The sequence below is a fragment of the Streptomyces sp. NPDC088252 genome (genome assembly GCF_044740965.1).
Classification (GTDB): Bacteria; Actinomycetota; Actinomycetes; order Streptomycetales; family Streptomycetaceae; genus Streptomyces.
On the sequence record NZ_JBIURS010000003.1, the window covers coordinates 103688 to 318911 of the forward strand.

Genomic DNA, 215224 nt, shown 5'->3' on the forward strand with positions numbered 1-215224 from the left:
CCAGCCATATGACATTCAGGATTGTCTTCACGGGCGATGACCTGCCATCTGCTCGAGTCGGGCGATGCGCTCCGCCATCGGCGGGTGTGTCGAGAACATCTTGGACATGCCCTGGCCCGGACGGAAGGGGTTCGCGATCATCATGTGGCTCGCGGTCTCGATCCTCGGCTCCGGGGGCAGCGGGAGCTGTTTCGTGCCGGCGTCGAGTTTCCGCAGGGCGCTGGCGAGGGCCAGTGGGTCGCCGGTCAGCTGGGCTCCCGAGGCGTCCGCCTCGTATTCGCGGGAACGGCTCACGGCCAGCTGGATGACGGACGCGGCCAGTGGTCCGAGGATCATGATCAGCAGCATGCCCAGGATGCCGGGACCCTCGTCGTCGTTGGACCGGCCCACCGGGATCAGCCAGGCGAAGTTGACCAGGAACATGACGACGGAGGCGAGTGCTCCGGCGACGGACGAGATCAGGATGTCGCGGTTGTAGACATGACTCAGCTCATGCCCGATGACTCCGCGCAGCTCCCGCTCGTCCAGGATCTGCAGGATGCCCTCGGTGCAGCAGACCGCCGCGTTGCGCGGGTTGCGGCCGGTGGCGAAGGCGTTGGGGGCCTGCGTCGGGGAGATGTAGAGCCGGGGCATGGGCTGGCGGGCCGCTGTCGAGAGCTCGCGGACCATGCGGTAGAGCTGTGGCGCCTCGAACTCGCTGACGGGGCGGGCCCGCATGGCCCTGAGCGCCAGCTTGTCGCTGTTCCAGTACGCGTAGGCGTTGGTGCCGACGGCTACGAGGAGCGCGACGATCAGGCCCGTACGTCCGAAGAAGCTTCCGATGACGATGATGAGTGCGGACAGTCCCCCGAGGAGTACGGCGGTTTTCAGCCCGTTGTGCCGGCGGTGCACGGTACGCCCTCCAAGTGGTGCGGCAGGGGAACCCTTTGCTTGGTGGTCTCCACTCCCCCAGTGGAGCCTCCCGTACAGGTCAACGCCAGGCGAGGAGAGCTAGTTCCCTTGTGCGTGCGACCGTGGGACCGGGCCTGCCCGGCGCATGTGGCCGGATCAGGCTCTGGGCCGTACGAGTGGAGGGGTCTCGTGCGACGGTCCGTGCCCGGTGGCTCAGCGCTGGGCGGGGAGGCCGGCGAGTTCGAGGGCCTCGGGGTCCGGCTTGATCTCACTGGTGCAGTGGGCGCAGCGCGAGGCGATGGCCGGGATCTCGGTGTAGCAGCGGGGGCAGTCGCGCAGGGCGGCCTTGATGTCGACCTGCTCGTCGGCCTTGGAGAAGCGGTTCTGGACCTTCGTCATGGGAACGACGACGCCGAAGTAGAGCACCGCTGCCGTGATCAGGAAGGCGATGGCGGCGGCCAGGAACTTCCCGTACGGGAAGATGGCGCCCTCGATCGAGAACTCCGCCGAGCTGAAGTCGCCGACGGAGCCGGTGGCGAGCCCGATCAGCGGCGTGATGAAGGCGGTGCTGAATCCGGTGACGACTGCGGTGAACGCGGCTCCCACGGCCAGCCCGATGGCCATGGAGATGACGTTTCCGCGCAGGATGAAGTCCTTGAACCCGTTCAGCACTGCTCTTGCTCCTCTGGAAATGGGTGCGTGTGGGGATGTGCGGGCATGACCTTGCCCTGTGCGGACGGTGCCGGGCAAACCGATCTTGAGAACGTCGGAGGAGTCAGAAGAGATTGACGGCGGCGAACCTGAGGACCGTCTGCGGGGCGCCGGAGAGCAGCACGCCGCCGACGGCGGTGAGGGCGATCGCGAGGGTGAGGTGGGCCGGGGCGCGGTGCCCGGCGGGAACGGCGGCGCCTGCGGGTCCGCCTTCCGCCACGGGTACGGCTTTGCCCTCCGGGACCTCCTCCGGGGAATGGAAGAGCGCGGCGGTCCACTGCAGATAGTAGTAGAGCGCGATCACGACGTTGACGGCCATGACGACGGCGAGCCAGCCGAGTCCCGCGTCGACGGCCGCGGAGAAGACCGTGACCTTGGCGAAGAGGCCGACGATGCCGGGCGGCAGGCCGGCCAGGCAGAGCAGGAAGAAGGCCATCGCGAGGGCGGCGAGGAGGCGGGTGGCGTACAGGCCCCGGTAGTCGGAGAGCCGGTTCCCCGCGCTCGTGCGGGCGACGAGGGCGGCGACCGCGAAGGCACCGAGGTTCACGACGGCGTACATGAGGGCGTACGCGACGGTGGAGCCGATGTGTTCATCGCTGGAGTACGCGGCGGCGGCGATCGGCACCAGGAGGTAGCCGGCCTGGGCGACGGACGACCAGGCGAGCAGGCGTACGGCGCTGCGGACGCGGGTGGCGTTCTGGCGCAGGGCGGCCACGTTGCCGATCGTCATGGTGAGCGCGGCGAGGACGGCGAGGGCCGGTCCCCAGACGTCGGCGTACGCCGGGAACGCGATCACGGTGACGAGGATGAGGCCGGAGAAGCCGACCGCCTTCCCGACGACCGAGAGGTAGGCGGCGACCGGCAGGGGGGCTCCGACATAGGTGTCGGGCACCCAGAAGTGGAAGGGCGCGGCGGCCGTCTTGAAGGCGAAGCCGACCAGGGTGAGGACGACACCCGCCTTGGCGAGCGTGTCGAGCTGCCCCGGCACGTCGTCGAGCCGGGTGGCGATCTCCGTGAGGTGCAGGGTGCCGGTGGTCGCGTACACGAAGCTGACGCCGAGCAGCATGACTGCGGTCGCGACGACGGAGGAGAGGAAGAACTTCAGCGCGGCTTCGGAGGACCGCCGGTCGCCGCGCTTCATGCCGACCAGGGCGAAGGCGGGCAGCGAGGCGACTTCGAGGGCGACCACGAGGGTGGCGAGGTCACGGGCGGCGGGCAGGAGTGCCGCGCCCGACGCCGAGGACAGCAGGAGGAACCAGAACTCGCCCGCGGGGAGCCGACGTGTGTCGCCGAGGGAGAGCAGGGCGGTCAGCAGGGCGCCGCCGAGCACCAGGGCCTGGATGACGACGGCGAAGTGGTCGGCGGTGTAGCTGCAGGCCCCGGTGCCGGTGGTCGCGGCGGTCAGGCAGAAGGTGGAGCGGTCCCCGTCGCGCAGCGGGACGAGGAAGGCGAGTGCGGCGACGAGTCCGGCCATGGTGACCCACCCGAGGAGCGGCTTGCGCTCCTCGGGGAGGAAGAGGTCGGCGACCAGGACGATCAGGGCGACGGCCGCGACGACGACCGGGGGCGCGATGGCGAGCCAGTCGACGGACTGGACGAGGCTGGTGGTGTTCTCGGCCGCTGTGGTGACGACGCCCGGGGGGACGACGGCTGTGGTCACGACTTGCCTCCTGCGAGGAGCTTCTGCACGGCGGGGTCGGTGAGGCCGAGGAGGACGGCGGGCCACAGGCCGGCGAGGACGGTGAGGGCGACGAGCGGGGTCCAGGCGGCGAATTCGTAGCTCTGGATGTCGGCGATCCGCTGCGCTTCCTCGCGCTTCTCGCCCATGCAGACCCGGCGCACGACCAGGAGCATGTACGCGGCGGTGAGCAGGGTGCCGAACGCGGCGATCGACATGAAGGTGAGGAAGGCGGGGCGGCTGAGCCCCTCGGCCGGGTCGAACGAGCCGAACAGGGCGAGCATCTCGCCCCAGAAACCGGCCAGTCCGGGCAGGCCCAGGGAGGCGACGGCGGCGAAGGCGAGGAGTCCGCCGAGGCGGGGCGCGCGGCCGTAGAGCGCGGCCCCGGTGGCGCCGGAGAGGGTGTCGAGGTCTGCGGTGCCGTACCGGTCCTTGACCGCACCCACCAGGAAGAACAGCAGGCCGGTGATGAGGCCGTGGGCGATGTTGGCGAAGAGCGCGCCGTTGACTCCGGTGGGGGTCATGCTCGCGATGCCGAGGAGCACGAAGCCCATGTGTCCGACGGAGGAGTAGGCGATCAAGCGCTTGAGATCGCCCTTGGAGCCCGGCCGGACCAACGCGAGGCAGGCGAGCGATCCGTAGACGATGCCGACGACCGCGAAGGCGGCGAGGTAGGGCGCGAAGGTGTGCATCCCGTCCGGGGCGATGGGGAGCAGGATACGGACGAATCCGTACGTGCCCATCTTCAGCAGGACGCCCGCCAGCAGGACCGAGCCGACGGTCGGGGCGGCGGTGTGGGCGTCCGGGAGCCAGCTGTGCAGCGGCCACATCGGGGTCTTCACGGCGAGCCCGACACCGATCGCCAGAACGGCGATGACCTGCACGGACGAGGTGAGGCCCCGGCCGTTGTCAGTGGCGAGTGCCACCATGTCGAAGGTGCCGCTCTTCAGTCCGATGAGGAGCAGGCCCAGCAGCATGATCACCGAGCCGAGCAGTGTGTAGAGGATGAACTTCCAGGCGGCGGCCTGCCTCGCGGCACCGCCCCAGCGGGCGATGAGGAAGTACATCGGGATGAGCACCATCTCGAACGCCAGGAAGAACAGCAGCAGGTCGAGGACGGCGAAGGTCGCGAGGGTGCCGGACTCCAGAACGAGAACGAGTGCGACGAAGGCCTTCGGGGAGGGGCCGGCAGGCATCTTGAAGTAGCTGTGGAGCGCGCAGAGGAAGGTCAGCAGCGCGGTCAGCACGAGAAGGGGGAGCGAGATGCCGTCGATGCCGAGATGGATGCGGACGTCGAGCGCCGGGATCCAGCTGATGTCGGTGGTGGCCTGCATCTTCGACGGATGGTCGTGGTCGAAGCCGACGGCCAGCACGATCGTGGCGAGAAGGATCGCGCCGGTGACGGTCACACCGTGGCGGAGCACGGCCTGGTCGGGGCTGGATCCCTTCAGTCCGGGCGGGGCCGGCAGGAGCGCGGCCACGGCGCCGACGAGGGGGGCGACCACGATGAACGCGAGAAGGAACTGCATCACGGATGCGCTGATATCGATCACGGCTCACGACCCGGCGTTGATGGTGGCGAAGACGACGGCGGCGACCGCCAGGACCAGGGAACCGGCGAGAAGTGCGCTGAGGTAGGTCTGCACATTGCCGGTCTGGGCGCGGCGGACGGCGGTGCCGAGCCAGCGGGCGCCGGTGCCGGAGCCGCGTACGTATGTGTCGATGACCTCGCGGTCCAGGAAACCGACGAGACTCGCCGCGGCCCGTACGGGGCGGACGAACAGCATCGTGTACAGGGCGTCGAGGTGGAATCCGGCGGCGGCGTGGCGGTGCAGCGGGCCGAGCAGCAGGCGGCCCGGGTCGGCCGGGTCGGGGACTTCTCCGTCCGCGCCGTAGGCGGCTGTGTGGGCGGTCATCGCCTGGGCTTCGAGGAGGGCGGGTTCGGCGTCGGGGTGGGCGACGACCATGCCCGCCGGGGTGCGGGCGGCGAGCGCCGAGGTGTGGCGCCAGGCGCCGTACGTGACGAGGCCGCCGACGAGCCCGACGCCCGTGGAGAGGACGGCGGTGGTCAGGGTCGGGCTGAGGCTGTGCCCGTCGAACCAGTCGGTGATCGCTCCGACGGTCAGTCCGAAGGCGATGGTGGGGACGGCGAGGACCCAGAGGACGGCGGTCATCGCGACGGGCTGCCTGCCGTGATCGGGGGCTTCGGCGCCGCGGCCCCGGAAGGCGAGGAGCCAGAGGCGGGTGGCGTAGGCGGCGGTGAGGACGGCGGCGAGCAGTCCGGCGACGAGGACGGTCCAGCCGGCGGCGGCCGGGGCGACGTGCCGCTCCCCGAGTGCCGTGTGCTCCGCGGCGACGAGGACGGCTTCCTTGGAGAAGAAGCCGGCGAACGGCGGGATGGCGGCGAGCGCGAGAAGGGCGACGGTCATCGTCCAGCAGGCGTCCGGGATGCGCTTTGCCAGGCCGCCCATGCGGGACATGGCGGCCAGCGAGTTGGTCCCGGCGGCGTGGATGACGACGCCCGCCGCGAGGAAGAGGACGGCCTTGAACGCACCGTGGGACAGGAGGTGGAAGACGGCGGCGCCGCGATCGCCGACGGCGAGAGCGCCGGACATGTAGCCGAGCTGGCCGATCGTCGAGTACGCGAGGACGCGCTTGATGTCGTCCTGGGCGAGGGCGGCGAGTCCCGAGCCGATCATCGTGATCGCCGCCATCACGGCGAGGACCACGAGGGCCGCGCCGGACTGGGCGAAGACGGGCAGGAGCCGGGCCACGAAGTAGATGCCGGCGGCGACCATCGTCGCGGCGTGGATCAGCGCGGAGACGGGGGTGGGGCCGGCCATCGCGTCGGGCAGCCAGGTGTGCAGGGGGAACTGGGCGGACTTGCCGGCGACGCCCGCGAGGAGCAGCAGGGCGATGAGCGTGGGGTGGTCCAGGCCGCCGTTCGCGACGGCGCCCAGGATGCGGGTGATGCGGAACGAGCCTGTGTCGGCGGCGAGCGCGAACAGGCCGATCAGGAAGGGGACGTCGCCGAGCTTGGTGACCAGGAAGGCCTTGAGGGAGGCGGCGCGGGCTTCGGCCGTCTCCCAGTAGTGGCCGACCAGGAAGTACGAGCAGATGCCCATGATCTCCCAGCCGACCAGCAGCACCATCAGGTCGCCGGAGTAGACGACGAGCAGCATCGCGGAGGTGAAGAGGGAGACGAGGGCCGCGTACGAGGGGTAGCGGGGATCGTCGCGCAGATAGGCGGTCGAGTAGATCTGCACGCAGGTCGCGACGAGCCCCACCAGGACGGCGACGAGAACGGCGAAGCCGTCGAGGTGCAGGGCGAGGTCGATGGGGACCGAGCCGGTGGGGGTGAGCCGGGTCGCCGCGTCGATGGCCCGTCCGCCGCCCTGGCGGGAGGCGATGACGGCGGTGAGCACGAAGGCGGTGAGCGTGGGCAGTACGGCCAGGGGGCGTACGTAGCCGGGCGCGCGGCGTCCGAGAAGGAGACCGGCCGCGGCGCCCAGGAACGGAAGGAGGGGGACGAGAACGGCGAGGGTCGTGGTGGTCACGCGGTGGCCTCTGCCTTCTTTGCCTTCCCTGCCGCAGCAGTGGCCTGGTCTTCGGTGCCGATGGCCTCGTCGCCGGGGAGGGATTCGGCGGCGTCGGTCTCGGCGGTGTCTCGGAGGCGGTCGACGTCGGAGGTGCCGCGGTTGCGGTGGACGGCGAGGACGATCGACAGGCCGATGCCGATCTCCGCAGCGGCGATGGCGATCGTGAACAGCGTGAGGGCCTGGCCGGAGTGGAGGGTGTCGCGGAGCCAGACGTCGAAGGCGACCAGGTTGAGGTTGACGGCGTTGAGCATCAGCTCGACGGACATCAGGACCAGGATCGCGTTGCGGCGGGCGAGCACTCCGTACAGCCCGGTGCAGAAGAGGAGGGCGGCGAGCACGGCGGGATAGGCGAGGTGCATCAGCTCTGCTCCTTACCGCGCTTGCGGGACAGGACGATCGCGCCGACGAGGGCGGCGAGCAGCAGGACGGAGAGTGCTTCGAACGGCAGCACCCAGTGCCGGAAGAGGAAGGAACCGGTCGCCTCGGTGGAGCCCCGGGCCGGTCCGTCCAGGTCGATCCAGGTGGTGCGGAAGGCGTCGACGACGACCCAGACGAGGGTGCCGGCGGCGGCCGCCGCCACGCCGAGGGCGGCCCAGCGGTTGCCCGAGTCGGCATCCGGGGAGCGGCCGATGGGGGCCTTGGTGAGCATCAGTCCGAAGAGCAGGAGGACGACCACGGAACCGACATAGATCAGTACCTGCACCCAGGCGATGAACTCCGCGGTGAGCAGGAGGTACTCGACGGCGAGACCACCGAGCGCCACGACCAGCCAGAGGGCGGCGTGCACCAGTTGCTTGGTCGTGACGGTGACGAGGGCCGCGCCGAGGGTGGCGATGCCGACGAGGACGAAAGCGATCTCGATGCCGGTCGGTGAGAGGAAGCCGGAGTGGGCGGAGTGGGCCGTGGCGGCTGCGAGTGTCACTCCTCCCCCTCTTCTTCCGTCGGGACCTGCTGGGATTGCTGGGCTTCCTGTGCCTGCTGTGCCTGTTCGGCTTCCTTGATCCGCTGGGCTTCGAGCTTCTCCGCCGTCTTGCGGGCGGCGGCGATCTCCTTGGGTTCCTCCGCGCCCGGGTCGAGCGCGGGCGGTTCCGGCACCGTCCACATCCACTCGCGGAGCTTGTCGCGCTCATGGGTGAGTTCGAGGATGTCCGTCTCCGCGTACTCGAACTCCGGCGACCAGAACAGTGCGTCGAAGGGGCACACCTCGATACAGATACCGCAGTACATGCAGAGCGAGAAGTCGATCGCGAAACGGTCGAGGACATTGCGGCTGCGCTCGCGGCCGCCCGGCGTGGCGGCGGGCACCGTCTCCTTGTGGGAGTCGATGTAGATGCACCAGTCCGGGCATTCACGGGCGCAGAGCATGCAGACCGTGCAGTTCTCCTCGAACAGGGCGATGACACCGCGGGAGCGGGGCGGGAGCTCGGGCTGGACGTCCGGGTACTGCGCGGTGACCGTCTTCCTCGTCATCGTCCGCAGGGTGACGGCCAGGCCCTTGGCCAGGCCGGAGCCGGGGATGCGGGGCCGGGAGGTCGGGAGCGACTCGGCCATCAGTTCATCGCCACCTTCACGATGCCGGTGAGCGCGATCTGCGCGAGAGCGAGCGGAATGAGGGTGGTCCAGGCGAGCTTCTGCAGCTGGTCCTCGCGGAGCCGGGGATAGCTCACGCGCAGCCAGATGACGACGAAGGCGAGGACCGCGATCTTGAGGAGCGTCCAGACCCAGCCGAGGCCGTCGGCGCCGAACGGCCCGTGCCAGCCGCCCAGGAAGAGGACGGTGGTCAGTGCGCACAGGACGACGATGCCCGCGTACTCGGCCAGCAGGAACAGCGCGAAGCGCAGGCCGGTGTACTCGGTGTACGCGCCGAAGATGATCTCCGAGTCGGCGACCGGCATGTCGAACGGCGGGCGCTGCAGCTCGGCGAGCCCGGCCACGAAGAAGACCAGGGCGCCGACGATCTGCCAGGGCAGCCACCACCACTCGAAGGCGTCGAGGATGCCCGGGAGGGAGACGGTGCCGGCCGCCATGGCCACGGACGCGGCGGCGAGCAGCATCGGCAGTTCGTAGGCGAGCAGCTGGGCGGCGGTACGCAGGCCCCCGAGGAGGGAGAACTTGTTGGCCGAGGCCCAGCCCGCCATCAGCGAGCCCAGCACTCCGACGCCCATCACGGCGAGCACGAAGAAGATGCCCGCGTCGACGACCTGTCCGACCGCGCCCTCGCCGGGGCCGATCGGGATGGCGACGAGCACGAGGAGGTACGGAAGCAGGGCGACGGCCGGTGCGAGCTGGAAGACGCGGCGGTCGGCCTCGGCCGGGACGATGTCTTCCTTCTGCGCGAACTTCACGCCGTCCGCGACGAGCTGGGCCCAGCCGTGGAAGCCGCCCGCGTACATGGGTCCCAGGCGGCCCTGCATATGGGCCATCACCTTGTGCTCGGTCTGCCCCACGACGAGCGGGAGGACCATGAACACGGCGAAGACGATGACGAGCCGGAGGGCGACGTCGAGTACGTCGTTCACGCGCCATCGCCTCCGGAAGGACGGTCGGGATGCGGCTCGGACGTGGGGTCCGGGGCAGGGGTGGTGGGCTGGTCGGGGGCCGTCTCGTCGGGGGCCGTCTCGTCACGGGCGCCCGTGGAGGACGGCTCGGGTTCGGGGGCGTCGGTGGAGGACGGTGCGGGCTCGGACGCGCCCGCAGCGGACGGTTCGGGTTCGGGGGTGGCGTCGTAGGCCGGGCGGGCGTGGTGCCAGGGGGCGTCGCCGCTTCCCGACTTCGGCGTCGGCTTCTTCCGCGACGACTCCGGAGCCGGCCCGCTCGGACCTGCCCCGCCCGGACCTGCCTGGTTCCGGGCCGCCTGGTCCTGGGCCGCCTGGTCCTGGGCCGCCTGATCCTGGGCCGCCTGGTCCGAGGTCGATCCCATCGGTGTCGTCCCGGATGCCGCCGGTCCGGTCGTGGCCGGCCCGGTCGTGGCCGGCTTCTCCGGATCGGGCCGCTGACTCGCCGAGCCCTGCGACGCGCTCCGGGCACGGCGCGGGGCTGCGGGAGGCGTGGACCCGGCCGTCGACGCCGTCGGCTCCGGCTGCTGGCTCGCCGAGCCCTCGCTCACACTGCGGGCGCGGCGCACCGGGCGGTCACCCGCGGCGCGCGGGGTACGGGCCGGACGGGACGGGGCGGGCGGGAGCTGGCCCTTCAGGGGGCCCCATTCGTTCGGGTCGGGGACGCCGGGCGGCAGCATCGTGCGCCGCTTCGGGCCGCCGTGCTCCGACTCGCCCGGCTCCTTCGCACCCGGCCAGGCCTTCGCGACGCGTGCCGCCAGCACGAAGTCCTTGCGCAGCGGATGGCCCTCGAAGCCCTCGGGCAGCAGCAGCGGCACCAGATGCGGATGCCCCTCGAAGCCGATGCCGAACATCTCGTGCGTCTCGCGCTCGTGCCAGGCGGCGCCCGCGTAGATGTCGATGGCGGTGGGGAGGACCGCCGCGTCGTGCGCGACGGTCGTACGGATCAGGAGCCGACGGACCCTGCCCTCGGCCAGGGCGGCGACGTGGACGCAGACGCAAAAGCCCGTGCCCGGCTCGTCGACCGCGCTCAGCCAGTCGAAATAGGTGCAGCCCAGCGTGTCGCGGGCCGTTTCGAGGGCGGCGGTCCAGGAGGCGGCCGGGACGTCGACGGTCAGCAGGTCGTACGCGGACTCGGCCGTCGCTCCCTCACCGAAGAGCTCGGCCGCGGCATCCGGGAGGCGGTCGTAGGCGTCACCGGCAGAGGTGTCGGTCATGTGCGGTCCTCCCCCGGTGTCGGCGGGGCGGCCACCAGGCCGCTGCGCAGTGCGGCGGTGGAGGGACGGCCGCCGCCCGGCGCGTAGCGCTCGCCCAGCGACTCGCGGGCGATCTTCTCCTGAAGCTTGAGGATGCCCTGGAGGAGCGCCTCGGGCCGGGGCGGGCAGCCCGGTACGTAGACATCGACCGGAATGATCTGGTCGACGCCCTTCGTCACGGAGTACGAGTCCCAGTACGGACCGCCGCAGTTGGAGCAGGCGCCGAAGGAGATGACGTACTTGGGCTCGGGCATCTGCTCGTACAGCCGCTTCACGGCCGGGGCCATCTTGTCCGTCACCGTGCCGGAAACGATCATGAGGTCGGCCTGGCGCGGACCGGGCGCGAAGGGGATCACACCGAGCCGGATGAAGTCGTGCCGCGCCATGGAGGCGGCGATGAATTCGATGGCGCAGCAGGCGAGCCCGAAGTTGAAGACCCAGAGGCTGTAGCGGCGACCCCAGTTCAGGACCACCTTCATCGGCTCCGGGGCCAGGCGCGACAGGACGCCGAGCCGCTTGGGCTCCGGCAGGAACGTCGGAACGGCCTGCGGTTCGGGCCCCGCCCCGGGCACCGGCTCCGTCCCCGATCGCGCTGCGGGGCGGTGCTCGGGGGGCGGCGGGCTCGTCACGTCCATTCGAGGACGCCCTTCTTCCATGCGTAGAGCAGTCCTACGGCCAGGAAACCGAGGAAGATGAACATTTCCACCAGAGTCGTCGCCCCGTATCCGGGAGCGGCGAATACGGTCGCCCACGGAAACAGGAAGATCGAGTCGACGGCGAAGATCACGTACAGGAAGGCATAGACGTAATAACGGACCTGGGTATGTGCCCATCCTTCACCCACCGGGTCCACGCCGCACTCGTACGTCAGGAGTTTCTCCGGTGTGGGAACCACGGGGCGCAGCAGTCGGCCGGCCCCGAAGGCCACCGCGACGAACAGCACACCGATCACGGCGAGCAGTCCGACCACGGAATAGCCGTGGAAGTAGTCCGACGCGAGAACGGTCGATTCCGGCAGATCAGCCACGTCCGTCCCTCGCTCCCTCGAACCCGTTCGACGATCTGTACGCACGGGAGTCTAGGCCCTGTTAAAGGGAGGGTAAGCAGCCGCATCGGACAACGGGTGGGGTTATCCCTACTTCACGCCACCCACGAACCCCATGGCATGCGCGGGCGCCGCCCGGCAGGCTGGGGCCTATGACCATGAGCCCTCTGGTGCCCGACAACGACCGGCCACCGCCCGCCCGCTTCGCCCTCGATCGGTGGACATGGAAGGAGATCGGCCATCTCCTGGCCAACCTCCCCATGGCCCTGGCCGGGTTTGTTTACACAGTTTTCATGATCGGCGTCGGCGTGGGGCTTGCGGTCACGGTGATCGGTCTCCCTCTGCTCGCCGCCGGACTGCAGGGAGCGCGGCTGATCGGCCGGGCCGAGCGGGGCCGGGCGCGGGCGATGCTCGGGGTGTGGGTCGACGAGCCCAGCCCGACGGTCCTGTCCCGCCGCGAGCAGGGCTTCTTCCCCTGGCTGTGGTCGAGCCTGATGGACCCGGTGGGCTGGCGGGCGGTGCTGTACTCCTTCATCCGGCTGCCCTGGGGCGTACTCACGTTCGTCGTGACCCTTGTGAGTCTCTTCCTGCTGTGGCCGGTGCTCCCCTTCATCGCGAGGTTCCTCGCCAATGCCGACCGGGCGATGGCGCGCGGGCTGCTGTCGCCCTCCGACGAGCTGGAGCGCAGGATCGCCGAGCTGGAGTCGGACCGCGGGGTGGTCGTCGACACGGCCGCCGCCGACCTGCGCCGCATCGAGCGCGACCTGCACGACGGCGCACAGGCCCGCCTCGTCGCCCTCGCCATGGGCCTGGGCCTCGCGAAGGAGAAGCTGACCGACGACCCCGAGGCCGCCGCCCGCATGGTCGACGAGGCCCACGGCGAGGTCAAGGTCGCCCTCCAGGAACTCCGCGACCTCGCCCGCGGCATCCACCCCGCCGTCCTCACCGACCGCGGACTCGACGCCGCGCTCTCCGCCATCGCCTCCCGCTGCACCGTCCCCGTGACGGTGGGGGTGGATCTGGCGTCCCGGCCCGCCCAGGCCATCGAGGGCATCGCGTACTTCACGGTCTCCGAGCTGCTGCAGAACGTGAGCAAGCACAGCGCCGCCCGTTCGGCGTCCGTCGAGGTGTGGCGGGCCGGGGACCGACTGCTGGTCCAGGTCACCGACGACGGGCAGGGCGGAGCCCGGATGGACGGCGGTACGGGCATGGCCGGACTGGCCGAACGGCTGGGTGCCGTCGACGGGCTGTTCGTCCTCGACTCACCGGTCGGTGGGCCCACTACGGTCACCGCGGAGCTGCCCTGGCGGGACCGGGAGGCGGAGAAGGAGCCGAACCGCCCCCGGGCGGCCGGGCGCCCGTAGGGCCGGGTGGGTCCGGCTCGCCCCGGGCCCACCCGATCCCGTCCGGACCGGCGGGATCGTGCCTGACCGACCCGTGCCCCGGGTCGCGCCGATCCCGGTCGGCCCGGGGCCGCCCCATCCCGCCCGACCCGGCACGATCCCGCCGGATCCGGCAAGCTCTCCGGGGCGGGCACCCCCGGCCGCCCCCGCCAGGTGGGGAAAACCCCCGGTCGAAGACGGATACCGCCCTCATGGTGCGCCGGCCCGAGGCCCAGCACCCTTGTGGGAGCGACCGGAGCCCCGGAATCACGGGGGCACCGGCCACCGCCCCGGAACGCCGGATCCCAGGACCCCGGGGAACCCGGAGCACGAACCCTCGACCGCATCCCAGACCGCCGAGAAGAAACGGACAGCACCCATGGCCACGGCATATGGACCGGACACTCGGGACCACCAGCGGTCCGGAGCCGGTTTCGGGGACCGACCCCCGGTGAAGCACGTCTTCCCCGCGGCGCTGCGCGCGCCGCTGGAGGGCAGGACCTGGCGCGAGTTCGGCTATCTCCTGCTGAGCCTGCCGATCAGCACGGTGCTGTTCAGCCTCTCGATCGCCCTGACGTCCCTGAGCGCCGGCATGCTGATCACCTTTCTCGGCATCCCGATCCTGGCCGGCACGCTGGCCATGTGCCGGGGGTTCGGCGCGCTGGAGCGGGCCCGGGCGCGCGGGCTGCTCGGGCTGGACGTGGCGGACCCGGCACCGGCGCGCGGCAAGACCGGCGGCCTGATGCCCTGGGTGGGCGCGGTCCTGAAGAGCGGGGTCTCCTGGCGGCATCTGCTCTACGCGCTGCTGCACTTCCCGTGGGCGGTCTTCGCCTTCGTCGTCTCGCTGACCTTCTGGTCGTGCGGGTGGGCCACCTTCACCTACCCGCTGTGGCAATGGATCTTCCCGGCGACCATCGGGGCCGGCGGCATCCAGCTGTACGGCGACGACCACCGGCGGATCTACCTCGACGCCCCCTTCGAGCTGGCCGCGACCAGCGTGTGCGGTCTGGTGGTCGTCCTCATCACCCCGTGGATCATCCGTGGCCTGACGAGCGTGGACCGGCTGATGGTGGCCGGGCTGCTCGGGCCGTCCCGGCTGGCGACGCGCGTCTCGGAGCTGGAGTCGGACCGCGGGGTGGTCGTCGACACGGCCGCCGCCGACCTGCGCCGCATCGAGCGCGACCTGCACGACGGCGCACAGGCCCGCCTCGTCGCCCTCGCCATGGACCTGGGCCTCGCGAAGGAGAAGCTGACCGACGACCCCGAGGCCGCCGCCCGCATGGTCGACGAGGCCCACGGCGAGGTCAAGGTCGCCCTCCAGGAACTCCGCGACCTCGCCCGCGGCATCCACCCCGCCGTCCTCACCGACCGCGGACTCGACGCCGCGCTCTCCGCCATCGCCTCCCGCTGCACCGTCCCCGTGACGGTCGAGGTGGATCTGGCGTCCCGGCCCGCCCAGGCCATCGAGGGCATCGCGTACTTCACGGTCTCCGAGCTGCTGCAGAACGTGAGCAAGCACGCCCGCGCGACCCATGCGTCGGTCGATGTGTGGCGGACCGCGGACCGGCTGCTGGTCCAGGTCGTCGACAACGGGCGCGGCGGCGCCGACGTGTCGTCGGGGAGCGGGCTGGCCGGGCTGGCCGAGCGGCTGGAAGCGGTGGACGGCGTCCTCGTCGTGGATTCGCCGCAGGGCGGTCCGACGCGGATCACGGCCGAGTTGCCGTGGCGCGGCTGAGCACACCCCCATGGCGCCGTAACGGGAAAACCCCAGGTCGCAGCGGCTTTCACTGCTCCTCGTCCCCGGTCGCCGCACCGGCTCGATTCCGAGCCGGTGCGGCGGCCGGGGACACCGCGCTGTCGATACTGCGATGCTGGAAGCCGTACGGGCAGAACCAGCGAACAGTGGGGGAAACAGCGTCATGGTGGAGGACAGGGTGCGGGTAGTCATCGCCGAGGATTCGGTACTGCTCCGGGAGGGGCTCACCCGGCTGCTGACCGATCTCGGGCATGACGTCGTCGCCGGGGTGGGGGACGCCGAGGCGCTGATCAAGACGGTGCACGATCTCGCCGGGCAGGACGCGCTGCCCGATGTGGTGGTCGCCGACGTGCGGATGCCGCCGACCCACACCGACGAGGGCGTGCGGGCGGCCGTACGGCTGCGCAAGGACTATCCCGGGATCGGGGTGCTGGTCCTTTCGCAGTACGTCGAGGAGCAGTACGCGACCGAGCTGCTGGCCGGGTCCAGCCGGGGTGTGGGGTATCTGCTGAAGGACCGGGTCGCCGAGGTCCGGGAGTTCGTGGACGCCGTGGTCCGGGTGGCGCAGGGCGGCACGGCGCTGGACCCGGAGGTGGTGGCGCAGCTGCTGGGCCGGAGCCGTAAGCAGGACGTCCTGGCCGGGCTGACGCCGCGCGAGCGCGAGGTGCTCGGCCTGATGGCGGAGGGGCGGACGAACTCCGCGGTGGCCAGGCAGCTGGTGGTGAGCGACGGCGCCGTGGAGAAGCACGTCAGCAATATCTTCCTGAAGCTGGGCCTGTCGCCCAGTGACGGGGATCACCGCCGGGTGCTGGCGGTGTTGACCTACCTGAACTCCTGAGGAGCTGACACCCTGTCAGGTGTCTGATGGGGGTCGCGCGAATCACCGAGGTCACCGCGGGGACCGGCATCGGCCGCCGCGGTGACCGGGATCCCGGTCACCGGAGAACACTCCGGGGTCCTAGAACCAAAGAATGAGTGCGCAGCGTCTTCATCGAACGGCTGGGGGGCTTGCGAAACATGACAAATCGCTATGAAATCGCGTCTCAAAACAACGTCCACCATATGATCGGTCCAGGGAAGGCGACCCTTACCGACGTAGGGTGGGCCTTGGGACCGCCGGCGGGCCGGCCGGTCCCGAGCCGCCGCCCCGAGGGAGGTCCAGTTCAGTGACCAGCCAGGTCAGTAGCCCAGCCGAACAGGCCGATGAGGCCAGCGAGGCGCTCGTCGGGGGACAGCGTGCCCCCCGCCCCGGTCACGCGGGCGCCGGCGAGAAGGAGATCCGCCGTCTGGACCGGGTGATCATCCGTTTCGCGGGTGACTCCGGAGACGGTATGCAGCTCACGGGTGACCGGTTCACCTCGGAGACCGCTTCCTTCGGGAACGATCTTTCCACGCTGCCGAACTTCCCCGCCGAGATCCGCGCCCCCGCAGGCACCCTGCCGGGGGTTTCCTCGTTCCAGCTGCATTTCGCCGATCATGACATCCTGACGCCGGGCGACGCCCCGAACGTCCTGGTCGCGATGAACCCTGCCGCCCTCAGGGCGAATCTCGGCGATGTGCCGCGCGGCGCCGAAATCATCGTCAACACCGATGAATTCACCAAACGCCCGATGGCGAAGGTCGGCTATGAGACCAGTCCCCTGGAGGACGGCTCACTGGAGGCGTACAACGTCCACCCGGTGCCGCTGACCACGCTGACGATCGAGGCGCTGAAGGAGTTCGGGCTCTCCCGCAAGGAGGCCGAGCGCTCGAAGAACATGTTCGCGCTCGGGCTGCTCTCCTGGATGTACCACCGGCCGACCGAGGGAACCGAGGCGTTTCTTCGCGCCAAGTTCGCGAAGAAGCCGCAGATCGCCGAGGCGAACGTGACCGCGTTCCGCGCCGGGTGGAACTTCGGGGAGACGACGGAGGACTTCGCGGTCAGCTACGAGGTGGCGCCCGCCTCCCAGGCCTTCCCGACCGGCACGTACCGCAACATCTCCGGGAACCTGGCGCTGTCCTACGGCCTGATCGCCGCGGGCCGGCAGGCGGATCTGCCGCTCTACCTGGGCTCGTACCCGATCACCCCGGCCTCCGACATCCTGCACGAGCTCAGCAAGCACAAGAACTTCGGTGTACGCACCTTCCAGGCCGAGGACGAGATCGCCGGCATCGGTGCCGCGCTGGGCGCCGCGTTCGGCGGGTCCCTCGCGGTGACGACGACCTCCGGGCCGGGTGTGGCCCTGAAGTCGGAGACCATCGGGCTCGCCGTCTCCCTCGAACTGCCGCTGATCGTCATCGACATCCAGCGCGGCGGCCCGTCCACCGGCCTGCCCACCAAGACCGAGCAGGCCGACCTGCTCCAGGCGATGTACGGGCGCAACGGCGAGGCGCCGGTCCCGATCGTCGCCCCGAAGACCCCGGCGGACTGCTTCGACGCCGCGCTCGACGCCGCCCGGATCGCGCTGACCTACCGCACCCCGGTCTTCCTGCTCTCCGACGGCTACCTCGCCAACGGCTCCGAGCCGTGGAAGATCCCCGAGATCGACGAACTGCCCGATCTGCGCGTCCGGTTCGCCACCGGCCCCAACCACGAACTGGCCGACGGCACCGAGGTGTTCTGGCCGTACAAGCGCGACCCGCAGACCCTGGCCCGCCCGTGGGCGATCCCCGGCACCCCTGGCCTCGAACACCGCATCGGCGGCATCGAGAAGCAGGACGGCAGCGGCAACATCTCCTACGACCCCGCCAACCACGACTTCATGGTCCGCACCCGCCAGGCCAAGATCGACGGCATCGAGGTCCCCGACCTCGACGTCGACGACCCGGCCGACGCACGGACGCTCGTGCTGGGCTGGGGCTCCACCTACGGCCCCATCACCGCCGCCGTCCGCCGGCTGCGTGCCGCAGGGCACCCCATCGCCCAGGCCCATCTGCGCAACCTCAACCCCTTCCCGAGGAATCTCGGCGAGGTGCTGAAGCGCTACGACAAGGTGGTCGTGCCCGAGATGAACCTGGGCCAGCTCGCCACGCTCATCCGGGCCAAGTACCTCGTCGACGCGCACAGTTACAACCAGGTCAACGGTATGCCGTTCAAGGCCGAACAGCTCGCGACGGCTCTCAAGGAGGCCATCGATGCCTGACACCAACGAACTTCTCCAACTGGTGCCCAAGGCCGAGGCCAAACAGTCCATGAAGGACTTCAAGTCCGACCAGGAGGTGCGCTGGTGCCCCGGCTGCGGTGACTACGCGGTCCTCGCCGCCGTCCAGGGCTTCATGCCCGAACTCGGACTGGCGAAGGAGAACATCGTCTTCGTCTCCGGCATCGGCTGCAGCTCCCGCTTCCCGTACTACATGAACACCTACGGGATGCACTCGATCCACGGCCGCGCCCCGGCCATCGCCACCGGCCTCGCCTCCTCCCGCCGCGACCTGTCCGTCTGGGTCGTCACGGGCGACGGCGACGCGCTGTCCATCGGCGGCAACCACCTCATCCACGCGCTGCGCCGCAACGTGAACCTCAAGATCCTGCTCTTCAACAACCGGATCTACGGACTCACCAAGGGCCAGTACTCCCCCACCTCCGAAATCGGCAAGATCACCAAGTCGACGCCGATGGGCTCGCTCGACGCTCCCTTCAACCCGGTGTCCCTGGCCATCGGAGCGGAGGCGTCCTTCGTCGCCCGCACCATCGACTCCGACCGCAAGCACCTCACGAGCGTGCTGCGCGCGGCGGCCGACCACCCGGGCACGGCGCTGGTGGAGATCTACCAGAACTGCAACATCTTCAACGACGGCGCCTTCGAGATCCTCAAGGACAAGGACCAGGCGCAGAACGCCGTCATCCGGCTGGAGCACGGCCGGCCGATCCTCTTCGGCACGGACGACACCAAGGGTGTGGTCCGCGACCCGGCCACCGGCGACCTCAAGGTCGTCACGGTCACGGAGGAGAACCGGTCGCAGGTCCTCGTCCACGACGCCCACGCCGCCAGCCCCACCACGGCCTTCGCGCTGTCCCGGCTCGCCGATCCCGACACCCTGCACCAGACCCCCATCGGGGTACTGCGCAGCGTCGACCGGCCGGTCTACGACACACAGATGGCCGAACAGCTCGACACCGCCGTCGAGAGAGACGGCAAGGGCGACCTGGCCGCACTGCTCGCGGGCAACGACAACTGGACGGTCGTCGGCTAGGGCTGTGGCCGGAGAGGTTTGCCGGGAGGCGCGGCGTCCGGTGCGGTGCGTCGCACGGCGGAGGATCGCCCTCGTGCCGGACGCACTCGGGTGATGCGACACCGCGGCGAGGTGCCGTGCCGGGCGTCGCGAGCCGGTGAACCTTCCCGGTCACAGCACCAGGGCCGTGCGTTCGGATCCGGCCCGATCCGAACGCAAGGCCCTCGTCGACACCCGCAGGGGTGCGCCGCCTCGCCGGACGGGCTGAATTTCGGCCCGTCCGGCGTTTGCGACCAGGGGTGCGACCGGCCACCGCGCACCATGTGGCCATGGCCCTGGACCGCCCCGCGTACCGCATCAAGCGGCGTCTGCTCGGCAGAGCGCTCACCACCGAGCGCATCAGCGAGGAGAAGCTCGACAACCGGACGGCGCTCGGGGTGCTCGCCTCCGATTGCATCAGTTCGTCCGCGTACGGCTCCGAGGAGATGCTCCGGGTCCTCGTGCCCGTCGTCGGTGCCGCCGCCTTCACCCTGCTCATGCCGGTCACCGGCGCGATCCTGCTCGTCCTGCTGCTGCTGACCCTCTGCTACAGCGATGTCGTGATGATCTACACCCGGGCGGGCGGTTCGTACGTCGTCGCCCGGGAGAACTTCGGGCCCAACGTCGCGCAGATCGCCGCCGTGGCGCTGCTGGTCGACTACATCGTCACCGTCGCCGTCCAGGTCTCGGCCGGCACCAACGCCCTGATCTCGCTCGCCCATCTGATCGGCAACGGCTTCACCGGCCTGGACCATCTCCAGCTGCCGGTCTCCGTCGCCGTCATCGTGCTGCTCGCGTACGGGAATCTGCGCGGGGTCCGCGAGGCGGGCCGGGCCTTCGCGCTGCCCGCCTATCTCTTCATGACCGCCGTCGGCCTCATCCTGCTCGTCGCCGCTCTGCGCGGGCTCACCGGTGAGCTGCCGCACGCCGATCTGCACGCCGACGGGGTCGTGCCGCTCGGCACCCCGGGCAACGGCTGGCTGTACGGCGCCTCGCTCTTCATCGTGCTGCGCTCGTTCGCCAACGGCGGCTCGTCCCTCACCGGGCTCGAAGCGATCTCCAACGGCATCTCCACGTTCCGTGAACCCCAGGGCCGCAACGCCCGCCGCACCCTCATCGCCATGAGCGTGGTCCTGGGCATCCTCGTCCTCGGTGTCTCCACGCTGGCGCACTTCACCCATGCCGTCCCGTACACCGACGGCACTCCGACCGTCATCGCGCAGGAGGCCCATCTCGCGTTCGGCGGCGGCCCGCTCGGGACGGTCGGACTGGTCTTCGTACAGCTGGCGACCGCGCTGGTCCTGTACACCGGCGCCAACACCCCGTTCACCGGCTTCCCGTACCTCGCCAGCTTCGTCGCCGCGGACCGGTTCCTGCCGAGGATGCTGACCCGGCGCGGGCACCGGCTGGCGTTCTCCAACGGCATCATCGCGCTGACCGTCGTCTCGCTGGCGCTGCTGCTGGTGACCGGCGCCAGCGTGGACCGGCTGGTGGCGCTGTACGCGATCGGCGTGTTCACCGCCTTCACCATGGCCGGGGCCGGTCTCACCGCGTACCACCTGAGGCGCCGGGAGCCGTACCGCAGGCTGAAGATCGCGGTCAACGGACTCGCCGCGGCCAGCTCGGCCACCGTCGTGCTGATCTTCGCGGTCACCAAGTTCACCGAGGGCGCCTGGCTGGTCGTGGTGGTCTTCCCGCTCGGGGTCTGGGCACTGACGCGGATCAATCGCGAGTACCGGCACGAGGCCGCCGCGCTGCAGAGCATCCATGCTCCGGGCGCCGACCGCGCGCGCTACCGCCGCCATCTGGTCTTCGTCCTCGTCGAGACGCTCGACCTGGCGACGCTGAAGGCCCTGCGGTACGCCCATGAACTGCGCCCGGACGAGATCCGGGCGGTGCATTTCGCGATCGACGAGGCGTACGGCAGACGGCTGGCCGCCCGCTGGGAGGCGACGGACGCCACATCCGTCTCGCTGGAGCTGGTGCAGTGCCCGGACCGGCGGCTGCGCCACGCGATGAAGGAGCTGGCCTCCCGCACCACGGAGGACGGGAACACCTGGCTGACGGTGCTGGTGCCCCGGCGGACGTACAGCAATGTGCTCGGGAAGCTGCTGCACCGGGGCACGGGCGAGCAGATGGCGAAGACACTGGCGCAGCTGCCGCACGTGGCGGTGACGATCCTGCCGTTCGACGTCTCGCGGGCGCTGCGGGCGCTGGAGGAGGGGCGCTCGCCTCAGCTGGACTGATCCTGCAGCCCCCGGGCGTCCCGCGCCTTCTGCCGGTCATAGGTCCCGCGCGCCGCCTGCACGGCGTCCAGGCGGCGCTCCGTCCAGCGTGCCAGCGCCCACACCTGCTCGGCGGCCTCCCTGCCCAGCCCGGTGAGCGAGTAGTCCACCCGCGGCGGGATCACCGGTTTCGCGTCCCGGTGCACGAAGCCGTCGCGCTCCAGCGTCTGGAGGGTCTGGGCGAGCATCTTCTCGCTGACGCCGCCGACTTCGCGGCGCAGTTCGCTGAAGCGGTACGAGCGTTCCAGCAGGGCGGCGAGGACCAGCACGCCCCAGCGGCTGGTGACATGTTCGAGCACCAGCCGGGAGGGGCACATCTGCCGGTTCACATCGGGCTTCGGGTTCAGGTCACTCACGCTCATGCCAGTACCTTACTTCAAAGTGGGTACTTTCGATTGGTTAGTGCACTCCGTAGAGTGAGTGGCACCGGACCGAACAAGGGCCGGTGCCACCCAAGAGGAGAAACCCCCCATGAGCATCGTTGTCACCGGAGCCACCGGAGAGCTCGGCCGCCTCGTCGTCGACCAGCTGCTCACCACCGTGCCCGCGAACGAGATCGCCGCCGTCGTCCGCGACGAGGAGAAGGCCGCCCCGCTCGCCGCCCGCGGCGTCGAGCTCCGCGTCGCCGACTACGACCGTCCGGAGTCCCTCAAGGACGCCTTCCGGGCCGGTGACCGCGTCCTGCTCATCTCCGGCAGCGAGGTCGGCAGGCGTGTGCCGCAGCACACCGCCGTCATCGACGCGGCCAAGGCGGCGGGCGTCGCCCAGCTCGCGTACACCGGCGTACTGGGCGGCCCCGAGGCCGACTTCCAGCTGGCCGCCGAGCACAAGGTCACCGAGCAGCTGATCCTGGACTCCGGACTGCCGCACACCTTCCTGCGCAACGGCTGGTACACCGAGAACTACACCGCCAACCTCGCCCCCGTCCTGGCGCACGGCGCCGTCGTCGCCAACGCGGGCGACGGCCGGGTCGCCTCCGCCACCCGCGCCGACTACGCCGCCGCCGCGGCCGCCGTGCTGACCGGCGAGGGTCACCTGGGCGCGGTCTACGAACTGAGCGGCGATGTCGCCTGGTCGTTCGCGGAGTACGCCGCCGAGGTCGCGCGGGCCACCGGCAAGGAGATCGTGCACAAGAACGTGCCGGCCGCCGTGCACCAGGAGATCCTGGTCGGCGCCGGTCTGCCCGAGGGCTTCGCGGCGATCCTGGTCGACGTGGACGCGGCGATCGCGCGCGGGCTGCTCGCCGGGACGAGCGGCGACCTGGCCCGGCTGATCGGCCGCCCGACGACGCCGCTGGCCGAGACGGTGGCAGCCGCGGTGGCCCCGGCGTAACCTCGCCCGCCCCCCGCCCCCCGCCCCCCTTCCCCCACACCTCAGGGGCCCCATGTCATGACCGTATGGCGATACGGCTATGACATGGGGCCCCTTCGGCGATACCGTCGTGCAGTCGGCGGAGCAGTTGACACAGACATGCGGAGGGTCCGTGAAGGGGACAAATGAACAGCGGGCCGGACTGCTGTCCGGCATCGGCGCCTACGGCCTGTGGGGTCTCGTCCCCCTGTTCTGGCCGCTGCTGAAGCCCGCCGGCGCGATCGAGATCCTCGCCCACCGCATGGTCTGGTCCCTCGCGGTCGTGGGCATCGCGCTGCTCGTACTGCGCCGCTGGTCATGGATCGGTGAGCTGATACGTCAGCCGAGGAAGCTCGGCCTGATAGCGGTCGCCGCGGCCGTGATCACGGTCAACTGGGGCCTCTACATCTGGTCCGTGAACAACGGCCATGTCGTCGAGGCCTCGCTCGGCTACTTCATCAATCCGCTGGTCACCATCGCCATGGGCGTCCTGCTCCTCGGTGAACGGCTGCGCCCCGCGCAGTGGGTGGCGGTCGGCACCGGCGTCGCGGCGGTGCTCGTGCTGGCCATCGGTTACGGACAGCCGCCGTGGATCTCGCTGATCCTGGCGTTCTCCTTCGCGACGTACGGCCTGGTGAAGAAGAAGGTCAACATGGGCGGCCTGGAGTCGCTCACCGCCGAGACCGCCGTGCTCTTCGTGCCGGCGCTCGGCTATCTGCTGTGGCTGGGCGCCCGGGGCGACTCGACGTTCGGCTCCGAGGGCCTCGGTCACGCGTCGCTGCTGGCCGCGACGGGGGTCGTCACGGCCACGCCGCTCGTCCTGTTCGGGGCGGCGGCGATCCGTGTGCCGCTCTCCACGCTGGGCCTGCTGCAGTATCTGGCGCCCGTCTTCCAGTTCGTCCTCGGCATCCTGTACTTCCACGAGGAGATGCCGCCGGAGCGGTGGGCCGGGTTCGCCCTGGTGTGGCTGGCGCTCACCCTGCTGACCTGGGACGCGTTCCGGACGGTGCGGCGGACGAGGGCGCAGGCGCTGGCTCTGGCCGCGCAACCGGCGCCGTCGGCCGGGGACACCGCTTCGTCCTCGCCCTCCGCAACCCCAGCGCGGTGACCAGCGCCCCCACCGCCACCATCACCACCGGGACGACGAGCGCCACCCGGTAGGCCGCCAGAACGGCTCCGGGCGAGCCGTCCGTGCCCGCCGACGCGATCCCGTACACGGCCGTCACCGCCGAGATACCGACGGCCGAACCGAACTGCGTCGAGGTGTGCAGGAGTCCGCCCGCCAGGCCCTGCTCCCGGTCGGGTACGCCGTCGGTCGCCGCGATGGTCAGCGGACCGTAGGCCAGGGCGAAGGCGGCCCCGATGAGGATCAGCGTCGGGAACATCGCCGCGTACGACCAGTCCGTCCCGACCGGCAGGAACAGCGCGTACGAGACCACGGCGAGGACGAAGCCGCCGAGGGCGACCCGGGCATTGCCGAACCGGTTCACCAGGCGTGGGGTGAGGGTCGGCGCGATGACCGCGTCGGCACCCATCGCCACCAGGGCGAGTGCGGTCTGCAGCGAGGACCAGCCGCGCAGTTCCTGGAGGTAGAGCGTCACCACGAACTGGAAGCCGAAGAACGAGCCCACGAACAGCAGGGCGCCGAGGTCGGCGCGGATCATCGAGGCCCGGCGCAGCAGGGCGAGTTCGACCAGCGGCGCCGCGGAGCGCCGCTCGATCAGGACGAAGGCCGCGATCAGGAGCAGCCCCGCGGCGAACGCCCCCGCCGACCATCCCCAGCCCGCCGCCCCGTGCTCCAGGCGCACGATCCCGTACGCGAACAGCAGCATCGCCCCGGCCGCCGCGGCGGCCCCCGCCAGGTCGAAGCCGCCGGTGCGCGCCGGACGCGCCTCGGCCGGGACGATCCGGAGCGCGGCGAGCAGGATCGCGCCGGCCAGCAGCACGGGCGCGAAGAACACCCATCGCCAGCCGAGCTGGGTGAGCAGCCCGCCGATGACGAGGCCGAGCGAGAAGCCGCCGGCGGCGGTGCCGGCGAAGACCAGCAGCGCCTTGTTGCGCTGCGGCCCCTCCTCGTAGGAGGTGGTGATGAGCGACATCGCGGCCGGGGTCATGAACGCGGCGGCCACCCCGGTGACGAAGCGGGCGACGAGCAGCATCCAGCCCTGCTCCGCGAAGCCGCCGAGGCCGGAGAAGAGCAGGAAGACGGTGAGCCAGAGCAGGAACATCCGCCGCCTGCCCAGCAGGTCGGCGGCGCGCCCGCCGAGCAGGGTGAAACCGGCGTATCCGAGCACATAGGCGCTCATCACCCACGCCGCGCTGCCGGTCGACAGACCGAGATCGGCCCTGATCGAGGGCACGGCCACGGCGAGCATGGCGACGTCGATGCCCTCCAGGAAGATCGTGCCGCACAGGACGAGGAGCAGGACGCGGGCACGGGCGGTCATCACGGGCGGTCGGCTCCGGGCAGGCGATTCGGGCGCGGCAGACACAACTGTCCCCTTCGGGTACGTGAATGGATCGGTTACTCGGAAGAAGGCCGGTTCCCTCTTGTAACCAATGGCATCGTGCGCCAGCATCGGTTGCCGTGGAAGAAGGCACTTCGAAGTCACCGAGTCACCTCAAGGGCACCGGGAGCGCGGGCGAGCTGATCGGCGATCCCGATCCCTTCCAGTGGGACACCCGCGAGGGCTGCGAGGTACGGCAGATCCTCGACCGCGTCGCCGACAAGTGGTCGCTGCTCGTCATCGCCCTGCTGGACCGGCGCAGGCTCCGCTTCACCCAGCTGCGGCGCGAGATCGACGGCATCAGCCAGCGGATGCTGACGGTCACCCTGCGCCAGCTGGAACGCGACGGACTGGTCGAGCGGACGGTCCACGCGGTGGTGCCGCCGCGCGTGGAGTACGAGCTGACGCCGCTCGGCGGCACGCTGCACGCCACGATCCGCGCGCTCGTCACCTGGACCGAGGAGCACCGGAACGAGATCGCGAGGGCACGCGCCGCGTACGACGCCCGCGGGGTCACGGACACACAATCTTAGTTACCGAGTTGCTTTTATGACTCGGTTGCGTTTTCCTGGATCTCCACGCAACCACGGCCGAGGAGCCTCCATGCCCGCATCCGCCCCGGCGCCCACCACCCAGGTCCTGATCGTCGGCTCGGGCCCGACCGGCCTGACCCTGGCCTGCGAGCTGGCCCGGCGCTCGATCGACGTACGGATCATCGACAAGTCCCCGGACTTTCCGCGCAGTTCGCGGGCCAAGGGCCCCAACCCCCGCTCCCTGGAGGTCCTGGAGGACCTCGGCGTCGTGGACCGGGTGCTGGCGGCGGGCTCGAGGCCGCCGCTGATGCGCAAGTACCGCAACAGGCTGCCGATCGCCGACACCGACCCGTTCGAGGCCTCCGCCCCGACGCCCGACACCCCGTACGACCGGCCGTGGATGATCGCCCAGTGGCAGCTGGAGGAAATCCTGCGGGATCGCCTGGCGGAGTACGGCGTGCGCGTCGAACTCGGTTCCGAGGCGGGCGGGTTGACGGTCGGCCCCGAATCGGTGACGGTCGCGCTCACCGACGGCCGGAGCATCGGGGCGCGGTACGTGGTGGGCTGCGACGGCGCGCACAGCCCGGTACGCAAGCTGCTCGGCGTCGCGTTCGAGGGGACGACGGCCGAGGAACAGTCGATGGTCTGCGGGGACGTGGAGGCGGACGGCCTCGACCGCGGCTACTGGCACCAGTGGTTCGACGAGGACGGCGCCGTGCTGCTGTGCCCGATCCCGGGTACGGGTGCGGGCTGGTGGTTCCAGGCGGGTCCGGAGCGGGACGGTACGGGAGCCTGCGTGCCGCCCTCGCTGGAGAGCTTCCAGCGGCTCTTCGCCAAGCACACCGGGCTACCGGGCACCCGCTTGTCGCGGGCCGCCCTGCTGTCCACGTACCGGGTCAACGAGCGCCTGGCCGACCGCTACCGGGTGGGCCGCGTGCTGCTGGCCGGGGACGCCGCGCACGTGCACTCCGTCGCGGGCGGGCTGGGCATGAACACCGGGATCCAGGACGCGTACAACCTGGGCTGGAAGCTGGCCCGGGTCGTGACCGGCCGGGCGGATCCCGGGCTGCTGGACACGTACGAGGAGGAGCGGCTGCCCGTGGCCTCCTGGACGCTCGGCATCACCTCCGAGCGGCTGCGGGTCACGCTCGACGCGATTCTGCGGCCGGGTGGCGGCCTGGACTCGGCGGTCACCGGCGAGACCATGGGGCTGAGCCTCGGCTACCGCTGGAGCTCGCTCTCCCCCACGGGCTCCACCACCCGCCTGCGAGCGGGCGACCGCGCCCCGGACGCCCCCTGCCTCGACGCCGGAACGGGCGCACCCACCCGTCTCTTCGAGGCGTTCGCCGGCCCGCACTTCACCCTGCTGGGCTTCGGTCCGGGCACGGCGGAGGCACTACGGGCGACGGAAGCGGCGTACGGCGACGAGGTGCGGGCGTACGCAGTGGCCGGCGGCCCCGCCGGGGCGAACGGGGACGGCCCCGCCCGGCTGACCGACGAATCGGGCCACGCCCGGACGGCGTACGGCATCGAGCCCGGCGCCGACACGCTCGTCCTGGTCCGCCCGGACAATCACGTGGGCCTGATCGCGCCGGCGACGGACCACCGGGCCGTCGGGGCCTATCTGGACCATCTGGACCATCTGGACCACGTGAGCGGTACGGCATTCAGGCGGCTCTGAGCGCGTCGCGCCGGACACGCCTCGAAATCATCACACTTTTATATTTTCCTGACATCTTATGAACCGACTCATGCTGATGTCCGGGAGTTCCCGCATGCTCCTGCGCACCGCCGTCGCGGCCCTGTCCACGCTGTCGTTCCTCGTCTTCGGAACCTCGCCCACCGCCCACGGGGACACCGGCACGGACCGGACCCTCCCGTCCGGCCCCGATTCCCCGCACCGCGTCCACGCCATCGAGGCGTACGCCCGGCAGCACGCCCCCGGCCCCTGGGTCACCGCCTCGTGACCGCTCCTGTGCGGGCGGCGCGATCGCGGCCCTCAGGCGTTCGGGGCGTGCCGGGCGCGGTGGGCCCGGACCTTGTGGAGGTTTCCGCAATGCTCCATCGCGCACCAGCGCCGCCGACCCGGCCGTGAGGTGTCGACGAAGAGCAACTTGCAGTTGTCGGAGCCGCATTCGCGGAAGCGGTCGGCATAAGGGCCGGCGAACAGCTCCACCGCGTCACGGGCGACGGTCGACAGAAGGGCCGTTCCGGTGGCGGCCGGGGCCCACGCGAGGCCGCCGGAGCCGGCGTCGATGCGAGGAACGAGCGGGGGCTCGGCCGCCACGGCGTTCACCGTGGCGAGGTCGGCCGCCGGGAGCGGGCGGCGGTGCGCGCGGGCGGCGGCCAGATTCCAGAGGGCGCCGCGCAGCTCGTGCGCGCAGCGCAGCTCCGCCGCACTCACCGAGAGGGACAGGCCGTCCGGCAGCCGGCTCTCGCCCGCCCATCGCACCAGGTCGGCTGGGGTGTGCAGCACCTCGTACGCCGCGTATCGCGCATACCCGCCGGTGGGCAGCAACTCCAGGCACAGAGCGCCGGGATCGAAGCGATACGGGCGGCCTTCCCGGGTACGGAGGATCAGTCCCGGCATGCCCGTTGCCGACTCGCTCATGTAACCACTATAAACGGTTTCCATGACTCTGCACTGGAAGATCGTCATCGACGCGTCCGACCCGCACGCCCAGGCCGCCTTCTGGGCCGAGGCTCTCGGCTACCAGGTCGAGGACAACAGCGCACTGATCGAGCGAGTACTCGGCCTCGGGGCAGCGCCGGAAGAGGCAACCGTCCTGGTCGACGGCCGCCGGGCCTGGCGCGACCTCGTGGCGGTGCGGCACCCGGACGATCCGTACGAGGAGGAGAGCGGAACGGGCCTCGGGCGGCGGCTGCTGTTCCAGCGCGTACCGGAGACCAAGACCGTGAAGAACCGCCTCCACCTGGATGTGCACGCGGGCCCGGGGCGGCGCGAGGCCGAGGTGAAACGGCTGGAGGCGCTGGGCGCGACGGTGCTCCACAAGGTCGAGCAGCCCGGGGGCACATGGACGGTTCTCGCCGATCCCGAGGGCAACGAGTTCTGTGTGCAATAGCGTCGCACGACGCCGGCGCCATGGAATTCCCGTCGCCTCCGGGTGCGTCGGCCGCCGCGATGAGCCCTGGCCCATGACCGCTCGGACAGGGCCGCGCGGCAGCGCGCGTGTCCGCCGGGGCCCTGCCGCCCACCTCCGAGGTGGGCGGCAGGATCCGGCCCGGACCCGGAGCGGCCGGTTCAGCCCTCGACCACGTCCTGGGGATACCGGCGCAGCTCCACGGTGTTGCTTCGCACGGCACAACCTTTCAGCCATTCAGATTCGGGTTCAGGTTCGGTTCCGGCCCGGTTCGGTTCGGTTCGGTTCGGTTCAAGAAGCCTCAGCGGCCGTAGCCCCCGGAGGAACCGGAGGGCCCGGAGGCCATGGGACCTCCGCCAACAAGGGGAGGATCTGCTCCTCCTCGTAATCCAGATGCGCGTTCAGCTCCCCGGACATCCTGTCCAGCTCCGCATGGAAGCGCTCGGAATCCTTGATACCGATGTCCGCCAGCAGCGCCACCAACTCGCTCTGGATGCGCGCCACCGTGCGGTGTTCGTCGGTGAGCCGGGCGAAGGTGTCGGTCAGGTGCGGGTGGTGGCGGGCGATCCCGGGGAACAGGTGCGCGTCCTCGCCGGCGTGATGGAACTCCAGGGCCTGGCAGAAGGCCAGGCAGCGCTGCCGGATCTGGAGCCCCAGGCTCGGGGGCGGTGGCTCGCCGGGGCCCCGGTGGGCCGCGCGTGCACGGAAGTGCGCGTCGGCCTCCGCCTTCACCTGACGCAGCTGACCCCGCAGCCAGGTGTGGACCTCCATGACTTTGTCGGCAAGGGAGTTGACCTCGCGCGGGCCCTCCCAGCCGTCGGGCTCGGCGCGCTCCAGCACCACGACCGGCAGGAGCCGGGACGTCCGGGCCTGGTGGTCGCCGTACCCCGGCGCCGCCCTCACCACGTGCGCGAGGAGTTCGTCGCGCCGCGTTCCCTGCGCGGGGACGGCGAGGGCCTGGAAGGTACGGGTGCCGAGCTCCACCCGCACCACGGGGTGGGCGAGCAGATCGCGGTACCAAGCGGGGTGGGCCGGGGCACCGAGGTCGGAGCCGACGACCAGCAGCGAATCGCCGTGGCGGACGTGGCCGAGAGGGGTGGTGGACTCCTTCCCCGACCTCGCGCCGGTGGTCGTCAGCAGGAGCAGATCGGCACCTTCGAAGGGCCCGCCGACCTTCCCTCCCTTGGCGCGGAACTCCTCGATGACTGATGGGTCGAAAGACGTGGGCATACGGTTCTGTGTCTCCGGGACGAAGGGTGAGAGCCCGCAGTGACTGCGGGAACGGCTGACGTGCTGCGCATGGGACGCAGGCACCGCACCGGCTTCCGCCACGCGCGGGCAGCACTCGGCGCGCTACGGGGAAGCCCTCGGGGCGCGGCCTTCCGATGGCGCACAGGGCGTGCCGGGAAGCGCGAAGGCCGGGGACGGAGGTACGGCGGCTGCGCCGCGTCAGTTACAGGGTGCGGAGCAGGAACTCATTGACGGACCCCTCACGAAAGGGTGTTCGCCCGACCGCCGGCCGGCCCACTGCTCTTTGGCCGGCGTCACGCGACACCGGTTTCATTACATGCAGTCGGCCGCCGCCTGTCAACGCGGAAGCACCCGCGCGGAAGCCTCGGCAGGAGGCTGTTGCGACGTCACCCCGGGGCCGGCGGGGCATCCCTGTTCCGGCCAACTACGCTGCCCCACAGGCTCGTTGCCTACCCTCCGAGACGGCTCCGCCCGCGGCGGACGCGCCGGCCACCCCGTACGATCAAGGGGCGACGGGACGCCCCGTCCCTGCCGCGCCCGAACGCACCCCACTCCCGACCAGGGGAAAGTCAGTGATCACCGTCAGCCGGACAACGGCCTCCCGGGCCTGATCCGTGCCCATACGACCCGTGCACGCCCTCGTCGCCACCGATCTGGACGGCACCCTGCTGCGCCGCGACGACACGGTGAGCCCGCGCACCCGTGCCGCGCTCGCCCTGGCCGCCCGAGCGGGGGCGCGCCACCTCGTGGTCACCGGACGGCCCGTACCCGGCGTACGAGGACTGCTCGCCGGGCTGGGCTACCGGGGGCCCGTTGTCTGCGGGCAGGGCACCCAGCTGTACGACGCCGGGACCGGGCGCCTGGTGCACGCGATCACCCTCGACCGGGAGGCGGCGGACAGCGCGCTCGGCAAGATCGAGGCCCAGGTGGGGCCCGTCTTCGCGGCCGTGGACCAGGACGGCGTCGAGGGCCGGACGCTGATCGAGCCTGGATATCTGATGCCCCACCCCACGCTCCCCGCCCAGCGGACGCGTCATCGGCACGAGTTGTGGTCCGCCCCCGTCGTCAAGGTGCTCATCCGGCACCCCGGGCTGGGCGACGACGCGCTGGCCGAGGCTGCCCGTACGGCGGTCGGCGATCTCGCCTCCGTCACGCTCTCCGGCCCCGGCACCGTCGAACTGCAGCCGTTCGGCGTCGACAAGGGCAGCGGGCTCGCCCTGGCCGCCGACCTCCTGGGCGTGGACGCGCGCGAAGCGATCGCCTTCGGGGACATGCCCAACGATCTGCCGATGTTCCGCGCGGCCGGGTACGGCGTCGCGATGGCCGACGCCCATCCGGACCTCCGGGCCGCGGCGGACGAGGTGACGTCGTCGAACGAGGCCGACGGGGTCGCCGAGGTGCTGGAGCGGGTCTTCCGCTGAGCGGCGGGTCTCGCTCGCCGGGCAACACGACTCGCCGGACCGGAACCCGGCCGGGTCGGACCCCGTGCCCTCCGGGAGCCCCGCGCTCGGCCGGGCGTCAAAGAGACATCAGGCAGTAGAGCCGGTGCGGTTCGCGCCGGGCTCCGGCCTCCGCGGCCAGGGTCGCCAGTTCCCTGAGGAAGTCGGCCAGCGGACCCGGCTCGCAGTCGTCGCCGAACTCCTCGATGCGTGACCAGGGTTCGGCCACGGCCTCCAGCTGTCCGGGCCGCGCGGACGCGAGGGCGTCGCGCAGCTCGTCCGTGAGGGTGACCAGCCAGCTGGAGTCGTCCTCGGGAGAGCTGAGCAGCTGGTTGAAACGCGGGAGCGCGACGACATCCGTGTACGGCAGGCCGGTGAGCAGGCTCTCGGCCTGCCCCAGTTGCACATACGGGTCGATCCCCTGGACCGGGAGCAACGGCATCCCGGCCGCTTCGACACCCGGGCCGAAGACCGTCAGGGCCGTGGTGTCGTCAGGAGCGCTGAAGTAGTCGTACAGGCTTCCCATGCCCGCATGCTCGCACGCCCGTCCGACAGTGTGATGCCGTCCGGCCGGATCTCATGGCTCCGGTGACGCCCCCAGCGCCCGCAGCACGTGATCGACCAGCGCCCTGATCGTCTCCTCGTCCTGCATCGGCTTGCGCAGCACATGGCGGTAGTACACCGGGCCGTACAGCATCTCCACCGCCAGCGGGAGGTCCGCGTCCGGCGGAATCCGGCCTTGCTCCTGGGCCCGGCGCAGACGGTCGACCGCCTCCTCGAAGCGGGGATCGATCAGCTTCGTCCGAACGGTTTCCGCCAGTGCGTCGTCGTGGTGGACCTCGGAGAGGATCCCGGCGTACGCGGGGCCGTAGGGCGGCGTGGAGAGCAGCTTCACCGCACCCATCACATTGGCCCGCAGGTCGGCGGCGATGTCGCCGGTGTCGACGAACGGTGTCGTGCCGACCAACGCGTCGGTGAACGCCTCCAGCATCACCGCGCTCTTCGAAGGCCACCAGCGGTAGATCGTCTTCTTGCTGACACCCGCCCTGGCGGCGATGGCCTCGATGGTGACGCGGCCGTACCCCTTCTCCGTGCACAGTGCGAGGGCGGCCTCCAGGGTCGCCCTTCGTGATCTCTCGCTGCGGCGCAGTGAACTCGGCGATGTGATCATTCGGTGAGCATAGGCGTGTTTGAGCCAATCCTTGTTGACAGTCCGTCGCCAGAAGTCGAACAATACTGAGGCGGAAACGGAACGTGCCGTGTCGCATCGTTCCCGCTGTTCGCACCGTTCGTGCCGTTCGTGCCGCGACGAGCCGATCGGGGGACGGCTCGCCCGGCCGACGGCGCGAGGGCGATGCCGTCGGGTGTCAGGCGGTGATGTCCTTCGCCGTGAAGCGGGCCCAGGCCGCCGAGCCGAACACCACCGCGTACAAGCCCTGAAGTCCCAGGTTCTTGACCACCTCGTCCCAGTAGACGGGCTCGCGCAGCAGGTCCGCGTACGACATCCAGTAGTGCGGGAAGAGGTACGGGTGGATGCCGCTCAGCTGTGGGATCGTGTCCACGATCTGCACGGTGATCAGTATTCCGACGGTGGCGGCCATCGCCGCGATTCCGCTGCCGGTGAGGGTCGAGACGAACAGCCCGATCGCCGCGAATCCGATCAGTGACGCCGCGACCACCACCGCGATCAGGCCGGCCCGCAGCAGTCCTTCACCGAAGCCGATCCGGGTCCCGGAGATGGTGGTGACCTCGCCGACGGGGAAGAGCAGCGACCCCACGGCGAGCGCCGAGAGGGCCACGACCAGGGTCGCGACCAGGCAGAACGCGAGGACGGAGGCGTACTTCGTCAGCAGCAGCCGGGTCCGGCCGGCCGGGGCGACCAGCAGATAGCGCAGGGTTCCGGCGTTGGCCTCACCGGCGATCGAGTCGCCCGCCACGACCCCGACGGCCATCGGGAGGAAGACCGGGAGCGTCACCGCGAGGGCCGCGAAGACCAGGAAGAGGCCGTTGTTGGTGACCTGGGAGAGGAACGCGGGGCCGCCCCCGCCACCGCCCGGTCCGGGTGAGGAGCCGTGGTCGGTCTCGACCTTCACCGCGATCCCTATGAGCACGGGAACGGCGGCCAGCACCCCGAGCAGCGCGAGGGTGCGCCAGCGGCGGAATGTGGTGGTCAGTTCGGAGCGAAGGATTCCGAAGGTCCACAGCGGGTTGCGCGTCCTGTCCACCGCCGTGGGTACGACTTCAGCCTGCGACATCGAATCCCTCTCCGGTGAGTGCGACGAAGGCATCCTCCAACGAGGCCCGTTCGATGCCGAAGGACCTCAGGCGTACGTCGGCGTGCACCAGCGCCGAGCTGAGGTCCGCGAGCTCGACATCGCCCGGCGGGGCCTCGGCGCTCACCCGGTCGCCGTCGACCGTGACGCCGGTGAGGCCCCGTTCCTTGAGGACGCGGGCGGCATCGCCCGGGTCCGGGGTGGTGACGGCCAGCCGGCCCCGGGCGCCCGCCGCAAGATCCGCGACCGGCCCCTGGACGACCAGCCGGCCCCGGGCCATCACCGCGACATGGGTGCAGACCTGCTCGATCTCGTCGAGGAGGTGGGAGGAGAGGAAGACGGTGGTGCCCTCCGCCGCCAGTTCCCTCACCAGCGTGCGGATCTCGCGCATGCCCTGCGGGTCCAGGCCGTTGGTCGGCTCGTCCAGGACGAGCAGGCGGCGAGGCTGGAGCAGGGCGGCGGCGAGACCGAGGCGCTGCTTCATGCCGAGCGAGTACGCCTTGGCCTTCTTGCCGGCCGCGGCGGCCAGCCCGACCCGGTCCAGGGCCTGGGCGACCCGGACCCGGCGGGTGCGCGGATCGGCCGTCGGATCGGCAGAGTCGTAACGCAGCAGATTGTCCCGGCCGCTCAGGAAGCCGTACAGCGCGGGCCCCTCGATCAACGCCCCCACCTGCGGAAGTACGGTACGGGCCGCGTCCGGCATGGACTGACCGAGTACCTGCGCGGTGCCGGACGTGGGGTCGATCAGGCCCATCAGCATCCGGATCGTGGTGGTCTTCCCGGAGCCGTTGGGCCCGAGGAACCCGAAGACGCTGCCGCCTGGAACGTCGAGGTCGAGGCCGTCCACGGCGAGCTGGCCGCCGCGGTACCGCTTGGTCAGGCCCCGCGTCTCGACAACGGCCCCGGCGGACTCGGTCACCGCCTCCGGCCCGATCGCGGTCCCAGGCTCTGTCATGCGTACTCCCCAAGGGTCGGGTGGGGCCGGGTCCGGCGGATCGGGGCCGGACAGCACGGCTCGGCGCGGGCCGCCCCGCCGTACGGAGAGTACGGCGGGGCGGGTGAACAGCGGCGCGAAACGCGGTGCGCCCCCGTGTCAGGCGGCGTCGTTCGCCGCCTTGACCAGCGCGTCCGGCGTGACCGCGCCGACGTACACCTTGCCGTCGTCCGTCATCAGGGCGTTGACCAGGCGGGTCTTGAAGACCGTGCCGGAGCCGAACTTGCCGCTGACCTTGTCGCCCAGCGCGTCCAGGAACTGCTGCGCCTCGGCCGGTACGTCGCCCGACGCCTTCGAGGGGAGGCCGATGCCGCCCGGGGTCCTGATCTCGGCGATCGCGTTCCAGCCCTCGCCGATGACCTTCGTGTCCTTGCCGCCCTCGGCCCCGGCGCCCAGTCCGCCGGCACCCAGTCCCTCCGCGCCCGGGAACATGCCCGGACCCTTGTCCCCGTCGGTCTTCCGCTGTGCCTTCGCGTCGTCGGCCTCGGTCACCTTGGTGCCCTTGGGCGGGGTGAACGTGAACGAGGAGGCGGCAGGCTTCCCGAAGTCGACCTTGGTGAACCCGGCGTCGACGACGGCCTTGCCACCGCTGCTCGCAAGCAGTGTGAACTTCAGCGGCACGCCGTTCTTCGCGTCGACCGCGACCGTGAACGAGCCGATCGTGGAGCCGCTCTGCCGGGGCTTGACGACCAGCTTGTACGCGTCACGTCCGGCGACCCGCGCCGTGCCGTCGACCGTCACCGAGGTGGTGGGGCCCGCGGCCTTCAGGACCTGCTCGGCGAGTGCCTTCGGCGTGGTCGGCACGGACTCGGGGGCCGGGTGCCCGGCCTTCTTCCCGCTCCCGTCCTCCGTGGCGTGGTACGCCTCGTTGGAGCCGCTGTCGTACGCCCAGACCTGATCGCCGTTGCGGATCAGGCTGTACTCCGCCGCGCTGTCCAGGATCGACACCCGCTGCTTGTCGGGGCCGTCGGCGGCCACCCGCAGGGTGTGCGTGCCGGACGTCAGCTCCGTCATCTTCTTCTGCGGGTCGGCGCCGGAATCACCCTTGCCGCTGCCGCCGCCCTGGGCGAAGGATCCGGCCAGACCGCCGAGCGACGGAATGCCGAGGTCCGTGCTGATCTTCACCGTGCCGGAGAACTGCTGGGCGTCCGAAGCGGCGATCTTCTCGATGAGCTGCTGTGCGGTGATCTTCGGCAGATCGGGGTCACCGGTGCTCGCGAGCGCCGGGACGAGCCCGATCGTCGCGGCCGCCACCCCCGCCACCGCGACCGGGACGATGTAGCGCGCCGCCTTCCGGCGGCCGACGGCGGTGCCCCTGGTCCCGCCGTTCGTCTCAACGCTGTCGTTCGGTGCCATGTGTGCCCTACCTCCGTGGTCGGCGGCTTCCGTCCGGATGCACTCGTCCACTCCGCGCCGCCATTCTCACCCGATTTGCTCAGGAGTGGTTGTTCTCCATCTGACCGAACCGGCGATGCGAAAGCGTCACTCCCGGGGAGCAACTCCGCCTACCTCTTCGGTATGACACCCCCCGGGGCGGGCCCGCCCCGTCCCGTAGGGGTACCGCCCCGGGGTCTCGGCGGAGGAGGGAGTCGACGCGGAACGTCGGCGACCGACGACAACGTGGGAAGCGCGCGTGCCAGGGCGTGGCCGCCCGGTCGGAGGTCACCCGACAGGCTCTCAGCCCGCGCGGTGCACCACCGCGTCGCACAGCTCCTCCAGCGCGGCCTTCGCGTAACAGTCGGGCAGCGGGGCCAGCGTCCTGCGTGCCTCCTGCGCGTACCGGACGGCGTCCCGCCGGGCCTCCTCCAGCGCCGGGTGGGCGCGCAGCCTGCGCAGTGCCTCGGCGTGCCGCGCGTCGTCGCTCAGGTCGCCGTCGAGCAGCTCGACGAGTTCCAGGTCGTCCGGTTTCCCGTCGGCCGCGGCGCGGGCCCGCAGATGGAGCACGGGGAGTGTCGGGATGCCTTCGCGCAGGTCGGTGCCGGGGGTCTTGCCGGACTCGTGGGAGTCGGAGGTGATGTCGAGCACGTCGTCGGCGAGCTGGAAGGCGACGCCGAGCCGCTCCCCGTACTGGGTGAGGATGTCGACGACCGACTCGTCCGCACCGGCCGTCATCGCGCCGAACCGGCAGGCCACGGCGACCAGCGAGCCGGTCTTGCCGCGCATCACTTCGAGGTAGTGCTCGACCGGGTCGCGCCCGTCGCCCGGACCCGCGGTCTCCAGGATCTGACCGGTGACCAGCCGCTCGAACGCCTCCGCCTGGATGCGTACGGCCTCCGGACCGAGGTCGGCCAGTATGTGGGAGGCGCGGGCGAAGAGGAAGTCGCCGGTCAGGACGGCCACCGAGTTGCCCCAGCGGGTGTTGGCGCTGTCGACGCCACGGCGTACGTCCGCCTCGTCCATCACGTCGTCGTGGTAGAGCGTGGCGAGGTGGGTCAGTTCCACGACGACGGCCGCGGGCACGACACCCGGCGCGTCGGGGTCGCCGAACCGGGCCGCCAGCATGGCCAGCAGCGGCCGGAAACGCTTGCCCCCGGCGCGTACGAGATGCTGCGCGGCCTCCGTGATGAAGGGCACGCCGCTCTTGGTGGCCTCAAGCAGCCCCGACTCGACAGCAGCCAAACCGGCCTGGACATCGGCCTCAAGAGCGTGGTCCCGCACGCTCAGTCCGAACGGCCCGACGACGGTCACGAGGGGATCTCCTGTCTACTGACGATCACACGGAATGTCGATGTGTCGCTGTCATCACTCAAGTCAGCGTATCCGGTCCCCTTTGGATCTCCGTGGGCGCCTTCCCGCCACCGCCGGTATGTTCGGGATCAGCTCATACGATCTGGAGTTCTCCCTTTGTCCCACACGGCCACCGACACCGAACCGACTCAGCCGCCACCCGGCGACGACCATGCCTTTTTCGGCCAGCCACGGGGCCTGATGACCCTGTCCGGCCTGGAGGTCTGGGAACGGTTCTCGTTCCTCGGCATGCAGGCGATCCTGGTCCTCTACTTCGCCGACACCGTCGCCCGCGGCGGCATGGGGATGGAACCGGGCACCGCGGCCTCCGTCTCGGCCGCCTACGGCACCCTCGTCTACCTGGTCTCCGTGGCCGGCGGCTGGCTGGCCGACCGGATCCTCGGCTCGTACCGCGCCGTCCTGTACGGCGGAATTCTCATTGCCTGCGGGCATTACGCCATGGCGGTGCCCAGCGACGCCATGACATGGACCGGCCTCGGTCTGATCAGCGCCGGCACCGGTCTGCTCAAGCCCAATGTGGCGACCATGGTCGGCAAGCTCTACCGCACCGCCGACGAGCGTCGCGACGCCGGCTTCGCGCTCTATTACATGGGCATCAACATCGGCGCGTTCCTCGGCCCGCTCGTCACCGGCTGGCTCGGGGACCACGCGAGCTGGCACTGGGGCTTCTCCGCGGCCGCCGTCGGTATGACCCTCGGCCTGATCCAGTACGTACTGGGCCGGCGTCACCTGGCCGGCCGAACGCACAGCGCCGAATTCGCGCTGGAACCGGCACCGATGCGCCGTGCCGTACGGCTGATCGTGATCGGCGCCGTCGTGGTCGCCGCCGTCGCCACCGCCCTGGCCCTGGCGGGCTGGCTGACCATGGGCCGCTTCGTCGACCTGCTCACCCTGGTGTCGGTGATCGCACCGGTCGTGTACTTCGCGGTGATGTTCCGCAGTCCGCGGGTCACCGGCGAGGAACGCGGCAGGCTGCGCCCGTACGTGGTGCTGTTCCTGGCCTCCGTCGTCTTCAACTTCATCCTCTTCCAGGCGTACTCGACGATGATGCTGCTCGCGTCGACCAACGCCCGTACCGAGATCCTCGGCTTCCACTTCCCGGCGAGCTGGTACGCCTCGGCGCTCGGCGCGTTCGAGGTCGCGCTCGCCCCGGTGGTCGCCGCCGTGTGGGCCCGGATGGGCCCGCGTCAGCCGCACGCCTCCAACAAGATCGCGATCGGGGTGATCCTCGGCGGACTGTCCTTCCTGCTGATGGTGCTGCCGACCTCCGGACACACCGGCGACACCTATCGGATGGCCGCCTGGTGGATCGTCGGCTCGTACCTGCTGCTCGGACTCGGCGACATCCTGCTGGAGACCTCCGGCATGTCCGCGACCACCAAGCTCGCGCCCAAGGCGTTCGCCAGCCAGACGATGGCGCTCTGGTTCCTCTCGCTGGCCCTCGCCAACGGCATCCAGGCCCAAGTCGTGAAGCTGTACGGCGAGGTGTCCAACCCCGCCTACTTCGGTGTCAATGGCGCGATTGCGGTGGTGGCCGGTGTGGCTGTCATCGCCGCCGCCCCCTGGCTCAAACGCACCATGCACCCCGTCCACTGAGGTACCGCCATGCACATCCGCACCACGTTCCCGTATGACACCACCCATGAGGACGTCTACATTCCGCTGCCGGACGGCACCCGGCTGTACGCCCGGATCTGGCGGCCCGTCACCGACGAACCCGTCCCCGCGCTCCTCGAATACCTGCCGTACCGGCTGAGCGACTGGACGGCGCCGCGCGACTGGCAGCGCCATCCCTGGTACGCGGGCCACGGCTACGCCTCCGTCCGGGTGGACGTACGCGGACACGGCAACAGCGAGGGCCTGCCTGGCGACGAGTACGACGCGACGGAACTGGCCGACGGGGTCGCCGTCATCCACTGGCTGGCCCAGCAGGAGTGGTGCTCCGGTCGGGTCGGCATGTTCGGCATCTCCTGGGGCGGCTTCAACTCGCTGCAGATCGCGGCTCTGGCCCCCGAACCGCTGAAGGCGATCGTCACCGTCTGCTCGACCGACGACCGCTACGACAACGACGTCCACTACATGGGCGGCTCGGTCCTCGGCGTCGACATGCATGCCTGGGCGGCCACCATGCTGGCCTTCGTCTCCCGGCCGCCGGACCCGGCGCAGGCCGGCGAGAGCTGGAAGGACATGTGGCTGCAGCGGCTGGAGACGGTCGAACCGTTCATCCACACCTGGCTGGCGCACCAGACCCGCGACGACTACTGGAAGCACGGCAGTGTCTGCGAGGACTACTCCGCGATCCAGGCCCACGTCCTCGCGGTGGGCGGCTGGCACGACCCGTACCGCGACACGGTCCTGCGGCTCGTCGAGCACCTCGCCCCGGACAAGGTCCGCGGGCTGATCGGTCCCTGGTCGCACCAGTACCCCGACCGCGGTCTGCCGCCCGGTCCGGCGATCGGCTTCCTCCAGGAGACGCTGCGCTGGTGGGACCAGCACCTGAAGGACGAGGACACCGGCATCATGGCGGAGCCGCTGCTCCGGTCCTGGATCAGCGAGTCGCACCGCCCCGCCACGGTCTACGAGACACTGCCGGGACGCTGGGTCGGCGACACCGCCTGGCCGTCCCCGAACATCACGCCCGTCGTGTACGCCCTCCAGGGCGGTCCGCAGATCGTCGACTCGCCGCAGCAGACCGGTCTGGACGCCGGGCGCTTCTTCCCGTTCGGCAACGACGCCGACCTGCCGCCCGACCAGCGCGACGAGGACGCCAAGTCGGTCTCGTTCGAGTTCCCGGTCGAGCACGCCCCGATCGAGATCCTGGGCCGAGCCCGGGTGAAGCTGCGCATCCGGATGGACGTGGCGCGTGGCCAGGCCATCGCCCGGCTCTGCGACGTCGCACCGGACGGCTCCTCCACCCTGGTCACCCGCGGGGCGCTCAACCTCTGCGCACGGCACGGCCGCGACCGCGCGGACGACTGGCCGGTGGGCGCGACCGAGGACGTGACCTTCGAACTCAACGGCATCGGGCACACCTTCCCGCCCGGCCACCGGATCAGGCTCGCGATCTCGTCCTCGTACTGGCCGTGGATCTGGCCGCAGGCGGGCTCGGTCGGCTTCACCCTGGACGCCGACGGCAGCTCCCTCGAACTGCCGGTGCGCCGGCACACCGAGGACCCGGCGATCCGTTTCGAGGAACCGGAACAGTCGGAGCCGCTCGGCGTCGTCCACCCCGTGACGCTCGACGCACAGCGCCCCGAACGCCTGGTCGTCCGCGATGTCGCCAAGGGCGAATGGCGGCTGGAGGTCGACCCCCGCTACGGCGGCACCCGCGTCTATCCGGACGGCCTCGAATTCACCGAGGACGCCCTGGAGACCTACACGATCCAGGAGAACGACCCGCACTCCGCCCGTACTCGCTCCGACTGGACGATCCGGCTGCACCGGCCGGAGATGGCGTGGGACGTACGGATCGAGACCCGGTCCGAGATCAGCGCGGACGACACCGACTTCATCACGTCCGACGAGGTGGTGTGCAGGGACGGCGGCGAGGTCGTCTTCCACCGGACCTGGGAGAAGCGGATCCCGCGCACGGCCGGATGAGCCACCGCCGTGCTCCCGCACACCGGGGGCACGGCGGAACTTTCCGGGCATCAGGAGCAGTTGGGACACTCCCGCGGGGTGGCGACACCGACGTAACGTGTCCTCCAAGCGACCTGGAAAGCGAGGCAGCAACACATGCCCGAGCAGAGCAGCCCGCTCGATCTGGCCGAGGGCGACCCCTTCGGTCCGCACAACCTTCCCTACGGTGTGTTCTCCACCCCCGACCACCCCGGGGACCGCCGGGTCGGCGTCCGCATCGGCAACCACGTACTGGACGCCGGAGCCGCGGCGCACGCACTCGGCTCGCCCTACGCGCAACTCCTCGCCCAGCCGGACCTGACCGCGCTGCTGGCCGCGGGCCGCACGGCCTGGCGCGACGTCCGGCGGGCCCTGACCGCATGGGTGACGGTCCCGGCACACCGCGCGGACATCGAACCGCTGCTGCACCCGGTCGGGTCCGTGACACTCCATCTGCCGTACGAGGTCGCGGACTACGTCGACTTCTACGCGAGCGAGCACCACGCCACCAACGTCGGAAAGATCTTCCGGCCGAACGGTGACGCGCTGACGCCCAACTGGAAGCACCTCCCGATCGGCTACCACGGCAGGTCCGGCACCGTCGTCGTCTCCGGTACGGACGTGGTGCGCCCCTCCGGCCAGCGCAAGGCACCGTCCGACGCGGCCCCGGTCTTCGGCCCGTCCGTCAAGCTCGACATCGAGGCCGAGGTCGGCTTCGTCGTCGGAGTCGGCTCCGAGCAGGGCCGCCCGGTCCCGCTCGGTGACTTCCGCGAGCACGTCTTCGGGCTCTGCCTGCTCAACGACTGGTCGGCGCGGGACATCCAGGCCTGGGAGTACGTCCCGCTCGGCCCGTTCCTCGGCAAGTCCTTCGCCACGTCCGTATCGGCCTGGGTGACACCGCTCGAAGCCCTGGAGGCGGCCCGGATCGCGCCCCCGGCCCGCGACTTCCCGCTGCTCCCCTATCTGGAGGACGCGGGCGCGGAGGAGGCCGGCGGCCTCGACCTGCGGATCTCCGTCGCCATCAACGGACAGCCGGTCGCCGAGCCGCCGTTCGCCACCATGTACTGGACGGCGGCCCAGATGCTGGCCCAGATGACGGTCAACGGGGCGTCGCTGCGCACCGGTGATCTGTACGGCTCGGGCACGGTCAGCGGCGCCGAGCCCGGACAGCGCGGCTCCCTCCTGGAGCTGACCTGGAACGGTCGCGACCCGCTGGACCTCCCGGACGGCAAGCGGACGTTCCTGGAGGACGGCGACACGGTGACGATGACGGCCTGGGCACCGGGCCCGGACGGCACCCGGGTCGGCCTCGGCGAGGTCACGGGACGGATCGTGCCCGCGTCGTGAACCCCGCTCTCCCGGAGCACACGCTCCCCGAGGAACTGCTCCTGCTCGCCCTGGACCCTCGGCGCGGCAAGCCGTACTGCCGAAACCGTTTCCTGGAGTACGGGGTGGCGGGCGCGGTCCTCGCGGAGCTGGAGCTCCACGGCCGGATCGCCGAACACCTCGGCCGGATACGGGTGATCAGCCGGCAGGCTCCCCAGGACCCGCTCCTCGCGCAGGTCCTGGGGAGCCTGCCGGCCCCGGGCGGGGGCGGGCTCGCGGGCGGCGTCGGCGCGAAGGCGTGGATCCGGCGGACCGGCCGATACGTCGAGGAGCTGTGCCTGGAGCATCTGGTGGGCCGAGCGGTCCTGCGCAGGGAGACCCACCGGCTCCTCGGCCTGCTCCCCTACCACCGCCACCCGGCGGCGGACCCGGCCCTGCCGGCCGCGGTCGCGGTCCGAGAACGCTTCGCGTCCGCCGAGGCGGCCGGCTTCCCGGACCGGCGCAGCCGCACCCTGGCCGCCCTGGTCTCGGCGACCGGCCTGTCGGGCGCCGTGGCACAGGGCGGCTGGAGAAGCCGTTCGACGATGCACGACCTGGTGCGCGACGAGTGGACCGCGCACGCGGTGCGCCGGAACGTACGCCAGGACAAGGCCAACCGGAGCGGCGCAGGCGCGGCAGGCGGGGACGACTGACCGGGGCGGGGCGAGTCGGGCGGAGGCCGAGGACGTCGGCAGTGCGCAGGGCGTTCACACGTTCGGGGAAGCCATATCCCATTCCCGGCCGATACGCTGGAAAGTCCCGCCGGACTCTGCGTCATGGGAGCACTGATGAGCGTTCTGGCGGTCGAGGTCGTGTCCGACGAGTCCCTGACCCGGGACCGGGAGACCAAGCCCGTGAAGTACGCGCGGGCCAGGATCCCGCACTGCTGGCGAGTCGAGAACCGCGACGGCAGGGCGGTGGTCTGCGTCTTCGAGCTGGAGCCGTCGACCGGGGCCTACACCTCCACCGGCATCTTCCACGACCGGATGAAGGTCTCCGTCCCCTTCACGGTCGATCTCGACCTCACCGCGATCACCTCGCGCCGCCGGGCAGCGGCCCCGGAGTAGCCCCGCCGCCATCCGTCCCCCGCACTCACTCGTACTCGGGCGGTTCCTCGTCCCAGCCCCACTCCGGGTCGGCGTCGAGGGCCGCCGACGTCCCCCGGTCCGGAGCCGTCGACGCCGCCGGGGCCGGTGCGGCGGGGGCCACCGCAGGGCCGGGCTCCGGACCCGCCGCGACATCCCCGAACGACGCGAGCACCTCCAGCACCCCCTCCCCGTACGTTGCCAGCTTCTTCTCGCCCAGGCCGCTGATACCGCCCAGCGCGGACACCGAGTCCGGCCGGACCGTGGCGATCTCGCGCAGCGTCGCGTCGTGGAAGATGACGTACGCCGGGACGCCCTGCTCCTTCGCCTGCGCGCCGCGCCAGGCCCGCAGTGCTTCGAAGACCGGGACCGCCTCGGGCGCCAGCTCGGCGGCGACCGCCTGGGACTTCGCCTTGCGTTCGCCCTTCGTGGAGCGCGACGCGGGCTTCGGTGCCTCCTTGCGCAGCAGCACCTCGCGCTCCCGGCCGAGGACGGAGCCGCTCTCCTGGGTCAGCACCAGCGTGCCGTACTCGCCCTCGACCGCGATCAGCCCCTGGGCGAGCAACTGCCTTACCACTCCGCGCCATTCGGCCTCGGACAGCTCCTCGCCGATGCCGAAGACCGAGAGCTGGTCGTGGTCGAACTGGATGACCTTCGCCGTCTTGCGGCCGAGCAGGATGTCGATGACCTGGCCCGCACCGAACTTCTGCCCCCGCTCCCGCTTCAGCCGGACCACGGTCGACAGCAGCTTCTGCGCGACCACCGTGCCGTCCCAGGACTCGGGCGGGGTGAGGCAGGTGTCGCAGTTGCCGCAGGCCGCCGCGCCGGGCTCCTGGCCGAAGTACGTCAGGAGCTGGCCGCGGCGGCACCGGACCGTCTCGCACAGGGCCAGCATCGAGTCGAGGTGGGAGGCGGCTCGGCGGCGAAACGCCTCGTCGCCCTCGCCGCCCTGGATGAGCTTGCGCTGCTGGACGACGTCCTGGAGTCCGTACGCCATCCAGGCCGTGGACGGCAGCCCGTCACGCCCGGCACGGCCGGTCTCCTGGTAGTAGCCCTCGACCGACTTCGGCAGGTCCAGATGGGCGACGAAGCGTACGTCCGGCTTGTCGATGCCCATGCCGAACGCGATGGTCGCGACGACGACCAGACCCTCCTCGCGCAGGAAGCGGGACTGGTGGGCGGCGCGCGTGGCCGCGTCCAGACCGGCGTGGTACGGGACGGCGTCGATGCCGTTGCGACAGAGGTACTCGGCGGTCTTCTCCGTCGAGTTGCGCGACAGGCAGTAGACGATGCCCGCGTCCCCGGAGTGCTCCTCCTTGAGGAAGGAGAGCAGTTGCTTCTTCGGATCGGCCTTCGGCACGATCCGGTACTGGATGTTGGGCCGGTCGAAGCTGGCGACGAAGTGCTTCGCGTCCGGCATGCCCAGACGCTGGGTGATCTCCTGGTGCGTGGCGTTGGTCGCGGTGGCCGTCAGGGCGATGCGCGGCACGTCGGGCCAGCGCTCACCGAGGACCGACAGCGCCAGGTAGTCGGGCCGGAAGTCGTGGCCCCACTGGGCCACACAGTGCGCCTCGTCGATGGCGAAGACGGAGATCTCGCCGCGGGAGAGCAGGCCGAGGGTGGAGTCCAGGCGGAGCCGCTCAGGGGCCAGGTAGAGCAGGTCGAGCTCGCCGGCGACGAACTGGGCCTCCATCGAGCGGCGCTCGTCGAAGTCCTGCGTGGAGTTGATGAAGCCGGCCCGCACACCGAGCGCCCGCAACGCGTCCACCTGGTCCTGCATGAGGGCGATCAGGGGCGAGATGACAATGCCCGTACCGCCTCTGACCAGGGACGGGATCTGGTAGCAGAGGGACTTTCCGCCGCCGGTCGGCATGAGCACGACGGCGTCGCCGCCCGCGATCACATGGTCGACGATCGCTTCCTGCTCGCCGCGGAATGCCTCGTACCCGAACACCCGGTGCAGCGTCCGCCGCGCGTCGCTCTCGGTCACGTCCATGGTCCCGCCCGTCACGCTCATCGTTCTGTCCCCCGAGATCCCGGGTCCGTCCCGTTCCGTCCTGCCACCGTCCCCTGCCACGATAGGCGCCGCCTACGACAACGCCGGACGGGCTCGACTTCTCAAGCCCGTCCGGCGTTGTCATGGCGGTGCACCGGCTGTGCGCGTGTGCGCTACCTCACGAACACTCCCGCCTGGCCGGCCAGGTCCAGGAAGTACTGCGGGGCGAGGCCCAGCACCAGCGTGACCGCGACACCGACCGCGATCGTCGTCATCGTCAGCGGGGACGGGACGGCGACCGTCGGGCCGTCCGCCTTCGGCTCGCTGAAGAACATCAGCACGATGACGCGGATGTAGAAGAACGCGGCGATCGCCGAGGAGATCACACCGACCACGACCAGGCCGCCCGCGCCGCCGTCGGCCGCGGCCTTGAAGACGGCGAACTTCCCCGAGAACCCGGAGGTGAGCGGGATACCGGCGAAGGCCAGCAGGAACACCGCGAAGACCGCGGCGACCAGCGGCGAACGCCGGCCGAGCCCGGCCCACTTCGACAGGTGCGTCGCCTCACCGCCCGCGTCACGCACCAGGGTGACGACGGCGAACGCGCCGACCGTCACGAAGGAGTACGCGCCCAGGTAGAAGAGGACCGACGAGATGCCGTCCGGGGTGGTCGCGATGACACCGGCGAGGATGAAGCCGGCGTGGGCGATCGAGGAGTAGGCGAGCAGCCGCTTGATGTCGGTCTGGGTGATGGCGACGATCGCACCGCCCAGCATCGTGACGATCGCGACGGCCCACATGACCGGGCGCCAGTCCCAGGCGAGGCCCGGCAGCACCACGTACAGCAGTCGCAGCAGCGCACCGAACGCCGCGACCTTGGTGGCCGCGGCCATGAAGCCGGTCACCGGGGTCGGGGCGCCCTGGTAGACGTCCGGGGTCCACATGTGGAACGGGACGGCGCCGACCTTGAAGAGCAGACCGGTCAGGATCATCGCGCCGCCGATCAGGAGCAGCGCGTCATTGCCCATGGTGTCGGCGAGCGCCGGATCGATCCGGGTGACCGAGCCGTCGACCACGTTCGCGATGGTGGCGTACGAGACGGAGCCCGCGTAGCCGTACAGCAGGGCGATCCCGAAGAGCAGGAACGCCGACGAGAAGGCACCGAGCAGGAAGTACTTCACCGCGGCCTCCTGCGACATCAGCCGCTTGCGGCGGGCGACGGCGCACAGGAGGTAGAGCGGGAGGGAGAAGACCTCCAGGGCCACGAAGAGGGTCAGCAGGTCGTTGGCCGCCGGGAAGACCAGCATGCCGGCCACGGAGAAGAGGACCAGCGGGAAGACCTCGGTCGTGGTGAAGCCGGCCTTGACCGCGGCCTTCTCACTGTCGCTGCCGGGGACCGATGCGGCCTGTGCGGCGAAGGAGTCGACGCTTCCCCAAGCTCTCAACTTCGTTCGAGCAGGGGATGCCCCACCTCCGTGCGGGGCGGGGTCGAGCCGCCGCTCGGCGAAGGTGAAGACGGCGACCAGCGAGGTCAGCAGGATGGTGCCCTGCAGGAACAGCGTCGGGCCGTCGATCGCGAGGGCGCCCATCGCGGCGATGTGCGCCTTCGTCGTGCCGTACCCCCCGGCCGCCAGGCCGACCACCGCGGCGAACGCGGCGGCGAGGGCGACGACCGTCAGGAAGACCTGTGTGTAGTAGCGCGACCGGCGCGGCACGAAGGCCTCGACGAGCACGCCCACGACGGCGACACCGATCACGATGAGCACCGGGGTCAGCTGGGCGTACTCGATGACCGGTGCCTTGAATTTCTCGGCCGGGGCGGCCGATGTCACCCCGCCCGCCGTCGTCCACAGGCTGTGGACAGCTGTTGCGCTCACTTGGCGGCCTCCACCTCAGGCTGGGGGTCCTTCTTCTGGACGTCCGACATGGTGTGCTGCACCGCCGGATTCACGATCTCCGTCAGCGGCTTCGGATAGACACCCAGGAAGAGCAGCAGCGCGATCAGCGGGAGAACCACCGCCAGCTCTCGGACCTTGAGATCCGCCATGCCCCGGACCTCGGCCTTCACCGGGCCCGTCATCGTCCGCTGGTAGAGGACGAGGACGTACAGCGCGGCGAGCACGATGCCGGTCGTGGCGACGATGCCGGCCGCCGGGTACGCGCTGAACGTACCGACCAGGACCAGGAACTCACTGACGAACGGGGCGAGTCCGGGCAGCGAAAGGGTGGCCAGACCGCCGATCAGGAAGGTGCCGGCCAGGACGGGCGCCACCTTCTGCACCCCGCCGTAGTCGGCGATGAGCCGCGAACCGCGCCGGGTGATCAGGAAGCCCGCCACCAGCATCAGCGCGGCCGTCGAGATCCCGTGGTTGACCATGTAGAGCGTGGCGCCCGACTGGCCCTGGCTCGTCATCGCGAAGATGCCGAGGACGATGAAGCCGAAGTGCGAGATCGACGCGTAGGCGATCAGCCGCTTGATGTCGCGCTGGCCGACGGCGAGCAGCGCCCCGTACACGATGCTGATCAGCGCCAGGACGACGATCACCGGCGTCGCCCACTTGCTGGCCTCCGGGAAGAGCTGGAGGCAGAAGCGGAGCATCGCGAAGGTGCCGACCTTGTCGACGACCGCGGTGATCAGGACGGCGACCGGGGAGGTCGCCTCGCCCATGGCGTTGGGCAACCAGGTGTGCAGCGGCCACAGCGGGGCCTTCACCGCGAAGGCGAAGAAGAACCCGAGGAAGAGCCACCGCTCCGTGCTGGTCGCCATGGAGAGCGAGCCGTTGGCCCGTGCCTCGGCGATCTCGGAGAGCGAGAACGTCCCCGCGACCACGTACAGCCCGATCACGGCGGCCAGCATGATGAGCCCGCCGACCAGGTTGTAGAGCAGGAACTTGACGGCGGCGTAGGAGCGTTGCGCCGCCGCGTTCTCGTCGCTGCCGGTGTGTGCCCGGTCCCCGAAGCCGCCGATGAGGAAGTACATCGGGATGAGCATGGCTTCGAAGAGGATGTAGAAGAGGAAGACGTCGGTGGCCTCGAAGGAGAGGATCACCATCGCTTCGACCATCAGGATCAGGGCGAAGAAGCCCTGGGTCGGCCGCCAGCGCGAGGACTTCGTCTCCAGGGGATCGGCGTCGTGCCAGCCGGCCAGGATGACGAAGGGGACCAGCAGGGCGGTGAGCGCCATGAGCGCCACCCCGATGCCGTCCACGCCCAGTTCGTACCGGACGCCGAAGTCCTTGATCCAGGCATGCGATTCGGTGAGCTGGTAGCGGGCGCCGCCGGGCTCGAACCTGGCGAGCGCGATGCCCGCCAGCACGAGCGTGGCCAGCGAGAACAGCAGCGCCAGCCATTTGGCCGCGGTGCGCCGGGCGGCGGGGACGGCGGCGGTGGCGATCGCACCGATCGCCGGGAGGGCCGCCGTCGCCGTCAGGAGGGGAAAGGACATGGTGATCAGACCGCCCTCATCAGCAGGGTCGCGGCGATGAGGACCGCCGTACCGCCGAACATCGAGACCGCGTAGGAGCGGGCGTAGCCGTTCTGCAGCTTGCGCAGCCGGCCCGAGAGCCCGCCCATCGAGGCGGCCGTGCCGTTGACGACGCCGTCGACCAGGGTGTGGTCGACATACACCAGGGAGCGGGTGAGGTGCTCGCCGCCGCGGACCAGGACCACATGGTTGAAGTCGTCCTGGAGGAGATCGCGACGGGCCGCCCGGGTGAGCAGCGAGCCGCGCGGGGCGACGACCGGGACCGGCTTGCGTCCGTACATCGCCCAGGCGATGGCGACACCGACGACGAGCACCACCATCGTGGCCGCCGTGACGGTCGTGGCGCTGACCGGGGCGTGCCCGTGACTGTGCCCGGTGACCGGCTCCAGCCAGTTCAGGAAGCGGTCGCCGATGGAGAAGAGGCCTCCGGCGAAGACCGACCCGAAAGCCAGGATGATCATGGGGATGGTCATCGACTTCGGGGACTCGTGCGGATGCGGCTCGTTACCCTGCTCGTCCGGCTGCCAGCGCTTCTCTCCGAAGAACGTCAGCAGCATCACGCGTGTCATGTAGAACGCGGTGATCGCGGCGCCCAGCAGGGCGACCGAGCCGAGGATCCAGCCCTCGGTGCCGCCCTTGGCGAAGGCCGCCTCGATGATCTTGTCCTTGGAGAAGAAGCCGGACAGACCGGGGAAGCCGATGATCGCCAGATAGCCGAGGCCGAAGGTGATGAAGGTGACCGGCATGTACTTCCGCAGGCCGCCGAACTTCCGCATGTCGACCTCGTCGTTCATGCCGTGCATGACCGAACCGGCGCCGAGGAAGAGTCCCGCCTTGAAGAAGCCGTGCGTCACCAGGTGCATGATCGCGAAGACATAGCCGATCGGGCCGAGCCCGGCGGCCAGGATCATGTACCCGATCTGCGACATCGTCGACCCGGCGAGGGCCTTCTTGATGTCGTCCTTCGCGCAACCGACGATCGCACCGAAGAGCAGCGTGACCGCACCGACGACCACGACGACCAGCTGTGCGTCCGGCGCGGCGTTGAAGACCGCGCCGGAGCGGACGATGAGGTAGACGCCCGCGGTCACCATGGTCGCGGCGTGGATGAGGGCCGAGACCGGGGTCGGGCCCTCCATCGCGTCACCGAGCCAGGACTGCAGCGGCACCTGGGCCGACTTGCCGCAGGCCGCGAGCAGCAGCATCAGGCCGATCGCCGTCAGCTTGCCCTCGCTCGTCTGGCCGGTCTCCGCCAGCACGGGGCCGAAGGCGAACGTGCCGAAGGTGGTGAACATCAGCATGATCGCGATCGACAGGCCCATGTCACCGACCCGGTTGACCAGGAATGCCTTCTTGGCGGCCGTGGCCGCGCTGGGCTTGTGCTGCCAGAAGCCGATCAGCAGGTACGACGCCAGACCGACGCCCTCCCACCCGACGTACAGCAGCAGGTAGTTGTCCGCGATGACCAGGATCAGCATCGCCGCGAGGAACAGGTTCAGATAGCCGAAGAAGCGGCGCCGGCGCTCGTCGTGCGCCATGTAGCCGATCGAGTAGATGTGGATCAGGGTGCCCACACCGGTGATCAGCAGCACGAACGTCATCGACAACTGGTCGAGTTGGAAGGCCACATCGGCCCGGAAGCCCTCGACCGGGATCCAGCTGAACAGCTTCTGGTGCAGCGCCCGGTCCTCGGCGCCCTTCCCCAGCATGTCGAGGAAGAGCACGACACCGATGACGAAGGACGCGGCGGCGAGCAGGGTGCCGATCCAGTGTCCGGCGCGGTCCAGCCGTCGGCCGCCGCAGAGCAGGACCGCCGCTCCGAGCAGAGGCGCCGCGACGAGCAGCGCAATCAGGTTCTCCACGATTCAACGTCCCCTTACAGCTTCATCAGGCTGGCGTCGTCGACCGAGGCCGAGTGGCGGGAACGGAACACCGACACGATGATCGCGAGCCCGACCACGACCTCCGCGGCGGCGACGACCATCGTGAAGAAGGCGATGATCTGGCCGTCGAGATTGCCGTGCATCCGGGAGAAGGTCACGAACGCGAGGTTGCAGGCGTTGAGCATCAGCTCCACGCACATGAACACCACGATCGCGTTCCGCCGGATCAGCACCCCGGCCGCACCGATCGTGAACAACAGGGCGGCCAGATAGAGGTAGTTGACCGGATTCACTTGGCGGCCTCCTCGTCTTCGTTGTCCCGGCCGAGCCGCTCCTCGGCCCGCTGCTCCAGCGCCTTGAGCCGGTCCAGCGACTCGTTCGACACATCGCGGATCTGGCCGCGGCTGCGCAGCGTCTGCATGACGGTGAGCTCGGACGGTGTGCCGTCCGGGAGCAGACCCGGGATGTCCACGGCGTTGTGCCGGGCGTAGACGCCGGGGGCGGGCAGCGGCGGCAGCTGCTTGCCGCGTACGCGCGCCTCGGACATCTCCCGCTGGGTCTTTGCCCGTTCGGTGCGCTCCCGGTGGGTGAGCACCATCGCGCCGACCGTCGCCGTGATCAGCAGGGCGCCGGTGATCTCGAAGGCGAAGACGTACTTGGTGAAGATGAGGCTGGCCAGCCCCTCGATGTTCCCGCCGTGCTCGGTGTTGGCGGTGCCGAGACCGTTGAAGCTGTTCAGCGAGGCGTTGCCGATGCCCGCGATCAGCAGGACCCCGAAGCCGATACCGCAGCCCGCGGCGAGCCAGCGCTGGCCCTTGAGGGTCTCCTTCAGCGAGTCGGCCGCCGTGACACCGACGAGCATGACCACGAAGAGGAACAGCATCATGATCGCGCCGGTGTAGACGACGATCTGGACGACGCCCAGGAAGTAGGCGCCGTTGGCGAGGTAGAACACCGCCAGGACGATCATGGTCCCGGCGAGGCTCAGCGCGCTGTGCACGGCCTTCTTCATCAGTACGGTGGACAGCGCGCCGAGCACGGCGACGATGCCCAGCACCCAGAACTGGACGGCCTCGCCGGTCGAGGTCTGGGAGGCCGCCGCGGCCAGGCCGGTCATGCGTCCACCTCCTGCGCCGAGCCGTTGTTCTCGCGGTCGCCGTCCGACGGCTTCTCGCCCTTGGATACCGCGGTCTGACGCTCCGTGCCGGGGGCGGCCTCGGTGACCAGACCCCGGTAGTAGTCCTGCTCGTCCATCCCGGGGTGGATCGCGTGCGGGGTGTCGACCATGCCCTCCTCCAGGCCCGCGAGCAGCTCGTCCTTGGTGTAGATCAGGCTCTCGCGAGTGGTGTTGGCAAGCTCGAACTCATTGGTCATCGTCAGCGCCCGGGTCGGGCACGCCTCGATGCACAGCCCGCAGAGAATGCAGCGCGCGTAGTTGATCTGGTAGACGCGGCCGTAGCGCTCACCCGGGGAGTAGCGCTCCTCATCGGTGTTGTCCGCGCCCTCCACATAGATCGCGTCCGCCGGACAGGCCCAGGCGCACAGCTCACAGCCGACGCACTTCTCCAGACCGTCCGGGTGACGGTTGAGCTGATGCCGGCCGTGGAAGCGCGGCGCCGTCACCTTCTGCGTTTCCGGATACTGCTCGGTCAACCGCTTCTTGAACATGGCCTTGAAGGTCACGCCGAAGCCGGCGACGGGGTTCTGGAACTTCTCCTCCGAGGGTTCTGATGACTCAGACACCGTCAGCCTCCTTTCCGTCACTCGAATTTCCGTCACTCTCAGTGTCCGACCCACCACTGACAACGAGCTCCCGCTCGCCGCGCGGCCTGCGGCGCGGCACCGGCGGCAGGGTCTGTCCGGGCAGCGGCGGCACCGGGAATCCGCCCGCCATCGGGTCGAACTCCGGCTCCGGTCCGGCGTCCGCCTCCGCGGCCCGGCCCTTCTTGTCGCGGAACATGTCGGCGACGAAGGAGATCAGCAGGATCGCGATCACGGCCCCGGCCACGTACAGCACGATCTTCGAGAAGTCGTAGCCCTCGTTGCGCAGTGCCCGCACCGTCGCGACCAGCATCAGCCAGAGCAGCGAGACCGGGATCAGGACCTTCCAGCCGAGCTTCATCAGCTGGTCGTAGCGGACCCGGGGCAGCGTGCCGCGCAGCCAGATGAAGAAGAACAGCAGCAACTGGACCTTGATGACGAACCAGAGCATCGGCCACCAGCCCTGGTTCGCCCCCTCCCAGAAGGTGCTGATCGGCCACGGGGCCCGCCAGCCGCCCAGGAACAGGGTCGTGGAGACCGCCGAGACGGTGACCATGTTGACGTACTCGGCGAGCATGAACATCGCGAACTTGATCGACGAGTACTCGGTGTTGAAGCCGCCGACGAGGTCGCCCTCGGACTCCGGCATGTCGAACGGGGCCCGGTTGGTCTCACCGACCATCGTGACGATGTAGATGATGAAGGAGACCGGCAGCAGCAGGATGAACCAGCGGTCCTGCTGCGCCTCCACGATCTTCGAGGTCGACATCGACCCGGAGTAGAGGAAGACCGAGGCGAACGCGGCGCCCATCGCGATCTCGTAGCTGATCATCTGCGCGCAGGAGCGCAGGCCGCCGAGGAGCGGGTACGTCGATCCGGACGACCAGCCCGCCAGCACGATGCCGTAGATCCCGACCGAGGCGACCGCGAGGATGTAGAGCATCGCGATGGGCAGGTCGGTGAGCTGCATCGCCGTACGGTGCCCGAAGATCGAGACCTGGTTGTCGGACGGGCCGAACGGGATCACCGCGATCGCCATGAACGCCGGAATGGCGGCGACGATCGGTGCCAGCACGTACACGACCTTGTCGGCCCGTTTGACGACGACGTCTTCCTTCAGCATCAGCTTGATGCCGTCGGCGAGCGACTGGAGCATGCCCCAGGGGCCGTGCCTGTTGGGTCCGATGCGCAGCTGCATCCAGGCGACGACCTTGCGCTCCCACACGATGGAGAAGAGCACGGTCACCATCAGGAACGCGAAGCAGAACACCGCCTTGATGACGACGAGCCACCACGGGTCGGTGCCGAACATCGACAGATCCTCGGCGGCGAGTACGGCGTGGTGCGGTGCCGCGGCCAGTTGAGCGAAGGCGGTCACGCCCTCACCTCCGGTGTGACGTCGGGAGTGCCCGGTGCGGCGGGGCCGATCCGGACCAGACCGCCGGGCCGGGCACCGGTGTCGGCCGGGATGCCCCGCCCGACGGAGTTCAGCGGCACCCAGACCACGCGGTCCGGCATGTCGGTGACCTTCAACGGGAGTTCGACGCTGCCCGCCGGGCCGGTGACGGCCAGCAGATCGCCGTCCTTCACACCCGTCTCGGCCGCGGTGACGGCGGAGAGCCTGGCGACCGAGGCGTGCCGGGTGCCGGCCAGCGCTTCGTCGCCCTCCTGGAGCCGGCCCAGGTCGAGCAGCATCCGGTGGCCCGCGAGGATCGCCTCCCCGTCGCCGGGCCTGGGCAGCGGTCGTGCCGACTCGTTCGGGTCGGTGGCGTGCGCGCCGGCCCAGCCGCCGAGCCGGTCCAGCTCACGGCGTACGGACTTCAGGTCCGGCAGCGCGAAATGGGTGTCCATGGCGTCGGCCAGCATGTGCAGCACGCGGGCATCGGTCGGCGCGGGCGTCCGTGTCATCTGCTCGGGCTTCAGCGCGGCCTCGAACATCCGCGCCCTGCCCTCCCAGTTGAGGAAGGTGCCGGGCTTCTCGGCCACCGCGGCGACCGGGAGGACCACATCGGCCCGCTCGGTCACCTCGCTGGGCCGCAGCTCCAGCGAGACCAGGAATCCGACCTGGTCCAGGGCCTCCAGGGCCCGCGCCGGGTTCGGCAGGTCCACGGGCTCGACCCCGGCGACGAGCAGCGCACCGAGTTCTCCGGTGGCCGCGGCCTCCACGATCTGGCCGGTGTCGCGGCCGAAGCGGGACGGGAGTTCGGCGACGTTCCAGACGGCCGCCACCTCGCCCCTGGCCCGCGGGTCGGTCGCCGGCCGGCCGCCCGGCAGCAGCGACGGAAGCGCGCCCGCCTCCACCGCGGCGCGCTCGCCGGCCCGGCGCGGGATCCACACCAGCGCGGCCCCGGTCGCGGCGGCGGTCCGTACCGCGGCGGTCAGCCCGCCCGGCACCGTGGCCAGCCGCTCGCCGACCACGATCACCGCACCCTCGCCGCGCAGCGCCTCGGCCGCGACGGCTCCGTCGCCGTCGAGCCCGACGCCGCCCGCGATCGCGTCCAGCCACTCGGTCTCGGTACCGGGGGCGGCGGGGAGCAGCGTGCCGCCCGCCTTCTCCAGCCCTCGGGTGGCGTGCGAGGCGACGGCGAACGTGCGCTGTCCGTGCTTGCGGTTCGCCTTGCGCAGCCGCAGGAAGACGCCGGGTGCCTCCTCCTCCGACTCGAACCCGACCAGCAGCACCGTCGGGGCCTTCTCCAGCGAGGTGTACGTGACACCCGTGCCGTCCAGGTCCCGGCCCCGCCCGGCGACGCGGGCGGCCAGGAAGTCGGCCTCCTCGCTGCTGTGCGCCCGCGCCCGGAAGTCGACGTCGTTCGTGTCGAGGGCGACCCGGGCGAACTTGCTGTACGCGTACGCGTCCTCGACGGTCAGCCGGCCGCCGGTGAGGACACCCGTCCTGCCGCGTGCGGCGGTCAGCCCGGCAGCCGCGGCGGCCAGCGCCTCGGGCCAGCTCGCCGGTTCCAGGACACCGTCCGCGTTGCGTACCAGCGGGGTGGTGAGCCGGTCCCGTTGCTGCGCGTAGCGGAAACCGAAGCGGCCCTTGTCGCAGACCCACTCCTCGTTGACCTCGGGGTCGTTGGCGGCGAGCCGCCGCATGACCTTGCCGCGCCGGTGGTCGGTACGGGTGGCACAGCCGCCCGCGCAGTGCTCGCACACCGACGGCGACGACACCAGGTCGAAGGGCCGGGACCGGAACCGGTACGCCGCGGAGGTCAGCGCCCCGACGGGGCAGATCTGGATGGTGTTCCCGGAGAAGTACGACTCGAACGGGTCGCCCTCGCCCGTACCCACCTGCTGGAGGGCGCCGCGCTCGATCAGCTCGATCATCGGATCGCCCGCCACCTGGTTGGAGAAGCGGGTGCAGCGCGCGCAGAGCACGCACCGCTCGCGGTCCAGCAGCACCTGGGTGGAGATCGGGACGGGCTTCTCGTACGTCCGCTTCTTCCCGTCGAAGCGGGAGTCGGCGCCGCCGTGCGACATCGCCTGGTTCTGCAGCGGGCACTCGCCGCCCTTGTCGCAGACCGGGCAGTCCAGCGGGTGGTTGATGAGCAGCAGCTCCATCACACCCTTCTGCGCCTTCTCGGCGACCGGCGAGGTCAGCTGCGACCGCACCACCATGCCGTCGGTGCAGGTGATGGTGCAGGACGCCATCGGCTTGCGCTGGCCCTCGACCTCGACGATGCACTGGCGGCAGGCGCCGACCGGATCGAGGAGCGGGTGGTCGCAGAAGCGCGGGATCTCGATGCCGAGGAGTTCCGCGGCCCGGATGACCAGGGTGCCCTTGGGCACGCTGATCTCGATGCCGTCGATCGTCAGCGTGACGAGGTCCTCGGGCGGAACGGCCGCCTCGCCGCCCCCGGAGGGCGCACTCGTGGTGACTGTCATGCGTTCACCCCCTGGTGAGCGTTCTTGTCGTCGGCCCAGGCGGTCGACCTGGCGGGATCGAAGGGGCAGCCCCGGCCCGTGATGTGCTGCTCGTACTCCTCGCGGAAGTACTTCAGCGAGGAGAAGATCGGCGAGGCGGCGCCGTCACCGAGGGCGCAGAAGGACTTGCCGTTGATGTTGTCGGCGATGTCGTTCAGCTTGTCGAGGTCGGCCGGCTGTCCCTTGCCTGCCTCGATGTCGCGGAGCAACTGGACCAGCCAGTACGTGCCCTCGCGGCACGGCGTGCACTTGCCGCAGGACTCGTGGGCGTAGAACTCGGTCCAGCGGGTGACCGCCCGCACGACGCAGGTCGTCTCGTCGAAGCACTGGAGCGCCTTGGTGCCGAGCATGGAACCGGCGGCGCCGACGCCCTCGTAGTCGAGCGGCACGTCGAGGTGCTCGTCGGTGAACATCGGGGTCGAGGAGCCGCCCGGGGTCCAGAACTTCAGGCGGTGGCCGGGGCGCATGCCACCGCTCATGTCGAGCAGCTGGCGCAACGTGATGCCGAGCGGGGCCTCGTACTGGCCGGGGCTCGCGACATGCCCGCTGAGCGAGTACAGCGTGAAGCCCGGGGACTTCTCGCTGCCCATCGACTTGAACCACTCCTTGCCCCGGTTCAGGATCGCGGGAACCGAGGCGATGGATTCGACGTTGTTCACCACAGTGGGGCAGGCGTACAGACCGGCGACCGCGGGGAAGGGCGGCCGCAGCCGGGGCTGGCCGCGTCGCCCTTCGAGCGAGTCGAGGAGTGCGGTCTCCTCACCACAGATGTACGCGCCCGCGCCCGCGTGCACGGTGAGTTCCAGGTCGAGCCCCGAGCCCAGGATGTTCGTCCCGAGGAAGCCCGCCTCGTACGCCTCGCGCACGGCCTCGTGCAACCGCCGCAGCACGGGGACGACTTCACCGCGCAGGTAGATGAAGGCGTGCGAGGAACGGATCGCGTAGCAGGCGATCACGATGCCCTCGATGAGGGAGTGCGGGTTGGCGAAGAGGAGCGGGATGTCCTTGCAGGTCCCGGGCTCCGACTCGTCGGCGTTGACCACCAGGTAGTGCGGTTTGCCGTCGCCCTGCGGGATGAACTGCCACTTCATCCCGGTGGGGAAGCCGGCGCCTCCGCGGCCGCGCAGACCGGAGTCCTTGACGTACGCGATGAGGTCGTCCGGCGACATGGCGAGGGCCTTGCGAAGCCCCTCGTATCCCTCGTGGCGCCGGTAGGTCTCCAGGGTCCAGGATTCCGGTTCGTCCCAGAAGGCGGAGAGGACGGGGACGAGCAGCTTCTCGGGGCTGCCCCCGCTGCCGTTGTCGTTGATTTCGGTTGCCAACGTCATCACTCTCCCTCCTCGCCTGTCGGGCCGGACGGGTGCTCCGGGTCCTGCGGGGCATCGGCGTGCCCCGACTCACCCCGCGGGGCGACGACCCTCGGGTGCGTCTCCTCGCCCCTGGCGAGCCGGAGTCCGATCAGCGAGGCGGGGCCCGCACCACCGGACGCCTCGACGGCGCCGGGGCGCTCGTCGGGGAAGCCGGCCAGGATCCGGGACGTCTCCTTGTACGAGCACAGGGGCGCGCCACGGGTGGGTTCGACGGTGCGCCCGGCGATCAGGTCGTCGACCAGCCGCGTCGCGCTCTCGGGGGTCTGGTTGTCGAAGAACTCCCAGTTGACCATCACCACGGGAGCGAAATCGCAGGCCGCGTTGCACTCGATGTGTTCGAGGGTGACCTTGCCGTCCTCGGTTGTCATATCGGGCCCGTCGTCGCCGACGCCGAGGTGCTCCTTGAGCCGGTCGAAGATCGCGTCGCCGCCCATCACCGCGCACAGGGTGTTGGTGCAGACACCGACCTGGTACTCGCCGCTCGGCTTGCGCCGGTACATCGTGTAGAAGGTGGCGACCGCGGTGACCTCGGCAGTGGTGAGGCCGAGCTGCTCGGCGCAGAACGCCATGCCCGTACGGGAGACGAAGCCCTCCTCGGCCTGCACCAGGTGCAGCAGCGGCAGCAGGGCGGAGCGGCTGCCGGGGTAGCGGGCGATCACCTCCTTCGCGTCCGCTTCGAGCCTGGCGCGCACCTCGGCCGGGTAGGCGGGGGCGGGGAGCTGCGGCATCCCCAGACTGACTTCCTGACGTGCTTCGGTCACCGGTCGACGCCTCCCATCACGGGGTCGATGGACGCGACGGCGACGATGACGTCGGCGACCTGGCCGCCCTCGCACATCGCCGCCATGGCCTGCAGATTGGTGAAGGACGGGTCGCGGAAGTGGACCCGGTAGGGGCGGGTGCCGCCGTCCGAGACGACATGGACGCCCAGCTCGCCCTTGGGCGATTCGACCGCGGTGTAGACCTGTCCCGGCGGGACGCGGAATCCCTCGGTCACCAGCTTGAAGTGGTGGATCAGGGCCTCCATGGAGGTGCCCATGATCTTCTTGATGTGGTCGAGCGAGTTGCCGAGCCCGTCCGGTCCGAGCGCGAGCTGCGCCGGCCAGGCGATCTTCTTGTCGGCGACCATCACCGGTCCGGGGGCGAGCCGGTCGATGCACTGCTCGATGATCCGCAGCGACTGGCGCATCTCCTCCAGCCGGATGAGGAAGCGGCCGTAGGCGTCGCAGCTGTCGGCGGTGGGGACGTCGAACTCGTAGTTCTCGTATCCGCAGTAGGGGTCCGTCTTGCGCAGATCGTGCGGGAGCCCGGCGGAGCGCAGGATCGGACCGGTGGCGCCGAGTGCCATGCAGCCGGTCAGGTCGAGATAGCCGACGTCCTGCATACGGGCCTTGAAGATCGGATTGCCGGTGGCGAGCTTGTCGTACTCCGGCAGGTTCTTCTTCATGGTCTTCAGGAACTCGCGGAGCTGGTCGATCGCGCCGGGCGGCAGGTCCTGGGCGAGTCCGCCGGGCCGGATGAACGCGTGGTTCATCCGCAGCCCGGTGATCAGCTCGAAGAGATCGAGGACGAGTTCACGGTCACGGAAGCCGTAGATCATGATCGTGGTGGCGCCGAGCTCCATGCCGCCGGTGGCGATGCACACCAGGTGCGAGGAGATCCGGTTGAGCTCCATCAGGAGCACGCGCAGGACGGTGGCCCGGTCCGGGATCTGGTCCTCGATGCCGAGCAGCTTCTCGACGCCCAGGCAGTACGCCGCCTCGTTGAAGAACGGCGTCAGGTAGTCCATGCGCGTCACGAAGGTGGTGCCCTGGGTCCAGTTCCGGAATTCGAGGTTCTTCTCGATGCCGGTGTGGAGATAGCCGATGCCGCAGCGGGCCTCGGTGACGGTCTCGCCGTCGATCTCCAGGATCAGCCGCAGCACCCCGTGCGTGGACGGGTGCTGGGGGCCCATGTTGACGATGATGCGCTCGTCGTCGGACTTGACCGCCGACTCGACGACCTCGTCCCAGTCGCCGCCGGTGACTGTATATACAGTCCCCTCGGTCGTGGCCCTGGGCGTTGCATGGGGAGTAGTCATCAGGAGTACGACCTCCGCTGGTCCGGAGCCGGGATCTGGGCGCCCTTGTACTCGACGGCGATGCCGCCGAGCGGATAGTCCTTGCGCTGCGGGAAGCCCTGCCAGTCGTCCGGCATCATGATCCGGGTGAGGGCGGGATGCCCGTCGAAGACGAGCCCGAAGAAGTCGTAGGTCTCGCGCTCGTGCCAGTCGTTGGTCGGATAGACCTCGACGAGCGACGGGATGTGCGGATCGCTGTCCGGGGCCGACACCTCCAGGCGGATCAGCCGGCCGTGCGTGATCGAGCGCAGGTGGTAGACGGCGTGCAACTCGCGGCCCTTGTCGCCGAGGAAGTGGACGCCGCTCACCCCGGTACAGAGCTCGAAGCGCAGCGCCGGGTCGTCGCGCAGGGTGCGGGCGACCCGGACCAGGTGCTCGCGGGCGATGTGGAAGGTGAGTTCGCCGCGGTCGACGACGGTCTTCTCGATGGCGTTGGCGGGAAGCAGGTCCTGTTCCTCCAGGGCCCCTTCGAGCTCGTCCGCGACCTCGTCGAACCAGCCGCCGTACGGACGGGACGTGGCGCCCGGCAGGGTCACCGTGCGGACGAGGCCGCCGTAGCCGGAGGTGTCACCGCCGTTGTTGGCGCCGAACATGCCCTTGCGTACGCCGATGACCTCGCCGGTCTCGTCACGCGGCGCGGGCACACCGTTGTTGTTCTGCTCGTCGTGATGACGGTTCTCGCTCATCGCAGCAGCCCCTTCATCTCGATCAGGGGCAGTGCCTTGAGGGCCGCGTCCTCCGCCTCGCGGGCGGCCTCCTCCGCGTTGACCCCGAGCTTGGAGCTCTGGATCTTCTGGTGGAGCTTGAGGATCGCGTCCATCAGCATCTCGGGCCGCGGCGGGCAGCCCGGCAAATAGATGTCAACAGGGACAATATGATCAACACCTTGAACAATGGCGTAATTGTTGAACATCCCGCCCGATGATGCGCACACCCCCATGGAGATCACCCACTTGGGGTTGGGCATCTGGTCGTAGACCTGCCGCAGGACGGGCGCCATCTTCTGGCTGACCCGCCCTGCCACGATCATCAGATCCGCCTGCCGCGGCGATCCGCGGAAGACCTCCATCCCGAAACGGGCCAGGTCGTAGCGCCCGGCCCCGGTGGTCATCATCTCGATGGCGCAGCAGGCGAGGCCGAAGGTGGCGGGGAAGACGGACGACTTCCGCACCCAGCCGGCGGCCTGCTCGACAGTGGTCAGCACGAAGCCGCTGGGCAGCTTCTCTTCGAGTCCCATGGTGTGCCCCTCAGCCCCTCAGTCCCATTCCAGGCCGCCGCGACGCCACACGTACGCGTAGGCGACGAAGACGGTGAGCACGAAGAGCAGCATCTCCACGAGCCCGAAGATCCCCAGGGCGTCGAAGGTGACCGCCCAGGGATAGAGGAAGACGATCTCGATGTCGAAGACGATGAAGAGCATCGCCGTCAGGTAGTACTTGATGGGGAAGCGGCCGCCTCCGGCTGGAGTGGGGGTGGGTTCGATACCGCACTCGTACGCTTCGAGCTTTGCTCGGTTGTACCGCTTCGGGCCGATAAGCGTGGCCATGACCACGGAGAAGATCGCAAACCCTGCCCCGAGGGCGCCGAGCACGAGGATGGGCGCGTAGGCATTCACGCTCCTCGCTCCTTCCAGTCGTCCTTGACCGTTGGACCGCATCGGGCGATTCGGCTCGCCACCCCACCAAGATCGTGCACATGTGAGGCAGTTCACAAGCCCGACTGCCCCGCATCCTATGCCTGCCATCCTGTGATCTGCGACACGGGGTACGACAACGAGTTTGTGATCTCCACCACCCGGCGAAGGCTCACGAAGCCACCTGAGCGGTGATCTTCGTACGTAAAGCGGCCGAGCGGTCACGAGACGTGACATTTGATGCTGTTAGTGCTGGTCAACACGGTGTTGCATTAACAATCAGATACCCATGGAGGCAAATTGGCAATGGACGGCCTGGGAGTGATAAGGGGGTCTGCCCCACTCTGGCCTCACTCGGGCGAGGGGCCCCCAGGGAGCGAAGTGGACGTGTGCACCTATTCACGATCTTCCGGATGAATGGCCGCGGCCGAAATCCGACGACCCTTCGGGCGAGGAGCACGCGCACCCTCCTCACGTCACCGTCACCCTGTGACCTGCGTCACTCCAATCAGGTGCCGATAAAAGCGGGCTTGGCCATCGGTATGAACGGATGGTAAGTGGCGGGCAATTCGGGCGTATTACCGAAAGTCCGTGATCACAGCGCTGATCAGGCGTGCCCGGTTTGCCCGTTACGGCGTCAATAAGGGCCACCAGGAAGCGGATTCACAGATTCCGGACGTAACTGTGTCGCAACACACGTTTCTTGAAGGGAGCCCCGGGGCCCTGATAGCGCTAGTACTCATGTCCCACACCGCTCACATACCCAGCCACCGGAAGCCCCGCCGAAACGCGCCGAAGACGGCGCTGCGGGCCGGAGTTGCCGGTGGCGTCCTCAGCACCATCGCGGTGGCAGGCGCTGCCGGTCCGGCCCAGGCCGAGCCGGTGACCCAGACCATCGAGATGCCCACCATCACCGCCGGGCTCTCCACCGCCGTCGCCGCGTCCGCCCAGGCCACGCAGCAGGTCGCCCAGGACCTGCAGACGCAGGCCCAGGAGGACGCCGCCGCCACCACCGCGGCCAAGGCCGCCAAGAAGGCCAAGGCCGAGGCGGTCCGCAAGGCAGAGGCCAAGAAGAAGGCGGAGGCCGCCGCCAAGGCCAAGGCGGAGGCCGCCGCCCAGCGCGCTTCCCGCTCCGCCGTCCGTACAACGCTCAGCGCGACCTCCGGCTCCACCGCCGGCACCGCCGTGGCCTCGACCGCTTCCTCCTCCTCGTCGAGCGCCACCGGCTCCGCCGCGTCCGTCATCGCCTTCGTGAAGGCCCAGGTCGGCGACGCGTACGTGTCCGGCGGCACCGGACCCAACTCGTGGGACTGCTCCGGTCTCGTCCAGGCCGCGTTCCGTTCGGTGGGTGTCGACCTGCCGCGCGTCTCGCAGGCCCAGTCCACCGCGGGCACCCAGGTCTCCCTGAGCAACCTCCAGCCGGGCGACATCCTGTACTGGGGCGGCGCGGGCAGCGCGTACCACGTCGGGGTGTACGTCGGCGGCGGCGAGTTCGTCGGTGCGCAGAACTCCAGCACCGGTGTGGTGCAGCGTCCGCTCTCCTACGACCCGCCGTCGGGCGCGGTCCGCGTTCTCTGAGTCCGCCGGTTCCACCGAGTTCTCGGATTCACAAGCGCCGCACAGGCGCGCGGCGAAGGGCCGTCACTCCCCCGCTCGGGAGCGACGGTCCTTCGTCGTTCCGGCGGAAACACGACATCACCCCGGGCGGGCGCCATTGACGTCGCGAACCTGCCGGACACCGCCCACCGGTGCTTGTGAACTGGGGCGAACAGCCCTCGCGTCACCGAGCACAGGACGGCACCGCCATGACCACCGCGGCCACCACGCCCATCCGACCGACCGCTCCCCCTCCCCGGACACCCCTGCGCGGCCGGCTCGCCGTCCTCTCCGTGACGCTGGGCATCTTCTCGATCGTCACCACCGAGATCCTGCCCATCGGCCTGCTCACGTCCATCGGGTCCGACTTCGCCGTCTCGGACGGCACCGCGGGCCTGATGATGACCATGCCCGGACTCCTCGCGGCGGTCTCCGCCCCCTTGGTCACCGTGGCGACGGCGCGCGTCGACCGTCGGGCAATGCTCTGCGCCTTCATGCTCCTGCTGGCCCTGGCCGACTTCCTCACCGCCACCGCGAGCGACTACCGCCTCATCCTGGTCTCCCGGGTGATGGTCGGTGTCACCATCGGCGGCTTCTGGTCCATCGGGGTCGGGCTGGCCGGACGGCTGGTCCGCCCGGCGTCGATCGGCCGGGCGACCGCGGTGATCTTCTCGGCGGTCCCGCTGGGCTCCGTGCTCGGCGTCCCCGCGGGTACGTTCATCGGCGGCCTGGCCGGCTGGCGGACGGCGTTCGTGGCCATGGGGGTGCTGAGCGCGGGCGTACTGGCCCTGATGCTGCTCGTACTCCCGGCCCTGCCCCCGACCCGGGTCACCCGCGCGAGCCTGCTGCGTACCGTGCTCGGCCGGACCGGCACCCGGTTCGCGCTGCTCCTCACCTTCCTCATCGTTCTGTCGCACTTCGCCACGTACACCTATGTGACGCCCTTCCTGGAACAGGTCACCCACGCCGGTCCTGCGCTGATCACGGTGTTCCTGCTGTTCTACGGCGCCGCCGGCATCGTCGGTAATTTCATCGGCGGCGCACTCGTTTCGCGTCGGCCGCGCGCCGCGGTCTCCCTCGCCGCGGGGATGATCGCCGCCGCGACCGCGCTGCTCCCGGTCCTGGGCAGGTGGCAGGTGGGAGCCGTCGCGCTCCTGGTCCTCTGGGGTGTCGCCTACGGCGCGGTGCCGGTCTGCTCGCAGGCCTGGTTCGCGAGGTCCGCGCCCGACGCCCCCGAAGCTGCGTCCGTCCTCTTCACCGCCTCCTTCCAGGCGACCATCGCCATCGGCGCCCTGGCGGGCGGAGCCGTCCTCGACCATCTCTCCGTGTCGGCGGTCATGCTGCTCGGCGGGGCGACCGCGGCTCTCGTGGTGGTCGCGGCGGCGCTCCCGCCCGCCCCCGTCACCAGTCCTTGATCGCTTCGGAGGGAGACATCCGCGCCCACGACGGGCAGGCAGCACGACGCTCACGGCCACCACGGCGACGGTGAGGGCCAGGACCATCCACGGCGGCAGGCGGTGTCCGGCGGATCGCTCGCGCAGCCGCAGCCGGATCGGTGGCTGTCACAGCGCCCGGCGAGACAGATTGAAGGGCCCAAGCGATCCCGGGCATGAGCCCCTCGGATTTGCTGCCCTGGGTCAACTCGGTCGGTCTCCGGTGTAGCGGTAGATCGCCCCGTCTGCGTTGACGTGCCAGACGGTGCCGTCGGCGGCCACACCGATGTCCACCGCCTTGCCCGGGATACCGACCCACGGATTGGAGTCATGCCCCGTGTACCGGTACATCTGCCCCAGAGAGTTCACACCCCACACATGCGTCCTGGACCCGACCGAGATACGGGTGAGACCGCCGGAGACGGCGACCCAGTCGGTGGAGCCCTGGTCTCCGGTGTAGCGGTAGATCCCACCGCCAGAGTTGACATGCCAGACGGTGCCGTCGGCGGCCACACCGATGTCCACCGCCTTGCCCGGGATACCGACCCACGGATTGGAGTCATGCCCCGTGTACCGGTACATCTGCCCCAGAGAGTTCACACCCCACACATGCGTCCTGGACCCGACCGAGATACGGGTGAGACCGCCGGAGACGGCGACCCAGTCGGTGGAGCCCTGGTCTCCGGTGTAGCGGTAGATCCCACCGCCAGAGTTGACATGCCAGACGGTGCCGTCGGCGGCCACACCGATGTCCACCGCCTTGCCCGGGATACCGACCCACGGATTGGAGTCATGCCCCGTGTACCGATACATCTGCCCCAGAGAGTTCACACCCCACACATGCGTCCTGGACCCGACCGAGATCGTAGTGAGACCACCAGAGACTTGCTTCCAGTCAGCCATGTTCGTGTCCCTTCGCCTCGAACGTTGCGAAGGGAGCTTGCTGCTCGACAGAGCCGTCCAAACGACCAGATATATGGATTGACTGCTGAGATCATCCAAAAATCGCCGTTTGAACATTCTCACCCCTTTTGAGTGCGTGGGAGGCGGCCCGCACTCCACGCACTCAGGAGGCCGGAAACGCCGTAACCCACAAGAGGCCCGGAACGGCGCCCGGTTCACGACCCCAGGACGAATCAATGCGCTCCACGCCCGGAACCGGTTCGTAGCCCTCCGCGTCCCGCTCCGGGCGACACCACCACCCCCGCCCCGCACCCCGCGCCCCGCCACACCCTCGTCGCACAGAAATCCGCATGGGTTAGGCTCGCCGGGGCGCAGTGAGGGGCCTCGACCGGGGTCCGGGCTTCACATGTCGCCGCATCGGACTCGCCACCGGCCCCGTCCCACCCTGAGCAGCGATCCCGGAACAACCGGAAAAATCTGTTCAGGTATCGGCCTGCTGCTGGGCCGGAATGTGAGGGCCGCCGTGCGGGACTACTTGCTCATGCTGTTCATCACGGCTGCGGTGACCCATCTCCTGACCGGCCCCGTACGGAAGTTCGCCATCGCCGTCGGGGCGATGCCCGAGATCCGGGCGCGCGACGTCCACCGCGAACCCACTCCCCGCCTCGGTGGCATCGCCATGTTCGGCGGACTGCTGGCCGGATACCTGGTGGCCTCGCACCTCCCGCACCTGGAGGAGATCTTCACCCAGAGCTCGACGCCCCGGGCGCTGCTGTCCGGTGCCGCGCTGATCTGGCTGCTGGGGGTGCTCGACGACAAGTGGGAGCTCGATTCGCTGGTCAAGCTCGGCGGGCAGTTGCTGGCCGCCGGTGTGATGGCGTTCCAGGGGCTGACGATCCTCTGGCTCCCGGTGCCGGGCACCGACGGGATCTACCTCGCCGACTGGCAGGGCACCCTGCTGACCGTGGGACTGATCGTCTTCACCATCAACGCGGTCAACTTCGTCGACGGGCTCGACGGGCTGGCCGCCGGGACGGTCGGCATCGCGGCGACGGCTTTCTTCCTGTACGCCTACCGGCTCTGGTACGGCTACGGGATCGAGGCCGCGGCGGCCACCACGCTGGTCTCCGCGATCCTGGTGGGCATGTGCCTCGGCTTCCTGGTGCACAACTCGCACCCGGCCCGGATCTTCATGGGGGACTCGGGGTCCATGCTGCTCGGGCTGCTCCTCGCCGGATGCGCCGTCTCCGTCACGGGTGAGGTCGACCCGAGCCTCCTGAAGCAGACCGTCGACGGTACGTCCGGGTCGGCCGCGATGGTGCCGGTCTACATTCCGCTGCTGATGCCGCTCTCCGTCATCGCGCTGCCGGTCGCGGACCTCGTGCTCGCCGTCGGCAGGCGTACGTGGAACGGACGGTCCCCCTTCTCCGCCGACAAGGGCCACCTCCACCACCGGCTGCTCCAGCTCGGCCACTCGCACCGTCGGGCCGTGCTGCTGATGTACTTCTGGTCGGCGCTGTTCTCGTTCGGGATCGTGGCCTATTCGGCGCGGGGCGCCAAGTCCTGGATGCTCTCCGGGATCGCGTTCGTCTGCGGACTGGGCCTGCTTCTGCTGCTCCAGCCCCGCTACGACTTCGCCATCACCGACCTGCTGGCCCGGATGAGGCTGATACGGCCCCGGACCGGGGGGCGTGTGGTCGCCGCCGGCGGAAAGCGCACCGAGGCCGACGAGGAACGCCGGGTCCCGTCCAGGTGATGGCGGTGCTCTGCTCGCCGGGGCCGCGACCTGAGTAGCCGCTCCCCGCGCCCGGTTCATCCCTTGGTCGCGCACCCGCAGACTTTCGGGGGACGCCCGCCCCCGCACCCGCTCGACAGACTGGCGGCGACACGCGAACCGCCGACCGCCGGGGAGTCAGGTGCGTCGCGACGAGTGCGGTGGAGGAATCAGCCGCGCGAGGTCGACCGTCTCGACGCCACCGTGTCCGAGGCCGCCGAGCTCGGCCTGCACATCCGGCTCCAGCCGACCCTGGGCGACCGCCCCGCGTCGGAGATCCTCGACCACCTCATTGAGACCGGCCGCCACCTGGAGCGGCTGCGCCGCCGGGGCGCGCGCTATCGGTTGCGCAGCGCGTCCACGGCGATGCGGGCGGCCGTGCCGATGACGGCGTCGGCCGCGGGGAGCGTGGCCGCGGTGTGGGCGGTGCGGGTGAAGACGGCGACGGCGTAACGGCCGCCGTCGGGGTACTCGACGACGCCCACCTCGTTGCGCAGCGTCGGCAGTGATCCGGTCTTCCCCGCGACGTGCACGTCGTCGAACGGGAAACCGGAGGCCAGGCGGTGCGGCCACACCTGGAGACCCATCACCCGTCTGATGGCGGCGCCGTGTTCGGGCAGACACGCCTCGTCGCGCCAGAGGGCACGCAGCAAGCGGGTCATGTCCCGCGGGGTGCTGTGGTTGGAGCGGGCCGGGTCGAGGGCGCGCAGCCGCGCGACGACGTGCGGGTCGGCCAGCGCCTGGGCACCGGCGGGTCCCGCGTCCTCCTTGATGCCGGCGAGCATGGCGCCGAAGGTGTGCACGGCCCTCGTCGCGTCGAGACCGAGGCGGGCCGTCGCGCGATTGACCGCGTCGAGACCGACCCGGGCCAGGAGCAGATCCGCAGCGGCGTTGTCGCTGACGGCCATCATCAGGTACGCGAGGTCGCGCAGCGACAGCCTGGTGGCGTCCAGCATCGCGGCGAGCCCGGTGGGCCCCGGGGTGCGGCCGTCCGGCGTGCATTCGACCTGCTCCGTGAGGTCGAGGTCGCCGGCCGCGGCCAGGTCGTGCAGCCCGACCAGCAGGCACAGTTTGTGGACACTCGCCGTGCAGACCAGCTGGTCGGCGTCGACGCCGAGCCGGGCGCCGGAATCGATGTCGAGGGCGTGCAGCCGCCCGGTCACTCCGGCATCGGCGAAGGCCGCACGGATGCGGTCGGGGGCGTCGGGCACGTTCACGGTTCGGGTCACAGCCAGTACTCCGCTGCCGGGCGCAGATGCATCGGGCGGGTGGGGGTGTCGGGGCGGGCGTCGGCGGTGGTGCGCAGCGCGTGCGTGGCCGCGTCGGCGAAGGCTCGTACGGCGGTGTCCCCGTGCCCGCGCGGCCAGGCGACGGAGTGCCGCCAGGCCAGCGGGGCGCCCGCGAGCGGGCGCCACACCAGGTCCGTGTCGGGTTCGGCGGGCTGAGCGTCGCGCGGGCTGAAGGCGACGGCGCCCACGGAGAGCGCGAGACCGCGCACAAAACTGGCGCCCTGGCCGTGCCGGACCGCGGGCGGTGTGTAGCCGCCGCGGGCGCAGGTGGTGAGCAGGTCGTCGTAGAGCACGGGGGCGCCGGCCCGCGGGAAGAGGATCAGGTCGGATCCGGCGAGCGCGGAGAGCGGCACCTCGGCCAGTCCGGCCGCTTCGGCGTCGCGCGGCAGCAGCACGCCGAGCTCGCGCCGGAGCACCGGGCCGAGTTCGAGGCCGGTCACGTCGCAGGGGTGGTGGATGAGTCCGACGTCGAGTTCGTGTGCGGCAAAGCGGGCGAGCTGGTCCGTGGTGGACAGTTCGTGCAGCTCCAGCTCCACGCCGGAACGCCGGTCCTGGAACCCGGTGAGGAGCGCGGCGACGGTGTCACCGGCGATGTCGGGCGGCAGCCCGGCCCGCAGCAGTCCGCTCTCGCCGTCCCTGATCCGGCGCGCGGCCGCCCGCAGTGACTCGGACCGGGCGAGCAGCTCGCGCGCCTCGGGAAGCAGCAGCAGGCCCGCCTTGGTGATGGCCACCTGGCGGCTGGACCGGTCGAAGAGCCGCACCTCCAGCTCCCGCTCCAGCCGCTGGATGCGCTGCGACAGGGGCGGCTGAGCCATCCCGAGGCGGGCCGCGGCACGTCCGAAGTGTGACTCTTCTGCAACAGCCACAAAGCACTCCAGGTGCCGGATCAGGTCCACGAGCAGCAATCATATGCAATCTTGATCGCTGACCCATTGATATGCGACTTGGACAGAAACCCGGCCCGATTGCTCTCCTCACGGCATGACGCACCCTTCCTCACCTGCCGACGCGGACTTCGGGCACACCGCCCCCCACCGCCACCAAAACCGTCGCCCCGGCCTCCGGGCGGGCATCGCCGTGACCGTCGTGACGGCCGTCGTCGCAGGCGGCGCGTATGCCGCCGGACTCGGCCCCTTCGAGCCCGACGACACCCCCGACCCCGCGGCGACCGCTCAGGCCCGGGCGTTCCTCGCGGACTGGGCGGGCGGCCGGCTCGACAGTGCGGGCTCCCGCACCACGAGTCCCGCGAGGGCTGAGGAGGTGCTGCGCAACTTCACCTCGGGTCTCGACATCAGCAAGCCGGAGCTCACCCCGGCGCGGGCCACGAAGGAGGACGACGGCACGGTCCGGGTCGCCTTCACGGCGAAGATGCCCGTCACGGGACTGGGCACCTGGACCTACCGGTCCCGGCTCCCCGTCCGGGAACAGAAGAACGGGGCCTGGAAGGTCGACTGGTCCCTGTCGCTCGTCCATCCGCATCTCAGCGACACCGCCAAGTTCCGCCTGGAGCGGGAGGACACTCCTGAGCCGAAGGTCACCGACCGGAACGGGACGTCCCTGACGGGCGACGGCCATCCGTCCTTGCAGCCGGTGCTGACCCGGTTCGCCGGGGGCGGCACCGGACCGCGCGGGGCGATCCGGCTCGTCGACCGGGCCACCGGCGAGGTCGAGGGCACGGAGACCACCTTCGGGAAGAAGGACGGGCAGCCGTCCGGCAGACCCGTGACCACGACGCTCGACGCCACCTGGCAGGCAGCGGCCGACAAGGCCCTGGCCGACACGGCCGACGGCAAGAACGCCTCGCTCGTCGCCCTGAGGGTCGACAACGGCGAGATCCTCGCGCTGGCCAACTCCCCCGCCACGGGTTTCAACCGGGCGGTCTCCGGTACGTACGCGCCCGGCTCCACCTGGAAGATCGTGACGAGCAGCGCGCTGCTGCTCAAGCACGCCGTCGCGCCCGACGACGTCGTGGACTGCCCCAAGTACCTCACCGTCGGCAAGGAGTTCCACAACGTCGAGACATCCGAGTTCCCGGGCGCCACCTTCCGGCAGGACTTCACGAAGTCCTGCAACACGGCCTTCATCAACCTGCGCAACAAGCTCGGTGACACCGAACTCGGCGATGTGGCCCGGGAGTACTTCGGGGTCGGACAGGAGTGGCACGTGGGGATCCCGTCGTACGACGGCTCGGTGCCGGTGCCCAAGGACGAGACGGAGAAGGCCGCTTCGATGATCGGGCAGGGCCGCATCCAGGCGAACCCGCTGATCATGGCGTCCGTCACGGCGACCGCGGCGACCGGCCGGTTCCACCAGCCGACCATCGTCCCCGGCGCCGAGGACACCACCTCGACGAAGCCGCTCCCGTCGTCCGTGGTGACTCGACTGCGCACGATGATGCGGGCCACCGTCACCGACGGGACGGCGCATGTGCTCGCCGATCTGCCCGGTGACATCGGCGCGAAGACCGGCACCGCGGAGGTCTCCGAGAGCGAGCCCAACAACGGCTGGCTCGTCGCACGGCGCGGCAATGTGGCTGTGGCGTGCGTCGTCGAGCAGGGCGTCACGGGTGGCGGTTCAGCCGGCCCGATCCTGCACGGCCTCTTGTCCGCCGTCCCTGACGATCCGTCGTGACGCCGGGCTCCGGGACGAGACGAGACCGGCTCACGATAGGTCCCGGTCCCGCACTCCCCGGCCGGTCTCCGGCTCAGGCCTTCGGGGCCACCTTCGAGAGGCCGTTGATGATGCGGTCCATCGCGTCGCCGCCCGTGGGGTCGGTCAGGTTTGCGAGCATCTTCAGCGTGAACTTCATCAGCAGCGGGTGCGTCAGGCCGCGCTGGGTGGCGACCTTCATGACCTTCGGGTTCCCGATCAGTTTCACGAAGGCGCGGCCCATCGTGTAGTAGCCGCCGTAGGTCTCCTTGAGCACCTTCGGGTAGTTGGTGAGAGCCAGTTCGCGCTGGGCCGGGGTCGCGCGGGCGTGGGCCTGGACGATGACGTCGGCGGCGATCTGGCCCGACTCCATGGCGTACGCGATGCCTTCGCCGTTGAACGGGTTGACCATTCCGCCCGCGTCACCGACGAGCAGCAGGCCCTTGGTGTAGTGCGGCTGGCGGTTGAACGCCATCGGGAGAGCGGCGCCGCGGATCGGACCCGTCATGTTCTCCGGGGTGTAGCCCCAGTCCTCCGGCATGGACGCGCACCACGCCTTGAGGACCTCACGCCAGTCCAACTCCCTGAACGCGGAGGAGGAGTTGAGGATGCCGAGACCGACGTTGGACGTGCCGTCGCCCATGCCGAAGATCCAGCCGTAGCCGGGCAGGAGCCGGTCCTGGGGGCCGCGCCGGTCCCACAGCTCCAGCCAGGACTCCAGGTAGTCGTCGTCGTGGCGGGGCGAGGTGAAGTACGTACGCACGGCCACGCCCATCGGGCGGTCCTCGCGCCGGTGCAGGCCCATGGCGAGCGACAGCCGGGTGGAGTTGCCGTCGGCGGCGACGACGAGCGGGGCGTGGAAGGTGACCGGGGTCTTCTCCTCACCGAGCTTCGCGTGGACGCCGGTGATGCGGCCGGTGCGGTCGTCGACGATCGGGGCGCCGACGTTGCAGCGCTCGTACAGCCGCGCGCCCGCCTTCTGTGCCTGGCGGGCCAGCTGCTCGTCGAAGTCGTCGCGCTTGCGGACCAGTCCGTAGTCCGGGTACGAGGCGAGATCGGGCCAGTCCAGCTGGAGCCGGACACCGCCGCCGATGATGCGCAGACCCTTGTTGCGCAGCCAGCCGGCCTCTTCGGAGATGTCGATGCCCATGGAGACGAGCTGCTTGGTCGCACGCGGGGTGAGGCCGTCGCCGCAGACCTTCTCCCGGGGGAAGGCCGTCTTCTCCAGGAGCAGGACGTCCAGTCCGGCCTTGGCGAGGTAGTACGCGGTCGTGGAGCCGGCCGGGCCGGCCCCGACGACGATCACATCCGCGCTGTGCTCGGAGAGGGGCTGCTCGGTCACGGTCGGATCTCCCGAAGACTCGAAATCGCGTGCCGCGCGGCACCTGTCCCATGCAGTCTATGGGGGTCCGCTGATCAACTTTCCGAAGGGCTCCCCGATGTCGACCGTGCCACTCGCCGCCCCTTCCCTGCAGTTGCGTGTCCCGACCGACGAGGACGCGCTCTCCTGGCACCGCGCGTTCGACGATCCCGAGGTGATGGAGTTCTTCGGCGGTGCGTCGGAGGAACTTTCGATGTACGAGGAGTGGACCGCCCGACAGCGCAGACTCGACGCGGAGCTGGGGTACTGCCTGTGGACGGTGCTCGGCGAGGACGGCGAGGTCGCGGGCTTCACCGGCGCCCAGCCCTGGCCGCAGACCACGTACGGCCCGGTGGGCGAGACCGAGATCGACTGGCGGCTGGCCCGCTCGGCCTGGGGCCGGGGTTACGCCACCACCGCCGCGCGCCTCACGCTGGAGCGGCTGCGCGCGGCCGGGGTGGAACGGGTCGTGGCGACGATCGACTCACGCAACGAGCGGTCGGTCGCCGTGGCCCGGCGGCTGGGGATGGAACGGGCGGAGAGCTTCACGGCACCGCAGTCGGGGAATGAAGTGCGCTGCTTCCGGCTGGAACTGGCCCCGTAGCAACGGGCCGGCCGGCCCTTCGGGGCTGGGGCCCGGTCGCTCGGGCCGGTCGCTCGGGCCGCAGAGCCACCCCGCCGGGCCGCGGGCCCCGCCCGCCGGGGCAGGGGCCCGGTCCTCAGGGCCGGGACCCGGAGGCCGGCGGGCGCACGCCCCGGTGCAGTGCCACCACACCACCGGTGAGGTTGCGCCAGGCGACCTTCGACCAGCCGGCCCGCTGGAGCTTCGCCGCGAGCCCGGCCTGGTCGGGCCAGGCCCGGATGGACTCGGCGAGATAGACGTACGCGTCGGGGTTGGACGACACCGCGCGCGCGACCGGCGGCAGCGCCCGCATCAGGTACTCCGTGTACACCGTGCGGAACGGCGTCCACGTCGGCTGCGAGAACTCGCAGATCACCACCCGGCCGCCCGGCTTCGTCACCCGGTACAGCTCGCGCAGCGCCGCGTCCGTGTCCTGGACGTTGCGCAGCCCGAAGGAGATCGTCACCGCGTCGAAGGTCTCGTCGCGGAACGGCAGCCTGGTGGCGTCGCCCGCGGTGAAGGGCAGCCAGGAATTGCGCTTCTTGCCCTCCTGGAGCATGCCGAGGGAGAAGTCGCACGGCACGACGTACGCGCCCGTCGCGGCGAAGGGCAGCGAGGACGTCGCCGTGCCTGCGGCCAGGTCGAGGATCTTCTCCGCGGGCCGGGCGTGCACCGCCTTCGCGACCTCCTTGCGCCACAGCCGGGCCTGGCCGAGCGACAGCACGTCGTTGGTGAGGTCGTAGTTCGCCGCCACGTCGTCGAACATCGTGGCGACTTCGTGCGGCTGCTTGTCCAGGGAAGCTCGGGTCACCCGCCCATTCAAGCAGCCCCGGTCCGTCGTGCTTCGCGCCGGTCGCGAGTCGTGTCCGTGCAGACTGAACCGATTCCGTCCACCGGCGGTCAGTACAGGGGGGAGCACGGAATCACCGGGAGCAGGGGGAGCACAGATGTCCGCACAGGGCACGCGCCGGCGGTTCTGGCCGGAACGCGGCCGGAACCGGCTGCTCGTCGTCGTGGTCGTCCCGGCCGTACTGATCTGTGCCGCCGTGGTGGGGCCCCGGTGGAACGGTGGCGGTGACGGGAAGGCGGCCGCACCGTCCGCGTCCGGGAGCGCGTCGGAGACCGGCACGTTCACCGTCGCCCGCGCGGGCGTCGCGGACGGGGGCAGGTCCAGGGCCGGGGGCAACGCCTACCGGGTCGAGGCGGAGGACGGTTCGGGCATCGACCCGGACGAGGCCGCCGCCGAGATCGCCCGCATCCTGGCCGCGCCACGGGGCTGGTCGCACCATGGTGATCACACCTTCCGCCAGGTCGCCGACGGCCCGGCGGGACTGGTCATACGCATTGCCACCCCAGGGACCACCGACGCCATCTGCGGGCGGGGCGGCCTCAACACCCATGGCGAGGTCAACTGCCGGGTCGGCGCCGATGTCATGGTCAACCTCAAGCGCTGGCAACAGGGGTCGCCCGAGTTCCACGGTCCGCTCGCCGACTACCGGGCCCTCGTCATCAACCACGAGGTCGGGCACTGGCTGGGCCACGGCCACGAGACCTGTCCGGGCAAGGGCCGTCCCGCCCCGGCGATGATGCAGCAGATCGACGGGCTGAAGGGGTGCGTCTCCAACGCCTGGCCGTACGACGCCGAGGGCCGGTACCTGGGGGGCCCGTCGGTACCGTGACGGGCCCGCCCGCCGGACGGGCCGCGGACAGTCCGTGGGACCTGTTCCGGGGTACGGCGCCGAAGGCGCCGACGGGCGGGCGAGATGCCGTACCGGCCGCGATCGGGACAGGATCCGGTGCCGTGGCCGGAAAGGTTTGCCGGGAAGGAAGCTCGCGGCGTCCGGTGCGGTGCGTCGCACGACGGAGGATCGCCCTCGTGCCGGACGCACTCGGGTGATGCGAGAACGCGGCGAGGTGCCGTGCCGGGCGTCGCGAGCCGGTGAGCCTTCCGGTCACAGCACTGGGGCCGGCTGATCACACGGGAGTCCGCACCCGACGGTCCGGCCGGGCGCGCAGATGCGGCCGGCACTGGTTCACCGATGCCCGGGGCGCGGGCGGGTGGCGCCGGGGCCGGCGGCGAGGTTGCGGCCACATCCGGGAAACCTCACCACGGCCTGCTCTTCGGAGAGAGAGCGTGCCCGGTCCCCGCAGGCCGGCCCTGATCCGGCGCGCAGTACAGCAACCGGCGCACACGGGCCCGGCCGCGGCGGAAGACCAGCCGTCCGCCGAGCACCCTCGCCGCGCAGCTCACGGCGCCCGCGGTGCGCAGCGCCGCCAGGTCCCGTACATCGAACACCGCTGCCCGGTCGGCGCCGCCTCGCGCCGGTCGTGCACGGGCGCCGGAACGTTCCGGAACTCGACCTCAACCTTTTGGCCACGGCATCACTCAGTACAGGGGTGAGAGACCACCGAGACCCCGGAGAGGGGGACAGATGACCGCAGACGGCAGTCGGGACTCCACCGGATTCGAGGAGTTCGCCCGGGCGAACCAACGGCGTCTGTACCGGACCGCGTATCTGCTGTGCGGCGATGCGGAGAGCGCCCGCGACCTGACCCAGACGACGCTGGCCAAGCTGTTCCAGCACTGGCACCGGGCGAGCAGGGCCGACCATCCCGCAGCCTATGCGCGCACCGTCCTCACCCGGACGTATCTCGCCGAGCGCCGACGCCGGCTCCGCGACTTCCTGGCCCACAGCCATGTCGATGCCCCGAACCCCTCGGTGTGCCCCGAGCTGACGGTGACGCTGCTGACCGCGCTCGCCGAACTGCCGCCCCGCGCCCGGGCGATGGTCGTCCTGCGCTACTGGGAGGACCTGGGCGTGCGGACGGTCGCCGAGCTGCTGCGCTGCAGCGAGTCCACCGTCAAGAGCCAGTGCTCACGCTCGCTCGCCACGCTGCGTACGCGGCTGGGCGACCCGTACCTCTACACCACCCGCAGCTGAGGAGAACGTCATGGACATGTTTCCGGAAAGCGCGCCGCAGGAGACCGAGGACCGGCTGATCAGGGAGGCCATGGCGGAGGCGGCCGAGGGGGCGCCGCCGCTGCCGGACCTGGTGCCCATCGCCCTGGCCGTGGGCCGCAGGCGCCGCACCAGGGCGCGGGCGACGATCGGCGGCGCGATGGTGGGAGTGGTGGCGCTCGGGGTGTTCGGCGCGACGCTGCCGTCCTGGGGCGCGGGCGCCGGTACCGGCGATGACACCGCGCAGGTCGGGGCGCCCTCGCCCGCACCGAGCACGAGTCACGTGACTCCGTCCCCCGTACCCAGCAGGCCCACGCCCGGCTTCCCGACGCCGTTCCCCTCGTACACCGGGCCTGCACGTACGCCCGTCCACGTCGAACCCACTCCGGGCGAGTCGTCCATGGCCGACCTGTCCGTGGCCGAGCGCGGGCGGCAGGAGAAGTTCCAGCAGCAGGCGGCGGCCGTGCTGGACGAGCTGTTGCCTGCGGCGTTCGGCACGGTGCGCCCCGTCGACCTGGCCGTGAGCCGGTACCAGGGCGGGTCCAAGGGCCATGCCTTCCCCGTCGTCTTCTCCGTACGCCCCACCGGTGGCCCGTCCGGCAGCCCGCAGAAGCCTTGCCCGTACGACCCGGAGGAGAAGGAGAAGTACCAGTGCGACGAGGTGGCCCTGCTGGACGGGATCGTGGCCCGCGCCGTCACCACGACCGGGAGCTCCAAGGGCGGAAAGGACCTCGTCGGCGTCAGCGTCAGCTTCGCGTTCAAGGACAGCACCGTCGTCCTCTCGGCCGACGGCGATGACTCCGCCATGGTCTCGGCGCCGGTCACCGCCGACCAGCTGCTCCACGTCGCCCGGGACGACCGCTTCCTGCGCCTGGTGCGTTACGCCCAAGCGTTCCCGATGGAGCCGAGGCAGGAGTCCGTCCATGGTGGGTGAGGAGCGGGGCCGCCGGGCGCGTGGCCGTGGCGGCAGTCGTGGTGCGATCCGGCGGGCCCGCCGCCGGAAGACCCGGATACGGGTGACGGGCGCCGTGCTGGTGCCGTGTGCGCTGCTGGTCTGCGGGGCGTTGGTATGGGGGCCGTGGGGCGGCGGTGAAAGGGCGTCGGCACAGGCGGGGACCCCGTCGGACCGGGTGGCGGTGTCGTCGTCCCCGGGACCGGGCGTCGAGCCCGGCTCCCCTTCGACGCCCGGCAGTCCGCGCCCCTCCGCCTCGGCCGACGACGCCGACGCCGATTCCGGCGCCGGGAAGGGGCGCACGGGGGAGAAGAGGCCGGAGCCCGGAAAACGGGCGGACGAGTCCCGGAGCTCGTCCGGGTCCGTGCCCGTGCACGGCTCCGGTGAGTTCGTCACCGCTGCCCCGGCGCACACCGGCGGCCACGGCACCGGCACCGTCCACCGCTACCGCGTCGAGGTGGAGCGGGGCACCGGTCTGGCCACGCGTCCCGCCGCGGCCGCGGTCTCCGAGGTGTTCGCCGACCCCCGCGGCTGGACCCGCACGGGGCACGACGCGTTCCGGCAGGTCGGCTCGGGCCCGGCCGGTCTGGTGATCCGGATCGCGACACCGGACACCGTGGACCGGCTCTGCGGGGCGTACGGGCTGAACACACACGGCGAGGTCAACTGCCGCGTCGGCACGACGGTCGTGGTGAACCTGAAGCGGTGGATGCGGGGGTCACCACAGTTCGACGGCCCGCTGGCCGAGTACCGGGCGCTGATCATCAACCACGAGGTCGGCCACTGGCTGGGCCACGGCCATGAGACCTGCCCGGGGCCCGGACGCCGCGCGCCCGCGATGATGCAGCAGATCGACGGACTGAAGGGGTGCGTCGCCAACGCGTGGCCGTACACGTCCGCAGGCACGTACCTGCGCGGCCCGTCCGTCCCCTGACAGCGCAGCGGGCGTGCGTGCCGGACGCCCGGCCGGACGGGACCATCGAGAACGCGCCCTACCGCCGCCGGTACACCAGCCGCCCGCCCAGCACCGTGGCCACGCACCGCCCCGCCCCCACCGCGCACAGCGTCGCCTCATCGGGTACGTCGAAGACCGCGAGGTCGGCGCGGCCGCCGACGTCGAGCGGGCCGTGCACGGAACCGGGCAGGTCGTACCCCTCCACGAACGGGTCCAGGCTCGGTCCGCCGGCCAGGATGCCGGGGGCTGCGACGGCCGAGACCTCCGTCAGACCCGAGCGGGCCACGGCAATGCGGACGGCCGGGTCGTGGAAGCGGCCCGCGACGTGCGTCGTGCCGTGCCGGAGCATCTGCTGCAGCCCGCGCCGTACGCTGCCCGCCCGCCGCGTCGCGTCCATCCCGGCGGCCAGCCGCTCGAATTCCTCGCCCCACAGCGGCTGGTCGCCGAGCGCGTCCGCCTCGCGCGGGTCGGGGTGGTAGCAGCGGGTGAGCAGCCACAGCCCGTGCCACTGCCGCAGTCCCGGCGTGATGACGCCCGGCCATGCGCGGACCCGGGCCGCGGGGTGGGCGGCGACGACCTCGTCGTACGGCCCGAGGGCGACGATCCGGTCGCCCGCCACGGCCACCGCGCCCTGCGCAACGGCGGCCGCGCCGACCGGAAGAACCAGCGGCGCGGCATGAACAGTCAGCAAAACCGCCTCAGTTGGCGTTCAGGAGCTTCAGCTCCGGGTGGGCCGTGCCGCCCTCGATCGCGGTGGACGAGATGTGCGAGACCACCCGCTCGTCGACCGGGTCGTTCGCCGGGTCGTCGTGGACGACGAGGTGCTCGTACGTCGTGGCGCGCTGCGCCGGCACACGGCCCGCCTTGCGGATCAGGTCGATGATCTCCATGCGGTTGGAGCGGTGCTTGGCGCCGGCCGACGAGACGACGTTCTCCTCCAGCATGATCGAACCGAGGTCGTCGGCGCCGTAGTGCAGTGACAGCTGGCCGACCTCCTTGCCGGTGGTCAGCCAGGAACCCTGGATGTGCGCGACATTGTCGAGGAAGATCCGGGCGATGGCGATCATCCGCAGGTACTCGAAGAGCGTCGCCTGCGTCCGGCCCTTCAGGTGGTTGTTCTCCGGCTGGTACGTGTACGGGATGAACGCGCGGAAGCCACCCGTGCGGTCCTGCACGTCGCGGATCATCCGCAGGTGCTCGATGCGCTCGGCGTTGGTCTCGCCGGTGCCCATCAGCATGGTGGAGGTCGACTCGACGCCCAGGCGGTGCGCGGCCTCCATGATCTCCAGCCAGCGCTCGCCGGACTCCTTGAGCGGGGCGATCGCCTTGCGCGGCCGGGCCGGCAGCAGTTCGGCGCCCGCACCCGCGAAGGAGTCGAGACCGGCGGCGTGGATGCGCTGGATGGCCTCCTCGACGGAGACCTTGGAGATCCGGGCCATGTGCTCGATCTCGGAGGCGCCGAGCGAGTGGATGACCAGCTGCGGGAACGCCTTCTTGATGGCGGAGAAGTGCTCCTCGTAGTACTCGACGCCGTAGTCCGGGTGGTGCCCGCCTTGGAACATGATCTGCGTACCGCCGAGCTCGACGGTCTCCGCGCAGCGACGCAGGATGTCGTCGAGGTCGCGGGACCAGCCCTTGGCGGTGTCCTTGGGCGCGGCGTAGAACGCGCAGAACTTGCACGCCGTGACACACACGTTCGTGTAGTTGATGTTGCGCTCGATGATGTACGTCGCGATGTGCTCCGTACCGGCGTAGCGGCGTCGGCGTACGGCGTCGGCGGCCGCGCCCAGCGCGTGCAGCGGCGCCGACCGGTAGAGGTCGAGAGCCTCCTCCGGAGTGATCCGACCGCCCTCGGCGGCTCGGTCGAGGATGGGCTGGAGGTCGGCCTTCTCGGTCACCGGGCTGTCACCTTTCGGCGGTTTTTCAACGGATCTACGGACCGGTTCACCCTACGCCAGCCCCTGTCGGCGTCAGCTGCCGGACCGGCTGAGGGTGCCGTACGGAAATCCCGCGCCCCTCTCCTCGGAGCGGAAGCGGAGGGTGCCGTCGGCGGCACGCGTGAAGTGGATGTCGGACTCGGTGGAGGTGCACAGGGCCGGGTCGCTCGGGCGGTCGGGGTCGGCACGCTCCCTGAGTGTCAGTTCCTCGTCCGTTCCGGAGGAGAGCCGGGCGATGCTGTTGCAGCGCACGCTCAGTCCGAGGGCGGAGACCTCCGTGGTCATGCGGACCACGTCCGTGCCCTTCTTCCCCGCGGTGAAGACGGCGGTGAGCGTGCCGTGCGGCTCCCCGGTGGTCTTCTCGGTGAGCGGGCCCTTCCAGGTCCCGGTGAACGCCTTCGGGACCTCGGCGACCTGGTCCGGGTCCGCCGTGCCGCCCGGGTCCCCGGTGCCCGGTTCCGAGCCCGAGGGTTGCGAGTGCTCCGCGGACGGCGTGGCGGCCGGCGGGGTGCTGCCGGCACCACCGTGCTCGGCCGCGTCCCGTCCGCCGCCGCCCGGCATCAGATCGAACAGGTACGCACTGCCCACGGTCACGGCGGCGAGCGCACCGGCCACGGCGAGGGCGACGGTGCAGCTCAGTCTCCGGCCCCGGTTCGCGTCGGGGCGGGACGCCTCGGAGTCCGCGCCGACGGTGACGGAGAAACGGGGGTTCGCCATGCGTTGCCCCGGCAGCCCGGACGGCTGCGCCGCCCCGGCCGCGCCCGCGGCGGTCAGGGGCCACGGGGGCGGCCCGTTCGGCCGGGGCGGCCGGGTGGGTTCGTGCGAGAGGGACGGCTCGACCGGCGGGCCGAACCCACCACTCGCACCGCCGCCGTCGGGCGCACCGTTCACACCCCACGAGGCACCGCTGAACGGCACCGGCCCCGACTGCACCGGCGCGTCCTGCGGCTCCAGGTCCAGCAGCGCGACCGCCGCCCGGCTGACCTCGCGCACCAGTGGGCCGGGCAGCCACCCCGCGGCCACCAGTGCGGCGGCCCCGCCCGGCGCCAGCTGCCGGGCCAGTTCCGTGGGAGTCGGGCGGTCCTCCGGGTACTTCGCCAGGCACCCGGCGACGATGTCCCTCAGCTCCCCCTCCAGTTCTCCCAGCTCCGGCTCCTCGTGCACCACCTTGTAGAGCAGTACGGCGGAGGAGTCGCCGAGGAAGGGCGCGGTACCGGTGGCCGCGTACGCGAGCACCGCGCCGAGCGAGAAGACATCGGCAGCGCCCGAGATGTCCACGCCCCGGATCTGCTCCGGCGCCATGTAGCCGGGCGAGCCGACCGACACCCCGGTGGAGGTGAGCGAGGCGGTGGCACCGATGGCGTGGGCGATCCCGAAGTCGATCAGCCGGGGACCGTCGAGGGCGAGCAGCACGTTGGAGGGCTTCACATCGCGATGGATGAGGTCCTGGGCGTGCACCGCGGCCAGCGCCTCCCCGAGTCCGGCGCCCAGTGTCCGCACCGCGTGCTCGGGCAGGGGGCCGTGCTCGACGACCGCGACGGACAGCGGGGGCCCGGCCACATAGCCGGTGGCGACCCAGGGAATGGGGGCGTCCGGGTCGGCGTCCAGGACGGGCGCCGTCCACTGCGCACCGATCCGCCGTGCCGCGTCCACCTCCCGCCGGAACCTGGCCCGGAATTGCTCGTCGAGAGCGAAGTGGGGGTGCACGACCTTGACCGCGACGGTGCGTCCGCCCGCGCTGCGCCCCAGATAGACCCGGCCCATGCCGCCGGCACCGAGCCTGCCGAGCAGTCGGTAGGAACCGATGGTCAGCGGTTCGCCGGCTTCCAGCGGCTGCATATGGACTCCCCCTGTGGACCGGCCGGACCTCCGACCGAAGCCTAGGGTGCGAAGGTCATCGGGTCCCAGAGGAAACCATCCGCCGATTTCACCCTCAAGGGAACGAACAACGGCTTTCGACACAACAAAAGGCGTGAATACGTCGTTCACCCGAGCGATTCCGGTTCAGGACCGGGACTCTCCTCGGACGCGGTCCGGGAATCGGCTATTCGCCGCGTATTCACCCGAATCGATGACGAGCGAGGAGAAGCGGCCGGAGAAGGGCGGGAGAAGGCCGGCAAGAGATATCCGACCGAAGAGGTACAGGATTCATCCATATCCGGGCCCATTCCCGTCGACCGCCTCCGGGCGCGGCGCGCCCCGGGCACCCTCGGCGCTGCCCCGCGCCCCGCCCCGGCTTCCGCGGCGTCGGCCGCGCCCGGGATACCGCGGCGTCGGCCGCGCCCGGGATACCGCGACGTCGGCCACTTCCCGCCCTCCGGTCAGCCGCCGAGGAGTTCGACCTTCACGTCCGCCGGGAAGCCGGTCGTCGGGCCGACCCGGCGCGCGAACTCCCGCACCCCCGCCAGCTGGTCCGGGCCGAAGCGGAAGTCCAGCGTCGTGAAGTACCGCTCCAGCACCTCCGCGTCGAAGGCCTCCCAGCGTGCCGCCTGCTCCGCGACCTTGGTGACCTCCTCCAGAGAGACGTCCCGCGAGGCCAGGAAGGCCTCGTGCGCCTTGTTCACGTGGTGGGGCTCGGCCGCCAGATAGTCCTTGCGGGTCGCCCAGACCGCGAAGACGAACGGCAGCCCGGTCCAGTCCTTCCACATCTGGCCCAGGTCGTGGACCTGGAGACCGAGCCGGGGCGCGTCGTGCAGGTTGGCGCGCAGCGCGGCGTCACCGATCAGCACCGCGGCGTCCGCCTCCTGCATCATCACGCCCAGGTCCGGCGGGCAGGTGTAGTAGTCCGGGCTGACCCCGTACCGCTCGGCGAGCAGCAGCTGAGCCAGACGCACGGAGGTGCGCGAGGTCGAACCGAGTGCCACCCGGGCCCGGTCCAGCTGGTCCAGCGGCACCTGCGACACGATCACGCACGACATGACGGGCCCGTCGCATCCCACCGCGATGTCCGGGAAGGCGACCAGGTCGTCGGCGTTGCGCAGGAACTCGACCAGGGTGACGGGGCCGATGTCCAGATCACCCCTGATCAGCTGCTCGCTGAGCTTCTCCGGGGTGTCCTTCGAGAGCTCCATGTCGAGCAGGGTCCCGGTTCTCGCCAGTCCCCAGTACAGGGGAAGGCAGTTCAGGAACTGGATGTGGCCGACGCGCGGCCGGCTGCGACGGCCGTCGCCTGCGACGGTTGAGACGGTTGAATTGTCCACATCGCGAGGCTAGACCCGTGGTGCCGTCCGGACGGCACCGGGTGCGCGAGGCGTCGCCCCGCCCCTCTCGCGGGGCACCGACACCACCCCGGAGCGGTATCGGAAGTCTTCATTCCGTATCCCTTGAGGACGCCTCCCCGACACCCTCCGGGAGACCCGCTTCGTCAGCTCATCGGCACGGCAATCAAACATCCGGGTGAAGTGATCTTTCCCTCTACCCTTCCGTACACGCTGCGTGCTAGGCTCGACGCAAGTTGCAGTTTGGTTTCCCTTGCAGTACAGAGCCTGCGGAGCATGTAACCCGCAGGCTTTTGTAGTTTTCAGACTTCTTTGCAGGTTCTGGAGCAGGGCAACCCTTTGGCCCAAGGAGGGCTTATGGCTACCGGAACCGTCAAGTGGTTCAACGCTGAAAAGGGCTTCGGCTTCATCGCCCAGGACGGCGGCGGCCCGGATGTCTTCGTTCACTACTCCGCGATCAACGCGTCCGGGTTCCGCTCCCTCGAGGAGAACCAGGTCGTGAACTTCGACGTCACTCAGGGACCCAAGGGTCCGCAGGCTGAGAACGTCACCCCGGCCTAGTTGCCCGGGTCGGCCGATCGCGGCCGGTAAAGCAGTACCCAAGGAGCCCCGCTCCTCCGCCTCGGTGGAGGAGCGGGGCTCCTGCCTTTGGACGGCCGCCCGCGTGCGGGCGGCCACTCCCCTACTTCTTGGGCGTCTCGTCCCGGCTGTCCACGACGCCGCGGTCCAGCACGGCCTGCAGCTCGGTGACGGTGCCCTTCTTGCCCAGCTCGGTGTCCTGGACCAGGTAGGCGCGCAGACCCAGGTAGTCGTAGCTGTTGGCGTCGAAGACCAGTTCCATGCGCTCGTGCGTACGCTCGTCCGTACGGGCCAGCGCCACGCCGGGTCGGCCGTCGCCGTCCTCGGCCTTCTCCACCATGACGACGCCGGGGATCTTGGCCGCGGCACGGTAGATCGCGGCGCCCGTCTCGGGCGGCAGGATGTTCTCGCGGATCAGCCCGCCGACGTACTCGAAGAGCCACTGGTCGGACGAGCCGGACGACCACTCGGCATCCTCACGGAGCTTCTTCAGCAGCGCGTCGGGATCGGTGGGCAGCGCCTGGAGCGCGGCGTAGGTCTGGTTCTGCAGGTCCTCCACGTATCCCTCGTCCCCGGCGCGCGGAGCCGACCAGATGATGTCGTCGCCCGGCTGCTTGAGCCGGCTCTGCACCTTGGCGGGGTTCTGGGACGTCCACGTCTCGCGGTAGTACGTCTTCAGCTTGAGGGGGCTGCCGACCTCGGCCTGCATGTTGGAGTAGTGCGAGCGCACATAGACGAACTGGTTCTTGCCGACGCGGTTCGCGGGGCCCTCCGACGCGTGCTTGGCGACGTTCTCCATCAGCGCTCCGACGCCCTCCGCCGAGGCGACCTCGACCTTGACGACCGGGGCCGCGCTGACGTGGTAACCGGTGTCGCCGCCGCCCTGCCCCGGACCGGCCAGGAAGGTGAAGGCGAGCGCTCCGGCCGCGACCATGCCGACGGGCACGGCGTACCAGGCGCGGTTGCGGCGCGGCCGCACGGCCTTCGGCGCCTTCTCGGTCCGGACCTCGGCCTGGTGGATCTCGTTCATCAAGTGCTCCCTGAGCAGCCGTTGGCGGTCGCCCGGCAGGACCGGTCCGTGCGGCTCGGGCAGCTTCGCCCTGAGCTCCCCCACAACCTCCTTCGCGTCGGCACTCATCGGTTTCCCTCCCTTTCGTTCGACCGGACCGCAGTGGCGCGGTCACTCCGGTACTGTCCGGCTGATTCAGGTAGTTCCATGTTTCTTGCGATTTTCTTGAGTTCGTCCTCGGTGAGGTCCCGAAGTCGCTTCCGGGCCCTGGAGAGCCGCGAGCGGACCGTGCCCACCGGGACGCCGAGCGCGCGTGCCGCGTCCCGGTAGTCCAGGCCGTCCCAGACGCAGAGCAGGAACACCTCACGCTCCTTGGGTCTCAGGCGTCCCAGCGCGGTCTGTGCGGCCGCGAGCTGTTCCGCGTCATGGATGCGGCCCACCAGCTCGTCCGCGAAGTCCGGCACGACGGGCCCGGCCGGCACTCTGGCCAGGGCCGCCTCGTGCCGACGGGCGGCGCGGCGGGTGTTGCGCAGGACGTTGGTGGCGATGCCGAGCAGCCACGGCTTCAGCTCCTCGTCCGAGTCGCGCAGGGTGCCGCGCAATCGCCACGCCTCCAGGAAGGTCAGCGATACGACGTCCTCGGCGCCGGCCCAGTCGCCGGTCGAGCGGACCGCGTACCGGAACACCGTCTGGGCGCAGTCGTCGAAGAGGCCGCCGAACGCGTCCGGGTCACCTGCCCGTATCCGGGCTCTCAAGGAATGCTCCACGTCACGTCCTGTCCGCAGCGGAGAGGGGGGTTCCGATGACCTGCGTCACATCCAGCGCCGCGATGCTTGACCTTGACATCGTGTGAGGCCGTGCACTGGGAGACATCATGTTCACCATCGGAGACTTCGCCCGGTACGGACGGGTCTCGGCCCGGATGCTGCGCCACTACGACGCCATCGGACTCCTGCACCCGGACCGCACGGACCCCGCCACCGGCTACCGCTACTACGGGGCCGCCCAGCTCTCCCGCCTCAACCGCATCATCGCCCTGAAGGATCTCGGCTTCACGCTTCAGCAGGTGCAGGCCGTCCTCGACGAGCAGGTGGGGGCCGAGGAGTTGCGCGGCATGCTGCGACTGCGGCGGGCGGAGCTGGAGGAGGCCATGGCGGCAGCGGCCGCACGGCTGACACGGGTCGAGGCGAGGCTCCGGTCGATCGAGAGCGAGGGACGCATGCCCGCGGACGAGGTAGCGGTCAAGAGCATTGCCGCAGTACGGGTCGCCGAGTTGACCGGGACAGCGGCGGGCTTCGAACCGGAGCACATCACTCCGGTGATCGGCCCGCTGTACGACCGGCTCTTCCCGCTGCTGGACACGGTGGGGGTCGGCCCGAGCGGCCCCGGGATCGCCTATTACGAGAACGCCCCCGAGGGCGGCGGCGCGATCGTCGTCCACGCGGGGGTGACGGTCTCCGCCCCGGTGGGCCCGCTCGGCGACACCGGGATCACGGTGGTCGAGCTGCCCCCGTTCGAGGCGGCGTCCATCGTGCACCGGGGCTCGATGGACGGCGTACTGCCGACGGCCCAGACCCTGGCCCGTTGGATCGACGCCAACGGCTACCGGTCCACGGGATACGCCCGCGAGATCAGCCTGGAGTGCCCCGACGACCGGGACAAGTGGGTGACGGAGCTCCAGGAGCCGGTCACCAGGGCCTGACCGTTCCGGAGGCACCACGGCTCCACGCGGAACGTGACACCCGGGGTGCCGGGTGTCACGTTCCGCGCCCTCCCTACCGCCCGCCGGGCCCCGCCCACAGCCCGTCGTCCGTCAGCCCCAGCAGGTCGATCGCGTTGCCGCGGACGATCCGGTCCACGACATCGGCATCCAGATGCCCCATCTGCGCCTCGCCGACCTCGCGCGACTTGGGCCAGGTGGAGTCGGAGTGCGGATAGTCCGTCTCGTACAGGACGTTGCCGACGCCGATCGAGTCCAGGTTCCGCAGCCCGAAGGCGTCGTCGAAGAAGCAGCCGTAGACATGCTCGGCGAACAGCTCCGACGGCGGACGGTGGACCTTGTCGGCGACGCCGCCCCAGGCCCGGTTCTCCTCCCAGACCACGTCGGCGCGCTCCAGGATGTACGGAATCCAGCCGATCTGCCCCTCCGCGTACATGATCCGGAGGTTCGGGAACCGCTCGAACTTGCCGCTCATCAGCCAGTCGACCATCGAGAAGCAGCAGTTGGCGAAGGTGATGGTGGAGCCGACGGCGGGCGGGGCGTCGGCCGAGGTGGACGGCATCTTCGAGGACGAGCCGATGTGCATCGCGATCACCGTCCCCGTCTCGTCACAGGCCTGCAGGAACGGATCCCACTCGTCCGTGTGAATGGACGGCAGGCCGAGATGCGGCGGTATCTCGGAGAACGCCACCGCGCGCACACCGCGCGCCGCGTTGCGCCGGACCTCCTCCGCGGCCAGCCGCGCGTCCCAGAGCGGGATCAGGGTGAGCGGGATGAGCCGGCCTCGCGCCTCGGGCCCGCACCACTCCTCCACCATCCAGTCGTTGTACGCCCGTACTCCGAGCAGCCCGAGTTCGCGGTCCTTCGCTTCGGTGAAGGTCTGCCCGCAGAAGCGGGGAAAGGTGGGGAAGCAGAGCGCGGACTGGACATGGTTGACGTCCATGTCCGCGAGCCGGTCGGGGACCGAGAACGAACCCGGGCGCATCTGCTCGTAGGTGATGACCTCAAGCCTGATCTCGTCCCGGTCGTAGCCGACCGACGTGTCGAGCCGGGTGAGCGGGCGGTGCAGGTCCTCGTACACCCACCAGTCGCCGATCGGTCCGTCATCACCGTCCGCGCCCATCACAGGCGCGAACTTGCCGCCCATGAAGGTCATTTCCTTGAGCGGTGCGCGGACGATCCGCGGACCGCGGTCGAGGTACTTGGACGGGAGCCGGTCCCGCCAGACATGAGCGGGCTCCACCGTGTGGTCGTCCACCGAGATGATCTTCGGGAAGGTCTCCATGCTCATCACGGTAGCGCTGATCTGACGAACCGTCAGCTATCCGTACCGGCCCCCGTCCCTCAATCGTTGTCGAGGGCTTGTGCAGAGAGTCACCCACTGCTGACGTGTCCGCCCATAACAAGGCAGACTGTTGAGCGCGATACCAGCGGTACCGAACAAATCCGGATCCCCCGCCCCGGGCCGGCACACGGGCGAGGAATCCGGAACGAACAGCACCGGCACGATCGGCAGGACCGGCGGGGCGAGCAGGACAGGGGGCATCAATGGACCGTGACGACCACGGGCCACGCGTGCGTGTTCCGGGGCAGCGGGCTCCGCAGCAGCAGTCGGCCGACGGCGCCGATCTGCGCTTCTCCGTGCTCGGCCCGGTACGGGCCTGGCGGGACGGAGAAGCGCTGCCGTCCGGTTCACCTCAGCAGCGGGCTCTGTTGACCGCGCTGCTCCTGCGCGACGGCCGCACGGCCACGGCCTCCGAACTCATCGACGCCATCTGGGGTGAGGAACCGCCCTCGCAGGCGCTCGCCGCCGTACGCACGTACGCCTCTCGGCTCCGTAAGGTCCTCGACCCGCAGACGCTGGTCAGCGCCGCCGGCGGTTACGCGATCCGGACCAGGAACGACGCCCTCGACCTGACCATCGCCCAGGAGTTGGTGGCCGGGGCGGAGAAGGCCCGCGCGGGCGGCGACCGCGCCCAGGCCCGCGGTCTCTTCAGCAAGGCGCTCGGTCTGTGGGACGGCGAGACCCTGGCCTCCGTGCCCGGACCGTACGCCGAGAACCAGCGCACCCGGCTGGAGGAATGGCGGCTCCAACTCACCGAGACCCGGCTCGACCTGGACCTGGAGGTCGGCTGCCACGCGGAGGCGGTCTCCGAACTGACCGCGCTCACCGCCGCGCACCCGCTGCGCGAGCGGCTGCGCGAACTCCTCATGATCGCCCTGTACCGCAGCGGCCGGCAGGCCGAGGCGCTCGCCGTGTACGCCGACACCCGCCGGCTGCTCGCCGACGAACTGGGCGTCGACCCGCGCCCCGAACTCTCCCAGCTCCAGCAGCGCATCCTGCAGGCGGACGAGGAACTGGCCCGTCCGGCCGACGAGCCGGCACCGGCCCCGGCGCCGCTGCGCCCGGCCCAGCTCCCAGCCACCGTCCCGGACTTCACCGGCCGCGCCTCCTTCGTACGGGAACTGGGTGACCGGCTGGCGACCGCCGAGGGTTCGGTCATGGCCGTCTCGGCACTGGCCGGCATCGGCGGCGTCGGCAAGACGACCCTCGCCGTGCACGTCGCCCACCAGGCGCGCCAGCACTTCCCGGACGGTCAGCTGTACGTGGACCTCCAGGGCGCCGGCGCGCGCGCCGCCGAACCGGAGACGGTGCTCGGCGCGTTCCTGCGCGCGCTGGGCACGGCCGACTCGGCGATCCCCGACTCCCTGGACGAACGCGCCGCCCTCTACCGCTCCACGCTCGACGGCCGCCGCATCCTGGTCCTCCTCGACAACGCCCATGACGCGGCCCAGATCCGCCCCCTCCTCCCCGGCACCGCGGGCTGCGCGGCCCTGGTCACGAGCCGCGTCCGCATGGTCGACCTGGCGGGCGCACACCTGGTCGACCTGGACGTGATGTCCCCGGAGGAGGCGCTCCAGCTCTTCACCCGCATCGTGGGCGAGGAGCGCATCGACTCCGAGCGCGAGGCGGCCCTGGACGTGGTCGCCGCCTGCGGCTTCCTCCCCCTGGCCATCCGCATCGCCGCCTCCCGCCTGGCCGCACGCCGTACCTGGACGGTCTCCGTCCTGGCCGCCAAACTCGCCGACGAACGCCGCCGCCTGGACGAACTCCAGGCCGGCGACCTCGCGGTGAAGGCCACCTTCGAACTCGGCTACGGCCAGCTGGAGCCGGCCCAGGCGCGCGCGTTCCGCCTGCTGGGCCTGGCGGACGGCCCGGACATCTCCCTGACCGCGGCGGCGGCCCTGCTCAACCTCGAAGCCCACGTGGCGGAAGACCTGCTGGAGGCTTTGGTCGACACCAGCCTCCTGGAGTCGGCAGCACCGGGCAGGTACCGGTACCACGACCTGGTGCGCCTCTACGCGCGTTCCTGCGCGGAACGGGACGAGCAGGACCCGGAGGAGCGGGAGTTGGCGCTGTCGCGACTGCTGGACTTCTATCTGGCGACGGCGGCGGGGGTGTATGCGCTGGAGCGGCCGGGGGATCGCACAGTCAGTCACCTGGAGCCCACCGGATACAAGGGGCTCTCGTTCACCCAACACGACCACGCGCTCGACTGGCTCTACTCGGAGGCCAACTCACTGCTGGCGTGTGCCCAGCAGTCGGCCACCGCCAAAACCATCCGCCGCAGCGTGGATCTGCTCCTGGCATCCAAGGACCTCGCGGAATCAGGCGCCAACTCCCGCCAGTTCGAGTCCGTGGCCACCCTCGTGAGGGATGCCGCCGCGGCTGCGGGTGACCCGCGCTCCGAGGCTCGGGCACGTACGACACTCGCGCAGGTGCACAGCACTGCCGGCCGTTTCGACCAGGCTGACGACGAAGCGCGCATGGCCATGCAGCTCGCTCCGTCGACGGACGATGTGTGGACCCACTGCAACGCCCCGAATGAACTCGGAATCATCGCCGGATACCGTAACCGGCTCGATGAGGCCGAGACCCTTCTGCAGCAGACCATCGCCGCGTTCCGGGCCGATGCCAATCAGCCGGGCGAAGCCAGCGCCCTGTGCAACCTGTCCCGGGTCCATCTCGCCATAGGACACACCACGAGCGCGGTGGAACTCGCCAGCGAGGGTGTCGCTCTCTACAACCGCATGGGGCTCACACTGCGGCTGGCCAATGGACGCTACGCACTGGGACTCGCGCTGGCTCGGGCCGGTCGACAGCACGAGGCCCAGGAACGGCTGTCCGAAGCGCTCACCGTCTTCCGGGACAGCCGACAGAGGTTGTGGGAAGGCATGACCCTCTTCCGTCTGGCAGAGATCCATCTCGACGCAGGGCGGTCCGCCCAGGCCGCCGGCCTCGCCGAGCAGGCATTGACGGTGTTGCTGCATGTGGGCGGCGAGTGGCGTCGCGCCAACGTGCTGACCGTACTGGGCCAGGCCCTCCAGGGCATAGGCCAGGCGGACCGGGCGAGAGTCTGCTGGCGGGAGGCACTCTCGGTCTTCGACCAGTTGGCGGCTCCCGAGGCCGACGCGGTTCGACGACTGCTCGATCCCGCATCGGTGGGCAACGGGACCTGACGGACGTTCATCATTCGTTTATCGCGCTCAGGCACTCTCGTACCTGTCGATGCGTCGCGTCGGGGGGCAGACGAGTCGGCAGCGAGAACCGCGCACTAAGGTGAACGGCTCTGAACAGCCCGTCCGGCAGCCCACGGGGGAGCAGCCGGACGGGCTCGGCCGCCTATCCATGCAGCAAGTAATGGAGTTCACGACATGAGCGACGACAAGAAGATCCAGGTGCCGGCGCAGACGTCCGGTACAGCGGGTGACTCCAAGCCCGAGGACAGCCACATGACGGGCGAGCCCGAGATCAAGCCGCTGGACAGCCACATGACCATCGAGCCCAAGGTCAAGCCGCTGGACAGCCACATGACGGGCGAGCCCGAGATCAAGCCGCTGGACAGCCACATGACCGGGGCGGATCCCCGCTGATACTGCAATCGACGGGGTACGGGGGAGCGGCCGCGGCGGCGCGGAGGGGGAGCCGTCGCGGCCGCTGTTTTCATGTCCGGATCTCCGAGCGCCCCTCCTCGCGTATCCGATGCGGGCCTCGGGCCGTACGCCCGTGCGACACCGCGCCCGCATCCCGCTCGTCGAACCGGCCTCGCTCCTCGCACTGACGTACCTGAGGGGCTCCGTTCCCTGGATGCTCTGCATCTGGCCGCCGCACAGGGGCTGGGCAGGCACTCACCGCATTCGTGGCCTACGACAAGCGCCTCGTCGAATCCGCACACTGCCTGGGGCTTCCGGTCCGGAGCCCCGGCTCGCCGTTGAGCCGTCAGGACCCTGCCCGCCCCCGCAGCTCCCCCTTCACCACCTTGCCGCTCGCGTTGCGCGGCAGCTCGGTCACGAACTCCACCGCCCTCGGGACCTTGTAGTTCGCCATCTCGCGCCTCGACCAGGCGATCAGGTCCTCGGCCGTCACCGTCGCGCCCGGTCTGCGGACCGCGTACGCCTTGCCCACCTCACCCAATCGGGGGTCCGGGACGCCGATCACCGCCACGTCGGCCACGTCCGGGTGCAGGCCGAGGAGCTGTTCGATCTCGGCGGGGTACGCGTTGAAGCCGCCGACGATGAACATGTCCTTGATCCGGTCGGTGATCCGGAGGTTGCCGTTCTCGTCGAGGACGCCGATGTCCCCGGTGTGGAGCCAGCCGTCGGAGGTGATCGCGGCGGCCGTGGTCCCCGGGTCCTCGAAGTAGCCCCGCATCACGTTGAACCCGCGGACCAGCACCTCGCCGGGGGTGCCGGGGGCGGCCAGGACGCGGACCTCCGTACCCGGGATCGCCCGGCCCGACGTCGAGGCGATCGTCTCCAGCGGGTCGCCGCGGCGGCACATGGTGACGATGCCGCTCGCCTCGGAGAGACCGTACGCGGTGAGGACCGTCGCTATGCCGAGCTCCGTGCGCAGGCGTTCCACCAGTTGCAGGGGGACCACCGCCGCGCCCGTCACCACCAGGCGGAGGGCGGAGAGGTCGTGGGCGCGCCGGGCCGGGTGGTCCAGCAGGGACTGGTGGAGGGTGGGCGGGCCCGGCAGGACCGAGATGCGTTCGGCGGCGATGTTGGCCAGGGCGGTGTCCACGTTGAACACCGGTTGCGGGACCATCGTGGCGCCCCGCATCAGGCACGCGATGATGCCCGCCTTGTAGCCGAAGGTGTGGAAGAACGGGTTCACGATCAGATAGCGGTCGCCCTCGCGCAGGTCCGCCAGTTCGCTCCAGATCGCGTAGCAGCGCAGGGTCTGGGCGTGGGTGATGACGGCACCCTTGGGCCGGCCCGTGGTGCCCGAGGTGTAGATGATGTCGGAGGGGGCCGAGGGGGCGATCGCGTCGGCGCGGGTGCGTACCGCCGCTCCGGACACCCCCTCCCCCGCCGCGAGGAAGTCCTTCCAGGTGACGTAGTCGTCGGGGGCGCTGTCCGCCAGCACCACCACCCGTTCCAGGTGCGGGAGCGGTACGTCGGCCCGGCGCAGGGACGCCACGTACGACGTACCGAGGAAGGTGCCGGTGACGAAGAGCAGTTTTGCCCGGCTGCGTTCCAGGATGTACGCCGCCTCCGTGCCCTTGAACCGGGTGTTGAGGGGGACGAGCACCGCTCCGGCCGTGACGGCGCCGAGTGCGGAGACGATCCAGTCCAGGGTGTTCGGGGCCCAGACCGCCACCCGGTCGCCCGGCTCGACCCCCGAGGCCATGCATGCGGCGGCGGCGCGTTCGACGCGGTGGCCGAGTTCGGCGTACGAGATCCGCGTGCGGCCCTCGACGACCGCCTCCCGGTCCCCGTACCGTCGCGCCGCCGTCCGTATCAGCTTCGGGATGCTGCCCCATTCCTCGTCGCCGCGCATCGCTCGCCCTCTCTGACGCAGTAGCTGACTATCCGTCAGATTAGCTGTAGCCTCAGCCGCTGTCAGCAGTGACGACGGCCTCGGAGGTGGCGGTGGCGGCGCTCAAGGACGTGACAGCGATAGCCGGCATAGGACAGACGGCCTTCGCGAAACAACTGCCCGAATCCGAGAAGACACTGGCCTGCCGGGCCATCGTCGCGGCGCTCGACGACGCGGGCATCGCCGCCTCGGAGGTGGATGCCTTCGCCTCGTACACGATGGAGGAGACCGACGAGGTCGAGATCGCCAAGGCCATCGGGGCGGGCGATGTGACCTTCTTCAGCAAGGTGGGATTCGGGGGCGGCGGCTCGTGCGCGACGATCGCGCATCTCGCCGCCGCCGTGGCGACCGGGCAGGCGAGCGTCGGCGTCGCCTGGCGGTCGCGGAAGCGGGGGTCGGGGCCCCGGCCCTGGAAGAACACCGCCGTGCAACTGCCCACCCCCGCCCAGTGGACCCGTCCGTACGGGCTGCTGCGGCCGGCCGACGAGATCGGGATGCTGGCCCGGCGTTACATGCACGAGTACGGAGCGACCCGCGACCATCTCTTCAACGTCGCCCTCGCCTGCCGCAACCGCGCCAACCAGAACCCGGACGCGGTGATGTACGAGCGACCGCTGACCCGCGACATGTATATGACCTCGCGCTGGATCAGCGAGCCGCTCTGTCTGTTCGACAACTGTCTGGAGACGGACGGCGCGCTGGCCTGCGTCATCGTCTCGGCGGAGCGGGCCCGCGACTGCCGGCAGAAACCCGTCCACATCCACTCCGTCGCCCAGGGGCTGCCCGCCCAGCACCACGGCATGGTCAATTACTGGAACGACGACCCGCTCACCGGACCCGCGTGGACGGCCGCCCGGCAGCTGTGGAAGCAGGCCGACTTCGGCCCGGACGATGTGGATGTCGCGCAGATCTACGACGCGTTCACCCCGCTCATTCCGCTCTCCCTGGAGGGCTACGGCTTCTGCGGACGCGGCGAGGGCGCGGCGTTCACCGAGGGCGGGGCGCTGGAGAGCGGCGGGCGGCTGCCCATCAACACCGGGGGCGGCGGGCTCAGTGAGGCGTATGTGCATGGCTTCAACCTCATCAACGAGGGCGTGAAGCAGTTGCGCGGCGTCTCCACCGCGCAGGTCCCGGACGCCAGGACGTGCCTGGTCACCGCCGGCGAGGGTGTGCCCACATCTGCCGTACTGCTGAGGAGTTGACCGGGATGGATGCTCTGCTGCTGCCCGTCGTGGACGAGGACGGCGCCCCCTTCTGGGAGTACGCGGCCCGTGGCGAACTGCGCGTCCAGGCCTGCGCCGCCCCGGAGTGCGGAAGGCTCCGCTTCCCGCCCCGGCCGTGCTGCCCGCACTGCCAGTCCTTCGCGAGCGAGTGGCGGCCGATGAGCGGACGTGGTCGCGTCTGGTCGTACGTGCTGCCGCATCCCCCGCTGCTGCCCGCGTACGCCGCACAGGCCCCGTACAACGCCGTCGTGGTCGAGCTGGCCGACGCCCCGGAGATCCGGTTGGTCGGGAATGTGGTGAGCGGTCCGGACGCCCCGCTGGACTCGGTCGATCCGGGGCGGCTGCGGATCGGGGCGCCGGTGCGGGTCGTGTTCTGCCCGGACGCCTCCGGGGTGACCCTGGTGCGCTGGCTGCTGGAGCGGTGAGCGGCGATGGCCCTGCGGACGGAGACGGACAAGGAGACCGGGGTCGCGCTCGTCACCCTGGACCGGCCCGAGAAGCACAATGCGATCGATCTGGCGACGGCCGCCGAACTGAGCGCCGCCTGGCGGGCGTTCCGCTTCGACGACGGGGTGAGGGCCGTCGTCGTCACCGGGGCGGGCGGCCGGGCCTTCTGCACGGGCGTCGACCGGGGCGTGGAGGTGCCGCAGCCCTCGTCCCCGTACACGATCGACGATCCGCTGATCGCGATCGGGCCCAAGGCGAACGACCTGTGGAAGCCGGTGATCGCGGCCGTGGAGGGGATGGCCTGCGGCGGGGCGTTCTATCTGCTGGGCGAGGCGGAGTTCGTCATCGCGTCGAAGGAGGCGACGTTCTTCGATCCGCACACGACGTACGGCATGGTCAGCGCGTACGAGGCGATCTCCATGGCGCAGCGGATGCCGTTCGGGGAGGTGGCACGGATGTCCCTGATGGGCACGGCCGAACGGGTCACGGCCCAACGGGCTTACGAGACCGGGCTGGTGAGCGAGGTGACGGCGCCGGGCGATGCGGTGGCGGCGGCGCTGCGGGCGGCGGGAGTGATCGCCTCGTACCCGACGGAGGCGGTGCAGGGGACGGTCCGGGCGGTGTGGTCCGCGAAGGAGGCGGCCAGGGCGCAGGCCATGGCCCACGCCCCGCACCTGATCGCGCTCGGGAACCTGCCGCCGGAGCAGCAGGCCGAGATGTTCCAGGGGCGGGGCCGCGACGGGTTCAGGACACGGTGAGGGTCAGTGGCTCAGCTCGGCGTCGACCTCGCACTTCGCCACCTCGGAGACCTTGCTCGGGCTCTCCATCCGCACGGTGACGGTCGTGGTCTCGCCGTCCTCGGCGTCCACGTCCGCATCGCCCGTGGTGACGAGGTTGCCCAGCGCGTCGAGGAACTGCACATCGACTTCGTAGGTGTGCGAGCCGGCGGCGTTCGCCATGAGCCGGACGGTGGAGAAGGTGACGGCCTTGCGCTTGCCCTTGCGGGGCCGGGCGCAGCGGATGACTGACACCTGGGGTTCCTCGGCGGCGGTGAGGCTCGGGGGCGGCGTCGCCTGGTTGCCGGAGGACGAGCCGCTCGACGAACCGTAGTCGTCGTTGTCGTCGTAGTCGCTGTGGTGGTAGCCGCCGTTGCTCTTCTCGGAGTTGGAGCAGCCGCCGCCGCTGCCGCTCGAACCCCTGCTCTTGCCGCTTCGGCCACCGTGGCTGGAGGTCGAGAAGCCGGTGAGTGCGAGTACCACCACGACCAGTACCGCGGAAAGCCTTATGTGCTGCCGCATCATCGATGCAGCCCCCCTTGTGTTGTTGTCCATTTCTGCTGTTGTCGAACGACCGCGCGACACCGTAGCGCAAGGTGCGGGAGGCAGGGGCCAGGCGTAGCGTCGAGGCGGAGAGCGGTGCCGATACGTGACACCGGTCCGCGCACACGCAGGAGGCCGATGATGGTCCGCAACGTCCTCGGCTCGGTCCTCGCTCTCGTAGGAGCGGCGGCCGCCGTGCTGAGCCCCTTCCGAGACTGGTACGACGGCCGTCCGGGGCGTCATTACCGGATCGACGAACTGTTCACCGGGATCACCGGCAGCCGGCCCGGACCGCTGGGCTCGATCCTGGTCGCCTTTCTCTTCGCCGCCCTGCTGACCGTGGTGGGGGTGGTGTTGCGGTCGCGGCTGCTGGTGGCGGCCGCGGGCGTGGTGGTGCTCGGGTTCACCGTGCTGTGGATGGTGCGCCAGGGGCAGTCGGTGGGCAGTCTGACCGTCTCGGGCAACGGCTCCGGGCTGCAGTGGGGGGTGGCGGGAGCCCTGGGCGGCGGGGTGCTGCTGCTGTTGGGTGCGGCGTTGATGTCGGGGCGGCGCGGCGGTGGGCGCCGCGCCCCGCGCGAGGACGGTGTCCGGCCGTATGCCGCGCCCGGCTCGCAGGACCCGGACACCTGGCCGCCGACGCAGGAGCCGGGGCCCTCCGTGCAGACGAGCCCGCTGCCGGAACCGGAGCCGGACCTGTACACGGGGCCTCCTCCGGGAGCCCGCGGTCCGGGCCCACGGACCCGGGACACGGCCGGGCGGCCCGGGACCGGACCGGAGGACCGGGACACGGCCCCGCACCCCGTCGTACCGGACGAGGGCCCCGACCCGGACCGGCCCCCGCGCCCCTGAGGCCCCGCGCCACCGAGGCCCTGAACTCCTGAGGCTCCGAGGCTCCGAGGAACGGGCCGCGAGTGAGGCTCCGAGGAACGGGCCGCGAGCGGCGCCCGGCTACGTCCGGGCCCGGTTGCCCGTGCCCGTTCCCTTCAGCGCGTCCAGCGCGTACACGCAACGGTCCTTGCTGCACGCGTACACCACACCGCCCCGCGCCACCGGCGAACCCGTGATCTCGCCGCCCGTCGCCAGCTTCCAGCGGAGCTGGCCGCCCGCCGCGTCCAGGGTGTACAGGACGTGGTCGGCGGAGCCGAAGTGGACCCGGCCGTCGGCGACCACCGGGGCGCCCACCACCTCGCCGCCCGCCGCGAACCGCCACTTCGGGGTGCCGGTGACCGCGTCGAGCGTGTACAGCGCGCTGCCGCTGCCGACGTGGACGTTCCCGCCCGTCACCAGGACCGGCTCCGTCGACTGCCGGGCCTCCGTGGCGATGCGCCAGCGGTCCTTGCCCGTCGAGGCGTCGATCGCGTACACCGTGCCGAGGTAATCGGCGAGGTACACGCCGCCGCCGGTGACCGCGGGCCCCGGTGCGAACGTGGGCGGCGAGAGGAAGACGGCGGGCGACTCGAAGTGCCAGCGGACATGGCCGGACACGGTGTCGACGGCCAGGACCCGGGCCCCCGCGCTGACGTACACGAAGCCGTCCGCCGCCGCGGTCACCCGGACCGGCACCCCGCCGCAGGAGGCCGCGTCGCCGATCGGGTACGACCAGCGCTCGATGCCGGAACGGGCGTCGACGGCGCGCAGCCGGGCGTCCTGCCAGAGGTAGACCGTGCCGTCGTGGACGACGGGGCCGGCCTCCGCCGTCTCGAAGTCGGTCTGTACGCCACCGCTCTCCCACAGCTTCTCGCCCGTGGACGCCTCCCACGCCTGGACGCCACCGCCCCGGGTACCGGTGACGACGGTGCCCCGGTCCGCCTTGAGGGAGTACACCCAGGCATCGGTCTGCAGCCGCCACCGCTCGGCGCCGGTCGCCGCGTCCAGGGCGTACAGCGACGGCCCGTCGGACGCGTGGATACGGCCGTCCTCCACCGCCATCACCCAGGCCACGTCCCGGGTCTTGAACTGGCGGCGCCCGTTGCCCACGTCCAGGGCATGCACCTCGAACGAGGTGACGTAGAGCAGGTCTCCGGCGACGACGGGCGTCCCCCAGACGTCGTTGGACATCCGGAAGCGCCAGGGCCGCCAGCGGTCCGGGGCCGCCGGCGCGACCTCGGGGGCGTGCGTGGGCGCGGGCAGCGGGGCGGCGGGCGCCGCGCCGTTCGCCCCGGTGGGCGGGCGCACCCAGCCGGTCGCGGGGCCGGCGTCCGCGGTGGCCGTGGCGGTGGCCCGGACGTCCTGGGCGCGCGGGCCGGGGCCGATGGGCACCTTCGCGCCTGCCAGTCGTACCGGACCGCCCCCGTCGGGCAGCTGCGCCGCCGCGGCGGCCGGGGAGCGCAGGTCGCCGCCGCTGCGCCAGGCGGTGTCCCGGCCGGCGCCCGGCGGCTGCGGGGGCGGCGGCGGGACCGGGGCCGGGGCGACAGGAGCAGCGGGCTTGCGGCCTCCGCCGCGGCGTTGCTCGATCATCGCGGTGGCGGAGGTCGGCAGCCAGGCCGAAGCCGTACCGCTGTCGTCGCCGCCGGAGGCGAAGAGGTGCGGGGCGAGCTGGGCCTGCAGATCGGCCGGGGTGGGCCGCAGCCCGGCGTCCATCTGCATGCAGGACTCGATCAGCGGCCGGAGCTCGTCGGGCAGGCCCTCCACATCGGGGCCCTCGCGCAGCAGCATGAAGACGGTCTCGACGGGGTTGCCACCGTGGAACGGCGCATGCCCGGTGGCGGCGAAGACCAGCGTCGAGCCGAGCGAGAAGATGTCGCTGGCGCCGGTGACACTGCGGGAGTCCCGCGCCTGCTCGGGCGACATGTAGGCGGGCGTGCCGACGGCGACGTTCGTCATGGTCAGCCGGGTGTTGGAGACCCCGGACGCGATCCCGAAGTCGATCACCCGCGGGCCGTCCTCGACGACGAGCACGTTCGACGGCTTCATGTCGCGGTGGACGAGCCCCGCACCGTGGATCGACTGCAGCGCCTCGGCGATACCGGCGGCCAGCCAGCGCACCGCCTGGACCGGCATGGGCCCGCACTCGGTCACTATCTCTTCGAGCGAGGGGGCGGGCACATAGGCGGTGGCCAGCCACGGCACCGCGGCCCGCGGGTCGGCGTCCACCACCGCGGCCGTGTAGAAGCCGCTGACGGCCCGAGCGGCCTCCACCTCACGTGTGAAGCGGACCCGGAACAGCTGGTCCTCGGCAAGTTCCGTGCGTACCGTCTTGATCGCCACCCGCCGGCCCGAAGCCGAGCGGGCGAGATAGACCAGCCCCATGCCACCGGCCCCGAGCCGTCCCAGCACCTCGAACGGGCCGATCCGTCTCGGGTCGTGCTGCGTCAGCTGCTCCACCACTTGCCCTGCCACCTCCCCGTACGGGCCTCAGGAACAGAAGCCCGCGAAAACCCGCCCTGTGCGGCGTCTCACCACTGGGCACCACCCGGCGGTGCGCACCCCGATTGTTCCTGGCTGAGGCCCTGGTTGCGAACCCGGGGGCGGACCTGGGTGTCACAGCTCACTCTGCCCTCTTCCCGGACACAGGGGGCTGAAGTACGGCGAACACGGCACCCTGATCGTCCTGGAGGACCGCCATCCGCCCGTACGGGATGTCGAAGGGCGGTGCCGAGATCCGGCCGCCGAGGCGTACGGCGTGTCCGGCGGTGGCATTGCAGTCCTCGACGGCGAAGTAGGTGAGGAAGTAGCTGGGCATCTCGGCCGGGAAGGCGTCGGTGATGACGCTGCGCCCGCCGACCGCGGTGTCCGGTCCCGGTTCCGTACCCGCCGGGGACCACATGCGGAAGTCGACGTCGCGGCCGGACTCCGCCGCGCCGGGCCGGGGCGCGCCGGGCCCGGCCCCACCGGGCTCCTCCTCGCCGGCTTCGTCCTCGCCCGGTTCGCCCCCACCGGGTTCTCCCCCGCCGGATTCCTCCTCGCCCGAGGTGCCGAGGTCGGTGCCCTGGAAGCCGAAGACCTCCTCGTAGAAGGCGTCGACGCGGTCCTTGTGCCGGGTGTGGACCTCGGTCCAGCAGAAGGAGACCGGTTCGTTCTGCTTCTCGAAACCCTCGCGGTCACCGGCCTGCCAGAGCCCGAAGACCGCTCCGCCGGGGTCGGCCGCCTGGGCGACCGCTCCGGCCCGGCCGGCCCGCACGGGGTCGATGATCACTTGGCCGCCCGCCTCCCTGACGCGGGCGACGGACGCGACGATGTCGTCGGTGGCGAAGTAGATCCCCCAGGCGGTGGGCATCCGGCCGTCCTGCTTGGCGACGAGTGCGGCGACGAGCTTGCCGCCGCTGAAGGCGTCCGCGTACGGGCCGTCCCCGGCCCGGAAGGTCCAGCCGAACAGCTCACCGTAGAAACGCTTGCCCGCTTCGAGGTCGGGCAGCTGCACGTCCACCCAGCACGGCGCGGATTGCGCGAATGCGGCCATGGGCCCGGTCCCTCCGTCGCGGTCGTTCGCGGTCGTTCGCCGCCGGTTCGCGGTTTGTTCGCAGTTGTCCGCGGTCGTTCCCGGTCGCTCGCGATTCACCACGGTGACGCTCGTCACAGCAAACGTAACCGCCGGTGGCGCGCACCGCCCCCCGACCCGTTCACATCGAACACATTTCCGGCAGAAGAGTTCCTTGCTCACCGCGTCACGGAAAGTTATCCACCGAAGTTATCCACAGGCTGTTGATAACACTTATCCCCTGTGGGGCGCATGCGTCGATATCCGGCCACTCCCCCCGGCGCGTCTGCGGCGCTCCCCATTTGCAGTCGGCCGAATCGCGCTCCGATCACCCCTCGGTAAGCTGACGGCATGACAGGACAAGTACGCACCGTCGACGGCCGCGTGGCCGGTCGACGCGGACAGGCGACGCGGCAGAAGCTGCTCGACTGCCTCAGCGAGATGCTCAGTTCCTCGCCGTACCGGGACGTCAAAGTTATCGACGTGGCCCGGAAGGCGGGGACTTCACCCGCGACCTTCTACCAATACTTCCCCGACGTCGAGGGCGCCGTCCTCGAAATCGCCGAAGAAATGGCCAAGGAGGGCGCCGAACTGACCGAACTGGTCGCAGGTCGTTCCTGGGTCGGCAAGGCCGGCTGGCAGACCGCCGAAGAACTCGTCGAGGGGTTCCTCGACTTCTGGCGACATCATGACGCGATCCTGCGCGTGGTCGACCTCGGGGCGGCCGAGGGCGACAAGCGGTTCTACAAGATCCGCATGAAGATCCTGAACTCGGTCACCAACTCCCTTACGGACGCGGTGAAGGAGCTCCAGGCCAAGGGCAAGGTCGACAAGGACGTCAGCGCCGCCGCGATGTCGGGATCACTGGTCGCGATGCTGGCCGCGGTCGCCTCGCATCAGAAGGGCTTCACCACCTGGGGCGTGAAGCAGGCCGAACTCAAGCCGAATCTCGCACTGTTGGTTCATCTGGGCATCACCGGCAAGAAGCCGACGAAGTAACGCCGGCACCGGGACGCCACGCGCACCGGGCCACCTCCCGCACTGGGCACCGCGCGGCCGTTCCGGGCGCCCCAGGTCCTGTCTCACACACGGCGGACCGCATGCGTGGTCCGCCGTCTGTGCACCCGGACCGTTCCACGGATCGCCCCAACAGCCTTTTGCGCGAACTGTTTTCGCACCCCCCACCGGGCGGCTCCCCCGCACCGGGCGCCATGTGCACCGTTCCTCGCCCATCGTTTCCCCACCCATCGCTTCCGCGTCCGGCCGTGTGCAGCCCGGTCAGCCCCCGTCGGCCCGGCCGGCCCCGTCGGCCCCTGAGTCGTCCCGCCGCTCCAGTCTGAACAGCCGGATCTCCCGCTCGACCCGCGCCTGGTACGTCGCGTAGGGCGGCCAGAACTTCAGCGCCGTCCGCCACACCGCCTCCCGTTCCGCCCCCTGCAGCAGCGTGGCGCGCACCGGAATGTCCCGGCCCTGCCAGTTGACGACGGCCCGGTCGGGGCCGGCCAGCAGATTCGCGGTCCAGGCCGGATGCCCCGTACGGCCGAAGTTGCTGCCGACCAGGATCCAGCTCCGCTCCGTCCCGTTCTCCGGCATGCAGGCCAGCGGAGTGGTCCTGGGCCGTCCGCTCCTCGCGCCCGGCACCGTCAGGATCAGCCCCGGCAGCATCTGGGCGCTGAGCAGCACCTTTCCGCGTGTGAGCCGATGCACCGCGCGGTCCATGGCGGGGACGACGTGCGGGGCGATCCTCGCGAACGCGCGGGTGGAGGACACCTTCTGGACCAGCCGGACGCCGGGCGCCATCAGACCGCCACCCGCTCGGCCGATCCGGAGGCGGACGGCGCCGGGCCGCCGGACGGCCGCTCGGCGGGCACCCGACCGGCGGACACCCCACCGGCGGACGCCCGCCCACTGCTCGACGGCGCGAACAGCCCGGCCCGGTGGGCCGCATGGTCGCGGAGCCGGTGAACGGGGCCGAAGAGCAGTTCGTCGGCGGCGGCCCGCCTGAAGTACGGATGTGCCTCGTGCTCCCCGGCGAAACCGGTCCCGCCGGGCAGCTGAACGGCCTCGCCGGTGGTGATCCGCAGCGCCTCCAGCGCCTGGGCGAGGGCGAGGCCCCCGGCCGTCGGCTCCCAGGCCGCGTAGTACGCGGCGGAGCGGGCCGCCTCCACCCGTACGTACAGATCCGCGAGGCGGGGCTCCACGGCGCGGGGGGAGCCGGTCGCTCCGCCGGGCCGCTCGCGCGCCCTGACGCGTGCGACGGTTCGCTCCAGCGCACCCGCCGCCGCCCCCACCGCCTCCGCCGCGAGCAGGGCGGCGACCCCGCCCCCGGCCGAGGCGAGAGCGTCGGTCACGTCCACGGTGTCGTCCGCGCCGAGCAGTTCGGCCTCGGCGTCGCGGAGTTCGACGCGGGCCAGCGGGCGGGTCTCGTCCAGTGGGGTCAGGCGGGTGCGGACGACTCCGGCCGCCGTGTCCGGGCGGACCAGGAAGAGGAGCGTACGGCTGCGCGGGAAGCCGCCGGTGTGGGCGGCGACCAGGAGGAGTCCCGCACTGTGCCCGTCGAGGACCTGGGCGGCCTCGCCGTACAGCCGCCAGCCCTCCGCGCCGCCGACCGGCCTGGCCTGTACGCCGCCGGCCCGGCCGCCACCCGCCCAGGCGCCGCCGGTGGGGTCACCGGTGAGCCCGAGCGCGGTGGGGAGCGAGCCGCCGGGCACGGCCAGGGTCGCGGTCAGTCCGCCTGCGGCGATGCGCGGCAGCAGGGCGGTGCGCTGGGCCTCGGTGCCGAGCGCGACGACCAGGGGCGCGGCGAGTGCCGCGGTGGGGATCAGGGGCGACGGCAGCAGGGCGCGACCGGTCTCCTCGCAGGCGACCGCGAGCTCGGCGAGGCCGCGTCCGGCGCCTCCGCACTCCTCGGGGAGGGCGAGTCCGGGCAGTCCGGGATCCCGGGCGAGCTGACACCACAGGGCCTCGTCGTACCCGTCGGCGGTCCGCGCGGCGCTGCGGACGTCGGCGGGGCCGCGGCGTTCGGCGAGCAGCTCGCGCAGGGTGCGGCGGATCTCGTCCTGTTCCGCGGTGAAGGCGGCATCCATCGTCGGACTCCTTCCCGTCAGGGGCCTTCGACCCCTGATCTGACGGCCCGTCATGCTAGGCGTCAATCCACGAGATGCCCAGAGTCGCGCAACGGGAGGCGCGGGTGGGACCGGGAAGATCCCGCCCGCCGACCGGTCCGCACCCATCGAATCTGATGTACCGTCAGATTCATGCCTTCTTCCCACCGCAAGGTCGCTGTCGTCGGCATATCCCTCGCCGACTGCGGACGCGTCGACGAGGCCACGCCGTACGCCCTGCACGCCCAGGCCGCCCGCCGGGCGCTCGCCGATTCGGGCCTGGACCGGTCCGTCGTCGACGGTTTCGGCTCCGCCGGACTCGGCACGCTCGCCCCGGTGGAGGTCGCCGAGTATCTGGGGCTGAAACCCGCCTGGGTGGACTCCACCGCGGTCGGCGGCTCGACCTGGGAGGTGATGGCGGCCCATGCGGCGGACGCCATCGCGGCGGGTCACGCCAATGCCGTACTGCTGGTGTACGGGTCGACGGCCCGCGCGGACATCAGGGCGGGCCGCCGTACGTCCAATCTCTCCTTCGGGGCGCGCGGCCCCCTCCAGTTCGAGGTGCCGTACGGGCATTCGCTGATCGCCAAGTACGCGATGGCCGCCCGTCGCCACATGCACGAGTACGGGACGACCCTGGAGCAGCTGGCCGAGGTGGCCGTGCAGGCACGGGCGAACGCGGCGGCCAACCCGGACGCCATGTTCCGCGACCCGATCACCGTCGACGACGTGCTGTCGGGGCCGATGATCGCGGACCCCTTCACCAAGCTGCACTGCTGCATCCGCAGCGACGGCGGCTGCGCGGTGCTGCTGGCCGCCGAGGAGTACGTACCGGACACGGCGAAGGAACCGGTGTGGATCCTCGGTACGGGTGAGCACGCCTCGCACTCCACCATGTCCGAGTGGGACGACTTCACGGTCTCCCCCGCAGCGGTCTCGGGCCACCTGGCGTTCGAACGGGCCGGGGTGCGGCCCGCGGACATCGACCTCGCCGAGATCTACGACGCGTTCACCTACATGACGCTGGTGACGCTGGAGGACCTGGGGTTCTGCGCGAAGGGCGAGGGCGGCGCGTTCGTGGAGAAGGGCCGGACCGGCCTGACGGGCGAACTGCCGGTCAACACCGACGGCGGCGGCCTGTCCGCCTGCCACCCCGGGATGCGCGGGCTGTTCCTGCTGGTGGAGGCGGTACGGCAACTGCGCGGCGAGGCGGGCGAGCGCCAGGTGCGCAGGGCCGGCGGCCGGCTGCCCGAGCTGGCGGTGGCGTCGGGGACGGGCGGCTGGTTCTGCTCGTCGGGGACGGTGGTGCTGGGGCGGGGGTGACGGCCTCGCCCACCGCGACGACCGTGAGCGCTCCTTCAAGCCCCATGCGCTGCAATAGGGCCATGAGCGACGTACACAGGCCCCACGGACAGGGGACCGACACGCAGGGGACCGACGCACAGCAGAGCTTCCTGGACCTGCTCCACGCCCAGCGGGTCTGGGACGTGGACCTTCCCTCCTTCGACCCCGACACCGCGCCCCCCGCCCCGCTGCCCCTCTTCCGCGCCTGGTTCGCCGAGGCCGTGGCCGCCGGGCAGACCGAGCCGCACACGATGTCGCTGGCCACCGTCGACGCCGACGGCCGCCCCGACGTGCGGACGCTGATGCTGCACGACGCGGACGAGCGCGGCTGGCACTTCGCCACACACCGCACCAGCGCCAAGGGCCGCCAGCTCGCCGCCCGCCCGCACGCCGCGCTCGCCTTCTACTGGCCGGTGCAGGGGCGGCAGGTGCGGGTGCGGGGGCCGGTGACCGAGACGAGCCGGGCGGAGAGCCTGGCCGATCTGCACGCCCGCTCGACCGGGGCCCTCGCCGCGGCGCTGACCGGGGCGCAGAGCGAGGTGCTGGGCTCGCGGGCGGAGCTGGCCCGGACCGCCGACGCCGCCTGGGAGCGGGCGCGGGCCGAGCCGGACGCGCAGGTCGCGAGCTGGACGCGGTACGTGGTCGAGCCCCAGGAGGTCGAGTTCTTCCAGGGCGACGCGGAGCGACGCCACGTACGGCTGCGCTACCGCCGGGACGGCGCGGGCTGGACGCGGGAGCTGCTCTGGCCCTGAGGGCTGTCCCGGCGGCCTGCCGGGGCGGCGTTTTATTCGGTTGAGACAGCAAAGGAGCACTATGGGAGACAGGTGAAGACAGGTGAAGACAAGTGGAGACAGGTGAGGACTGGAGGCACCGATGAGCCGAACCCGTTCCCGTTACGCCGCCGACCGCGGGCTGACCACACGCATGGTGACCACCATGTTCCTGATCGGACTCCTGTACGTGGTCCTGGTGGGCGTGCTGCTCGCGGTGCTGCGCGGCGCCTGGCCGATCATTCTGATCCTGGTGGGCGGCATGTTCATCATGCAGTTCTGGTTCAGCGACCGCATCGCGGCGTTCAGCATGGGCGCCCGGGAGGTCACCCCCGAGGAGGCCCCGGAACTGCACGGCACCGTCGACCGTATCTGCGCGCTGGCCGACATGCCCAAGCCCCGGGTGGCGATCGCCCAGAGCGATGTGCCGAACGCCTTCGCCACCGGCCGGAACGAGAAGACCGCCCTCGTCTGCGCCACCACCGGTCTGCTCCGCAGACTGGAGCCGGAGGAGCTGGAGGGCGTGCTCGCGCACGAGATGTCGCACGTCGCGCACCGGGATGTCGCCGTCATGACGATCGCCTCGTTCCTCGGTGTGCTCGCCGGCATCATCACCCGGGTCGCCCTGTGGGGTGGCCTGTCCCGCAACAGCCGGAGCAATGACCCCGTCGGTATCGCGATCATGCTCATCCCGCTGGCCAGCGCGGTCGTGTACTGCCTCAGCTTCCTGCTCACCCGGCTGCTCTCGCGCTACCGCGAGCTCTCCGCCGACCGCACCGCCGCCCTGCTCACCGGGCGCCCCTCGGCGCTCGCCTCCGCCCTCACGAAGGTGAGCGGCCAGATGGCCCGCATCCCGACCGAGGACCTGCGGAAGGCGGAGCCGTACAACGCCTTCTACTTCATGCCCGCGTTCTCCTCCAAGGAGAGCCTGAGCCGACTGCTCTCCTCCCACCCGACCCTCGAACAGCGCCTCGACCAACTGGCCCGCATCTCCGCCGATCTCGCCCGCCCGTAAGGAACGTCCATGGGTCTTCTCGACACCATCCTGGGCCGCAGCAAGCCGGTCCGCCCCGACCTCGACCAGCTCTTCGCCGTGCCCTCCGCCGCGCTCACGCTCCAGGCGGGCGCCGGCTTCACCCCCACCGGTCTCGGCTCGGTCTGCTTCGCGGGCGTCGAGGGCGGCACCTTCGCCCGGATCCAGCAGGACGTGCGCGAACTGCTCGACGCCGACACCGACCGGGGCGGCATCCCGGTGGAGTTCAGCCAGGACACCTATGGCTACACCTGGCTGCTCGCCCGTCAGCCGGCCGATGACACGGCCTCCCTGGTCAACGATCTGCACGCGGTCAACACTCTGCTCCAGGACGGCGGTTTCGGGCCGCAGCTGCTCTGCTCGCTGATCGGCTTCCGGGACGCGCGGGAGCGTCCGCTCGCCCTGGTCTATCTCTACAAGCGCGGCACGTTCTATCCGTTCGCTCCCCTGCCCGGCGGCGTCGAGAAACGGGACAACCAGCTGGAGTTGCAGGTCAGAGCGGTGCTCGGGGACGACCTCCGGATGGAGAAGGACCTGGCCCGATGGTTCCCGGTGTGGGGGGCGCCCGGATTGTGAGCCGGACACCGAACCCGTCCGTATCATCAGGTACATGACTGCCAAGTACCCCGCCCCCGCCGGTGGGCAGCGCGCGTCCGACGCCGACCGCGAAGCGGTGGTGGACCGGTTGAGGGAGGCCGCGGCCGAGGGCCGTATCGACCTCGACGAGCTGGACACGCGACTGGGCGAGGCGCTGGTCGCCAAGACCTACGCCGAGCTGGCGCCCCTCACCGCCGACCTGGGGCCCGCGCCGCAGGACGAGGGGAAGCCGCTGATCCTCAGGGGCGGTGTCCACGGCACGGCACGCACCGGGCGCTGGACGGTGCCCGCGCACATCGATGTGGACGGCGGCATGGGCGGCGCCAGGCTCGACTTCACGCAGACCGAATGCCGGCTGCGCGAGATCGGACTGAAGGTCGACGGACAGATGGGCGGGATCAGGATCACCATCCCCGCGGGCTGGGTCGCGGAGACCGACGAGGTCGATCCCGCCATGGGCGGCGTCAAGGACCGGACCACGGCGGAACGGCTCCCGGGTGCCCCGCTGATCCGGGTCACCGGCACGGCCGGCATGGGCGGTGTGATCGTCCGCTACCCCGGCGCGTGGGAGCGGTGGAAGCTGCGGCGCGGCAGGTCGCGCTGAGTCATGCCGGATGGGCGGCAAAGCCGGGGCCGCCCCACGGCCGGAAGACCGGGACGGCCTCCCCGCCCGCCTCGTGCCGGAAGGCGACCCGGAGCCGCATGCCGATCGCCGGGCCGGACTCCGCGCACTCCACGATCTCCGTCATCATCCGCGGTCCCTCGGCCAGGTCGACGACGGCGGCGGTGTACGGGACGCGGGCGCCGAACGGCGGCAGGTCGTTGCGGTGGACGACGGACCACGTGTACAGCCTGGCGTCCCCGCTCGCCCGCTCCCAGGCGACGTCCTCGCTCCAGCAGTGCGGGCAGAACTCGCGGGGGTAGTGGTGGGCGCGCCCGCAGGCGCGGCAGCGGCGCAGCAGCAACTGCCCCCGGGCGGCGGCGTCCCAGAAGGGGCGCGTGAAGGCGTCGGGCTCGGGGAGGTCGAAACGTACGGCGGCCACGGTCACAGGAAGAATCCGATCGCTTCGTCGAGGGACCAGGTCTGCCAGGACATCGCGAACAGCGCGACGAGCGAGATGAGCGCCATCATCGCGTTCTGCCCCTGTTCGGCCCAGTCGTGGATCATCAGCACGAGATAGAGGAGGTTGAGCAGGAGCCCGGCGACGAGGGCGACGGGCGTGAGGAATCCGGCGATCAGGCCGATTCCCAGGGCGAGTTCGGCGTACACGACGAGGTAGGCCATGGCCTTGGGGCGCGGGGCGACGATCCGCCGGAAGCCGGTGCGGACGGCCGCCCACCGGTGCTTGCCCGCCACGTCCGCGGCCCAGGCGATCCCGGTACCACGTTCGAACCAGCCCTTCTTGTCCTTGTGCCGCCAACTCTCCAGCCACCACAGGCCGAGGCCTATCCGGAGAACGGCGAGCCACTCGGCTCCGCCGAGCCAGATCGTCTGCATGGGACCTCCCGGTCACTGAATCTGACGGTACGTCAGTTCACCTGATGGGGGCGGCTCACGCAAGAGGCGTGCGGAATGTGCGCCGGAGGCGCACACCCGTGATCCATTCGCAACCGATTCCGGTCTTGACCGAGACCCATCAAGCAAGTGCGCGGTTACGCTCCGAACCATGTCCGACAGCGCACCTACCGCCGGTAGCCCCAACCCGGCCCCCACCGACCTCACCGAGGACCGGCCCGTGTACGTCATCGGGGGCGGTCCGGGCGGTCTCGCCGCCGCCGCGGCCCTGCGCGAGCAGGGGGTACGGGCGATCGTGCTGGAGAAGTCGGCGAACGTCGGAGCGTCCTGGCGCCGTCACTACGACCGGCTGCACCTCCACACGACCCGGCGCTGGTCCGCACTGCCGGGGCTCGCCATGCCGCGCCGGTTCGGACGCTGGGTGGCCAGGGACGATGTGGTGCGCTACCTGGACAAGTACGTCGAGCACCACGGGCTGGAGGTGGTGACCGGCGTCGAGGTGTCCCGCATCGACCGGACCCCGGACGGGGCGGGCTGGCACCTGACCGCGACCGGCGGCCGGATGCTGACCGGCCGGGCCGTCGTCGTCGCCACCGGTTACAACCACACCCCGCGCATCCCCGACTGGTCCGGCCGCGCCACCTACACCGGCGACCTGGTGCACGCCTCCGACTACCGCAACCCCGCTCCGTTCGCGGGCAAGGACGTCCTCGTCGTCGGCATCGGCAACACGGGTGCGGAGCTCGCCGTCGACCTGGTGGAGGGCGGGGCGTCCCGGGTGCGGATCGCCGTGCGCACCGTGCCGCACATCGTGCGCCGCTCGACCGCGGGCTGGCCCGCCCAGGCGACCGGCATCCTGGTACGCAGACTGCCGGTCCGGCTGGTCGACCGGGCCGGTCGCCTGATGGCCCGCATCGCCGTGCCCGACCTCGCCGCGCAAGGGCTGCCACGCCCGGACACCGGCCTCTACTCACGGGTCAGGAACGGCGCCATCCCGGTGCAGGACGTGGGGCTGATCGACGCGGTGAGGGGCGGCCGGGTGGTGCCGGTGGCGGCCGTCGAGTCGTTCGACCAGGACGCGGTGGTGCTGGCCGACGGGGAACGGATCACCCCGGACGCGGTGATCGCGGCGACCGGCTACCACCGGGCCCTGGAGGGGCTGGTCGGCCACCTCGGCGTACTGGACGCGAGGGGCAGACCGGTGGTGCACGGCGGCCGCACGCCCAAGCAGGCACCCGGTCTGTACTTCACCGGGTTCACCAACCCGATCAGCGGCATGTTCCGCGAAATGGCCCTGGACGCACGGAAGATCGCGAAGCGGCTGTCCCGCACGGGCTGACCGCTCGAGTGCCGGACGGGGGCCTGCGCGCGGGCGTCAGGCGTAACGCGGGAGCACGTCGGTCGAGATCGTCCGCTCACCGATGGTGACGCCCTCGCCGTGCACGAAGTCCTTGCGGATCGCATATCGCGGGCCTTCCGGCCGAGCGGCCCCATCGGGTCGGATCGGCACTCGCGGCAGCGGCCCGGCTCCGGTGCGGAAACAACGTCTCAGGCGCGGCGGACCCGCCAGAGCCATGCTGCCGTGCCGGCCAGCAGGACGAGCATCGCCAGGTTGGCCAGGAGGGCCGGGGCATCGCCCGCCGGGCCGCCGCCGGACAGGTTCCAGGTGGCGATGACGGCACTCGGCAGGACGGCGGCAAGCAGTACGCCGGTGGTCTTCTGGACGGCGACCCAGTGCACCGAGGTGCAGAGAAGTACCGCGCCGGTGACGCGCAACAGGACGCCGAACAGCGGCCCGGGGAGGTCGGGGAAGACCATCATGAAGGGCAGCGAGAGGGTGAGCATCAGGAGCGGGACCAGGGGATGCACCTTGCCACGCCCGGCGGGCGCGTCGACACCGCTCCGGACCGGGGCCCCGGCGGCCCCGTTCCCCGCCTCGGCCAGCGCCGTCGCCGCGATCGTGCGGGGGTCCCCCAGCTCCGCCAGGACCTCGCCGATCACGGCATCGGGGCGTTCGGCGCGCGTCACCTCGATGTGTTCGGCGAGGTCGGCGAGGAGTTCCTGACGACGGTCGGCGGGGAGCGCGGAGGCCTCGCGCTCGACGGCGGAGAGGTAGTCGCTTACAAGGTCGGCAGAGGTCTTCATGCGAGGTCTCCGGTAACGGGGTGCGGGGTGGTCAGGAAGGTGTCGACGGCGTTGCGGAAGCCGGGCCAGACGCGGGTGAACTCGTCGAGCGCGGCCCGGCCGCTGTCGGTGAGCGCGTAGTAGCGACGGGGTGGGCCGGAGGCGGACTCCTGCCAGGTGGTGGTGACCAGGTCGTCGCGGCGGAGCCGGGACAGCAGCGGGTAGACCGTGCCCTGGCTGGTGGCCAGGGCACCGGAGTCCTCCAAGGCATGGAGGAGTTCCACGCCGTAGCGGGGGCGGTCCCGCATCAGGGCGAGTACGCAGTACTCCAGGACACCCTTGCGCAGCTGGGCGGCTGCCCGGGCCTGCCTGGCCGAATCGCTTGGTTCCATGCAATGCAAGATACCTGGTGGGGCAAGCAGATGGGAAGAGGACGCGAAACCCCTTGACCCATCAGTCCGGTGGCGCCGGCACTTACGGCCTTCCGGGTCGTCACCGGGCCGCGATGAGACGGGTGGCTCCGACAAACCCGCAGATCGGAAACAGCTCAAAAGCCTCCTCGCTCGCCGGGTTCCCCAGGGATGGGCCGAAGACGGCGAACGGCGGCCGTAACTCCGGCCTACTGATTGGACGTTCGAGATCGGCGAGGGGTGGTACGGCGGGGCTGTGCGGCGGGGCGTCCGCTCGGTCCGCCGCCCCGTTCGCCGCCCCGTCTGCGTACCGTTGCCGCATGGACGTGTTCGACGAGTTGTTGCGTGGCGTGCGGGGGAAGGGGTCGCTCTTCGGTCGCTCGGTGCTGTATCCACCGTGGTCGCTGAGGTTCACGGACGGCGCCTATCTGACCCTGTGCATGCCGCTGCGCGGCGAGGGGTGGATCGTCCCGGACGGCGGCGGAGGGGACGGCGCCGGCAAGGGCGGGACGGACGGCAACGGCAACGGTGATCTCGCCGCGCGCCGGGTGCGGGCCGGCGAGGCCGCGATCGTGCGGGGCCCGGCCCCTTTCGTCTTCACCGACGCACCGGCCACGGATACGGGCCCGGAACCGGGCGCGTCCGTGCACGAGGTGCGCTGGGGCACCGGCCCCGGAAAAGAACCGGCGCCGCCGGACGAACTCGGCGGCCCCACCGTCCTGTTGGCCGCCGCCTACGACGTGCACGCCGAGGTCCCGCAGCGGCTGCTCCGGGTCCTTCCACCGGTGCTCGTCGTGCCGGACGAAGAGGACTTTTCACCGCTGCGCGACTATCTGGAGACGCAGATCGGCGGGCCACGGCCGGGTCGGCAGATCGTGCTGGACCGGCTGCTGGACTGGCTGCTGGTGTGCACGCTCCGTGACTGGTTCGACCGCCCGGAGGCGGCCCCGCCCGCCTGGTACCACGCCCTCGGCGACGAGATCGCGGGCCCGGCCCTGAGCGCCCTGCACGAGGACCCGGCGCATCCGTGGACGACGGCGGAGCTGGCCGCACGCGCCGGGGTCTCACGGACCACGTTCGCCAAGCGGTTCACGGAGCTGGTCGGGGAGGGCCCGGTGGCGTATCTGACCGAATGGCGCATGACGCTCGCCGCCGACCTGCTGAGCCGCCAGGACCTGACGGTGGCGGCGGTGGCCCGCCGGGTGGGGTACGCCGACGCGTTCGGTTTCAGCGCGGCGTTCAAGCGGGTCCGGAGCGTCAGCCCGAGCGCGTACCGCCGTGCGCCCGGGGCGCGGGGCGGGCCGGACCGGGAGTCCCCGGCAGGCTGACGCCCCGCCCCCACCGCCCGTCCGATCCCCGCCCCGGGCTCAGCCGGTCCAGGCGCCCGCGTCCGCCGCCCTGCGCACGAACTCGCCGAAGTCCCGCGGCTCGCGCCCCAGCGCACGCCGCACGCCGTCGACGACCGGAGCCTCCTGGCTCGTACGGATCGGCTTCATCGCGTCCGTCCACAGCACCGCCTCTTCCGGGGCCATCCCCTGGGCGACCAGTCCGGCCCGGAACTCCCCGTCGGGGACCGGGACATAGGCGGCCCGCCGCCCGGTGACCTTCGCGATCTCGGCCAGCGCGTCGTCGACGGTGAGCGCCCTCGTCCCGGACAGCTCGTACACCTGGCCCTCGTGACCGGGCCGGGTGAGCGCGGCGACGGCGACGTCCGCGATGTCGTCCGCGTCGACGAACGCGGCGGCCCCGTCCCCCGCGGGCAGCGCCAGCTCACCACTGATCACCCCGTCGAGGAACACCCCCTCACTGAAGTTCTGCGCGAACCAGCCGGGCCGCAGGATCGTCCACGGCACCCCCGAGGCCCGCACCGCCAGCTCCCCCTCCAGATGCGGCCCGGTCACGTCGTAGGAGTCCCCGAAGTACCCCGGCACGTCGACACCCCGGGCGGACAACAGCACCAGCCGCCCGATCCCGGCCGCCGCGGCCCGCTCCACCAGGGCGGGGGTCCGGGAGGGAGTCAGGTCCAGCGGAACGATGTACGCCGCCGCGGCCCCCTCCAGCGCCGCATCCCAGGTCCCCCGGTCGTCCCAGTCGAACGGCGTCTCCCCGGACCGCGACGCCACCCGCGCCTCCACCCCTTGCCCCCGCAACCGGTCCACGACCCTGCGCCCGGTCTTCCCGGTACCGCCGATCACGAGTACGGGCCGGCCCGGAGCGTTCCGTGCTTCCTGCGTCTGCTGTGCGTTCTGTGTCATACGGGAAGCCTGTCCCGACACCCCGGCCACCGACCATGTCCCGGAATCCGGAATGGATGTCCGGGCGTCCGGACGCCGGAACGGGAAGCAGTGGGCATTCGCAACCTGTCGGGGTTACCGAACACGAACGGGTACCCCTTCCGTTCGATCCCTAGTGTGGCTGCCACAGCCATCGACTGCGCCATGTTGACCCGCCTAAGGCAGGAGAACGTGATGGACCAAGCCGATCTCAGCGTGACCAGCAGCCAGTTGACCGCTCTGGCGGATGACCTCGATGACATGCAGGATCATCTGACCAAACAGATCAGGCGCATGGACACGATCGTCGACACGATCGAGGCAGGTTGGGGCGGCTCCACCGCCAAGGCATACCGCAAACTTCACCGGGGCGCCGCTGAGGATGCTGTCAGAATCCGCGAGGTCATCAAGATACTTGGCAAAGCGGTAAGGCTGAGCAAGGACGGCTTCACAGAACAGGAGTTGGACTTACTCGACCAATTCCGGCGTGCCCAGAGCTCCGTGGATGTGACCGCAGAGGCCGGGACACTATCCACCCCGAACCTGGATTCGGCGCAGCAGCAGTCGAATCGGCGAAGCGCCCTCAGCGACTTGTGACACCAGGGGGAACCATGCCGTCGGACGACGACCACATAGCAGTCGACTTTCCAACTCTGTGGAATCTGTCCGCCGACCTTGAAGAAATCCTCGTAAAGCTCGATGAGAAGCTGACTCTGCTGTACGACCGCGCGGAGAACGTGGTTCTGACCTGGGACGGTGAGGCACGGCGCACCTTTGTTGACGAACTCGACAAGTGGGACCGCTCGGCACAGGACTTGCAGGCGGCCCAGGCGTGGCTTCACGAGATCGTGGTCACCGGACACACCAACTACGTGGCGGCCCACCGAGCCGTCCTGCGAGGCTGGGGGGCTGCGTGATGACCACTCCTTCGCCTTCTCCACCGGCAACCCCTCCTCCCTCATCCGGCGGTGCCTCCTCTGCGCCGTCACCCAGTGGGGCAGGACCAACTCCGCAGCCCTCGCCGGGGAGCCTCACCGACCCCTACGGCAAGGACATCTCCCAGGAGGACTCGGCCTCGGCCCGTCGACGCCGCGTGGAGGAAGTGCGCAAGCTCAAGCCTCTGCCCCCGGATATCGCCGGCGGATTTGATGTCAAACCGACTCACCTGTACTTCGCCTCTTATACGCTCCGAAACAGTCACTACGACTTCTCCGATCAGTCCCTGCGCCTGCTCGAACAGCTGGAGATGCATGAACATGCCGGCGGAGTCGGCAGCGGACCGGAGGCCTTCGCTTCCGCATATGCGAAGGTCGCCATCCGATTTTTACAGGTATGGGACAAGGCGGCGGTCGGAGTCGGTGGCGCGGCCGTGGGGCTCACGGCCACGGCCAATCACTACATGGATGCCGAGTACAGGACGCATCCCGTACCGGGGCCGTCTCCGAAGCAGCCGTTGCCCCATGTGATGACCAAGCCCTCTTCCTGCCGACCGGTGCCGGAACTCGGCTGGGGCAACCCTCCTGAAGAATCAGGCTGGGGCAACGACATCCTCAATGCCGTGGTCGCCGGCTTGGGATCTGTCGGTGGCGCCCTCCTCAGCCCAATATTCAAGTATGTGCTGAGGCACGGCAAAGTCGCCGACATCACCCCTGGCGGCGACGATCTCACCCTGCCCAAAATCGCAGACGCCTGGCGTCAGGCCAGGACCGCAGCGAAGAAGTCGGCCAACGAGTTCGACGACGCCCTCTCGTACATCACCGACTCGGCGTCCGGGCACAGTGAGTGGCAGGATGCGATGAAGCAGTTCTGCGGCAGCATCTGGGGGACGACAGCCTGGGGCCAGGAACGAGCAGGTCACAAGTAGGGGCACAAAGTTGGTCAGAAACCGGCACTCGATGTACTGATGGACACAGCAGGTGAAGTCGCCACTGCGTGTGACCACTTCAGCACCGCAGTGACCAGGGTTCGGTCCGTGATCGAAGATGTCTATATCGAATCAGGGAAGAAGACATTCGAGGTCAACGACTTCTTCGACCTCCTGTCCTTGGGGGGCGGTCCGGCCGAATACGCCGCGGAATTCATCGCAAACCTCGACACGGGCCGCTTGAATCACGGCGTGGACGTATACAACGAGTCGGTTCAGGCGTTGGCGGACAACCTGTCGAAGCTCTTGGGGCCTCTGGAAGAAGCTCATACAAGCATCCCGACATACGCCGCGCAGGAGGCGCGCGCGGAAGCATTCGGGGCTCGGTCACTCAATGAGTTCAAGGAAAAATATCACTACACAGTTCCAGGCGAGGATCCCAAAGACCATTTCTACCCCCTGGACTTGACCGGCCAGGAAGGCATCCACGGCAGCCACGGCGTCGATAAGCACATTGGCCTCACGGACGGGCAACTGGCCCAGCGCATGCGCGACCAGAGCAATGCCCCCTCGGCTTCCGCATACAAAGATCTCGCATCTGCCCAACGATTCACCCAGGCGGCACTTGACGACATCGACAACGCGGATCGGGTTGAAAAGTGGATTGAAAAGGTTGAAAAGAAGAGCAAGAACAACCCCAACTGGGATCCGAGTGGATCCAAGTTGAGCCCCGCCCTTACTCTCACATTCAACGAAACAACCGGGCGCACTGTAACCCGTGACGACTATGATGCCCAAGGAATGAATGCAGCAGCAAGCAACGTCAGTTCAGTTCAAGTTGCCCTGAGATACAAACCAGGAATCGACCCGCCGTTCGTTGTCGTAACATCCTACCCGGTCCCCGATCCACCTCCGTAGGAGACAGAATGAGGTCTCTGTGAAGTCGCACACTGCATCACTTTTCAACGCCGGCCCAGTAAAAAGGATTCTGGACCTTGCGGTGAAGGCTCAGGAGTCATCTGGAACCATCGTCCTGGAGGACGAACTGCGACGTTTCATTCGAGCTGTCGAGAATGACAGCTCGGCCCAATGGGCGTGTCCAATCCACACGGCAACGGCCCTACTGGACCTGGCCGGTGACACTATCGACTCCGGTGCCATCGAATCAATGCCGCCAGATTTTCAAACAACGATTTCCCGCGCTGCCGAAGGAATGGACTGCGGCGAGTATCTCCACACCTTGGCAGGCGTGATCAGGCTTCTGGACAAAGAGGGGGCACCTGACTATACAGAACTCCCCATGTCACGATGGGAGATGAGAGTCAGGTTTCCAGGACTCAAGGGGTTCGGCGTAAATTGGATCTACGATGGCGACTATTCTTCATTGGCAGAGTCGACGGCGGCGGCAATTGCCTCCGAACATCCTCTGTGCAATGAATTCCTGTCGTCTCTCGCAGCAGAGGCCCAGGCCGCCCTTGCGCTCTTCCCGAACCCCCGTTCCATGCAGCTCGCTCTGGCACGCGAGATCGAATGGGTCTCCAGCTCATCACTGCGTGAACTTGTCAACAGAATCAACGCGCACATGCTTGAGGAGCACGGGCACTGCCCTTGAACTGTTCTGCAGGAACAGTCATCCGGCACACCTACTTGTTATGCAGAACCAGGAACAATGCATGGACCCGCCCATATGAATTCATCTCACCGGAGAGCAGCTTCCATTCACTCGTCGACCTGTCGTAGATTGTTGACGTGCCGCTACTGAACAGAACAGCCACCTATCCCGACCGGGAGACCGCCCAGCAGGTGGTGACCCACAATGAACAGATCATCCACCGATGGCTGGCGCAGGGCACACGGCAGCGGCTCACCATCGAGGCCTCTTGGCCCTCCCGCTCCGAGCCGGTCGGCCGGGTGCTGCTGCAAGCGATGATGCTGGCGGCGCGGGGATCCCTGGATGCTCGCGCCGCCCGCGTGATCCTCAGACGGGAGCCTGCGAGCCCGCACGGCTTCGTCGTACACGCCACCTTTCCGATCTACCTCTAAGGCTGTGCACCGTGTCGATGAAGCCGCTCGAATTTGATCGTCTCTACGGTGAGCTGGATCAGGTGCTCCGCGCCTACGTGGGTCAGTCCGCAGACGACAGGGCGGACGAGCCGAGCGACGCCCTGCTCGCGTACATGCGCCACACCTGGCACACCCGCCCCTGGGCCCTGTCGATCGCTGAGCTCCAACTGCGTTCCTACGCCCGGAATCCTCCCGGTCGCCTGCGCTTGCGCCTCGGCGAGTTCTATCCGGTGCCGGATGTCGGGCTCGCGGAGCCCGACATCCAGGACTGGCTCCTGCTTCTCGCGGACCACCTCAAGCAGAGTGTCGAGTCAGGGGACGTCCCGCCCACAACGGAGCCACAAACTCATTGGGAGTGGCACGCACGCTTCCCCGAGCTCGCACAGTTCCTCGGTGGCTGGTTCTCACAGGACATGCCCGACGAGTTCGCCGAGCACGAGGCAGCGGTGCGGGACTACGCCACCACGACGGATCCGCATCTGGTTGCCCGCGCGGTCGGAGAGCTCCACGAATTGCTCACGCTCGGCCTCAACGAGGCGGATTACGCGCTCGCGGTAGCGGAATTGGGCATGGAAGTGGATCCGCCGACGCCGTATTCGGCCAGTGGATGGCTTGCCATGGTTGCAGACCGTCTGAGCGGGTTCCGGGCGGAGTGCGGACCGCAGGGCGGGACTCGATAGCCGTGTGGATGGGACAGAGAGCCCGGTAGAAGGAGAGATCTCCCAGTAGCCCGCCAGGGACGGGCGGGCTCACCGGTTGCACCCGCGCGACACGGGCAGGACGGGGTCGGTACCTGCTGGCCGGACCGTGTTCCCGTCAAGGTCCGGCGCGGCAGAATGCGGCCACTCGGTCGGGTGGGGCAGATCGGCCCCTCGGTGACAGCGAGGGGCAGCTGCCCCGACCGGAAACTCACACAGGGCGTCCGCCGCAGCCTTTGCCTGCACGACCATTCCTGACGGGCCGTCAGTTCAGTAACCTGACAGTGTGTCAGCTTCGCGCTGGCCGAGCACGATCACCCGACGGACCTCTAGCAGGAGTGGGCGGAACGATGCTTGGATCGACTCACGGCACCCTCACCACCGACTTCCGCGCCAGGGTGGTGGCCTGCGGCGAGGAGCCGCACGCCATCGTCCACAGCATGGCGGCCGCCGCCGCGGAGGGCGATCTCGATGTCAGCGGCCGCCCGCTGCACACGCCGGTGCCGGATCTGGACCGGTTCTTCCGGCCCGAGTCCGTCGCCGTCATCGGCGCGTCCGACACCGAGGGGCGGCCCAATACCGGGATCACCCGACAGCTGATCGGCTGGGCCGAGCGCGTCGGGGCGCGGCTGTATCCCGTGCATCCCAGCCGGGAGTCCGTGTTCGGGCGGCCCTGTGTCCCTTCCGTCGCAGACCTGCCGGAGCAGGTCGATCTGGCTGTGCTGCTGGTCGGTGATCCGCTCCCTGTCATCGAGGAACTCGCACAGGCCAAGGTGAAGTTCGCCGTCGCCTTCGCCTCCGGGTTCGCCGAGACCGGCGAGGAGGGAGCCGCCGCCCAGGCGCGACTGGCCGCGGCGGTGGAACGGTCCGGGCTGCGGCTGCTCGGGCCGAACACCAACCTCAACGCCTTCGAGAGGTTCCGGGACGACCTCGACGGGCCGGCCATCGCGCTGATCACCCAGTCCGGTCACCAGGGCCGCCCCGTCTACACCCTTCAGGAGCTGGGCGTACGGCTCTCGCACTGGGCGCCCACGGGCAACGAGGCCGATCTGGAGACCGCCGATTTCATCTCGTACTTCTCGCAGCGCCCCGAGGTCGGGGCCATCGCCTGCTACGTCGAGGGGCTCAAGGACGGGCGCTCCTTCCTGCTGGCCGCGGACCGGGCGGCACGGGCCGGTGTTCCAGTGGTGGCGGTCAAGGTGGGGCGTACGGAGACGGGGGCCAGGATGGCCGCGTCACACACCGGCAAGCTGACCGGCGCCGACCAGGTGGTGGACGCGGCGATGCGGCAGTTCGGCGTGATCCGGGTGGACGGGCTCGACGAGCTCCAGGACACCGCGGCCCTGCTGGCCCGCGCGCGGAAGCCGCAGGCCGAGGGGGTCGTCGTGTATTCGATCTCGGGCGGCACGGGCGCGCACTTCTCGGACCTGGCGACCGGCGCGGGACTGGAGATCCCCACCCTGTCCGAGGCGAAGCAGCGGGAGCTGCACGAGTGGATCCCCGGCTATCTGAACGTGGCGAACCCGGTCGACAACGGCGGCCACCCGGTCGGCGACTGGCGCGGCCGGAAGATCATCGACGCGATCCTCGCCGACCCCGACGTCGGGGTCCTGATCTGTCCGATCACCGGCCCCTTCCCTCCGATGAGCGACAAACTCGCGCAGGACCTGGTGGACGCGGCGGAGGCCACGGACAAGCTGGTGTGCGTGGTGTGGGGTTCGCCCGTCGGTACGGAGGAGGCGTACCGCACGACGCTGCTGGGCTCGTCCCGCGTCGCCACCTTCCGTACCTTCGGCAACTGCATCACCGCCGTGAAGGCATATCTGGACCACCACCGGTTCACCGCCTCCTACCGCTCCCCCTTCGACGAGGCGCCGCGCACGCCGTCGCCCTCGTTCCGCAAGGCACAGGCGCTGATGCGCCCGGGACACCAGCTGAGCGAGCACGCGGCGAAGCAGTTGCTGCGGGCGTACGGAATCCGCGTTCCGCGCGAGCAGCTGGTGACCAGCGCCGCCGCGTCCGTCCGGGCGGCGGGACTGGTCGGCTACCCGGTCGTCATGAAGGCGTCGGGCGCCCGGCTCGCCCACAAGACCGAGCTGGGCCTGGTCAAGGTCGGGCTCACCTCCGCCAGCCAGGTGCGCGACGCGTACCGGGAACTGACCGACATCGCGCGGTACGAGGGCATCGAGCTGGACGGCATCCTGGTCTGCCAGATGGTCGAGCGGGGCGTCGAGATGATGGTCGGGGTCACGCAGGACGCGTTGTTCGGGCCGACGGTGACGGTCGGACTCGGTGGCGTGCTGGTCGAGGTGCTGCACGACGCGGCGGTTCGCGTACCGCCGTTCGGCGAGGACCAGGCGCGGTCGATGCTCGGCGAACTGCGTGGCCGGGCCCTGCTGGAGGGCGTACGCGGCGGCCCGCCGGTGGACGTGGACGCGCTCGTCGAGGTCGTGCTGCGGGTGCAGCGGATGGCGCTGGAACTGGGCGACGACCTCGCCGAGCTGGACATCAACCCGCTGATGGTGCTGGGGCGGGGGCAGGGCGCGGTGGCGCTGGACGCGCTGGCCGTCTGCCGCTGACCGGTCACCCCGTCGACCGCCTCGATGGCCACGCCACCGGCCACACCACTCACCCAGGAGCTGCCTCATGCCGTCCTCCCCCGAAGACACCGCCGAGTCCGTCGAACCGCTTGATTCATTGGTACTCCACGCCACTGACAACGGCGTCTCCTGGATCACGCTCAACCGTCCCGAGGCGATGAACGCCGTCACCCGGGACCAGCGGGAACGCGTCATCGCTCTGCTCACCGAGGCCTCCGCCGACCCGGCCGTCCGGGCCGTCGTCCTCACCGCCACCGGCCGCGGCTTCTGCGCGGGCGCCGACCTGCGCGGCGCCCCGGCGACGGGCGACCGGGTGCCGGGCGATGTCGCCCGCACCATCCGGCTCGGCGCCCAGCGTCTGATCGCCGCGGTCCTGGACTGCGAGAAGCCGGTGATCGCGGCCGTCAACGGCACGGCGGCCGGCATCGGTGCGCACCTCGCTTTCGCCTGCGATCTGGTGCTGGCCGCCGATTCGGCGAAGTTCATCGAGGTGTTCGTACGCCGTGGCCTCGTACCCGACGGTGGCGGCGCGTACCTGCTGCCGCGCCTGATCGGACCGCAGCGCGCCAAGGAGCTGATGTTCTTCGGCGACTCGCTCCCGGCGGCGGCGGCGGAACGGCTGGGTCTGGTCAACCGGGTCGTCCCGGACGAGGAGTTGACGGCGACCGCCCGCGCGTGGGCGCAGCGGCTGGCCGAGGGGCCTACCCGGGCGATCGCCCTCACCAAGCAGCTGGTGAACGCATCGCTGGACGCCGACCGGACGACGGCCTTCGCGGCGGAGGCGAATGCCCAGGAGATCAATATGACGACGCAGGACGCCAACGAGGGGGTGGCGAGCTTCGTGGAGCGGCGCACGCCGAAGTACCGGGGGCTGTGACCCCGATGCCGCTCACACCGTCCTCCCCTGCCGCGGGGTGCCACTGCCCGTGGTCCGTGGTCACGGGGCTCCTGCCGTGCTGTGCGGCCGGGACCCGCCGGTTGACGTGGGCCACCGGCGGGTCCCGGCCACAACCTGCCTACTCCTCGGCGAAGACATCCTCGACCGACGCGGCGCCGGGAGCACGCAGAAGCCAACGACTCAGAACATCGAGATCGGTACAGCCCAAGATGCGCTCACGCGCCTCGTCAGGCACATCCACACCCGACTGCTCAAGGAAGAGCAAGATGCCCCGCGCAATGCCCTCTGCGCGGCCCTCTGCACGGCCCTCCGTGCGGCCCTCTGCACGGCCCTCGTCCCGGATTTCCTCCGACATGAAGGACTTGTAAAAGGAAAGGTCCACGGCCACCAGGTTCCTCCACTGTTGTGCGGCCGGGCGGTTGCCCAAGCCTTGTGCGGTGAGTTCGACGATGGGATTGGCGATGGTTTCCGGTACGTCCCGCAGAGCGGTAGACAGCGATTTCAGTATGGCACCGATGTCCGGATCGCCTGCGTGTGTGATCGCCGCCAGCATGGTCAGCGCCAGGTCCTTGCGGGCCTCCGCCACCTCCGTGATCACCGGCATGTTGTGCGGGCCCGCGACGAGGGCCTGCAGGGTGAGCGCGGGCGATTGCGGGTGGCCCGCACGGAACGGGCGTGCTGCCCATTCGGCGGTCGCTCTGTCCTGGCAGACGACCAGCAGCATGGGAGGCAGCTTGTACTTCGCTTGAAGGTACGACAGGTAGTACATCCAGCTCGCGGGCTTGTCCGGGTCCTTCTTGCCCTGGGCCTCGATCGCGAGGAGGTACGACTGGTCGTCCTCCATGTCGATGCGCAGCAGGGTGTCGACACGGCGTTCGAGGGGCCTGTTCTCGGTGAGGTCCGTGGGCATGACGGTGGCCGAGGAAAGAAACGGAAGGCAGTCGCCACGGGCATCGCTCACCTCGATCCGCAGCAGCGCGCCGCCGTCGTGAACCGTGAGGCCCAGCCGGAAGTCCCGCCCCGGAACCCGGCCGTGGAACACGGCGTTGGCCGCCAGCTCGGCAACGATCTGCGCGGCCGGCTCCGACGGGATCCCCCACTCGCCCAGATGCGCGGTGGCGAGCAGCCGGGCGAGCCTGGCTCCCCGGCGGGTGGGCGAGAGCAGAACGCTGAACGCACGGCTGGGGGCGGGGGGTTGAGAGAGGGTGATTTCTTGATTCACGTCACTCAGCGTGGCGGGCAACACCTACGCTGACCAGTGATCAAACGGATGCGTACGGTGACTGTCCGGTGCTTGTCCGGCGCTGTCCGGGCTGTCCGGAGCAGGCGTGCGGGTAGGTGGTGCCGCGATCGTGACGGCACGTCGGAGGTGGCGCGGATGCGGGTGGATGCGAACGGTGTGGAACGGCCCGGGGCGAGACGGACGAGCCCGGTTGGGAGGTCGACCCGGACGACGAGTCGGGAGCGGCCGTTGTCGCCACGGTGGGGCGGCAGTTGAGGCTGCGCCGGGAGGCGGCCGGCATGCGGGCGGCCGAGTTCGGCGTGGCGATCGGGTACGGGGAGGACCAGGTCTACAAAGTCGAGGCCGGGAAGCGGATTCCGCGCCCGGAGTTTCTGGACAGGGCGGACGAGGTGCTGGGCGCGGGCGGGCTGATCACCGCGATGAAGAAGGACGTGGCGGAGGTCCGGTACCCGAAGAAGATCCGGGACTTGGCGCGGATGGAGGCACGGGCGGTCGAGCTGCTGTCGTACGGCGACCACAACCTGCACGGTCTCCTGCAGACGGAGGAGCACGCTCGGGCGTTGCTCGGGACGCGTCGACCTGCGTACTCCCAGGATGAGCTGGAACGCATGGTGGCTGCTCGTACGGCTCGGCGTTCCATCTTCGACCGGTCACCGGCACCGGATCTCAGTTTTGTCCTGGAAGAAGTGACGCTGCGCCGCCCGATCGGAGGGACAATGGTGCGACGCCAGCAGCTTGAACACCTGCTAGAGGTGGGGCAGATGCGGAACGTCGAGATTCAGGTGATGCCGACCGACCGCTGGGACCATCCGGGAACTGGCGGAAAGATCCAGGTGCTGAAGTTCAGCGACGGTTCGGGGGTAGGGCGTACTGACGGCGTGCACGGCGGGCGTCCGGTCCGCGATCCGCGACAGCTCAGAGTCCTTGAGCTGCGGTATGGCATCATCCGGGCCGAGGCTCTCACTCCACGGGAGTCGCTGGCCTTCATCGAGCAAGCGCTGGGAGAGACATGATTCGCAAGACCTCTGCCGAGGATGCTCCCGAACTGAAGTGGTTCAAGAGCAGCTACAGCGACAGCAGCGACGGCAACGACTGCGTCGAGGTCGCCACCCCACCCGGCACGGTCCACGTCCGTGACTCGAAGAAGGCGCAGGGCCCCCGGTTCGCCGTAACCCCAGAGGCATGGGCGGACTTCGTCGCATACGCCGCCGGGCGCTGACCGCCGACACTCGCTCTGAGCCCGGCCCGGCTCGGGCGGGTTCGGGGCCCCTCACCGCCTGAGCGTGTACCAGTCCGGTGAGTCCGGATCGCCGTACTCCCGGTTGAGTTCGGGGCGATCCGGCGTGCCGCTGATGCTCCAGCCGTCGGCGTCGCCGCCGAAGGAGCAGCCCTCGATGTCGAGCCGCACGCTCTGGCTCCAGGTGGTGTTCTCTCCGGGATCGTAGGACCACGTACCCCGCCCCGAGCAGCGGTACTTCCCGGCTTGCGACACAGCACCGTGCTCGGCCGCGGAGTCGTGATCCGTCAGCGCGTCGGCGCGCGCCATGCCGTCGGCGGCCAGCCGCAGCGTGCCGCCCTCTCCATCGGTCCAGGTCCCGGCCAACCGAGCGGCGTCGACCCTCGGCGGGCGGTACTCCGTGACCAGCCCGGTGGCGAACACGGCCGCACCGGCTCCGAACACGGCCACGGCCGCGAGCACGCCGTAGCCCAGGATGCGCCGGAGCCGGCCCCCGTGCAGCGCGGCGTCCCGGGCCAGGAGGGCCGCCCCCGTCAGCGTCACCGCCCCGGTGAACCAGCACAGGACCAGGGGACCGGCGCCCGGATGCCGGACGAGGCCGAGGGCCGCCACGCCCGCGGTCACCAGCACCGCGGCGACGACCGGCACCCACCACCACACGTCGCGGCCGGTGAACCGGGCGCTCGCCCAACGGGCCGCGGACGCCGTGGGCAGCACCGCGAGCAGACTCGCCATCAGCGCGAACGGACCGCCGAAGCAAGCGAGGAACGGCGTGAGGAGCAGGGTCGTCCCGGGCCCGTCCGGTGGGGCGGGCGCCTGAGCGGCAAGTTCCGCGAACCCCGCGACCTCGACGCCGAGCACGGCCCCCATGAACAGCGCACCCGCGCCCGCCAGGATCGACCGTCCGGTCCACAGCTCCAGCAGCCCGAGGGGCGCCTCGGCACCCCCGGGCATCGTCTGCGCGTCTCCTGCGGCAGGTATCGGCATGTGGTTCCCCTCCCCGCGCGTATCCTCCCGCACCGGGAGGGTCCGCCTCTGCCCGGCTCCGGGGGGCCGGGTCCATCCACCGGCAGGGCTCGCAGGGGTTCCTATCTGACGTATCGTCAGTTTCAATGGGGAGCGTGATGGGACACGCAGGCATGGCCGCCACCGCCGTCCGGTACCTCAGGTCCGTCGGCGCCTCCACCACTGCGGGGACGGCGCCGGTCGATCCACTGCCACGCCCGGATCTCCGGGCCGTCGCCGACGGTGAGCGACCGCCCGTCGACCCGGCCGAATTCCGAGGCGTACTGGGCCACTTCGCCAGCGGGGTCACCGTCGTCACCGCGCACGACCCGGACGACGAGGCGGGTCCGGCGGGCTTCGCCTGCCAGTCGTTCGCGTCGCTCTCGCTCGACCCGCCGCTGGTCACGTTCATGGTCGCCCGTACGTCGACGACCTGGCCGCGCATCGCCCGCGCCGGGGCCTTCTGCGTCAACATCCTCGGCGCGGAACAGGGTGCGCTGTGCCGGAGCTTCGCGGTCAGCGGGGCCGACAAGTTCGCGGGGGTGCCGTACGAGCCGGCCCCCGCGACCGGGTCGCCGCTGCTGGACTCCGTACCGGCCTGGATCGACTGCCGCATCCACGCCGTCCACACCGGCGGCGACCATCTGATCGTGGTCGGCCGGGTGGAGGCGCTGGGGGCGGTGGACGGGGGCGATCCGCTGCTGTTCCACCGGGGGAGGTTCGGGCGGTTCAGCGAGTGAGCGGGTCGCCGCCCGCCATCGCCTGAGGTCACCCGACAGGCGCTGAGACCGGCCGGCGCCGTCAGCCGAGTCCCGCGGCGGCACCCGACGGCTCCCGGACCCGCCGGATCACCAGCGCCATCAGCGCCGCCGTCGCGCACAGCGCCCCCGAGGCGTACCAGACCACGTCGTACGAGCCGAACACGTCGCGCGCCACACCGCCCAGGAACGCCACCAGGGCCGCACCCACCTGGTGGGAGGCGAGGACCCAGCCGAAGACGATGGCGCTGTCCTCGCCGTACTGCTCGCGGCACAGGGCCAGCGTCGGCGGGACGGTGGCGACCCAGTCCAGACCGTAGAAGACGATGAAGAACACCATCGGCGGATGCACCGTCGGCGCCATCAGTATCGGCAGGAAGAGCAGCGATACGCCACGCAGCGCGTAGTAGACGGCGAGGAGGCGGCGGGCGTCGAAGCGGTCGGTGAGCCAGCCGGAGAAGACCGTGCCGATGATGTCGAAGACCCCGATGACGGCGAGCAGCGAGGCCGCGGCGGTGATGGGCATGCCGTGGTCGTGGGCCGACGGCACGAAGTGGGTCCGGATCAGGCCGTTGGTCGAGGCGCCGCAGATCGCGAACGTGCCCGCGAGCAGCCAGAACGGTCCTGTGCGCGCCGCGTCGGCCAGTACGCGTACGGTCCGCCTCGCCGCACCGCGTGCGGGTGCGGGCTTGGCCACGTAGGTGCCGCCGTACGGGGCGAGGCCCACATCGGCCGGGTGGTCGCGCAGCAGGAGCCAGACGAACGGGACCACGACCAGCGCGGCGAGCGCCACGGTCACCGACGCCGGACGCCAGCCGTGCTCCGCGACGATCCAGGCGCACAGCGGCAGGAAGACCAGTTGTCCGGAGGCGGCGGCCGCGGTGAGGACGCCGGTGACCAGGCCGCGCCGGGCGACGAACCAGCGGTTGGTGACCGTGGCCGAGAAGGCCGGCGCCATCGACCCGGTGCCGAGGCCGACGAGCAGCCCCCAATAGATCATCAGCTGCCAGGAAGCCGTCATCCAGACACTGGCCAACGCCCCGGCCGCCACCGCGCCGAGCGCGACGACGACGACCCGGCGGATGCCGAACCGGTCCATCAGCGCGGCGGCGAACGGCGCGGCGAGCCCGTACAGCGCCATGTCGATGGAGACCGCGAGTCCGATCTCGCCGCGCGACCAGCCGAATTCCGTGTGGAGCGGGTCGATGAGGAGGCCGGGCAGGGAGTTGAACGCGGCGCCGCCGACGATCGTCACGAAGGTGACGACGGCGACGGGCCAGGCGCGGTGAACGCGCAGGCGGGAGCGCCGGCCGGGGGCGACGGGGGTGGCCTGCCGGTCGTCGTCCCGGGCGGCGCTTTCGGTTGTCTGGGTCACGTCACTCAGCATCCGGTCCACGTTCCGGTGCGGACGAGTGGCCGGAGGGACACCGTTCGAAGAGATCGGGCCAACAGGGACCGACGTCTTCCGGCCCGGCGGTGCTCGAAGACGCGTACGATCACCTGTCGTTCGGCGGCCCGTGCACCGCGCCTTCGTCGCCAACCGAACCGGGGGATCTCATGCAGTGGGCAGCACGCCAGCAGTTCCACCACCGCTCCGCGCTGATGCAGGCCTGGGGCGCCGTGCTGCTGGTCGTCGCCTGCGTCCTGTGGATCCGGCTGGGCTTCCTGCTGGCGGAACAGTGGGACGCGTACTGCTACCGCGTCTCGCAGTGCGAGGCGGTCACCGGGGTGCCGAAGCAGCTCACCATCCTCGGGATCTCCGCCCTCCTGTCCGTCCTCGGCACGGCACTGCTCGTCGCGGGCAGTGTGCGCAGGCAGACCAGCGCCCATGTCTTCGAGGTCATCGAGATGCAGAAGTCCGAGGAGCGCGAGCGGGCGAAGCAGCAGAAGTGAGCGGGGCCAGCACCGCCCAGGCGAACCCCGCCCCCACCGCGTACCAGAACAGATCGGGGGCGTTGAAGGTCGAGCCGAGCACCAGCCGCGCAACCGCGCTGTGGCGGGAGAGTTCCGCGGGCAGCCCGGTCAGCTGCAGCAGCTCGACCGACCAGCTGAACAGGAGCGCCGCTCCGGCCTTGACGACCGGCCGGGCGCGGGGCGCGGCCACGGCGGCCAGGAAGCAGATCAGCACGGTGTAGAGCGCGTCCCCGGCGTACTTGGCGATGTCGCCGTCCGCGAACGCCCTGACGCCCAGCCCGGCGACGACGGTCAGCACCGCGGCCCCGGCCGCGACCGCGCGTGTCCATGACGCTGTCCGCGCCACCCGGGGCGCCGCCCCCTCCGGCCCGCCCCCGTTCACGCGATCCGCTCCAGCCGCCGGATCGGCCGGGCCACCAGCAGTACCGCCACCACCGCCATGTTGATCACCGCTCCGGCCAGCAGCACCTCGGGAGCGCCCACCCGGTCCGCGACCGGCCCTGCCAGCGCCCGGCCCGCCGCCAGCATCAGCAGGGAGCCCGCCACGTCGTACGCGTGCAGACGGTTCAGCGCCTCGGGCGGCACATGGGTCTGGACCGTCGTCGACCACATCACCAGCCAGAACGCGAACGCCGCACCGGCCACGAACTGCCCCGTCCCGAGCGCGGCCACCGGCATGCCCAGGCCGAGCACCACCAGGTTCACGCAGACCGCGGTCAGCGCGACGGCTCCGGCCGCGAGCGGGCGGCGCGGGCGCAGCCGCAGGGCGAGCAGCCCGCCGACGACGCTGCCGGCGCCGTTCACCGCCATCATCACGCCGTACGTCCCCGAGCCGTGCGCCTCGGTGACCTGGACCGCGGTCAGCGGCAGCATCGGGCCGAGCACCGCGAAGCCGTACACCGTCCAGATAGCGATCACCCCCCACAGCCAGCTTCGGGCCCGGAACTCCCGCCATCCGTCGGCCAGTTCGGCGACGAACGTACCGCGGTGCACCTCGTCCGCCGGGGCCGGGGCGAGCCGCAGCAGAAAGAGGCAGAGGCCGGAGACCAGGAACGTCGACGCGTTCGCCGCGTAGACGGCGCCGGCACTGGCGAACCCGACGAGCATGCCCGCGAAGGCCGGGCCCGCCATGGTCATGAGCGCCTCGGAGACCCGGAGCACCGCGTTGGCACGCTGCACGTCCGGGGCGACCCGGGGCACGGTCGAGGCGACGCCCGGCTGGAAGAGCGCTGCGCCCACGCCGGCCACCGCGCTCAGTGCGTACACCGCCCACAGCGGCGGGTTGCCGACGGCGAAGGAGACCGCCAGTACGGAGGCCCCGACCAGCCGCAGCGCATCGGCGATGATCATCATCCGGCGAGGGGTGAACCGGTCCGCCAGTACGCCGCCGAAGAGCACGAAGACCGCCAGCGGCCCCATCCAGGCCGCCAGCGCGAACCCCACCGACGAGTGCGGCCGGCCGGCTCCCAGCAGGCCCGCGGTGAGCGCCACCGGGATCATGCCGTCACCGAAGAGCGCGGCGGTACGGGCCACGAAGAAGAGCCGGAAGTTACGGTTCCAGAGCTCGGCGGGCCGGATGTCCCCCAGGCCCGCACTCAGGCCCGCATCGAGGTCACCGCCCAGCGGCTCCCCACTCGAAGAGCCGGGCAAAAGGGGCGACGGGCTCTCGCCGCGAACGGCGGGAATGCGCGGGTACTCCGCTGACTTTTCCTTCACGGCAGTGACATGTATCAGTTGAAGGTCTATACCAGCTAGGGGTGAAGGGAGTCCGCCAATGCCGCACCGAATCGTCGTCCTGGCCCTCGACGGGCTGCTCCCCTTCGAACTGGGCATCCCACAAAGGATTTTCGGCCGATCGCTCGGTTTCGAACCGCACGACAAGGGCCGCAAACTCTATGAAGTCGTGACCTGTTCCATCCGCCCGCCGGGCCCGGTCCGCACCGCCGCGGACTTCACAGTGGCCGTCGAACGCGGCCCGGAGACACTGGCCACCGCCGACACGATCGTGATCCCCGCCAGTTGCGAACTCGGCCCCGTCTACACGGAGGGCAGGCTCACCGACGAGCTGGCCGCCGCGTTCACACACATCAGGCCGGGCACCCGGATGGTCTCCATCTGCACGGGCGGTTACGTGCTGGCCGCCGCCGGATATCTCGACGGGCGGCCCGCCACCACCCACTGGTCGCACGCCGACCACTTCCAGCAGCTCTTCCCCGAGGTCCGGGTCGACCCGGACGTCCTGTTCATCGACGACGGGGACGTACTGACCTCCGCCGGGGTCGCCGCCGGAATCGACCTCTGCCTGCACATCGTGCGCCGCGACCACGGCACCGCCGTCGCCAATGACGTCGCCCGCCGCACGGTCGCGCCCCCGCACCGGGACGGCGGACAGGCCCAGTACATCCAGCGCCCCGTGCCCGAGGCGCAGCTCGCGACCACCACCTCGGCACGGACCTGGGCGCTCGGCCGGCTGGAGCGTCCGATCCTGCTGCGCGACATGGCGCAGCAGGAGTCGATGAGCGTACGGACGTTCACCCGCCGGTTCCGGGAGGAGGTCGGGATCAGCCCCGTGCAGTGGCTGACCCGGCAGCGGGTCGAGCGGGCCCGGCAGCTGCTGGAGTCGACGGACCTGTCGATCGACCAGGTGGCGCGGGACGCGGGCTTCGGGACGCCCACGTCGCTGCGGCAGCATCTGCAGGCGGCGCTGGGGGTGTCCCCCACGGTGTACCGGCGCACATTCCGCGCGGGGAAGGCCTGACGGCGCGTGCCGGCCGCCACCCCTCCGCACGGCTCGGACCGCCCGCCCCGACGCCCTGGACGACCCCATGAAGTACGTCACAGTGCTGTCCGTGGACCGCGTCCGCCGTCGGGGCCCCGCCGTCGGCAACGCCCCACCCCCGCCGACCGATCCGGGGGTTCCTCCCCCAGGGGCCGGGGCCCGCTCCGCCCCAGAGCGACTTAGGTCACCCTTCCCTGTCGCCGCTTCCACCTGATAGGCATGTGAAGCACTACCGGCACTTCGGAAGTTTCGCCATGAAAAAGGAAAATCCAGACAGTCTCATACCCTTCACCATCGATCTGACGTTCGAGGAAGTTCGGCGCCGGGCCGAGGTCGTGACCGCACTCGGACCCGACTGGGACCCGGTCGCCGCGCTCCAGGGCGAGGACGAGGCGTACGCGCTCCTCTACTCGGGCCTGGACGCCGAACAGCGGCGCACCTACGACCAGCTGGTGGCGGCCGGCGTCCTGCCGGGAAGGGGGCCGGGGCGTGCGACTGCCCATTGATCCGCAGGCGGACGTGGCCCGCCGCGCCTGGATGCCCTGCCCCGTCTGCGACGACGCACGTCACTGCGAGAACTGCGCCGACCTCCGTACCTGCCGTGAACACTGGCGCTACCTGATCTCCAACAACGGACCGGTCGTTCACCTCCAGTGCCCGCAGTGCACCCACATGTGGTCCGTGAACACGCGCCCCGACGTCACCCCGCGCGACAGCGGCGCCTTCGGCGACTGACCGACGCCAACGCGGCCGGGCGCGGTGGCCTGGCACGCGAGCCCGGCGCGGTCGGAACGAATCCGGTTCGACGCCACGGAAGACACGTCCTAGAACACCAGCACCCCCCGCGCCACCCTGCCGTGGTGGGCGTCGTCCGCCGCCTTGGCGAAGTCCTCCACCGGGTAGGTCTCGGTGACGAGTTCGTCCAGCAGCAACCTGCCCTCCCGGTACAGGTCCGCGTAGAGGGCGATGTCCCGCTGCGGGCGCGAGGAGCCGTACCGGCAGCCCAGGATGGACTTGTCCAGGAACAACGACGAGACCAGGAAGGACGCCTCGGCCGTCGCCGCGGGGACACCCAGCAGCACCGCCTGACCGTGCCGGTCCAGCAGGTCGATCGCGGTACGGATCAGCTCCGTACGTCCCACGCACTCGAAGACGTGGTCGGCCCCGCGCGGCAGGATCTCCCGCACGGCCTCCGCCGACGTCAGGAAGTGCGTCGCGCCGAACTGCCGCGCCATCGCCTCCTTCGCCGGGTTGGCGTCGACGGCGACGATCGTCAGGGCGCCCGCGATCCGGGCACCCTGGATGACGTTGAGTCCGATGCCGCCGGTGCCGATGACCACGACGGTGTCGCCCCGGTCGACCTTCGCCCGGTTCAGTACGGCTCCGACTCCCGTCACCACCCCGCAGCCGATCAGTGCGGCCGAGGTGAGCGGCAGGTCGGTGGGGATCTTCACCGCCTGCACGGCCTTGACCAGGGTCCGTTCGGCGAAGGCCGAGTTGGACGCGAACTGGTACAGCGGCTTTCCGCGCCGCGAGAAGGGCTGCCCCGGCATCCCGATCGCCTTGCGGCACATCGTCGGCCGGCCCCGGTCGCACTGCGCGCACGCCCCGCAGCTGGCCAGCGTGGACAGCGACACATGGTCGCCGGGCACCACATGGCCGACGCCCGCGCCGACCGCCGCCACCACGCCCGCGCCCTCGTGCCCGAGCACGACCGGCGACGGGAACGGGATCGTCCCGTCGATCACCGACAGGTCGCTGTGGCACAGCCCGGCCGCGGCCACCGCCACCAGCACCTCGCCGGGGCCCGGATCACGTATCTCCAGATCATCGACGACCTCGGTCCGCTTGCCGTCGAAGACGACGCCTCTCATCTCGGCTCCCTCGGTAGGCCGAGCGCCCGCTCGGCGATGATGTTCACGCGTTCGGCCGGGCCTTCGCCGCAGCCGCCGCGGCCATCTCCTCCAGCTGGGCCAGCATCGGCATCGGGTCCGTGCCCACCGTCCCCGGCAGGAAGTCGGCGATCCGTTCCGGGGTCCAGGCCCCGTCCGCGTACCCCGCCCGCAACTCCCTCGGCTGGGCCCAGACCGCGATCTTCGGACCGGCGATCGTGTAGACCTGGCCGGTGATCCCCTCCTTGCGGGCCCGTTCGCTGAGCAGGTAGACGACGAGCGCCGCCACGTCCTCCGGCTCGCCGATCTCCTTGAGTTCCATGGGCACATTGGCGGACATCCGGGTGCGGGCGACCGGGGCGACGGCGTTCGCCGTGACGCCGTACTTGTGCAGGCCGAGCGCCGCGCTCCGCACCAGCGAGATGATCCCGCCCTTCGCGGCGCTGTAGTTGGCCTGGGCGACGCTGCCCTGGTGGTTGCCGCTGGTGAAGCCGATCAGCGTGCCGCCGCCCTCCTGCTTGCGCATCACCGCCGACGCGGCCCTGAACACGGTGAAGGTGCCCTTGAGATGGGTGGCGACGACCGGATCCCACTCCTCCTCGGACATGTTGAACAGCATCCGTTCCCGCAGGATGCCGGCCACGCACACGACCCCGTCGATCCGCCCGTACCGCGCGAGCGCCGTGTCCACGATCCGCTGCCCGCCCGCCATCGTGGAGATGTCGTCGGCGACGGCCACCGCCTCGCCGCCCGCCGCCCCGATCTCCTTCACGACGGACTCGGCTATCTCGCTGCTCGGCTCCCCGCCCTCGACGGAGACGCCGTAGTCGTTGACGACGACCCTCGCCCCCTCGGCCGCCGCCGCGAGCGCGACCGCCCTCCCGATGCCGCGTCCGGCACCCGTCACGGCCACCACTTTGCCTGCCAAGAAGTTCCCCATGCCCGGCCCCTTCCCGCGGTTTCTGACGGTCCGTTAGATTTTATGGGCCATCGGGTTCACGAACACAAGCCCCAGGAGGTACCCATGTCACTGCCGGCCGAGTTCCACGACATCGCCAAGCGGATCAACAACTGGGGCCGCTGGGGCGCCGACGACGAGATCGGCACGCTCAACCTGATCACCGACACCGTCGTGCGGGAGGCCGCCGCCACGGTCCGCACCGGGCTGCGCGTCCCGCTCGCACTCCCCCTCCAGCAGGACGGTGTCCAGAGCGGACTGATCCCCGGAAGGATCAATCCGCTGCACACCATGGTCCAGATCAACCAGGAGCTCTTCGGCCCCGGCACCGTCGCCACCAGCGACGACACGGCGGTCCTGAGCCTGCAGACCGCCACCCACTGGGACGCCCTCACCCATGTCTCGCACTCGGGGAGGATCTACAACGGCCGGCCGGCCGACACGATCACCGCGCACGCCGGCGCGCGGTACAGCGGGATCGACAAGGCGCCGCACATCGTCTCGCGCGGCGTGCTGCTCGACGTGGCCCGCGCGCACGGCGTGGACCGGCTGCCCGGGGACCACGCCGTCACCCCCGCAGACCTGGACGCGGCCGAGGAACTGGCGGGGGTCCGGGTCCGGGCCGGGGACATCGTGCTCGTACGGACGGGGCAGGTGCGGGTGTACCTGGCGGGCGACAAGCACGCGTACGGCCACCCGTCGCCCGGCCTCTCCATCCGGACGCCCGAGTGGTTCCGTGCGCGCGATGTGGCAGCGGTCGCCGACGACACCCTGACCTTCGAGATCTTCCCGCCCGAGATCGAGGATCTGTGGCTGGGCGTGCACGCGCTGGACCTGGTCGAGATGGGCATGCCGCAGGGCCAGAACTGGAACCTGGAGACGCTGTCCACAGCCTGTGCGGACGAGAGGCGGTACGCCTTCCTGCTCTCCGCGATGCCGGAGCCGTTCGTCGGTGCCACGGGCACCCCGGTCGCCCCGGTCGCCATCCTGTGAAGGGGCACGGACCGGCGCCGGAACGCGGCCCGGACCGACTGCTTTAACCTTTATGCACGATGCGTGACGGCACGCGAAGGGTTGTACGCCTCACGGTCCGCGTCGTCCGCGCCCCGCACACCATGAGCGGCCCCTTGGGTGCCATGAGCCCCTTGGGTGCCGGGGACGCCCGTTCCGCCGGGGTGCACCGGCACCGCCCGGACCGGCGGAACGTCCCGGTCGATCTCGCACCAGATGCGCTTCCCCGCGCCCTCCGGCTGCCAGCCCCAGCGGTCGGCGAGGCCGTCGACGAGCTCCAGGCCCCGGCCGCCGGTGTCCTCACCCCGCGCGTGGCGCTGCTGCGGCGGGCGGCAGCTGGTGTCGGCCACCTCGACCCGTACGGTCCCGGTCGCGCCCGCCGAGCCGAACAGCATGCGCAGCACGGCCGGACAGCCGGTGTGCACCACCGCGTTGGTGACCAGCTCCGAGATCAGCAGGATGAGCGTCTCGGCCAGCGGCTCGTCGTCCCTTATCCCGGACCCGACCAGTCTCGACCGCGCCCACCTGCGGGCCCGCCCGACCTCCGCGGGATCCGGCCCGACCTCCAGCTGAACCTGAAGCACCTGCACCGCTCACACCATCCAGACCGGCGGACACATCGCCTCGCGCCTCCTCAGGGTCACGGAACGTGATTCCCTTGCGAGACAGCATGGTTGACGTACAGTCACCGCAACAAGCGCTTCGGGCATATTCCAGCGCGAAGGAGTACGCGTGGTGCATACTGTGCGACGCACGTTGCGGGGAGTCGAACAGAGGCACAGCGAGGCCGCGGGAGCCGTCTCCCGGGCAGGCCCGGCGCTTCTGCCTGGAATGCGAGCAGGGCACCTCTTCCGGCCCGGAGTCGCCGCACGGGCAACACCCGGATCACCCGGTTCCAGAACCTCTCGCATCCCACGGAGCGTACCCGAGCCCGGCGGCGACTCCACCCCGTGACGAATCACGCAAAGGACACAAGCCGACATCGGTCCCGACCGACTGCACTGCGTGACTCCGCAGCGTGAGGCTCAAACACCGGCCTGTGACATCCGCGCCCCCGACGGCCCCCCGTCGCCGCGCCGCCGAAGCCTGCACGGAACCCGTCCGGCTTCAGCACAGGTCCGCCGCAAGCGCTTCCTCGGCCGCCGCCGCCGCGATCCACCGACCGGACCGCAGCCATGCCCGCTTGAGGTGCAGATGCACGTCCGCCTCCCAGGTGAAGCCCATGCCGCCGTGCACTTGAAGGCAGTCCCGCGCGTTGCGGACCGCCGCCTCGTCGGCGAGCAGTTTGGCGCCCGCGATCTCCGCCCGGTCCTCGGTCAGGGCCGCGGCGTAGACGGCGGCGCGGGCCAGTTCGGCGCGGACCAGCATCTCGGCGCACAGATGTTTGACCGCCTGGAAGGACCCGATCGGCGCACCGAACTGTTCACGTTCACCGGCGTGCCGGACGGCCATCTCGGTCGTGCGCGAGGCACTGCCGAGTTGCTCGGCGGCGGCGAGCAGGGCGCCTTCCTCGCGCAGCCGCTCCGCACCGGGCAGGGGCTCACCCGGCCCGACCGGTCCGGTGACCCGCCACAGGGGTGTGAACGGGTCGAGCGACCGCACGGGCCGGGCGGACTCCCGTATCCCCGCGACGTCCCGCGCCGTCCCGCCGGTCAGGACCCGTACCTCCCCGGGCCCGAGGACCAGCAGTGCGTCCGCGTCCCCCAGGTGTTCCACCGGCTGCCCCGCGTCCAGCACGGTGACCACCGCCCCGCCCTCCGCCGCCCCCTTCACCGCGCCCGCCGCGAGGTGGGTGGTGATCAGTGGCCCCGGCAGCAGCGACCGTCCCACCTCCTCGAAGAGGAGGACCGACTCGGGCAGCCCGAGCCCGACACCGCCCTGTGCCTCCGGCAGCCGCAGCGCGAAGAGGCCGGACTCGCCGAGCTCCCGCCACAGCGCCCGGTCGATGCCCGTACCGCCGTCGAGGGCCGCCCGCATCCGGTCCCTGTCGAAACGCCCGGCCAGAAGTTCGCGCATCCCCGCCCCGAGGGCCCGCTGGTCGTCCGAGAGCTGGAAGTCCATGAGTGGCGTCAGCGCCCCTTCGGCAGGCCGAGGATCCGCTCGGCGACGATGTTCCGCTGGATCTGCGAGGTACCCGCGGCGATGGTGTACGAGAGCGAGGAGAGCCGGTCCAGGACCCACTCCCGGTCCAGGTCCCCGCTGTCCGCGCCGAGCACCTCGGCGGCCGCCTCGTACAGTTCCTGGCGGGCGTGCGAGTAGCGCAGCTTGAAGACCGAGCCGCCGGTGCCGGGCACGCCCCCGGTGCGCTGGGCCTCGCCGACGTTCCACTGGGTGAGCCGCCACAGCGCCCGGAATTCGGCGTTCAGCCTGCCCAGCCTGCGGCGCAGCACCGGGTCGTCCCAGCGCCCGTTCGTCCGTGCCTCGGCGGCCAGGGCGTCCAGCGTGCGGCGGCAGGCGACGACCTCGCCGACGAACGCCGTACCGCGCTCGAAGGAAAGGGTGACCATGGTGACGCGCCAGCCGTCGTTCTCCGCGCCGACGCGGTGCGAGACGGGCACCCGCACCTCGTCGAGGAACATCTCGGCGAACTCGGTGGACCCGGCGAGGGTGCGCAGCGGGCGGACGGTGACGCCGGGCGCGTCCATCTCCATCGCGAGCCAGCTGATGCCGCGGTGCCTGGGCGCCGCGGGGTCCGTCCGCACCAGCAGTTCGCACCAGTCGGCGACCTCCGCGTGCGAGGTCCAGATCTTGCTTCCGCTCACCACGTAGTGGTCGCCGTCGCGCACCGCCCGGGTCCGCAGCGAGGCGAGGTCCGAGCCCGCGTCGGGCTCGCTGAACCCCTGGCACCAGATCTCGTCCCCGCGCAGCACCGGCGGCAGCCAGCGCGCCCGTTGTCCGGCGGTGCCCTCGGCCGCGATCGTCGGCCCTGCGTGCAGCAGCCCGACGAAGTTGGCGCCGACGTACGGGGCGCCGGCCTTCTCCGTCTCCTCCAGGAAGATCAGATGCTGGGTCGGGGTGGCGCCCCGCCCGCCCGCGTCGACGGGCCAGTGCAGACCCGCGTAGCCCGCGTCGTACAGCATCCGCTGCCAGGCGGTGTCGTAGGCGCGCCGCCCCGGCCAGTCGTCCGGGCCGGGCTTCGCGGGCAGGGTGGGCAGCACGGACGCCAGCCACTCGCGCAGCCGCGCCCGGAACTCCTCCTCGGCCTCCGTGTACGCGAGATCCATCGCGTGCCTACTTGTCCCGGTCCAGGTCCAGACCGAGCATCCGGATCGCGTTTCCGCGCATCAGTTTGTAGACGGTCTCGTCGTCCAGTCCCTTGACGTGGTCGAGGGCGACCTCCTTCGTGTGCGGGAAGGTCGAGTCGACGTGCGGGTAGTCGGTCTCGAAGGTGGCGTTGTCCCGTCCGACGACGTCGAGCGAGGCGACCCCGTGCTTGTCGCGGAAGAAGCAGCAGAACATCTGGCGGTAGTAGTACACGGACGGCGGCTCGGGAATCAGATCGCGCACCCCGCCCCAGGCCCGGTGCTCCTCCCAGACGTCGTCGGCGCGCTCCAGGGCGTACGGGATCCAGCCCATCTGGCCCTCGCTGTAGGCGAGCCTGAGCCGGGGGAACCGCACCAGGACGCCGCTGAACAGGAAGTCCATCATCGAGGCCATGGCGTTGTTGAAGGAGAGGCTGGCCTGGACGGCGGGCGGGGCGTCGGGGGAGGCGGCGGGCATCTGGGAACTGGACCCGATGTGCATGTTGACGACCGTGCCGGTCTCCTGGCAGGCCGCGAAGAACGGGTCCCAGTATCCGGTGTGGATCGACGGCAGGCCGAGGTACGTGGGGATTTCGGAGAAGGTCACCGCACGCACCCCGCGCGCCGCGTTCCGCCTGATCTCCGCCACGGCCAGGTCGATGTCCCAGAGCGGGATGATGCAGAGCGGGATGAGCCGGCCGCCGCTGTCGCCGCACCACTCCTCCACCATCCAGTCGTTGTAGGCCCGCACGCAGGCGAGGGCGACCTCCTTGTCGTGGGCCTCGGCGAACGTCTGGCCGCAGAAGCGCGGGAAGGTGGGGAAGCAGAGGCTCGCCTCGACGTGGTTGAGGTCCATGTCCTTGAGGCGCTCGGCCGGGTCCCAGCAGCCGGGCCGCATCTCGGCCCGGGTGATCCCCTCCAGCGTCATGTCGTCGCGGTCGAAGCCCACGGCGGCGATGTTCCGCTTGTACGGGAACTTCAGGTCCTCGTAGATCCACCAGTCGGTGGGCGGCCCGTCCGGATCCATCGTGATGACGTACTTGCCCCCGGTGTACGCCAGCTCGCCGATGCCCGCGGTGAGCGGCTGCGGGCCGCGCTCGCGGTATTTGGCGGGCAGCCAGGTCGAGAAGAGGTGCGGCGGCTCGATCACATGGTCGTCGACGCTGACGATCCGAGGCAGTTCCGTCATGGTGTCCCCTTCGGCGCACGCTTGAGGTCTTCCGGCCGTGGTTCCGACGGGCCGTCTCCGTACGAGCGTTTCTGATGGTCCGTCAGATCTATTTCGATCCTCAGGCTAGCCCCGCACCCCTGGACCGACAAGGCGCAGCGCTCTACGCTCTGCGCACGATCTGACTACCCGTCAGCTGTGAGGGGTTCGCCGTGAACGAGACCGCACACGCGCTGAGCGCATCGGGCACCTTCTGGGAGCTCGTCGAACGCCGGGCCGCCCTGACGCCGGACCGCCCGTTCCTGATCCAGGACGACCGCACGCTCACCTTCGGTGAGCTGCGCGACCGCGGCGAACGGGTCGCGGCCGGGCTGTGGGGCATGGGCGTCCGCCCCGGCGGTGTCGTCGCCTGGCAGCTGCCGACCCGCCTGGAGACGGTGCTGCTGTCGTTCGCGCTGACCCGGATCGGGGCCGTGCAGTCGCCCGTCATCCCGTTCTACCGGGACCGTGAGGCGGGGTTCGCGCTGCGCGCGTCGAAGGCCGGCTTCTTCGCGGTGCCGGGCACCTGGCGCGGCTTCGACCACACGGCGATGGCACACCGGCTGACGGCGGGGGCCGCACACCCGCCGCTGGTCTTCGAGGCGTACGCGTCGCTGCCGGACGGCGACCCGTCCGTGCTGCCTCCCCCGCCCTCCGACGGGACGGCGGTGCGCTGGATCTACTGGACCTCGGGCACCACCTCCGACCCGAAGGGGGTCCTGCACACCGACCGCAGCCTGATCGCGGGCGGATCCTGCCTGGCCCACGCACTGCGCCTGTCGGCGGACGACATCGGCTCGGTGGCCTTCCCGTTCGCCCATGTCGGCGGGCCGGACTACGCGGTGATGCTGCTGCTGTACGGCTTCCCGGCGGTCCTCTTCGAGCACTTCGCGATGCCGGACGCACTGGAGGGCTACCGGCGCCACGGGGTGACGGTCGCGGGCGGGTCCACCGCGTTCTACTTCATGTTCCTGACCGAACAGCGCAGGAACCCGGACCGGAAGCTGATCCCCGGCCTGCGGCTGCTGGCCGGGGGCGGGGCGCCGAAGCCGCCGGAGCTCTACCACGCGGTGGTGCGGGAGATGGGCGTCCAGCTGACCCACGGGTACGGCATGACCGAGGTCCCCATGATCACGATGGGCGCCCCCGACGACACCGCGGAGCACCTCGCCGGGACGGAGGGGCGTCCGCCCGAAGGCATGGAGATACGCATCACCGACGAGGACGGCAAGGCGCTGCCGTACGGCACGGAGGGCGAGGTGCGGCTCCGCGGGGAGGCCGTCTGCGAGGGCTATCTGGACCCGGGGGCGACGGCGGCGGCCTTCGACGCGGAAGGGTTCCTGATCACCGGTGATGTCGGCCGGGTCGAGCCGAGCGGGCACCTGGTGCTCACCGGGCGGCTCAAGGACATCATCATCCGCAAGGGCGAGAACATCTCCGCCAAGGAGATAGAGGACCTGCTGCACCGGCACCCGGACGTCGGGGACGTGGCGGTGATCGGGCTGCCGGACCCGGAACGCGGCGAACGCGTCTGCGCGGTCGTGGAACAGCCCGCGGGCGCCGCGCCCCTGACCCTGCCGGGGATCACCGGCCATCTGCGGGCGGCGGGCCTCTCCGTGCACAAGCTGCCGGAACAGCTGGAGGTGGTGGCGGCGCTGCCGCGGAACGAGACGCTGCGCAAGGTGCTGAAGTACCGGCTGAGGGAGCGGTTCTCCTGACAGGAAGGGGAGGGCGGGGGCGTCGCCCCGCCCTCCCCCCACCGGACGGGTCCGGTGCGGCGGGCGTCCCGCGCGGAGCACTCCGGCGGGGCGCGCTCCTACGCGTCCGGTTCGATCACGGTGAAGTACGTGGCGAACGCCGCCACCACCCCGTCCTCGGTGATCCTGCCGTCCTGGTCCGTGTCCAGGCTCCGCGCCGCGACACCCGCCGTCTCCGCGCTCGCGCCCAGCACCCGCAGGGCCCGCTCCACGCCGGGGACGGAGGCCGCGCCCTCGTCGTCCCGGTCCGCCACGGCGAGCGCCGCGCGCAGGAAGGGCCGGGCGATCTCCGCGAAGCGCTCCGGGTTGTCGCGCAGCCGCTTCACCGCCCCGCCCACGAACTCCTCCCGGGTGACGCGCTGGTCCCCGTCGACGTCGGCGATGCCCGCCATGCCCTGCCAGAGGGCCTCGGCCCCGGTGTAGAGCGCCTGCCCCTTGTCGCAGCGGGCCGTCGTACCGAATTCGGTCAGCAGACGGGCCGCGGCGGCACTGAAATCCGCGCGATCGATGTATCCGTTGCCGTCCTGGTCGAAGGCGGCGAAGCGGAAGGCGATCTTGCGCTCATACTCTGCGCTGTCCATGCGGGGAGCGTACGACGCCGACCGGCGCCACGTGTCACTTACGGCCTCGCCCGCGGCCGTTACGCGCTCCACCTGTGTGACAACCCGGTCTTCGACGCCGCGCGCGCTTCTCGCTCCACGACTCAGGCCGAGAGCGGCTGTGCCTCGTCGTCGACGGCCGTGTACCGGTCGGGGTAGACCTCGAAGAGACGACGTACGCCGAGGGCGGCGAGCACCCGGTTGACGTGGGACCCCTCCTCCGCGCCGCGGGCCGGGAGGATCAGCCGCAGCCGGCCCCCGCAGGAACGCATCAGGCGGCGGGAGGCGATCAGTACCCCGACACCGCTGGAATCGCAGAACAGGACCTCGGACAGGTCGAGCACCACATCGTGGCGCCCCGCGGCCACCGCCTCATGGACGGACTGACGCACGACGGGCGACGTCAGCAGATCCAGTTCGCCGCGTATGCGCAGCACGGTCCAGTCGTCCTGCACGGTCTCGGCCACCTTCAGTGTCACGTGACTGGGCCTCTCGTTCCGGGGATTCCGACGATCCGGAAGTTTCCGTTCCTTCTCGCGGCTGCCCCCGCCGCAGACCCATGAAACACCGCGCCGGTCGACAGGACACAGCCGGGTTCGGGCAGAAATGATCGCTTTCGGGTCCGATCCCACCGCCGCGGGATGCCGCGTTCCTTACGGCCTGATCCACTCTCCATCGTGCACCAGGCCGTTATCATCCCGGGCGTCCTGAGGGGCGTACTTGCCTCAAAGGGGCGTGTCCGTCGGTGCCGCCGACTACATTCGGTGTGACGAGGGGAACAGGGCTGGGGGTCGTATGACGAAGAACGCACCACCCCGCTGGGACCGCAAGATGCAGCAGCGGCTGGCACGCGGCGAGGCGGCCGCCCTCGGCGAGCTCTACGACCGGTTCGCCTCCCTCGTGCACAGCCAGGCCCACCGGATGCTCGACGACGAGACCGCCGCCGACCTCGTGACCCGCGAGGTCTTCGGTTACGTGTGGGAGAACCCGAACGCCTACGACCCGCAGCAGGGTTCGATGCGGTCCTGGGTGGCCCGGCTCACGCACCGCCAGTCCGTGCGCCGGCTGTGCGGGGAGGACACCGCGCGGGACGGGGAGGACGGGGAGGACGGGGCCGCGCCCCCCGACGACCTGGAGGAGCGGGTGCGCCGGGCCACGGCCGCCGCCCGTGCCGACTACATCGTCGCGTCCATGCCCGCCCCGCTGCGGGCCGCGCTGGAGCTCGCGTACGTGCAACGCCGGGACTACCGGCAGACCGCGGCCGACCTCGGGGTCACCGAGGACGAGGCCCGCCGCCGGCTCCGGCTCGGACTGCAACTGCTCTCCACCGCGCACACCCGCCCGTTGGAGGGGTCGCCGCCCCCCGGATACGGACGGCATCTGTGACCCGTGACGACGACGCGGACGGCCGTGACGGGGAAGGGCGCGACGACGACGTGCGGGGCGCGCCGCGCATACCGGGACCGCGGGCCGCAGCGGACGACCTCGATCTCGACGCCCTGCCCCTGCCGCCGACCGTGCCCCTGCCCGTGCTCCCGACCCTGCCCGGGGAATCCCGGCCGGCCCCGCAACCGACGACACCGGAACCGGAATCTGCCGTGGCACCACCGGACCCATCGGACCCGTCCGCCGCACCGGCCCCGGTGCTCTCCCATCACGTCCTCAAGGCCCTCCTCGGCGCCTGGGCCCTGGCCGCCTGCTCGGCGGCGGAGACCGAGGCCGTCGAGGCGCATCTGACCGAGTGCGCGGCCTGCGCGGACGAGGCCCTGCGGCTGCGCGACGCGGTCGGCCTGCTGCAGACCGACCGCAGCCTGGATCTCGATCCGGCGCTGCGTTCCCGGGTGATCGAGACCTGTCTGAGCCGCCGCCCGGCCAGGATCCCGGTGCCGGACTGGGCCGCCCCGTACGACGCGGAGACCGCGCGGCTCGACGCGCTGCTGCGTGACATCGGCGCTTCGGAATGGCACGCCCCGGTGCGGCTGAAGTGGTTCGAGCAGGAGCAGGAGGCCGGACGCAAGACGACGGTCGCGGGCGTCATCGGTCACCTCATGGCCGTCGACGGGCTGGTCGGTACCGCCCTCGGCCTGGACGTGCCGCTCGGTGAAGGCGTCATGGGCCGGGGTGACGAGTGGCCGCTCTCCCCCACCGCGCGCACGGAGAAGCACTGGTCCGCCTCCCGGCGGCCGCCCACCCGCACGATCCGCGAACCGTGGCGGGACCAGAACCACGCCCTCATCCGTACGGTGTCCTTCGCCGGCCGCGGCGTCGCCGAGCTCTCCGTCTCGTACGGGGACTTCGCCCTTCCGATGCACGACTCCCTGCTGGACCGGGCCTTCGAGTGCTGGGTGCACGGCGATGACATCGCGCAGGCGGTGGACTATCCGTACGAGGCGCCGTCCGCCGCCCATCTCAACCGGATGGTCGACCTGGCCGCCCGGCTCCTCCCGGCCGCCCTCGCCGAGCGCCGCAGATCCGGGCTCGCCGGGCCCGCCCGCCAGCTGGTGCCGGCCGGTTCGCCGGGGCGTTCGCTGCATCTGGAGGTCGAGGGTTCGGGCGGCGGGGACTGGTACATCCCGCTGGACTCCCCGGCGGCGGTCGGCTCGCCCGCGCACACGGTGGCGCAGGTCGCGCTGGACGGCGTCGAGTTCTGCCGGCTCGTGGCCGGGCACGTGTCCCCGGTGGAGGCGGCGGCCGGCCAGGAGGGGGACCGTGAGGCGATCCGCGACGTGCTCTGCGCCGCGGCGTCCCTCAGCCGCCTGTAGTGCTGTGAGCCGCCTCTGGTGCTCCGAGCCGCGTCGGGAGGACTTCAGGAGAAGATCACCGTACGGCGGCCGTTGAGCAGGATGCGGCGCTCCGCATGCCACTTCACCGCGCGCGCCAGCGCCCGGCACTCCACATCGCGGCCGATGGCGACCAGCTGGTCCGGCGTGACGTCGTGGCCCACCCGCTCGACCTCCTGCTCGATGATCGGCCCCTCGTCGAGATCGGCGGTCACATAGTGCGCCGTCGCACCGATCAGCTTCACACCACGGGCGTGCGCCTGGTGATACGGCTTGGCGCCCTTGAAACTCGGCAGGAACGAGTGGTGGATGTTGATGATCCGGCCGCTCAGCTGCTTGCACAGATCGTCCGAGAGGACCTGCATGTAGCGGGCCAGGACGACCAGCTCGACGTTCTCCTCGCGAACGAACTCCAGCAGCTCCGCCTCCGCTTCGGCCTTGTTCTCCTTGGTCACCGGGATGTGCCGGAAGGGAATGCTGTACGAGCCGACGAGCTCGGCGAAGTCCGTGTGGTTGGAGACGACGGCGGCGATCTCGATCGGCAGCGCCCCGATCCGGGAACGGAACAGCAGGTCGTTGAGGCAGTGGCCGAACTTGCTGACCATCAGCACGATCCGCATCCGCTCCGAGGCGCGGTGGATCTGCCAGTCCATCCGGAAGGAGTCGCCGATCGCGGCGAAGCTGGCCCGCAGCTTCTCCACGGTGACCGGACTGTCCGCGGAGAAGTGGACGCGCATGAAGAACAGGCCCGTGTCGTGGTCGCCGAACTGCTGGCTGTCCTCGATGTTGCAGCCGGTCATGAAGAGATAACTCGACACGGCGTGCACGATGCCTTGTCTGTCCGGGCAGGAGAGCGTGAGGACGTACTGGTCGTGGGTGGTCTCAGCAGGCTGCGGCTCGGTCATTCCCGTAGCGTGCCACACCGGACCGGTCTCAGGCCGACCTGGTCATGATGCGGAGCACGTCCAGGGAGCGCGGCGGCGTGTCCGGGTCCTCGCCGTCGTTGGCGGCGAGCAGCACATGGGCCTCGCGTGCGGCCCGTACGGCCTCCGGCCAGCCGTGGTGTTCCAGATACGCCGAAACGGGTGCATCCGCACCGACCTGGTGCATGATGCGCAGCACCCGGAGCACGGCGACATCGACCAGGGCGGACTCGTTGGCGTCGCGGAAGATCGTCCCGACGTACTTCTCGGCGGACCAGTTGTCCAGCCAGGTGTCCTCGACCAGGCGGTACACGGCGTCGGTGACGTCGCCGTACCCCTCCCGGCCGGCCAGCCAGCACTCGTGGTGGAAGACGGGGTCGGAGAGCATGTGCAGCGCCGAGCGCACGTTGCTGCGCCAGCGCCACCAAGGCATGTCATTCAGCGGCATGCCGCCCATGGTGGAGGAGCGACGGCCGCGACGGGAAGTGTTCTCCGAACCTTGCTGCACGGTTGTCGATCGTACGTTCCCTTTCCGGCTCCCCGCACAGGCCCCTGCAATTCACCCGGATGTCACCGTGCGTTGCGCGGAGCACACAGCGGCGTTACCCCACGGGCGGAAACGTTCATGCCCATGACCGGACGGCGACGCCTCACTTCCCCCCGCCCCTACAAGTTCCTCACAAGTACGGCGGCGGTCGGGGCGTTGCTGGTCACCGGCTGCGGTGTGCTCCCTGGTGCGTCGGGGGATTCCAGGGAGCCCCTCACCGTGGTGACCTGGGCGCCCGGCGGCAAGAGCGGGCCGGACACGGTCAACATGGCGGGCATGACCGCCATGGCGCGCGCGTACGCCCGCTGGGTCAACGGCGACGGCGGGCTCGACGGACACAAGCTGCGCGTCGTCACCTGCGACGAGTCGGACACCTCGGTCGGCGCGGGGAACTGCGCCCGGCTGGCCGTCAAGGAGAAGGCGGCGGCGGTCGTCGGCTCGTACAGCCGGCACGGGTCGTCCTTCATGGCACCGCTGGAGAACGCCGGGATCCCGTACATCGGCGGATACGGAGCCACGGACGAGGAATTCAGCAGCTACAGCTCCTACCCCGTCAACGGCGGCCAGGCGGCGCTGCTCGCGGGCAACGCCCGTCAGCTGGCGCGCAACTGCGCACGGGTGTCCGTGGTGCGGCCCGACACCCTGGGCGGCGACGGCCAGGCCTGGCTCCTCGACACCGGTCTCACCGAGGCCGGGCGTCCCCGGCCCGCCGACATCCGGGCGGCGGAGACGGCGACTTCGTACGACGACGCCGCCGGGCGGGCGCTCCAGCAGGCGGGGCCGGTCGACGGCTGTGTGACGGCCGTGCTGGGGGACAGCACGGAGACGTTCTTCGACTCCTTCCGCAGGCTCGAACCGTCGTACGGGAACGTACGGATCTCATCCGTCCTCGGCAGCGTCGGGCAGCCGCTGATCGACAGCACCGGAGGCCGGAACAGCCCGTTCGAGGGGGCATACCTCACCGGCTGGTACCCGGACTCGGGCGACGCCCGCTGGGACCGGATGCGGGAGGTGATCCGTAAGCACGCCTTCGGCGACAACCGGATCGACCCGGCCGACACGGGCGTCCAGACCACGTGGGTCGCGTACACCGCGCTGAACGAGCTCGTGAAGGCGATCGACGCCCCACGGATCACCGCCGGGAAGCTCGTCTCCGCCCTCAACCACGGCACCCCGGTCGACACCGGAGGCCTCACACCGGTGCTGCGCTGGCGCTTCGACGACATGATCGGCTCGTCGGCGTATCCACGGATCGTGAACAGCAAGGTGACGTTCCAGGTGGTGCGCAACGGACGGCTCGTCGCGGACAAGAAGGGTTTCGTGGACGTCGCGAAGACGCTGTCGGACGCCAGCGCGAAGGGGTGAGACACCGGGGGCGGGCGTCCGCCCCCGGTGTCTCACCTTGATCTCCAAAGGGGCCGGGTCCCCCGTCAGAGCTGGGTCGCCTCCCGCCGGGTCAGCCCGTACTTCGACGCGATCGAGTTCCACAGCCCCGACGCCTCGCGCTTCGCCTTGCTCGCCTCGCCGCTCTGGACGGTGGCCTGCTGCGTCTCGGACGTCGTACGGGCCGTGCCGTGCTTGCACATCTTCTTGCCGTGCTTGGCCTCTTCGGCCCACGCGGCGTAGTGGTCGTCGGCGGAGGCGGACGCCTGCCAGGCCTTGGTGAGGGAGGCGGTCAGCCGCTGGTGGTTCGGCAGCTTGTCGACGTTCAGCTCCTGGAGCCGGGTCACCAGATCGCGGCGCTGCTGGGCGGCGCCCTTCAGATCGGTCACGGCCTGGTCCAGATCCTTGCAGCTCTTGGTCTTCTCGACGGCCCCGATGACGGCGGCACGACTGTTGTTGCTGTCCGCCAGCAGCTTGTCGAGCGCCACGGCCTGCGGCTGTGCCGGATCGGCCGCGGTCTGCGTGGTGGGCTGGTCGGCAGGTGGGCTCGCGGCGGCCACCGGCTGCTTGTTGTCCTTGTCACCGCCGCTCATCAGCGCACCGGCGCCGAGACCGACGACGGCGCAGCCGGCCACGACCGCCGCGATGAGCGTGACGTGCGCCCGCTTCTTGCGCTCCCCGCCCCGCCCCTGCGGCCCCTCGTCCACGGGCTGGTACCGGGGCTGCGGAGTCTGTGGTGCTGGCGGGGCGTGGTGGGCGCCCTGGTACTGCTGCGTGGGATCGAGCCGGGGCATCTGCTGGGTGGCGCCCGCGGGCTCGTTGTTGCGGAACAGGTTGTCGAACTCGGCGGGCGGCTGCCGGTCGCCGGGAGCACCGGGCCTGATGTCGTACGGGGCCCCGCCGGGAACCGGCGGGATGAACTGGGTCGCCTCGGCGTCGCCGCCGGGCGCGGCCGGCGCCTGCTGGTACGGCTGCGGCTGCGGCGCTCCGTGGCTGAGGAACCGGGTCGCCTCCGCGGGGCTCTCCGGCGGCAGCCCGCCCGGCGGCGGTCCGGCGGGCGGCGGTGCGATGTACTGGGTGGCCTCCGCGTCGCCGCCCGTGCTCATGCCGGGCACGGCCTCCGGCGGCAGCGGCTGCGCATAAGACTGCTGGGGCTGCTGGGGCTGCATGGGAGGCAGAGGCTGGGCCTGCGGCTGCCCGTACTGCTGCGCCGGCTGCCCCTGGCCGTACTGGCCCTGGCCGTACTGCCCCGGCCCGTGCTGGCCCTGGCCGTACTGGCCCTGCCCCTGGGCCTGTGCCTGAGGGTGCGACGAGGCGTCCTGGTGCGCCGCCTGCGGCCCCCACGGCTGCCCCCACGGCTGGCCGCCCGCCGGGGCGGCCTGATCCGCGGGCCCCCCTGGTATCCAGGGCTCGCCGCCACCCGCGGGCAGCACGACACCTTCGTGCGCGGGTCGTACAGCAGGGAGCTGCTGCTCGTCACCCTGTCCGCTCTGCGTCACCGGGACTCCTACGTGTCAACCTACGGAATCGTCGGCTCACGCTATCGGGTGGTCATGGCCGTTCGCCAAGCGCGTGTTGTCAGTCACCACCCCTTCACACGAGCGGTATCACCCGACACCCCCCGAACGCAGTCGAACGGGTACTCGAAGGCGGCTCGCTTGGCACGGCCCGCGATCACGCCGCCTGGAGTTCCAGCCGCGCACCGAACTCCCGCACCGCCGACTCGTCCCCGTAGGGCATCAGGCGCTGCTGCAGATCGTCGAGATACTCCGCGCCCCGACTGGAGCGCACCGACCCCAGCAGTTCCATGGCCCGGGTCCCCGTGTGGCAGGCCTGTTCGATCTCGCGCAACTGGACCTGGGCCGTGGCGAGGAGCACCAGACCGATGCCACGGCGGCGGGTCCGGGACTCCGGATGTCCGTCCAGGGACTCCTTCGCCCGCCGTGCGGCCGCCTCGGCCTGGCCGAGGTCGCGGTGGCAGTGCGCCAGTTCGTCGGCGAGATAGGCGTGGTCGAAGTGGGCGATCCAGTCGGGGTCGTCCCCGGTGTCCGGCTCGACGTGCTCCATGGCCGCCAGCGCCCGGCCCGTGACGGCCTGGCAGGTTCGGGCGTCGCCGAGCAGGGCGTGTCCGCGCGCCTCCGCCGCGTAGAACATCGCCTCCGCCCGCGGGGTGACCCGGCCACGCGCGCCCTCCTGCGCGGCCCGTGCCAGCTGGGCGATCTCGCGCGGATTGCCGAGCTGCGCGGCGAGATGACTCATCGACGCGGCCAGTACGTAGCCTCCGTACGCCCGGTCGCCCGCCGCCTGGGCCAGGCGCAGCGCCTGGATGTAGTAGCGCTGGGCGAGCCCCGGCTGGCCCGTGTCGACGGCCATGTACCCGCCGAGTTCGGTGAGCCGTGCCACTGCCGCGAACAGCTGCCGGCCGACCGATTCGCGGTACGCCCCCGACAACAGCCCGGAGACCACGCTGTTCAGGTAATGGACCAGGACCGGCCGCACATGTCCGCTGCCGAACCGGTGGTCGAGGTCGACCAGCGCGGTCGTCATCGCCCGCACCGCCTCCACGTCCGACATCCCGACTCGGGCCCCGGCGCCCCGCGCCACCTGTGGGTCGGCGCCGGTGATCAGCCAGTCGCGGCTGGGCTCGACCAGCGCCGACGAGGCGACCGTCGATCCGGACAGGAAGTCCCGGCGGCCGACATCGCTGCGCCACAGCTCGCAGACCTGCTCGATCGCGCCGATCACGGTCGGGGCGAACTGCAGGCCGACGCCGGACGCCAGGTTCTTGCCGTTGGCCATGCCGATCTCGTCGATCGTGACCGTGCGGCCGAGCTTGCGGCCGAGCGCCTCGGCGATGATTCCCGGTGCCCTGCCGCGTGGTTGCTGTCCACGGAGCCAACGGGCCACGGAGGTCTTGTCGTATCGCAGGTCGAGCCCGCGCTCCGCGCCGACCATGTTGACGCGGCGGGCTAGGCCGGCGTTGGAGCATCCGGCTTCCTGAATCAGCGCCTGGAGCCGTTCGTTCGGCTGGCGGGCGACGAGAGGCCTGGCTGCCATGTTTCCCCCTGAGGCCGCAGTGATCGATGAGCGGATCACTGCCCGGCAATTACACGGAAAATGCGCACATTCATCGTGTTCGTCACGTCCGTCGTGTTCCTTGCCATTCATGTCGGCATATGACAGAGGCCGACCGTTCCGGAGCTACCCGTAGGGGGCTACCCGCCCGGCCCGGCACCGCCTCACGCGCGCCCCCGCCCATGCATCCATGCGCCCCGCGTGCCGGATCGGGTACGCCGTGACCGCGCCCGCCATGCCCGTAACCCCGGTCGGTGGCGGCAGTTGTGATGTTCGTGGAAGAGCCCATCGGAGTCGAAGAGCCCGACAACGTCACGGAAGCCGCGAAGCTCCCCGGACAGCGGGGCGAGGAACTGCTCGACGCCGCGGTGCGGTACGCGGAGGAGCGGCACTGGGACGTGTGCCCCGGCACCTGGCTGAAGGCGGTGGAGGGGGTCGAGGAGTGCTCGTGCGGTGAGGTCGGCTGCGCCTCCCCCGGCGCCCATCCCACCGGACCGGACTGGGCGGGCCGGGCGACCGGCAGCGGCGCCGCGGTCCGCCGGATGTGGTCCGAGCACCCGGGGGCGTCGATCCTGTTGCCCACCGGCCGTACCTTCGACGCGATCGAGGTACCGGAGACCGCCGGCTTCCTCGCACTGGCCCGGATCGAGCGGATGGGCCTGCCGCTCGGGCCCGTCACCCGCACTCCCGACCGGAGGATGTTCTTCCTCGTCCTGCCCGGTGCGGCGGCCGAGGTGGACGGGCTCGTACGGAAGTTGGACTGGCGGGCCGCCGCCATCGACCTCGTCGGCCGCGGTGAGGGCCACTGTCTGACGGGACCGCCGAGCCGGGTCGGCGGGCGCGGTGCGGTGCAGTGGGCCCGCCGACCCGGCCCCGCCAACCGGTGGCTGCCGGACGTGGAGGAACTCATCGGCCCGCTCGCCTACGCCTGCGCGAGGGAAAGGGCCGATGCGCGGGCACGCCTCTTGCAGGGGGCCCTTTCGTAGGGTGTCCCCATACACGGGGACACCGAAAGGCAGTGCATCATGCGGGACCGGACAGACACCGACCGGGCCATAGGGGCGGGCGGAGCGGCAGCGGCGGGTGGAGCGCCGGTGGCGCCACCCGCCGTTCGCGTACAGGGGCTGTGGAAGCGGTTCGGGGAGCAGACGGCGGTCGCCGGGATCGATCTGGAGCTGCCCGCGGGCAAGTTCATCGGTCTGGTGGGGCCGAACGGCGCGGGCAAGACCACCACGCTGTCGATGGTCACCGGACTGCTCCGCCCCGACCACGGGCTGATCGAGGTCGGCGGCCATGACGTGTGGCGCGACCCGGTCGAGGTGAAGTCCAGGATCGGCGTGCTCCCGGAAGGGCTGCGGCTCTTCGAACGCCTCTCGGGGCGCGAACTCCTCGCGTACACCGGCAGATTGCGCGGGCTGCCGGGCGCCGAGGTCGACAAGCGGGCCACCCAGCTCCTCGACGTGCTCGGTCTGGCAGGCGCCCAGCACAAACTGGTCGTCGACTACTCGACCGGCATGCGCAAGAAGATCGGACTCGCGGCAGCACTGCTGCACAACCCCGAAGTGCTCTTCCTGGACGAGCCGTTCGAGGGCGTCGACCCGGTGTCGGCACAGACCATCCGCGAGGTGCTGGAGCGATACACCCACTCGGGGGCGACCGTCGTCTTCTCCAGCCATGTGATGGAGCTCGTGGAGTCCCTCTGCGACTGGGTGGCCGTCATGGCGGCCGGCACGATCCGGGCGCAGGGCACCCTGGCCCAGGTACGCGGCGAGGCGTCCTCGCTGCAGAACGCCTTCCTCGAACTCGTCGGCGCGAACTCCCGGACCACCGACGACTCCCTGGACTGGCTGGGCGGCGACCGATGAGCGTGCTCGACACCCCGGCGGGGACCGTCCCCCGCCCGAGCGGCGGCGAGGGGCTCGTCCCCGTCTTCGTACGGCTCAAGCTGACCCTGCTGCGCAACGGGCTGCGGCAGTCGGCCGGCCGACGGGCCGCGTACATCACCTCCATCGTCTTCACCCTGCTGGTCGCCGCAGGCCAGCTGATCGGGCTGATCGCGCTGCGCGGGCACGCCCATGTCGGCACCCTCGTCATCCTGATGACCGGGGTGCTGGCGGTCGGCTGGGCCGTGATGCCGCTGTTCTTCCCCAGCGGTGACGAGACCCTCGACCCGAGCCGGCTGGTCATGCTGCCGCTGCGGCCGCGCCCGCTGATCGCGGCGCTGCTGACGGCGTCACTGGTCGGGATCGGCCCGCTGTTCACGCTCTGTCTGGCGGCCGGCTCGGTGTTCGCGGTGGCACGCGGGGCGGGCGGCGCGGTCTTCGCCGTGGTGGCCGCACCGCTCACGCTGGTGCTGTGCGTGGCACTGACGCGGGCCGTGGCCACGGCCAACACCCGGCTGCTGACATCACGCAAGGGCCGCGATCTCGCGGTGCTCAGCGGACTGGTGATCGCGGTCGGCTTCCAGGTCGTCAACTTCGGTGCGCAGCGACTCGGTCGGGCGGGCGGTCTCTCCGCGCTCGAACCGGCCGCGGACGTGGTGCGCTGGCTGCCTCCCGCCTCGGCGATCGGGGCGGTCGACTCCGCGTCACAGGGCTCGTACGGGCGGGCCGTCGTCCAGCTGCTGCTGTCCGTGGCGGGGCTGTTCGCGCTGTTGTGGCTGTGGCAGCGGAGTCTGGTGAAGCTGATGACGGCCCCGGACGGCTCGACTCTCGCCGCCGCCGAGACGAGCCGCGAGAAGGCCGGCAAGGGCGGCTCCAGGCTCACCGCGCTGCTGCCCGCCGGGCGTACCGGAACGGTGATGGAGCGCAGCCTGCGGTACATCGCGCGCGACCCGAAGACCAAGGCCGCCTGGGTCACGGCACTGGCGATCGGCCTGATCGTGCCGCTTCTCAACGCGATGCAGGGCACCGGCTCGATCTACTTCGCCTGCTTCGCCGCCGGAATGCTCGGCATCCAGATGTACAACCAGTTCGGGCAGGACACCTCCGCGTTCTGGATGGTCGCGCTGACGATCTCCTCCACCCGGGACGCGTACCTCGAACTGCGGGCACGGGCGCTGGCCTTGCTGCTGATCACGCTGCCGTACACGATCATGGTGACGGTGGTGACGGCGGCGGTCCTCGGCGACTGGGGTGCGCTGCCGGGAGCCATGGGGCTGTCGTTCGCCCTGCTGGGCGCGATGCTGGCGACGGGCTCCGTCGCCTCGGCGACCTTCCCGTACTCGATCCCGCAGGAGGGGGCGTTCAAGAATGTGGCGCCGGGGCAGGCCGGACTCGCCTGGATCTCGCTCTTCGGCGGCATGGTCTCCGCGTCGGTGCTCTGCGCGCCCGTGATCGTGGCGACGATCTGGCTGCACATCGGCGACTTGGAGCAGTGGCTCTGGCTGCTGCTGCCCGCCGGGGCGGTGTACGGGGCGCTGATCTCCTGGGCGGGGCTGCGGATCGCCGCTCCCCGCACGGCGAAGCGGCTCCCGGAGATCCTGGCGGCGGTCAGCAAGGGCTGAGAGCCGCGTGGAAAGGGCCTGTCACCCGGGCGAGTTCAGAAGTCGGGGCAGGCCCTTTTCGCACGTTTCACCACTTGCGGAGTTACACGGATTGCCTGAGCTGCCTGAGCTGCCTGAGCTGCCTGAGCTGCCTGAGCTGCCTGAGAAAACGGGCTCGCGTCTACGGGGAGACGGGCTCGCGCTCCTCCTGGGGGTCCTCGGCGAACTGCTCCAGGAAGGGCTCGACCGCGGCCCGCCAGCCCTCCGGTTGGTCGTAGTGGACGAAATGACCGGCGTCGGCCACCTCCGCGTACTGCCCGCGCGGCAGTACGCGGACCATCTCCTGGGCCTCCGCCCGGCCCAGCTCGCCGTCGAGGCCGCGGAGCACCAGGGTCGGGCACCGGACCTGTGTCAGCTCCTCCCAGTGCGCGTCGAACACCCAGGTCGCGCGGGACTGGAGCATCTGCCGGCGGGAGAAGACGGGACGCCAGCCGTCGGCCCGCTCGGCCATCACTTCGGCGAAGAACTCACCGCGGGCCGGGTTGGGCCGCTCCACCCAGGGATCGTCCTCGCCGAACCACTTCCGCACGTCGGAGAGCGTCGCGAACGGCACCGGCCAGGACGTGAACCAGTCCTCCCACTCGCGCTGGGAGGCCGCACCGAGCGCGGAGGCCCGCATGTCGCAGATGATCAGTGCCCGGACGAGATCGGGGCGCTTCGCGGCGAGCTGCCAGGCGGTGAGCGCGCCCATCGCATGCCCGACGAGGGTGACGGGGCCCAGGCCGAGCTGCTCGATCGCCGTCTCGGCGTCGCTGACGTATGCGTCACGGGTGTACGGGCCTTCGGCCGGCTTCTCGCTGCGGCCGTGCCCGCGCTGGTCGAGACCGACGGCGCGATGCCGCTCGGCGAGCCAGCGGATGGTCGGGGCCCAGTGCGAGGCCCGGCCCATCAGGCCGTGGAGCAGTAAGACCCCGGGGACGCGCTCGCCCTCCGCACGCCCCTTGGGCGGGTCGGCGAACTCCCAGGCCGCGAGGCGTACGCCGTCGGTCCCGGTCACATCGATGCGTCGCACCATGTGTTCTGGCACCCCCTTCTGGTCCTCGATCACCGCTTGATCCCGCTCGATCACCGTGGGGTCGCGTCACACCAGGCTATCGAACCTTTATTCGAAAACCGGGTTCTGGCATCCAACACCCCTCGTTCGAGTGACCGGTCCCAAGGATTGACGGCGGTCGCGGAGGGGAGATCTTCTCCGGGAGGCGGGCCACTCGGGGATGAGGGCCCGTGGGGATCGACCTCGAGAGCTCGGGGCTCCGGGTCGAAGCAGGGGAGGACAGGCCCCGGCGCCGCACGGCGCCGGGGCCCTCTGCTGTTCGGGAACCGCCCGCAGGAGTCGGTCGAGCATCGACAGGGATCGCACGGGCGCCGGTGGCAGCTGTACGGACGCGGGCGGACGCCGCGGGAACACCGACGGAGCCCGCGCGGCCCCCGATCGAGGTCGTAGCGGCGACAGCGCCGGGCCCGTGGGCGGCCGGGACCGCGGCCATCACCGTTCGATTCACGTGCCGGACATGCCGGACATGCCAGTACGACGGGCGCATCCGCCTGCTCCCTCCCCGACCGCGCGACCAGCTGGCCGACACTCTCAGGCATCCCTCAGCCACAGCCTGGCACGCGATCCGTCCGGGCGCTGCACTTCCGGACGGAAAAAGGGAAAGCGGACCGCGCGCTCCGGCGCCCCCGACGGCACCCGGTCGGCGGCCGTCGCCGCCGCGACCGTCGGCGACGGCCGCGCGGCACACGTCAGCGCTTGGCCACGAACACGTGCGAGGCGACCTCGGCATCCAGCTCCGCGGCCTCGCCGCTGCTGCCGACCAGTACGCCACCGGGCGACTGGGTCACGCTGACCACGGAGCCGGGCTGCACGCCCGCCCGCCGCAAGGTGTACATCAGCTGGGCGTCCGTCTGGATCGGCTCACCGATCCGGCGCACGACCACCGTCTTGCCCTCCGCGCCCGGGTCGAGCTCCGACAGGCTCACCATGCCCTCGTCGAGGAACGGGTCGGCCTCGGCCTTCTCGCCCAGCTCCTCCAGCCCCGGGATCGGATTCCCGTACGGGGACTCCGTCGGGTGACGCAGCAGCTCCAGCACCCGCCGCTCCACCGCCTCGCTCATCACGTGCTCCCAGCGGCACGCCTCGGCGTGGACCTGCTCCCACTCCAGGCCGATCACATCGACGAGCAGGCACTCGGCGAGCCGGTGCTTGCGCATGACGCGGGTCGCCAGGCGGCGCCCCTCGTCGGTCAGCTCCAGGTGGCGGTCGCCCGCGACCTGCACCAGGCCGTCGCGCTCCATGCGCGCCACGGTCTGGCTGACCGTCGGACCGCTCTGGTCCAGCCGCTCCGCAATCCGGGCGCGCATGGGGACCACACCTTCCTCTTCGAGTTCGAGGATGGTGCGGAGATACATCTCCGTGGTGTCGATCAGTCCGGACATTCGTGCCCCTCGATGCTGTGACATGAAAACGTCGTGCGCTGGCCCTCACCCAATTCTGACGCATACCGCTGACAACCGTGCCGTGCCGACCGAACGCTGGGCGGCGGAGCGGCGTGGGGGGTATTGACAGGTCACTGGTCCAGACCGCAACGTGATCCGCGGCACGGACACCCCACCCCACCGGAAAGGGCCTCCTCGATGAGCGACAGCACGCTGGCCGGTCAGTTCTTCGACGCAGCGATCGGCCTGCTGGAGCGTGTGCGCGACGAGGAGTCCGGCAACATCGCGGCCGCCGGTGCCGCGATCGCCGACACGGTCGCCGCGGGCGGCCGGCTCTTCGCCTTCGGTGCCGGGCACTCCTCCCTCGCCGCGCAGGACGTCGTCTACCGGGCGGGCGGACTCGCCCTGATGAACCTGCTGGCCGTGCCGGGGACGGTCGGGGTCGACGTCATGCCGGCCACCCTGGGATCGGCGCTGGAACGGGTCGACGGGCTGGCGGGAGCGGTGCTCGACTCCAGCCCCGCCGAGGCGGGCGACGTCCTCGTGATCATCTCGCTCTCCGGGCGCAACGCACTCCCCGTGGAGATGGCGATGAACGCGCGGGCGCTCGGCCTGAAGGTCATCGGCGTCACTTCGGTGGCGTACGCGGAGGGCACCCGGTCACGGCACGGTTCGGGCGGCTTCCTGCGGGACCACTGCGACATCGTGCTCGACAGCAAGATCTCCATCGGCGACGCGGAACTGACCGTCGAGGGTGTCGAGGCGCCGTTCGCGCCCGCGTCGACGGTGGTCACGAGTGCGGTGATGCAGGCGATGATGGCCGCCGCCGCGGAGCAACTCGTGGCGCGGGGGGTCGAGCCGCCGATGCTGCGTTCGGGGAACGTCGACGGCGGTCACGAGTGGAACGGGCGCGTCATGACGGAGTACCGGGACCGGATCTTCTACCGCCGCTGATCGCGCCGGGCCGCCGGCCGCCCGCTACGGGCACGTCGGCAGCACGACCCGGACCGTCAGTCCGCCGCCCGGGTTCGCCGTCGCGCTCGCCTCGCCGCCGTGCGCCCTCGCGATCGACGCCACGATGGAGAGCCCCAGACCTGCCCCCTCACCGGGAGCGTGGCGGCGGGCCTGCGCCCGGTGGAACGGCTCGAACAGCAGCGGCACGGTCGCCGGGTCCACCACCGGCCCGGTGTTGGCGACCTCCAGACCGCCCGGCCCCACCCGGACCCGTACCGTCCCGCCGGGGTGGTTGTGGCGCAGCGCGTTGGCGACCAGGTTGTGCACGAGGTGGTCCAGCAGGACCGGGTCGCCCTCGACCGACATCGGCCGGGCCTCCGCCTCGACGGTGATGGACCGTTTCTCCGCCTCCGCCTCCAGCGCCTCGGTCACCGTGGCCGCGGTCGCGTCCAGGCCGACCCGTTCGCGCCGTCGCAGGCCCTCGTCGGAGACCGCGAGGAGCAGCAGTCCCTCGATGAGCTGCTCGCTGCCGGTGGCGGTTTCGATGAGCTTGTCCCGGATCCAGGCGACCTTCTCGGGCGGCGGGTCGTCGGCGAGGCCGATCTCGGCTGCGGCCCGCTGCACGGCGAGCGGGGTGCGCAGCTCGTGGGCGGCGTTGGCGGCGAACCGCTGCCGGGCGGCGACCAGCTCCTCGATCCGGTCGAGCATCCCGTCGAAGGTGTCGGCCAGTTCCTTGAGCTCGCCGGGCGGGGCCTTCAGCGCGAGGCGTTCGTGCAGATTGCTGCCGGAGAGCCGGCGGGCGCGGGCGGTGATGACGCCGACCGGCCGCAGCACCCGGCCCGCCATCCACCAGGCGAGCGCGACGGAGAGCGCCGAGTAGGCGGCGAGGGAGACCCCGGAGACCGTCAGCAGCCGGCTGAGCGCGGCGTCCCCGGCGGCCGTGCTGACCCTCTGCGCCACCGCGTACTGCCCGGGGTCCATGACCACGGTCTGCGCCCAGTCCGACGACGGCAGCGCGGGCACGGTGGCCATGCCCGACCGGACGGCGGAGGCGGTGGCCCCGGCGGGGACCGCCGGGGCCACCGCGGTCAGCACACTGGCGTAGAGGCCCTCGCTGACCAGCAGGTAGACCAGCCCCATCAGCAGGGCGCCGGCCAGCACCAGCAGTCCGCCGTACAGCGCGGTGAGCCGGGCGCGCTCGCTGCTCACCGGCCCTCCCCCGGCCGGTTCGCGGAGCCGTCGTCCGGCTGGTCCGCAGACCCGTTCACCGGCCGGGTCGCGGGACCGCCCGCCGGTCCGGTCGCAGGGCCGTGGTCCCCGGGTCCGTCGGCGAGGCCGTCCCCGATGCGGTAGCCGGCCCCCGGGACCGTCTCGATCACCGGGGGCGCGCCCAGTTTGGCGCGGAGCTTGGACAGCGTGACCCGGACCGCGTTGGTGCGGTAGCTGGTGTCCTCCTCCCACACCTCCTCGATCAGGTCGTCGCCGCTGACGACCGCGCCCTCGGCCCGCAGCAGGGTCTCCAGCACGGCGAACTCCTTGCGGGAGAGCGAGAGGTAGCGGCCGTCGCGGCAGACCTGGCGGCGGGCGGTGTCCAGCGTCAGCCCGGCCCGTTGAAGGACTGGCGGGAGAGCGGGGCGGGCACGGCGGCCGAGCGCCAGGACCCGGGCGAGGAGTTCGTCGTACGCGAACGGTTTGGTCAGGTAGTCGTCGGCGCCGAGCCCGAGGCCGGCCACCCGGTCCCGCACCGTCCCGGACGCGGTGAGCATCAGGATCCGGGTCAGCAGGCGCATGCCGACGACCCGCCGGCACACCTCGTCGCCGTGCAGCCCCGGCAGATCGCGGTCGAGGATCACCACGTCGTACGCGCCGAACCGAAGCCGGTCCAGCGCCGCCCGGCCGTCGGGGGCGATGTCCACCGCGACGGCGTCGCGGCGCAGCCCCTCGGCGATCATCCCGGCCAGGAATTCCTCGTCCTCCACCACCAGCACACGCATGGGTCCTGTGTAACCCAAAGCGATGTTTCGTCGGTGTAAGCATCCGGGCTGAGAGAAACGAAACCGCGTCCTCGCGCACGCTCAAGCCGTTCGTACCCGGCCTGTCAGCAACGGACGAGGAGCCCTCATGAACCCGACCATCTTCCACGGGACCACCTCCCGCGCACAAAGTCGCGGCGTCGCCGCCGCCTGCCTGATCGCCGCCGCCGTCGTCCTGTCGGCCACCGCCTGCTCGGGCGACGGCGGCGGACGCGGAAGCGGAACCAAGAGCGGCGGATCTGCTTCGGACAACAAGAAGACGGAGGAGGACCAGGCCCTGGAGCACCGCAAGTGCCTGCGGGAGCAGGGTCTGGACGTCCCGGAGCCGAAGCCGGGCGAGAACAGCCACGGGATGACCATCAACGGCGGAGGCAAGAGCAAGAAGGAGATGGAGAAGGCGTTCAAGGCCTGCCAGGACAAGGCGGTCGGCGGCGGGCCCAAGGAGCTCACCCAGGCCCAGAAGGACAAGATGCTCGCCTTCGCCCGGTGCATGCGCAAGAACGGCATCGACATGCCCGACCCGAAGTTCGACGGCGGGATGGCGCAGGCGCCCTCGATGCAGCAGAAAGACATGAAGAAGTTCGAGAAGGCCAACGCGGCGTGCGAAAGCGCCGGGCGGTGAGGCGCGGACGCGTCATGGTGGCCGCCGCAGCGGTGCTCGCCGTGGCGGCCGGGTCACTGGCTCTCACCCGGTTCGGCTCCGCCGGGGAGACGGGCGGCCCGAGGAACACCGGGCTGCCCCCGGCCACCGCCGCGGTCGAGCGCGGCGACCTGCGCGACAGCGCCCAGGCGGACGGGACGCTCGGCTACGACAAGCAGCGCAGGGTCAACGCGGGCGCGGCGGGCACCATGACCTGGACCCCGCGCACCGGCTCGACCGTCAAGCGGAACGAGCGGCTGTACGAGGTCGACGGCCGGGCGGTGTGGCTGATGTACGGCTCGGGACCGATGTACCGGACGCTGAAGCCGGGCGACCGGGGCCGGGACGTGGAGCAGCTGGAGCGCAATCTCGTAGAGCTCGGCTACACCGGCTTCACCCCGGACGACGAGTACACCGAGCTGACCGCGGCCGCCGTCAAGCGCTGGCAGAAGTCCCACGACAGCGAGCGGACCGGAACGGTGGGGCCGCAGGACATCGCCTTCGCCCCGGGGGAGGTCCGGATCAAGAGCGTCGAGGCGGCCGTCGGCGAACTGGCCCGGCCCGGCGCTCCGGTCCTCACCACGACCGGCTCCGAGCGCATCGTGACGTTCGAGCTCGACGTCGCCGAGAGCCAGCTCGCCAAGGCGGGCACCGAGGTCACCGTCGAGCTGCCGGACGGCAGCAGCGCGGCCGGGTCGGTCTCCTCGGTCGGCCGGACGGCGAAGCCCGGCAAGGACCCGCAGGACAACAGCCCCAAGGTCACCCTGACCGTCTCCTTCGACAAGCCGGACGAGGTCGGCGGCTTCGACCAGGCGCCGGTCACGGTGAACCTGACCGGCGAGCTGCACAAGGACGTCCTCAGCGTCCCGGTGAACGCGCTGCTCGCGCTGCCCGGCGGCGGCTTCGGCCTCCAGGTCGTCCAGGACGGCACGGCCCGCGACGTGAAGGTCGAGCTCGGCATGTTCGCCGGGGGCCGGGTCGAGGTGTCCGGCGGCGGGCTGCGCGAGGGCATGAAGGTCGGGGTGCCGAAGATATGAACACGGTCGTCGGCCTCAGGGGCGTCACCAAGGAGTACCCGGGCCCGGTCGCCGCCCTGCGCGGAGTGGACCTCACCGTCGAGGAGGGCGAACTCCTCGGCATCGTCGGCCCGTCCGGCTCCGGCAAGTCCACGCTGCTGCACATCATCGGCACCCTGGACCGCCCCACCGCCGGGTCCGTCCACATCGCGGGGCACGACGTGGCGGCGCTCTCCGACCGCAGGCTCTCCGCGCTGCGTGCCCAGCACGTCGGCTTCGTCTTCCAGGCGTTCCACCTGGTGCCGGGCGTCAGCGCCCGCGACAACGTCGCGGAGGGCCTGCTGTACTCGGGCCTGTCCCGTGCCGTACGCCGCCGCAGAGCCGCCGACGCGCTGGAGCGGGTCGGACTCGCCGACCGCCTCGACCACAAGCCTCACCAGCTCTCCGGCGGACAGAAACAGCGGGTCGCCATCGCGCGGGCCGTCGTGGGGGAACCCGCGCTGCTGCTGGCCGACGAACCGACCGGAGCGCTCGACTCGACGTCCGGGGAAGCGGTGATGAAGCTGCTGCGCGACCTCAACCGGGAGGGCGCCACCATCGCGGTCATCACGCACGACACCGAGATCGCCCGGGACCTGCCGCGCGAGGTGCGCATCCGGGACGGCCAGGTGGTCGCGGACGTACGCAATCCGTCCGCGGACGTACGCGATCCGTCCCCGGGCACGCGCGATCCGTCCGCGGATGTGCGCGACGGCTCCGGAATCGGCCGCTCCGCCGCCGCGACGGGAGCGGACCAGTGAGGGCGCGGCGCACGGACCGCGACGCCGACGGCCGGGGCCGGGGGCGGCTGAAAGCGGCCCGCCTCGGCCCCCGGGACGTGCTGCACGTCGGCTCGGCGGGGCTGCGCAGCCGACCGATGCGGGTCGTGCTCTCCGCCCTGGGCATCGCCATCGGGATCGCGACGATGATCTCGGTGGTGGGCATCTCCGCCTCCAGCCAGGCCCAGCTGCTCCGGGAGCTCGACAAGCTGGGCACCAACCTGCTCGTGGCCTCCCCCGGCGATTCGATGTTCGCCGGGCAGGACGTGAAGCTGCCCGAGAACGCGGTCGGGATGGTGGGCCGGATCAAGGGCGTCCAGGGGGTGGGCGCGACCGCCGACCTCGACGCGACCGCACGCCGCAACGAGAAGATCGACAAGGACGATACGGGCGGGATCACCGTCAAGGCGACCACCGGCGACCTGCTGCGGGTGCTGCGCGGCGGGGTCCGCAGCGGCAGCTGGCTCAACAACGCGACCGGACGCTACCCCTCCGTCGTGCTCGGCCATGTCTCCGCGGAACGTCTCGGCATCACCGCTCCGGGCCGGCAGGTGTGGATCGGCGACCGGTACTTCACCGTGGTCGGCATCCTCGCCCCGCTGCCGCTCGCCCCGGAGATCGAACGCTCCGCACTGGTCGGCTGGGAGGGTGCGAAGCGCCTGCTGGGCTTCGAGGGCCACCCGACATCGGTGTACGAGCGCTCGGCCGACGCGGCGGTGCAGGACGTACGCAAGGTCATGGCGGCGACGGTCGACCCGCAGAACCCGCAGAACGTGAAGGTCACCGACCCGTCGTCGGCGCTCCGGGCGAAGGCGGCGACCGAGGGGGCGTTCAGCAGCCTGCTGCTGGGCCTGGGCGGCATCGCGCTGCTCGTCGGCGGCGTCGGGGTCGCCAACACCATGATCATCTCGGTGCTGGAGCGGCGGTACGAGATCGGGCTGCGCCGCTCGCTCGGCGCGACCCGGGGCCAGATCCGCATCCAGTTCGTCACGGAGTCGCTGATGCTCTCCGGCCTCGGTGGCCTGGCGGGCGTGGCGCTCGGCGCGGCGGCGACCGGGGTGTACGCGTGCTCCGGCGGGCTGCCCTGGGTGGTGCCGCCGTGGGCGGTCGGCGGCGGCTTCGGCGCGACGCTGGTGACCGGCACGATCGCAGGCCTCTACCCGGCAGTGCGGGCGTCCCGTCTCTCACCGACGCTGGCGCTGCACGCGGCATGAGGACGGGCCCCGGCCGGGGGCGGTGCCGGGCTCCGCGACCGGGCCCGGCACACCCCTGGCCGGACCGCGTCGCCTACGGCCGCTTCGTCACCTGCGCCAGGTCGACCGCCCCCGCGACCCGGGCCGCCACCGTCTCCGCGTACGCCGCGTCCGGCCGCTCGAAAGCGGTGCGATGGGCGGAGCGCAGAAACGTCACCACACCCAGCGTGCGCCCCCTGCTCCGCAGCACCGCGCACAGCGCGTGCACCGAATCGCCCGGCCACTGCCGTTCGGCCGCCCACACCCCGGCCTCCTGCCCCGCCGCCGCACTGGCCCGCACCGAACCGGTACGGTCCACCGCCTGAAGGGCCGGATGGCCCGCCGCGTACCGCAGCGGAACGCCGCCACCGGCCACCGGCAGGCACGGCCCCGGCTCACCGGACGGGGTCGCCGCCACCCGCACCAGCCGCTCCCCCGCCACGAGATCGATCAGCGCGTGGTCGGCGAAACCCGCGAGCGCGTAGTCCAGATGGGACGTCGCCGCCTCCATCGGGTCCTCGCACTCGGACGCGGACCGGGAGGCCCGGTGCAACTGGTTGGAACGGAACCGCACCCGGTCCGCCTCCTGCGCCGCCAGCTTCTCCGTCGTCACGTCCTGGAACAGCCAGCCCACCCCCAACGGAACCGGCTCCTCCGTGAGCGGCGACGCCAACCGCAGGAATCCGCTGCGCCAGCACCGCCGCCGGTCCCCCTCCGCCGTCCGGAGCGTCACCCACAACTCGGCGGGCGCCGGGGGCGCGCCTTCCGCGAGCACATGCTGCAGCGCGCCCTCCAGATCCTCGAAACCCTGCGCGATCAGCTCCCCCAGCGGGCGCCCCAGCAGCGTCGTACGGCCACCGCCCAGCGCCCGCGCCGCGTGCGCGTTGACGACCGTGGGCCGCAGATCGGCATCCACGAGCACCACCCCCCACGACGCGTCCTCGAACAGCGCCTCGCTCAGCGCGATCGACCGCTCCAGATCGATCTGCGCATGCACCTCGCCGAACGCGCAGTACACCCCGGCAGGCTTCCCGTCCGCGCCCCGGACCCCCGCCGACTGCGTCCGTACGAGCACCCGGCCGCCGTCCTTGCGCAGCAGCGCGAACTCGTGGACCCGGCGACCGCCCCCGTCCATGGCCGCCATCAGCCGCTCCTGGACCTCCCCCGCGTCCGCCCGCCGCACCGCCCACCCGGCGAACCCGGGCCGGCCGACGGCCTCCTGTGCGGACCAGCCGAGAATCCGCTCCGCCTCACGGTTCCAGTGGGTGATCGTGCCGTCCGCGTCGAACGCGCAGAGCGCGGTGTCCATCCCGTCGAGCAGCGCCGCGAGCAGCTCGGCCCCGGGCCCGGCCCCCGGCCCCTCGTCGGGCCCGAGCGCGCCGGTCGTTCCACTGCTCGTGGACGCACTCATCCCGTACCCCCCGCAGGACGCATCCGGCATTTCCGCACGTCAGACCATTGAACTCGAACGTGACCCAGCGCATACCGACTTCTCTGAAATCCACTCCCATCCGGCATCGAATAAATGGGTTGAGCCCTTCTCCGAGGGTTCATAGGCTGCTGCCACACGCAGGAAAGGAGGTGATCCGAAAAGTGCAGTCTTATCGGATTCGTGAGGTGGCTGCGGGCTGACAGCCCGTCGTCGCACATCGTGCACCTCGGCAGGCTGTCTGCCGAAACCCAAGCAGTCACCGACCCGCAGGCTCGCCGGTAAGTCCGGCCGGCTCCTCCGCGAGGAGGGACCAGAGCCTGCGGGTTTCTGCGTGCCCGGGAGCTCTTACGGGCACAGGCGCTCGACGCGCCAGCTCCCGCCCTCGCGTACGTACCTCAGCCGGTCGTGCAGCCGGTTCTCGTGCCCCTGCCAGAACTCGATCGTGTCGGGGACGACACGGAAACCGCCCCACTGCGGGGGCGCGGGGACGTGTTCGCCCTCCGGGTAACGGGCGGCGAGTTCCGCGTAGCGTGCGATCAGCTCCTCGCGGGTGCCGATCACCGTCGACTGCGCGCTCGCCCAGGCGCCCAGCTGGGAGCCGTGCGGGCGGGTGCGGAAGTAGGCGACCGTCTCGTCCCGGCCGACGCGGGCCGCCGTGCCGGTGACGATGACCTGGCGGGCCATCGGATGCCAGGGGAAGAGCAGCGAGACGTACGGGTTGGCGGTCAGCTCGCGGCCCTTGCGGGATTCGTAGTTGGTGAAGAAGACGAAGCCGCGTTCGTCGTACTTCTTCAGCAGCACCGTGCGTGAGGACGGCCGGCCGTCGGGGGTGGCGGTGGAGACCACCATGGCGTTGGGCTCGTGGAGCAACCCGCCCACGGCCACCTGCCGGAACCAGTGGGCGAACTGCCGCATCGGGTCGGCGGCCAGCGTGTCCTCGGTGAAGGCCTCGGAGCGGTACTGCTCGCGCATCGCGGCCGGATCGGTGATGGAATCAGAAGGGGAATCTGCGGTGGGCACGGGGCCATCCTGCCGCAGCGGCCGAGTGCGCCCGGTGAGGAGGGCCTCGATCCGTCGCCGATGAATCGGGAAGCTGTGCCGGATGTCACGCTTCCCCGCGTCGTGGGAACCCGCCAATATCTTGGGCAGGCCACTGTGGCCTTCGCAGAGCCGTCGACCGAGGGAGCCGCCATGTCCGACTTCGTACCGGGACTAGAAGGAGTCATCGCCTTCGAGACGGAGATCGCCGAACCGGACAAGGAAGGCGGCTCGCTCCGTTACCGCGGTGTCGACATCGAGGATCTCGTCGGCCATGTGTCGTTCGGAAACGTCTGGGGGCTGCTGGTCGACGGGGCGTTCAACCCCGGTCTGCCGCCCGCCGAGCCGTTCCCGATCCCGGTGCACTCCGGTGACATCCGGGTCGATGTGCAGTCCGCGCTGGCCATGCTCGCGCCCGTGTGGGGTCTGAAGCCGCTGCTCGACATCGACGAGCGGACCGCGCGCGACGATCTGGCGCGGGCGGCCGTGATGGCGCTGTCGTACGTCGCCCAGTCGGCGCGCGGACAGGGGCTGCCGATGGTTCCGCAGAGCGAGATCGACAAGGCGGGGTCCGTGGTCGAGCGGTTCATGATCCGCTGGCGCGGTGAGCCGGATCCCAAGCACGTCAAGGCCGTCGACGCGTACTGGACGTCGGCCGCCGAGCACGGCATGAACGCCTCCACGTTCACCGCCCGCGTCATCGCGTCGACCGGTGCCGATGTGGCGGCGGCGCTCTCGGGTGCGGTGGGTGCGATGTCGGGGCCGCTGCACGGTGGTGCGCCGTCCCGGGTGCTCGGCATGATCGAGGAGATCGAGCGGACCGGGGATGCCACCGCGTATGTGAAGAAGGCCCTCGACAGGGGCGAGCGGCTGATGGGCTTCGGGCACCGGGTCTACCGGGCGGAGGACCCTCGGGCGCGCGTTCTGCGGCGTACCGCCAAGGAGTTGGGGGCACCGCGCTTCGAGGTGGCGCAGGCCCTGGAGAAGGCGGCGCTGGAGGAGCTGCACGCGCGCCGTCCCGACCGGGTGCTGGCGACGAACGTGGAGTTCTGGGCGGCGATCATGCTGGACTTCGCGGAGGTTCCGGCGCACATGTTCACGTCGATGTTCACGTGTGCGCGTACGGCGGGATGGTCGGCGCACATTCTGGAGCAGAAGCGGACGGGGCGGCTGGTGCGTCCTTCGGCGCGGTACGTCGGTCCGGGGTCGCGTGATCCCCGGGAGATCGAGGGGTACGAGCAGCTCGCGGATCTGGGGAACTGAGCGCCGGTCCCGGAGCCGCCCGGCCGTGGTGTCGGGGGGGGCGGGCCGGGGCGGACCCGGCCGTGCCCGCGCGGAGTCAGGGAACGGGCCCCAGCGCCTCGTCCAGCAGTGCCGCCCACTGTGCCACGACCTTCCGGCGCCGGGCGGTGTCGTCGGTGAGGACGTTGGCCAGGCCCAGGCCGCGGGCCATGTCGAGAAGGCCCTGGACGGATTCGCGCACGCCGGGGCGCGTCTCGTCGGCGGCCAGGAGTTCGACGGCGATGCGGTGGGTCTCGCGGCCCACACGGGCTTCGAGCTCGGTGACGCGGGGGCGGAGTTGTTCCTCGTTGGAGGCGGCGACCCAGAGCTGGAGCGCGGCGCGGAACAGCGGGCCCGTGTAGAGGTCGACGAGGGCGGCGACGACGTCCGTACGGCCCTGGACGGGCAGGGCGCGCAGGGCGGCGGAGCGTTCTTCGGCGACGTATTCGACGGCTGCGGTGAACAGGTCCTCGCGGGTCGGGAAGTGATGCTGGGCGGCACCGCGCGAGACGCCCGCGCGTTCGGCGACGACGGAGACGGTGGAGCCCGCCCAGCCGTGTTCGGCGAGGCAGGCCACCGCGGCTTCGAGGAGCCGTCGGCGCGTGGCGCGGCTGCGGTCCTGCTTGGGGGTCCGGTCGGTGGAGGGCGTCACGGGCAACCTCCGAGGATGCTCTGGTCGTCGGGCCGGGAAGAATTCGGGCTCCTGCGGAACAGGGCAGGAAAAGATGATTCTCCGTCAGGGTTATTCTCCATCTGCCTCGGTGGCAGCGCGGCCGCTCTCCAGGCGGTACACGATTTCGGAATTGAGGGATCTACGCGCGGACTTGGCCTCGGCAACCAACCGCGCGTGGAGGTCGGCAGGCGTCGAGATGGGCCGCAAGCACGGACGGGATGTCCGCCTCGTGCACCCCGCGCACACCACCATGGGTTGCGCATCGTGCGGAGCGAGAACCAAGCACGCACTCCCTCTTTCGGAACGCGTCTACACCTGCACCACGTGCGGAGCCGTGTCCCCCAGGGGCAAGAACTCCGCCCACGTGGTGCTCGTCCGGGCTGGTCGGAATCCGGCTGGTGCCGAGGGCATAGGACCTTCCGGAGCGCCGCTCCGGAAGGAAGCCCGAGCCAGAAATCCCCTCCTTGGAAGGGGAGCTGTCAAAACACCCATGCGGGGTCCCGTCGTTCGAGGAAGGCCGTCATCCCCTCCCGTGCCTCGGCGGAGGCGAAGAGTGCTGCCGAGCGGGCGATGAGGTCTTCGGCGTACTGGTCGAAACTCATCCGCACAGTAGCTGTGACCAGCTCCTTCGATGCCGCCAGCCCCTGTGGTGAGGCCTTGCGCAGTCCGTCCAGTACGGGGGCGAGCGCCTGGTCGACGTCCTCGGCGGGCCCGGCGGCGATCGTGATCAGGGAGATCCGGGCCGCCTCGGTCGCGTCGAAGCGTTCACCGGTGAGGTAGTAGCGGGCGGCGGCGCGCGGGTCGATGCGGGGCAGCAGCGGCAGGGAGATGACGGCGGGGGCGAGGCCGAGCCGGGACTCGGTGAGGGCGAACGAGGCGTCGGGGCCCGCCACTGAGATGTCGCAGGCGCTGAGCAGCCCGAGGCCGCCCGCCCGTACGTGGCCGGTGACCCGGGCGACGACGGGCTTGGGCAGTGCGACGATCTGTCGCATCAGGGCGACGAAGGCCGCCGGTTCGGGCGGTCCGGTCAGGTCCGCGCCCGCGCAGAACGTGTTTCCGGTGTGGGTGAGGACGACGGCCCGCACGGTGTCGTCGGTCGCGCAGGCGTCCAGGGCGGTGGCGAGCTCGCCGACCAGGCGCGCGGAGAGGGCGTTGCGGTTGGCCGGCGAGTCGAGGGTGAGAGTGGTGATGCCCCGGTCGTGCGTGGGGCCGGCGAGCGGCGTCATGTGCGGGTCTCCTTCTGGCGGGGCTGTCGGGGCGGCTGCGGGCGCATCGTCCCCCGGGTTTCCCGGACGGCCTTCAGCCCGTCGTCCCACGGGGCTTCTCCCTGTCGCGCAGTTCGCGGCGCAGTATCTTCCCCGAGGTCGCGCGCGGCACCGCGCCGACGAACTCGACCTGCCGGATCTTCTTGTACGGGGCGACGCGCTCGGCGACGTACGCCATGACGCCGTCCGCCGTGAGGCCGTCGCCCGCCGCGGAGGGCCGGCGGACCAGATACGCCTTGGGAACCTCGTTGCCCTCCGCGTCGTGCACTCCGATGACGGCGGCGTCCGCGATCGCTTCGTGGCCGAGCAGCAGCGCTTCGAGTTCGGCGGGTGCGACCTGGTAGCCCTTGTACTTGATCAGTTCCTTCACCCGGTCGACGACGAACAGCCAGCCGTCCGCGTCGACGCGTCCGATGTCGCCGGTGTGCACCCAGCCGTCGGCGTCGATCATGTCGGCGGTGGCCTCGGGACGGCCGAGGTAGCCCTTCATCACCTGCGGTCCACGGATCAGGATCTCGCCGTCGGTGCCGGTCGGGGCGTCCTCGCCGGCGCGGTCGAGCGAGGCGATCCGCATCTCGGTGCCGGGCAGCAGCCTGCCCACCGCGCCGGGTGGCGGGTTCGGGACGGCGAGCGGGACGACATGGGTGCCGGGCGAGAGTTCCGTCATGCCGTACGCCTGGCGCACGGGCGGCAGTCCCAGGCGCTTCGAGCACGCGGCGGCGAGCGCCGCGTCGAGCGGGGCGGCGGCGCTGACGACGTACTCCAGCGAGGAGAGGTCGTGCTGGGCGACGGACGGGTGCTTGGCCAGCGCGAGGACGATCGGCGGGGCGACGTACAGGCCGCTGATCCGGTGCTTCTCGATCGCGGCGAGGAACTGCGCGAGGTCGAAGCGCGGCAGTACGACGACGGTGGCGCCCATCCGCAGCGGGGCGTTCATCAGGGCGGTCAGCCCATAGATATGAAAGAAGGGGAGTACGGCCAGGATGCGGTCGCCGGGGCCCATGGGGATGAAGGGGCGCAGCTGCTCCAGGTTGGTGGCCATGGAGCGGTGGGTGAGCATGACGCCCTTGGGGGTTCCGGTGGTGCCGGAGGAGTACGGCAGGGCGGCGATGTCCTCGGCCGGGTCGATGGTGACACGGGGGTCGGGGGCGGTGGTGGCGAGCATGTCGAGCACGGAGGTGTGGCCCCGCGCCCGGTCGCAGACGAATATCTCCTCGATGCCGCCGACGAGTTCGGCGGCTGCGCGGGCCGCTTCGAGGAGTGGGGAGACGGTGACGATCCAGCGGGCGGAGGAGTCGCGGAGCTGTTTGGCGAACTCCTGGGCCGTGGCCAGTGGATGGACGGTGGTGACGGTGGCGCCGGCCCGGGTCGCCCCGAAGAAGACCGCCGGGTAGGCGATGGTGTTGGGGCTGTGCAGGGCCAGCACGTCGCCCTTGCGCACGCCGGCTTCGACGAGGGCCGCGGCGATCTTCCGGTGGAAGGAGTCGAGCTGCCGGTAGGTGAGGGTGGAGCTGTCGTTCGTCCCGTCGATCAGGGCGACCGTGTCGCCGTAGGCGGTCGCCTTCCCGAGGACCGCGTCATGGATGGGTTCGTCGAGTGTCCGGACGGACGGGTAGTCGCTGTGGAACACGTGCACCATGGCGTGGGGTCCCTTCGAAGCGGCGGCCGAAGCGGCAAGGAGGCGACGGGGCGCGGCGGGGAGCCGCGCCCCGTGCCGCGTTGTGGAGAGACAGACTGTCCTGTGTCAGTACGACTTGGGGAGACCCAGGGACTGGTGGGACACGTAGTTCAGGATCATTTCCCGGCTGACGGGCGCTATCCGGGCGACGCGGGCCGCGGTGATCAGGGACGCGAGGCCGTACTCGCGGGTGAGTCCGTTGCCGCCGAGGGTGTGCACGGCCTGGTCGACGGCTTTGACGCAGGCCTCGCCCGCCGCGTACTTCGCCATGTTGGCGGCCTCTCCGGCGCCGATGTCGTCGCCCTCGTCGTACAGCCGGGCGGCCTTCTGCATCATCAGCCGGGCCAGTTCCAGTTCGATGTGGGCCTGGGCGAGGGGGTGGGCGATGGCCTGGTGGGAGCCGATGGGCTCCTTCCACACCTGGCGGGTCTTCGCGTACTCGACGGCGCGGGCGAGCGCGTAGCGGCCCATGCCGATGCCGAACGCGGCGGTCATGATGCGTTCGGGGTTGAGGCCGGCGAAGAGCTGGAGCAGTCCGGCGTCCTCATCGCCCACGAGGGCGTCGGCGGGCAGCCGTATGTCGTCGAGGACGAGCTCGAACTGCTTCTCCGGGGCCTGGAGTTCCATGTCGATCTGCGAGCGGCCGAAGCCGGGGGCGTCGCGCGGGACGATGAAGAGGCAGGGTTTGAGCCTGCCGGACCTGGCGTCCTCGGTGCGGCCGACGACGAGGGTGGCGTCGGCGATGTCGACACCGGAGACGAAGACCTTGCGCCCGGTGAGCAGCCAGTACTCGCCGTCCTTGCGGGCGGTGGTGGTGATGCGGTGGGAGTTGGAGCCCGCGTCGGGTTCGGTGATGCCGAAGGCCATGGTGAGGCTGCCGTCGGCGAGGCCGGGCAGCCACTGCCGCTTCTGGGTGTCGGTGCCGAAGCGGGCGATGACGGTGCCGCAGATCGCCGGGGAGACGACCATCATCAACAGCGGGCTGCCAGCCGCGCCGAGTTCCTCCAGGACGATGGAGAGTTCGGCCATTCCACTGCCTCCGCCGCCGTACTCCTCGGGGAGGTTCACTCCGAGGTAGCCCAGCTTGGCGGCTTCGGCCCACAGCTCGCGCGGGTGGGACCCGTCGCGCACGACGGAGGTCATGTAGTCCCGCCCGTAACGCTTTCCGAGGGCGGCGACGGCGGCGCGCAGGGCCTGGTGCTCTTCGGTTTCGAGGACGGTGCTCATGCGTTCTCCTCAGGGTCTGCGGGTTCGGGGGCGCGTTCCGCGGCGTCGGTGACGGCGACCGCGGGTTCGGGGGCGCGCTCCGCGGGTTCGGTGACGACGACCGCGGGTTCGGGGGCGCGCTCCGCGGGTTCGGTGACGACGGCGAGCAGGGTGCCGACCTCCACCTGAAGGCCGGGGGTGGCGTGCAGGGCGGTGAGGATGCCGGAGGCGGGGGCGAGGATGCGGTGTTCCATCTTCATCGCCTCCAGCCAGATCAGGGGCGCTCCCGCTTCGACCGTCGCCCCGGCCGCGAGTCCGTCCGCGACGCGGACGACGGTGCCGGGCATGGGGGCGAGCAGGGAGCCGGGTTCGGTCCGGTCGGTGGCGTCGGTGAAGCGGGGCAGGGCGGTGAGGGTGTACGAGCCGGTGGCGGTGTCCACATAGGTCGTGTCGCCGTGGACGGTGAGGGCGAAGTGGCGGGTGAGGGGTCCGGTTTCGAGGGTGACGTGGTCGGGGCGGGCGGTGACGACCCGTTCTCCGGTTTCGGGGACGGGGCCGGTGCGTGTGGTGCGGTACGCGGCCTGGAGCTCGGTGCCGTCGGGTTCGGCGCGGTAGCGCTTGACCCGGGGCTGCGAGGAGATGTTGCGCCAGGCTCCGAAGCGGGTGGGGCCGGGACCGGGGCCGTGGTGCCGGCCGGCGGCGTCGGCGAGGGCGGCGGCCAGGGCGGCGAGTCGCAGCTCCCCTCCGTCCGGGGCCGGGGTGAGGGCGTCCAGGTGGCGGTCGTAGAAGCCGGTGTCGAGGCGGGCGGCACGGAAGTCGGGGTGGCGCAGGGACCGTACGAGCAGGTCGCGGTTGGTGACCGGGCCGTGGACGCGGGCGCGTTCCAGGGCGCGGGCGAGGAGGCGCACGGCCTCGGCGCGGGTGGGGGCGTGGGCGATGACCTTGGCGAGCATCGGGTCGTAGTGGACGCCGATGGTGTCGCCGCCGGTGTATCCGGTGTCGAGGCGCAGTCCGGGTTCGTCCGGCACGTCCAGTGTGAGCAGTGCTCCGGTCTGCGGCTGCCAGTCGCGGGTGGGGTCCTCGGCGTAGAGCCTGGCCTCGACGGCGTGCCCCCGCGGTTCGGGGGGCGCGGCGGCGGGCAGCGGTTCGCCCTCCGCGACACGCAGTTGCAGGGCCACCAGGTCGATCCCGAAGACCGCTTCGGTGACGGGGTGTTCGACCTGGAGGCGGGTGTTCATCTCCAGGAAGTACGGGCGCCCGTCCGCGGCGAGCAGGAACTCGACGGTGCCCGCGCCCCGGTAGCCGACCGCGCGGGCGGCGGCCACGGCGGCGTCGTGCAGCCGGGCCCGCAGCGCGTCGTCGAGTCCGGGTGCGGGGGCCTCCTCGACGACCTTCTGGTGGCGCCGCTGGAGTGAGCAGTCGCGGGTGCCGAGCGCCCAGACCCCGTCGTGCTCGTCGGCCACGACCTGGACCTCGACGTGCCGACCGCGCTCCACGTACGGCTCCGCGAAGACCTCGCCGTCCCCGAACGCGGCGGCGGCCTCGGCGGACGCTGCGGTCGACTCGCCCGGCAGGGACGACAGTTCGCGTACGATCCGCATCCCACGCCCGCCCCCACCGGCCGCCGCCTTCAGCAGCAGCGGCAGGTCGTCGGCGGTGGCCTTCGCCGTGTCGACGGGAGCGAGCAGCGGCACCCCGGCCGCCGCCATCAGCTCCTTGGCACGGGTCTTGGACGCCATCAGCTCGATGGCCTCGACCGGCGGCCCCACCCAGACGAGTCCGGCGTCCTGCACGGCCTGGGCGAATCCGGCGTTCTCCGAGAGGAATCCGTATCCGGGGTGGACGGCGTCGGCGCCTGCCGCGAGCGCGGCGGAGACGACGAGATCGCCGCGCAGATAGGTGTCGGACGGGGCGGCGCCCGGCAGCCGTACGGCGGAGTCCGCCTCCCGCACGTGGAGCGCGCCGGCGTCGGCGTCGGAGTACACGGCGACGGTGGCGATGCCCAACGCACGGCAGGTGCGGAAGATCCGGCAGGCGATCTCGCCCCGGTTGGCCACCAGGAGCGTTCGAATCATGGCTGACATGAGGGAAGACTCTTTCCACTAGGACACCGCAACCATCGATCGAGGAACCCCTGCGGCGAGCAACCACCTCCGCGGGAGCGGCGGCGGTTCGGCCGCGGGGGGCCGCCTCACATCCGGAAGACTCCGAAGCCGCCGCGGGCGCCCTCGACCGGGGCGGTGTGGATCGCGGACAGGCACATACCGAGGACGGTCCTGGTGTCGCGCGGGTCGATGACCCCGTCGTCGTACAGCCGGCCGGACAGGAACATCGGCAGCGACTCGGACTCGATCTGCTGCTCGACCATGGCGCGCAGCCCGGCGTCCGCGTCCTCGTCGTAGGGCCGTCCCCTGGCGGCGGCGGAGGCGCGGGCGACGAGGGACAGCACCCCGGCGAGCTGCTGCGGCCCCATGACGGCGGACTTGCTGCTCGGCCAGGCGAAGAGGAATCGGGGGTCGTACGCCCGTCCGCACATGCCGTAGTGCCCGGCCCCGTACGAGGCGCCCATCAGCACCGACAGATGCGGGACCCTGGAGTTCGACACCGCGTTGATCATCATCGCGCCGTGCTTGATGATGCCGCCCTGTTCGTACTCCTTGCCGACCATGTAGCCGGTGGTGTTGTGCAGGAAGAGCAGCGGGATGTCGCGCTGGTTGGCGAGCTGGATGAACTGGGCGGCCTTCTGCGACTCCTGGCTGAACAGCACCCCTTGCGCGTTGGCGACGATGCCGACGGGATAGCCGTGCAGCGCGGCCCATCCGGTCACCAGACTGGTGCCGTAGAGCGGTTTGAACGCGTCGAAGTCGGAGCCGTCGACGAGCCGCGCGATCACCTCGCGCGGGTCGAAGGGCACCTTCAGGTCGCCGGGCACGATGCCGATCAGCTCGTCCTCGTCGTACCTCGGCGGTTCGGCCGGGCCCGGATCGCGGTGCGCCTTGCGCCAGTTGAGCCGGGCGACGATCCGGCGGGCCTGGCGCAGCGCGTCCTGCTCGTCGACGGCGAAGTGGTCGGCGAGGCCGGAGGTGCGGGCGTGCATCTCGGCGCCGCCCAGCGATTCGTCGTCGCTCTCCTCGCCGGTCGCCATCTTCACCAGCGGCGGTCCGCCGAGGAAGACCTTGGACCGCTCCTTGATCATGACCGTGTGGTCGGACATGCCGGGGACGTACGCCCCGCCGGCGGTCGAGTTCCCGAAGACGACGGCCACGGTCGGGATGCCGGCCGCCGACAGCCGGGTGAGGTCGCGGAACAGCGCCCCGCCGGGGATGAAGATCTCCTTCTGCGACGGCAGGTCGGCGCCTCCCGACTCGACGAGGCTGATGCAGGGCAGCCGGTTGGCGAAGGCGATCTCGTTCGCCCGCAGGGCCTTCTTCAGGGTCCAGGGGTTGGAGGCGCCGCCGCGCACGGTCGGGTCGTTGGCGGTGATCAGGCATTCCACGCCCGACACCACTCCGATCCCGGTGACGAGTGAGGCGCCGACCGCGTACTCGCTTCCCCAGGCGGCGAGCGGCGACAGTTCGAGGAACGGGGTGTCCTCGTCGACCAGGAGCTCGATCCGCTCGCGGGCGAGGAGCTTGCCGCGCGCGCGGTGCCGCGCGACGTACTTCTCACCGCCGCCCGCCAGCGCCCTGGTGTGCTCGACGGCCAGTTCGTCGAGCTTCGCGAGCATGGCCGCGCGGTTCGCGGCGTACTCGGCCGACGCGGTGTCGAGCCCGGTGGGCAGGACGGTCATGCGTTCACCTCCGGTGCGTGGACGGCTTCCAGCAGCGTCACGGGTATGGGCAGGTGCCGGGAGCGCAGCCACTCCCCCACCGCCTTGGCCTGCGGATCGAACCGGTGCCGGGCGGCGACCCCCTCGCCGAGCAGCCCGTGCACCACGAAATTGAGGGCGCGGAGGTTCGGCAGGACATGGCGTACGACGGTGAGGGGGGCGGTCTCCGGCAGCAGCTCCTGGAACCGCTCGACGGTCAGTTCATGGGCCAGCCACCGCCAGGCTTCGTCGTCCACGGCCCACACCCCCACGTTGGCGTCCCCGCCCTTGTCCCCGCTGCGGGCGCCCGCGATCCGGCCGAGCGGGGCGGTGCGGGTGGGCCCGGCGGGCAACGGCGCGGGCAGCGGGGGCTGTTCGACTTCCTGAAGGGGACGTGTCCGTGCGGGAGGTTCCTGGTGCTCGCGCCGCCCGTCCGGGAGCACGGCGACGTGTGCGACCTCGTCGGGCGGTACGCACCGGGCCTCGAACACGCCGTACGGGGCGCCCTTGCCGGGCGGGGCCGTGACATGGAAGCCGGGGTAGCTGCCGAGGGCGAGCTCGACCGCGGTCCCGGAGACGGCACGCCCGACGGCCTCCGCGTCCTGGTCGCGGACGACGAGCCGGAGCAGGGCGCTCGCGGTCTCCTCGGTGGCGGCGTCGGCCCGGTCGGTGCGGGACAGCTCCCAGCGCACCTCGTCCGGTTCGGTACGGGACCGGGCGAGCGCGTCCTCGAACTGGTCCCGCACGAGGCGCGCCTTGGCCTCGATGTCGAGCCCGGTGAGGACGAAGACGACCTCGTTGCGCCAGCCTCCGAGCCGGTTGAGGCCGGCCTTGAGGGTGGGCGGCGGGGCCTCGCCGCGCACGCCGGACATCCGCACCCGGTCGGGGCCGTCCTGGGTCAGCCGTACGGTGTCGAGCCGGGCGGTGACGTCCGGCCCGGCGTACCGGGCTCCGCCGGTCTCGTACAGCAGTTGCGCGGTGACGGTGCCGATGTCGACGATGCCGCCGGTGCCGTCGTGCTTGGTGATGACACAGGTGCCGTCGGCGTCGATCTCGGCGACGGGGAAGCCGGGCCGGAGCAGGTCGTGGTTCCGCTCGTGGCCGCGGAAGAACGAGTAGTTCCCCCCGGTGGCCTGGGTGCCGCACTCCAGTACGTGTCCGGCGACGACGGCCCCGGCGAGCGCGTCGTGGTCGTCGGGGCCCCAGCCGAAGTGGGCGGCGGCGGGTCCGGTGACGAGGGCGGCGTCGGTGACCCGCCCGGTCACGACGACATCGGCGCCCGCGGTCAGACAGGCGGCGATCCCGGCGCCGCCGAGGTAGGCGTTGGCGGTGAGGAACCCCTCCGGTACGGGGAGGCCGTCGCCCTCCACATGGGCGACGCGCACGGGCACGCCGACCTTCCGCGCCAACTCCCGCACGGCGTCGGCCAGTCCGGCCGGGTTGAGACCTCCGGCATTGGCGACGATCCGCACGCCGCGCTCACGGGCGAGCCCGAGTCCTTCTTCGAGCTGGCGCAGGAAGGTGGTGGCGTATCCACGCGTGGGGTCCTTGAGCCTGCTCCGGCCGAGGATGAGCATGGTCAGTTCGGCGAGGTAGTCGCCGGTGAGGACGTCGAGGGGCCCGCCGGTGAGCATCTCGCGCATGGCGTCGAAGCGGTCGCCGTAGAACCCGGAGGCGTTGCCGATCCGCAGGACCCGCCCGGTCACTTCCCGCCTCCCCGGGGCGAGCGGCCGGGGCCGGGCGGCCCGGCGAACGCCTGGGCGATGTCGAGCCACCGGTCGGCATCGGGCCCGGTGGCCCGGACGGCCAGGTCGTCGCGGTGGGCGCGCCGGGTGACGAGGAGGCAGAAGTCGACCAGCGGTCCGCCGACGCGCTGCGATGCGTCTTCGGCGCCGAACGCGATCATCTCGCCGTCGGGCGCTTCGAGTTCGACCCGGAACTCCTCCCGGGGCACCTCGATGCCCCGCACCAGGTAGGCGTAGTCCCTGGCCCGCACCCCGATCCGGGCGACGTGCCGCAGCCGGGCGGTGGGGGTCCTGGTGACCCCGAGGGCGTCGGCGACGTCCTGGCCGTGCGCCCAGGCCTCCATGATCCGCGCGGTCGCCATGGAGGCGACGCTCATCGGCGGCCCGTACCAGGGGATACGGGCCCCGGCCGGTGCGTCCCGCAGCGCAGCCTCCAGCCGCTCCCGCCCGCGCCGCCACCGTGCGAGGAGCGCCGCCGGATCCAGCACGGCCAGCTCCTCGGCCCCCCGGTCGACAAAGGTCTCCGGGGCCTCCATCGCCTTGGCGGCCTCCCGGGCGAAGGCGTCGGCGTCGGTCGCGGCCAGCAGGGCGACCTCGTCGGTCCAGGTGAGATGGGCGATCTGGTGCGCGATGTCCCAGCCGGGGGCGGGGGTCGGCGCGGCCCACTGCCCGGCGCTCAACCCCCCTACGAGTAAGTCGAGTTCCTGGCTCTCTTCGCGCAGATCGTCGAGCACGGCTGCGACATCGGGCACGGTGCGCTCCCCTCGGGGCAAGGCGGTGTGCCCAGGAGCATGACAGCGGACCTATAAACAAGCAAGCATGCTTGCATTATTTTCTACCCCACCATCGGGGCGGCTCGTCCCGGTGGCGGTACGCCCTGAGGTCGCTCACGAAGCCGAACGGACCCGGCAGGACGTCACTGCACATCGGTGCGGCCCAGCCAGCTCGGCCGGACCGGCACCCCGTCCGCGTATCGCTCCACCGGCGAGGACGGTGACGGCGGAGGTGACGGAGGCGGAGGCGGCGCGACCTCGGGCTCGGGTGCCGCCGGTTCAGGTTCGGCCGCGGGTGGGGGCGGTGCGGCGCTGTCGTCCAGCAGCTCGGCCACCGTGAACCGGGTGCTGAAGGACTGCCAGGCACCGTCGATCACCAGAAGGAAGCCGCCGTCCTCCCGGAAGAGCCGACGGCGCTTCGGGCTCCAGGGGTGCTCCGGCGTATGGTTCCGGGCCCGGCGCTCCAGCTCCACCAGGGCGTCCTCGCGTGTGCCTTCCAGGTGCGCCAGCACGTATGCCTCCGTGTGCTTGCGCTCCCCCGCCCCCACGGTCGTCTCCATGACCAGTCCCCAGGTCGCCATGTGCCCCGCCCCTTCCCCCTCGTTCAGGAGCAACCCTAGGGGCTCTCGTTCGGACGCTCCACGGCGACGTGTGAGGATCGGATCATGGGTGGGACAGAGATCCGTCGCCGCCGCGACGGCGACATCGAGGCGTGCGTCGACGCGCTGGCTACCGTGCACGGGGCGGACCGCTACCCGGCCGAGTGGCCGGCCGACCCGGGGAGCTGGCTGACTCCTCATGGGTTGCTGGACGCCTGGGTGGCCATGGACGGCGCGACGGTGCTGGGGCATGTGGCGCTCACGCGTACGGAGGAGGTTCTGGCGAAGGAGGCCGGCCTGCCCGTGGCGGAACTGGCTTCGGTCGCCCGGCTCTTCGCGCGCTCCGAGGCACGTCGCCGCAGAGTGGCGAGCGCGTTGCTCGACACGGTGAGGGCGGCGGCGGCAGCCCGGGGTGTGCGGCTCGTCCTGGAGGCCGAGGAGGGCGGGGCGGCCGCCATCGCGCTCTACGAGCGTGCCGGGTGGCGCCACGTCGGCAGCCGCACCGACGACTGGACCACGGCCGACGGGCGTCCGGCCCGGATGCGCGCGTACCTGGCCCCCGTCGAGCCGGTCGGGCAGCCCGCCGCGATCCGGTGATCCGTCCGGCCGGGAGAGCCTTCCCCCGCACAGCCGCCGCTCACGGGGCGGCCCGGTGGATACGGGCCGGCGCGTCGCGTGTCCGGGGCAGGTGGTCGCGGAGTGCGGGCGGGCCGTCAGGCGCGGTCGCGGCCCTTCCCGCTCCGCACCTGACTGCGCACCGCCCCCATGCTCGCGCCGATGACCAGGGCGATGGCCAGGGCGTCCGTCGTGGAGAGGGCCTGGTCGAGGATCAGGAAGCCGGCCGTGGCCGCGATCGCCGGTTCGAGGCTCATCAGGATCGCGAAGGTGGGCGCGGGCAGGCGGCGCAGCGCCATGAGTTCGAGGGTGTACGGAAGGACCGAGCTCAGCAGTGCCACCACCGCGCCCAACCCCAGCGTGGACGGGACCAGCAGTTTCGAGCTCGACTCCAGGACGCCCAGGGGCAGGGAGAGGAGCGCGGCGACCACCAGGGCCAGGGCCAGGCCGTCCGCCTGCGGGAAGCGGCGGCCGGTGCGGGCACTGAAGACGATGTACGTCGCCCACATGGCACCCGCGCCCAGCGCGTACGCGGCGCCCCCCGGATCGAGCCGGTCGAAGCCCCCGCCGCTCAGCAGCACCACGCCGCCCAGCGCGAGGCCCGCCCACACCACGTTGATCAGGCGGCGGGAGGCAACCACCGAGAGGGCGAGCGGACCCAGCACCTCCAGGGTGACGGCCGCGCCCAGCGGGATGCGGTCGGCGGCCTGGTAGAAGAGCGTGTTCATGCCGCCCATCGCCAGCCCGAACGCGAGGACCGTGCCCCAGTCGGCGCGCGTGTAGCCGCGCACCTTCGGGCGGCAGACGGCCATCATGACCAGCGCGGCGACGGCCAGGCGCAGGGTGACGACCCCGAGCGCGCCGGCCCGGGGCATCAGCAGGACCGCGACCGCGGAGCCGAACTGGACGGAGAGGCCACCGGCGACCACCAGCGCGACCGGGGCGAGCGCCGCCCTCCGGCCCCCGGGGCGTGCGGGGCCTGCCGCACCGCCCAGGGCGGACACCGCCTCCGGTACGGCGACGGCTGCGGCCTGCTCCGTGGCCGCGGCCGCTGCTGCACTGCGCTGGTCGTTCACCTGCGGTGTCCCTCCCGAGTCCGAAGCCCGACGCCTGATGCACGACGGTACATTTCAATGCACTGCTTGATTGAAGATACTGCACTCCCGTGGTGCGGTACCTCCTCTTACGGTAGGTACCTCCGCGTGGTGCGTGAAATGCCTGCTGGACTCCCGTTATGCTCCCCGCGCATGAGCCTGGGACGCAGCGATGACGGCCGCACCGGAAACCGGTCGGGCCACGACTCCGGCCGCGGCATCGAGGTCCGCCATCTGCGCGCCTTCCTCGCCGTCGCCGACGAGGGCAACGTCACCCGCGCCGCCGCCCGCCTCCGCCTCACCCAGCCCGCGGTCTCCCGCACGCTCGCCGCCCTGGAGCAGCGCCTCGGCATCCGGCTCGTCGACCGGTCCACCCACCATCTCGCCCTCACCCCCGAGGGCGTCGCCTTCCGGGACAGGGCCGCCGCCGCGGTCGCCGCGTTCGACGCGGCGCTCGACCCCGGCGGGCTGCGCCGCCGACCGCTGCGGCTCGGGCACGCCTGGTCCGCGTTCGGCCCGTACACCACCCCGCTGCTCCGCCGCTGGCAGGAGCGGTATCCGCAGACCCCGCTCGAACTGCTGCGGATCGACGACCGCACCGCCGGGCTCACCCGCGGCGAGGTCGACGCCGCGCTGCTGCGGGGGCCCGTCGAGGCGCCGGGGCTCGTCACCGAGGTGCTCCTGGAGGAGGACCGGGTGGCGGCCGTCGCCACCGACGGACCGCTCGCCGGGCACGCCGTGCTCACGCTCGCCGAGTTGGCGGGCAGCACCGTCGTCCTCAACACCGTCTCCGGCACGACCACCGTCGACCTCTGGCCGCCGGACACCCGGCCCGCCACGATCCTGACCGTCGCCAACACCGATGACTGGCTGACCGCCATCGCGGCGGGGCGCGGCGTCGGGGTGTCCGCCGCGTCCACCGCCGGCATGCATCCGCACCCCGGGGTCGCCTACCGCCCGCTCGTCGACGCCCCGACCATCCCGGTCCTGCTCGCCCGGCGTGATGCCCCCGGCCATCCCGCGCTGGACGACCTCGTCGCGCTCGCCCGCGAGATCGTGCGGGGCGACGCCCCGCACCGGGCCCCGTGAACGGGCACGGGATCCACGTCAGCGGGGCGTGCCGCTGCCCGGTACGACGGCCAGCGCGTCGATCTCGACCCGGAATCCGGGATGGACCAGGCCGGCGACCCCCACCAGGGAGCAGGCGGGCGGGTGCCCGGCGTCCTGGTGCTCGTCACGCACCCGGCGGAAGGCGGGCAGGTCCGTGAGATCGGTCAGGTACACCGTCAGCTTGACCACGTCGCGCAGACCGCATCCCGCCGCCGCCAGCGCGGTGGACAGATTGGCGTAGACCTGGCGCACCTGCGCCTCGGCGTCCTCGGCGCCCACCAGGTTTCCGTCGCGGTCCACCGGCACCTGGCCCGAGACGGCGACCATGGTCCCGCTGAACGTCACGGCGTGGCTGTATCCGTTGGTGGGCGGAGACCCCTCGGGGCGTACGTGGTGTGTCACTGCTCCTCCTCGTGCCGGTGTCCATCGGGAAACCCGTGCCGGTGCCCGCCGGGAAAGTGTGCCGCCCTCATCCCTCCGGCGGCATCCGGGGCAGGCCCTCCGCCAGCACCTCCGCCAGGTGTCGCGCCCGCACGCCGCCCAGTTGCTCCAGCTGCGTCCGGCAGGAGAATCCGTCCGCCAGCACCTCCGTGCCGGGCTCCGCGGCACGCACCGACGGCAGCAGTTGTTCCTCGGCGCAGGCCACCGAAACCCCCCAATGGCCCCGCTCGAAGCCGAAGTTTCCGGCGAGTCCACAGCATCCACCGCTCAACTCGCCCGTCAGACCGGCCCGTTCCCGCAGCCGGCGATCCGCGGCATCGCCCAGGACCGCGTGCTGGTGACAGTGGGTCTGGCCGGTGACCGGGCGGTCCAGGCGGGGTGGCCGCCAGTGCGGGGCGTACTCCTCCAGGTACTGCGCCAACGTCCTCACCGACCCGGCGAGTTCGGCCGCCCGAGGGTCGTCGGGGAGGAGTTCGGGCAGGTCGGTGCGGAGGGTGGCGGCGCAGCTCGGTTCGAGGACGACGACGGGGTCTCCCAGGACCGCACCGATCCGGTCCAGGGTCCGGCGCATCACCGTACGGGCCCTGTCGAGCTGGCCGGTCGACACATACGTGAGACCGCAGCACAGCCCGCGGCCGGGCGTCAGCACGGTCCGGCCCGCCGACTCCAGGACGCGGACCGCCGCCCGGCCCACTTCGGGCGAGAAGTGGTCGGTGAAGGTGTCGGGCCACAGGAGGGCCACCTGGTCGTCGCAGAGGGGCACCGTTCCCCCGGCCGACCGCCGTCGCAGCCACCGGGTGAACGTCTCGCGTGCGAGCACCGGGATCCCGCGCTCCGGCGCGATCCCGGCGAGCCGCTTGGCCAGGGCGGCCGACGGGCGCGCCCGGGCCAGGGTGTTCAGCACGCCCGCGAACGGGGCGGCAAGGCGCAGCCAGCCCGGCAGCCGCCCCATCGTGTAGTGGGCGGCCGGGCGCAGCCGCCCCCGGTAGTGGTGGTGCAGGAACTCCGCCTTGTACGTGGCCATGTCGACGCCCACCGGGCAGTCGCCGCGGCAGCCCTTGCAGGCGAGGCACAGGTCGAGCGCGTCCCGCACCTCCTCGCTCCGCCAGCCGTCCGTGATCACCTCGCCCGCGAGCATCTCGTGCAGCAGCCGGGCCCGGCCCCGGGTGGAGTGGGCCTCCTCGCCGGTCGCCCGGAACGACGGGCACATCACGCCCGCGCCCGCGGGCCGGGCGGCGGTACGGCACTTGGCGACGCCCACGCACCGGCGTACCGCGGCGGAGAAGTCGCCGCCGTCGTCCGGGTAGCCGAACGCCACGTCCACCGGGCGTCTCGGCAGCACCTCGAACCTGAGGTTCTCGTCGAGCCGGGCCGGGCGGACGAGGATGCCCGGGTTCATGCCGCCGTCCGGGTCCCAGATGTCCTTGAACCGGGCGAAGAGGGCGACCAGTTCGTCCCCGTACATGCGTGGGAGCAGTTCGGCGCGGGCCTGGCCGTCACCGTGCTCCCCGCTCAGTGATCCGCCGTGCGCGACGACCAGGTCGGCCAGCTCTCCGGAGAAGCGGCGGAAGCGGGCCACCCCTTCGGGGTTCAGCAGGTCGAAGTCGATCCGGACGTGGACGCAGCCCTCGCCGAAGTGTCCGTACGGGGTACCGCGCAGTCCGTGCTCGGCGAGCAGGGCGCGGAAGTCGCGGAGGTACGGGCCGAGGCGGGCGGGCGGTACGGCGCAGTCCTCCCAGCCGGGCCAGGCCTCCGTGCCGTCGGGCATCCGGGTGGCGGTGCCGGCCGCGTCCTCGCGGACGCGCCACAGGGCCCGTTGTCCGGCCGGGTCGGTGACGACGACGCCGTTCAGCGCGTCGGCCGCCCGCAGGACGCGCTCGGCGTGCGCCCGCGCCTCGGCCGGGGTGGCGCCGCCCGTCTCGATGAAGAGCCAGGCACCGCCGCGCGGCAGCCCGGCCGGTTCCCGTACGAGATCGGCGGCCATGCCCTCCACGGTCAGGGGATGGTGGGGGAGCAGACCGGGGGCGGCCTCGGCGGCGGCGGACTCGTCGGCGTAGGCGAGTACAACGAGCGCGCGGGCCGCCGGCGCCTCGACCAGTCGTACGGACGCCTCCGTCACCACGCCGAGCGTGCCCTCGCTGCCGCAGAAGGCACGGACGAGGTCGGCCCCGCGCTCCGGCAGGAGTGCGTCCAGCGCGTACCCGGAGATGCGGCGCGGGAGCGCGGGGAAGCCGGTGCGCAGGAGAGCGAGGCCGGCACCGACGAGTTCGGGGAGTCCGACGAGCCCGGCGGGGAATCCGGGCCCGCCGCCCCGGCCCAGCCGCAGCGTGTCGCCGCCGTAGCGAGTCACGGTCAGGGCGTGCACGTTGTCGGCCGTGGTGCCCCAGGCGACCGAGTGCGCGCCGCAGGAGTTGTTGCCGATCATGCCGCCCAGCGTGCAGCGGCTGTGTGTGGAGGGGTCGGGTCCGAAGGTGAGGCCGTGCGGGGCGGCGGCGGCGCGCAGATCGTCCAGGACCACGCCGGGCTGGACGACCGCGGTGCGGGACCCGGCGTCCAGTTCGACGATCCTCCGCAGGTGGCGGGTGAGGTCGAGGACGACCCCGGTGCCGGTGGACTGTCCGGCGATGGAGGTGCCGCCGCCGCGCGGGACCACGGGCACCGCGTGCGCGCGGCAGACGGCGAGCGCGGCGGCCACGTCGTCGGCGTCGCGCGGGGCGACGACGCCGAGGGGTACGCGGCGGTAGTTGGAGGCGTCCATCGTCGTCAAGGCCCGTGCGGTGGGTCCGAAGTCGACCTCTCCACGGACCGCGGAGCGCAGGGCCTGTGCGAGTTCGGCGCGTTCCGTGGGTTTCTGATGTGCGGCCATGGGCTCAGGATGCCGTTGATCGGGCCACTCGTCCGCCCGAGGACGCACGATTCCCCTGAATACGTCAATACGTCGGAATACGTCGGACGCGTAGTCACATACGTAACAGAGAACGCCACAAGGACTTCCCAAAGGGAGTGTCAATTCTCATATAGTGACCACAACTTGGCTTGGAATTATCAGCTCCAGTTGTCGCGTTCGCCTGTGCCGTACGAAGTGTCCCGATCTGTCCCGCCCGCCCGTTCGTCCCGTCCGCCCCCAAGGACTCCACTTGAGCCCCTCATCCCGGCCGACCGCACTGGCCCTGCTGATCTCACTGGCCGTCACCGGATCCCTGTGCGTGTGGGCGGTCGTCGCCGCCCCCGACTCGGTACGGCCCACGCTGGCCTGGGGGGCGGGCGCCGCCGCCGTGCTGCTGTCCGCCGCCGTGGCCACCGCCGTCCACGCCCGCGCCACCACGAACCGGCTGCGCGCCCGTATCACGGCGGAGACCCACCGGTTCACCGGCGAGATCAGCCGGCTCGTGTCCGCCTCCGCGGCCGAGGGCCAGCGTTTCACCGCCGAGACCGCCCGGATCAAGGCCGCCGCGGAGGCCGAGACGGCGCGGATCACCGCGCAGGCCCTCGCCGAGACCGAACGGCTCACCGCCGAGACCGAGCGGCTCGGCGCCCGCGCGGCCCGCAGCGAGACCGAGCGTTCCGCCGCGATCGCCGCCTGCGCCAACGCCGCGGGCCGCATGCAGGCCCTGTCCACCAGCATGCTCGCGGACCTGCGCGAGATGGAGCACCGGCACGCGGCTGAGGACGTGCTCGGCGATCTGCTCCACCTGGACCACCGCACCGCCCAGGCCGGCCGCCTCGCCGACTCCATCGCCGTGCTGACCGGCGCCCGCTCCGGGCGGCGCTGGGCGAAGCCGATCGTGATGGAGTCGATCCTGCGCGGCGCGATGGGCCGGATCAGCGGCTATCAGCGCGTACGCCTCCACTCGACCAGCGATGTCGCGGTCGCCGGTCACGCGGCCGAGGGCGTCATGCACGCGCTCGCCGAACTCCTGGACAACGCGGCCAACTTCTCACCGCCCACGGCCGAGGTCCATGTGTACGTCGAGGAGGTGCCGGCCGGCATCGTCCTGACCGTCGAGGACAGCGGTCTGGTCATGAGCGATGTCCAGCTGCGCCGCGCCGAGCGCGCTGTTTCGGCCACGCACCAGGACCTGACGGGGCTCTCCGGTACCCGGCTCGGTCTCGCCGTCGTCGGCCGGCTGGCCCGCAAGCACGGTCTGACCGTGTCGTACCGGCCGTCCGCGCGCGGCGGCACGGGCGCCCTGATGATGCTCCCGCAGGAACTCCTCACCCGTGCCGCGCCGAAGGTCCCGGCCGCCCCGGCCCCGCTGTCCGAACCGGTGTCGGCCCAGCCGGTGACGCAGCCCGTCCCCGAGCCGGAGCCCGCCCACGAGACGGCCGCCGCGGCCGACACCCGGCCCCCGCGGGACCCGGCACCGGCGGACTCCCCCGCGCTCCCGGACTCCCCCGCGTCCGAGACCACCCGCAACCTCCCCCGGTTCGGCGAGAGCGGACTCCCCAAGCGCCCCCGAGGCCGCACCCTCGCCGCCGCCGAGGCCCGCACCAACGCCAACGGCACCGGCGCGGCCACGCCGCCCCGTACCGCCGACCCCAAGGAACAGGCAGCCCGCTTCAGCAGCTTCCGCCAGGCTGTCCGGCCCAGTCCCCCGCACCCGGAAGAAGGCAACACCCGATGACCGCGACCACCGACGAGAAGCTCAACTGGCTGCTGGAGGGGCTCCTGGAGCGCACCCCCGGCACCCGTCATGCCCTCGTCCTGTCCAGGGACGGCCTCAAGCTGTGCCGTACCCCCGAGCTCTCCGTCGACCAGGCCGACCAGCTGGCCGCGATCTCGGCCGGTATCCAGAGCCTGTCGCACGGCGCGTCCGTCGAGTTCGGTGACGGCACCGGCGGCGTACGGTCCGCCATGGCCGAGTTCTACGGCGGCGTGCTGTTCATCGTCGAGGCGGGCGCGGGCGCCCATCTCGCGGTCGTCGCCTCCGACGAGGCCGACGTCGGTCTCATCGGGCACAACATGAGCGAGCTCGTCGAGCAGCTCGGCGAGCACCTGAGCGCGCCGCCGCGCTCCTCCTCGGCCCCCGCGGCCGCCGTCGACGCGACAGCGAACGTATGACCCGCCGCCGCCCCGGCCGGGACGACGACCCGGACCGGCTGTACACCCTCACCGGTGGCCGCAGCCGGTCCGATTCGGACGCGTTCGACCTGGTGACGCTGGTGGTCTCCGAGTGCGAGCCGGTCCCCGGCATGCAGTCGGAGCACGTCACGATCCTGCGGATGTGCCAACTGCCCACCGCGGTCGTGGAGATCGCCGCGGGCCTCGGCCTGCCCGTCAGCATCGTCCGGATCATGCTGTCCGATCTGCTGGACACCGGCCGGATCAGCGCCCGCCACCCCCGTACCGCCCGTGTCGCGGACCGGCTCCCCGACCCCGACATCCTGGAACAGGTGCTCGTTGGACTCCGCAACCTCTGACCGTGCCGCCCTGCAGGCGACGGCCGACAACGGACTGAAGATCGTCGTCGTCGGCGGCTTCGGGGTCGGCAAGACCACCATGGTCCGCTCCGTCAGCGAGATCCGTCCGCTGAACACGGAAGAGACCATGACCAGCGCGGGCGAGGCCGTCGACCACCTCGACGGTGTGCAGTCGAAGACGTCCACGACCGTCGCCTTCGACTTCGGCCGGATCTCGCTCGACGAACGCTCGGTGCTGTACCTCTTCGGCGCCCCCGGCCAGGAGCGGTTCTGGTTCCTGTGGGACCGGCTGTTCTCGGGCACGCTCGGCGCGGTCGTCCTCGTCGACACCCGCCGGCTCGCCGACTCCTGGTACGCGATCGACCGCCTGGAGCACCACGGCACGCCGTTCATCGTGGCGTGCAACGACTTCGGCGGCCCGCTCCACACCGAACAGCAGATACGGGAGGCGCTCGACCTCTCGGACGACATCCCCCTGGTGGAGTGCGACGCCCGGGACCGTTCGTCCAGCAAGTACGTACTGATCACGCTGGTCGAGTACCTGCACGCCCTCTCGCGGGGCAAGGTCTCCACCCCGTCCGCCGCCCGTCCGGACATCACGCCGGAGAAGACCCCGGAGCCCACCTCGTGACCCAGCCCCCGGCGCCGGCCCCCGGCTGCCCCGTGTCCCAGGGCCGCGAGCCGCTCTCCGGCCCACGGTTCCAGACCGAACCGACCCGGCTGTACCGGGAGATGCGCCGCGACCACGGGGCCGTGGCGCCCGTCGTCCTCGACGGCGACATCCCCGCCTGGCTCGTGCTCGGCTACCGCGAACTGCACCAGGTCACCGCCGACCCGGTGCTGTTCAGCCGGGACTCCGACCTGTGGAACCAGTGGGAGCGCATCCCCGACGACTGGCCGCTGCTGCCGATGATCGGCCGCAAGCAGCCGTCGATCCTCTACACGGTCGGCCCCCGGCACACCGAGCGCGCCGCGATGATCAGCAACGCGCTGGAGTCCGTCGACCCGTTCGCGCTGAAGCGGTACGCCGAGGAGTTCGCCGACGGACTCGTCGACCGGTTCTGCTCCACGGGCGGCACCGAGATCATCGCCGAGTACGCAATGCTGCTCCCCGCCCTCGTCCTGGCGAAGATCTACGGCTTCAGCGACGCCGTCGGCGCGGCGCTCGTGGGCTCCCTCAACGACATGATCGACGGCCGCGAGCGGGCGCTGGCCGGTCAGCAGCACCTCGCCTCGTCCATGTTCCAGCTGCTGGCCGACAAGCACGCCGTGCCCGGCGACGACGTCGCGACCAGGATGATCGCCGACCCGGGCGACTTCACCGACGAGGAGGTGGCCCAGGACCTGATGGTCATGATGGCCGCGGGCCACCAGCCGACCGCCGACTGGATCGGCAACTCGCTGCGGCTCATGCTCACCGACGACCGGTTCGCCGCCTCCCTCTCGGGTGGCCGGCACAGCGTCGCCGAGGCCATGAACGAGGTGCTCTGGGAGGACACCCCGACCCAGAACGTCGCGGGCCGCTGGGCCTCGCGCGACACCCACCTCGGCGGGCGCCACATCGAGGCGGGCGACCTGCTGCTGCTGGGCATCGCCGCCGCCAACTACGACCCGCAGGTCCGCACCGACGGCTCCGCGCTGACCGGCGGCAACAACGCGTTCCTCTCCTTCGGCCACGGCGAGCACCGCTGCCCGTTCCCCGCCCAGGAGACCGCCGAGGTCATCGCCCGCACCGGCATCGAGGTGCTGCTGGACCGGCTCCCGGACATCGACCTCGCCGTCCCCGCCGAACAGCTCACCCGCCGCCCGTCCCCGTGGCTGCGCGGACTGACGGACCTGCCGGTGGTCTTCACCCCCACCCCAGCCCTCGGAACCACCCCCGGAACCGCCATCGGAGGCAAGAGATGACCCGGATCGCGCTCGACCCCTTCGTCACCGACCTCGACGGCGAGAGCGCCCGGCTGCGCGCGGCCGGCCCACTCGCCGAGGTGGAACTGCCCGGCGGGGTGCACTGCTACGCCGTCACCCACCACGCGGAGGCCCGCCAGCTGCTCACCGACAGCCGGATCGTGAAGGACATCAACGTCTGGAGCGCCTGGCAGCGCGGCGAGATACCGATGGACTGGCCGCTGATCGGCCTCGCCAACCCGGGGCGCTCCATGCTCACGGTGGACGGCGCGGACCACCGTCGGCTGCGCACCCTGGTCGCACAGGCACTGACGGTGAAGCGGGTGGAGCGACTGCGGGCCGGCATCGAGGCGCTGACCACGGCGAGCCTGGACCGGCTGGCCGCGCTGCCCGAGGGCGAGGCGGTCGACCTGAAGGCGGAGTTCGCGTATCCGCTGCCGATGAACGTGATCAGCGAACTGATGGGCGTGGACAGCGCGGACCACCCGCGGCTGAAGGAGCTCTTCGAGAAGTTCTTCTCGACGCAGACGCCGCCCGAGGAGGTCCCGCAGATGATGGCGGACCTCGGCGCGCTCTTCACGAAGATCGTCGACTCCAAGCGGGCCGAACCGGGCGACGACCTCACCAGCGCCCTGATCGCGGCCTCCGAGGACGGCGACCACCTCTCCGACGAGGAGATCGTCAACACCCTGCAGCTGATCATCGCGGCCGGTCACGAGACCACGATCAGCCTGATCGTGAACGCGGTCGTCGCGCTCCAGACCCACCCCGAGCAGCGCAAGCAGGTGCTGAACGGTGAGGTGCCGTGGGAGAACGTGATCGAGGAGACCCTGCGCTGGAACACTCCCACGTCCCACGTCCTGATCCGGTTCGCCACGGAGGACGTCGAGGTCGGCGACAAGGTCCTGCCGAAGGGCGAGGCGCTGATCGTCTCCTTCGGCGCGCTCGGCCGCGACGAGGCACAGCACGGACCGACCGCCGGTGACTTCGACATCACCCGCTCCCCCAACCGCCACATCGCTTTCGGCCACGGTCCGCACGTCTGCCCGGGAGCGGCACTCTCCCGGCTGGAGGCGGGGGTGGCCCTGCCCGCACTGTACGAGCGGTTCCCGGAGCTGGAACTCGCCGTCCCCGCGTCCGAGCTGCGGAACAAGCCGATCGTCACCCAGAACGACCTCCACGAGCTGCCGGTGGAACTGGGCTGACCCCGCTCCCCGTCACGCGGCCCACGGACCGGCGCGCACGCCGTCCACGCACCGGAGCGGGTGTCTCATCCGACGGACACGGTCCTCGACCGTGCCCGTGAGGCACTACGCTCCGGTTCGTGGCCGATATCCAGATTCCCGCTGACATCAAGCCCGCCGACGGACGCTTCGGCGCCGGTCCTTCCAAGGTGCGGACGGAGGCGCTCGACGCGCTGGCCGCCACCGGTACGTCTCTTCTCGGTACGTCCCACCGCCAGGCCCCGGTCAAGAACCTGGTCGGCGCGGTGCGTCAGGGTGTGCGCGACCTCTTCTCCCTCCCCGAGGGCTACGAGGTCATCCTGGGCAACGGCGGCTCGACCGCCTTCTGGGACATCGCGACGCACGGGCTCATCGAGACGAAGTCCCAGCACCTCAACTTCGGCGAGTTCTCGTCGAAGTTCGCGAAGGCCGCCGCGCTCGCCCCGTGGCTGGCCGACCCGACCGTGATCGCCTCCGACCCCGGCACCCACCCGGACCCGCGGGCCGAGGCGGGCGTCGACGTCTACGCCTTCACGCACAACGAGACCTCGACCGGTGTCGCCGCACCGGTCAAGCGCGTCGCGGGCGCCGACGAGGGCTCCCTGGTCCTGGTGGACGCCACCTCCGGCGCGGGCGGCCTGCCGGTCGACATCACCGAGTCGGACGTCTACTACTTCGCCCCGCAGAAGTCCTTCGCCTCCGACGGCGGTCTCTGGATCGGTGTCTTCTCTCCGGCGGCCCTGGAGCGCGCCGCGCGCATCCACGCGTCGGGCCGTCACATCCCCGAGTTCTTCAGCCTGCCCACGGCGATCGACAACTCCCTGAAGAACCAGACGTACAACACCCCGGCCCTCGCCACGCTCTTCCTCCTGAACGAGCAGCTGAACTGGCTGAACTCCCAGGGCGGCCTGGACTTCTCGGTCCGCCGCACGGCCACCTCGGCGCGGAATCTGTACGGCTGGGCCGAGGACTCCAAGTACGCGACCCCGTTCGTCTCCGACCCGGCGAAGCGCTCGCAGGTCATCGGCACGATCGACTTCGCGGACGAGATCGATGCCTCGGCCGTCGCCAAGGTGCTGCGCACCAACGGCATCGTCGACACCGAGCCGTACCGCAAGCTGGGCCGCAACCAGCTGCGTGTGGCGATGTTCCCGGCGATCGACCCGGCGGACATCCAGGCGCTGACGGCCTGCATCGACTACGTGATCGAGAAGCTGTAACGGGTACGCACACGAGAAGGGCCCCGCGCCGACGTGCGGGGCCCTTCTCGTTCACTCGACCGGGTGGCGGAACGCCGTTCGGGCAGGGGCGGCCGGATCGTCCTACGATGATGGCCTCGACATCATCCCTTCAGGAGGCCCGCAATGTCTGCAGCCGCAGTCGAGCACCCCTGTGACGGTGAGCCGGAATCGCTGCTCGAAACAGCCAACAGCCTCATGGAGCAGCACCCGGGTTACCGCGTCGAGATCATCGGAGGCGTCATCACCGTGGCCCCACCCCCGGACGGCCCGCATGCGGATGCGCTGACCACGCTCATGATTCCCTTCCTGGCCGCAGGCCTCCACGGCGAGGAGACCCGAGTCCTTCAGGGAATCGGCCTGTGGCTCCCCGGCGGCCCCGAGGACTACGCCATCCCCGACCTGGCGGTCGTCGACGCCGATCGCGACGAGCACCTGGTAGAGAACAACTGCTACGACCCCGCCGTCTTCCGCCTCGTGCTGGAGGTCACCTCCAGCAACTACAACAACGACCTGCGCAACAAGGTCGCCGCCTACGCGGAGGCCAAGATCCCGGTCTACGTGATCGTCGACCGCAAGCACGGCCGGGTGCACGTCCTGACCGAGCCCATGGGCGGCGGTTACGACGGCCATCAGGTGTACGCCCCCGGGCAGACGGTCGCGCTGCCCGATTCGATCGGCGCGCCGGTGACGCTCGATGTCGCCGAGCCCATCCGGGCCGGACGTCGCCGTACCTGATCAACCGGCCGCCGCCAGCGCCTTCCTGAGCCGGGTGACGCCCGCCGCCCACTCCTTGTCCCCTGCGTCGTCCCACAGCTCGCGCAGCTCCGAGGATTCGCCCAGCACCGCGTCGAGGGCCTTCACCGCGAGGGGACGCAGGTCCGTCGACAGGGTGGGCAGCGCCTTGTCGGGGCCGTACGCAGTGGTCACCGCCTCTCCCCCCGGGCACTGGGAGCCGACCAGTGCGGCCGCCGCGATCGCTTCCTCGCCCTCGTCGCTGTCCAGGTAGTCCGCCGCGATCGCGATGCCCAGAACCTTGCGGATGACCGCTTCCCGCTCGGTCTCGGGAACGGCATCCAGGCTTCCCGAGAAGTCCGCGGCCGTGTCGTTGTCGAAATGACCGGTGTCCCAGGTGCCCATGAGGTCCCCTCAGCAAATGGCGGTGTCCGCCGGTGGGTTCCAGCGGCGGACACCATCCTCACAGCCACCACTGACAACGAAGGCCGGGTCGGCCGGCCTGCCACACCGCGGCGGCCCGCACACCGGGCCCCCGCCCCCGTTCCCGTCCCAGGAAGACCACGCCCATGACGCCGTCCGCCACCGCCGTCCCGCCGCACGAGTTCAGCCTCACCCGGGCGGTCCGCGCCCTGGAGTCCGGCGAGCTGACCGCGACCGCACTGCTCGCCGACTGCCTCGACCGGATCGACGCCCGCGAGCCGGTGGTCGGGGCCTGGGAGCATCTCGACCGGGACGCCGCCGTACGACGGGCCCGCCTGCTGGACGACGGCCCCCGCCAAGGTCTCCTGCACGGTGTTCCGGTGGGCGTGAAGGACATCATCGACACCGCCGACCAGCCCACCGGCTACGGCTCGCCCCGCCACCGGGGCCACCGCCCCGACCGGGACGCGTGGTGCGTGGCCAGGCTGCGCGCGTCCGGCGCGGTGCTCGTCGGCAAGACGGTGACCACCGAGTTCGCGTACTTCACCCCCGGCCGGACCGCGAACCCGCACGCCCCGCACCACACGCCCGGCGGGTCCTCCAGCGGTTCGGCCGCGGCCGTCGCCGCCCGCATGGTCCCGCTCGCCCTCGGCACCCAGACCGCCGCGTCGACCATCCGCCCGGCCGCGTACTGCGGCACCGCGGGCCATGTCGCCACGCCGGGCGCCTTTCCGCTCACAGGCATCGCCGGCCTCAGCCACACGCTCGACTCGCTCGGCCTGCTGACCCGGACGGTCGAGGACCTCGCCCTGGCCCGCGCCGCCCTGCTCGGCCGCGCCGCGCACAGCCGGGACGCGGTCCTGCCGGACGTCCCGCACCCGGTGGTCCTGATCTGCTCCGGCACGGGCCCCGGCGCGCCGGATCGGACCGCGTACGGTTTCCACCCCACCGACGGGGCCATGGACCGGGCGATGCAGGACACCCGCCTCATGCTCCTCGCCGCCGGGGCCGAGGTGCGTGAGCTGGCGATCGACGCGGACCTCGCCGAGCTCGTGCGGACCCACACCACGGTCATGGCGTACGAGGCCGCCCGCGCCCTCGCCACCGAGTACGACGCGGGCGCCCTGAGCATCACGCACACCACGGACGACACACGCGCCGCATCCGATGCGTACGCGGCAGGGCCCCCCGCCGGTCCCCCCGGCGGGCAGCCCCTCAGCGCCCCTCTCCGCCGGCTCGTCGAGGACGGCCACCGTGTCTCGCGGCTCGACTATCTGGCGGCGCTGGACCACGCGGCCGCACAGCGCCGCCGTCTCCAGGCGCTGTTGGAGTCGGCGGACGCCGTCCTCGCCCCGGCCGCCGCCGGCCCCGCCCCCGCGGGCCTGACCACCACCGGCTCCCCGGTCTTCAGCCGGCCCTGGCAGGTGCTGGGGCTGCCGGCCGTGACAGTCCCGGGCCACCGGGACGCGGACGGACTCCCTCTCGGGGTGCAGTTGATCGGCCGCGTCGGCGGCGACGAGCATCTGCTGGCCGTCGCCCATCGCGTGGAACGCCTGCTGGCCGCTTCGGACAGCTGACCACGGAGCGAGGGCGCGCGCTCAGCCCGCCCCGCCCCGTTCCCAGCGCCGTTCGCCGTCGCACCACGCCTGCGTCGGCACCAGCCCGGCGGCGGCGGCCACGGCGGCGGACGCGGTGTGGTCCGGATGGACATGGGCGACGACGGTCCGCACCGCTCCCGTTCCCGTCAGGCGGGCCACCAGCCCCGCCGCCGCCTCCTTGGCGTATCCCCGCCCCTGCCACCGCGTCCCGACCACCCAGGCGATCTCCGCCTCCGCGTCCCGAGCGTGCACGGTCGCCTGTACGTAACCGGCCAGGCAGCCCTCGTCCCGTACCCGCAGCACCCAGTTCCACCACGCCACCCCGGGATCCGGCGAACCGGCGGTCCAGCGTGCGTAGCGGACCCGCAGTTCACCGGCGCTCTCCGGGGCGCCGCCCGTGTACGTGTGCAGGGCCGGGTCGGCCAGCACGGCCGCCATCTCGTCCGCGCACGCGACCCGCAGGGGCAGGACGTCGAGCCGCTCGGTGGAGAAGGGTTCGGGCCCGCGGTTCGTCATGGCGCCCGATCCTATGCGCACCGGTCGTCCGGCCTGTGTGCGCCGATCGTCGGGAAGTTGCTCAGCGGCTCAGTCGCCAAAACCGGCGCACCGCCGACGGCAGGAACACCGCGGTCAGTGCCATCGGCCACACCACCGCCATCAGCAGGGCGTGTTCCTCGACCCAGGTGCCGCCCCCCGCCACCGGGTTGCCGAAGAGTTCGCGGGTTGCCGTGACGGTCGACGAGATCGGGTTCCAGGCGGCCAGGGTGCCCAGCGGGCCCGGCATCAGGGAGGGGGCGACCAGGGCGCTGGAGATCATCGTGACCGGGAACGCGATCGCGTACAGGCCGCCCGCCGACTCCGCGTTCGGGATCAGGAGCCCCAGCCAGACGCCGACCCAGATCAGGCTGAACCGGAGCAGCAGAAGCAGTCCGAACGCTCCGACGGCGGCGGCCGGGCCGCCGTCCGCCCGCCAGCCGATCGCCAGCGCGGTCGCCGCGAGAACCGTCAACTCGGCGCCGGCGACCAGCAGATCGGCGAGACCGCGTCCGGCTGAGACGGCGGAAGACGCCATCGGCATGGAGCGGAACCGGTCGACGACGCCCTTGCCGACGTCGGTCACCATGGCCATCGCGGTGTTCATGAAACCCATGGCCATGGTCGTGGCGAACATGCCCGGCATCAGGAACTCCCGGTAGTCGCCGCCTCCGGGCACCTTCATGGCACTGCCGAAGACATATCCGTACAGCAGCACGGAAAGGATCGGGAAGCCCAACTGCCATATGATTGCCATCGGTTGGCGCAGGTAGTGGGTGAGGCTGCGCCGGGTGACGTTCCAGCTGTCGGCGAGCGCCCAGTGGAGTCGGCCACGTGCGGGGCCGACCGGGTGCGGAGCGACGGCGGTCATACCACCACCTCCTCTTCGGGCGTCCGGGTACGGTGTCCGGTCAGCGCGAGGAACACATCGTCGAGGCTCGGTCTGCGCAGCCCGATGTCCTCGGCCTCGATGCCTTCGTCCTGGAGGGTGCGCGCGACATCGGTGAGCGCGGCGACGCGGTCGGCGACCCGGGCATGGACGCGGCGGGTCGCTTCGTCGGAGACGACGAAACCGGCGTCGGCGACCCGTTCCACGGCCTTGACGACCGCAAGCAGGTCGGCCGCCTCGGCCGTGACGACCTCGATCCGGTCGCCTCCCACCCGGTTCTTCAGCCCGTCCGGGGTGTCGTCGGCGATGGCCCGGCCCCGGTCCATGACGGTGATGCGCGAGGCGAGGCGGTCGGCCTCGTCCAGGTACTGGGTGGTGAGCACCACCGTCGTACCCTCCGCCACCAACGCCCTTACGCTCTCCCAGACTTCGCCCCGTCCGCGCGGATCGAGCCCGGTCGTCGGCTCGTCCAGGAACAGCACCTGGGGGGCGAGGATCATCGATGCCGCCAGGTCGAGACGGCGTCGCATTCCGCCGCTGTACCCCTTGACCCCCTCGTCGGCGGCGTCGCGCAGATCGAACCGGTCCAGCAGTTCCGCGGCCCGCCGCCGGGCCCGCGGGCCGCCCAGGTGGAAGAGACGCCCGAACATCTCCAGGTTCTGCCGCCCGGTCAGGATCTCGTCGACGGCGGCGTACTGCCCGGTGAGCCCGATCCTGGTGCGTACGAGGCGGGGTTCGCGCAGTACGTCCAGCCCGGCGACCTCGGCCCGCCCGGCGTCGAACCGCAGCAGCGTCGACAGGACGCGTACGGCAGTGGTCTTGCCGGCCCCGTTGGGCCCGAGCAGCCCGTGCACGGTGCCGGGCCGGACGGCCAGATCGAACCCGTCGAGAGCCCTCTTCCGCCCGCCGCCCTTCCGCCCGCCGCGCTCGGGCGCGTACCGCTTCACGACTCCTGCGGCACGTACGGCATATCCGCTCGCACCCATGGCAGAACCCCCTTCTCCACGATGAACTGAGTACGCTGTACCCACATGAGAGTACACCGTACCCAATTCTTGTTCACAGGCTTACGCTGAGCCCATGACGAAGAACGGTTCAGCGAGTGGGGCGGACGGAACGACGGCCGGCAGCGGCGACATCGGGCGCAGCCTGGAACTCCTCTGGGGAACCGGCGACCGGCCCAGCCGCGGCCCCAAACCGGCTCTCACGCTCGGCCGGATCGTCGCCGCCGCCGTGTCGATCGCCGACGCGGAGGGCCTGGACGCCCTCTCGATGCGCCGGCTCTCCACCGATCTGGGCACCGGCACGATGTCGCTCTACCGGTACGTTCCCGGCAAGGCCGAGCTGCTGGACCTGATGCTCGACCACGTCCTGGGCGAACCTCTGGCCGACGCCCCGTCGGACGCCCCGGCCGACTGGCGCGCCGCCCTCGACACCATGGCGCGCACCTACCTGGAACAGTTGAGCCGCCACCCCTGGCTGCTCAAGATCAACCAGGCGCGTACGGTCCTCGGCCCCAGCGCCCTGCGGGGTCTCGAACTGGCCCTCGCCCACATCAGGGGCATGGGTCTGACCGACCAGGAGCTGATCTCGACGATCATCACGGTCAACAGCTTCGTGGAGGGCATCGCCCGCACCCGGCTCCAGACCACCGAGGCCGTGCAGCAGACCGGGCTGAGCAATGACGCCTTCTGGGAGGACCAGCGCCCCTACCTGGAGCGGGCCATGAGGAGCGGCGACTATCCGCTGATGGCGGCGCTCTCCGAGGACGCGTTCAGCTACGACGCCGACCACTTCGCGTTCGGCCTGCAACGGCTGCTCGACGGCTTCGACGTGCTCGTCGAGCGGCGCGCCGGGGGCTGACACGGGGCCGGGCCGCACACGCGGGAGGCCGGCCGTCGGTCAGCCGCGGCCACGGCGCCGTTTCATGAGGACGAGCGCTCCCACGGCGGCGAGCACCAGCGCTCCGACCAGGGTGCCGCCCTTCGTCCCGCCGCCGCTCCCGCCGGCGGCGGACGACGACGCACCGCCGCCCTTCGACGGCGACGTGCCCCCGCCGCCTCCGTCGCTCCGCACGTCCACCCGCACCACATCGCTCCGCTCCCCCTCCGAGCCGAACATCAGCGCCGAGCCGTCCGCCGTGTACGTCACCGACTCGGCCTGCCGCTGGAGCGGCGCCCGGACCGCGTGGTCGGCCCCGAGCCTGCCGTTCCCGAAGGCGTAGGCACGGGCGCTGAAGTACGAGCGCAGCACCAGCTCCTTGCCGTCCGGCGAGAAGGCGCCGTCCGTCACCCACGGCACCTCCCCCACGCGCCGGAAGACGTTGGTGGCACCCGTGGTGAGCTTCGCGGGGCCCTCGTACAGCCCGCCGCCGTCCTCGTTCTTCGACGCGATGTAGACGCGCCCGGTCGCGGGGTGGACCATCAGCGCCTCGGCGTTGCGCGGACCGTCGGCGTACTTCACATCGAACTGCGTGGCGCGGACCGTGGCGTCCTTGAGCTGCTTCGGCTCCGGGAAGCGGTAGATCCAGACGTGGTCCCAGCTGCCGTTCAGGTTGTCGCCGATGTCACCGACGTACAGATTGCCGTCGGGCCCCAGCGAGATGGCCTCCACGTCGCGCGGCCGGCCCACCCCCCGCATGGTGATCGTCGCGACGGTCTTCCCGGTGCGGGAGTCGACGGCGTAGACGTACGGCCCGTCGTCGCTGTCGTTGTGCGTCCAGTAGACGCCGGGGTGGGTGCGGCTGGCCGCGAGGCCGCTGGACTCGGTGATCCTGGGGTCCTCGATCGTGAAGCTCCGGTCGGCTCCGTCTCCGGCCGTCGCGGGAGCCGCCCCCGCGAGGAGAAGCAGCGCGGCGGCTCCGGACACAGTCAGGTACGAACGCATGGACCCAAGTGTCCATCGTCACGTCGCAGGCCGCAGGAGTGATCCGCGATGATGACGCCATGCGTTTCACGTTTGTCGGCGATTCCATGACGATCGGCCGCGCCGGCGACTTCACCTGGCGCTACCGGATGTGGCAACACCTGGATTCCGTCCTCGGCACCCCGTTCGAGATCGTCGGCCCGCGCAGCGAGCTGTACGACACCGGAACGAACACTCCCGTCTCGTACGCGTACGGCGCACCGGACTTCCCGGTCGGGGCCCGTGCCCATCTGGCCGGCTGGGGCGAGGGCTGGCTGCACATGGCCCCGGTGATCGCCGACACCGTCACCGAGCACCGCACGGACGTCCTGCTCGTCTCGCTCGGCCTGATAGACCTCGGGTTCTATACGGACAGTGGCCGAACCGCCCTGAACGCAAGGGCGTTCATCGCTGCGGCCCGCACCGCGAACCCGCACGTCAAAATGGTGCTGCTGCCGGTGATACCGAACATACGGGCCGAGTCGGACGCGCCGTTCGCCGCCGAGTGCGACCGCTTCAACGAACTCCTCGCGAAGGCCGTCGCCGACCTCGACGATCCGATGTCCCCGATCCTGCTGGCCTCCCGTCCGCCGGGGTACGACATCCACCGGGACACGTACGACGGGACGCACCCCGGTCCCACCGGCGAACACAGGCTGGCGGGGGCGTTCGCCGACGCGATGCACCAGGCATGGGGCCTGGGTGGCCCGTACACGGCCCTCCCGTAGGGCCTGTCCGTCGCCCCCGCGCCTCGCCGCCGGTGTCTCACCGCCCCGAGGGCCGGGCCCGGACGTGCATCCGCTCGCCCTGCCGACCGAACGCCCCGCGTGCTCCGCTTCCTCGTCCATGCCGCCCTCATTCGCCGCCCGCGTCTGCCGTCCCGGCAACGGGGGCGTGTCAGGACGGCAGGATCATGGCCAGCGAGAGCCGGGTCAGCTCATCGGTCAGCCACTCGGCGTTGACCTGGCGGGGGCGGCGGCCGTGGTGGGCCATGAGCTCGTCCACCGAGTGGTTCAGCACGGTGACGGTCACGTGGTGGTCGCTCGGTACCGCCTCGCCGCGGCGCACGGCGCGCTCGGCCTCGGAGGTCAGGAACTCGATCCACATGGCCCGCCAGGTCCCGAGGTGGTTGTCCACCTCCCGGCTGACGCCCAGCACCTCGACGAAGGCCACCCTGGCCGCGCACGGGTCCTCGGTGACCGCCTTCACATAGGCGTCGAAGAGCAGCCGGACCCGTTCCGCCGTCGGGCAGTCCTCCATGCCCTCGGCCATCAGGGCGTTCTCGGCGGCGCGCAGCCCGTGGGTCGCCACCTCGTCGTAGATCGCCATCAGGAGCACCTCCCGCGAGACGAACTCCTGCTGGAAGATGTGGACGGGCACCTTCGCCTGCTCGCACAGGTCTTCGATGCTCGTGTGCGCGTACCCGTACGCAGCGAACAACTGGCGTCCGGCCCGCAGGAGTCGGTCCCGCGCCCCCGGCCCCTCCACGGCCTGTCCGGCCGCCCTGCTCCGCTGGTTCGCCACGACACCCACCATCGGTCCTCCTTCGTCGTCCGTACCGCCGCCCCCACTCTCCACGCTCCGCGCCACCGGTGGGGTCTCCGCCACGCCCTCGACCACGCGCAGGACAACACCTCGGTCAAGTCCGATTGCCCATCGAACCGTTGCTGCTACGGTCTGAATTTTGGACTCCGGGAGGCACCCGGGCCGCTGCCCGCAGCTGAGCGGTGGCTCCTGACCGGTACACGGACACGACACGGAAACCACCGGAGAAACACCCCCGGCGGCCCCCGAACCGCCCTCTTCACGCCCCCTCACGGGCGACGGCGCGCCCGAAGAGGCCGGGCACGAGGAGGCGTTGCCTCGCCATTCACCCGGGGCCGCCTTGCACCCACGGGAGACCTCGGCCGACACCTCGCGAACCGGTTGCACCGCCTTGCGGATCTACGATTTCCCCTCCTGGCAAGGGGATCCGCGTGGACCGGAACATACGTACGGTGGATGACGTGCTCAACCTCCTGGACAGCCTTTTCACCCGGGAGGCCGACCGGTTGACGGCGGACGGGGCCTCGTGGTGGGACAGCTTCTGCGCGGACCGGACGAAGCCCGTTCCGTTCTTCGTGGCGAAGCCCGACGAGAACCTCGTCTCGTACGTCGAACGCGGCCTGATCGCCCCGGGACGCGCCCTGGACCTGGGCTGCGGTCCGGGCCGCAACGCCCTCCATCTCGCCGCCCTGGGCTTCGAGGTCGACGCGGTGGACCTGTCCCCGGCGGCCCTCGCGTGGGCCGGGGACCGCGCCCGCGAGGCGGGGGGCAAACATCCGGTTCCACCGCGGCGACGCCTTCGCGCTCGCGGCGACCGAGCTGAGCGGCCCGTACGACCTCGTCTACGACTCCGGCTGCTTCCACCATCTGCCGCCGCACCGCCGCATCAGCTACCTCGCCCTCCTGGACAGGTCCCTGGCCCCCGGCGGCCACTTCGCCCTCACCTGCTTCGCGGCCGGCGAGACGGGCACGGGCTCCGAACTCCCCGACGCCTCCTTCTACGACCGGACCGACAGCCTCCACGGCGGCCTCGCCTGCACGCCCCAGTCGCTGCGCCGGATCTTCGGCGACCTGACGGAGCTCGAACTCCGCCGCATGCGCGACGAACCGCCCGAGTCCCCGTACTTCGGCGAGCCGTTCCTCTGGACGGCCCTGTTCCGCGGTGACGGTGGGCGCCGTGGCCCGGCCGCCGGGACGGGCAGCGGCCGGCCCCCGGCGGCATGAAGTCCCCCGGACGCCGCACGGCCGGTGAAGCGCGGGCTTCACCGGCCGTGGTGTTCCCGGGGACGGGAGAGGCGGACGGGACGTGCCCGGCCGCGGACCGTCAGGCCCGGGTGGTGCAGATCGTGTTGTACGGGCGGCCCGGACTCGGGAACAGTTCCAGGGGCTCGTCGGTCCCGGACGGGCATTCGGCCTTCGTCTTGGTCAGGGCGAGCACCTTGGCCACACCGCTGCCCCCGCTGCCGCAGGCGACCTCCTTGGCCTGGTCGTCCACGCAGTCGCCCTTCACCAACTGACCGCCGCCCGCTCCCGGGTCACCGGGGTGGTCGCCGGAGAGGTTGCGTCCGCAGATGGTCTTGCTGGGGATGCCGGCACTGGCGTCGCCGGAGCCGAAGGAGACCTTCACCGAGATGATCGCGTCCGTCCCGGGCGGGCACTGGATGGAATCGGAGAAGATGGCACCGTCCTTGATTTCGAGGGCCTTGATCGTCGCCTTGGAGTCGTCGCAGCCCATGGCCTGGTAGGCGTCCTTCGACTCACCGCTGTCGGGCCCGGCGCAGTCTCCGACCTTCCAGTCCTTGGCCACGTGGCTCCCGCCGCCGGACGACTGGCTGCAGGCGGTGGCGGCCCCCAGGACGAGCGCGAGGGCGAGGACCGCCTTCGCACAGTCCGGAAGAGCCCTGCGAGAGCCGCGCCGCGACGAGGAATCCGTGCTCCGGCTGCCGCCCAGGGACCGCGTGCTGCCGTTGACGCTCATGCTGCTCCTTGAGTGTGTGCATGTGGGTGTGGCGCGCACGTCAGGACGACAGGACCGAGCGCCGCGGTTCCCGGGACGGGCAGTCCGTCCGGTCACGGTCCCGCACAGGTCGCTGAGCAGCGAACTCCCTTTACAGGCAGGCGTCTTGGTGCCTCAGTGGCGGCCGGGCGGCACGGTGAAAGCGACGTCCGCGGCGTGAGCGACGACCTCGTTCCCGCTGCCGAGGGCCCATTCGGCGACCCGTGAGACCACGGCGGCCGGAACCGCGTCACTGATGCCGGGTGCCGCCGGGATGTCGTGCGTCGCGTGGGCGTCGTGCGGCATGACGACCCGGTACCCCAGCGCCAGGGCGGTACGGGCCGTCGCCTGGACACACATCTCGGACATCACACCGCAGATGGCGAGTGCGCGTATCCCCGAGTCGGTCAACAGGCCCCCCAGCGCGGTCCCGTCGAAGCCGTCGTCCTCGGTCTTGCGGATCACGACCTCGGTGGGACCGGCCTCGACCGGATGATGGAGCTCCCAGCCCGGCGTATGCGCCTCATCACCCGCCCCCGGCGCCCCGTCGTTCTGGATGTGGACGACGAGCGCCCCGCTCCTGCGCGCCCGTGCGATCAGGTCCGCCGTCCGGTCCACGAGCCGGGCCGCCTCCGGAACAGCCCTGTCGCCGGAGACCGCGGCCGACTGGACGTCCACGACGAGCAGGGCCTCCACGGGCACACCAAGATGGGTCATCGCGCCATCATGTCCGCCCGTGGCACCCGACTCCACATGATTTTCCGGCGTGGAGGGCCGGTCAGCGGGCGAGGCGGCCCAGCAGTGAACCGGCGGCCACGATGCCCACCAGTGCCGCGAAGGCGAGGACCGCGAGGTCGAGGCCGAGGTGCGCCTGGGTGCCGATGAGCAGCCCGCGCAGGGCGTCGACCTCGTAGCTCAGCGGGTTCACCCTGCTGACGGCCTGGAGCCAGCCGGGCATCAGGGCGACCGGGTAGAGCGCGTTGGACGCGAAGAACAGCGGCATGGTGATGGCCTGGCCGATGCCCATCAAGCGGTCACGGGTCAGGACGATCCCGGCTATCGACACCGACAGGCAGGAGAAGAACGCCGAGGCGAGCACGACGACCACGACCACACCCAGCAGCCGCAACGGGTTCCAGGTCATGCCGACACCGATCAGTGCGGCGATCACGATGACGACCGCGGCCTGGATCACCGCCTTCACCCCGGCGGCGAAGGCCTTGCCCGTCACCAGGGCGGTGCGGGGCGTGGGGGTGACCATGAGTTTGGTGAGGACGCCGGAATCCCGCTCCCAGATGATCATGATCCCGTAGAAGATCGCGATGAACATGGCGGACTGGGCGATGATGCCGGGCGCGAGGAAGTCGAGATAGGGGACGCCGCCGGTCGGGATGGCGTGGATACGGGAGAACGTCACGCCGAAGATCAGCAGCCAGAGGGCGGGCTGGACGGCGCGGGTGTAGATCTCGGTGCGGTCGTGGCGCAGCTTCTGCATTTCCACGACGCACATCGCGATGACGCGCGCGGGCACGACGCGCCAGCCGGTGCGGGGCGGTGGCGGGGTCAGCAGCAACGCGAAGCGCTGTTCCGGAGGGCCGGACTCAGCCGAGGCGGGATGCGGTGCGACGGGTACGGCGGACATCTCGGAACGCTCCCTTCCCTTCGTCGGAACCGGAGCCGGAACCGGGGTCGTCCAGTCCGCGCCCGGAGTGGTACCGGAAGACGTCCTCCAGGGACGGCGGCGGCAGGCCCGTCCCGTCGGAGTCCCGGCGGTGGACGACGAGTTCCTTCTTCAGCTCGGCAGGGGTGCCGAGCGCGCGCAGCCGGCCGAGGTGCATCAGCGCGAGCCGGTCGCAGCGCTGGTCGGCCTCGTCCATGGAGTGCGTGGTGACCAGCACGGTCATGCCCGTGCCGATCCGTATCTCGGTGATGCGGTCCCAGACGCTGTCCCGCGCGATCGGGTCCAGGCCGATGGTGGGCTCGTCCAGGATCATCAGCCGGGGCGCGCTGACCAGGGCCTGCGCGAGTTCGAGGCGGCGGACCATGCCGCCGGAGTACGTGGCGACGAGCCGGTGCGCGACCTCGCCGAGGCCGACCGCGTCCAGGGCCTGGGAGACCCGCGCGGCACGCCGACGGCGGGGCACGTCGAAGACGCGGGCGAAGAGCTGGACGTTCTCCCGGCCGGTGAGGCTCGCATCGGCGGACAGCTGCTGCGGCACGTAACCGAGCAGACGCCGCACCGCCATCCTGTGCCGGGCCGCGTCCTGGCCGAACACCTCGATGACGCCGGGCGGTACGGGCAGCAGTGTGGTGATCGCGCGCAGGGTGGTGGTCTTGCCCGCGCCGTTGGGCCCGAGGAGGCCGAACACCTCCCCCGGGCGGACCAGCAGATCCAGGCCGTCGACGGCCTTCGCGTCGCCGAAGCTGTAGCTCAGCCCGGTGCAGTTGAGGGCGGGCGTGGTCTCCGTGGTCACGCGATCTCATCTCCTTCGCGCAGCGAGTCGGCGAGTCTGCGCAGGGCCGGGAGCGCGGCGGTCAGTGCCGCCCGGTCGGCCGCGTCCAGTCCGGCCAGGTGTTCGCGGAAGAGCGCCTCGCGGCGGGCGTGCCAGTCGCGCAGCCTCCCGGTCCCCGCGGGGGTCGGGTACAGCAGCGCGGCGCGTCCGTCGCCGGGGTCCTTCTCCCTGCGCAGCAGTCCTTCGGCGACGAGGTGGTTCACCAGGGTGCTGACCGAGTTGGCCGCGAGACAGAGTTGGCGCGCGGCCGTCGAGACCCGGAGGCCGGGCTCGGCGGCCACCAGCCGCAGCAGCTCGGCGTGCGCCCCTCGCACCCGGGGGACGCTCAGACCGCTCCACAGGCGTCGCCGGGCGAGCCTCTGGATGCGGGGCAGGAGTCCGGCGAGCTCATCGGGGAGATCACCCGCCGCCATCTGCCCATTTTAGCTCCGTATACGAGCTAATGTCCCCATGTGGAGCGGTCCGGACGGAGGAGCGGTCCGCCCCTCCGTCCGACCGCCCGGAACCGTGGGCTCACCCCTCCGTGAACCGCCCCCCGCACCGGCTGCAGAACACCGGCTCGGGGTCCTGCGAGAGCCGGCCGCACCCAGGGCGGACCCGGTCCAGCATGCAGGGCGCCTCGCCGCCCTCGTACGCCGCCGGGGACGCGGCCCGGGACGGCGCCGCGGACTTGATCATCAGGCCGGGGCGGCGACGGTGGACGGTCACGTACGCCAGCCCCTCCGGCCCCGCGACGAGCGCGCGGCGCGAGGTACGGGGCAGCCGGACGACCGCGGTCGGGGTCAGGTCCGTCACGTCGCCCCCGGCCACGACCCGGCCGCTTCCCGCGACGACGACGAGCAGGACGTCCAGGACGTCCTCCTGATGCTCACCGACCTCGGCGCCCGCCGGAAGGCGTACGAGGTTGGCGTCCAACTCGCGCCCGCTCTCGGCCAGTTACCACAAGGCGCCGCGCTGCTCGGCGGACACGGTGGCGAGCAGATCATTCAGTACGGCCAGTGCCCGGGGTGCGGAATTCACAGCGCTCAGGCTACGCCCGCCCTACTCTGGCCCCTTTGCCCGCCGAGTCGAAGGAGCCGCCGCGCCATGGACCGCGAGCCCGACGAGAAGTACCCGCCGATCGAACCGTACGAGCACGGCATGCTCGATGTCGGGGAAGGCAACCTCGTGTACTGGGAGGTGTGCGGCAATCCGCGCGGCAGGCCCGCGCTCGTCGTGCACGGCGGTCCGGGGTCGGGGTGCACCGACCGGTCCCGGCGGTACTTCGACCCGGACCGCTACCGCGTCGTCCTCTTCGACCAGCGGGGTTGCGGCCGTTCCACCCCGCACGCGAGCGACCCCGCCACCGACATGCGGTTCAACACGACCGACCGGCTGATCGCCGACATGGAGCGGCTGCGCGACCACCTCGGGATCGGCAATTGGCTGCTGTACGGCGGGTCCTGGGGTTCGACACTGATCCTCGCGTACGCCGAGCAGTACCCGGAGCGGGTCTCGCAGATCGTGATCCCGGCGGTCACGACGACCCGGCGCAGCGAGATCGACTGGCTGTACCGGGGCGCCGGGCGGATCTTCCCCGAGGCGTGGGACCTGTTCCGGGTCGGCGTGCCGGAGGCCCGGAGCGATGCCACGGCGGACATCCTCGCCGCGTACGCCCGGCGGATGGAGAGCCCCGACGCCGGTGTACGGGAGAGGGCGACCACCGACTGGTGCGCCTGGGAGGACGCGGTGCTCTCCCAGGAGACGAACACCGGACCGCCGCCGTACAGCGGGCGCCCCGGCCGGGCCCGGCAGGCACTGGTGCGGATCTGCTCGCACTACTTCTCGCACGGCGCCTGGCTGGAGGAGGAGCAGTTGATCCGGGACGCGGGGCGGCTGGCGGGAATTCCGGGTGTGCTGGTGCACGGGCGGTTCGACCTGGGCGGGCCACTGATCACCGCATGGGAACTGGCGAAGGCGTGGCCGGACGCGGAACTGACCGTGATCGACGGTTCGGGGCATCTGGGCGGCCCGGCGACGAGCCGGGCGGTGCTGGCGGCTCTGGACCGGTTCGCGCACCAGCCCCCGCCGGACCGTTTCTGACGCACGGCGTACAGGAACCGGTGGCGGAGACGGGGCGCCACCGGTCTGTGGAGGGGCATCGGCGCACCGGCAACCGGCCCGACGTACGAAAGCAGTGGCAACCGGCCCGATGGGACTCGGCCGGATCCCGGCTCCCGGCGCTCCCCGGACGGGCCCCGTGCCACCCGCGTAGACACGGCGGTTTCCGGACATGGCAAGCTGTGTCTTCGCTGTATGCGCGCGACGGCACTCGTACCCCCCACTGGTCTTGTGACGACCGGTGCTGTCGCCTGACGCAGCGCGTGACGAAACGACCGTCCAAAACGATCCCTGGGGTACGACTTGAGATCGAAGAAGAGAATCTGGATCACGGCTGCCGTGGCCACGTCCGCCGTGGCGGGTGTCCTGGTCTTCGAGGGAGTGACGGGCAATCCCTCGACGGACTCGGACGCCAAGTCCGGACCGGCCAGGACCGATGTGCGCGCGACCGCGCTGAAGGTCGACGGCGACGGCACCACCGCCGTGCTCGGCAAGCGGGACACCAAGCCCTTCAGCATGCTGGGTGTCACCTGGACCGACCCGGCGGCCAAGGTCGCGGGAGCCGTGGAGGTACGGACCCGGTCCGCCGCCGACGGGAAGTGGACGTCGTGGCTGCCGCTCGAAACCGACGTCGACGGGCGCGCGGAGACCGGCCGGTCCGGCGTGCGAGGGAGCACCGAGCCGCGCTGGGTCGGCCCGTCCAACGGTGTCGAGGTACGGATCAACGCGGGGGGCAAGGTCTCCACGAAGCTGCCCGCCGGGCTGCGGCTGGACACCGTGGACCCGGGGCGGACCGGCACCCTGGACGCGGAACCCGCCGCCTTCGCCGCCGACCTCCCCGAGGACGCCCCCTCGACCGATCCGACCGACGACCCCTCGGACCCGGTCACGCCCGAGCCGCCCGCGCCGCCCGCGCCCGGCGAGGCCACACAACCGCCCGTCGAGGTCCCGCCGACCGACCCTGCGTCACCGTCCCCGTCCGCCCCGGCCACGGACGCCACGACTCCCCCGGCGAGCCCGACCCCTTCTCCGTCGGGCAGTTCGTCCCCGGCCGAGACCCTGCCGCCCGCGCCGCCGTCGACCGTGCCGAAGCCGCCCATCACCCCGCGCGCGGGCTGGGGCGCCGACGAGTCGATCAGCCCGGAGGCCCCGGAGTACACGGACACCGTCAAGGCCGTCTTCGTGCACCACACCGCCGGGACCAACAACTACACGTGCGCCGAATCCGCGGCCGTCGTGCGCAGCGTGTACGCGTACCACGTCCAGAGCGAGAAGTGGAAGGACATCGGCTACAACTTCCTGGTCGACAAGTGCGGCACGATCTTCGAGGGACGTAAGGGCGGCGTGGACCGGCCGGTCTTCGGCGCGCACACCTACGGCTTCAACCGGCAGACGGCCGGCATCGCGGTCCTCGGCACGTACACGGACTCGGCCGCCCCGAACGCGGTGACCACCTCGGTGGCCCGGCTCGCCGCGTGGAAGCTCGGCCAGTACAAGGGCGACCCGGCGGGCAGCACCATGCTCACCGCGGGCGCCACCGGCGGCAACCTCGCCGGCGCCAGGTTCATCGCCGGTACGCAGTACTCCTTCAAGCAGATCTCCGGCCACCGCGACGGCTTCGCGACCGAGTGCCCCGGCACCAAGCTGTACGGACAGCTGCCCGCGATCCGCGGCCTCGCCGCGGGACCCGTCACCGGACTGGCCATCAAGTCGGTGACCGGCGCCGGGCTCTCGGGCACGACGTACTACACCAGGTCCGCGGTCACCGTGGGCTGGTCGGCGACCACCCCGAGCGCGTTCGTCTCCAAGTACGAACTGCTGGTCGACGGCAAGTCCGTCGCCACCACGGCGGGCACCGCCACCTCGGCCAAGGCCACGCTGGCCGTCGGCACCCACAAGGTGGAGGTCCGCGCCACCCACCAATCGGGCAAGGTCAGCACGTCCGCGGCGGCCACCGTGGTCGCCGACCAGACGGCGCCCGCCTTCACCACCAAGCCCGGCCTGGCCCTGCGCACCGGCACGGTGAACACCACGGCCGTCCCGGTCACCCTGAAGTGGAAGGCCACCGACGCCGCCTCGCTCAAGGAGGTCAGGCTCACCGCCCCGGTCGCCAAGACCTACGGGCCGACGACCACCAGCGCCTCGCACACCGCGAAGTCGGGGGCGGCGACCAGCTGGGCCATGACCGCGTACGACCAGGCGGGCAACACCGGCACCGCGTCCGTCTCCGGCACACCGGTCATCGTCCAGGAGAGCTCGGCGACGAAGACCGGCACCTGGACGACGAAGTCCTCGTCCAGCTACCTCGGCGGCAAGTCGTACTCCAGCTCGTCCAAGAACGCGAGCCTGAGCTGGACGTTCACCGGCCGCTCGGTCGCCCTGGTCGTCTCCAGGGCCGCCACCTCCGGCCAGGTGTACGTCTATGTGGACGGCGCGAAGGTGTCCACGGTGGACCTGAAGTCCAGTACCACCAAGTACCGCGACGCCCTGTGGACGCAGAACTGGACCAGCAGCGCCAAGCACACCGTCAAGATCGTCGTCGTGGCCACGTCGGGCCGGCCGACGGTCACCACCGACGGGATCGTGTACCTGAAGTGACCGCCTGACGCGTTCGGTCGCACCTTCGCATGACGCTCCTGCCCCCGGTACTCCTCCGCCGGGGGCAGGACGCGTTCGGGGTCGCCCTTGCTTCGAGCGGACTCGAAGGCGTTGGCTTGGTGCCCATGAAGTACACGCAGCTCGGACGCACCGGACTCAAGGTCAGCCGCCTCGTCCTCGGCACCATGAACTTCGGCCCGCAGACCGACGAGGTGGACAGCCACGCCATCATGGACGCGGCGCTGGACACGGGTCTGAATTTCTTCGACACCGCGAATGTCTATGGCTGGGGCGAGAACAAGGGCCGTACCGAGGAGATCATCGGCACCTGGTTCGCCCAGGGCGGCGAACGCCGCGACAAGGTGGTCCTGGCCACCAAGATGTACGGGAACATGGGCACCGACGGCGAGGCCTGGCCCAACCACGACAAGCTCTCCGCCGTGAACATCCGGCGCTCGGTCGAGGCGTCGCTGAAGCGGCTCCAGACGGACTACATCGATCTGTACCAGTTCCACCACGTCGACCGGAACACCCCCTTCGAGGAGATCTGGCAGGCGATCGACGTCCTGGTGCAGCAGGGCAAGATCCTCTACGCGGGCTCGTCGAACTTCGCCGGCTACAAGATCGCCCAGGCCAATGAACTGGCGGCCCGGCGAGGCTCGCTGGGCCTGGTCAGCGAGCAGTGCATCTACAACCTGATCGAGCGCCGCGCCGAGATGGAGGTCGTCCCGGCCGCCCAGGAGTACGGCCTCGGGGTCATCCCGTGGTCCCCGCTGCACGGCGGTCTGCTGGGCGGTGTGCTGAAGAAGGAGCGCGAGGGCACGGCGGGGCGCTCGGTCTCCGGCCGCAGCGCGGACGCGCTGCGGGACTCGGCGCAGCGCGAGAAGATCCAGGCGTACGAGGACCTGCTCGACAAGCACGGCCTGGAGCCGGGCGAGGTCGGTCTGGCCTGGCTGCTCTCCCGGCCGGGGGTCACGGGGCCGATCGTCGGGCCGCGCAACCAGGAGCAGTTGGACTCGGCGCTGCGGGCCCTGGATCTCGACCTCTCGGCGGAGCTGCTGGCCGCGCTGGACGAGATCTTCCCGGGGCCGGGACCGTCGCCGGAGGCGTTCGCCTGGTGAGGGCGGTCTGACGGACTGTCCGTCCGGCATGCACGGGCCGCCGTTGCCCCGTCCCCGTTCGGGGGCGAGGGCGACGGCGGCCCGTTGTGTGTCCGACGACGCGGCGAGGTGCCGTAGCCGTCGTCGTGCGCCCGCCAGGGATTACGGGACAGCCCTCAGGCGTCGAGTTCCTTGAGCGTCTCCCCGAGCCAGCCCAGCTCCGTCTCGCTGGTCGCGCGGGCGATCCGCAACAGCCCCCGCCTGAACGGGTCCTCGAACGCCTCGGCGCCGAGCGGTCGCTCGCCCTCGTAGAAGAAGCTGCTCGGCTCCTCCAGGAACGCGAGCCTGCGCCGCAGCACCTCCGCCTGCTCGGCCCGGGACTCCAGATGGCGCAGGAAGGCGAGGACCGTGAACCAGCGGTTCTCGTCGCTGATCTCCACGTCGTCGGCCTCGCGCAGCCGGCGCCGCAGCTCCTCGCGTCCCCGCTCGGTCGGGGTCAGGGTGTGGCGGGGGGCGGCCCTGCTGCCCGGCTCGGTCCGGCGCTCCAGCCATCCGGCTCGCTCCAGGCGCTTGATCGCCGGATACAGCGTGCCGTCCGCGATGGGGCGGACGTGTCCGGTGAGGTGGGCGACCCGACGCTTCAGCTCGTACCCGTGCAGCGGCTGCTCGTACAGAAATCCCAGGATGGCCAGTTCCAGCATGTGGGTATCATCCCCGATGACGTTATACCTCGATGCCGATATATAGTTGCTCCGATGCTTTACGCACGGTGCGGACAGGAGGAGGAGACATGCAGGACGCTCAGGTGACGGCCGACGGCGCGCGCATCCGGTGGGTGGAACTGCCCGGCCGCCCCGGCACGTCCCGTACCCGGGTCTATCTGCACGGACTGGGGGCCTCGTCCGGTCCCTACTTCACCCTGAGCGCCACCCATCCCCTGCTGGCCGACAGCCGCTCGCTGCTCATGGACCTGCTCGGCTTCGGCATCAGTGACCGCCCCACGGGGTTCGGCTACACGCTCGAAGACCACGCCGACGCGGTGGCGGCGGCCCTGGAGGCGGCCGGCGCGCACGACGCGGACGTGATCGCGCACAGCATGGGCGGCGCGGTGGCCATCGTGCTCGCGGCACGCCACCCGCACCTGGTGGCCCGGCTGGTGCTGGTCGACGCCAATCTGGATCCGGCTGCCCCCGACCCCGCGCGGCCGGGCAGCAGTGGCATCGCCGCCTGCACGGAGGAGGAGTTCCTGACCGGCGGCCTGGAGGAGGTGCGCGACCGGGTGGGGCCCCACTGGTGGGCGACCATGCGCCTCGCGGGGCCCGAGGCGCTGCACCGCACCGCGGTGCATCTCGCCCGCGGAACGACGCCGACGATGCGCGAGCTCCTGCTGGACCTGGAGATCCCGCGTACGTATCTGCGGCCGCTGGACGACGGGCCGCTGCCCGGCGAGGACACGCTGATCCAGCACGGGGTGCGGGTCGTGGCGATCCCGGAGTGCGGGCACAACATCATGCTGGACAACCCGGAGGCGTTCGCCGAGGCGACCGCGTCGGCCCTCACCAGGCCGTAGGCCGAGGGGCGCCCGGTCGGACGCGGCGGGCTCGGGCCCGCTCCCCTGCACCCGGACGAGGAGGGCGTACGCCTTCTGGACCCGAACGAGAGGCGCGTACGCCCTCACCGTCCATCCGCACGCCGCCCCTACACGTCACTGTCCGACGGCGGCAGCCACGGCGACGACGACGAACATCAGCACGAGCACGGCCGCCATGATGCGGTTTCTGGTCTTCGGATCCACCCTTCGAGCGTAACCGCCGCTCTCAGTGGCCCAACGACCAGGATGCGATCGTCTCGTACCGCGGCTGCTCCCCCGGCACCCCGGCGACCGGCAGGTTGCTGCGTACGAGGGCCAGCTCGCCGACCTCCCACGGGGTGCCCTCGAAGTCTCCGAGAGCCTCGACGAAGGGGCGCAGGTCGGCCTCGGTGCGGCTGCGGGCGAGGGTGAGGTGCGCGCTGTAGCGGCGGTGCTCCTCCATCGGGATGCCGGCGCGGCGGGCGGCGGCGCCGGCCCGCTCGGCCAGGAGCCGCAACGTGTCGGTCCCACCCGCGGCCCCCGCCCACAGCGCCCGCCCGTCGAATCGCCCGGCGCCGTGGATGCGCAGCGGGAAGGGCTCGGTACGGTGGGCCGCCCGTCCGAGACGCTCGTCCAGCTCGGGCAGCAGTTCCTCGTCCACGGACCCGAGAAACGCGAGCGTGAAGTGCCAGCCGGGCGTACCGGTCCAGCGCAGTTTCCCGGCACCGGGGAGCCCGCGCAACGGGTCGACGGCACTGCGCAGTTCCTGGACAGCCTGGTCGGGCGGCACAACGGCGACAAAGAGTCTGAGACGGCTCATGGGCCGAGTGTCGCACCGTGAGGGCATGTCCCGGGCTCCGTACGTAACGTTGGACCGGGCGACCGTCCGCGCCTGCGGCAGCGGGGAGGAGCGCCACGGTGACCGTCGTAGCGAGCGACAGGATCGGTCCCGGCCATCTCAACGGATTCGCGGCGGACGTGCTGGCACTGAAGGAGGATGCCCCGAAGGACAGCAAGGGGAATTGGCTGTCCGAGGGTGTGGAGTTCGTGGCCGAGGTGATCTCGAAGGGCACCGCGGCGGCGAACGACTACGGGCCGAAGAAGGACGCGTACGCCGCGGCAGGCGTTCCTGTCCATCTGATCGCCGACCCGTACAGCGGCGCGTGTCACGTCTTCCGGAGCGCCGCGAACGGCGTGTACGGATCCAAGCCGACCGTGCTGTTCGGCGCGGATATCGACCTCACCGACACTCCGGTGGGCCCGGTCCTCCACACCGGTGAGTTCCCCCGCGACTGACCGCGCCCCGGCACATGGCACGGCCCCGACCGGTACCCACCCGGTCGGGGCCGTGCCGTGTGCCGCACGGGCGGTCCTCAGGCCGCCGTGGCCAGCTCCTCGCGCGGGACGAACCGCACATGGGGGCGGCCCGGCCGGAGGTCGACCTGGAGCCGGAGGCCACCGACGCGGGCCAGCATGAAGCCGACACCGAGCGCGGCCACCAGCGAGAACGCACCGCCGACGATCATGCCCGTACGGACCCCGTAGGCGTCGCTGATCCAGCCGACGATCGGGGCGCCCACCGGCGTACCGCCGGCGAAGACCATCATGTACAGGCTCATGACCCGGCCGCGCATCGCCGGGTCGGCGGCCATCTGGACGCTCGTGTTCGCGCTGATGTTGGTCGTCAGGCCGATCATGCCGATCGGGACCAGCAGGATCGCGAAGAGCCAGACGGACGGCGACAGGGCCGCGATGATCTCCAGCAGACCGAACACCGTGCCCGCGGCCACCAGCATCCGCAGCCGCGAGGAACGGCGGCGGGCGGCGAGCAGGGCGCCCGCGAGGGAGCCGGCCGCCATGAGGATGTTGAAGAACGAGTACATCCCGGCGCCGCCGTGGAAGATCTCGTCCGCGAAGGCCGTGAGCCAGATCGGGAAGTTGAACCCGAACGTGCCGACGAAGCCGACCAGGACGATCGGCCAGATCAGCTCGGGGCGGCCGGAGACGTAGCGCAGGCCCTCGCGCAGCTGGCCCTTGGCGCGCGGCACGACGACGGACTTGTGCAGCTCGCTCGTCCGCATCAGCATCAGGCCGACGAGCGGGGCCGCGAAGGACAGGCCGTTGAACATGAAGGCCCAGCCGCTGCCGACCGTGGTGATCAGGACACCGGCGACGGCCGGGCCGATGAGCCGGGCGGACTGGAAGTTCGCCGAGTTGAGGCTGACCGCGTTCCGCAGCTGGGCGGGGCCGACCATCTCGGAGACGAACGACTGACGGGCCGGGTTGTCGACGACCGTCACCATGCCGAGCAGGAACGCGATGAGGTAGACGTGCCACACCTGGACGACGCCTGAGAGCGTGAGCACCGCGAGGGCGATCCCGCACAGGCCGAGTGCCGCCTGGCTGACAAGAAGAAGCTTCCGCTTCGGGAGACGGTCGGCGATGACGCCGCCGTACAGGCCGAAGAGAAGCATCGGAAGGAACTGGAGGGCCGTGGTGATGCCGACGGCGGCGGCGGACCCGGTGAGGCTGAGGACCAGCCAGTCCTGCGTGATGCGGGACATCCAGGTACCGGTGTTGGAGATCACGGCGCCCGTCGCGAACAGGCGGTAGTTACGGATCTTCAGCGACGAGAAGGTCCCGCCGGTCGTGCTCTCGTGGGTGGAAGTCGGTGCGGGGGCGGAGTCTGCTCCGGATCCCGTACTCAAAAGGGTTCGCCTCCTCGGGCATATACGTTTCGCTGACTGACGGGATGCGACGGTGCGGACGGGGGCCCGCCGTGCCCCGCCGCCCCCCCCCCCCGCCACGGGGGGGGGCGTCGGCACCACCGGGCGCCGCCCGGGCCCCCGCGCCCCCCCCGACCCCGCC

Annotated in this window: 201 protein-coding genes and 4 pseudogenes (1 of these 205 only partly in view); 93 read left to right on the forward strand and 112 right to left on the reverse strand. The window is 71.1% G+C overall.

Going from position 1 to position 215224, the window contains the following annotated elements; all coding sequences use genetic code 11:
- The 13 genes from ACIOHC_RS07430 to ACIOHC_RS07490 form a co-directional block, all read right to left on the reverse strand.
- A protein-coding gene (locus tag ACIOHC_RS07430; protein WP_351085010.1) for a YccF domain-containing protein crosses the window boundary here: on the reverse strand, positions 1–31 show its 5' end (the start). 362 nt of this gene lie to the left of the window's left edge; 31 of the gene's 393 nt are visible here — the first part of the coding sequence; the start codon lies at positions 29–31; its stop codon lies beyond the left edge, outside the window.
- On the reverse strand, positions 28–891 hold the full coding sequence (htpX, locus tag ACIOHC_RS07435; protein WP_351085008.1) for a zinc metalloprotease HtpX: 864 nt from the start codon (positions 889–891) through the stop codon (positions 28–30). Before htpX (ACIOHC_RS07435) ends, ACIOHC_RS07430 begins: the two co-directional genes overlap by 4 nt.
- 213 nt (positions 892–1104) lie before the next feature.
- A complete protein-coding gene (locus ACIOHC_RS07440) occupies positions 1105–1563 on the reverse strand; it encodes an MscL family protein (RefSeq protein WP_351085006.1) in 459 nt (152 codons plus the stop codon).
- 103 nt (positions 1564–1666) lie between these two features.
- The gene (locus ACIOHC_RS07445; protein WP_401841846.1) at positions 1667–3262 is read right to left on the reverse strand and encodes an NADH-quinone oxidoreductase subunit N; all 1596 of its coding nucleotides are present in this window, start codon (positions 3260–3262) and stop codon (positions 1667–1669) included.
- Positions 3259–4809, reverse strand: a complete 1551-nt coding sequence (locus ACIOHC_RS07450) for an NADH-quinone oxidoreductase subunit M (protein WP_351085037.1) — start codon at positions 4807–4809, stop codon at positions 3259–3261. The genes ACIOHC_RS07445 and ACIOHC_RS07450 overlap by 4 nt, the downstream gene beginning before the upstream one ends.
- A gap of 27 nt (positions 4810–4836) precedes the next feature.
- Positions 4837–6837 carry an NADH-quinone oxidoreductase subunit L gene (locus ACIOHC_RS07455; RefSeq protein WP_351085002.1) on the reverse strand — a complete coding sequence of 667 codons (2001 nt, stop codon included), beginning with the start codon at positions 6835–6837 and terminating at the stop codon, positions 4837–4839.
- Complete coding sequence (nuoK, locus tag ACIOHC_RS07460; protein ID WP_351085000.1) at positions 6834–7238, reverse strand: NADH-quinone oxidoreductase subunit NuoK; 405 nt, start codon at positions 7236–7238, stop codon at positions 6834–6836. Before nuoK (ACIOHC_RS07460) ends, ACIOHC_RS07455 begins: the two co-directional genes overlap by 4 nt.
- A complete protein-coding gene (locus ACIOHC_RS07465) occupies positions 7238–7801 on the reverse strand; it encodes an NADH-quinone oxidoreductase subunit J (protein ID WP_351084998.1) in 564 nt (187 codons plus the stop codon). The genes nuoK (ACIOHC_RS07460) and ACIOHC_RS07465 overlap by 1 nt, the downstream gene beginning before the upstream one ends.
- Entirely contained in the window at positions 7798–8430 is a 633-nt protein-coding gene (locus ACIOHC_RS07470) for an NADH-quinone oxidoreductase subunit I (protein ID WP_351084996.1), read from the reverse strand. Before ACIOHC_RS07470 ends, ACIOHC_RS07465 begins: the two co-directional genes overlap by 4 nt.
- Positions 8430–9398, reverse strand: coding sequence for a complex I subunit 1 family protein (locus ACIOHC_RS07475; RefSeq protein ID WP_351084994.1), 969 nt, complete (start codon positions 9396–9398; stop codon positions 8430–8432). The genes ACIOHC_RS07470 and ACIOHC_RS07475 overlap by 1 nt, the downstream gene beginning before the upstream one ends.
- Positions 9395–10651 (reverse strand): NADH-quinone oxidoreductase subunit C, encoded by a 1257-nt coding sequence (locus tag ACIOHC_RS07480; protein ID WP_401841852.1) that lies wholly within the window; start codon positions 10649–10651, stop codon positions 9395–9397. The genes ACIOHC_RS07475 and ACIOHC_RS07480 overlap by 4 nt, the downstream gene beginning before the upstream one ends.
- Positions 10648–11325: an NADH-quinone oxidoreductase subunit B family protein gene (locus ACIOHC_RS07485; RefSeq protein ID WP_351084990.1), complete on the reverse strand. Its 678-nt coding sequence runs from the start codon at positions 11323–11325 to the stop codon at positions 10648–10650. Before ACIOHC_RS07485 ends, ACIOHC_RS07480 begins: the two co-directional genes overlap by 4 nt.
- Positions 11316–11717, reverse strand: coding sequence for an NADH-quinone oxidoreductase subunit A (locus ACIOHC_RS07490; RefSeq protein ID WP_189544080.1), 402 nt, complete (start codon positions 11715–11717; stop codon positions 11316–11318). Before ACIOHC_RS07490 ends, ACIOHC_RS07485 begins: the two co-directional genes overlap by 10 nt.
- 170 nt (positions 11718–11887) lie before the next feature.
- On the opposite strand from ACIOHC_RS07490, the gene ACIOHC_RS07495 reads away from it, so the two are divergent.
- From ACIOHC_RS07495 to ACIOHC_RS07520, 6 genes are all read left to right on the forward strand, one after another.
- Positions 11888–13099, forward strand: coding sequence for a sensor domain-containing protein (locus ACIOHC_RS07495; RefSeq protein WP_351084987.1), 1212 nt, complete (start codon positions 11888–11890; stop codon positions 13097–13099).
- A 397-nt stretch (positions 13100–13496) separates the two neighbouring features.
- Entirely contained in the window at positions 13497–14852 is a 1356-nt protein-coding gene (locus ACIOHC_RS07500) for a sensor domain-containing protein (RefSeq protein ID WP_351084985.1), read from the forward strand.
- Between the two features lie 184 nt (positions 14853–15036).
- Positions 15037–15711: a response regulator transcription factor gene (locus tag ACIOHC_RS07505; RefSeq protein WP_305137553.1), complete on the forward strand. Its 675-nt coding sequence runs from the start codon at positions 15037–15039 to the stop codon at positions 15709–15711.
- A gap of 328 nt (positions 15712–16039) precedes the next feature.
- A complete protein-coding gene (locus tag ACIOHC_RS07510; protein ID WP_351084983.1) occupies positions 16040–17995 on the forward strand; it encodes a 2-oxoacid:acceptor oxidoreductase subunit alpha in 1956 nt (651 codons plus the stop codon).
- Complete coding sequence (locus ACIOHC_RS07515; protein ID WP_351084981.1) at positions 17988–19046, forward strand: 2-oxoacid:ferredoxin oxidoreductase subunit beta; 1059 nt, start codon at positions 17988–17990, stop codon at positions 19044–19046. The genes ACIOHC_RS07510 and ACIOHC_RS07515 overlap by 8 nt, the downstream gene beginning before the upstream one ends.
- Before the next feature lie 308 nt (positions 19047–19354).
- Positions 19355–21310, forward strand: a complete 1956-nt coding sequence (locus ACIOHC_RS07520; RefSeq protein ID WP_351072677.1) for an APC family permease — start codon at positions 19355–19357, stop codon at positions 21308–21310.
- Here ACIOHC_RS07520 and ACIOHC_RS07525 read toward each other — a convergent pair.
- The gene (locus tag ACIOHC_RS07525) at positions 21298–21711 is read right to left on the reverse strand and encodes a helix-turn-helix domain-containing protein (RefSeq protein WP_351072675.1); all 414 of its coding nucleotides are present in this window, start codon (positions 21709–21711) and stop codon (positions 21298–21300) included. The two genes, ACIOHC_RS07520 and ACIOHC_RS07525, sit on opposite strands and share 13 nt — an antisense overlap.
- A 109-nt stretch (positions 21712–21820) precedes the next feature.
- On the opposite strand from ACIOHC_RS07525, the gene ACIOHC_RS07530 reads away from it, so the two are divergent.
- On the forward strand, positions 21821–22681 hold the full coding sequence (locus ACIOHC_RS07530; protein WP_401841856.1) for an SDR family oxidoreductase: 861 nt from the start codon (positions 21821–21823) through the stop codon (positions 22679–22681).
- Positions 22682–22832: 151 nt separating this feature from the next.
- A complete protein-coding gene (rarD, locus tag ACIOHC_RS07535; protein WP_351072671.1) occupies positions 22833–23807 on the forward strand; it encodes an EamA family transporter RarD in 975 nt (324 codons plus the stop codon).
- Here the strand turns inward: rarD and ACIOHC_RS07540 are convergent.
- Positions 23689–25146 (reverse strand): annotated as a pseudogene (locus tag ACIOHC_RS07540) (MFS transporter); the annotation flags it as partial. The gene rarD and the pseudogene ACIOHC_RS07540 sit on opposite strands and share 119 nt — an antisense overlap.
- A 140-nt stretch (positions 25147–25286) precedes the next feature.
- On the opposite strand from ACIOHC_RS07540, the gene ACIOHC_RS07545 reads away from it, so the two are divergent.
- The 3 genes from ACIOHC_RS07545 to ACIOHC_RS07555 all read left to right on the forward strand — a co-directional run bounded on the left by ACIOHC_RS07545 (position 25287) and on the right by ACIOHC_RS07555 (position 27706).
- Entirely contained in the window at positions 25287–25739 is a 453-nt protein-coding gene (locus ACIOHC_RS07545; protein WP_351072669.1) for a helix-turn-helix domain-containing protein, read from the forward strand.
- Between the two features lie 70 nt (positions 25740–25809).
- Positions 25810–27420, forward strand: coding sequence for an FAD-dependent monooxygenase (locus tag ACIOHC_RS07550; protein ID WP_351072667.1), 1611 nt, complete (start codon positions 25810–25812; stop codon positions 27418–27420).
- A 94-nt stretch (positions 27421–27514) separates the two neighbouring features.
- Positions 27515–27706 carry a hypothetical protein gene (locus ACIOHC_RS07555; protein ID WP_351072665.1) on the forward strand — a complete coding sequence of 64 codons (192 nt, stop codon included), beginning with the start codon at positions 27515–27517 and terminating at the stop codon, positions 27704–27706.
- A 32-nt stretch (positions 27707–27738) separates the two neighbouring features.
- Here the strand turns inward: ACIOHC_RS07555 and ACIOHC_RS07560 are convergent, their stop codons facing one another.
- Positions 27739–28350 (reverse strand): CGNR zinc finger domain-containing protein, encoded by a 612-nt coding sequence (locus tag ACIOHC_RS07560; protein WP_401841859.1) that lies wholly within the window; start codon positions 28348–28350, stop codon positions 27739–27741.
- 22 nt (positions 28351–28372) lie between these two features.
- Here ACIOHC_RS07560 and ACIOHC_RS07565 point away from each other — a divergent pair, with 22 nt between their 5' ends.
- Positions 28373–28822 carry a VOC family protein gene (locus ACIOHC_RS07565; protein WP_401841861.1) on the forward strand — a complete coding sequence of 150 codons (450 nt, stop codon included), beginning with the start codon at positions 28373–28375 and terminating at the stop codon, positions 28820–28822.
- Positions 28823–29131: 309 nt separating this feature from the next.
- Here the strand turns inward: ACIOHC_RS07565 and ACIOHC_RS07570 are convergent, their stop codons facing one another.
- A complete protein-coding gene (locus tag ACIOHC_RS07570) occupies positions 29132–30070 on the reverse strand; it encodes a nitroreductase/quinone reductase family protein (RefSeq protein WP_401841864.1) in 939 nt (312 codons plus the stop codon).
- Positions 30071–30705: 635 nt separating this feature from the next.
- Here ACIOHC_RS07570 and ACIOHC_RS07575 point away from each other — a divergent pair.
- The gene (locus ACIOHC_RS07575) at positions 30706–31512 is read left to right on the forward strand and encodes an HAD family hydrolase (RefSeq protein ID WP_365692472.1); all 807 of its coding nucleotides are present in this window, start codon (positions 30706–30708) and stop codon (positions 31510–31512) included.
- Between the two features lie 97 nt (positions 31513–31609).
- On the opposite strand, the gene ACIOHC_RS07580 is transcribed toward ACIOHC_RS07575, so the two are convergent.
- From ACIOHC_RS07580 to ACIOHC_RS07605, 6 genes are all read right to left on the reverse strand, one after another.
- Positions 31610–32056 (reverse strand): hypothetical protein, encoded by a 447-nt coding sequence (locus ACIOHC_RS07580; RefSeq protein ID WP_351072655.1) that lies wholly within the window; start codon positions 32054–32056, stop codon positions 31610–31612.
- 51 nt (positions 32057–32107) lie between these two features.
- Positions 32108–32701: a TetR/AcrR family transcriptional regulator gene (locus tag ACIOHC_RS07585; RefSeq protein WP_351072653.1), complete on the reverse strand. Its 594-nt coding sequence runs from the start codon at positions 32699–32701 to the stop codon at positions 32108–32110.
- 196 nt (positions 32702–32897) lie between these two features.
- Complete coding sequence (locus tag ACIOHC_RS07590) at positions 32898–33785, reverse strand: ABC transporter permease (protein WP_351072651.1); 888 nt, start codon at positions 33783–33785, stop codon at positions 32898–32900.
- On the reverse strand, positions 33772–34758 hold the full coding sequence (locus ACIOHC_RS07595; RefSeq protein WP_351072649.1) for an ABC transporter ATP-binding protein: 987 nt from the start codon (positions 34756–34758) through the stop codon (positions 33772–33774). Before ACIOHC_RS07595 ends, ACIOHC_RS07590 begins: the two co-directional genes overlap by 14 nt.
- Before the next feature lie 138 nt (positions 34759–34896).
- Positions 34897–36153, reverse strand: a complete 1257-nt coding sequence (locus tag ACIOHC_RS07600) for an outer membrane lipoprotein carrier protein LolA (RefSeq protein ID WP_401841869.1) — start codon at positions 36151–36153, stop codon at positions 34897–34899.
- Between the two features lie 321 nt (positions 36154–36474).
- Entirely contained in the window at positions 36475–37485 is a 1011-nt protein-coding gene (locus tag ACIOHC_RS07605; protein ID WP_351072645.1) for a polyprenyl synthetase family protein, read from the reverse strand.
- A 156-nt stretch (positions 37486–37641) separates the two neighbouring features.
- On the opposite strand from ACIOHC_RS07605, the gene ACIOHC_RS07610 reads away from it, so the two are divergent.
- The 5 genes and pseudogenes from ACIOHC_RS07610 to ACIOHC_RS07630 form a co-directional block, all read left to right on the forward strand.
- The gene (locus ACIOHC_RS07610) at positions 37642–39141 is read left to right on the forward strand and encodes a peptide MFS transporter (protein ID WP_351072643.1); all 1500 of its coding nucleotides are present in this window, start codon (positions 37642–37644) and stop codon (positions 39139–39141) included.
- A 9-nt stretch (positions 39142–39150) separates the two neighbouring features.
- On the forward strand, positions 39151–41145 hold the full coding sequence (locus ACIOHC_RS07615) for a CocE/NonD family hydrolase (RefSeq protein WP_401841873.1): 1995 nt from the start codon (positions 39151–39153) through the stop codon (positions 41143–41145).
- A 135-nt stretch (positions 41146–41280) separates the two neighbouring features.
- A complete protein-coding gene (fahA, locus tag ACIOHC_RS07620; RefSeq protein ID WP_351072640.1) occupies positions 41281–42510 on the forward strand; it encodes a fumarylacetoacetase in 1230 nt (409 codons plus the stop codon).
- On the forward strand, positions 42507–43181 hold the full coding sequence (locus ACIOHC_RS07625) for a GPP34 family phosphoprotein (RefSeq protein ID WP_401841875.1): 675 nt from the start codon (positions 42507–42509) through the stop codon (positions 43179–43181). Before fahA ends, ACIOHC_RS07625 begins: the two co-directional genes overlap by 4 nt.
- 144 nt (positions 43182–43325) lie before the next feature.
- Positions 43326–43595 (forward strand): annotated as a pseudogene (locus ACIOHC_RS07630) (Uma2 family endonuclease); the annotation flags it as partial.
- Between the two features lie 25 nt (positions 43596–43620).
- On the opposite strand, the gene recQ reads toward ACIOHC_RS07630, so the two are convergent.
- From recQ to ACIOHC_RS07705, 15 genes are all read right to left on the reverse strand, one after another.
- The gene (gene recQ, locus ACIOHC_RS07635; protein WP_351072636.1) at positions 43621–45630 is read right to left on the reverse strand and encodes a DNA helicase RecQ; all 2010 of its coding nucleotides are present in this window, start codon (positions 45628–45630) and stop codon (positions 43621–43623) included.
- Positions 45631–45782: 152 nt separating this feature from the next.
- Positions 45783–47486: an NADH-quinone oxidoreductase subunit NuoN gene (gene nuoN, locus ACIOHC_RS07640; protein ID WP_351072635.1), complete on the reverse strand. Its 1704-nt coding sequence runs from the start codon at positions 47484–47486 to the stop codon at positions 45783–45785.
- A complete protein-coding gene (locus ACIOHC_RS07645) occupies positions 47483–49054 on the reverse strand; it encodes an NADH-quinone oxidoreductase subunit M (RefSeq protein ID WP_401841877.1) in 1572 nt (523 codons plus the stop codon). The genes nuoN and ACIOHC_RS07645 overlap by 4 nt, the downstream gene beginning before the upstream one ends.
- A gap of 5 nt (positions 49055–49059) precedes the next feature.
- Positions 49060–50955 (reverse strand): NADH-quinone oxidoreductase subunit L, encoded by a 1896-nt coding sequence (nuoL, locus tag ACIOHC_RS07650; protein WP_365692466.1) that lies wholly within the window; start codon positions 50953–50955, stop codon positions 49060–49062.
- Between the two features lie 14 nt (positions 50956–50969).
- Positions 50970–51269 carry an NADH-quinone oxidoreductase subunit NuoK gene (gene nuoK, locus ACIOHC_RS07655; RefSeq protein WP_093543641.1) on the reverse strand — a complete coding sequence of 100 codons (300 nt, stop codon included), beginning with the start codon at positions 51267–51269 and terminating at the stop codon, positions 50970–50972.
- Positions 51266–52093, reverse strand: coding sequence for an NADH-quinone oxidoreductase subunit J (locus tag ACIOHC_RS07660; RefSeq protein ID WP_351072630.1), 828 nt, complete (start codon positions 52091–52093; stop codon positions 51266–51268). The genes nuoK (ACIOHC_RS07655) and ACIOHC_RS07660 overlap by 4 nt, the downstream gene beginning before the upstream one ends.
- Positions 52090–52719, reverse strand: coding sequence for an NADH-quinone oxidoreductase subunit NuoI (gene nuoI / locus ACIOHC_RS07665; RefSeq protein WP_351072628.1), 630 nt, complete (start codon positions 52717–52719; stop codon positions 52090–52092). The genes ACIOHC_RS07660 and nuoI overlap by 4 nt, the downstream gene beginning before the upstream one ends.
- Positions 52712–54115 (reverse strand): NADH-quinone oxidoreductase subunit NuoH, encoded by a 1404-nt coding sequence (gene nuoH / locus ACIOHC_RS07670; RefSeq protein WP_401841880.1) that lies wholly within the window; start codon positions 54113–54115, stop codon positions 52712–52714. Before nuoH ends, nuoI begins: the two co-directional genes overlap by 8 nt.
- The gene (locus ACIOHC_RS07675) at positions 54112–56619 is read right to left on the reverse strand and encodes an NADH-quinone oxidoreductase subunit G (protein WP_365692464.1); all 2508 of its coding nucleotides are present in this window, start codon (positions 56617–56619) and stop codon (positions 54112–54114) included. Before ACIOHC_RS07675 ends, nuoH begins: the two co-directional genes overlap by 4 nt.
- Positions 56616–57989 carry an NADH-quinone oxidoreductase subunit NuoF gene (gene nuoF, locus ACIOHC_RS07680; protein ID WP_351072625.1) on the reverse strand — a complete coding sequence of 458 codons (1374 nt, stop codon included), beginning with the start codon at positions 57987–57989 and terminating at the stop codon, positions 56616–56618. The genes ACIOHC_RS07675 and nuoF overlap by 4 nt, the downstream gene beginning before the upstream one ends.
- A complete protein-coding gene (gene nuoE / locus ACIOHC_RS07685; protein ID WP_351072833.1) occupies positions 57986–58756 on the reverse strand; it encodes an NADH-quinone oxidoreductase subunit NuoE in 771 nt (256 codons plus the stop codon). Before nuoE ends, nuoF begins: the two co-directional genes overlap by 4 nt.
- 29 nt (positions 58757–58785) lie before the next feature.
- Positions 58786–60108, reverse strand: a complete 1323-nt coding sequence (locus ACIOHC_RS07690) for an NADH-quinone oxidoreductase subunit D (RefSeq protein ID WP_351072623.1) — start codon at positions 60106–60108, stop codon at positions 58786–58788.
- A complete protein-coding gene (locus ACIOHC_RS07695; RefSeq protein WP_351072621.1) occupies positions 60108–60833 on the reverse strand; it encodes an NADH-quinone oxidoreductase subunit C in 726 nt (241 codons plus the stop codon). The genes ACIOHC_RS07690 and ACIOHC_RS07695 overlap by 1 nt, the downstream gene beginning before the upstream one ends.
- Positions 60830–61384, reverse strand: coding sequence for an NADH-quinone oxidoreductase subunit B family protein (locus ACIOHC_RS07700; protein WP_030975705.1), 555 nt, complete (start codon positions 61382–61384; stop codon positions 60830–60832). The genes ACIOHC_RS07695 and ACIOHC_RS07700 overlap by 4 nt, the downstream gene beginning before the upstream one ends.
- An 18-nt stretch (positions 61385–61402) precedes the next feature.
- Positions 61403–61762, reverse strand: coding sequence for an NADH-quinone oxidoreductase subunit A (locus ACIOHC_RS07705; RefSeq protein ID WP_003992243.1), 360 nt, complete (start codon positions 61760–61762; stop codon positions 61403–61405).
- Between the two features lie 759 nt (positions 61763–62521).
- Here ACIOHC_RS07705 and ACIOHC_RS07710 point away from each other — a divergent pair.
- Both ACIOHC_RS07710 and ACIOHC_RS07715 read left to right on the forward strand, forming a co-directional pair.
- Positions 62522–63358: a C40 family peptidase gene (locus ACIOHC_RS07710; protein WP_351072619.1), complete on the forward strand. Its 837-nt coding sequence runs from the start codon at positions 62522–62524 to the stop codon at positions 63356–63358.
- Between the two features lie 227 nt (positions 63359–63585).
- Positions 63586–64791 carry an MFS transporter gene (locus ACIOHC_RS07715; protein ID WP_351072617.1) on the forward strand — a complete coding sequence of 402 codons (1206 nt, stop codon included), beginning with the start codon at positions 63586–63588 and terminating at the stop codon, positions 64789–64791.
- Between the two features lie 222 nt (positions 64792–65013).
- On the opposite strand, the gene ACIOHC_RS07720 is transcribed toward ACIOHC_RS07715, so the two are convergent.
- A complete protein-coding gene (locus ACIOHC_RS07720) occupies positions 65014–65712 on the reverse strand; it encodes a tectonin domain-containing protein (RefSeq protein WP_351072615.1) in 699 nt (232 codons plus the stop codon).
- Between the two features lie 523 nt (positions 65713–66235).
- Here ACIOHC_RS07720 and ACIOHC_RS07725 point away from each other — a divergent pair.
- Complete coding sequence (locus ACIOHC_RS07725; protein ID WP_351072614.1) at positions 66236–67468, forward strand: MraY family glycosyltransferase; 1233 nt, start codon at positions 66236–66238, stop codon at positions 67466–67468.
- 156 nt (positions 67469–67624) lie between these two features.
- Here the strand turns inward: ACIOHC_RS07725 and ACIOHC_RS07730 are convergent, their stop codons facing one another.
- From ACIOHC_RS07730 to ACIOHC_RS07740, 3 genes are read right to left on the reverse strand one after another with little or no spacing between them, the layout of a single operon-like run.
- Complete coding sequence (locus ACIOHC_RS07730; protein ID WP_351072612.1) at positions 67625–67774, reverse strand: hypothetical protein; 150 nt, start codon at positions 67772–67774, stop codon at positions 67625–67627.
- A gap of 50 nt (positions 67775–67824) precedes the next feature.
- A complete protein-coding gene (locus ACIOHC_RS07735) occupies positions 67825–68697 on the reverse strand; it encodes a serine hydrolase (RefSeq protein ID WP_351072831.1) in 873 nt (290 codons plus the stop codon).
- Positions 68698–68711: 14 nt separating this feature from the next.
- On the reverse strand, positions 68712–69641 hold the full coding sequence (locus ACIOHC_RS07740; RefSeq protein WP_365692460.1) for a LysR family transcriptional regulator: 930 nt from the start codon (positions 69639–69641) through the stop codon (positions 68712–68714).
- 115 nt (positions 69642–69756) lie between these two features.
- On the opposite strand from ACIOHC_RS07740, the gene ACIOHC_RS07745 reads away from it, so the two are divergent.
- Positions 69757–71406 carry a penicillin-binding transpeptidase domain-containing protein gene (locus ACIOHC_RS07745; protein WP_351072608.1) on the forward strand — a complete coding sequence of 550 codons (1650 nt, stop codon included), beginning with the start codon at positions 69757–69759 and terminating at the stop codon, positions 71404–71406.
- 73 nt (positions 71407–71479) lie between these two features.
- On the opposite strand, the gene ACIOHC_RS07750 is transcribed toward ACIOHC_RS07745, so the two are convergent.
- Entirely contained in the window at positions 71480–72766 is a 1287-nt protein-coding gene (locus ACIOHC_RS07750; protein ID WP_365692454.1) for a geranylgeranyl reductase family protein, read from the reverse strand.
- 97 nt (positions 72767–72863) lie between these two features.
- On the opposite strand from ACIOHC_RS07750, the gene ACIOHC_RS07755 reads away from it, so the two are divergent.
- Positions 72864–73388 (forward strand): GNAT family N-acetyltransferase, encoded by a 525-nt coding sequence (locus tag ACIOHC_RS07755; RefSeq protein ID WP_401841886.1) that lies wholly within the window; start codon positions 72864–72866, stop codon positions 73386–73388.
- A 115-nt stretch (positions 73389–73503) separates the two neighbouring features.
- Here the strand turns inward: ACIOHC_RS07755 and ACIOHC_RS07760 are convergent, their stop codons facing one another.
- The gene (locus ACIOHC_RS07760; RefSeq protein WP_351072602.1) at positions 73504–74217 is read right to left on the reverse strand and encodes a demethylmenaquinone methyltransferase; all 714 of its coding nucleotides are present in this window, start codon (positions 74215–74217) and stop codon (positions 73504–73506) included.
- Positions 74218–74353: 136 nt separating this feature from the next.
- Here ACIOHC_RS07760 and ACIOHC_RS07765 point away from each other — a divergent pair, with 136 nt between their 5' ends.
- The 4 genes from ACIOHC_RS07765 to ACIOHC_RS07780 all read left to right on the forward strand — a co-directional run bounded on the left by ACIOHC_RS07765 (position 74354) and on the right by ACIOHC_RS07780 (position 78252).
- Complete coding sequence (locus tag ACIOHC_RS07765; RefSeq protein ID WP_351072600.1) at positions 74354–75085, forward strand: DUF3152 domain-containing protein; 732 nt, start codon at positions 74354–74356, stop codon at positions 75083–75085.
- Between the two features lie 753 nt (positions 75086–75838).
- Positions 75839–76348: a SigE family RNA polymerase sigma factor gene (locus ACIOHC_RS07770; protein WP_401841890.1), complete on the forward strand. Its 510-nt coding sequence runs from the start codon at positions 75839–75841 to the stop codon at positions 76346–76348.
- A 10-nt stretch (positions 76349–76358) separates the two neighbouring features.
- Entirely contained in the window at positions 76359–77300 is a 942-nt protein-coding gene (locus ACIOHC_RS07775) for a hypothetical protein (protein ID WP_351072596.1), read from the forward strand.
- Positions 77290–78252 (forward strand): DUF3152 domain-containing protein, encoded by a 963-nt coding sequence (locus ACIOHC_RS07780; protein WP_401841892.1) that lies wholly within the window; start codon positions 77290–77292, stop codon positions 78250–78252. The genes ACIOHC_RS07775 and ACIOHC_RS07780 overlap by 11 nt, the downstream gene beginning before the upstream one ends.
- A 58-nt stretch (positions 78253–78310) precedes the next feature.
- On the opposite strand, the gene ACIOHC_RS07785 is transcribed toward ACIOHC_RS07780, so the two are convergent.
- The 4 genes from ACIOHC_RS07785 to ACIOHC_RS07800 all read right to left on the reverse strand — a co-directional run bounded on the left by ACIOHC_RS07785 (position 78311) and on the right by ACIOHC_RS07800 (position 83410).
- The gene (locus ACIOHC_RS07785) at positions 78311–78964 is read right to left on the reverse strand and encodes an imidazolonepropionase-like domain-containing protein (protein ID WP_401841894.1); all 654 of its coding nucleotides are present in this window, start codon (positions 78962–78964) and stop codon (positions 78311–78313) included.
- Between the two features lie 7 nt (positions 78965–78971).
- Positions 78972–80171 (reverse strand): cyclic dehypoxanthinyl futalosine synthase, encoded by a 1200-nt coding sequence (gene mqnC / locus ACIOHC_RS07790; protein WP_351072590.1) that lies wholly within the window; start codon positions 80169–80171, stop codon positions 78972–78974.
- A gap of 72 nt (positions 80172–80243) precedes the next feature.
- Positions 80244–82049 (reverse strand): serine/threonine-protein kinase, encoded by a 1806-nt coding sequence (locus ACIOHC_RS07795; RefSeq protein ID WP_401841897.1) that lies wholly within the window; start codon positions 82047–82049, stop codon positions 80244–80246.
- A 482-nt stretch (positions 82050–82531) separates the two neighbouring features.
- Entirely contained in the window at positions 82532–83410 is an 879-nt protein-coding gene (locus ACIOHC_RS07800; protein WP_351072586.1) for a menaquinone biosynthesis protein, read from the reverse strand.
- Positions 83411–83785: 375 nt separating this feature from the next.
- Between ACIOHC_RS07800 and ACIOHC_RS07805 the strand changes: the two genes are divergently transcribed.
- Positions 83786–83989 carry a cold-shock protein gene (locus ACIOHC_RS07805; protein ID WP_003967102.1) on the forward strand — a complete coding sequence of 68 codons (204 nt, stop codon included), beginning with the start codon at positions 83786–83788 and terminating at the stop codon, positions 83987–83989.
- A 121-nt stretch (positions 83990–84110) separates the two neighbouring features.
- On the opposite strand, the gene ACIOHC_RS07810 is transcribed toward ACIOHC_RS07805, so the two are convergent.
- Both ACIOHC_RS07810 and ACIOHC_RS07815 read right to left on the reverse strand, forming a co-directional pair.
- Positions 84111–85145 (reverse strand): CU044_5270 family protein, encoded by a 1035-nt coding sequence (locus ACIOHC_RS07810; RefSeq protein WP_401841898.1) that lies wholly within the window; start codon positions 85143–85145, stop codon positions 84111–84113.
- The gene (locus tag ACIOHC_RS07815; protein WP_351072582.1) at positions 85142–85783 is read right to left on the reverse strand and encodes an RNA polymerase sigma factor; all 642 of its coding nucleotides are present in this window, start codon (positions 85781–85783) and stop codon (positions 85142–85144) included. Before ACIOHC_RS07815 ends, ACIOHC_RS07810 begins: the two co-directional genes overlap by 4 nt.
- A 107-nt stretch (positions 85784–85890) precedes the next feature.
- Here ACIOHC_RS07815 and ACIOHC_RS07820 point away from each other — a divergent pair, with 107 nt between their 5' ends.
- Positions 85891–86718, forward strand: a complete 828-nt coding sequence (locus ACIOHC_RS07820) for a MerR family transcriptional regulator (protein WP_401841901.1) — start codon at positions 85891–85893, stop codon at positions 86716–86718.
- 73 nt (positions 86719–86791) lie between these two features.
- On the opposite strand, the gene ACIOHC_RS07825 is transcribed toward ACIOHC_RS07820, so the two are convergent.
- Positions 86792–88021, reverse strand: a complete 1230-nt coding sequence (locus tag ACIOHC_RS07825; protein ID WP_401841903.1) for an amidohydrolase family protein — start codon at positions 88019–88021, stop codon at positions 86792–86794.
- 263 nt (positions 88022–88284) lie between these two features.
- Between ACIOHC_RS07825 and ACIOHC_RS07830 the strand changes: the two genes are divergently transcribed.
- Both ACIOHC_RS07830 and ACIOHC_RS07835 read left to right on the forward strand, forming a co-directional pair.
- A complete protein-coding gene (locus ACIOHC_RS07830; RefSeq protein ID WP_401841905.1) occupies positions 88285–91257 on the forward strand; it encodes a BTAD domain-containing putative transcriptional regulator in 2973 nt (990 codons plus the stop codon).
- A gap of 195 nt (positions 91258–91452) precedes the next feature.
- The gene (locus tag ACIOHC_RS07835) at positions 91453–91671 is read left to right on the forward strand and encodes a hypothetical protein (RefSeq protein ID WP_376475215.1); all 219 of its coding nucleotides are present in this window, start codon (positions 91453–91455) and stop codon (positions 91669–91671) included.
- A 346-nt stretch (positions 91672–92017) separates the two neighbouring features.
- Here the strand turns inward: ACIOHC_RS07835 and ACIOHC_RS07840 are convergent, their stop codons facing one another.
- A complete protein-coding gene (locus ACIOHC_RS07840; protein WP_401841909.1) occupies positions 92018–93580 on the reverse strand; it encodes a FadD3 family acyl-CoA ligase in 1563 nt (520 codons plus the stop codon).
- Positions 93581–93672: 92 nt separating this feature from the next.
- Here ACIOHC_RS07840 and ACIOHC_RS07845 point away from each other — a divergent pair, with 92 nt between their 5' ends.
- The 3 genes from ACIOHC_RS07845 to ACIOHC_RS07855 are packed head-to-tail and all read left to right on the forward strand — an operon-like array spanning position 93673 to position 96047.
- Positions 93673–94821, forward strand: a complete 1149-nt coding sequence (locus ACIOHC_RS07845) for a lipid-transfer protein (protein ID WP_351072830.1) — start codon at positions 93673–93675, stop codon at positions 94819–94821.
- 5 nt (positions 94822–94826) lie between these two features.
- The gene (locus ACIOHC_RS07850) at positions 94827–95267 is read left to right on the forward strand and encodes an OB-fold domain-containing protein (RefSeq protein ID WP_351072566.1); all 441 of its coding nucleotides are present in this window, start codon (positions 94827–94829) and stop codon (positions 95265–95267) included.
- A 6-nt stretch (positions 95268–95273) separates the two neighbouring features.
- A complete protein-coding gene (locus tag ACIOHC_RS07855; RefSeq protein ID WP_401841912.1) occupies positions 95274–96047 on the forward strand; it encodes an enoyl-CoA hydratase/isomerase family protein in 774 nt (257 codons plus the stop codon).
- A gap of 3 nt (positions 96048–96050) precedes the next feature.
- Here the strand turns inward: ACIOHC_RS07855 and ACIOHC_RS07860 are convergent, their stop codons facing one another.
- Positions 96051–96590 (reverse strand): hypothetical protein, encoded by a 540-nt coding sequence (locus ACIOHC_RS07860; protein WP_351072828.1) that lies wholly within the window; start codon positions 96588–96590, stop codon positions 96051–96053.
- 159 nt (positions 96591–96749) lie between these two features.
- On the opposite strand from ACIOHC_RS07860, the gene ACIOHC_RS07865 reads away from it, so the two are divergent.
- Complete coding sequence (locus ACIOHC_RS07865) at positions 96750–97457, forward strand: hypothetical protein (protein ID WP_351072826.1); 708 nt, start codon at positions 96750–96752, stop codon at positions 97455–97457.
- Positions 97458–97556: 99 nt separating this feature from the next.
- Here ACIOHC_RS07865 and ACIOHC_RS07870 read toward each other — a convergent pair whose 3' ends face one another.
- Both ACIOHC_RS07870 and ACIOHC_RS07875 read right to left on the reverse strand, forming a co-directional pair.
- The gene (locus tag ACIOHC_RS07870) at positions 97557–99932 is read right to left on the reverse strand and encodes a PQQ-binding-like beta-propeller repeat protein (protein ID WP_401842182.1); all 2376 of its coding nucleotides are present in this window, start codon (positions 99930–99932) and stop codon (positions 97557–97559) included.
- 163 nt (positions 99933–100095) lie between these two features.
- Positions 100096–101007 (reverse strand): VOC family protein, encoded by a 912-nt coding sequence (locus tag ACIOHC_RS07875; protein WP_401841914.1) that lies wholly within the window; start codon positions 101005–101007, stop codon positions 100096–100098.
- Between the two features lie 369 nt (positions 101008–101376).
- On the opposite strand from ACIOHC_RS07875, the gene ACIOHC_RS07880 reads away from it, so the two are divergent.
- Positions 101377–102024, forward strand: coding sequence for a TetR family transcriptional regulator (locus ACIOHC_RS07880; protein WP_351072558.1), 648 nt, complete (start codon positions 101377–101379; stop codon positions 102022–102024).
- A 279-nt stretch (positions 102025–102303) separates the two neighbouring features.
- On the opposite strand, the gene ACIOHC_RS07885 is transcribed toward ACIOHC_RS07880, so the two are convergent.
- Positions 102304–102825: a nitroreductase/quinone reductase family protein gene (locus tag ACIOHC_RS07885; protein ID WP_351072556.1), complete on the reverse strand. Its 522-nt coding sequence runs from the start codon at positions 102823–102825 to the stop codon at positions 102304–102306.
- Positions 102825–104111, reverse strand: coding sequence for an acyl-CoA dehydrogenase family protein (locus tag ACIOHC_RS07890; RefSeq protein ID WP_389636491.1), 1287 nt, complete (start codon positions 104109–104111; stop codon positions 102825–102827). Before ACIOHC_RS07890 ends, ACIOHC_RS07885 begins: the two co-directional genes overlap by 1 nt.
- A 171-nt stretch (positions 104112–104282) precedes the next feature.
- Between ACIOHC_RS07890 and ACIOHC_RS07895 the strand changes: the two genes are divergently transcribed.
- The 5 genes from ACIOHC_RS07895 (at position 104283) to ACIOHC_RS07915 (ending at position 108477) form a co-directional block, all read left to right on the forward strand.
- Entirely contained in the window at positions 104283–105452 is a 1170-nt protein-coding gene (locus ACIOHC_RS07895; protein ID WP_401841918.1) for a thiolase C-terminal domain-containing protein, read from the forward strand.
- A gap of 62 nt (positions 105453–105514) precedes the next feature.
- On the forward strand, positions 105515–106225 hold the full coding sequence (locus tag ACIOHC_RS07900; RefSeq protein WP_351072550.1) for a pyridoxal 5'-phosphate synthase: 711 nt from the start codon (positions 105515–105517) through the stop codon (positions 106223–106225).
- A 121-nt stretch (positions 106226–106346) separates the two neighbouring features.
- On the forward strand, positions 106347–107258 hold the full coding sequence (gene htpX, locus ACIOHC_RS07905) for a zinc metalloprotease HtpX (RefSeq protein ID WP_351072549.1): 912 nt from the start codon (positions 106347–106349) through the stop codon (positions 107256–107258).
- 9 nt (positions 107259–107267) lie between these two features.
- Complete coding sequence (locus ACIOHC_RS07910; protein ID WP_351072547.1) at positions 107268–107852, forward strand: hypothetical protein; 585 nt, start codon at positions 107268–107270, stop codon at positions 107850–107852.
- Positions 107853–107886: 34 nt separating this feature from the next.
- Positions 107887–108477 (forward strand): DUF1707 domain-containing protein, encoded by a 591-nt coding sequence (locus ACIOHC_RS07915; protein ID WP_401841922.1) that lies wholly within the window; start codon positions 107887–107889, stop codon positions 108475–108477.
- A 1-nt stretch (position 108478) separates the two neighbouring features.
- On the opposite strand, the gene ACIOHC_RS07920 is transcribed toward ACIOHC_RS07915, so the two are convergent.
- Positions 108479–108916, reverse strand: a complete 438-nt coding sequence (locus tag ACIOHC_RS07920) for a Zn-ribbon domain-containing OB-fold protein (protein WP_351072543.1) — start codon at positions 108914–108916, stop codon at positions 108479–108481.
- A 2-nt stretch (positions 108917–108918) separates the two neighbouring features.
- Positions 108919–109371 (reverse strand): DoxX family protein, encoded by a 453-nt coding sequence (locus tag ACIOHC_RS07925; protein WP_351072541.1) that lies wholly within the window; start codon positions 109369–109371, stop codon positions 108919–108921.
- Positions 109372–109540: 169 nt separating this feature from the next.
- On the opposite strand from ACIOHC_RS07925, the gene ACIOHC_RS07930 reads away from it, so the two are divergent.
- On the forward strand, positions 109541–110728 hold the full coding sequence (locus tag ACIOHC_RS07930; RefSeq protein WP_389636493.1) for a flavin-containing monooxygenase: 1188 nt from the start codon (positions 109541–109543) through the stop codon (positions 110726–110728).
- Positions 110729–110937: 209 nt separating this feature from the next.
- Here ACIOHC_RS07930 and ACIOHC_RS07935 read toward each other — a convergent pair whose 3' ends face one another.
- On the reverse strand, positions 110938–111534 hold the full coding sequence (locus ACIOHC_RS07935) for an HAAS signaling domain-containing protein (RefSeq protein WP_401841925.1): 597 nt from the start codon (positions 111532–111534) through the stop codon (positions 110938–110940).
- Positions 111531–111905, reverse strand: a complete 375-nt coding sequence (locus ACIOHC_RS07940) for a PadR family transcriptional regulator (RefSeq protein ID WP_351072535.1) — start codon at positions 111903–111905, stop codon at positions 111531–111533. The genes ACIOHC_RS07935 and ACIOHC_RS07940 overlap by 4 nt, the downstream gene beginning before the upstream one ends.
- Positions 111906–112243: 338 nt before the next feature.
- Here ACIOHC_RS07940 and ACIOHC_RS07945 point away from each other — a divergent pair, with 338 nt between their 5' ends.
- Positions 112244–113251: an AraC family transcriptional regulator gene (locus ACIOHC_RS07945; RefSeq protein WP_351072533.1), complete on the forward strand. Its 1008-nt coding sequence runs from the start codon at positions 112244–112246 to the stop codon at positions 113249–113251.
- Between the two features lie 39 nt (positions 113252–113290).
- Here ACIOHC_RS07945 and ACIOHC_RS07950 read toward each other — a convergent pair whose 3' ends face one another.
- On the reverse strand, positions 113291–114178 hold the full coding sequence (locus tag ACIOHC_RS07950) for an NAD(P)H-binding protein (protein ID WP_365691126.1): 888 nt from the start codon (positions 114176–114178) through the stop codon (positions 113291–113293).
- 213 nt (positions 114179–114391) lie between these two features.
- On the opposite strand from ACIOHC_RS07950, the gene ACIOHC_RS07955 reads away from it, so the two are divergent.
- The 9 genes from ACIOHC_RS07955 (at position 114392) to ACIOHC_RS07995 (ending at position 122299) form a co-directional block, all read left to right on the forward strand.
- Positions 114392–114793 carry a WXG100 family type VII secretion target gene (locus tag ACIOHC_RS07955; protein WP_401842184.1) on the forward strand — a complete coding sequence of 134 codons (402 nt, stop codon included), beginning with the start codon at positions 114392–114394 and terminating at the stop codon, positions 114791–114793.
- A gap of 14 nt (positions 114794–114807) precedes the next feature.
- Positions 114808–115113, forward strand: coding sequence for a WXG100 family type VII secretion target (locus ACIOHC_RS07960; RefSeq protein WP_401841929.1), 306 nt, complete (start codon positions 114808–114810; stop codon positions 115111–115113).
- 185 nt (positions 115114–115298) lie between these two features.
- Complete coding sequence (locus ACIOHC_RS07965; RefSeq protein ID WP_401841931.1) at positions 115299–116060, forward strand: hypothetical protein; 762 nt, start codon at positions 115299–115301, stop codon at positions 116058–116060.
- Between the two features lie 108 nt (positions 116061–116168).
- Positions 116169–116978, forward strand: a complete 810-nt coding sequence (locus tag ACIOHC_RS07970; protein WP_365691130.1) for an RNase A-like domain-containing protein — start codon at positions 116169–116171, stop codon at positions 116976–116978.
- 19 nt (positions 116979–116997) lie between these two features.
- Positions 116998–117672, forward strand: coding sequence for a hypothetical protein (locus tag ACIOHC_RS07975; protein WP_389636496.1), 675 nt, complete (start codon positions 116998–117000; stop codon positions 117670–117672).
- A 137-nt stretch (positions 117673–117809) separates the two neighbouring features.
- The gene (locus tag ACIOHC_RS07980; protein ID WP_365691133.1) at positions 117810–118103 is read left to right on the forward strand and encodes an RNase A-like domain-containing protein; all 294 of its coding nucleotides are present in this window, start codon (positions 117810–117812) and stop codon (positions 118101–118103) included.
- Between the two features lie 11 nt (positions 118104–118114).
- Positions 118115–118804: a contact-dependent growth inhibition system immunity protein gene (locus ACIOHC_RS07985; RefSeq protein ID WP_351072523.1), complete on the forward strand. Its 690-nt coding sequence runs from the start codon at positions 118115–118117 to the stop codon at positions 118802–118804.
- 368 nt (positions 118805–119172) lie between these two features.
- Positions 119173–121401 (forward strand): acetate--CoA ligase family protein, encoded by a 2229-nt coding sequence (locus tag ACIOHC_RS07990; RefSeq protein ID WP_401841936.1) that lies wholly within the window; start codon positions 119173–119175, stop codon positions 121399–121401.
- Between the two features lie 67 nt (positions 121402–121468).
- Positions 121469–122299 carry an enoyl-CoA hydratase-related protein gene (locus ACIOHC_RS07995; protein ID WP_351072519.1) on the forward strand — a complete coding sequence of 277 codons (831 nt, stop codon included), beginning with the start codon at positions 121469–121471 and terminating at the stop codon, positions 122297–122299.
- Positions 122300–122438: 139 nt separating this feature from the next.
- Here ACIOHC_RS07995 and ACIOHC_RS08000 read toward each other — a convergent pair whose 3' ends face one another.
- A complete protein-coding gene (locus ACIOHC_RS08000; RefSeq protein ID WP_365691185.1) occupies positions 122439–123296 on the reverse strand; it encodes a hypothetical protein in 858 nt (285 codons plus the stop codon).
- 518 nt (positions 123297–123814) lie between these two features.
- Between ACIOHC_RS08000 and ACIOHC_RS08005 the strand changes: the two genes are divergently transcribed.
- Both ACIOHC_RS08005 and ACIOHC_RS08010 read left to right on the forward strand, forming a co-directional pair.
- Positions 123815–124576: a helix-turn-helix transcriptional regulator gene (locus ACIOHC_RS08005; protein ID WP_401841938.1), complete on the forward strand. Its 762-nt coding sequence runs from the start codon at positions 123815–123817 to the stop codon at positions 124574–124576.
- Complete coding sequence (locus tag ACIOHC_RS08010) at positions 124573–124782, forward strand: DUF397 domain-containing protein (RefSeq protein WP_351072510.1); 210 nt, start codon at positions 124573–124575, stop codon at positions 124780–124782. Before ACIOHC_RS08005 ends, ACIOHC_RS08010 begins: the two co-directional genes overlap by 4 nt.
- A 51-nt stretch (positions 124783–124833) precedes the next feature.
- Here the strand turns inward: ACIOHC_RS08010 and ACIOHC_RS08015 are convergent, their stop codons facing one another.
- On the reverse strand, positions 124834–125787 hold the full coding sequence (locus ACIOHC_RS08015) for a hypothetical protein (protein ID WP_351072508.1): 954 nt from the start codon (positions 125785–125787) through the stop codon (positions 124834–124836).
- A gap of 152 nt (positions 125788–125939) precedes the next feature.
- Between ACIOHC_RS08015 and ACIOHC_RS08020 the strand changes: the two genes are divergently transcribed.
- Complete coding sequence (locus tag ACIOHC_RS08020; protein ID WP_351072824.1) at positions 125940–126545, forward strand: flavin reductase family protein; 606 nt, start codon at positions 125940–125942, stop codon at positions 126543–126545.
- 61 nt (positions 126546–126606) lie between these two features.
- On the opposite strand, the gene ACIOHC_RS08025 is transcribed toward ACIOHC_RS08020, so the two are convergent.
- Positions 126607–127950 carry an MFS transporter gene (locus tag ACIOHC_RS08025; protein ID WP_351072506.1) on the reverse strand — a complete coding sequence of 448 codons (1344 nt, stop codon included), beginning with the start codon at positions 127948–127950 and terminating at the stop codon, positions 126607–126609.
- A 170-nt stretch (positions 127951–128120) separates the two neighbouring features.
- On the opposite strand from ACIOHC_RS08025, the gene ACIOHC_RS08030 reads away from it, so the two are divergent.
- Positions 128121–128456 (forward strand): hypothetical protein, encoded by a 336-nt coding sequence (locus ACIOHC_RS08030; protein WP_351072504.1) that lies wholly within the window; start codon positions 128121–128123, stop codon positions 128454–128456.
- Here ACIOHC_RS08030 and ACIOHC_RS08035 read toward each other — a convergent pair.
- Together ACIOHC_RS08035 and ACIOHC_RS08040 are read right to left on the reverse strand one after the other, a co-directional pair.
- On the reverse strand, positions 128404–128859 hold the full coding sequence (locus ACIOHC_RS08035) for a DUF2809 domain-containing protein (protein WP_365691139.1): 456 nt from the start codon (positions 128857–128859) through the stop codon (positions 128404–128406). The genes ACIOHC_RS08030 and ACIOHC_RS08035 overlap by 53 nt on opposite strands.
- Complete coding sequence (locus ACIOHC_RS08040; RefSeq protein WP_351072822.1) at positions 128856–130100, reverse strand: MFS transporter; 1245 nt, start codon at positions 130098–130100, stop codon at positions 128856–128858. Before ACIOHC_RS08040 ends, ACIOHC_RS08035 begins: the two co-directional genes overlap by 4 nt.
- 151 nt (positions 130101–130251) lie before the next feature.
- On the opposite strand from ACIOHC_RS08040, the gene ACIOHC_RS08045 reads away from it, so the two are divergent.
- The 3 genes from ACIOHC_RS08045 to ACIOHC_RS08055 all read left to right on the forward strand — a co-directional run bounded on the left by ACIOHC_RS08045 (position 130252) and on the right by ACIOHC_RS08055 (position 131991).
- Complete coding sequence (locus tag ACIOHC_RS08045; RefSeq protein ID WP_351072500.1) at positions 130252–131235, forward strand: helix-turn-helix domain-containing protein; 984 nt, start codon at positions 130252–130254, stop codon at positions 131233–131235.
- 275 nt (positions 131236–131510) lie between these two features.
- Positions 131511–131762 (forward strand): DUF6400 family protein, encoded by a 252-nt coding sequence (locus ACIOHC_RS08050; RefSeq protein WP_351072498.1) that lies wholly within the window; start codon positions 131511–131513, stop codon positions 131760–131762.
- On the forward strand, positions 131746–131991 hold the full coding sequence (locus ACIOHC_RS08055; RefSeq protein WP_351072496.1) for a hypothetical protein: 246 nt from the start codon (positions 131746–131748) through the stop codon (positions 131989–131991). The genes ACIOHC_RS08050 and ACIOHC_RS08055 overlap by 17 nt, the downstream gene beginning before the upstream one ends.
- Positions 131992–132080: 89 nt before the next feature.
- Here the strand turns inward: ACIOHC_RS08055 and ACIOHC_RS08060 are convergent, their stop codons facing one another.
- Entirely contained in the window at positions 132081–133130 is a 1050-nt protein-coding gene (locus ACIOHC_RS08060) for a Zn-dependent alcohol dehydrogenase (protein WP_351072494.1), read from the reverse strand.
- Positions 133131–133173: 43 nt separating this feature from the next.
- Complete coding sequence (locus ACIOHC_RS08065) at positions 133174–134088, reverse strand: SDR family oxidoreductase (RefSeq protein ID WP_351072492.1); 915 nt, start codon at positions 134086–134088, stop codon at positions 133174–133176.
- An 84-nt stretch (positions 134089–134172) separates the two neighbouring features.
- On the opposite strand from ACIOHC_RS08065, the gene ACIOHC_RS08070 reads away from it, so the two are divergent.
- Positions 134173–135099 (forward strand): cyclase family protein, encoded by a 927-nt coding sequence (locus ACIOHC_RS08070; protein ID WP_351072490.1) that lies wholly within the window; start codon positions 134173–134175, stop codon positions 135097–135099.
- Between the two features lie 50 nt (positions 135100–135149).
- On the opposite strand, the gene ACIOHC_RS08075 is transcribed toward ACIOHC_RS08070, so the two are convergent.
- From ACIOHC_RS08075 to ACIOHC_RS08090, 4 genes are all read right to left on the reverse strand, one after another.
- On the reverse strand, positions 135150–135707 hold the full coding sequence (locus ACIOHC_RS08075) for an ATP-binding protein (protein WP_365691142.1): 558 nt from the start codon (positions 135705–135707) through the stop codon (positions 135150–135152).
- A gap of 517 nt (positions 135708–136224) precedes the next feature.
- On the reverse strand, positions 136225–137178 hold the full coding sequence (locus tag ACIOHC_RS08080) for an acyl-CoA dehydrogenase family protein (protein WP_351072486.1): 954 nt from the start codon (positions 137176–137178) through the stop codon (positions 136225–136227).
- An 8-nt stretch (positions 137179–137186) separates the two neighbouring features.
- On the reverse strand, positions 137187–138341 hold the full coding sequence (locus ACIOHC_RS08085) for an acyl-CoA dehydrogenase (protein WP_351072484.1): 1155 nt from the start codon (positions 138339–138341) through the stop codon (positions 137187–137189).
- 7 nt (positions 138342–138348) lie between these two features.
- Positions 138349–139548: an amidohydrolase family protein gene (locus ACIOHC_RS08090; protein ID WP_389636503.1), complete on the reverse strand. Its 1200-nt coding sequence runs from the start codon at positions 139546–139548 to the stop codon at positions 138349–138351.
- Positions 139549–139739: 191 nt separating this feature from the next.
- On the opposite strand from ACIOHC_RS08090, the gene ACIOHC_RS08095 reads away from it, so the two are divergent.
- Positions 139740–141284 carry an AMP-binding protein gene (locus tag ACIOHC_RS08095; protein WP_365691145.1) on the forward strand — a complete coding sequence of 515 codons (1545 nt, stop codon included), beginning with the start codon at positions 139740–139742 and terminating at the stop codon, positions 141282–141284.
- A 98-nt stretch (positions 141285–141382) separates the two neighbouring features.
- On the opposite strand, the gene ACIOHC_RS08100 is transcribed toward ACIOHC_RS08095, so the two are convergent.
- Together ACIOHC_RS08100 and ACIOHC_RS08105 are read right to left on the reverse strand one after the other, a co-directional pair.
- Positions 141383–141904 carry an EF-hand domain-containing protein gene (locus tag ACIOHC_RS08100; protein WP_365691146.1) on the reverse strand — a complete coding sequence of 174 codons (522 nt, stop codon included), beginning with the start codon at positions 141902–141904 and terminating at the stop codon, positions 141383–141385.
- A gap of 122 nt (positions 141905–142026) precedes the next feature.
- On the reverse strand, positions 142027–142401 hold the full coding sequence (locus ACIOHC_RS08105) for an STAS domain-containing protein (protein WP_351072476.1): 375 nt from the start codon (positions 142399–142401) through the stop codon (positions 142027–142029).
- A 316-nt stretch (positions 142402–142717) separates the two neighbouring features.
- Between ACIOHC_RS08105 and ACIOHC_RS08110 the strand changes: the two genes are divergently transcribed.
- Positions 142718–143308, forward strand: coding sequence for a sigma-70 family RNA polymerase sigma factor (locus ACIOHC_RS08110; RefSeq protein ID WP_365691148.1), 591 nt, complete (start codon positions 142718–142720; stop codon positions 143306–143308).
- Positions 143305–144684: a zf-HC2 domain-containing protein gene (locus tag ACIOHC_RS08115; RefSeq protein ID WP_351072472.1), complete on the forward strand. Its 1380-nt coding sequence runs from the start codon at positions 143305–143307 to the stop codon at positions 144682–144684. The genes ACIOHC_RS08110 and ACIOHC_RS08115 overlap by 4 nt, the downstream gene beginning before the upstream one ends.
- 44 nt (positions 144685–144728) lie before the next feature.
- Here the strand turns inward: ACIOHC_RS08115 and purU are convergent, their stop codons facing one another.
- Together purU and ACIOHC_RS08125 are read right to left on the reverse strand one after the other, a co-directional pair.
- Entirely contained in the window at positions 144729–145607 is an 879-nt protein-coding gene (purU, locus tag ACIOHC_RS08120; RefSeq protein WP_365691150.1) for a formyltetrahydrofolate deformylase, read from the reverse strand.
- 28 nt (positions 145608–145635) lie between these two features.
- Complete coding sequence (locus tag ACIOHC_RS08125; RefSeq protein ID WP_351072820.1) at positions 145636–146082, reverse strand: hypothetical protein; 447 nt, start codon at positions 146080–146082, stop codon at positions 145636–145638.
- 174 nt (positions 146083–146256) lie between these two features.
- Here ACIOHC_RS08125 and ACIOHC_RS08130 point away from each other — a divergent pair, with 174 nt between their 5' ends.
- A complete protein-coding gene (locus tag ACIOHC_RS08130; protein WP_351072468.1) occupies positions 146257–147537 on the forward strand; it encodes an ABC transporter substrate-binding protein in 1281 nt (426 codons plus the stop codon).
- Between the two features lie 65 nt (positions 147538–147602).
- Here the strand turns inward: ACIOHC_RS08130 and ACIOHC_RS08135 are convergent, their stop codons facing one another.
- A complete protein-coding gene (locus ACIOHC_RS08135) occupies positions 147603–149054 on the reverse strand; it encodes a hypothetical protein (protein ID WP_389636505.1) in 1452 nt (483 codons plus the stop codon).
- 175 nt (positions 149055–149229) lie between these two features.
- Positions 149230–150612 (reverse strand): transcriptional regulator, encoded by a 1383-nt coding sequence (locus ACIOHC_RS08140; protein ID WP_351072465.1) that lies wholly within the window; start codon positions 150610–150612, stop codon positions 149230–149232.
- A 287-nt stretch (positions 150613–150899) separates the two neighbouring features.
- Between ACIOHC_RS08140 and ACIOHC_RS08145 the strand changes: the two genes are divergently transcribed.
- The 3 genes from ACIOHC_RS08145 to ACIOHC_RS08155 are packed head-to-tail and all read left to right on the forward strand — an operon-like array spanning position 150900 to position 154135.
- Positions 150900–151616, forward strand: a complete 717-nt coding sequence (locus tag ACIOHC_RS08145; protein ID WP_351072818.1) for a bifunctional DNA primase/polymerase — start codon at positions 150900–150902, stop codon at positions 151614–151616.
- A 39-nt stretch (positions 151617–151655) separates the two neighbouring features.
- Complete coding sequence (locus ACIOHC_RS08150) at positions 151656–152495, forward strand: ABC transporter ATP-binding protein (protein ID WP_351072463.1); 840 nt, start codon at positions 151656–151658, stop codon at positions 152493–152495.
- Positions 152492–154135 (forward strand): transporter, encoded by a 1644-nt coding sequence (locus ACIOHC_RS08155; RefSeq protein ID WP_351072461.1) that lies wholly within the window; start codon positions 152492–152494, stop codon positions 154133–154135. The genes ACIOHC_RS08150 and ACIOHC_RS08155 overlap by 4 nt, the downstream gene beginning before the upstream one ends.
- A gap of 160 nt (positions 154136–154295) precedes the next feature.
- Here the strand turns inward: ACIOHC_RS08155 and ACIOHC_RS08160 are convergent, their stop codons facing one another.
- Positions 154296–155189, reverse strand: coding sequence for an alpha/beta hydrolase (locus ACIOHC_RS08160; RefSeq protein ID WP_351072459.1), 894 nt, complete (start codon positions 155187–155189; stop codon positions 154296–154298).
- A gap of 728 nt (positions 155190–155917) precedes the next feature.
- Positions 155918–156610 (reverse strand): metal-dependent transcriptional regulator, encoded by a 693-nt coding sequence (locus ACIOHC_RS08165; RefSeq protein WP_351072457.1) that lies wholly within the window; start codon positions 156608–156610, stop codon positions 155918–155920.
- 198 nt (positions 156611–156808) lie between these two features.
- Here ACIOHC_RS08165 and ACIOHC_RS08170 point away from each other — a divergent pair, with 198 nt between their 5' ends.
- Positions 156809–157564 carry an SIS domain-containing protein gene (locus ACIOHC_RS08170; protein ID WP_351072455.1) on the forward strand — a complete coding sequence of 252 codons (756 nt, stop codon included), beginning with the start codon at positions 156809–156811 and terminating at the stop codon, positions 157562–157564.
- A gap of 24 nt (positions 157565–157588) precedes the next feature.
- Here the strand turns inward: ACIOHC_RS08170 and ACIOHC_RS08175 are convergent, their stop codons facing one another.
- Both ACIOHC_RS08175 and ACIOHC_RS08180 read right to left on the reverse strand, forming a co-directional pair.
- Positions 157589–158773 (reverse strand): sensor histidine kinase, encoded by a 1185-nt coding sequence (locus tag ACIOHC_RS08175; RefSeq protein ID WP_401841956.1) that lies wholly within the window; start codon positions 158771–158773, stop codon positions 157589–157591.
- The gene (locus tag ACIOHC_RS08180) at positions 158770–159558 is read right to left on the reverse strand and encodes a response regulator transcription factor (protein WP_351072451.1); all 789 of its coding nucleotides are present in this window, start codon (positions 159556–159558) and stop codon (positions 158770–158772) included. The genes ACIOHC_RS08175 and ACIOHC_RS08180 overlap by 4 nt, the downstream gene beginning before the upstream one ends.
- 127 nt (positions 159559–159685) lie before the next feature.
- Here ACIOHC_RS08180 and ACIOHC_RS08185 point away from each other — a divergent pair, with 127 nt between their 5' ends.
- From ACIOHC_RS08185 to ACIOHC_RS08200, 4 genes are read left to right on the forward strand one after another with little or no spacing between them, the layout of a single operon-like run.
- On the forward strand, positions 159686–160219 hold the full coding sequence (locus tag ACIOHC_RS08185; RefSeq protein ID WP_351072449.1) for a hypothetical protein: 534 nt from the start codon (positions 159686–159688) through the stop codon (positions 160217–160219).
- A gap of 14 nt (positions 160220–160233) precedes the next feature.
- Positions 160234–161274 (forward strand): efflux RND transporter periplasmic adaptor subunit, encoded by a 1041-nt coding sequence (locus ACIOHC_RS08190; protein WP_351072447.1) that lies wholly within the window; start codon positions 160234–160236, stop codon positions 161272–161274.
- The gene (locus ACIOHC_RS08195) at positions 161271–162053 is read left to right on the forward strand and encodes an ABC transporter ATP-binding protein (RefSeq protein WP_351072445.1); all 783 of its coding nucleotides are present in this window, start codon (positions 161271–161273) and stop codon (positions 162051–162053) included. The genes ACIOHC_RS08190 and ACIOHC_RS08195 overlap by 4 nt, the downstream gene beginning before the upstream one ends.
- On the forward strand, positions 162050–163285 hold the full coding sequence (locus ACIOHC_RS08200) for an ABC transporter permease (RefSeq protein WP_401841959.1): 1236 nt from the start codon (positions 162050–162052) through the stop codon (positions 163283–163285). The genes ACIOHC_RS08195 and ACIOHC_RS08200 overlap by 4 nt, the downstream gene beginning before the upstream one ends.
- 73 nt (positions 163286–163358) lie before the next feature.
- Here ACIOHC_RS08200 and ACIOHC_RS08205 read toward each other — a convergent pair whose 3' ends face one another.
- Both ACIOHC_RS08205 and pdxH read right to left on the reverse strand, forming a co-directional pair.
- Entirely contained in the window at positions 163359–164714 is a 1356-nt protein-coding gene (locus ACIOHC_RS08205; RefSeq protein WP_351072441.1) for a PAS domain-containing protein, read from the reverse strand.
- Between the two features lie 366 nt (positions 164715–165080).
- Positions 165081–165707, reverse strand: coding sequence for a pyridoxamine 5'-phosphate oxidase (gene pdxH / locus ACIOHC_RS08210; protein ID WP_365691186.1), 627 nt, complete (start codon positions 165705–165707; stop codon positions 165081–165083).
- A 219-nt stretch (positions 165708–165926) separates the two neighbouring features.
- Between pdxH and ACIOHC_RS08215 the strand changes: the two genes are divergently transcribed.
- Positions 165927–167036, forward strand: coding sequence for a citrate synthase 2 (locus ACIOHC_RS08215; protein ID WP_351072439.1), 1110 nt, complete (start codon positions 165927–165929; stop codon positions 167034–167036).
- Positions 167037–167112: 76 nt separating this feature from the next.
- Here ACIOHC_RS08215 and ACIOHC_RS08220 read toward each other — a convergent pair whose 3' ends face one another.
- Positions 167113–167706: a TetR/AcrR family transcriptional regulator gene (locus ACIOHC_RS08220; protein ID WP_351072437.1), complete on the reverse strand. Its 594-nt coding sequence runs from the start codon at positions 167704–167706 to the stop codon at positions 167113–167115.
- A 205-nt stretch (positions 167707–167911) separates the two neighbouring features.
- Between ACIOHC_RS08220 and ACIOHC_RS08225 the strand changes: the two are divergent.
- Positions 167912–168172, forward strand: a pseudogene (locus ACIOHC_RS08225) (zinc ribbon domain-containing protein); the annotation flags it as partial.
- 34 nt (positions 168173–168206) lie between these two features.
- Here ACIOHC_RS08225 and ACIOHC_RS08230 read toward each other — a convergent pair.
- From ACIOHC_RS08230 to ACIOHC_RS08265, 8 genes are all read right to left on the reverse strand, one after another.
- Complete coding sequence (locus ACIOHC_RS08230; RefSeq protein WP_351072435.1) at positions 168207–168953, reverse strand: enoyl-CoA hydratase family protein; 747 nt, start codon at positions 168951–168953, stop codon at positions 168207–168209.
- A gap of 73 nt (positions 168954–169026) precedes the next feature.
- Positions 169027–170631, reverse strand: coding sequence for an AMP-binding protein (locus ACIOHC_RS08235; protein WP_401841963.1), 1605 nt, complete (start codon positions 170629–170631; stop codon positions 169027–169029).
- 105 nt (positions 170632–170736) lie between these two features.
- Positions 170737–171897: an acyl-CoA dehydrogenase family protein gene (locus ACIOHC_RS08240; RefSeq protein WP_351072431.1), complete on the reverse strand. Its 1161-nt coding sequence runs from the start codon at positions 171895–171897 to the stop codon at positions 170737–170739.
- The gene (locus ACIOHC_RS08245; RefSeq protein ID WP_351072429.1) at positions 171894–173951 is read right to left on the reverse strand and encodes a biotin carboxylase N-terminal domain-containing protein; all 2058 of its coding nucleotides are present in this window, start codon (positions 173949–173951) and stop codon (positions 171894–171896) included. The genes ACIOHC_RS08240 and ACIOHC_RS08245 overlap by 4 nt, the downstream gene beginning before the upstream one ends.
- A 116-nt stretch (positions 173952–174067) precedes the next feature.
- A complete protein-coding gene (locus ACIOHC_RS08250; RefSeq protein ID WP_365691158.1) occupies positions 174068–175666 on the reverse strand; it encodes a carboxyl transferase domain-containing protein in 1599 nt (532 codons plus the stop codon).
- A complete protein-coding gene (locus tag ACIOHC_RS08255; protein ID WP_365691160.1) occupies positions 175663–177390 on the reverse strand; it encodes an acyclic terpene utilization AtuA family protein in 1728 nt (575 codons plus the stop codon). The genes ACIOHC_RS08250 and ACIOHC_RS08255 overlap by 4 nt, the downstream gene beginning before the upstream one ends.
- The gene (locus tag ACIOHC_RS08260; RefSeq protein WP_351072423.1) at positions 177387–178181 is read right to left on the reverse strand and encodes a TIGR03084 family metal-binding protein; all 795 of its coding nucleotides are present in this window, start codon (positions 178179–178181) and stop codon (positions 177387–177389) included. Before ACIOHC_RS08260 ends, ACIOHC_RS08255 begins: the two co-directional genes overlap by 4 nt.
- Positions 178182–178345: 164 nt before the next feature.
- Positions 178346–178783, reverse strand: a complete 438-nt coding sequence (locus ACIOHC_RS08265) for a hypothetical protein (RefSeq protein ID WP_365691161.1) — start codon at positions 178781–178783, stop codon at positions 178346–178348.
- Positions 178784–178867: 84 nt separating this feature from the next.
- On the opposite strand from ACIOHC_RS08265, the gene ACIOHC_RS08270 reads away from it, so the two are divergent.
- Positions 178868–179398, forward strand: a complete 531-nt coding sequence (locus ACIOHC_RS08270; RefSeq protein ID WP_401841969.1) for a GNAT family N-acetyltransferase — start codon at positions 178868–178870, stop codon at positions 179396–179398.
- A gap of 116 nt (positions 179399–179514) precedes the next feature.
- Here the strand turns inward: ACIOHC_RS08270 and ACIOHC_RS08275 are convergent, their stop codons facing one another.
- Positions 179515–180492, reverse strand: coding sequence for an EamA family transporter (locus ACIOHC_RS08275; RefSeq protein ID WP_401841972.1), 978 nt, complete (start codon positions 180490–180492; stop codon positions 179515–179517).
- A gap of 171 nt (positions 180493–180663) precedes the next feature.
- On the opposite strand from ACIOHC_RS08275, the gene ACIOHC_RS08280 reads away from it, so the two are divergent.
- Positions 180664–181599, forward strand: coding sequence for a LysR family transcriptional regulator (locus tag ACIOHC_RS08280; protein WP_351072415.1), 936 nt, complete (start codon positions 180664–180666; stop codon positions 181597–181599).
- An 18-nt stretch (positions 181600–181617) separates the two neighbouring features.
- Here ACIOHC_RS08280 and ACIOHC_RS08285 read toward each other — a convergent pair whose 3' ends face one another.
- On the reverse strand, positions 181618–182022 hold the full coding sequence (locus ACIOHC_RS08285) for a RidA family protein (protein WP_351072413.1): 405 nt from the start codon (positions 182020–182022) through the stop codon (positions 181618–181620).
- Positions 182023–182089: 67 nt separating this feature from the next.
- Entirely contained in the window at positions 182090–184927 is a 2838-nt protein-coding gene (locus ACIOHC_RS08290; RefSeq protein WP_365691165.1) for an FAD-binding and (Fe-S)-binding domain-containing protein, read from the reverse strand.
- Positions 184928–185198: 271 nt separating this feature from the next.
- On the opposite strand from ACIOHC_RS08290, the gene ACIOHC_RS08295 reads away from it, so the two are divergent.
- The 8 genes from ACIOHC_RS08295 to ACIOHC_RS08330 all read left to right on the forward strand — a co-directional run bounded on the left by ACIOHC_RS08295 (position 185199) and on the right by ACIOHC_RS08330 (position 192589).
- On the forward strand, positions 185199–186686 hold the full coding sequence (locus ACIOHC_RS08295; protein ID WP_401841977.1) for an ATP-binding protein: 1488 nt from the start codon (positions 185199–185201) through the stop codon (positions 186684–186686).
- A complete protein-coding gene (locus tag ACIOHC_RS08300) occupies positions 186683–187123 on the forward strand; it encodes a roadblock/LC7 domain-containing protein (protein WP_365691168.1) in 441 nt (146 codons plus the stop codon). Before ACIOHC_RS08295 ends, ACIOHC_RS08300 begins: the two co-directional genes overlap by 4 nt.
- Positions 187120–187482 carry a DUF742 domain-containing protein gene (locus ACIOHC_RS08305; RefSeq protein ID WP_351072405.1) on the forward strand — a complete coding sequence of 121 codons (363 nt, stop codon included), beginning with the start codon at positions 187120–187122 and terminating at the stop codon, positions 187480–187482. The genes ACIOHC_RS08300 and ACIOHC_RS08305 overlap by 4 nt, the downstream gene beginning before the upstream one ends.
- Positions 187463–188113 (forward strand): ATP/GTP-binding protein, encoded by a 651-nt coding sequence (locus ACIOHC_RS08310; protein ID WP_351072403.1) that lies wholly within the window; start codon positions 187463–187465, stop codon positions 188111–188113. Before ACIOHC_RS08305 ends, ACIOHC_RS08310 begins: the two co-directional genes overlap by 20 nt.
- The gene (locus ACIOHC_RS08315) at positions 188110–189390 is read left to right on the forward strand and encodes a cytochrome P450 (protein ID WP_401841981.1); all 1281 of its coding nucleotides are present in this window, start codon (positions 188110–188112) and stop codon (positions 189388–189390) included. Before ACIOHC_RS08310 ends, ACIOHC_RS08315 begins: the two co-directional genes overlap by 4 nt.
- Positions 189387–190595, forward strand: coding sequence for a cytochrome P450 (locus ACIOHC_RS08320; RefSeq protein WP_351072399.1), 1209 nt, complete (start codon positions 189387–189389; stop codon positions 190593–190595). The genes ACIOHC_RS08315 and ACIOHC_RS08320 overlap by 4 nt, the downstream gene beginning before the upstream one ends.
- 119 nt (positions 190596–190714) lie before the next feature.
- Positions 190715–191833 (forward strand): phosphoserine transaminase, encoded by a 1119-nt coding sequence (gene serC / locus ACIOHC_RS08325; protein ID WP_351072397.1) that lies wholly within the window; start codon positions 190715–190717, stop codon positions 191831–191833.
- A gap of 144 nt (positions 191834–191977) precedes the next feature.
- On the forward strand, positions 191978–192589 hold the full coding sequence (locus ACIOHC_RS08330) for a Uma2 family endonuclease (protein ID WP_401841984.1): 612 nt from the start codon (positions 191978–191980) through the stop codon (positions 192587–192589).
- Here the strand turns inward: ACIOHC_RS08330 and ACIOHC_RS08335 are convergent, their stop codons facing one another.
- A complete protein-coding gene (locus tag ACIOHC_RS08335; RefSeq protein ID WP_365691172.1) occupies positions 192590–192991 on the reverse strand; it encodes a DUF4259 domain-containing protein in 402 nt (133 codons plus the stop codon). It lies immediately after the preceding gene.
- Between the two features lie 164 nt (positions 192992–193155).
- Here ACIOHC_RS08335 and ACIOHC_RS08340 point away from each other — a divergent pair, with 164 nt between their 5' ends.
- Positions 193156–194586: an amidase gene (locus ACIOHC_RS08340; RefSeq protein ID WP_351072391.1), complete on the forward strand. Its 1431-nt coding sequence runs from the start codon at positions 193156–193158 to the stop codon at positions 194584–194586.
- 21 nt (positions 194587–194607) lie between these two features.
- Here ACIOHC_RS08340 and ACIOHC_RS08345 read toward each other — a convergent pair whose 3' ends face one another.
- From ACIOHC_RS08345 to ACIOHC_RS08355, 3 genes are all read right to left on the reverse strand, one after another.
- The gene (locus ACIOHC_RS08345) at positions 194608–195123 is read right to left on the reverse strand and encodes a GNAT family N-acetyltransferase (RefSeq protein WP_351072389.1); all 516 of its coding nucleotides are present in this window, start codon (positions 195121–195123) and stop codon (positions 194608–194610) included.
- Between the two features lie 61 nt (positions 195124–195184).
- Positions 195185–196012, reverse strand: coding sequence for an ABC transporter permease (locus ACIOHC_RS08350; protein ID WP_351072387.1), 828 nt, complete (start codon positions 196010–196012; stop codon positions 195185–195187).
- Positions 196009–197016: an ATP-binding cassette domain-containing protein gene (locus ACIOHC_RS08355; protein WP_401841988.1), complete on the reverse strand. Its 1008-nt coding sequence runs from the start codon at positions 197014–197016 to the stop codon at positions 196009–196011. The genes ACIOHC_RS08350 and ACIOHC_RS08355 overlap by 4 nt, the downstream gene beginning before the upstream one ends.
- A gap of 94 nt (positions 197017–197110) precedes the next feature.
- Here ACIOHC_RS08355 and ACIOHC_RS08360 point away from each other — a divergent pair, with 94 nt between their 5' ends.
- Complete coding sequence (locus ACIOHC_RS08360; RefSeq protein ID WP_365691175.1) at positions 197111–197893, forward strand: TetR/AcrR family transcriptional regulator; 783 nt, start codon at positions 197111–197113, stop codon at positions 197891–197893.
- A 39-nt stretch (positions 197894–197932) separates the two neighbouring features.
- Here the strand turns inward: ACIOHC_RS08360 and ACIOHC_RS08365 are convergent, their stop codons facing one another.
- A complete protein-coding gene (locus ACIOHC_RS08365) occupies positions 197933–198916 on the reverse strand; it encodes a WD40 repeat domain-containing protein (RefSeq protein WP_351072381.1) in 984 nt (327 codons plus the stop codon).
- Between the two features lie 59 nt (positions 198917–198975).
- Here ACIOHC_RS08365 and ACIOHC_RS08370 point away from each other — a divergent pair, with 59 nt between their 5' ends.
- Positions 198976–199662: a GDSL-type esterase/lipase family protein gene (locus ACIOHC_RS08370; protein ID WP_351072379.1), complete on the forward strand. Its 687-nt coding sequence runs from the start codon at positions 198976–198978 to the stop codon at positions 199660–199662.
- 169 nt (positions 199663–199831) lie between these two features.
- Here the strand turns inward: ACIOHC_RS08370 and ACIOHC_RS08375 are convergent, their stop codons facing one another.
- A complete protein-coding gene (locus ACIOHC_RS08375; RefSeq protein WP_351072377.1) occupies positions 199832–200470 on the reverse strand; it encodes a TetR family transcriptional regulator in 639 nt (212 codons plus the stop codon).
- 440 nt (positions 200471–200910) lie between these two features.
- Here ACIOHC_RS08375 and ACIOHC_RS08380 point away from each other — a divergent pair.
- Positions 200911–201703 (forward strand): annotated as a pseudogene (locus tag ACIOHC_RS08380) (class I SAM-dependent methyltransferase).
- Positions 201704–201803: 100 nt separating this feature from the next.
- Here ACIOHC_RS08380 and ACIOHC_RS08385 read toward each other — a convergent pair.
- The 6 genes from ACIOHC_RS08385 to ACIOHC_RS08410 all read right to left on the reverse strand — a co-directional run bounded on the left by ACIOHC_RS08385 (position 201804) and on the right by ACIOHC_RS08410 (position 205924).
- A complete protein-coding gene (locus ACIOHC_RS08385) occupies positions 201804–202457 on the reverse strand; it encodes a hypothetical protein (protein WP_351072375.1) in 654 nt (217 codons plus the stop codon).
- 153 nt (positions 202458–202610) lie between these two features.
- Positions 202611–203192 carry an isochorismatase family protein gene (locus ACIOHC_RS08390; RefSeq protein WP_365691177.1) on the reverse strand — a complete coding sequence of 194 codons (582 nt, stop codon included), beginning with the start codon at positions 203190–203192 and terminating at the stop codon, positions 202611–202613.
- Between the two features lie 61 nt (positions 203193–203253).
- Positions 203254–204117 (reverse strand): ABC transporter permease, encoded by an 864-nt coding sequence (locus ACIOHC_RS08395; protein WP_351072372.1) that lies wholly within the window; start codon positions 204115–204117, stop codon positions 203254–203256.
- Complete coding sequence (locus ACIOHC_RS08400; RefSeq protein WP_351072370.1) at positions 204077–204949, reverse strand: ATP-binding cassette domain-containing protein; 873 nt, start codon at positions 204947–204949, stop codon at positions 204077–204079. Before ACIOHC_RS08400 ends, ACIOHC_RS08395 begins: the two co-directional genes overlap by 41 nt.
- On the reverse strand, positions 204946–205401 hold the full coding sequence (locus ACIOHC_RS08405; protein ID WP_351072368.1) for a MarR family transcriptional regulator: 456 nt from the start codon (positions 205399–205401) through the stop codon (positions 204946–204948). Before ACIOHC_RS08405 ends, ACIOHC_RS08400 begins: the two co-directional genes overlap by 4 nt.
- Before the next feature lie 100 nt (positions 205402–205501).
- Positions 205502–205924, reverse strand: a complete 423-nt coding sequence (locus ACIOHC_RS08410) for a hypothetical protein (RefSeq protein ID WP_351072815.1) — start codon at positions 205922–205924, stop codon at positions 205502–205504.
- Positions 205925–206074: 150 nt separating this feature from the next.
- Here ACIOHC_RS08410 and pip point away from each other — a divergent pair, with 150 nt between their 5' ends.
- The 3 genes from pip (at position 206075) to ACIOHC_RS08425 (ending at position 210807) form a co-directional block, all read left to right on the forward strand.
- Positions 206075–207070 (forward strand): prolyl aminopeptidase, encoded by a 996-nt coding sequence (gene pip, locus ACIOHC_RS08415; RefSeq protein WP_401841996.1) that lies wholly within the window; start codon positions 206075–206077, stop codon positions 207068–207070.
- A 321-nt stretch (positions 207071–207391) separates the two neighbouring features.
- Positions 207392–209686 carry an N-acetylmuramoyl-L-alanine amidase gene (locus ACIOHC_RS08420; RefSeq protein ID WP_401841999.1) on the forward strand — a complete coding sequence of 765 codons (2295 nt, stop codon included), beginning with the start codon at positions 207392–207394 and terminating at the stop codon, positions 209684–209686.
- A 125-nt stretch (positions 209687–209811) separates the two neighbouring features.
- A complete protein-coding gene (locus ACIOHC_RS08425) occupies positions 209812–210807 on the forward strand; it encodes an aldo/keto reductase (protein WP_401842002.1) in 996 nt (331 codons plus the stop codon).
- Between the two features lie 155 nt (positions 210808–210962).
- Here ACIOHC_RS08425 and ACIOHC_RS08430 read toward each other — a convergent pair whose 3' ends face one another.
- Positions 210963–211487, reverse strand: a complete 525-nt coding sequence (locus ACIOHC_RS08430; protein WP_351072361.1) for a PadR family transcriptional regulator — start codon at positions 211485–211487, stop codon at positions 210963–210965.
- Between the two features lie 89 nt (positions 211488–211576).
- Here ACIOHC_RS08430 and ACIOHC_RS08435 point away from each other — a divergent pair, with 89 nt between their 5' ends.
- Entirely contained in the window at positions 211577–212356 is a 780-nt protein-coding gene (locus ACIOHC_RS08435; protein ID WP_401842006.1) for an alpha/beta fold hydrolase, read from the forward strand.
- A 247-nt stretch (positions 212357–212603) separates the two neighbouring features.
- On the opposite strand, the gene thpR is transcribed toward ACIOHC_RS08435, so the two are convergent.
- Positions 212604–213176 carry an RNA 2',3'-cyclic phosphodiesterase gene (thpR, locus tag ACIOHC_RS08440; protein WP_351072358.1) on the reverse strand — a complete coding sequence of 191 codons (573 nt, stop codon included), beginning with the start codon at positions 213174–213176 and terminating at the stop codon, positions 212604–212606.
- 98 nt (positions 213177–213274) lie between these two features.
- Here thpR and ACIOHC_RS08445 point away from each other — a divergent pair, with 98 nt between their 5' ends.
- A complete protein-coding gene (locus ACIOHC_RS08445) occupies positions 213275–213652 on the forward strand; it encodes a Uma2 family endonuclease (RefSeq protein WP_351072356.1) in 378 nt (125 codons plus the stop codon).
- 77 nt (positions 213653–213729) lie between these two features.
- On the opposite strand, the gene ACIOHC_RS08450 is transcribed toward ACIOHC_RS08445, so the two are convergent.
- Positions 213730–215064 (reverse strand): MFS transporter, encoded by a 1335-nt coding sequence (locus ACIOHC_RS08450; protein ID WP_351072355.1) that lies wholly within the window; start codon positions 215062–215064, stop codon positions 213730–213732.
- Positions 215065–215224: the final 160 nt, after the last annotated feature.

Bases quoted from the DNA above. Each gene is read 5' to 3' on its own strand.
- ACIOHC_RS07690 (WP_351072623.1), bottom strand. From the start codon at position 60,108: ATGACTACTCCCCATGCAACGCCCAGGGCCACGACCGAGGGGACTGTA.
- ACIOHC_RS08265 (WP_365691161.1), bottom strand. From the start codon at position 178,783: ATGGCGACCTGGGGACTGGTCATGGAGACGACCGTGGGGGCGGGGGAG.
- ACIOHC_RS08330 (WP_401841984.1), top strand. From the start codon at position 191,978: ATGTCTGCAGCCGCAGTCGAGCACCCCTGTGACGGTGAGCCGGAATCG.
- ACIOHC_RS07885 (WP_351072556.1), bottom strand. From the start codon at position 102,825: ATGGCGCCCGGCGTCCGGCTGGTCCAGAAGGTGTCCTCCACCCGCGCG.
- ACIOHC_RS07700 (WP_030975705.1), bottom strand. From the start codon at position 61,384: ATGGGACTCGAAGAGAAGCTGCCCAGCGGCTTCGTGCTGACCACTGTC.
- ACIOHC_RS07825 (WP_401841903.1), bottom strand. From the start codon at position 88,021: ATGGAGACCTTCCCGAAGATCATCTCGGTGGACGACCACACGGTGGAG.
- ACIOHC_RS07820 (WP_401841901.1), top strand. From the start codon at position 85,891: ATGTTCACCATCGGAGACTTCGCCCGGTACGGACGGGTCTCGGCCCGG.
- ACIOHC_RS08355 (WP_401841988.1), bottom strand. From the start codon at position 197,016: ATGGGTGCGAGCGGATATGCCGTACGTGCCGCAGGAGTCGTGAAGCGG.
- ACIOHC_RS07890 (WP_389636491.1), bottom strand. From the start codon at position 104,111: ATGGATGCCGCCTTCACCGCGGAACAGGACGAGATCCGCCGCACCCTG.
- ACIOHC_RS08180 (WP_351072451.1), bottom strand. From the start codon at position 159,558: ATGCGTGTGCTGGTGGTGGAGGACGAGGAATTCCTGGCCGGGATGATC.
- ACIOHC_RS08190 (WP_351072447.1), top strand. From the start codon at position 160,234: ATGGTGGCCGCCGCAGCGGTGCTCGCCGTGGCGGCCGGGTCACTGGCT.
- ACIOHC_RS07715 (WP_351072617.1), top strand. From the start codon at position 63,586: ATGACCACCGCGGCCACCACGCCCATCCGACCGACCGCTCCCCCTCCC.
- ACIOHC_RS07930 (WP_389636493.1), top strand. From the start codon at position 109,541: ATGTCCGACAGCGCACCTACCGCCGGTAGCCCCAACCCGGCCCCCACC.
- ACIOHC_RS07565 (WP_401841861.1), top strand. From the start codon at position 28,373: ATGACTCTGCACTGGAAGATCGTCATCGACGCGTCCGACCCGCACGCC.
- ACIOHC_RS08150 (WP_351072463.1), top strand. From the start codon at position 151,656: ATGCGGGACCGGACAGACACCGACCGGGCCATAGGGGCGGGCGGAGCG.
- ACIOHC_RS08335 (WP_365691172.1), bottom strand. From the start codon at position 192,991: ATGGGCACCTGGGACACCGGTCATTTCGACAACGACACGGCCGCGGAC.
- ACIOHC_RS07550 (WP_351072667.1), top strand. From the start codon at position 25,810: ATGCCCGCATCCGCCCCGGCGCCCACCACCCAGGTCCTGATCGTCGGC.
- ACIOHC_RS07835 (WP_376475215.1), top strand. From the start codon at position 91,453: ATGAGCGACGACAAGAAGATCCAGGTGCCGGCGCAGACGTCCGGTACA.
- ACIOHC_RS07810 (WP_401841898.1), bottom strand. From the start codon at position 85,145: ATGAGTGCCGACGCGAAGGAGGTTGTGGGGGAGCTCAGGGCGAAGCTG.
- ACIOHC_RS08375 (WP_351072377.1), bottom strand. From the start codon at position 200,470: ATGGTGGGTGTCGTGGCGAACCAGCGGAGCAGGGCGGCCGGACAGGCC.
- ACIOHC_RS07580 (WP_351072655.1), bottom strand. From the start codon at position 32,056: ATGGGAAGCCTGTACGACTACTTCAGCGCTCCTGACGACACCACGGCC.
- ACIOHC_RS07520 (WP_351072677.1), top strand. From the start codon at position 19,355: ATGGCCCTGGACCGCCCCGCGTACCGCATCAAGCGGCGTCTGCTCGGC.
- ACIOHC_RS08025 (WP_351072506.1), bottom strand. From the start codon at position 127,950: ATGCTGAGTGACGTGACCCAGACAACCGAAAGCGCCGCCCGGGACGAC.
- ACIOHC_RS08080 (WP_351072486.1), bottom strand. From the start codon at position 137,178: ATGGACTTCCAGCTCTCGGACGACCAGCGGGCCCTCGGGGCGGGGATG.
- ACIOHC_RS08235 (WP_401841963.1), bottom strand. From the start codon at position 170,631: ATGGTGCACGTGTTCCACAGCGACTACCCGTCCGTCCGGACACTCGAC.
- ACIOHC_RS07595 (WP_351072649.1), bottom strand. From the start codon at position 34,758: ATGACAGAGCCTGGGACCGCGATCGGGCCGGAGGCGGTGACCGAGTCC.
- ACIOHC_RS07530 (WP_401841856.1), top strand. From the start codon at position 21,821: ATGAGCATCGTTGTCACCGGAGCCACCGGAGAGCTCGGCCGCCTCGTC.
- ACIOHC_RS08365 (WP_351072381.1), bottom strand. From the start codon at position 198,916: ATGCGTTCGTACCTGACTGTGTCCGGAGCCGCCGCGCTGCTTCTCCTC.
- ACIOHC_RS07505 (WP_305137553.1), top strand. From the start codon at position 15,037: ATGGTGGAGGACAGGGTGCGGGTAGTCATCGCCGAGGATTCGGTACTG.
- ACIOHC_RS07860 (WP_351072828.1), bottom strand. From the start codon at position 96,590: ATGATGCGGCAGCACATAAGGCTTTCCGCGGTACTGGTCGTGGTGGTA.
- ACIOHC_RS08165 (WP_351072457.1), bottom strand. From the start codon at position 156,610: ATGTCCGGACTGATCGACACCACGGAGATGTATCTCCGCACCATCCTC.
- ACIOHC_RS07895 (WP_401841918.1), top strand. From the start codon at position 104,283: ATGCCTTCTTCCCACCGCAAGGTCGCTGTCGTCGGCATATCCCTCGCC.
- ACIOHC_RS08015 (WP_351072508.1), bottom strand. From the start codon at position 125,787: ATGCCGATACCTGCCGCAGGAGACGCGCAGACGATGCCCGGGGGTGCC.
- ACIOHC_RS08030 (WP_351072504.1), top strand. From the start codon at position 128,121: ATGCAGTGGGCAGCACGCCAGCAGTTCCACCACCGCTCCGCGCTGATG.
- ACIOHC_RS07950 (WP_365691126.1), bottom strand. From the start codon at position 114,178: ATGACACAGAACGCACAGCAGACGCAGGAAGCACGGAACGCTCCGGGC.
- ACIOHC_RS08360 (WP_365691175.1), top strand. From the start codon at position 197,111: ATGACGAAGAACGGTTCAGCGAGTGGGGCGGACGGAACGACGGCCGGC.
- ACIOHC_RS07960 (WP_401841929.1), top strand. From the start codon at position 114,808: ATGCCGTCGGACGACGACCACATAGCAGTCGACTTTCCAACTCTGTGG.
- ACIOHC_RS08185 (WP_351072449.1), top strand. From the start codon at position 159,686: ATGAACCCGACCATCTTCCACGGGACCACCTCCCGCGCACAAAGTCGC.
- ACIOHC_RS07765 (WP_351072600.1), top strand. From the start codon at position 74,354: ATGTCCGCACAGGGCACGCGCCGGCGGTTCTGGCCGGAACGCGGCCGG.
- ACIOHC_RS07900 (WP_351072550.1), top strand. From the start codon at position 105,515: ATGAGCGACGTACACAGGCCCCACGGACAGGGGACCGACACGCAGGGG.
- ACIOHC_RS08320 (WP_351072399.1), top strand. From the start codon at position 189,387: ATGACCCGGATCGCGCTCGACCCCTTCGTCACCGACCTCGACGGCGAG.
- ACIOHC_RS07925 (WP_351072541.1), bottom strand. From the start codon at position 109,371: ATGCAGACGATCTGGCTCGGCGGAGCCGAGTGGCTCGCCGTTCTCCGG.
- ACIOHC_RS08045 (WP_351072500.1), top strand. From the start codon at position 130,252: ATGCCGCACCGAATCGTCGTCCTGGCCCTCGACGGGCTGCTCCCCTTC.
- ACIOHC_RS07850 (WP_351072566.1), top strand. From the start codon at position 94,827: ATGGATGCTCTGCTGCTGCCCGTCGTGGACGAGGACGGCGCCCCCTTC.
- ACIOHC_RS07470 (WP_351084996.1), bottom strand. From the start codon at position 8,430: ATGGCCGAGTCGCTCCCGACCTCCCGGCCCCGCATCCCCGGCTCCGGC.
- ACIOHC_RS07660 (WP_351072630.1), bottom strand. From the start codon at position 52,093: ATGACCGGCCTGGCCGCGGCGGCCTCCCAGACCTCGACCGGCGAGGCC.
- ACIOHC_RS08215 (WP_351072439.1), top strand. From the start codon at position 165,927: ATGTCCGACTTCGTACCGGGACTAGAAGGAGTCATCGCCTTCGAGACG.
- ACIOHC_RS08170 (WP_351072455.1), top strand. From the start codon at position 156,809: ATGAGCGACAGCACGCTGGCCGGTCAGTTCTTCGACGCAGCGATCGGC.
- ACIOHC_RS08160 (WP_351072459.1), bottom strand. From the start codon at position 155,189: ATGGTGCGACGCATCGATGTGACCGGGACCGACGGCGTACGCCTCGCG.
- ACIOHC_RS08195 (WP_351072445.1), top strand. From the start codon at position 161,271: ATGAACACGGTCGTCGGCCTCAGGGGCGTCACCAAGGAGTACCCGGGC.
- pdxH (WP_365691186.1), bottom strand. From the start codon at position 165,707: ATGCGCGAGCAGTACCGCTCCGAGGCCTTCACCGAGGACACGCTGGCC.
- ACIOHC_RS07945 (WP_351072533.1), top strand. From the start codon at position 112,244: ATGGACGTGTTCGACGAGTTGTTGCGTGGCGTGCGGGGGAAGGGGTCG.
- ACIOHC_RS07780 (WP_401841892.1), top strand. From the start codon at position 77,290: ATGGTGGGTGAGGAGCGGGGCCGCCGGGCGCGTGGCCGTGGCGGCAGT.
- nuoE (WP_351072833.1), bottom strand. From the start codon at position 58,756: ATGCCGCAGCTCCCCGCCCCCGCCTACCCGGCCGAGGTGCGCGCCAGG.
- ACIOHC_RS07720 (WP_351072615.1), bottom strand. From the start codon at position 65,712: ATGGCTGACTGGAAGCAAGTCTCTGGTGGTCTCACTACGATCTCGGTC.
- ACIOHC_RS08020 (WP_351072824.1), top strand. From the start codon at position 125,940: ATGGCCGCCACCGCCGTCCGGTACCTCAGGTCCGTCGGCGCCTCCACC.
- ACIOHC_RS07915 (WP_401841922.1), top strand. From the start codon at position 107,887: ATGACTGCCAAGTACCCCGCCCCCGCCGGTGGGCAGCGCGCGTCCGAC.
- ACIOHC_RS07485 (WP_351084990.1), bottom strand. From the start codon at position 11,325: ATGGACGTGACGAGCCCGCCGCCCCCCGAGCACCGCCCCGCAGCGCGA.
- ACIOHC_RS08090 (WP_389636503.1), bottom strand. From the start codon at position 139,548: ATGACGGAACTGCCTCGGATCGTCAGCGTCGACGACCATGTGATCGAG.
- ACIOHC_RS08050 (WP_351072498.1), top strand. From the start codon at position 131,511: ATGAAAAAGGAAAATCCAGACAGTCTCATACCCTTCACCATCGATCTG.
- ACIOHC_RS07600 (WP_401841869.1), bottom strand. From the start codon at position 36,153: ATGGCACCGAACGACAGCGTTGAGACGAACGGCGGGACCAGGGGCACC.
- fahA (WP_351072640.1), top strand. From the start codon at position 41,281: ATGCCCGAGCAGAGCAGCCCGCTCGATCTGGCCGAGGGCGACCCCTTC.
- ACIOHC_RS08100 (WP_365691146.1), bottom strand. From the start codon at position 141,904: ATGGACAGCGCAGAGTATGAGCGCAAGATCGCCTTCCGCTTCGCCGCC.
- nuoK (WP_351085000.1), bottom strand. From the start codon at position 7,238: ATGCACCTCGCCTATCCCGCCGTGCTCGCCGCCCTCCTCTTCTGCACC.
- ACIOHC_RS07745 (WP_351072608.1), top strand. From the start codon at position 69,757: ATGACGCACCCTTCCTCACCTGCCGACGCGGACTTCGGGCACACCGCC.
- ACIOHC_RS07645 (WP_401841877.1), bottom strand. From the start codon at position 49,054: ATGTCCTTTCCCCTCCTGACGGCGACGGCGGCCCTCCCGGCGATCGGT.
- ACIOHC_RS07875 (WP_401841914.1), bottom strand. From the start codon at position 101,007: ATGGCCGCATTCGCGCAATCCGCGCCGTGCTGGGTGGACGTGCAGCTG.
- ACIOHC_RS07695 (WP_351072621.1), bottom strand. From the start codon at position 60,833: ATGAGCGAGAACCGTCATCACGACGAGCAGAACAACAACGGTGTGCCC.
- ACIOHC_RS08060 (WP_351072494.1), bottom strand. From the start codon at position 133,130: ATGAGAGGCGTCGTCTTCGACGGCAAGCGGACCGAGGTCGTCGATGAT.
- ACIOHC_RS08405 (WP_351072368.1), bottom strand. From the start codon at position 205,401: ATGGCGGCGGGTGATCTCCCCGATGAGCTCGCCGGACTCCTGCCCCGC.
- ACIOHC_RS07865 (WP_351072826.1), top strand. From the start codon at position 96,750: ATGGTCCGCAACGTCCTCGGCTCGGTCCTCGCTCTCGTAGGAGCGGCG.
- ACIOHC_RS07480 (WP_401841852.1), bottom strand. From the start codon at position 10,651: ATGACCGACACCTCTGCCGGTGACGCCTACGACCGCCTCCCGGATGCC.
- ACIOHC_RS07990 (WP_401841936.1), top strand. From the start codon at position 119,173: ATGCTTGGATCGACTCACGGCACCCTCACCACCGACTTCCGCGCCAGG.
- ACIOHC_RS08370 (WP_351072379.1), top strand. From the start codon at position 198,976: ATGCGTTTCACGTTTGTCGGCGATTCCATGACGATCGGCCGCGCCGGC.
- ACIOHC_RS07910 (WP_351072547.1), top strand. From the start codon at position 107,268: ATGGGTCTTCTCGACACCATCCTGGGCCGCAGCAAGCCGGTCCGCCCC.
- ACIOHC_RS08010 (WP_351072510.1), top strand. From the start codon at position 124,573: ATGATTCGCAAGACCTCTGCCGAGGATGCTCCCGAACTGAAGTGGTTC.
- ACIOHC_RS08085 (WP_351072484.1), bottom strand. From the start codon at position 138,341: ATGGATCTCGCGTACACGGAGGCCGAGGAGGAGTTCCGGGCGCGGCTG.
- ACIOHC_RS08140 (WP_351072465.1), bottom strand. From the start codon at position 150,612: ATGGCAGCCAGGCCTCTCGTCGCCCGCCAGCCGAACGAACGGCTCCAG.
- ACIOHC_RS08065 (WP_351072492.1), bottom strand. From the start codon at position 134,088: ATGGGGAACTTCTTGGCAGGCAAAGTGGTGGCCGTGACGGGTGCCGGA.
- ACIOHC_RS07590 (WP_351072651.1), bottom strand. From the start codon at position 33,785: ATGTCGCAGGCTGAAGTCGTACCCACGGCGGTGGACAGGACGCGCAAC.
- ACIOHC_RS07500 (WP_351084985.1), top strand. From the start codon at position 13,497: ATGGCCACGGCATATGGACCGGACACTCGGGACCACCAGCGGTCCGGA.
- ACIOHC_RS08240 (WP_351072431.1), bottom strand. From the start codon at position 171,897: ATGAGCACCGTCCTCGAAACCGAAGAGCACCAGGCCCTGCGCGCCGCC.
- thpR (WP_351072358.1), bottom strand. From the start codon at position 213,176: ATGAGCCGTCTCAGACTCTTTGTCGCCGTTGTGCCGCCCGACCAGGCT.
- htpX (WP_351072549.1), top strand. From the start codon at position 106,347: ATGAGCCGAACCCGTTCCCGTTACGCCGCCGACCGCGGGCTGACCACA.
- ACIOHC_RS07525 (WP_351072675.1), bottom strand. From the start codon at position 21,711: ATGAGCGTGAGTGACCTGAACCCGAAGCCCGATGTGAACCGGCAGATG.
- ACIOHC_RS08280 (WP_351072415.1), top strand. From the start codon at position 180,664: ATGAGCCTGGGACGCAGCGATGACGGCCGCACCGGAAACCGGTCGGGC.
- ACIOHC_RS08125 (WP_351072820.1), bottom strand. From the start codon at position 146,082: ATGGGCGGCATGCCGCTGAATGACATGCCTTGGTGGCGCTGGCGCAGC.
- ACIOHC_RS07570 (WP_401841864.1), bottom strand. From the start codon at position 30,070: ATGCCCACGTCTTTCGACCCATCAGTCATCGAGGAGTTCCGCGCCAAG.
- ACIOHC_RS07880 (WP_351072558.1), top strand. From the start codon at position 101,377: ATGACAGGACAAGTACGCACCGTCGACGGCCGCGTGGCCGGTCGACGC.
- ACIOHC_RS08425 (WP_401842002.1), top strand. From the start codon at position 209,812: ATGAAGTACACGCAGCTCGGACGCACCGGACTCAAGGTCAGCCGCCTC.
- ACIOHC_RS07555 (WP_351072665.1), top strand. From the start codon at position 27,515: ATGCTCCTGCGCACCGCCGTCGCGGCCCTGTCCACGCTGTCGTTCCTC.
- ACIOHC_RS07855 (WP_401841912.1), top strand. From the start codon at position 95,274: ATGGCCCTGCGGACGGAGACGGACAAGGAGACCGGGGTCGCGCTCGTC.
- ACIOHC_RS08230 (WP_351072435.1), bottom strand. From the start codon at position 168,953: ATGACGCCGCTCGCCGGCCCCACGCACGACCGGGGCATCACCACTCTC.
- ACIOHC_RS08130 (WP_351072468.1), top strand. From the start codon at position 146,257: ATGACCGGACGGCGACGCCTCACTTCCCCCCGCCCCTACAAGTTCCTC.
- ACIOHC_RS08435 (WP_401842006.1), top strand. From the start codon at position 211,577: ATGCAGGACGCTCAGGTGACGGCCGACGGCGCGCGCATCCGGTGGGTG.
- ACIOHC_RS07770 (WP_401841890.1), top strand. From the start codon at position 75,839: ATGACCGCAGACGGCAGTCGGGACTCCACCGGATTCGAGGAGTTCGCC.
- pip (WP_401841996.1), top strand. From the start codon at position 206,075: ATGGACCGCGAGCCCGACGAGAAGTACCCGCCGATCGAACCGTACGAG.
- recQ (WP_351072636.1), bottom strand. From the start codon at position 45,630: ATGAGCGTGACGGGCGGGACCATGGACGTGACCGAGAGCGACGCGCGG.
- ACIOHC_RS08245 (WP_351072429.1), bottom strand. From the start codon at position 173,951: ATGATTCGAACGCTCCTGGTGGCCAACCGGGGCGAGATCGCCTGCCGG.
- ACIOHC_RS08250 (WP_365691158.1), bottom strand. From the start codon at position 175,666: ATGACCGTCCTGCCCACCGGGCTCGACACCGCGTCGGCCGAGTACGCC.
- ACIOHC_RS07935 (WP_401841925.1), bottom strand. From the start codon at position 111,534: ATGAAGACCTCTGCCGACCTTGTAAGCGACTACCTCTCCGCCGTCGAG.
- ACIOHC_RS08155 (WP_351072461.1), top strand. From the start codon at position 152,492: ATGAGCGTGCTCGACACCCCGGCGGGGACCGTCCCCCGCCCGAGCGGC.
- ACIOHC_RS08345 (WP_351072389.1), bottom strand. From the start codon at position 195,123: ATGACGAACCGCGGGCCCGAACCCTTCTCCACCGAGCGGCTCGACGTC.
- ACIOHC_RS07450 (WP_351085037.1), bottom strand. From the start codon at position 4,809: ATGCAGTTCCTTCTCGCGTTCATCGTGGTCGCCCCCCTCGTCGGCGCC.
- ACIOHC_RS08110 (WP_365691148.1), top strand. From the start codon at position 142,718: ATGACGAAGAACGCACCACCCCGCTGGGACCGCAAGATGCAGCAGCGG.
- ACIOHC_RS07775 (WP_351072596.1), top strand. From the start codon at position 76,359: ATGGACATGTTTCCGGAAAGCGCGCCGCAGGAGACCGAGGACCGGCTG.
- ACIOHC_RS07615 (WP_401841873.1), top strand. From the start codon at position 39,151: ATGCACATCCGCACCACGTTCCCGTATGACACCACCCATGAGGACGTC.
- ACIOHC_RS08385 (WP_351072375.1), bottom strand. From the start codon at position 202,457: ATGAGCGTCAACGGCAGCACGCGGTCCCTGGGCGGCAGCCGGAGCACG.
- ACIOHC_RS07805 (WP_003967102.1), top strand. From the start codon at position 83,786: ATGGCTACCGGAACCGTCAAGTGGTTCAACGCTGAAAAGGGCTTCGGC.
- ACIOHC_RS07995 (WP_351072519.1), top strand. From the start codon at position 121,469: ATGCCGTCCTCCCCCGAAGACACCGCCGAGTCCGTCGAACCGCTTGAT.
- ACIOHC_RS08305 (WP_351072405.1), top strand. From the start codon at position 187,120: ATGACCCGCCGCCGCCCCGGCCGGGACGACGACCCGGACCGGCTGTAC.
- ACIOHC_RS07955 (WP_401842184.1), top strand. From the start codon at position 114,392: ATGGACCAAGCCGATCTCAGCGTGACCAGCAGCCAGTTGACCGCTCTG.
- ACIOHC_RS08350 (WP_351072387.1), bottom strand. From the start codon at position 196,012: ATGACCGCCGTCGCTCCGCACCCGGTCGGCCCCGCACGTGGCCGACTC.
- ACIOHC_RS07515 (WP_351084981.1), top strand. From the start codon at position 17,988: ATGCCTGACACCAACGAACTTCTCCAACTGGTGCCCAAGGCCGAGGCC.
- ACIOHC_RS07940 (WP_351072535.1), bottom strand. From the start codon at position 111,905: ATGGAACCAAGCGATTCGGCCAGGCAGGCCCGGGCAGCCGCCCAGCTG.
- ACIOHC_RS07675 (WP_365692464.1), bottom strand. From the start codon at position 56,619: ATGACAGTCACCACGAGTGCGCCCTCCGGGGGCGGCGAGGCGGCCGTT.
- ACIOHC_RS08070 (WP_351072490.1), top strand. From the start codon at position 134,173: ATGTCACTGCCGGCCGAGTTCCACGACATCGCCAAGCGGATCAACAAC.
- ACIOHC_RS07710 (WP_351072619.1), top strand. From the start codon at position 62,522: ATGTCCCACACCGCTCACATACCCAGCCACCGGAAGCCCCGCCGAAAC.
- ACIOHC_RS08205 (WP_351072441.1), bottom strand. From the start codon at position 164,714: ATGAGTGCGTCCACGAGCAGTGGAACGACCGGCGCGCTCGGGCCCGAC.
- ACIOHC_RS08270 (WP_401841969.1), top strand. From the start codon at position 178,868: ATGGGTGGGACAGAGATCCGTCGCCGCCGCGACGGCGACATCGAGGCG.
- ACIOHC_RS08300 (WP_365691168.1), top strand. From the start codon at position 186,683: ATGACCGCGACCACCGACGAGAAGCTCAACTGGCTGCTGGAGGGGCTC.
- ACIOHC_RS08430 (WP_351072361.1), bottom strand. From the start codon at position 211,487: ATGCTGGAACTGGCCATCCTGGGATTTCTGTACGAGCAGCCGCTGCAC.
- ACIOHC_RS07795 (WP_401841897.1), bottom strand. From the start codon at position 82,049: ATGCAGCCGCTGGAAGCCGGCGAACCGCTGACCATCGGTTCCTACCGA.
- ACIOHC_RS07495 (WP_351084987.1), top strand. From the start codon at position 11,888: ATGACCATGAGCCCTCTGGTGCCCGACAACGACCGGCCACCGCCCGCC.
- ACIOHC_RS08340 (WP_351072391.1), top strand. From the start codon at position 193,156: ATGACGCCGTCCGCCACCGCCGTCCCGCCGCACGAGTTCAGCCTCACC.
- ACIOHC_RS08395 (WP_351072372.1), bottom strand. From the start codon at position 204,117: ATGTCCGCCGTACCCGTCGCACCGCATCCCGCCTCGGCTGAGTCCGGC.
- ACIOHC_RS07840 (WP_401841909.1), bottom strand. From the start codon at position 93,580: ATGCGCGGCGACGAGGAATGGGGCAGCATCCCGAAGCTGATACGGACG.
- ACIOHC_RS08390 (WP_365691177.1), bottom strand. From the start codon at position 203,192: ATGACCCATCTTGGTGTGCCCGTGGAGGCCCTGCTCGTCGTGGACGTC.
- ACIOHC_RS07585 (WP_351072653.1), bottom strand. From the start codon at position 32,701: ATGATCACATCGCCGAGTTCACTGCGCCGCAGCGAGAGATCACGAAGG.
- purU (WP_365691150.1), bottom strand. From the start codon at position 145,607: ATGACCGAGCCGCAGCCTGCTGAGACCACCCACGACCAGTACGTCCTC.
- ACIOHC_RS08145 (WP_351072818.1), top strand. From the start codon at position 150,900: ATGTTCGTGGAAGAGCCCATCGGAGTCGAAGAGCCCGACAACGTCACG.
- ACIOHC_RS07755 (WP_401841886.1), top strand. From the start codon at position 72,864: ATGTCGACCGTGCCACTCGCCGCCCCTTCCCTGCAGTTGCGTGTCCCG.
- ACIOHC_RS07560 (WP_401841859.1), bottom strand. From the start codon at position 28,350: ATGAGCGAGTCGGCAACGGGCATGCCGGGACTGATCCTCCGTACCCGG.
- ACIOHC_RS07830 (WP_401841905.1), top strand. From the start codon at position 88,285: ATGGACCGTGACGACCACGGGCCACGCGTGCGTGTTCCGGGGCAGCGG.
- ACIOHC_RS08290 (WP_365691165.1), bottom strand. From the start codon at position 184,927: ATGGCCGCACATCAGAAACCCACGGAACGCGCCGAACTCGCACAGGCC.